At 49.9% G+C, this 230,686-nt stretch carries 206 protein-coding genes and 3 tRNA genes (2 of these 209 running past the window's edge); 151 read left to right on the top strand and 58 right to left on the bottom strand.

Features of this window, described 5'->3' with window-relative positions:
* Together HRM2_RS15815 and HRM2_RS15810 are read right to left on the bottom strand one after the other, a co-directional pair.
* Positions 1-131, bottom strand: partial view of a hypothetical protein gene (locus tag HRM2_RS15815; protein ID WP_015905046.1) — the start only. It extends 178 nt beyond the left edge of the window; 131 of the gene's 309 nt are visible here — the first part of the coding sequence; its start codon is at positions 129-131; the stop codon falls past the left edge of the window.
* A gap of 31 nt (positions 132-162) precedes the next feature.
* Complete coding sequence (locus HRM2_RS15810; RefSeq protein ID WP_015905045.1) at positions 163-492, bottom strand: hypothetical protein; 330 nt, start codon at positions 490-492, stop codon at positions 163-165.
* Positions 493-654: 162 nt separating this feature from the next.
* Between HRM2_RS15810 and HRM2_RS15805 the strand changes: the two genes are divergently transcribed.
* The 6 genes from HRM2_RS15805 to pncA all read left to right on the top strand — a co-directional run bounded on the left by HRM2_RS15805 (position 655) and on the right by pncA (position 6,999).
* Positions 655-730 (top strand) — tRNA-Asn (locus tag HRM2_RS15805).
* 488 nt (positions 731-1,218) lie between these two features.
* Positions 1,219-3,222: a response regulator gene (locus tag HRM2_RS25385; protein WP_015905043.1), complete on the top strand. Its 2,004-nt coding sequence runs from the start codon at positions 1,219-1,221 to the stop codon at positions 3,220-3,222.
* Positions 3,215-4,471 (top strand): response regulator, encoded by a 1,257-nt coding sequence (locus HRM2_RS15795; RefSeq protein WP_015905042.1) that lies wholly within the window; start codon positions 3,215-3,217, stop codon positions 4,469-4,471. Before HRM2_RS25385 ends, HRM2_RS15795 begins: the two co-directional genes overlap by 8 nt.
* A 10-nt stretch (positions 4,472-4,481) precedes the next feature.
* The gene (locus HRM2_RS15790) at positions 4,482-5,501 is read left to right on the top strand and encodes a sensor histidine kinase (protein ID WP_041273316.1); all 1,020 of its coding nucleotides are present in this window, start codon (positions 4,482-4,484) and stop codon (positions 5,499-5,501) included.
* A complete protein-coding gene (locus HRM2_RS15785) occupies positions 5,468-6,202 on the top strand; it encodes a response regulator transcription factor (protein WP_015905040.1) in 735 nt (244 codons plus the stop codon). The genes HRM2_RS15790 and HRM2_RS15785 overlap by 34 nt, the downstream gene beginning before the upstream one ends.
* 146 nt (positions 6,203-6,348) lie before the next feature.
* Positions 6,349-6,999: a bifunctional nicotinamidase/pyrazinamidase gene (pncA, locus tag HRM2_RS15780; protein WP_049770541.1), complete on the top strand. Its 651-nt coding sequence runs from the start codon at positions 6,349-6,351 to the stop codon at positions 6,997-6,999.
* Positions 7,000-7,012: 13 nt separating this feature from the next.
* On the opposite strand, the gene HRM2_RS15775 is transcribed toward pncA, so the two are convergent.
* The 3 genes from HRM2_RS15775 to HRM2_RS15765 form a co-directional block, all read right to left on the bottom strand.
* Entirely contained in the window at positions 7,013-7,663 is a 651-nt protein-coding gene (locus HRM2_RS15775; RefSeq protein WP_015905038.1) for a DUF429 domain-containing protein, read from the bottom strand.
* 131 nt (positions 7,664-7,794) lie between these two features.
* Positions 7,795-8,601, bottom strand: a complete 807-nt coding sequence (locus HRM2_RS15770) for a 4'-phosphopantetheinyl transferase family protein (protein WP_015905037.1) — start codon at positions 8,599-8,601, stop codon at positions 7,795-7,797.
* A gap of 3 nt (positions 8,602-8,604) precedes the next feature.
* The gene (locus HRM2_RS15765) at positions 8,605-20,184 is read right to left on the bottom strand and encodes a type I polyketide synthase (protein ID WP_015905036.1); all 11,580 of its coding nucleotides are present in this window, start codon (positions 20,182-20,184) and stop codon (positions 8,605-8,607) included.
* A 332-nt stretch (positions 20,185-20,516) separates the two neighbouring features.
* Between HRM2_RS15765 and HRM2_RS15760 the strand changes: the two genes are divergently transcribed.
* Both HRM2_RS15760 and HRM2_RS15755 read left to right on the top strand, forming a co-directional pair.
* Entirely contained in the window at positions 20,517-22,010 is a 1,494-nt protein-coding gene (locus tag HRM2_RS15760; protein WP_015905035.1) for a sigma-54-dependent transcriptional regulator, read from the top strand.
* A 24-nt stretch (positions 22,011-22,034) separates the two neighbouring features.
* Positions 22,035-22,958: an acyltransferase gene (locus HRM2_RS15755; protein ID WP_015905034.1), complete on the top strand. Its 924-nt coding sequence runs from the start codon at positions 22,035-22,037 to the stop codon at positions 22,956-22,958.
* On the opposite strand, the gene HRM2_RS15750 is transcribed toward HRM2_RS15755, so the two are convergent.
* From HRM2_RS15750 to HRM2_RS15735, 4 genes are all read right to left on the bottom strand, one after another.
* A complete protein-coding gene (locus tag HRM2_RS15750) occupies positions 22,945-25,053 on the bottom strand; it encodes a FapA family protein (protein WP_015905033.1) in 2,109 nt (702 codons plus the stop codon). The genes HRM2_RS15755 and HRM2_RS15750 overlap by 14 nt on opposite strands.
* A gap of 104 nt (positions 25,054-25,157) precedes the next feature.
* Entirely contained in the window at positions 25,158-26,861 is a 1,704-nt protein-coding gene (gene ispH, locus HRM2_RS15745; RefSeq protein ID WP_015905032.1) for a 4-hydroxy-3-methylbut-2-enyl diphosphate reductase, read from the bottom strand.
* The gene (locus HRM2_RS15740) at positions 26,858-27,727 is read right to left on the bottom strand and encodes a ParB/RepB/Spo0J family partition protein (RefSeq protein WP_015905031.1); all 870 of its coding nucleotides are present in this window, start codon (positions 27,725-27,727) and stop codon (positions 26,858-26,860) included. Before HRM2_RS15740 ends, ispH begins: the two co-directional genes overlap by 4 nt.
* Positions 27,728-27,736: 9 nt before the next feature.
* Positions 27,737-28,495 (bottom strand): ParA family protein, encoded by a 759-nt coding sequence (locus HRM2_RS15735; RefSeq protein ID WP_015905030.1) that lies wholly within the window; start codon positions 28,493-28,495, stop codon positions 27,737-27,739.
* 158 nt (positions 28,496-28,653) lie between these two features.
* Between HRM2_RS15735 and HRM2_RS15730 the strand changes: the two genes are divergently transcribed.
* Entirely contained in the window at positions 28,654-30,123 is a 1,470-nt protein-coding gene (locus tag HRM2_RS15730; protein ID WP_015905029.1) for a M48 family metallopeptidase, read from the top strand.
* On the opposite strand, the gene fusA is transcribed toward HRM2_RS15730, so the two are convergent.
* Positions 30,103-32,136: an elongation factor G gene (gene fusA / locus HRM2_RS15725; RefSeq protein WP_015905028.1), complete on the bottom strand. Its 2,034-nt coding sequence runs from the start codon at positions 32,134-32,136 to the stop codon at positions 30,103-30,105. The genes HRM2_RS15730 and fusA overlap by 21 nt on opposite strands.
* A 240-nt stretch (positions 32,137-32,376) precedes the next feature.
* On the opposite strand from fusA, the gene HRM2_RS15720 reads away from it, so the two are divergent.
* From HRM2_RS15720 to HRM2_RS15695, 6 genes are all read left to right on the top strand, one after another.
* Positions 32,377-33,126 carry a DUF6125 family protein gene (locus HRM2_RS15720; protein ID WP_015905027.1) on the top strand — a complete coding sequence of 250 codons (750 nt, stop codon included), beginning with the start codon at positions 32,377-32,379 and terminating at the stop codon, positions 33,124-33,126.
* A 69-nt stretch (positions 33,127-33,195) separates the two neighbouring features.
* A complete protein-coding gene (gene coaE, locus HRM2_RS15715; protein ID WP_015905026.1) occupies positions 33,196-33,837 on the top strand; it encodes a dephospho-CoA kinase in 642 nt (213 codons plus the stop codon).
* Positions 33,838-33,983: 146 nt separating this feature from the next.
* Positions 33,984-35,537, top strand: a complete 1,554-nt coding sequence (locus HRM2_RS15710) for an acyl-CoA carboxylase subunit beta (protein ID WP_015905025.1) — start codon at positions 33,984-33,986, stop codon at positions 35,535-35,537.
* Positions 35,538-35,546: 9 nt separating this feature from the next.
* A complete protein-coding gene (locus HRM2_RS15705; RefSeq protein WP_015905024.1) occupies positions 35,547-35,768 on the top strand; it encodes a hypothetical protein in 222 nt (73 codons plus the stop codon).
* A gap of 61 nt (positions 35,769-35,829) precedes the next feature.
* A complete protein-coding gene (locus tag HRM2_RS15700) occupies positions 35,830-37,881 on the top strand; it encodes a pyruvate carboxylase subunit B (RefSeq protein WP_015905023.1) in 2,052 nt (683 codons plus the stop codon).
* A 269-nt stretch (positions 37,882-38,150) separates the two neighbouring features.
* Positions 38,151-38,828, top strand: a complete 678-nt coding sequence (locus tag HRM2_RS15695) for a zinc ribbon domain-containing protein (RefSeq protein ID WP_015905022.1) — start codon at positions 38,151-38,153, stop codon at positions 38,826-38,828.
* Here the strand turns inward: HRM2_RS15695 and HRM2_RS15690 are convergent, their stop codons facing one another.
* From HRM2_RS15690 to HRM2_RS15610, 17 genes are all read right to left on the bottom strand, one after another.
* Entirely contained in the window at positions 38,829-39,344 is a 516-nt protein-coding gene (locus tag HRM2_RS15690; RefSeq protein ID WP_015905021.1) for a type I restriction enzyme HsdR N-terminal domain-containing protein, read from the bottom strand.
* 66 nt (positions 39,345-39,410) lie between these two features.
* Complete coding sequence (gene gpmI, locus HRM2_RS15685; protein ID WP_015905020.1) at positions 39,411-40,946, bottom strand: 2,3-bisphosphoglycerate-independent phosphoglycerate mutase; 1,536 nt, start codon at positions 40,944-40,946, stop codon at positions 39,411-39,413.
* An 18-nt stretch (positions 40,947-40,964) separates the two neighbouring features.
* Entirely contained in the window at positions 40,965-41,354 is a 390-nt protein-coding gene (gene rsfS / locus HRM2_RS15680) for a ribosome silencing factor (protein ID WP_015905019.1), read from the bottom strand.
* Entirely contained in the window at positions 41,351-42,013 is a 663-nt protein-coding gene (gene nadD / locus HRM2_RS15675) for a nicotinate-nucleotide adenylyltransferase (RefSeq protein ID WP_015905018.1), read from the bottom strand. The genes rsfS and nadD overlap by 4 nt, the downstream gene beginning before the upstream one ends.
* A 9-nt stretch (positions 42,014-42,022) precedes the next feature.
* Entirely contained in the window at positions 42,023-43,279 is a 1,257-nt protein-coding gene (locus HRM2_RS15670) for a glutamate-5-semialdehyde dehydrogenase (RefSeq protein WP_015905017.1), read from the bottom strand.
* A gap of 9 nt (positions 43,280-43,288) precedes the next feature.
* Positions 43,289-44,428, bottom strand: coding sequence for a glutamate 5-kinase (proB, locus tag HRM2_RS15665; protein WP_015905016.1), 1,140 nt, complete (start codon positions 44,426-44,428; stop codon positions 43,289-43,291).
* On the bottom strand, positions 44,415-45,452 hold the full coding sequence (obgE, locus tag HRM2_RS15660; RefSeq protein ID WP_015905015.1) for a GTPase ObgE: 1,038 nt from the start codon (positions 45,450-45,452) through the stop codon (positions 44,415-44,417). Before obgE ends, proB begins: the two co-directional genes overlap by 14 nt.
* Positions 45,449-45,703 carry a 50S ribosomal protein L27 gene (gene rpmA, locus HRM2_RS15655; protein WP_015905014.1) on the bottom strand — a complete coding sequence of 85 codons (255 nt, stop codon included), beginning with the start codon at positions 45,701-45,703 and terminating at the stop codon, positions 45,449-45,451. Before rpmA ends, obgE begins: the two co-directional genes overlap by 4 nt.
* Positions 45,704-45,731: 28 nt before the next feature.
* Positions 45,732-46,043 (bottom strand): 50S ribosomal protein L21, encoded by a 312-nt coding sequence (rplU, locus tag HRM2_RS15650; RefSeq protein ID WP_015905013.1) that lies wholly within the window; start codon positions 46,041-46,043, stop codon positions 45,732-45,734.
* Positions 46,044-46,212: 169 nt separating this feature from the next.
* On the bottom strand, positions 46,213-46,818 hold the full coding sequence (locus HRM2_RS15645) for a DUF3786 domain-containing protein (RefSeq protein WP_015905012.1): 606 nt from the start codon (positions 46,816-46,818) through the stop codon (positions 46,213-46,215).
* A 142-nt stretch (positions 46,819-46,960) separates the two neighbouring features.
* The gene (gene dsrP, locus HRM2_RS15640; RefSeq protein ID WP_015905011.1) at positions 46,961-48,118 is read right to left on the bottom strand and encodes a sulfate reduction electron transfer complex DsrMKJOP subunit DsrP; all 1,158 of its coding nucleotides are present in this window, start codon (positions 48,116-48,118) and stop codon (positions 46,961-46,963) included.
* A gap of 11 nt (positions 48,119-48,129) precedes the next feature.
* Positions 48,130-48,954 carry a sulfate reduction electron transfer complex DsrMKJOP subunit DsrO gene (gene dsrO, locus HRM2_RS15635; RefSeq protein ID WP_015905010.1) on the bottom strand — a complete coding sequence of 275 codons (825 nt, stop codon included), beginning with the start codon at positions 48,952-48,954 and terminating at the stop codon, positions 48,130-48,132.
* Positions 48,951-49,346 (bottom strand): sulfate reduction electron transfer complex DsrMKJOP subunit DsrJ, encoded by a 396-nt coding sequence (dsrJ, locus tag HRM2_RS15630; RefSeq protein ID WP_041273313.1) that lies wholly within the window; start codon positions 49,344-49,346, stop codon positions 48,951-48,953. The genes dsrO and dsrJ overlap by 4 nt, the downstream gene beginning before the upstream one ends.
* Positions 49,339-50,985: a sulfate reduction electron transfer complex DsrMKJOP subunit DsrK gene (dsrK, locus tag HRM2_RS15625; protein ID WP_015905008.1), complete on the bottom strand. Its 1,647-nt coding sequence runs from the start codon at positions 50,983-50,985 to the stop codon at positions 49,339-49,341. The genes dsrJ and dsrK overlap by 8 nt, the downstream gene beginning before the upstream one ends.
* Before the next feature lie 3 nt (positions 50,986-50,988).
* Positions 50,989-51,996 (bottom strand): sulfate reduction electron transfer complex DsrMKJOP subunit DsrM, encoded by a 1,008-nt coding sequence (gene dsrM, locus HRM2_RS15620; RefSeq protein WP_015905007.1) that lies wholly within the window; start codon positions 51,994-51,996, stop codon positions 50,989-50,991.
* A 71-nt stretch (positions 51,997-52,067) separates the two neighbouring features.
* Complete coding sequence (locus HRM2_RS15615; RefSeq protein WP_015905006.1) at positions 52,068-52,580, bottom strand: RsbRD N-terminal domain-containing protein; 513 nt, start codon at positions 52,578-52,580, stop codon at positions 52,068-52,070.
* Between the two features lie 97 nt (positions 52,581-52,677).
* A complete protein-coding gene (locus HRM2_RS15610; protein ID WP_015905005.1) occupies positions 52,678-54,042 on the bottom strand; it encodes a M18 family aminopeptidase in 1,365 nt (454 codons plus the stop codon).
* A gap of 228 nt (positions 54,043-54,270) precedes the next feature.
* Here HRM2_RS15610 and pgi point away from each other — a divergent pair, with 228 nt between their 5' ends.
* Positions 54,271-55,938: a glucose-6-phosphate isomerase gene (pgi, locus tag HRM2_RS15605; protein ID WP_015905003.1), complete on the top strand. Its 1,668-nt coding sequence runs from the start codon at positions 54,271-54,273 to the stop codon at positions 55,936-55,938.
* On the top strand, positions 55,926-57,614 hold the full coding sequence (locus HRM2_RS15600; RefSeq protein WP_015905002.1) for a DUF6909 family protein: 1,689 nt from the start codon (positions 55,926-55,928) through the stop codon (positions 57,612-57,614). Before pgi ends, HRM2_RS15600 begins: the two co-directional genes overlap by 13 nt.
* A gap of 49 nt (positions 57,615-57,663) precedes the next feature.
* Here the strand turns inward: HRM2_RS15600 and HRM2_RS15595 are convergent.
* Positions 57,664-57,755: transfer RNA gene (locus tag HRM2_RS15595), tRNA-Ser, on the bottom strand.
* An 8-nt stretch (positions 57,756-57,763) separates the two neighbouring features.
* Positions 57,764-57,851: transfer RNA gene (locus tag HRM2_RS15590), tRNA-Ser, on the bottom strand.
* Positions 57,852-58,017: 166 nt separating this feature from the next.
* Between HRM2_RS15590 and HRM2_RS15585 the strand changes: the two genes are divergently transcribed.
* From HRM2_RS15585 to mutL, 7 genes are read left to right on the top strand one after another with little or no spacing between them, the layout of a single operon-like run.
* Positions 58,018-58,479: a hypothetical protein gene (locus tag HRM2_RS15585; RefSeq protein WP_015905001.1), complete on the top strand. Its 462-nt coding sequence runs from the start codon at positions 58,018-58,020 to the stop codon at positions 58,477-58,479.
* A gap of 8 nt (positions 58,480-58,487) precedes the next feature.
* The gene (gene argS / locus HRM2_RS15580) at positions 58,488-60,155 is read left to right on the top strand and encodes an arginine--tRNA ligase (RefSeq protein WP_015905000.1); all 1,668 of its coding nucleotides are present in this window, start codon (positions 58,488-58,490) and stop codon (positions 60,153-60,155) included.
* Positions 60,156-60,167: 12 nt separating this feature from the next.
* On the top strand, positions 60,168-60,869 hold the full coding sequence (locus tag HRM2_RS15575) for an SPOR domain-containing protein (RefSeq protein ID WP_015904999.1): 702 nt from the start codon (positions 60,168-60,170) through the stop codon (positions 60,867-60,869).
* On the top strand, positions 60,869-61,159 hold the full coding sequence (gene gatC / locus HRM2_RS15570; protein ID WP_232364047.1) for an Asp-tRNA(Asn)/Glu-tRNA(Gln) amidotransferase subunit GatC: 291 nt from the start codon (positions 60,869-60,871) through the stop codon (positions 61,157-61,159). Before HRM2_RS15575 ends, gatC begins: the two co-directional genes overlap by 1 nt.
* A 12-nt stretch (positions 61,160-61,171) precedes the next feature.
* Positions 61,172-62,644, top strand: coding sequence for an Asp-tRNA(Asn)/Glu-tRNA(Gln) amidotransferase subunit GatA (gatA, locus tag HRM2_RS15565; RefSeq protein ID WP_015904997.1), 1,473 nt, complete (start codon positions 61,172-61,174; stop codon positions 62,642-62,644).
* Positions 62,645-62,665: 21 nt separating this feature from the next.
* Positions 62,666-62,848, top strand: a complete 183-nt coding sequence (locus HRM2_RS15560) for a hypothetical protein (protein ID WP_015904996.1) — start codon at positions 62,666-62,668, stop codon at positions 62,846-62,848.
* Positions 62,849-62,854: 6 nt separating this feature from the next.
* Positions 62,855-64,771, top strand: a complete 1,917-nt coding sequence (gene mutL / locus HRM2_RS15555) for a DNA mismatch repair endonuclease MutL (RefSeq protein WP_015904995.1) — start codon at positions 62,855-62,857, stop codon at positions 64,769-64,771.
* Between the two features lie 118 nt (positions 64,772-64,889).
* On the opposite strand, the gene HRM2_RS15550 is transcribed toward mutL, so the two are convergent.
* Positions 64,890-66,422, bottom strand: coding sequence for an FG-GAP-like repeat-containing protein (locus tag HRM2_RS15550; RefSeq protein ID WP_015904994.1), 1,533 nt, complete (start codon positions 66,420-66,422; stop codon positions 64,890-64,892).
* Between the two features lie 340 nt (positions 66,423-66,762).
* Between HRM2_RS15550 and HRM2_RS15545 the strand changes: the two genes are divergently transcribed.
* The 4 genes from HRM2_RS15545 (at position 66,763) to HRM2_RS15530 (ending at position 73,243) form a co-directional block, all read left to right on the top strand.
* A complete protein-coding gene (locus HRM2_RS15545; RefSeq protein WP_015904992.1) occupies positions 66,763-67,941 on the top strand; it encodes a hypothetical protein in 1,179 nt (392 codons plus the stop codon).
* 206 nt (positions 67,942-68,147) lie between these two features.
* Entirely contained in the window at positions 68,148-69,761 is a 1,614-nt protein-coding gene (locus HRM2_RS15540; protein WP_041273312.1) for an FG-GAP-like repeat-containing protein, read from the top strand.
* Positions 69,762-70,070: 309 nt separating this feature from the next.
* A complete protein-coding gene (locus HRM2_RS15535; protein WP_015904990.1) occupies positions 70,071-71,525 on the top strand; it encodes a hypothetical protein in 1,455 nt (484 codons plus the stop codon).
* 263 nt (positions 71,526-71,788) lie between these two features.
* Positions 71,789-73,243 carry a hypothetical protein gene (locus tag HRM2_RS15530; protein WP_015904989.1) on the top strand — a complete coding sequence of 485 codons (1,455 nt, stop codon included), beginning with the start codon at positions 71,789-71,791 and terminating at the stop codon, positions 73,241-73,243.
* A gap of 87 nt (positions 73,244-73,330) precedes the next feature.
* Here HRM2_RS15530 and HRM2_RS15525 read toward each other — a convergent pair whose 3' ends face one another.
* A complete protein-coding gene (locus HRM2_RS15525) occupies positions 73,331-74,125 on the bottom strand; it encodes a hypothetical protein (protein ID WP_015904988.1) in 795 nt (264 codons plus the stop codon).
* A 24-nt stretch (positions 74,126-74,149) separates the two neighbouring features.
* Entirely contained in the window at positions 74,150-75,580 is a 1,431-nt protein-coding gene (gene gatB, locus HRM2_RS15520; protein ID WP_015904987.1) for an Asp-tRNA(Asn)/Glu-tRNA(Gln) amidotransferase subunit GatB, read from the bottom strand.
* Positions 75,581-75,825: 245 nt separating this feature from the next.
* Between gatB and HRM2_RS15515 the strand changes: the two genes are divergently transcribed.
* From HRM2_RS15515 to amrB, 7 genes are read left to right on the top strand one after another with little or no spacing between them, the layout of a single operon-like run.
* Positions 75,826-76,017 (top strand): DUF2065 domain-containing protein, encoded by a 192-nt coding sequence (locus HRM2_RS15515; RefSeq protein WP_015904986.1) that lies wholly within the window; start codon positions 75,826-75,828, stop codon positions 76,015-76,017.
* Positions 76,017-77,075: a tRNA preQ1(34) S-adenosylmethionine ribosyltransferase-isomerase QueA gene (gene queA / locus HRM2_RS15510; protein WP_015904985.1), complete on the top strand. Its 1,059-nt coding sequence runs from the start codon at positions 76,017-76,019 to the stop codon at positions 77,073-77,075. Before HRM2_RS15515 ends, queA begins: the two co-directional genes overlap by 1 nt.
* 7 nt (positions 77,076-77,082) lie before the next feature.
* Complete coding sequence (gene tgt, locus HRM2_RS15505; protein ID WP_015904984.1) at positions 77,083-78,195, top strand: tRNA guanosine(34) transglycosylase Tgt; 1,113 nt, start codon at positions 77,083-77,085, stop codon at positions 78,193-78,195.
* A 3-nt stretch (positions 78,196-78,198) separates the two neighbouring features.
* Positions 78,199-79,383: a pyridoxal phosphate-dependent aminotransferase gene (locus HRM2_RS15500; protein ID WP_015904983.1), complete on the top strand. Its 1,185-nt coding sequence runs from the start codon at positions 78,199-78,201 to the stop codon at positions 79,381-79,383.
* A gap of 1 nt (position 79,384) precedes the next feature.
* The gene (hypA, locus tag HRM2_RS15495) at positions 79,385-79,732 is read left to right on the top strand and encodes a hydrogenase maturation nickel metallochaperone HypA (protein WP_015904982.1); all 348 of its coding nucleotides are present in this window, start codon (positions 79,385-79,387) and stop codon (positions 79,730-79,732) included.
* A 59-nt stretch (positions 79,733-79,791) separates the two neighbouring features.
* Positions 79,792-80,454: a hydrogenase nickel incorporation protein HypB gene (gene hypB / locus HRM2_RS15490; RefSeq protein WP_015904981.1), complete on the top strand. Its 663-nt coding sequence runs from the start codon at positions 79,792-79,794 to the stop codon at positions 80,452-80,454.
* Positions 80,455-80,510: 56 nt separating this feature from the next.
* The gene (gene amrB / locus HRM2_RS15485) at positions 80,511-81,395 is read left to right on the top strand and encodes an AmmeMemoRadiSam system protein B (RefSeq protein ID WP_041273311.1); all 885 of its coding nucleotides are present in this window, start codon (positions 80,511-80,513) and stop codon (positions 81,393-81,395) included.
* 567 nt (positions 81,396-81,962) lie between these two features.
* Here amrB and gltX read toward each other — a convergent pair.
* Positions 81,963-83,354: a glutamate--tRNA ligase gene (gene gltX / locus HRM2_RS15475; protein ID WP_015904979.1), complete on the bottom strand. Its 1,392-nt coding sequence runs from the start codon at positions 83,352-83,354 to the stop codon at positions 81,963-81,965.
* A 204-nt stretch (positions 83,355-83,558) separates the two neighbouring features.
* On the opposite strand from gltX, the gene rpmF reads away from it, so the two are divergent.
* From rpmF to HRM2_RS15390, 17 genes are all read left to right on the top strand, one after another.
* Entirely contained in the window at positions 83,559-83,744 is a 186-nt protein-coding gene (gene rpmF / locus HRM2_RS15470) for a 50S ribosomal protein L32 (protein ID WP_015904978.1), read from the top strand.
* Between the two features lie 44 nt (positions 83,745-83,788).
* Positions 83,789-84,022, top strand: a complete 234-nt coding sequence (gene acpP / locus HRM2_RS15465; RefSeq protein ID WP_015904977.1) for an acyl carrier protein — start codon at positions 83,789-83,791, stop codon at positions 84,020-84,022.
* A gap of 15 nt (positions 84,023-84,037) precedes the next feature.
* Positions 84,038-84,496: a ribose 5-phosphate isomerase B gene (gene rpiB / locus HRM2_RS15460; RefSeq protein WP_015904976.1), complete on the top strand. Its 459-nt coding sequence runs from the start codon at positions 84,038-84,040 to the stop codon at positions 84,494-84,496.
* 2 nt (positions 84,497-84,498) lie between these two features.
* Positions 84,499-85,770, top strand: coding sequence for a serine hydroxymethyltransferase (locus tag HRM2_RS15455; RefSeq protein ID WP_187149263.1), 1,272 nt, complete (start codon positions 84,499-84,501; stop codon positions 85,768-85,770).
* Positions 85,727-86,230: a deoxycytidylate deaminase gene (locus HRM2_RS15450; protein ID WP_015904974.1), complete on the top strand. Its 504-nt coding sequence runs from the start codon at positions 85,727-85,729 to the stop codon at positions 86,228-86,230. The genes HRM2_RS15455 and HRM2_RS15450 overlap by 44 nt, the downstream gene beginning before the upstream one ends.
* Entirely contained in the window at positions 86,227-86,724 is a 498-nt protein-coding gene (gene nrdR / locus HRM2_RS15445) for a transcriptional regulator NrdR (RefSeq protein ID WP_015904973.1), read from the top strand. Before HRM2_RS15450 ends, nrdR begins: the two co-directional genes overlap by 4 nt.
* Positions 86,714-87,829: a bifunctional diaminohydroxyphosphoribosylaminopyrimidine deaminase/5-amino-6-(5-phosphoribosylamino)uracil reductase RibD gene (ribD, locus tag HRM2_RS15440; protein ID WP_332306291.1), complete on the top strand. Its 1,116-nt coding sequence runs from the start codon at positions 86,714-86,716 to the stop codon at positions 87,827-87,829. Before nrdR ends, ribD begins: the two co-directional genes overlap by 11 nt.
* 14 nt (positions 87,830-87,843) lie before the next feature.
* Entirely contained in the window at positions 87,844-88,512 is a 669-nt protein-coding gene (locus HRM2_RS15435) for a riboflavin synthase (protein ID WP_015904971.1), read from the top strand.
* Positions 88,513-88,530: 18 nt separating this feature from the next.
* A complete protein-coding gene (locus tag HRM2_RS15430) occupies positions 88,531-89,736 on the top strand; it encodes a bifunctional 3,4-dihydroxy-2-butanone-4-phosphate synthase/GTP cyclohydrolase II (RefSeq protein ID WP_015904970.1) in 1,206 nt (401 codons plus the stop codon).
* A gap of 30 nt (positions 89,737-89,766) precedes the next feature.
* Positions 89,767-90,240, top strand: coding sequence for a 6,7-dimethyl-8-ribityllumazine synthase (gene ribH / locus HRM2_RS15425; protein WP_015904969.1), 474 nt, complete (start codon positions 89,767-89,769; stop codon positions 90,238-90,240).
* A gap of 5 nt (positions 90,241-90,245) precedes the next feature.
* Entirely contained in the window at positions 90,246-90,677 is a 432-nt protein-coding gene (gene nusB, locus HRM2_RS15420; protein WP_015904968.1) for a transcription antitermination factor NusB, read from the top strand.
* Positions 90,674-91,300 (top strand): MBL fold metallo-hydrolase, encoded by a 627-nt coding sequence (locus HRM2_RS15415; protein WP_015904967.1) that lies wholly within the window; start codon positions 90,674-90,676, stop codon positions 91,298-91,300. The genes nusB and HRM2_RS15415 overlap by 4 nt, the downstream gene beginning before the upstream one ends.
* Before the next feature lie 196 nt (positions 91,301-91,496).
* Positions 91,497-91,712 (top strand): DUF1573 domain-containing protein, encoded by a 216-nt coding sequence (locus tag HRM2_RS15410; RefSeq protein WP_015904966.1) that lies wholly within the window; start codon positions 91,497-91,499, stop codon positions 91,710-91,712.
* Positions 91,713-91,808: 96 nt separating this feature from the next.
* The gene (locus HRM2_RS15405) at positions 91,809-92,216 is read left to right on the top strand and encodes a hypothetical protein (protein ID WP_041273309.1); all 408 of its coding nucleotides are present in this window, start codon (positions 91,809-91,811) and stop codon (positions 92,214-92,216) included.
* The gene (locus HRM2_RS15400; protein ID WP_041273308.1) at positions 92,213-92,863 is read left to right on the top strand and encodes an HAD family hydrolase; all 651 of its coding nucleotides are present in this window, start codon (positions 92,213-92,215) and stop codon (positions 92,861-92,863) included. Before HRM2_RS15405 ends, HRM2_RS15400 begins: the two co-directional genes overlap by 4 nt.
* A gap of 201 nt (positions 92,864-93,064) precedes the next feature.
* The gene (gene sat / locus HRM2_RS15395) at positions 93,065-94,342 is read left to right on the top strand and encodes a sulfate adenylyltransferase (RefSeq protein WP_015904963.1); all 1,278 of its coding nucleotides are present in this window, start codon (positions 93,065-93,067) and stop codon (positions 94,340-94,342) included.
* 138 nt (positions 94,343-94,480) lie between these two features.
* Positions 94,481-94,894, top strand: coding sequence for a DUF134 domain-containing protein (locus tag HRM2_RS15390; RefSeq protein ID WP_015904962.1), 414 nt, complete (start codon positions 94,481-94,483; stop codon positions 94,892-94,894).
* Between the two features lie 12 nt (positions 94,895-94,906).
* Here HRM2_RS15390 and epmA read toward each other — a convergent pair whose 3' ends face one another.
* Genes epmA through HRM2_RS15375 form a run of 3 tightly spaced genes read right to left on the bottom strand, consistent with a single transcriptional unit; the run spans position 94,907 to position 98,851 of the window.
* A complete protein-coding gene (epmA, locus tag HRM2_RS15385) occupies positions 94,907-95,806 on the bottom strand; it encodes an EF-P lysine aminoacylase EpmA (protein ID WP_015904961.1) in 900 nt (299 codons plus the stop codon).
* Positions 95,807-95,822: 16 nt separating this feature from the next.
* On the bottom strand, positions 95,823-97,133 hold the full coding sequence (locus tag HRM2_RS15380; RefSeq protein WP_015904960.1) for a histone deacetylase family protein: 1,311 nt from the start codon (positions 97,131-97,133) through the stop codon (positions 95,823-95,825).
* Positions 97,127-98,851 (bottom strand): hydantoinase/oxoprolinase family protein, encoded by a 1,725-nt coding sequence (locus HRM2_RS15375; protein WP_015904959.1) that lies wholly within the window; start codon positions 98,849-98,851, stop codon positions 97,127-97,129. Before HRM2_RS15375 ends, HRM2_RS15380 begins: the two co-directional genes overlap by 7 nt.
* 269 nt (positions 98,852-99,120) lie before the next feature.
* Between HRM2_RS15375 and HRM2_RS15370 the strand changes: the two genes are divergently transcribed.
* The 10 genes from HRM2_RS15370 (at position 99,121) to HRM2_RS15325 (ending at position 109,989) form a co-directional block, all read left to right on the top strand.
* Positions 99,121-100,968: an acyl-CoA dehydrogenase gene (locus HRM2_RS15370; protein WP_015904958.1), complete on the top strand. Its 1,848-nt coding sequence runs from the start codon at positions 99,121-99,123 to the stop codon at positions 100,966-100,968.
* Positions 100,969-100,991: 23 nt separating this feature from the next.
* Positions 100,992-101,321 carry a phasin family protein gene (locus tag HRM2_RS15365; RefSeq protein WP_015904957.1) on the top strand — a complete coding sequence of 110 codons (330 nt, stop codon included), beginning with the start codon at positions 100,992-100,994 and terminating at the stop codon, positions 101,319-101,321.
* 3 nt (positions 101,322-101,324) lie between these two features.
* On the top strand, positions 101,325-103,022 hold the full coding sequence (locus HRM2_RS15360) for an ABC1 kinase family protein (protein WP_015904956.1): 1,698 nt from the start codon (positions 101,325-101,327) through the stop codon (positions 103,020-103,022).
* Positions 103,023-103,218: 196 nt separating this feature from the next.
* Entirely contained in the window at positions 103,219-104,055 is an 837-nt protein-coding gene (locus HRM2_RS15355; RefSeq protein WP_041273307.1) for an ABC transporter substrate-binding protein, read from the top strand.
* A gap of 3 nt (positions 104,056-104,058) precedes the next feature.
* Positions 104,059-104,826, top strand: coding sequence for an ABC transporter ATP-binding protein (locus HRM2_RS15350; RefSeq protein WP_015904954.1), 768 nt, complete (start codon positions 104,059-104,061; stop codon positions 104,824-104,826).
* Complete coding sequence (locus HRM2_RS15345; protein ID WP_015904953.1) at positions 104,823-106,028, top strand: ABC transporter substrate-binding protein; 1,206 nt, start codon at positions 104,823-104,825, stop codon at positions 106,026-106,028. Before HRM2_RS15350 ends, HRM2_RS15345 begins: the two co-directional genes overlap by 4 nt.
* Complete coding sequence (locus tag HRM2_RS15340) at positions 106,015-106,854, top strand: ABC transporter permease (RefSeq protein ID WP_232364046.1); 840 nt, start codon at positions 106,015-106,017, stop codon at positions 106,852-106,854. Before HRM2_RS15345 ends, HRM2_RS15340 begins: the two co-directional genes overlap by 14 nt.
* 75 nt (positions 106,855-106,929) lie before the next feature.
* The gene (locus HRM2_RS15335; RefSeq protein ID WP_015904951.1) at positions 106,930-108,303 is read left to right on the top strand and encodes a response regulator; all 1,374 of its coding nucleotides are present in this window, start codon (positions 106,930-106,932) and stop codon (positions 108,301-108,303) included.
* 45 nt (positions 108,304-108,348) lie between these two features.
* Positions 108,349-108,987 (top strand): hypothetical protein, encoded by a 639-nt coding sequence (locus HRM2_RS15330; protein ID WP_015904950.1) that lies wholly within the window; start codon positions 108,349-108,351, stop codon positions 108,985-108,987.
* Positions 108,988-109,989: a DUF814 domain-containing protein gene (locus tag HRM2_RS15325; RefSeq protein WP_015904949.1), complete on the top strand. Its 1,002-nt coding sequence runs from the start codon at positions 108,988-108,990 to the stop codon at positions 109,987-109,989.
* Positions 109,990-110,162: 173 nt separating this feature from the next.
* On the opposite strand, the gene rlmN is transcribed toward HRM2_RS15325, so the two are convergent.
* Entirely contained in the window at positions 110,163-111,200 is a 1,038-nt protein-coding gene (gene rlmN / locus HRM2_RS15320; protein WP_015904948.1) for a 23S rRNA (adenine(2503)-C(2))-methyltransferase RlmN, read from the bottom strand.
* A 168-nt stretch (positions 111,201-111,368) separates the two neighbouring features.
* Between rlmN and ffh the strand changes: the two genes are divergently transcribed.
* From ffh to rsmI, 10 genes are read left to right on the top strand one after another with little or no spacing between them, the layout of a single operon-like run.
* On the top strand, positions 111,369-112,694 hold the full coding sequence (gene ffh, locus HRM2_RS15315) for a signal recognition particle protein (RefSeq protein WP_015904947.1): 1,326 nt from the start codon (positions 111,369-111,371) through the stop codon (positions 112,692-112,694).
* 14 nt (positions 112,695-112,708) lie between these two features.
* Positions 112,709-112,963 (top strand): 30S ribosomal protein S16, encoded by a 255-nt coding sequence (gene rpsP / locus HRM2_RS15310; RefSeq protein ID WP_015904946.1) that lies wholly within the window; start codon positions 112,709-112,711, stop codon positions 112,961-112,963.
* A 51-nt stretch (positions 112,964-113,014) separates the two neighbouring features.
* Positions 113,015-113,245 carry a KH domain-containing protein gene (locus HRM2_RS15305; protein ID WP_015904945.1) on the top strand — a complete coding sequence of 77 codons (231 nt, stop codon included), beginning with the start codon at positions 113,015-113,017 and terminating at the stop codon, positions 113,243-113,245.
* 4 nt (positions 113,246-113,249) lie between these two features.
* Positions 113,250-113,768, top strand: a complete 519-nt coding sequence (gene rimM / locus HRM2_RS15300) for a ribosome maturation factor RimM (RefSeq protein WP_015904944.1) — start codon at positions 113,250-113,252, stop codon at positions 113,766-113,768.
* Positions 113,768-114,529 carry a tRNA (guanosine(37)-N1)-methyltransferase TrmD gene (gene trmD, locus HRM2_RS15295; protein ID WP_015904943.1) on the top strand — a complete coding sequence of 254 codons (762 nt, stop codon included), beginning with the start codon at positions 113,768-113,770 and terminating at the stop codon, positions 114,527-114,529. Before rimM ends, trmD begins: the two co-directional genes overlap by 1 nt.
* The gene (locus HRM2_RS15290) at positions 114,522-115,079 is read left to right on the top strand and encodes an RNA methyltransferase (RefSeq protein WP_015904942.1); all 558 of its coding nucleotides are present in this window, start codon (positions 114,522-114,524) and stop codon (positions 115,077-115,079) included. The genes trmD and HRM2_RS15290 overlap by 8 nt, the downstream gene beginning before the upstream one ends.
* A gap of 54 nt (positions 115,080-115,133) precedes the next feature.
* Positions 115,134-115,481 (top strand): 50S ribosomal protein L19, encoded by a 348-nt coding sequence (rplS, locus tag HRM2_RS15285; RefSeq protein ID WP_015904941.1) that lies wholly within the window; start codon positions 115,134-115,136, stop codon positions 115,479-115,481.
* A 12-nt stretch (positions 115,482-115,493) separates the two neighbouring features.
* On the top strand, positions 115,494-116,087 hold the full coding sequence (locus HRM2_RS15280) for a ribonuclease HII (protein WP_015904940.1): 594 nt from the start codon (positions 115,494-115,496) through the stop codon (positions 116,085-116,087).
* A complete protein-coding gene (locus tag HRM2_RS15275) occupies positions 116,087-116,452 on the top strand; it encodes a YraN family protein (protein WP_015904939.1) in 366 nt (121 codons plus the stop codon). Before HRM2_RS15280 ends, HRM2_RS15275 begins: the two co-directional genes overlap by 1 nt.
* Positions 116,433-117,317: a 16S rRNA (cytidine(1402)-2'-O)-methyltransferase gene (gene rsmI, locus HRM2_RS15270; RefSeq protein WP_015904938.1), complete on the top strand. Its 885-nt coding sequence runs from the start codon at positions 116,433-116,435 to the stop codon at positions 117,315-117,317. Before HRM2_RS15275 ends, rsmI begins: the two co-directional genes overlap by 20 nt.
* Here the strand turns inward: rsmI and HRM2_RS25380 are convergent.
* The gene (locus tag HRM2_RS25380; RefSeq protein ID WP_232364045.1) at positions 117,314-119,050 is read right to left on the bottom strand and encodes an AAA family ATPase; all 1,737 of its coding nucleotides are present in this window, start codon (positions 119,048-119,050) and stop codon (positions 117,314-117,316) included. The two genes, rsmI and HRM2_RS25380, sit on opposite strands and share 4 nt — an antisense overlap.
* 20 nt (positions 119,051-119,070) lie before the next feature.
* The gene (locus HRM2_RS15260) at positions 119,071-121,293 is read right to left on the bottom strand and encodes an HDOD domain-containing protein (protein WP_015904936.1); all 2,223 of its coding nucleotides are present in this window, start codon (positions 121,291-121,293) and stop codon (positions 119,071-119,073) included.
* Positions 121,294-121,563: 270 nt separating this feature from the next.
* Here HRM2_RS15260 and HRM2_RS15255 point away from each other — a divergent pair, with 270 nt between their 5' ends.
* From HRM2_RS15255 to HRM2_RS15225, 6 genes are all read left to right on the top strand, one after another.
* Positions 121,564-122,448, top strand: a complete 885-nt coding sequence (locus HRM2_RS15255) for a methylenetetrahydrofolate reductase (RefSeq protein WP_015904935.1) — start codon at positions 121,564-121,566, stop codon at positions 122,446-122,448.
* 9 nt (positions 122,449-122,457) lie between these two features.
* Positions 122,458-126,921 carry an FAD-dependent oxidoreductase gene (locus HRM2_RS15245; RefSeq protein WP_015904934.1) on the top strand — a complete coding sequence of 1,488 codons (4,464 nt, stop codon included), beginning with the start codon at positions 122,458-122,460 and terminating at the stop codon, positions 126,919-126,921.
* Positions 126,918-127,358 carry a hydrogenase iron-sulfur subunit gene (locus HRM2_RS15240; RefSeq protein WP_148214647.1) on the top strand — a complete coding sequence of 147 codons (441 nt, stop codon included), beginning with the start codon at positions 126,918-126,920 and terminating at the stop codon, positions 127,356-127,358. Before HRM2_RS15245 ends, HRM2_RS15240 begins: the two co-directional genes overlap by 4 nt.
* Before the next feature lie 35 nt (positions 127,359-127,393).
* On the top strand, positions 127,394-128,062 hold the full coding sequence (locus HRM2_RS15235) for a methylenetetrahydrofolate reductase C-terminal domain-containing protein (protein ID WP_015904932.1): 669 nt from the start codon (positions 127,394-127,396) through the stop codon (positions 128,060-128,062).
* The gene (locus tag HRM2_RS15230) at positions 128,059-128,988 is read left to right on the top strand and encodes a methylenetetrahydrofolate reductase (RefSeq protein ID WP_015904931.1); all 930 of its coding nucleotides are present in this window, start codon (positions 128,059-128,061) and stop codon (positions 128,986-128,988) included. Before HRM2_RS15235 ends, HRM2_RS15230 begins: the two co-directional genes overlap by 4 nt.
* Before the next feature lie 284 nt (positions 128,989-129,272).
* Positions 129,273-129,626 carry a flagellar basal body rod C-terminal domain-containing protein gene (locus tag HRM2_RS15225; RefSeq protein WP_015904930.1) on the top strand — a complete coding sequence of 118 codons (354 nt, stop codon included), beginning with the start codon at positions 129,273-129,275 and terminating at the stop codon, positions 129,624-129,626.
* 52 nt (positions 129,627-129,678) lie between these two features.
* Here HRM2_RS15225 and HRM2_RS15220 read toward each other — a convergent pair whose 3' ends face one another.
* From HRM2_RS15220 to HRM2_RS15205, 4 genes are all read right to left on the bottom strand, one after another.
* Positions 129,679-131,196: a sensor histidine kinase gene (locus HRM2_RS15220; RefSeq protein WP_015904929.1), complete on the bottom strand. Its 1,518-nt coding sequence runs from the start codon at positions 131,194-131,196 to the stop codon at positions 129,679-129,681.
* Between the two features lie 3 nt (positions 131,197-131,199).
* Entirely contained in the window at positions 131,200-132,027 is an 828-nt protein-coding gene (locus HRM2_RS25375) for a shikimate dehydrogenase family protein (RefSeq protein WP_049770461.1), read from the bottom strand.
* Positions 132,028-132,239: 212 nt separating this feature from the next.
* Positions 132,240-132,638: a response regulator transcription factor gene (locus HRM2_RS15210; protein WP_015904927.1), complete on the bottom strand. Its 399-nt coding sequence runs from the start codon at positions 132,636-132,638 to the stop codon at positions 132,240-132,242.
* Positions 132,639-132,859: 221 nt separating this feature from the next.
* Positions 132,860-134,335, bottom strand: a complete 1,476-nt coding sequence (locus HRM2_RS15205; protein ID WP_148214646.1) for a two-component system sensor histidine kinase NtrB — start codon at positions 134,333-134,335, stop codon at positions 132,860-132,862.
* A gap of 189 nt (positions 134,336-134,524) precedes the next feature.
* Here HRM2_RS15205 and HRM2_RS15200 point away from each other — a divergent pair, with 189 nt between their 5' ends.
* From HRM2_RS15200 to HRM2_RS15185, 4 genes are read left to right on the top strand one after another with little or no spacing between them, the layout of a single operon-like run.
* Positions 134,525-135,199, top strand: a complete 675-nt coding sequence (locus HRM2_RS15200) for a methylenetetrahydrofolate reductase C-terminal domain-containing protein (RefSeq protein ID WP_015904925.1) — start codon at positions 134,525-134,527, stop codon at positions 135,197-135,199.
* Positions 135,200-135,245: 46 nt separating this feature from the next.
* Positions 135,246-136,169, top strand: a complete 924-nt coding sequence (locus HRM2_RS15195; protein ID WP_015904924.1) for a methylenetetrahydrofolate reductase — start codon at positions 135,246-135,248, stop codon at positions 136,167-136,169.
* A gap of 20 nt (positions 136,170-136,189) precedes the next feature.
* Positions 136,190-137,335, top strand: a complete 1,146-nt coding sequence (locus HRM2_RS15190; RefSeq protein WP_015904923.1) for an FAD-dependent oxidoreductase — start codon at positions 136,190-136,192, stop codon at positions 137,333-137,335.
* Positions 137,332-138,867: a hydrogenase iron-sulfur subunit gene (locus tag HRM2_RS15185; RefSeq protein WP_015904922.1), complete on the top strand. Its 1,536-nt coding sequence runs from the start codon at positions 137,332-137,334 to the stop codon at positions 138,865-138,867. Before HRM2_RS15190 ends, HRM2_RS15185 begins: the two co-directional genes overlap by 4 nt.
* A gap of 134 nt (positions 138,868-139,001) precedes the next feature.
* On the opposite strand, the gene HRM2_RS15180 is transcribed toward HRM2_RS15185, so the two are convergent.
* Genes HRM2_RS15180 through HRM2_RS15170 form a run of 3 tightly spaced genes read right to left on the bottom strand, consistent with a single transcriptional unit; the run spans position 139,002 to position 142,667 of the window.
* Entirely contained in the window at positions 139,002-140,249 is a 1,248-nt protein-coding gene (locus tag HRM2_RS15180; RefSeq protein ID WP_015904921.1) for a lactate racemase domain-containing protein, read from the bottom strand.
* Between the two features lie 10 nt (positions 140,250-140,259).
* Positions 140,260-141,204, bottom strand: coding sequence for a hydrogenase iron-sulfur subunit (locus tag HRM2_RS15175; protein ID WP_015904920.1), 945 nt, complete (start codon positions 141,202-141,204; stop codon positions 140,260-140,262).
* Between the two features lie 32 nt (positions 141,205-141,236).
* Positions 141,237-142,667, bottom strand: a complete 1,431-nt coding sequence (locus HRM2_RS15170) for an FAD-binding oxidoreductase (protein WP_015904919.1) — start codon at positions 142,665-142,667, stop codon at positions 141,237-141,239.
* Positions 142,668-143,016: 349 nt separating this feature from the next.
* Here HRM2_RS15170 and HRM2_RS15165 point away from each other — a divergent pair, with 349 nt between their 5' ends.
* Positions 143,017-144,966: an ASKHA domain-containing protein gene (locus tag HRM2_RS15165; RefSeq protein WP_015904918.1), complete on the top strand. Its 1,950-nt coding sequence runs from the start codon at positions 143,017-143,019 to the stop codon at positions 144,964-144,966.
* Positions 144,963-146,513, top strand: a complete 1,551-nt coding sequence (locus HRM2_RS15160) for an ASKHA domain-containing protein (protein WP_015904917.1) — start codon at positions 144,963-144,965, stop codon at positions 146,511-146,513. The genes HRM2_RS15165 and HRM2_RS15160 overlap by 4 nt, the downstream gene beginning before the upstream one ends.
* Positions 146,514-146,533: 20 nt before the next feature.
* On the opposite strand, the gene HRM2_RS15155 is transcribed toward HRM2_RS15160, so the two are convergent.
* The 4 genes from HRM2_RS15155 to HRM2_RS15140 all read right to left on the bottom strand — a co-directional run bounded on the left by HRM2_RS15155 (position 146,534) and on the right by HRM2_RS15140 (position 150,225).
* The gene (locus HRM2_RS15155; protein ID WP_041273302.1) at positions 146,534-147,067 is read right to left on the bottom strand and encodes a ferritin; all 534 of its coding nucleotides are present in this window, start codon (positions 147,065-147,067) and stop codon (positions 146,534-146,536) included.
* Between the two features lie 147 nt (positions 147,068-147,214).
* On the bottom strand, positions 147,215-147,958 hold the full coding sequence (locus HRM2_RS15150) for an RNA methyltransferase (RefSeq protein ID WP_015904915.1): 744 nt from the start codon (positions 147,956-147,958) through the stop codon (positions 147,215-147,217).
* 2 nt (positions 147,959-147,960) lie between these two features.
* Positions 147,961-148,878, bottom strand: a complete 918-nt coding sequence (locus HRM2_RS15145) for a histidinol-phosphatase (RefSeq protein ID WP_148214645.1) — start codon at positions 148,876-148,878, stop codon at positions 147,961-147,963.
* A gap of 78 nt (positions 148,879-148,956) precedes the next feature.
* Positions 148,957-150,225, bottom strand: coding sequence for a radical SAM protein (locus HRM2_RS15140; protein WP_148214644.1), 1,269 nt, complete (start codon positions 150,223-150,225; stop codon positions 148,957-148,959).
* A gap of 163 nt (positions 150,226-150,388) precedes the next feature.
* Between HRM2_RS15140 and HRM2_RS15135 the strand changes: the two genes are divergently transcribed.
* The 3 genes from HRM2_RS15135 (at position 150,389) to hflC (ending at position 154,261) form a co-directional block, all read left to right on the top strand.
* On the top strand, positions 150,389-151,942 hold the full coding sequence (locus HRM2_RS15135) for an IS1380-like element ISDau2 family transposase (protein WP_015904912.1): 1,554 nt from the start codon (positions 150,389-150,391) through the stop codon (positions 151,940-151,942).
* 295 nt (positions 151,943-152,237) lie between these two features.
* A complete protein-coding gene (gene hflK, locus HRM2_RS15130; protein ID WP_041273301.1) occupies positions 152,238-153,317 on the top strand; it encodes an FtsH protease activity modulator HflK in 1,080 nt (359 codons plus the stop codon).
* Positions 153,314-154,261: a protease modulator HflC gene (gene hflC, locus HRM2_RS15125; protein ID WP_015904910.1), complete on the top strand. Its 948-nt coding sequence runs from the start codon at positions 153,314-153,316 to the stop codon at positions 154,259-154,261. The genes hflK and hflC overlap by 4 nt, the downstream gene beginning before the upstream one ends.
* A 78-nt stretch (positions 154,262-154,339) precedes the next feature.
* Here the strand turns inward: hflC and HRM2_RS26100 are convergent, their stop codons facing one another.
* Complete coding sequence (locus HRM2_RS26100) at positions 154,340-154,438, bottom strand: 30S ribosomal protein bS22 (protein ID WP_073474648.1); 99 nt, start codon at positions 154,436-154,438, stop codon at positions 154,340-154,342.
* A 126-nt stretch (positions 154,439-154,564) separates the two neighbouring features.
* Between HRM2_RS26100 and HRM2_RS15120 the strand changes: the two genes are divergently transcribed.
* The 19 genes from HRM2_RS15120 to HRM2_RS15030 all read left to right on the top strand — a co-directional run bounded on the left by HRM2_RS15120 (position 154,565) and on the right by HRM2_RS15030 (position 169,879).
* Positions 154,565-155,110 carry a hypothetical protein gene (locus tag HRM2_RS15120; protein ID WP_015904908.1) on the top strand — a complete coding sequence of 182 codons (546 nt, stop codon included), beginning with the start codon at positions 154,565-154,567 and terminating at the stop codon, positions 155,108-155,110.
* 98 nt (positions 155,111-155,208) lie between these two features.
* The gene (locus tag HRM2_RS15115) at positions 155,209-155,481 is read left to right on the top strand and encodes an FmdB family zinc ribbon protein (RefSeq protein ID WP_015904907.1); all 273 of its coding nucleotides are present in this window, start codon (positions 155,209-155,211) and stop codon (positions 155,479-155,481) included.
* 78 nt (positions 155,482-155,559) lie between these two features.
* Entirely contained in the window at positions 155,560-155,847 is a 288-nt protein-coding gene (gene groES, locus HRM2_RS15110) for a co-chaperone GroES (RefSeq protein WP_015904906.1), read from the top strand.
* Positions 155,848-155,926: 79 nt separating this feature from the next.
* Entirely contained in the window at positions 155,927-157,576 is a 1,650-nt protein-coding gene (gene groL / locus HRM2_RS15105; protein WP_015904905.1) for a chaperonin GroEL, read from the top strand.
* Positions 157,577-157,725: 149 nt separating this feature from the next.
* Complete coding sequence (tolQ, locus tag HRM2_RS15100) at positions 157,726-158,436, top strand: protein TolQ (protein ID WP_015904904.1); 711 nt, start codon at positions 157,726-157,728, stop codon at positions 158,434-158,436.
* A complete protein-coding gene (gene tolR, locus HRM2_RS15095) occupies positions 158,436-158,858 on the top strand; it encodes a protein TolR (RefSeq protein ID WP_015904903.1) in 423 nt (140 codons plus the stop codon). The genes tolQ and tolR overlap by 1 nt, the downstream gene beginning before the upstream one ends.
* Before the next feature lie 9 nt (positions 158,859-158,867).
* Positions 158,868-159,842 (top strand): TonB family protein, encoded by a 975-nt coding sequence (locus tag HRM2_RS15090; protein WP_015904902.1) that lies wholly within the window; start codon positions 158,868-158,870, stop codon positions 159,840-159,842.
* A 7-nt stretch (positions 159,843-159,849) separates the two neighbouring features.
* Complete coding sequence (gene tolB, locus HRM2_RS15085) at positions 159,850-161,193, top strand: Tol-Pal system beta propeller repeat protein TolB (protein WP_015904901.1); 1,344 nt, start codon at positions 159,850-159,852, stop codon at positions 161,191-161,193.
* A gap of 32 nt (positions 161,194-161,225) precedes the next feature.
* Positions 161,226-161,822, top strand: coding sequence for a peptidoglycan-associated lipoprotein Pal (gene pal, locus HRM2_RS15080; RefSeq protein WP_232364044.1), 597 nt, complete (start codon positions 161,226-161,228; stop codon positions 161,820-161,822).
* A 219-nt stretch (positions 161,823-162,041) separates the two neighbouring features.
* On the top strand, positions 162,042-162,902 hold the full coding sequence (gene ybgF / locus HRM2_RS15075; protein WP_015904899.1) for a tol-pal system protein YbgF: 861 nt from the start codon (positions 162,042-162,044) through the stop codon (positions 162,900-162,902).
* Positions 162,903-162,927: 25 nt separating this feature from the next.
* Complete coding sequence (locus HRM2_RS15070; RefSeq protein WP_015904898.1) at positions 162,928-163,422, top strand: crossover junction endodeoxyribonuclease RuvC; 495 nt, start codon at positions 162,928-162,930, stop codon at positions 163,420-163,422.
* Positions 163,419-164,063 (top strand): Holliday junction branch migration protein RuvA, encoded by a 645-nt coding sequence (gene ruvA / locus HRM2_RS15065; protein ID WP_015904897.1) that lies wholly within the window; start codon positions 163,419-163,421, stop codon positions 164,061-164,063. Before HRM2_RS15070 ends, ruvA begins: the two co-directional genes overlap by 4 nt.
* Positions 164,060-165,124, top strand: a complete 1,065-nt coding sequence (gene ruvB, locus HRM2_RS15060; protein WP_015904896.1) for a Holliday junction branch migration DNA helicase RuvB — start codon at positions 164,060-164,062, stop codon at positions 165,122-165,124. The genes ruvA and ruvB overlap by 4 nt, the downstream gene beginning before the upstream one ends.
* 2 nt (positions 165,125-165,126) lie before the next feature.
* Entirely contained in the window at positions 165,127-166,170 is a 1,044-nt protein-coding gene (locus HRM2_RS25370) for a L,D-transpeptidase family protein (RefSeq protein ID WP_015904895.1), read from the top strand.
* Between the two features lie 45 nt (positions 166,171-166,215).
* On the top strand, positions 166,216-167,040 hold the full coding sequence (locus HRM2_RS15050; protein WP_015904894.1) for a hypothetical protein: 825 nt from the start codon (positions 166,216-166,218) through the stop codon (positions 167,038-167,040).
* A gap of 25 nt (positions 167,041-167,065) precedes the next feature.
* The gene (locus tag HRM2_RS15045) at positions 167,066-167,473 is read left to right on the top strand and encodes a bactofilin family protein (RefSeq protein ID WP_148214642.1); all 408 of its coding nucleotides are present in this window, start codon (positions 167,066-167,068) and stop codon (positions 167,471-167,473) included.
* 73 nt (positions 167,474-167,546) lie between these two features.
* Positions 167,547-167,981: a 50S ribosomal protein L13 gene (gene rplM, locus HRM2_RS15040; RefSeq protein WP_015904892.1), complete on the top strand. Its 435-nt coding sequence runs from the start codon at positions 167,547-167,549 to the stop codon at positions 167,979-167,981.
* A gap of 26 nt (positions 167,982-168,007) precedes the next feature.
* Entirely contained in the window at positions 168,008-168,403 is a 396-nt protein-coding gene (rpsI, locus tag HRM2_RS15035; RefSeq protein WP_015904891.1) for a 30S ribosomal protein S9, read from the top strand.
* 60 nt (positions 168,404-168,463) lie between these two features.
* Complete coding sequence (locus tag HRM2_RS15030) at positions 168,464-169,879, top strand: exonuclease domain-containing protein (protein ID WP_015904890.1); 1,416 nt, start codon at positions 168,464-168,466, stop codon at positions 169,877-169,879.
* A gap of 12 nt (positions 169,880-169,891) precedes the next feature.
* Here the strand turns inward: HRM2_RS15030 and HRM2_RS15025 are convergent, their stop codons facing one another.
* On the bottom strand, positions 169,892-170,674 hold the full coding sequence (locus HRM2_RS15025; protein ID WP_015904889.1) for a PilZ domain-containing protein: 783 nt from the start codon (positions 170,672-170,674) through the stop codon (positions 169,892-169,894).
* Positions 170,675-170,751: 77 nt separating this feature from the next.
* The gene (locus tag HRM2_RS15020) at positions 170,752-171,021 is read right to left on the bottom strand and encodes an HU family DNA-binding protein (RefSeq protein ID WP_015904888.1); all 270 of its coding nucleotides are present in this window, start codon (positions 171,019-171,021) and stop codon (positions 170,752-170,754) included.
* Positions 171,022-171,322: 301 nt separating this feature from the next.
* On the opposite strand from HRM2_RS15020, the gene HRM2_RS15015 reads away from it, so the two are divergent.
* Positions 171,323-171,772, top strand: a complete 450-nt coding sequence (locus HRM2_RS15015; protein WP_015904887.1) for a chemotaxis protein CheX — start codon at positions 171,323-171,325, stop codon at positions 171,770-171,772.
* Between the two features lie 8 nt (positions 171,773-171,780).
* Here the strand turns inward: HRM2_RS15015 and HRM2_RS15010 are convergent, their stop codons facing one another.
* On the bottom strand, positions 171,781-172,557 hold the full coding sequence (locus HRM2_RS15010; RefSeq protein ID WP_015904886.1) for a prepilin peptidase: 777 nt from the start codon (positions 172,555-172,557) through the stop codon (positions 171,781-171,783).
* Between the two features lie 184 nt (positions 172,558-172,741).
* Between HRM2_RS15010 and lon the strand changes: the two genes are divergently transcribed.
* From lon to folE2, 7 genes are all read left to right on the top strand, one after another.
* Entirely contained in the window at positions 172,742-175,165 is a 2,424-nt protein-coding gene (gene lon / locus HRM2_RS15005; RefSeq protein ID WP_015904885.1) for an endopeptidase La, read from the top strand.
* Positions 175,162-175,863, top strand: coding sequence for a tRNA (adenosine(37)-N6)-threonylcarbamoyltransferase complex dimerization subunit type 1 TsaB (gene tsaB / locus HRM2_RS15000; protein ID WP_015904884.1), 702 nt, complete (start codon positions 175,162-175,164; stop codon positions 175,861-175,863). The genes lon and tsaB overlap by 4 nt, the downstream gene beginning before the upstream one ends.
* Positions 175,864-175,895: 32 nt before the next feature.
* The gene (locus HRM2_RS14995; RefSeq protein ID WP_015904883.1) at positions 175,896-176,567 is read left to right on the top strand and encodes a phosphatidylserine decarboxylase family protein; all 672 of its coding nucleotides are present in this window, start codon (positions 175,896-175,898) and stop codon (positions 176,565-176,567) included.
* A gap of 161 nt (positions 176,568-176,728) precedes the next feature.
* On the top strand, positions 176,729-177,196 hold the full coding sequence (greA, locus tag HRM2_RS14990; RefSeq protein ID WP_041274017.1) for a transcription elongation factor GreA: 468 nt from the start codon (positions 176,729-176,731) through the stop codon (positions 177,194-177,196).
* A gap of 15 nt (positions 177,197-177,211) precedes the next feature.
* Positions 177,212-177,418, top strand: coding sequence for a DNA-directed RNA polymerase subunit omega (gene rpoZ, locus HRM2_RS14985; RefSeq protein ID WP_015904881.1), 207 nt, complete (start codon positions 177,212-177,214; stop codon positions 177,416-177,418).
* 11 nt (positions 177,419-177,429) lie between these two features.
* Positions 177,430-178,161, top strand: a complete 732-nt coding sequence (locus tag HRM2_RS14980) for a tRNA lysidine(34) synthetase (RefSeq protein WP_232364043.1) — start codon at positions 177,430-177,432, stop codon at positions 178,159-178,161.
* Positions 178,158-178,943 carry a GTP cyclohydrolase FolE2 gene (gene folE2, locus HRM2_RS14975; RefSeq protein WP_015904879.1) on the top strand — a complete coding sequence of 262 codons (786 nt, stop codon included), beginning with the start codon at positions 178,158-178,160 and terminating at the stop codon, positions 178,941-178,943. The genes HRM2_RS14980 and folE2 overlap by 4 nt, the downstream gene beginning before the upstream one ends.
* 31 nt (positions 178,944-178,974) lie before the next feature.
* On the opposite strand, the gene HRM2_RS14970 is transcribed toward folE2, so the two are convergent.
* The 3 genes from HRM2_RS14970 to HRM2_RS14960 are packed head-to-tail and all read right to left on the bottom strand — an operon-like array spanning position 178,975 to position 182,158.
* On the bottom strand, positions 178,975-180,156 hold the full coding sequence (locus tag HRM2_RS14970; RefSeq protein ID WP_015904878.1) for a D-alanyl-D-alanine carboxypeptidase/D-alanyl-D-alanine-endopeptidase: 1,182 nt from the start codon (positions 180,154-180,156) through the stop codon (positions 178,975-178,977).
* Positions 180,140-181,567 (bottom strand): aminopeptidase, encoded by a 1,428-nt coding sequence (locus HRM2_RS14965; protein ID WP_015904877.1) that lies wholly within the window; start codon positions 181,565-181,567, stop codon positions 180,140-180,142. The genes HRM2_RS14970 and HRM2_RS14965 overlap by 17 nt, the downstream gene beginning before the upstream one ends.
* Before the next feature lie 21 nt (positions 181,568-181,588).
* The gene (locus tag HRM2_RS14960; RefSeq protein WP_232364042.1) at positions 181,589-182,158 is read right to left on the bottom strand and encodes a hypothetical protein; all 570 of its coding nucleotides are present in this window, start codon (positions 182,156-182,158) and stop codon (positions 181,589-181,591) included.
* Between the two features lie 232 nt (positions 182,159-182,390).
* Between HRM2_RS14960 and HRM2_RS25365 the strand changes: the two genes are divergently transcribed.
* From HRM2_RS25365 to HRM2_RS14925, 7 genes are all read left to right on the top strand, one after another.
* Positions 182,391-183,074, top strand: a complete 684-nt coding sequence (locus HRM2_RS25365) for a hypothetical protein (protein ID WP_232364041.1) — start codon at positions 182,391-182,393, stop codon at positions 183,072-183,074.
* Positions 183,071-183,940: a DUF350 domain-containing protein gene (locus HRM2_RS14950; RefSeq protein WP_015904873.1), complete on the top strand. Its 870-nt coding sequence runs from the start codon at positions 183,071-183,073 to the stop codon at positions 183,938-183,940. The genes HRM2_RS25365 and HRM2_RS14950 overlap by 4 nt, the downstream gene beginning before the upstream one ends.
* Positions 183,941-183,956: 16 nt before the next feature.
* On the top strand, positions 183,957-185,519 hold the full coding sequence (locus HRM2_RS14945; RefSeq protein WP_202944659.1) for a polyamine aminopropyltransferase: 1,563 nt from the start codon (positions 183,957-183,959) through the stop codon (positions 185,517-185,519).
* Between the two features lie 125 nt (positions 185,520-185,644).
* Positions 185,645-187,177, top strand: coding sequence for a type II secretion system ATPase GspE (gene gspE, locus HRM2_RS14940; RefSeq protein ID WP_015904871.1), 1,533 nt, complete (start codon positions 185,645-185,647; stop codon positions 187,175-187,177).
* 1 nt (position 187,178) lies between these two features.
* Positions 187,179-188,408 carry a type II secretion system F family protein gene (locus HRM2_RS14935; RefSeq protein WP_015904870.1) on the top strand — a complete coding sequence of 410 codons (1,230 nt, stop codon included), beginning with the start codon at positions 187,179-187,181 and terminating at the stop codon, positions 188,406-188,408.
* Between the two features lie 42 nt (positions 188,409-188,450).
* A complete protein-coding gene (gspG, locus tag HRM2_RS14930; RefSeq protein ID WP_015904869.1) occupies positions 188,451-188,891 on the top strand; it encodes a type II secretion system major pseudopilin GspG in 441 nt (146 codons plus the stop codon).
* Entirely contained in the window at positions 188,878-189,420 is a 543-nt protein-coding gene (locus HRM2_RS14925) for a pilus assembly FimT family protein (RefSeq protein ID WP_015904868.1), read from the top strand. The genes gspG and HRM2_RS14925 overlap by 14 nt, the downstream gene beginning before the upstream one ends.
* 722 nt (positions 189,421-190,142) lie before the next feature.
* On the opposite strand, the gene HRM2_RS27730 is transcribed toward HRM2_RS14925, so the two are convergent.
* A complete protein-coding gene (locus HRM2_RS27730) occupies positions 190,143-190,499 on the bottom strand; it encodes a hypothetical protein (protein ID WP_015904866.1) in 357 nt (118 codons plus the stop codon).
* 366 nt (positions 190,500-190,865) lie between these two features.
* Here HRM2_RS27730 and HRM2_RS14920 point away from each other — a divergent pair, with 366 nt between their 5' ends.
* The 30 genes from HRM2_RS14920 to HRM2_RS14780 form a co-directional block, all read left to right on the top strand.
* The gene (locus tag HRM2_RS14920) at positions 190,866-191,939 is read left to right on the top strand and encodes a lysylphosphatidylglycerol synthase transmembrane domain-containing protein (RefSeq protein ID WP_015904865.1); all 1,074 of its coding nucleotides are present in this window, start codon (positions 190,866-190,868) and stop codon (positions 191,937-191,939) included.
* A 4-nt stretch (positions 191,940-191,943) separates the two neighbouring features.
* Positions 191,944-192,201 (top strand): hypothetical protein, encoded by a 258-nt coding sequence (locus tag HRM2_RS14915; RefSeq protein WP_015904864.1) that lies wholly within the window; start codon positions 191,944-191,946, stop codon positions 192,199-192,201.
* A 303-nt stretch (positions 192,202-192,504) separates the two neighbouring features.
* Positions 192,505-195,009, top strand: coding sequence for a tetratricopeptide repeat protein (locus HRM2_RS14910; RefSeq protein WP_148214639.1), 2,505 nt, complete (start codon positions 192,505-192,507; stop codon positions 195,007-195,009).
* 14 nt (positions 195,010-195,023) lie between these two features.
* Positions 195,024-195,440, top strand: coding sequence for a type IV pilus modification PilV family protein (locus HRM2_RS14905; RefSeq protein WP_015904862.1), 417 nt, complete (start codon positions 195,024-195,026; stop codon positions 195,438-195,440).
* A 35-nt stretch (positions 195,441-195,475) separates the two neighbouring features.
* Positions 195,476-196,084: a hypothetical protein gene (locus tag HRM2_RS14900; protein ID WP_187149261.1), complete on the top strand. Its 609-nt coding sequence runs from the start codon at positions 195,476-195,478 to the stop codon at positions 196,082-196,084.
* A complete protein-coding gene (locus HRM2_RS14895) occupies positions 196,081-197,130 on the top strand; it encodes a type II secretion system minor pseudopilin (RefSeq protein ID WP_015904860.1) in 1,050 nt (349 codons plus the stop codon). Before HRM2_RS14900 ends, HRM2_RS14895 begins: the two co-directional genes overlap by 4 nt.
* Positions 197,131-197,199: 69 nt before the next feature.
* Positions 197,200-198,597: a PilN domain-containing protein gene (locus HRM2_RS14890; protein WP_015904859.1), complete on the top strand. Its 1,398-nt coding sequence runs from the start codon at positions 197,200-197,202 to the stop codon at positions 198,595-198,597.
* Between the two features lies 1 nt (position 198,598).
* Positions 198,599-199,168, top strand: a complete 570-nt coding sequence (gspM, locus tag HRM2_RS14885) for a type II secretion system protein GspM (RefSeq protein ID WP_015904858.1) — start codon at positions 198,599-198,601, stop codon at positions 199,166-199,168.
* Positions 199,165-199,884, top strand: a complete 720-nt coding sequence (locus HRM2_RS14880; RefSeq protein ID WP_015904857.1) for a hypothetical protein — start codon at positions 199,165-199,167, stop codon at positions 199,882-199,884. Before gspM ends, HRM2_RS14880 begins: the two co-directional genes overlap by 4 nt.
* A 242-nt stretch (positions 199,885-200,126) precedes the next feature.
* The gene (gspD, locus tag HRM2_RS14875; protein ID WP_187149260.1) at positions 200,127-202,172 is read left to right on the top strand and encodes a type II secretion system secretin GspD; all 2,046 of its coding nucleotides are present in this window, start codon (positions 200,127-200,129) and stop codon (positions 202,170-202,172) included.
* A gap of 216 nt (positions 202,173-202,388) precedes the next feature.
* A complete protein-coding gene (locus tag HRM2_RS14870) occupies positions 202,389-203,180 on the top strand; it encodes an ABC transporter substrate-binding protein (RefSeq protein ID WP_187149259.1) in 792 nt (263 codons plus the stop codon).
* A complete protein-coding gene (locus HRM2_RS14865) occupies positions 203,177-204,601 on the top strand; it encodes a sensor histidine kinase (protein WP_015904854.1) in 1,425 nt (474 codons plus the stop codon). The genes HRM2_RS14870 and HRM2_RS14865 overlap by 4 nt, the downstream gene beginning before the upstream one ends.
* A gap of 4 nt (positions 204,602-204,605) precedes the next feature.
* Entirely contained in the window at positions 204,606-205,943 is a 1,338-nt protein-coding gene (locus HRM2_RS14860; RefSeq protein ID WP_015904853.1) for a sigma-54-dependent transcriptional regulator, read from the top strand.
* Between the two features lie 40 nt (positions 205,944-205,983).
* Positions 205,984-208,011 (top strand): TonB-dependent receptor plug domain-containing protein, encoded by a 2,028-nt coding sequence (locus tag HRM2_RS14855; RefSeq protein WP_232364040.1) that lies wholly within the window; start codon positions 205,984-205,986, stop codon positions 208,009-208,011.
* A gap of 246 nt (positions 208,012-208,257) precedes the next feature.
* On the top strand, positions 208,258-209,601 hold the full coding sequence (locus tag HRM2_RS14850; RefSeq protein ID WP_041273297.1) for a CAP domain-containing protein: 1,344 nt from the start codon (positions 208,258-208,260) through the stop codon (positions 209,599-209,601).
* A gap of 187 nt (positions 209,602-209,788) precedes the next feature.
* Entirely contained in the window at positions 209,789-211,612 is a 1,824-nt protein-coding gene (locus HRM2_RS14845) for a hypothetical protein (protein ID WP_015904850.1), read from the top strand.
* A gap of 137 nt (positions 211,613-211,749) precedes the next feature.
* The gene (locus HRM2_RS14840) at positions 211,750-212,199 is read left to right on the top strand and encodes a hypothetical protein (protein WP_015904849.1); all 450 of its coding nucleotides are present in this window, start codon (positions 211,750-211,752) and stop codon (positions 212,197-212,199) included.
* Positions 212,200-212,277: 78 nt separating this feature from the next.
* The gene (locus HRM2_RS14835; protein WP_015904848.1) at positions 212,278-214,629 is read left to right on the top strand and encodes a hypothetical protein; all 2,352 of its coding nucleotides are present in this window, start codon (positions 212,278-212,280) and stop codon (positions 214,627-214,629) included.
* A gap of 15 nt (positions 214,630-214,644) precedes the next feature.
* Positions 214,645-214,806 (top strand): hypothetical protein, encoded by a 162-nt coding sequence (locus tag HRM2_RS27125; protein WP_187149257.1) that lies wholly within the window; start codon positions 214,645-214,647, stop codon positions 214,804-214,806.
* A gap of 135 nt (positions 214,807-214,941) precedes the next feature.
* Entirely contained in the window at positions 214,942-216,030 is a 1,089-nt protein-coding gene (locus tag HRM2_RS25360; RefSeq protein ID WP_148214638.1) for a multiheme c-type cytochrome, read from the top strand.
* Positions 216,027-216,722, top strand: coding sequence for a hypothetical protein (locus HRM2_RS14825; protein WP_015904846.1), 696 nt, complete (start codon positions 216,027-216,029; stop codon positions 216,720-216,722). The genes HRM2_RS25360 and HRM2_RS14825 overlap by 4 nt, the downstream gene beginning before the upstream one ends.
* A 1-nt stretch (position 216,723) precedes the next feature.
* A complete protein-coding gene (locus tag HRM2_RS14820) occupies positions 216,724-218,466 on the top strand; it encodes a hypothetical protein (protein ID WP_232364039.1) in 1,743 nt (580 codons plus the stop codon).
* Positions 218,467-218,504: 38 nt separating this feature from the next.
* Positions 218,505-219,338 (top strand): ABC transporter permease, encoded by an 834-nt coding sequence (locus tag HRM2_RS14815; protein ID WP_041273294.1) that lies wholly within the window; start codon positions 218,505-218,507, stop codon positions 219,336-219,338.
* Between the two features lie 144 nt (positions 219,339-219,482).
* On the top strand, positions 219,483-220,760 hold the full coding sequence (locus tag HRM2_RS14810; protein WP_015904843.1) for an ABC transporter ATP-binding protein: 1,278 nt from the start codon (positions 219,483-219,485) through the stop codon (positions 220,758-220,760).
* 4 nt (positions 220,761-220,764) lie between these two features.
* Entirely contained in the window at positions 220,765-221,379 is a 615-nt protein-coding gene (locus tag HRM2_RS14805; protein ID WP_015904842.1) for a methyltransferase domain-containing protein, read from the top strand.
* Positions 221,380-221,394: 15 nt separating this feature from the next.
* Positions 221,395-224,730, top strand: coding sequence for a glycosyltransferase (locus HRM2_RS25355; RefSeq protein WP_015904841.1), 3,336 nt, complete (start codon positions 221,395-221,397; stop codon positions 224,728-224,730).
* Between the two features lies 1 nt (position 224,731).
* Positions 224,732-226,186 carry a radical SAM protein gene (locus HRM2_RS14795; protein ID WP_015904840.1) on the top strand — a complete coding sequence of 485 codons (1,455 nt, stop codon included), beginning with the start codon at positions 224,732-224,734 and terminating at the stop codon, positions 226,184-226,186.
* Between the two features lie 615 nt (positions 226,187-226,801).
* Positions 226,802-228,508, top strand: coding sequence for a hypothetical protein (locus HRM2_RS14790; protein ID WP_148214637.1), 1,707 nt, complete (start codon positions 226,802-226,804; stop codon positions 228,506-228,508).
* 77 nt (positions 228,509-228,585) lie between these two features.
* Positions 228,586-229,386 carry a glycosyltransferase family 2 protein gene (locus HRM2_RS14785; RefSeq protein WP_232364038.1) on the top strand — a complete coding sequence of 267 codons (801 nt, stop codon included), beginning with the start codon at positions 228,586-228,588 and terminating at the stop codon, positions 229,384-229,386.
* A gap of 65 nt (positions 229,387-229,451) precedes the next feature.
* A protein-coding gene (locus HRM2_RS14780) for a DUF6056 family protein (protein ID WP_041273292.1) crosses the window boundary here: on the top strand, positions 229,452-230,686 show its 5' portion. 271 nt of this gene lie beyond the right edge of the window; only the first 1,235 of its 1,506 coding nucleotides appear in the window; it begins with the start codon at positions 229,452-229,454; its stop codon lies beyond the right edge, outside the window.

The following is a 230,686-nucleotide window of genomic DNA, read 5'->3' as shown; positions in this document are numbered from 1 at the left end:
CTGGCCGGTCCATCAATGGCTGTTTGCTCCTCCTTGGTGGCAACCCGGGGTGTCAATGTCGTCACTGCTGCCGTAGCCGTAACGCCTTGATAGGGCTGTGGTACCCTCATGCCTGTTGTTATAGCGGGCATTTGTGTCACCTCCTTTGCCAGGTTGCAACGATCAGGCTACAAGGTCAACGATTCTTTTGGAACCTGGGCTGGGATCTTGGGCCGTTTCCTGCCCGTTTGCCTGTGTTGTGTTGTCGACTGCCGGGGGGGTATTGCCCGGCTCAGTTCCCATGGCTTGCTGCTCGGATTGAAGAATTTCCATTGCCTGACTCGTTATGCTCACCTGGAACGCCTGGTTTGAAAGTTCCGGGGTTGTTTGGTCTGTTCTGTTTTCGGGTGTGCCCTGGTCCTGCTCTTTTTCAAGGATATCAACCTGGCCCGTCATTTCCGTATTTTGAGGCTGAATATAGGGATTTGATCCGGATATGCCGTTTATAGTCATTGTTTGTCTCCTTCAATGATGATTAAGTATCATTTAAATGAGAATATACTTTTAAAATTATGAAAGTCAAATTTATTTATTTATTTTATATTTTTCTGTTGACAAGGGGGTTGGGTACAGAGTATAAAGCTCGAGTCTTTCATGAGTTGAAAGAAGTTCTGCTCCCCAGTAGCTCAGTTGGCAGAGCGAGTGGCTGTTAACCACTTTGTCCGCGGTTCAAATCCGTGCTGGGGAGCCAACACAAAAATAACTTGTCATGAGTTTATATAAATGTAAAGCCCTGGAAATTAATTTTCAGGGCTTTATCTTTTTTGGCCATGGTTGCTTGACAGTCATGCCTGTTTCAGAATATCTATTGATCCATGGTTTTGAATCAATCCCACATCACTTACGTCATTAATACGAGTTTTTATATGAAACACTCACCGAAGCATTGCAAACAGAGGCGTTTCATCATTCGTTGTGGCCAGGGCAGATACCATGTTCCGGCCATGCCGGTTATATGAAACACTCACCGAAGCATTGCAAACAGAGGCGTTTCATCATTCGTTGTGGCCAGGGCAGATATCATGTTCCGGCCATGCCGGTTATATGAAACACTCACCGAAGCATTGCAAACAGAGGCGTTTCATCATTCGTTGTGGCCAGGGCAGATATCATGTTCCGGCCATGCCGGTTATATAAAAAGAATCTGGATTCCTGCTTTGAAATCCAGGGGGCGGTAATTTGAAAGTTAAAACCACCATCAGGATTTTGACCATTGATGATGAAGCCTTTATCCGGACCAGTATTCGCAACTACCTGGAAGATTGCGAATTTGAAGTGATCGAGGCTGAAAATGGACGGATCGGTATCGACAAGTTTGAACGGGAAAAACCGGATCTTGTTCTGCTTGATCTTCGCATGCCTGAGATGGACGGTCTCCAGCTGCTGGAGATTCTCAAACGCCTGTCGCCTGATACCCCCCTTATCGTTATTTCCGGCACGGGAAACATTTCTGCTGTGGTCGAGGCGCTTCATCTGGGGGCCTGGGACTATATTCTCAAGCCGATCCAGGATATGAGTGTTCTTTTACATTCCGTGACAAAATGTCTTAAAGAGAGCCAGCTTAAACGGGAAAACAAGGCATACCAGGAGCACCTTGAAAGACTTGTAAGGGATCGGACCCAGAGTCTGGCAGCAAGTGAACAGCTGTACAGGGCAGTGTTTGAATGCACAGGGGCGGCCACGGCCATTCTGGAAAAGGACATGACCCTTTCCATGGTGAACACAGGATTTGAACAGCTGTCCGGGTTGAAGCGCCATGAGATCATCGACAAAAAAAAGTGGTTGGATTTTGTTGCTCCTCCTGATCTTAAAAGGATGATGACCTACCATGAAAATAGAAGAACCGTGGATATGGCAGAGTCTGTTCCTGAGCAGTATGAATTTTTGTTCCTGACGGCCAATAAAGAGGAGTGTTCGGTCCTGGTCCATGTGGGGATGATCCAGGGAACCGATCGATCCATTGCCTCTTTGCTTGACATCACCAAGAGAAAAGAGGTGGAACAAAGGGGGAAGAGCCTTGAAAACCAGCTCAGAAAAGCCCAGAAAATGGAGGCCATTGGAACCCTTTCCGGAGGAATTGCCCACGATTTGAACAATATCTTGAGCCCTGTTCTCGGGTATGCCGATATGCTCATGAATGATGCAAAACCGGGGGGGATCACCTTTGCCAGAAGTGAGAAAATTCATCGAGCAGCCCTGCGGGCAGCTGATCTGGTGAACCAGATTCTGACGTTTACCCGCAGAAAAGAAGAAAAAAAACGCCCTGTAAAGATTCATCCCATTGCCATGGAGGTGCTGCGTCTGCTTAAAGGGTCCATTCCCTCGACTATTCAGATCATTGACCGGATTGACAGAAAATGTGGCCGAATTGAGGCTGACCTGACCCAGATCCACCAGGTCATCATGAACCTTTGCACCAATGCTTACCACGCCATGGAGGATGCTGGCGGAGAGCTTGTGGTGGCTCTCTTTGAAAAGACACTTGGGGAAAAGGAGGCCATGGCCCACCAGGGACTCACGCCGGGACGGTTTCTCTGCCTGGAGGTATCGGATACGGGATGTGGTATTCCTGAATCGTTTCTGGAGAGAATCTTTGAGCCCTACTATACCACCAAGGAAGAGGGCAAGGGTACTGGCCTGGGCCTGGCAACGGTTTATGGGATTGTCAAGAGCTACCATGGTGAGGTTCTTGTCAGGAGTGTTCCTGGAAAAGGGTCATGTTTTACCATCCTCTTTCCCATGGTTGAGGTTGCGGCAAAGAACGAGCCCTTTGAGAGAAACCATCCATTTGATGCCCAGGGAAAGGGCTTGGGGATACTGGTTGTGGATGATGACAGGAATATTGCGGATATGTACAAGGAGGGGTTTGAGGCGCTGGGGTATGATGTCACCGTGTATTATTCGGGTATGGAGGCCCTTGAATTTTTTAGGAACAATTCTGAAAAAATTGATTTTGCGATCACAGATCAGACCATGCCCCACATGACAGGCGTTGATCTGAGCCGCGGCATGCTTTGTGTAAAACCTGACTTGCCTGTTATTCTTTGCAGCGGTTATCCCGGGGAGGTTAACGAAGAAAAAGCCACTGATGCTGGAATCCGGCGGTTTGTAATGAAACCGGTTACGGTGGGGGAACTCTCAAGAATGATTCAGGATGTATTAAAAGGAGAGGGGCATGGGTGAGAACACCGGTATTAAAATTTTGACCATTGATGATGAGCCCTATATCCGGGAAAGCATCAAGAGTTTTCTGGAGGATTTCGGGTTTGATGTCATCGCGGCAGAGGACGGTCGCAATGGGCTTAAACTTTTTGAAAGTCAACGCCCGGATCTTGTGCTCTGTGATCTGAGAATGCCGGAAATGGATGGACTTGAGGTGCTTGAAGCTGTTACAAAGACCTCCCCTGAAACCCCCATCATCGTGGTGTCGGGTGCCGGTAACATCCTAGACACGGTTGAAGCCCTTCGTCTGGGTGCCTGGGACTACATCATCAAGCCAATCCAGGACATGAATGTGCTCTTTCATGCTGTGGGTAAGGGACTTGAGCGTGCCCGGTTGATTCGTGAAAAAAATCAGTACCAGCAGGATCTTGAAAAGGCCAATGCCCGGTTAAAAACATCCCTTGATACCCTTGAAAGAACCCGGGATCAGCTGGTACAGTCAGAGAAAATGGCGGCCCTGGGGGGACTTGTTGCGGGAGTTGCCCACGAGATCAACACCCCGGTGGGCATCGGGGTTACGGCTGCATCATTTCTACAGTCAAAGACAGAAACGCTTCAGCGTCTGTATGGCAAAGGTGACCTTAAACGAAGTGATCTTGAAAATTATCTTGCCACCGTTGACGAGGTGGCCCATTCAATATTGATCAACATGGAACGGGCAGCGGAACTGATCTCAAGTTTCAAGCAGGTTGCCGTAGACCAGTCAAGTCAGGAACAAAGATGTTTTAACCTTGAGGCATATATTCGAGAGGTGTTGCTCAGTCTGGGGCCAAAAATTAAAAAAACCGGCCATGAAGTTGAGGTGAAAAGTTCCGGAGACATGGAGGTCTCTTCCTATCCCGGGGCCTATTCCCAGATTGTTAGTAACCTTGTGATCAATTCGTTGCTCCACGGGTTTAAGGATGGTAAAAAAGGGCGAATGACCATTGACATTCGTCGTCACAGGGAGAATGATCAGGATCAAATCCTTTTTGTATACCAGGATACTGGACAGGGCATGTCCCTGGAGCAGATTGCCAAGGTGTTTGATCCCTTTTATACCACAATGCGGGGCAGGGGGGGCACGGGGCTGGGCATGTCCATTGTGTTTAATCTGGTGACCCAGACCCTTGGCGGCACCATCCATTGCAAGAGTTCCCCAGGCAGGGGGGTTGAATTTATCATGGAAATTCCCGTCCCTTCCCGGGAGAACAACCCCGGCGGGGAGTAACCAGACCATCGTGCAGATTCAGACATCTTCCAAATGGTATCTTCATCCGGTTCTTATTTTTGCCTGTTCGATCCTGGCCCTTGCAGGTGCCCTTGTCATCACCGTATCCTGGTACATGGAGATCACTGCAGCCCTTGAGGTGATCATCAAGAAGTTTCACATCGATCCAGGGCAGATTTTTCCATCAAAGAGCGGGATGATTTTTCTGGTTCTGACCCTGCTTATTACAGTGGTCCTAGCTGGAATTTTCATGGCGTTTTTTTATTACCAGCGTACGGTTCGACTTTTCAGGCTTCAGCACAACTTTATCTATAATTTTACCCATGAACTAAAAACCCCTGTCACCTCGCTTAAGATTTACCTTGAGACCTTCATGCGCCACACCCTTGCCCCCGAGGTCACCAGAAAATATACCGGGTATATGCTCGGGGATGTTAATCGGCTTATCGGTAATATCAACGCCATTCTCAACCTTGCCAGGATAGAGAGTCGTAATTACGGGGCGGAACTCAACCATGAGGATCTGGTCCAGGTGACACAAAATTTTTGTGAAAAAAACAGCTCACTTTTCCGGTCCCTTTCCATCACCATCCGCAACCCTGAAGATCGGCGTTTTGTTTATCCGGTAAACCTTCTTTTGTTTGAGATGCTTCTCATGAATATTCTGTCCAATGCGGAAAAGTACAATGAATCAAAAAAACCAGGGGTGGATATTCTTTTTCGTACCCACAAGCAGCGACTGTGTATCGATTTCTCAGACAACGGCATTGGTATTGAAAAGAAGGAAATTCGTAAAATATTCAGGAAATTTTACCAGGCAGGACGGCACGACAGTGCCCATGTCAGGGGCAGCGGTCTGGGGCTCTATCTGGTGTTCAGTATTGCCCGCATACACGGTTGGAAGGTTGCAGCTAAAAGTCAGGGCAGGGGAGAAGGTGCAACTTTTACCCTGACCTCACCCAGGGAAGAGACGGGCGACATTAAGGGGAGAAATTTATGGAAGATGCTGAAAAAAAGCGTATCCTGGTAATTGAGGATGAACAGCACATAGCAGAGGGGATCAAGCTTAACCTGAATATGCAGGGGTATGGGGTAAGGATTGCGCCGGACGGGGTTGCAGGCCTGGAGCTGTGGCGTCAGTGGCATCCGGATCTCATCATTCTTGATATCATGCTGCCCATGATTGACGGGTTGACGGTTTTGAAAAAGATTCGCAGCGAGGATGAAAAGCTGCCCGTGCTCATTCTTTCGGCAAAGGGCAATGCCGAGGACAGGGTTCGAGGGCTTCGCTGCGGTGTGGATGATTACCTTGCCAAACCCTTTGACCTTGACGAATTCCTGTTGAGGGTTGATCGCCTTCTTGCCAGAAAGTCATGGTACGCCGGTGAAAACCAGACTCCAGAGGACAACGATCTGCCCTTTCCAGGTGAGACCTACACCTTTGGCGAAAATCAGGTCAACTTCATCACCTGTGAGGCCAGGTCAACGGCCGGCACCATTGCGCTTACCGAGCAGGAGATCAAACTTTTAAAGGTGTTCATAGCCAACCGTGGAAGACCCGTCTCCCGTCAGAAACTCCTTGCGGCAGGCTGGGGATACTCAAGCAGTACCACCACCCGGACCGTTGACAATTTCATGGTCCGGTTCAGAAAATACTTTGAGGCGGATTCTAAAAACCCGGTCTACTTTAAAAGCCGTCGATCGGTGGGATATATTTTTGACCATGACTAAGGGCCTGGACGGCGTATGCTCCCGGCCATGCAAGACTCCCCACATCCCAGGATGAGTTCAGGGTCAATGATCAGATATTCAAAACTGGATTGGGATCTCCTAGCTGGTTTTATGGTCATAAGGAACAAAAGGATACAACAATGGATATGTCAAAAATACCAAGCCCGGATGCCCGGGCTGTCACCGGGGTGATTGTCGTGGATCTCCAGGGCGACTTCACCACCCTGAAACAGGGCTCCCTTGCCGTGGACGGCACGGATTCAACCTATGTTAAAACCGTCGAGCAGGTCACATTGCGCCTTAGAGCAAAAGGATTCACTCTGTTCGCAACCCAGGATTGGCACCCCCGGGACCATGTATCGTTTTTTACCAGCCACCCGGGCAAACACCCCTTTGAAACTGTTGAGATTGATGGTCTCTCCCAGACCCTCTGGCCCCCCCACTGTGTGGCGGATAGTGAAAATGCCGGGATTCTCATGGACCCCTCCTTTTTTTCCATGGTGGTAAAAAAGGGAACCTGCAAAGATTACGACAGCTATTCCGGGTTCCAGGACCAGGGTGGCACCTCCACTGAACTGGAGAGGCTTCTCCGGGCGGGCAAGATTACCCGGCTCATCGTCTACGGCCTTGCAACCGATTATTGCGTCAAGGCCACAGCTCTGGATGCGGCAAAAAGAGGGTTTGAGGTGTTTGTTGTCAAAGATCTCTGTCGGGGAGTCTCCGTGGATACCACAAGGGCGGCCCTGGAAGAGATGGCTCAACACGGTATCAACATCATCACCATGGCAGATTTATAGGGGGGGGAACCGTTCAGCAGGCCACGTTAAAGGGATGGAAGGGTGGTTCTGGCGCAAACCGCCAGGCCGGGGTGCCTGAGGCTAAATGCCAGATACCCAGGGCTGCGGCACAGGCCGCCACATAATGGTCGCTGATATCCTTTTTTTTCTCGATCCCCGATAGCCCTTGGGCTGTCATCCATGCCAGAAGTCTGGCGCGGGCCTCTTGATCCGATTTGAGATTTCTTACATCTGCTGCCGGGGCTTTGCGCAATGCCATGGCCCCGGCTGGGTGGATCTCCGCAATAAAGACATCGGTGCACACCGTTTCGAGCATTCGGGCCAGTGCCATGCCCCTCAGGGTGAGATAGACCATCCGGTTCATGGTGGGTGGCATGATGGTCCCGGATTTGAGGCCGACCCGGGTCAGGGTCTGGCGCAGTTGCCGGTCTGCTGGACGGTCTCCGCCGCCGGGATTGTAGGAAAGCGGGGCATCCAGGCCCACGGCCAGGGTGCCTGAAGCGTTCAGTTTCTCTGCCAGGGACAGAATCTGCCCGTCACCCCCTTCCGTGATAATATCGGTGCAGGTCAGTCCGCCTTTGACAGGTTTAAAGGCGGCTGCAACGGTATCTTTGGTATTGGTCGGGCCGGACAGATCAATGCCGAGAATGGCGGTAATGGTCATAATCTTATTCTCCTTAAATGATCGAGCAGATCCAAACCTAATGTATTAAAAGTCGAGATCGGTTGGATATTTTTTTGACCATGACCCACCGGCATGGAGGGCTCATGCACCGGCAATTTTAATTGTAACGGTCAGGGGGCAGGTATTGGTTGAGGTCCAGATCCGCCAATGACAACAGAGATGGCATAGTTGGTGCCGAGGGGCCTGCTCACCACTGTGACAGGGGTTTTTTCTCCCTTGAACAGGATGGTGTTGCCAATGATTTCAACCTGGTGAAGACTCTGGTTGAATCCTTTTTTGATCAGCTTCAGAAAGGCCTCCTTCACCGTCCAATGGGTGAAAATTTTTCTGGGTGTCGTTTCCATGGCCTGGATCTCCCTCTGGGTAAAGGCAAGTCTCATGAATCCTGGGTCCGGGGCCTTCCCGATTTGTTCAATGTCAACCCCCATGTCCATATCCGTCTGGATGGTCAAGGCGACCCCTGCATAGTCACCCGAATGGGAGATGGAGATTCTGAGATCGGGATACCCCCTTAAAAAGGGGGCACCCTGATCCTGGTGATCGATGGTTATTTCCGTCAGGGCAACTGGAGTGTCAAAGGTCTGTTCGACCATAATTTTCACCAGAAACCGCCCTGCCATCCATTCGATCTGTTTTTTAAGGCTCTTAAACCGGTTGATCGTGTCGATTTCCCCCATGGAAAGAAAATCTCTGGAAAACCAGTCTGGTTTGAACGACAGATTCCGTTGTGTGTGAAAATTTGTGAAATCCTTTCCAGCCAGGCACACCTCAAGAAAAGATGTGATGGTCATACAACAGACCTTGACGCCTGGAACTGCTTCAAAGCAGGTTATGACCGGGGCGCTGGTTTGCTGGGTCTCAACGGATCTTTTCACAATGGTTTTTTTCATAACGGTTTCTTCCACAACAATCTCCATGGTTCAGGCAGAAACGGTTTTTCCAAAGGTTATTCTGTGGGCGATCCTGTCTTCCTCTGCAAGTTTATTGAGCCTCACCATCTGAAAATCAACCACCTCCACAAAGAGATTGCCCCTGTCGTCCACAAGCTGCAGCTGGTAGGTGTTGGTCTCCTTGTCCGAGTGGCTCTTTGTGGTGATACAAAAATAGGGTTTACCCTTTTCAACCTTTCCATGGACTGTCATGCGACCGATGGCATAGGGAAGAACTGTCTGGGACGAGGTAAAGAACTCCAGGAGTCCGCCTGTCTGGAACATGGCATCGATGAGAACCACAGGGGTGATGAGCTTTGGTTCGGTAATGTCCTTGAAAAACGGCTGAACGCTTGAATCTTTGACCGTGGTGACAAGGGTGGTTCCGTCAAATGAGTTCACATCCACAATGGTGTTGAACAGGCCATCCATGAACAGCCGGTTGGGGTGGTATACGATCTCTTCAAGTTCACCGTCAAAAGTTACCGGACAGAACTCAGGCAGATCGATACGTTCTTTTTCCACCGGAGGATTCAGGAATCTGAGGGTCCCTTCGTAATGGCGGGTTGGCGCACCCATGGCAACCCCGCCTGGGTTTTTAAACTGGGAGGTGATGGTGCAGTCAAAGCGGTCGTTCTGGGTTGCAGCGGCTGAGATGAGAAGCTCCTTGGGCCGTCGTTTGAGGATCTTGATGCCGTAGGGGATCTTGAAGTTGCTCAACTCAGGCATTTTTGTTGTGGTTAGGCCTTGTGCTGAACTAAGGGCTGTTGCCACTTCAACAAGGGTCTCAATGCCCGTGGCGCCCAGGAATACGGGCACATCGCCCATGGCATGGTTCAGGAGAAAAAGATCCCGGTCAAGATCCAGGGTTCTTTCAAAGGTAAGGCTTGTCCCATCCCTTGACACCATGTCGTCGAGAAAGGGGGTGTCCGGATTCAGGGGATCCCCCAGCAGGCCGTCCCGGTCAAAGTCGTAGTCAAGTCCTGAGAACACAACTTCCGTGTCCGTTGTGTCATGAAGATCCGACATGAAGGCTCGGATTCCCTGGTCCAGGGGCAGAAACTGGAGTCCCCGCTCTTCAAGCACCTTCATTACCGTTGGATGGGTTGCCATGCCGGCACCGGACCAGGCTGTCCATGAATAGACTTTGAACTTGCGTTCCGGGTGAAGCTGCTGTTGTTCCAGGGCCAATTTGGTGATGAAATCGTTGGCCGCAGTATAGTCTGCCTGACCCTCGTTGCCAAATCTTGCCGTGACCGATGAAAAGGTGCAGAAGAAGCGGTAATCTCTGTCTGCCATGGCCGTCAGCAGGTTGACCATTCCCTTGACCTTTACGTCCATGACCCGTTCAAAATCGGTGAGGGTCTTTTTGGGAATAAACTGGCTCATCTCAACCCCTGCGGCGTGGATGACCCCGTCAATTCTTTCATGGGCGGCAATGGCCCTTTGGACCTTGTCAAGATCCGTCACATCCACTGCATGGTAGGTCACCTTTGCCCCAAGGGATTCAAGAAGGGCAAGGTTTGCCGCAGCCTCCCTCATTTTCACGATCCTGTCGACCCGCTGGCGGATTTCAAGGGGTCGGGCCTTGGGCATTGTGGGTTTCACCAGGGCCATGATCTCCGGTTCACCAAGGCCCTCTGCCATGAACGATGGATCAAGGGCGTAAATGTCGCTGCTGCCGAGGATGATAAGGTCGGTTCCATAGATAGTGACCACCTGTTTCATTATTTCATAGGTGATCCCCCTGGCACCGCCTGTGACAAGAAGGGTGCCGCCTTTGGGAATCATGCTGGCGCCTTTAACGGCCATCTGCTGATCAAGGGCCAGTACATGGCGTTTTTCCCCCTGGAATCCGACTTCGCACCGGTTGTCCTGGCAGCACAGTTCGTCCATGAAAAGGGCAATGGTCTTTTCAACGGTTGCTGCATGGGGGTCTGCCGTAAAATCAACAAATTTGACCCGGGTGTGGCTCATCTCCTTGGCAACGGTCTTGAGCAGACCGGAGATCCCTGCAGAACCCGGATGAATGGGGCCGCAATCCCTTTGATAGGGAAAGACCACCGAGTTAAATCCAAGGCTTGCAATCAGGCTTTCCTGCCGGTCAAGGGGGGCAAACAGGGCCTTTATGATGACAAACAGCGATTTAACAGCCCTGTTTGTTTCAAGGTCGTTAACAAGGGCATGACCCTCCCCTTTGTTAAAGTAGTCGTCAAGATGGGCCAGGTGGATCACTCCATGGATGGATTTATGGTGCTTGGTTAACCCCTCGACGGCCTGCTGTACCTGATTAAGGTCAGCCAGGTCAACCTTGATGTCGGCCCCGTCGTTGGGTCCCAGGGTGATAACCCGGCCTTTTTTTGCAGCTACGGCCTTGATCAGGCTGTCGGCAAATCCATGGCTGTCAAGGGTGACAACAACGGTCTTTCCCTTAAACGGGTTGCCCCCAGCCCTGGGTTTCGGGGTCTCTTTTGTTCGGACCACAAGGCGTTTGACAGGTGTAAGTGGGGCATGTCCGCCTGGCAGGTCTTCTGTTTTAAGCGCAGGTGTGGCAGCGGTCTGACTTGTTTCAGGGGCTGTTACCTTTTCCGGCGCTTGGTTTGCCGGCGCTTTCTCTGCCGTGGTGATCGTGTTCAATCTCTGGGCCATGTGGTCGGCAAGCTTTGCAATGGTGTTAAGATCCCTGAGCTTTACATCTTCAGGCACATCAAGGCCAAAATGACTTGCAGCCTTAGCAAAGATTTCCACCTGTTTGACCGTGTCAATACCAAGATCGGCCTCAAGGTCCAGGTCCGGTTCGAGCATATCCGTGGAATAGCCGGTCTGTTCAGCAATGATTTCTTTCACCGTTTCAACGGTATCTGTTGCCTGGGATCCGGGGCTTGCTTCAGATGGCGTCGCCTTGTATTGGTCGTTTGACGGTTTGTTGCCGCCCTCTGGCGGGGTGTCGTCGGGCCCTGCCATGGCATCAAGGAAGGTGACAAGTTTTGCAATGGTATTCAGCTCCCTGAGCTTTAAATCCTCGGGTACGCTGAGTCCAAAATGGCTTGCGGCCTTTGCAAAGATTTCCACCTGTTTGACCGTGTCAATGCCAAGATCGGCCTCAAGGTCCAGATCCGGTTCGAGCATGTCCGTGGTGTAACCGGTCTGCTCGGCAATGATCTTTTTAACGGTTTCAAGGGTCTCGGTTGCCTGGGTTCCGGAAACGGTTTCCGACGGATGCGTTGTGACTTCAGCTGTAGACGGTTTGCTGCTGACTTCAGCCGGAGTGTCATCGGACCCTGCCATGGCATCGAGGAAGGTGACAAGTTTTTCAATTGTGTTCAGTTCCCTGAGCTTTAAATCTTCGGGCACGCTGAGTCCAAAATGGCTTGCGGCCTTAGCAAAGATTTCCACCTGTTTGACCGTGTCAATGCCAAGATCGGCCTCAAGGTCCAGATCCGATTCAAGCATGTCCGTTGTGTAACCGGTCTGCTCGGCAATGATCTTTTTCACCGTTTCCAGTGTTTTGCCGGTAGCCGATGCTGCAGTTGCCGTTGGCATGGCTGTTTGTACAGATTCCTTGAGAACTGTTGTTTCCATTGGGCGATCTTGTCTTAACGGGTCAGGCGTTTCAGTCCGGATGTCTTGCTGGGCAGGACTGCCTGTTTTTATTGTGGCCTTCTTTCTGCCGTCAAGATCCGGTAATGTGCCGCCCTCCACAAGACAGAGGGTGTTGTCGATGATCTTGAGCTCAGGACCTTTTGATTCGCTGATTTTTTCCAGCCAGGCCGTGTAGGCCGGGTTGTTGGTAAAGGTATTCTCCTGGATGCGCCGGACAAAGACAAAGGCAAAATGGGAGCCAAAGCCCGCAGCAAGGTGAAGACCATATTCGGCATCAATGGCATTACCCCTGCAGAAATTGAGTTCCTTAAAATGGTCTGGAATATTTTTCAGGTTGGCAATGGGTGGGGCCTTTCTGTACTGAAGGGCCTTGACCAGAACCACATCCTCCACGGCGGCCCCGAGGGTGTGGCCGGTGAAGCCCTTTGTGTTGGAGATGCAGATTTTTTTGGTATGCTCTTTAAAAGTGGCATTGAGAGCCGTCACTTCAGCATCTGCACTGCCGCCCCGGGCCGGAGTGTAGGTTTCATGGGACATGAACAGCATCTTGTCTGCATATTCTTCGGTCTTCAGGTTGTGGCGCTGTTCGACCATGTGGATGAATCGCTGCATCTCACTTGCCATGTGGGGAACGTCAATGTTAAAGGTGTGAAAGGCGCTGTTGGCCATGTGGGTGCCAAGAATCTCAGCCTGACCGTTCATTCCCCTTGCCTTGACTGTTGATTGTCTTTCAACGAGGATACCGACGGCCCCGCTGCCCAGGATGGTTCCGTTACGATCCGTGTCAAAGGGTTTGGCTGCCTCGGAAACCCGTTTTTTAACCGTTGCGGCCCCAAGGGCAAGGAAGCCCGAGCCCACCCACTGATTCTGGGCCTTTGAGGTTGCATTTTCTCCACCCACCACAAGAACCCGTTTGCACCGACCGACCCGGATCCAGTCTTCGGCAATGCCCATGGCCTGGGTGGTTGAGGCGCAGGCGCTTGACACCAGGGTGTTGGGTCCCTTGGCCCGGATGATCTGGGCCAGATGGGCCGCTCCCAGGGGACAGTGATTGGCAAGGAAATTCCGATCAAAGGTGTAGGCTCCAAGATCTGTTCGTTTGTTTGACTTGATCTTGAAAAACCAGTCCGTGAGTCGTTCTTTGACCGTGATTTCCTTGATTTCCTGCATGAGGTAGTAGTAGATATTTTCAAATGCCTCATAGGGCTTGAGGTAGAGCTTATCGTAGAGGTATTTTTCCATCTCGTTGATCAGGGTCTCGGAGTTGGGAAACAACGAGGTGATGATGATACCTGTATCTTCCTGCATCTCCTTTGGCAGGGCAAATCCGTCCGGGATCATCCGGGTTCCGGTGGATGCTTTTTTATACTGCATCACCAGGGGAATTCCTGCATCCTTGAGGGCTTCTATGCCTGCGGCAACGGCAAGGGACATGCTCACATCGTACTGGGCCTTGATGCCGTACTCGTCGGTGAGGTCAAAGTAGCCCAGCTGGCCAGCCAGGTGGATCACATCCTCGGTGCGGGTGATCTCCATGAACCTTGCATTGCCGTCGGGCTGCTTAAACAGCCGTGTGATGTTCTTGTCCGTGATTCGTTTCTGGTCTTCCAGGTCAAGGGGCTCGATAAAATTGGTTCCGGCAAGGATCTGGTCAAAGTTATCCTTGGCAAAGACCCGTTTGCCCTTGCCCGGAAGGCCCACTGACACCCCTGAGATCACAATGGGTTCAGTGATGAAGTTGAACCGTCTGACCGCATCCATGGCCGCTTCCTGTTGTTGGCGAAGGTACTCTTCATAGAAAAGCTTATCGGCCATGGCCTTGTTTTCCAGCTTAAAGGTTGCAAAATCAAGATCCATGGCAATCTGATCAGATCCATTTGGGCTGTCATGGAGAAGTCCGGTACGGCTCTCACCGGCCACAGGGGCCTGGGTGTTGTCTGACCGGGTCTGTTCCGGCTGGTCCTTGGGTTGGGGTGCCATGTGGCGTCTGGTGAAGATGCTGTTAATGGATTTAAGGTAGTTTTTACATTCCTTGAAGCTTTCGATTTCTCCCTTTCTGGCGTCAATGGTGACGGCCGTCTTGTAATCGACAATGTTGATGTTCTTTAACAGGTTGACCAGAAGCCGGGACGGACCGATTTCAATAAAGTGGGTCTTGCCTGCAGCATAGACCTCTTCGATGGAACCAATGAATTCAACAGGACTTGTTATCTGGCGGGCCAGAAGATCTTTTACCTGCTTTCGGTTTTCAGGGTAGGGCCTGGCTGTAACGTTTGACACAATCCTGTCAAAGCGGGTTTCATTAAAGACAAGGGTGTCGAGAAATTCCCTGAGTTCCCTTGCCGCCTCGTTGAACAGCGGGGTGTGAAAGGCCCCTGAAAGATCCAGCCGTTTATGAACAACTCCTTTTTCAGCAAGAAAGGTGCAGAATGCGTCAATGGCGTCGGCCTTGCCGGACACCGCTGTCTGGTTTTCGCTGTTTTTGTTGGTGATGTAGATCTGTGACAGAAACGATTCACGGATCAATGTTGCCGTATCCCGTTCGTTTTTAAAGACCACCATGATCTTGCCGGGATGTTTCAGGCTCGCCTGGCCCATGAGGTCGCTTCGTTTGATGATCAGTCGCATGGCATCATCAAAGTCAAGCATTCCGCTGCAGTAAAGGGCTGTGTATTCGCCCACACTGTGACCGATAAAAAGATCAGGGTTAAATCCCTGGGCTGCAAGGTGGTGAAACAGGGCCGCAGACGAGAGAAATACAGCCGGTTGGGTGTTTTCCGTAAGGTTGAGCCTTTTATCCTTGCCAAACATGATTTCAAGCAGGGAATAGCCCCGTTCGTTGAGGAATATTTTTTCTCCCTGGTCCATGGTTCTGCGGATGTCGGCATTTTTCTCGTACAATGCCTTCATCATGCCCGGTCGCTGGGAACCCTGTCCGGAAACAAGGGCCACGATCCGTTGTTTTTTTCCCTGTTTGTCTGCCGAGTAGGACACGGCTGTTGCAGGGGGATGGGCCTGGATGTCAATGGCCGCTGTGACAGCGGTTGAATCTGATGCCGGAGAATTCATTTTTACCAGTGAGGCCGGCAGGGTGGTGATGATGGTGTGGCAGTGGTTGCCACCGATGCCGTTAACATTTGAGGCAAACCGAACCGGCCTGTCGCCCTTGATGGTGATCATCCCATCGCAGTGCTTGAGCGTCTTACTCTTTGCCATGGTCGAGTGGTCAGGTGAAAAATTAAAGTCGGGCAGCACCACTCTCCGGTTGTTCATCAGGGCAAGCTTTGCCAGGGCAACGGCAGGGTTAGCGGCCTTGAAATAACCAAACTGGGGTTTGACATTACCGCAGTAAAGGGGGGTGGTAAAACATTTTTCAGTTACCTGTCGTTCGATCATGTCCCCAAGGATGTTGGAAAAGGCAAACAGGTCCAGGTGATTGATCTCCTGCTTGCGGATGTTTGTCCTTTGATAGCACTGGTTGATGGTGCGCACAAAGGTGTTTTCCGAGGGTGCCAGCAAATGATCAGGGACGCTTGATTTAACGGTGATCCCGTTAAGTTCGGCCAGGATGGGCATGTTGTTCTCCCTGGCCTTTTTGTAGGTGGTGAGCACATGGATGGCAGCCCCTTCTCCCATGACATACCCCTTGGCCCTTGAATCAAAGAAATTGCACTCATCGTCGGACAAAAGGCCCAGGCGTTTAAAGGCCATGAGTACGGCCGGATAGAGGTTTGCGTCAACACCGCCCACAAGCACATAGTCAAGATCCTTGAACCGGAGACTTCTGGCTCCGTTTCGCATGGCGATCACAGATGAGGCGCAGGATGCATCAACCACGTAGTTGGCCCCGTTCAGGCCAAAGTGGTTGGCGATTCTGCCGGCAATGATGTTCGATAAAAGTCCCGGGGTGGTGTCTTCGTTGTTTGCCGGGATCGTTTCCCTTATGGTGGCCAGGAGCTCATCGGCAACTGCCTGGGCCTTTTCAACCCCTGGGGTTTTTGCCACAATTTCAGCCACCAGGAGTTTTCTGACCCTTAGTATGTTTTTGTTCTGACGTTCGCCGGGGATCGTTCCAAGGATGACGCCCGTGCGGTTGCCCAGGGCAAGCAGGGGCCCAAGGTTTGACCGGGTGATGGCTTCGTCGGCCGCGTCCAGCCCGAAAAGCTGGCCCCGTTCAAGGGAGCGGACCGTTTTAGGGGGTGTTCGGTATTTGGCGTTGTTGAATTTGAAATCGGTTATCACACCAGCCTTTACCTTGGGCAGGTAGTAGATGGAATCCTTGTCAAAACTGGCATAGACGTCGTTGGAGAACCGATCTTCCGGGATGGGTGAGAGCTGTTTTTCCCCGCTCTCAAGGCGTTCCCAGAACGCTTCGCAGTTACCTGCGCCAGGAAGGCAGACCCCGACCCCTGCCATGACAATCCTGTCGTCGTTAAAGTCATAGTCGGTGTCCTTGAAAATGGACCTTTCCACGGGCTGGTAGTCGGATCGGGACTCTTCCACCACCAGGTGATAGTTGATGCCGCCAAATCCATAGGCGCTGACGGCGGCCTTTCTTGTGGCGTTGTTTTGGGTGATCCAGGGCTTCTGCTCTTCAATGATATAGAGGTCGGTATCCGTAAGGTTGTGGTTGGATGAAAGGCGCTTGAATTGACCGTTGGGGGGAAGTATGCCGTTCTTGACGGCCAGGATGGCCTTGGCAAGTCCTGCAGCCCCGGCACCGCCCAGAAGATGGCCAATCTGGGATTTGAGGGAACTTATGCCAACCTTGCACCCCTTGTAAAAGTTTTTGAGGGTCTCAATCTCTGCCTGGTCACCCATGATGGTACTTGTACCGTGGGCTTCGATGAAGTCGATGTCCGATGGTTTGACGTCGGATTTCATCCGTTCAAAGCAGCGCTCAAGGGAGAAAATCTGACCGGCCTTGTTTGGGGCTGCAATGGCCTTACCCTTGCCGTCGGAGCTTGACCCCACGGACTTGATGATGCCGAGGATATTGTCCTTGTCCCTTATGGCGTCTTTCATTCGTTTGAGGATAAAGGTGGTGGCGCCTTCTCCCAGGACAAAACCGTCGGCCCGCTCGTCAAATGGAAAGGACCCCTTTGCTGAAAGTGCGCCCATCTTGCAGAACCCCACAAATGACTCCGGGGCAAGATGGGTGTTGACACCGCCAACGATTACCTGGTCCACCTCCCCTGACAAAAGTTCGCCCTGGGCCGCATCAATGGCGGTAAACGATGAGGCACAGGCCGCATCCACTACATAGTTGGTTCCCCTGACTCCCAGGTGTTTTGCCACCCTGGATGCCTCGATGTTGAGCAGCATTCCGTGGACTGGGTCATAGCCGGGATTATCAGCCTCAAGACCGGTTTGAAGCTGGTCTTTGATCGTCTTCTTTTCCTGGTCCGTGAGTGTTGAATAGGCTTCGGTTCGTTGAAGCATGGCCACGATTTCTGGAAAGTGATACTTCAGCTGAAGGTTGTTGCCAAGTTCGTTGCCAAGGCAGGTGGCAACGATCACGGCGGTTCGTTCCGGATCCTCACATTGAAAATGATTGTCTTTGCCAAGATACCCGGATGCTTCAACAGCCTGGTAGGTGGCATCCAGGAGCATCTGCTGACTTCGTGAGAGATTTGCTGCCTTTTCCGGGGTGTACCCAAACCGTTCATGGTCAAAGGTATAATCTTCAACCTGGCCGGCAAGCAGGGTGTAGCTCTTGTCCTCGGCACTTTTGTCCGCATCATAGTAGAGGTCACGGCGCATGCGGGTTTCCGGCATTTCTCGAATGCTGTAGCGCCGTTCAAGGATTGCCGTCCATAGTTCTTCGGGTGATTTTGCCCCCGGAAGGACGCATCCCATGCCGATGACGGCTATTTCATCGTTAATGCTGTTCTGGTCAGACGAGAAAATTTCCAGGGCGCCCAGGTTCTGGATCAGGCCCTTTTTATGGTCAAACAATGTTGCGTGGATGTCGGCCAGGGAAATCGGGTTGTTAAAATAGGCAAGGCTTTCCCCCACAAGGAAGTTGCCCCGGTTCAGCTGCTCGGCTCCCTCAAAATAGGTGAAATTGTTTTTCCCGGGTTTTTTGAAGTCGGGCAGAAACCCCTTGGCGCCGATGAGCAGTGAGCCGATGTTTCTTTTTTCAAAAGATCGTTTGCGTTGTTCCAGGGGTTTGTGGTCCTGGATCATCTGTCGTTCCGTCTGAATCATCATCCGGGCAAACTCGTTGGGGGCTGTTCTGGAAGCAAGCCCAACGCTTTCACCGATCACCATGGTCTCGTTTTCCTTGGAGATAATTTCCTGGTACTGGGCTTTGATACTTCCGGTTTTAACGATCTCCTGTGAAAATAGATAGGCGCTTCCCACCTGGATGCCTATTTTTACACCTTTTTCGGCAAGAACCGATGCAAGGCCCGATATGAACCAGGAGCCGTACCGTGTTGAAATGCCCCCTGCAAAGACAAGGCTCAGGTTGCCCAGATCAAAATCTGTACCGTTGAGAAGCTTTGAGACGCCAGCCTCCCACAGCACTAAGCTTGACAGGGATCCGACGTGGCCGCCGGCCTCCCTGCCCTCAAGGATGAAACGGGTGCAGTTGTTTTTTGCGGCACTGTTGAGCATGGAGATCGACGGGGTGTGTAGATAGACTTTGGTTCCTTCCTTTTCAAGGGCCTGGGCCTGGGAGGCCCCTCCCCCTGCAAAAAGAGCAAACGGAACTTTATATTTTTTAACCATCTCCATGTGGCTTTCGATGGCTGGATTAAAGGCCCGGATGCCAACAAGCCCTGCGCCAAAGGTCTTCACCTTTGTATGGGCGTTGTTGAGCATGGTGTCGGCAAGGGTCTCGGGAAGGCTGCCCACTGCGAAAAAGGGAAGGGCCCCTGCTTCAAGCACCTGGTTTGCAAAGTCTGTATTGTCAGTGATATTTGCCATGGGACCCTGGATCAGGGGCAACCGGGTGCCATGTTCTTCGGCAAGGGCCGTTCCCGGTTGCATGGGATCAAACCGGTCCACAAGGTCCAGGTTGCGGCCGATGGTCGTGAAAAAGGTTGAAATGATCGTATCAAGGTCTGTTGAATCCCGGGAAAAATCCTTGGCAAAAAAGGCGTCCTGGCCAAGGTAAAACAGGCTCTGGACAGGGGTTGTCGTGTCATCGTCAAGGGCCGTGAGTTGTTCGCCGATCTCCCTGTAAAGGGTCTCTCCTGCCTGGTTGTCATCTACAAGGATAATGGCTCTCTCCTTGAGGTCCCGGGCAATTTTTGTTCCAAGTTTGGCAAAGACTCTGTAACGTGTATGGTTGTCAAGGATGATCTCAAGGGAGTCGCTTTCGTCAACCGTGGCAAGTAGCTTTTTAAAGTTTTCAGACAGGGGGCTCTGCTTGCTCAACCATAACTGGCTGTCTAACACGACACCGCTTACGCCGGCGGCAAACATTCCTGCGGCCGTATAACGCCCTACGCCACCGTGGATGATGACGGGTCTTGCCTGGTTTTTCAGATACCACTGCATGAGGATAAAGGCGGAAAAGTTTGAGACCCTTCCACAGGCTTCGTTGCCCCTGAGAACAAGCCCATGGGGATCCACGGTCTCAATGGCCTTGTTCATGCTGATCTCCCGGACTTCAAGGATGATTTTTGTTTCAAAAAAACCTTCAAGGTTTTCCTTGAATTCGTCAGGGTTGTCAGTTCCGGAAAAGGGAAGTACAAGGCAGTTGAGGTTGGTAAGATCCAACGCTTTGATATTGTTGAGCAGGGTTTGGCTGGGCCCCACAACTCTTACGCCAAAGAGGATGTTGGCTGTGGCAAGTCTTTTGATCCCTTCCAGGATGTCATGGTCCAACATGAACTCAGTGTCAAACACGGGCAGGGCACCGGCCCTGTATGCGTTGATGAAAAAATCCAAAGAAAATACCTTGGCAGGATTGTAGACCATAAGCGGAAGTCTTGAGTTGAAAAGCCTTGTTATCATGGGTTGTCTCTCTCCATTTGTATCTGTTATAAATGGGGCCAATGGCCCCTGGTCTGCCCTAATAAACGGCATGGCTGGAGCATGGATTCTGCTCTGACCACAGCGTAATTTAAAACCTCTCCACAGGTGATGCTTTTGTGGGTGTTTTGTATAAAATATGTTTCACCTGGGGACAACTGAATACATTTATTGTGCCAGTATGGGAGGATAGATTGTATCTGTCTGTAATTATATGAATATTTAATGGTTGTACTTGGCGGTGGGGTGTGTTATTTCTGGCGGGTCTGTGCATTAATTGAACATGTCCTGTACATTGAATGATCGGAGGCAAAATGAAAAAAGAGCGGTTGAGTGTTGAGGAACGGGCCTTTTTCAGGATGGTATACCATGCGGCCTTTGCCAATCCCTTCAGCGAATTAAGGGAGCGGCTGGATTTAAGGATTGCCGGCCATTTTCCAGGGCTTGACAGGGGGGCAACCGCCGACCGCTATATCCTGGAGATTAATCGGCGGATCGAACATCTGGACCGGGAGGGGAGAGGTCATCTTGATGCGTTCAGGGGGCAGGACAGGACCATTATCAAGACGGTATTTCTGTTTGATGTGTTTTACAAGTACCGGGAGCGGTTTGACCTTCTTATTAAAGAGCAGATTCGTTCAGGAGATGAATCAGTGCCGGTTCCCTTTGCCGATCAGGCCATGGAAATGATTCGCAAAAGAGGCATCCCGGAACAGGAGATCCTCCACTACTTTGCCCTGTCCTATCAACTCAGACGGGCCTTTTTTTTCATTTCCCATTCCCTTGTGGGCAACAGTCAGTGCATGAAAACCCTTCGTCGCAACCTGTGGAATAATGTATTTACCAACGATATCGGGCTGTATGATCGTTACCTGTGGAACCGGATGGAGGATTTTTCCACCCTCATCCTTGGAGAGACAGGTACGGGCAAGGGAACCGCTGCAATGGCTGTGGGGCGGAGCGGTTACATCCCCTTTGATCCGGGGAAGAAACGATTTTCAGTCAGTTTTACCCGGGCCTTTTCCTCGTTGAATCTGTCCCAGTTCCCTGAAACCCTGCTGGAATCTGAGCTGTTCGGTCACAGGAAAGGGGCCTTTACCGGTGCTGTGGACGACTACCAGGGGGTGTTCGACCGGTGCAGTCCCCATGGGTCTATCCTGCTGGATGAAATCGGAGAGGTGTCTGACCATGTTCAGATCAAGCTTCTCCAGGTGCTCCAGGAGAGATCTTTTACCCCCGTTGGAAGTCATGTTAGATCCCGGTTCCAGGGCAGGGTCATTGGGGCCACCAACCGGTCTGTTTCTGCCATCCACCGGGGAGAGGTGTTCAGGGACGATTTTTACTACAGGCTATGTTCGGACATCATTGAGGTGCCACCGTTAAGGGAACGGATCAGTCAGGATTCCACTGAACTTGTGGATCTTTTGTCTTTCACTGTGACGCGAATGACAGGAACTGCCCCGGAAGAGCTTACCAGTCGTGTACTTCGGGTGATCAACCGGGAGCTGGGTTCCTCGTACTCCTGGCCTGGGAATGTCCGGGAGCTTGAGCAGTGTGTGAGAAGGGTGGTTCTGCGCAGAAGTTATGAGGGGAGAAAAGAGTCAACAAAAGAGGAAATGGGGTCAACCTTAATCAAGGGAATTCAAACCGGTGCGTTGTCGGTTCCAGAACTGGTCTCAGGCTATTGTTTCCTGCTTTATCAGCGTCACGGTACCTACGAACAGGTGGCTAAACAGACCGGGCTTGACAGAAGAACCGTAAAAAAATATATTGACGCCCACAAGGCAAATGGCGATACTTTAAGGTAGAACGATTTCTAAGGAGTGGTACCCATGGTTGATTTTTTACCGGGATTTTTAAAGGGCGGACTCTCGTTTCTGCTCTATCTCATCAATACGATTGTGCTGTGCTCTGCTATCTTTCTGGTGGCCTTTTTCAAGTTTGTGATTCCCATTCCATGGTTTACCCGTCAGTGCGACAGGCTTCTGATAGGTATCAGCAGTTTGTGGATTACAATTAATTCACTTACCTCCAAGTTTTTTAACCGCATTGAGTGGGATGTACGGGGTGTTTCTGATCTTGATCCCAATGGCTGGTATCTTGTTATCTCAAATCATCAATCCTGGGTAGATATTCTGGTGCTCCAGACGGTGTTTAACCGAAGAATTCCGTTTTTAAAATTTTTTCTTAAAAAGGAATTGATCTGGGTGCCGTTTCTGGGCCTTGCCTGGTGGGCCCTGGATTTTCCTTTTATGCAGCGGTATTCAAAGAAATTTCTTGAAAAACATCCCCATTTAAGGGGTAACGATCTTAAACGTACCCGCAGGGCCTGTGAAAAATTCAAAACCATTCCCGTTTCAGTGATGAATTTTGTCGAGGGGACACGGTTTTCTGAACTCAAGCACAGTGCCCAGGGATCAGAATTTAAATCCCTTTTAAAACCAAAGGCCGGCGGCGTTGCCTTTGTGCTCGGCGCCATGGGGGACTGCCTCCACAAGGTGGTAAACGTTACCATTGTCTATCCTGACGGGGCGGATTCGTTCTGGGGGTTTATCTCAGGAAGGGTCAGGCGTATTGTCCTGGATGTGGAGGTGCTGCCCGTGACCAGCGAGATGACTGGAGATTTTTTTAACAATTCAACCTTTAGGGACGATTTCTGCACCTGGATCAACAGGTTGTGGAAAGAAAAGGATCGCAAGATCCTTGCCATACGTGACGGACTGCGCGATTCAAAATCAACCGTCAACCAGGGGTGATCTGCATTTCCCATTTGTCCTGTGTCTGATCTTTACCCGGACTGGTCAGCATGATTTCCCTGATAGTGGTTCTTTGAAGGTCCCGTTTGACTTTGAGTTCAGCGTGGTGGCCCATGATACTTGTTTTTGCCATCAGGGACCCGGTGACATCCACCAGGGCAATTCCGGGATTTTCCCTGGTCCATTTTTTTAAATTTATCAACTCCTGGATCAGGTCTTCAAGTTGTTCCATTTGAGCACTGAGTGTCTTGAGGAGAATCTTTCGTTCTTCGGTCACCCGTTCAACGGTTTCAAAGCCCAGGGAAAGCGCTTCCTGGGCCTCGGATGCCTCCTGTTTGAGTGTCTGGAGTCTGGTTCGCATAAGATTGAGCTCATCCTGATTCTTAACCGGGTTAAGGGAGGCAATCTGGGTGAGGGTTTCTTTCTGCATGGCCATGGAATTCTCCTCTATATGGGCAAGCCGTGAGGCGTTTTCCTGTTCCCTTCTGAGTTTGGCTTCCAGGTTCTGTTTTTTTTCTCCGGCATCCATGATCTGCTGTCTGATCCGGATGATTTTTTTCTTTAGTGCTGCAATCTCCTTGAGAACAAAAAGGTCCTTACCGACTATTAAGGACGAAGGAATAGATCGTTCCGTACCCACATGCCGGGCCTTAATTCCCATTTTTGCGGTGATGGTTGATGCGATGATGGAACCCTGATTGATGATACAGGCACCGCCTGTTTCGATGGTTGATTCTACAATTTCCTTGGTCGTGAAAATGTCACCCAGGCAGCGGATGGTTGATTTGTGAATAAATTTTGCCCAGATCTTTCCCTTTGCGTAGATAACGGCCTCATTGATGCCGCCGCCAACGCTGAGGTTTCCGTCAGCATGGATAATACCGCCGTCAATTTCATTGGCCCTGATATTTTCACCGGTAACCTTAAAACCATTCTGGATACACCCCTTGATCTTGACGTTTCCAGGGTAGTCAATATGGCCGGTCTCATAATCGACATTGTCGATTATAATTTCATCCAGCACGCTGATGCTGCCCGACCAGGAGAGCTTGGGTTCTCCATCGATTCTGGCGATTATCTTTAATCCGTCCCTGGAGAATTTTGCACCTCGTTTGTATTTGAGTTTGATGTCCCGGGCAGGGGGAACGGGCATGTTATTTCCAAAAACGTTTTTTCCAGCAACCCCTTCCAGGGGGGGAATCCTTTCTGCAAGGATATCGTCGGCTGCCACCCTGGGGATTTTTCCCCTTTCCCTGAAATCAATGTTGCCTTTTTCGTCTATTTCTCCGACTTTGAGCCGGTTGGTGATAAAAAAATATTTAACAACGGCATCCACCGGCCTTTGGGGTTTAATGCCAAGGGCAACCCGGAAAGGTTTTGTCTTAAATGCTTTGGATTTGATAAAACCGTTGATCAGGGTATCGTCCACAATGCCAAAGACAATGTAATGTCTTGCAAGCAGTTTCTTTATCTCCTGGACAGTAATCGTTTCGTCAAAGTCATCGGTTTTGGAGAGAAAGGCGGCAATGGCGTCCTTGGCAAAGGTCAGTGTCATTCCACGTTCAAGGGATGCGGCAGTGGTCGGGTTGAAGCCCTGGGTGAACAGTTTCTCTATTTTTGGGGACGATTCCGGGGAGGGGAGGGCTTGTTCCCCGGTGTCCTGGTTGGACTTTTTGAGCCGGTTTTGTTCCTTTAATATGTCGTTGCACTGGCGTGTGGTTATCATGCCGGCTTCCACCAGTATGTCTCCCAGGAGTTTGGAGCGCTTGTTCTGGATCAGTTCCTGTTTTTGCTGGTCAAGGGCAAGCTTGAGCAGGCCGGTTGAGATGTACCCTTTTTCAATGGCAAGGGTGCCGAATTTTACGTCCTTTCTTCGCATTTTCATGGCCCGGGAGGCGGTTAAAATTCGTTTCATGTCAAGGGGTGAAACCAGCTGATGGGCCAGGAGATAGTCGGCCAATGCAGAGACAGGTTCGCTGGTTTCCATGCACGCTTTCCAGGCAAGGTCAAGGGCCTCTTTTGCAACAAGCCCGTGCTTGAGTGCCAGTTGTCCGATTACAGGGTAGGGAGAATCAAATTCTTTGGGGTCTGCCATGGGAGATTCGCCTTTGTGTTTATGAAATTTCTTTATCGCTAACAGCACCTGCAAGGGTACACGTTTTGTTGAATCAGGGTTAAATATTCTACTCCGTCCATGGACTAGAACAATAGGGATACGATTCCTGCGATGATAAATTGGGATTCTATAACGATTTCAAGCTGTGTTCCAGGAAGAAAAAAATCTTTTTTGCTCAGGTGGATGGCATAGCCCATGGAAATGGGAACAAGCATGAGGACAAATCCCGATGGTGTGATCAGGCCCACAAGGGTCGATACCAGTGTGGACAAGAAGGTTACCGCAAGAACCCAGGTGATGAGGGAGAGCGTCTTTTGTTCGCCAACAAGGATGGGAAGGGTTTCTTTGCCGGTGATTCTGTCTCCCTGCATCTGAAGCACATCAAAAAAAGCGGTTCTTGCCAGGACAAGTCCCATGGAAAAAACAAGAGCCGGAACGACTTCCATACCTGTTGGGGTTGAAATGGCTGGAAGGATACAGGTCACCGTTCCCCATGCTGCTGTTATGAGCAGCGTTCTAGACGCTGGGATATCCTTGATTCGTTTGAAGCCTGTTGTTGTGGGCAGGATCTTCAGGTTGTAGGAGAGACCAAGCAGGCTCATCACAAGTAAAATTGCAAACGAGGTAAGGCTTGTGGCAAAAGTTAAAAAAAGGCCTGCACTTCCGCTTACCAGGGCAAGGGCAATGAGCAACGGCCTGTGGGCCATGTAGAGCATCGCCCGGTCTGGATTATTGTAAAGATCTGATTTTATGGAAAATAGGTTGTTAATCACCTGCATGGAAAGAATGTAGAGCATGGCTGTGGCGCTATGGCTGAGGCTGTGGTCGACCCCCTGGAGGGTTGCACAGGCAAAGGTGAGACAGCCCGCTCCCAACGAGATCAGCAGATTGGTCCTTAGCAGAACAAGCACAAGGGGACGAAGCTTTGCCAAAAGAAAATTTCGGGGTTTGCCAAGCTGATTTTCAAGGGTCCTGCAGGTTTTATTGATGATCCAGTTGGGCGTTGAAGCACCTGCTGTAATGGCAATATGCTTTGCCCCAGCGAGTTCTTTGATGTCAAGTTCGGATACATCCTCAATGTGAAAGGCAGGTTTTCCCGTATCCCTTGCCACCTGGGCAAGACGACGGGTGTTGCCACTCTCTCGTCCACCAACCACAACCACCGCGTCACAGATCTGGGCCATTTTTCTTGTTTCAGCCTGGCGTTTTTCCGTGGAATCACAGATGGTGTCAAACACCTTGTATTCGGGGTGGTTTTCCTGGGCCCAGACCTTGACCTGTTCAAATAAATGGGTGTCCTGGGTGGTCTGTGCAACGATAATGGCCCGGTCAAAGGACGGCAGTTTTTCCAGGGCTGCCAGGGAGGATACGGCAACCCCGCCTTTGCCGGCATAGCCTAGAAGCCCCTTGACTTCAGGGTGGTCCCGGTCTCCAAGGATGATGGAGGCATATCCCTGGTCGGTATGCTTTTTAATGATTGTCTGAACCCGGATAACCCTTGGGCAGGTGGCATCGATCACCTTGAATCCCGCCAGTTCCAGCTGCCTTTTATCCTGGGGCGGGACCCCGTGGGCACGGATCAGAACGGTACCCTCACCCTTTTCAGGAATGGTATTGATGCTGGGGATTCCCTTTTTTTCAAGCATCTCAAGGACCTGGGGGTTGTGAATCAGCGGACCATAGGTACAGATGCGTTCCTTGGTTGCGTTGGAGGCATCAAGCACAAGATCTACGGCTCGGCGGACCCCCATGCAGAATCCGGCTGTTCTGGCAATGGTGATTTTCATGTCAGACGGTTAAAAAGTTCCACGAGGCGCTGGAACTCCTCCCGGGTCTTAAACCCGATCTCAAACCGTCCACCGTCTCCCCTGTGCTTTATCTTGACTGTGGAGTTTATTTTGCTGGAAAGTGTTGAACTCAGCCGGTCAAACTCGTCATTTTGAACGATGGGCGGGGGGGTGGAAGGCATGTCTGTCTCTGCCTTGATTCTCTGGACAAGCTGTTCCGTTGCCCGGACCGAGAGTTCTTTTTCCACGACTCTGAGCCAGACCTTGATCTGGTTTTCTTCAGATCCGGCCCCGAGAATTGCCCTTGCGTGGCCGGTTGAAATTTCATGTTTGGCAAGACTCTGGTGGATGGCATCGGGAAGCCCCCGAAGTCTTAACAGGTTTGCAATGGTGGATCTGTTCTTTCCGATTCTCCTGGCGACCTTCTCCTGGGTGTAGTTGAATTCTGAGATCAGCCGATGGTAGGCTTCAGCTTCCTCCAGGGGGTTTAACTCCTGGCGCTGGATGTTCTCAATGATGGAAACTTCAAGCATCTGCTCATCGGTAAGGTCCCTGACCAGGGCCGGGACATGGGTAAATTTGGCTCTTTGCGCGGCCCTTAACCGTCGTTCCCCTGCAATGAGTTCGTAGGTGTCACTGTTTCTTCTCACCAGCAGGGGCTGAAGAATCCCCTGTTCAATGATGGACTCCTTGAGCTTTTCTAACTCTTCTTCCACAAAATTGATCCTGGGCTGGAACCGGTTGGGAACAATCTCCTCGATTTTGCACATGAAAAAATTACCCGTGTTTTCATCCATGGCCTCAAGGTCTGGAATCAAGGCGGAAATTCCCCTGCCAAGTCCTGTCAGTTTTTTCTTTTTACTCATTTTTTAGAATCACCTTTCAAGAAGTTCCTTCGCAAGGTCAAGGTAGCTTTTTGCGCCGACGGACGAGGGATCGTATACGATGATCGGCATGCCGAAACTTGGGGCTTCACCGAGTTTGACGTTGCGCGGTATCCGTGTCGTAAAAATCATCTCCTTGAAATGTTTTTCCGCATCTTCAACAACCTGGCGGGCAAGATTGGTTCTTCTGTCAAACATGGTCAGGAGAATCCCCTTTATCTTGAGACTCGGGTTGAGGGAGAGCTTTATTCGCTTGATGGTGGCAAGGAGCTGGCCGAGGCCCTCAAGGGCGAAAAATTCACTCTGAAGGGGGATGAGGACTGAATCCGCCGCAGTCAAGGCATTGAGTGTCAAAAGGCTCAGGGAGGGGGGGCAGTCAAGGATGACATAATCATATGTCTGTTTTACACTGGAAAGGAGTCGTTTGAGGACCTCTTCCCTTCCCTGGGTAGCCATCATCTCCACCTCAAATCCGATGAGATCCACATTCGCAGGAAGAATGTCCAGGTTTTCCACCTGGGTGGGGATAATGATCTCTCGAGCCGTGTTTGACTGGATAAGACCATGGTACAGGGAACAGGCAAGATGGGGCTTGTCAATTCCCGTGGCAGTTGTTGCATTTGCCTGGGGATCACAGTCCACAAGAAGGGTCTTTTTTCCTGAAACGGCAAGGGCAGCGGACAGGTTTACCGCGGTGGTTGTTTTGCCCACCCCTCCCTTTTGGTTTGATATGCAGATGGTTTGTGTCATAATCGAGTACAATTATCACACTTCCAGGATCAGAGCAAATGTAAAAAAGTGGGGCAGCAATTCTAATTATTGGAAGTGCTGAAGGCGACATGGGTTGCCCCTTGGGAGTTCTGCTTCCAAGGGTTGAAATTTAAAAAATTATCATATATAATTTTTCCATGAAACCATTTAGACATACCCTGGCTGGCTCTCTTATTGCCGCACTCCTGGTTTTTTTTATTTCCATACCCCCTGCAGCAGCACTTTCCGTCAGTGAGGAGAGGAAAATGGCCCAGGAGTTCATGGAGATGGTCGGGCAGCAGATGGCCCTGATCCATGACCCCATGGCTTTGGATCTTGTTTCCTTGATCGGTCGAAGAATCGTTGATCAACTGCCGCCCCAGCCCTTTGATTACACCTTTCATATCGTGGATAGTGACCAGTTCAACGCCTTTGCTGGACCCGGGGCCAATATTTTTGTTAATCGTGGCCTGATAACCGGCCTTGATAATTCCGATGAGCTTGCAGGCATTATCGGCCATGAGTGTGCCCATGCAGCCTGTCGTCATATTTCCCAGATGCTTGACCGGTCTAAACTTGTGAGCATTGGCACCCTTGCCGGGGTGCTGGCCGGGGTGCTGGTGGGGGTTGCAGGTGGGGGTGATGCGGCCCAGGCAGTGGTTCTGGGTTCGGTGGCATCGGGTCAGACCTCAATGCTGGCCTATAGTCGGGAAAACGAGGAAGAGGCCGATCAGAAGGGTGTCAAGTATATCCGGGACGCCTCTTTTTCGCCCAGGGGGCTTTTGACCGGTCTTGAAAAAATAAGGGCCAGTGACTGGTACGGCACCGATGCCATTCCCGCTTATCTGAAGACACATCCAGGTTCCAAGGATCGGATTCTCTACCTGGAAGCCTGGCTCCAGGACCATGCTAACGAGGCTGTCACGAACAACGGTATTGACCCTTTCCGGTTCAATCTGGTCAAATACCGGCTGGCAGGACTTTACGGTCAGGTGGACACCACCGAGGCCATGCTCTCAAAAATGCTGAAAAAAGATCCGGACGATGCGGCCATCCACTATGGTCTTGCCCTGGTGCTTGTGAGAAAATCACTGCTGGATCAGGCCCTGTCCCACCTGGGGCAGGCATTGACCCTGAGGTTGTTTGATCCCTTTGTTCTCGTTGAAATGGGAAGGGTTTATCTGTTAAAAGGCGAGCCTGAAAAGGCTTTGGCCGTTCTTGAAGGGCTTGATACCGTTGCGGATGTAAGGTCGTCACTTCTTTTTTATCGGGGAAGTGCAAGGCTTGATCTGGGCATGCTGGACAAGGCAAAGTCGGATTTATTAAGACTGGTTGATGCCGATCCAGATCTTTTTCCAAGGGTTTACTACAACCTTGCTGACATTTCGGGCCAGGAGCATGAGGTCGGGCTTTCCCACTATTACCTTGGGTTTTATTATCATACCATCAAAGAGGAAAGGAATGCCCTGTTCCACTTTGAAAAAAGCCTTGGCGCCATGGATGATCCAGACAGGATCGAGCGGGCCAAGGCCCTTATTTCAGAGCTGAAAAAAAAGAACAAGGCCCCATCGTCCAGGGGGTCGTCGACCTCCTTAAGCGTGTTGCAATCAGGCCTTGTCAAACCTTGAAAACTGCATGGTAAATGTCCCCCGTCCCTGGGTGGCCGATCGAAGGGCCGTTGAGTAGCCAAACATCTTTGCCAGGGGAACGGTGGCCTTGATGGTCTGTTGATCCCCCCTGGGGGTAAAGGATTCGATCTTGCCGCCCCGGGAGTTCAGGTCGGCAATGGCATCTCCCATGCTCTTGTCGCTGACAAACACCTCCACATCCATGATGGGCTCAAGAAGAAACATTTCAGCCTTTTCCAGGGCGTCCCGGACGGCCATGGAGGCACACACCGAAAATCCAAGGTCTGAACTCTGGGATTCATTGAATGATCCGCCCGTGAGCACAATTTCAGTGTCAACAACGGGATATCCTTTTAAAAATCCACTCTCAAGGGCGTCCTTAATCCCCTTCTCAATTGCAGGAACATATTGCAGGGGAATTTGATCTTCTCCGATCTTGGAACGAAAGGTGATGCCCTGGCCCCGTTCAAGGGGTCTCAAGCTGAGGGTGACTTCGGCAAAGTGGTTTTTGCCTGAGATTTCACGTTCAAATTTGGCGTGACCCGTACTTTCAGCCCCCAGGGCTTCCCTGTAAACCACCTGGGGTTTTCCAATGTTGACCTCGGTCTTAAATTCCCGCTGCATCCGGCTGATGATGATTTCAAGGTGGAGTTCGCCCATGCCGGACAGAATCGTCTGGCCGGTGTCGTTGTCCGTGGTCACGGTGAGGGTGGGATCCTCAATGGTGAATTTTTTGAGGACCTCTTCGAGCTTTTCCTGGTCTGCGTGGGTTTTGGGCTCGATGGCAATGGAGATGACCGGCTTTAAAAATTCCATCCGCTCAAGGAGCACAGGTGCCTTTTCCGAGCAAAGGGTTTCCCCTGTGGACGTATCCTTAAGACCCACAATACCGACGATCTCCCCGGCAGAGGCAGATTCTATCCGTTCCCGTTTGTTGGCATGCATCTTGAGTATTCTTGACAGCTTTTCCCGTTTTTTCAAAAACGGATTGTACACCTCTGAGCCCGAGACAAGGGTCCCGCTGTAGATTCTTGCAAACGACAGTTTTCTTCCCTCGATCATGGAAACCTTGAAGATGAGGGCCGCAAGGGGTGCAGATTTCTGGGGCGGGTATTCGACTATTTCTTCTGTATCCGGGTGGATGCCCTTCACCGGTGGGATGTCCACAGGGCTTGGCAGAAAGGCCTCAATGGCGTTGAGCAGGGGTTGAATACCCTTGTTTCTGAGGGCCGAACCGCAGAGAACCGGAACCACCTTTCTCTGGATGGTGGATCGTCTGATGGCCGCCTTGAGGTTTTCAAGGGGGATGGGTTGTTCGGAAAGGTAGAGTTCCATGATCTCGTCATCCACCTCTGCCACGGTTTCAACCATCTTTTCCCGGAAGTCTTCCGCGCTTTCCCTCAGGCTTTTACTGATTTCACCGATGGCGTATTCAGCACCCTGGGTGTCGTCATTCCAGGTGATTTCTTCCATGGTCAGAAGGTCGATTACCCCTGTGAACCCCTCCTCCTTTCCCACGGGAATCTGTAGCATCAATGGTTTTGCCTTGAGTTTCTTTTCGATGCTCTCAACAACCTTGAAAAAGTCAGCACCAATACGGTCCATCTTGTTGATAAAGGCAAGCCTGGGAACCTTGTACCGGTCTGCCTGGCGCCATACCGTTTCAGACTGGGGCTCTACGCCCCCAACGGCACAGAACACACCCACGGCACCGTCGAGTACCCGCAGGGCCCTTTCAACCTCTATGGTGAAATCCACATGGCCCGGCGTATCAATGATCTGAATCTGGGAGTTGTTCCAAAGGCAGGTGGTGACGGCTGAGGTGATGGTGATGCCCCGATTCTGCTCATCCTCCATCCAGTCCATGACCGCCTCACCGTCATGGACTTCGCCTATTTTATGGGATGTTCCCGTGTAGTAGAGTATCCGTTCGGTCACGGTTGTCTTGCCCGCATCAATGTGGGCCATGATGCCGATATTTCGTATCTGCTTTATGCTGATCTTTTTGCTCATGTTTTTTTTATCTTTTCTTCTCTTGGTGATTTCTTGATGATTGCTGCATAAAAGTTTAAGATTTAAAGCAATATTTGATACCGTATTGAATGAACGGTGTCAAGTGTAAGCTTTGTCAATCTTTTCTGTTATCACCTTGACAGGCTGGTTTTTTTTAATTAAATATATGACTGAGCGCTCGATCAATATATACGCTTTGTGCCTGTTGATATGTTAAACTTACGTTATGGGGAGCAAAAAATGAAAGAGATGAATACGCTACTTGCAGATGCCGACCATGATCTGCTTTTGAAAATGGTGAAGGATTCTTTCAGAAGAACCCTTGTTCACTATGGTCAGTGGTTAGCCCAGGTTGAGCACCAGCTTGGTAGTGAAAGTGCAATGGCCGTTGAAGACGCTGTGTGGGAAAAAAGTTTTGGCAATCAGCTGGCGCGTCTGGGCAAGGCATTGGGGTTTGAAATCATTGATGGGGTGCCAGGAGCCCTTCACCGCATGTCAAAGGCCGACCTCCTGGATCTTATCGAGAAAATGGGTGTCAACTGGCTTGCCAACGACGGTATCTGGTTCCAGGCCGTTGAGCATCCGTTTGGCATGAACGAGGCGAAACGGTGCAATGATACCTGCTGGACCCGTTTTTCTCCCTTTGAAGCAAAACGAATCAAGGGTCTCCTTGATCTTCCCGACAACGGTGGTATTCCGGCCCTTAAAAAAGCCCTGGCATTCAGGATGTACGCCACCATCAACCGCCAGTCCGTGGAAGAAATCGATGAAAATACGATTATTTTTCGCATGAACGATTGCAGGGTTCAGGCTGCCAGAAAGAGAAGAGGTCTTGCCGATTACCCCTGTAAGTCAGCGGGTTTGGTTGAATACCCCTATTTTGCAGCAGCCATTGATTCCAGGATCAAAACCGAATGCATTGGGTGCCCGCCTGACAAACATCCAGAAGACTGGTATTGCGCCTGGAAATTCACCCTTGTCAATCCTTGAAACGGTTTTTCTTCGGAAAATAAAACCCATTGGAATTAAAATAAAGGGTGCGACAGGGGTTATGATACGATGATGGCAAAGGCGATGCACCATGGCTGTAAAATGCTTCTGGGGGTGACTGGCGGTATCGGGTCCGGTAAAACCACCGTTGCCAATATGCTGGGGGCGAAGGGTGCCAGGATTGTGGATTTTGATCTTTTGGCCCGGAAGGTGGTGGAACCGGGCACTGGGGGATTTGACAACATTGTCGGTTATTTCGGCACCCAGGTAGTGGCAGAAGACGGCACCCTGGACCGTAAGCGACTTTCAAAGATTGTGTTCAACGATGTGGAAAAACGCAAAAAGCTCGAAGCTTTTACCCATCCTGCAATTTTCAAGGCTTTTTTTACCCGGGTTAAGGCCATTTCAGCGGCAGAACCAGACAGTGTGATCCTGGTGGTGATTCCACTGCTGGTCGAATTGAACCTTCAATACCTTTTTGATCGTCTCATGGTGGTGTATGTTCCCCGGGATGTCCAGATCCGGCGTCTTGCCCGGCGGGACAATATCACAGCGGATGAGGCGGCTGTGATTTTAAAAGCACAGATTCCCATTGACGAAAAACTCAAGTTTGCCGATTTTGTGGTTGACAATGCTGGAACTCTTGAAGAGACCCGGGAGCAGGTGGAAGGACTCTGGAAAGCCCTGAACAAGGTTAATGTTGCTAAATGATCAATCAATTCTTGACTAAGGGCGTTAAAATCTTGTACCTAAAACTTTTAGGTTGTATTCGATTCAAATACTCTTTAGAGCGCGGATCGCCGCAAGTTAAGAAGTAAACTCAAATCAACGATTTCAAAAAAGGGCAGGTTGCTATCATGGGATTAGTAGCAGACAAGATCAAGGATCTTCAGGAACGGGAGAAAAAAATCCTTGGCATGGGGGGCGAGAAGGCCCTTGAAAAACGACGTGAAACCGGAAAACTAAATGCCAGGGAACGACTGGATCTTTTGTTTGACAAGGGGACGTTCCGGGAGGTGGACATGTTTGTCACCCACCGGTGTACTAACTTTGGAATGCAAGACAAGGAGATTGCAGCCGACGGTGTTGTCACGGGCCATGGAAAGATCGAGGGGCGGGTGGTGTTTGCCTATTCCCAGGATTTTACCTCAAGGGCCGGCAGCATGGGAGAAATGCAGGCAAAAAAGATCTGTAAGGTCATGGACATGGCCATGAAGGCCGGTGCGCCCGTTGTGGGTATTAACGATTCGGGCGGTGCAAGAATCCAGGAGGGAGTGGATGCCCTGTCCGGCTATGGGGAGATCTTTTTCAGGAACGCTTCGGCTTCGGGTGTGATTCCCCAGATTTCGGCCATCATGGGACCCACGGCTGGCGGTGCTGTTTACTCTCCTGCCATGACCGACTGGATCTTCATGGTCAAAGACACAAGCTACATGTTCATCACAGGTCCCCAGGTGATCAAATCCGTGACCGGAGAAGAGATCTCCTTTGAAGAACTGGGTGGTGCCATGACCCACAATGAAAAGAGCGGTGTGGCTCAGTTTGCCTGTGAATCCGACCAGGATGCCCTGGAAAGGATCAGGATGCTCTTGTCCTATCTTCCCAGCAACAACATGGAGGACCCACCGTTTAAAGAAACCGGGGACGATCCCTACCGACTCGCACCGGAACTTGATACCCTGATTCCAGACAACCCCAACCAGAGCTACGACATCAAGACGGTGATTACCTCCATTGTGGACAATGGGGAATATTTTGAACCCCACGAGTATTTTGCCAAAAATATCGTTATTTGCTTTGCACGGCTGAACGGAAGGGTGATCGGCATCATAGCCAATCAGCCGAATTTCCTGGCAGGGTGCCTTGACATCAATGCATCGGACAAGGCAACCCGGTTTATTCGTTTCTGTGACGCCTTTAACATTCCCATGCTTACCATTGCAGACGTACCTGGCTACCTGCCGGGCAGTGACCAGGAGTGGAACGGTATCATCCGCCACGGTGCAAAGCTTCTCTGGTGCTATTCCGAGGCAACTGTTCCCAAGCTTCTGCTCATCACAAGAAAGGATTACGGTGGGTCCTACCTTGCCATGTGTTCCAAGCACCTTGGCGCAGACATGGCCTTTGCATGGCCCAGCGCCCAGATTGCCGTCATGGGGGCTGCAGGTGCTGCCAACATTATCCATGCAAGGGAGATCAAGGGGGCTGATGATCCCGTTGCCAAACGGGCCGAAAAGATTGAGGAATACGAAGCGCTCTTTTCAAATCCCTATTGTGCGGCAAACCGGGGGTATGTGGACGCCGTGATTCGACCTGCCGACACAAGGGCTCGCCTTGTGGACGCCCTGGAAGCCCTGGGAAGCAAGCGTGAGATGCGCCCTGCCAAAAAGCATGGAAATATACCCGTATAGGAAGGACAAATGGACAGAAAAAAAATGGCTGCTTTAACGGCAGCGGTTGTCACCTACATAAAGACCCAGGAAGAGGCGGCGCAGTTTGCCGGATCCATGGACAATACCATGGAAGGGGCTGTTAAACAGCCGGATACAAAGAGTTCCGTGTTTGCCGGCACCTGGGCAATGGCCGGCAGGAGCGACCAGATGCAGGGTCGGACCATGATGCAGATGCGAATATTTAAATAATAAACAGCCAGTGATTTAACGCTGATATAAGTGATTTAACGCTGATATACAGGAGAGTCCAATGAGTGAACACGGCAGAATACACATGTGTGAGATTAATTGTGAAAAAGAGAGGCCCAAGGCTAAAAATCCCCTTAAAATTATGGACCTCTCCCTGAGGGATGGTCACCAGTCTCTGTTTGCCACAAGGGGAAGAACCGAGGATATGATTCCCGTGGCAGAACGCATGGATGCGGTTGGCTTCTGGGCCGTTGAGGTCTGGGGGGGTGCAACCTTTGACAGCATGCATCGTTTCTTGAACGAAGATCCCTGGGAGCGGATCAGGACCCTCAAACGCTATTTTAAGAAGACCCCCTTTTCCATGCTGCTCAGGGGGCAGAACCTTGTCGGGTATCGCAACTATGCCGACGATGTTGCAAAGGCCTTTGTCAACCGGGCCTGTGAGAACGGAATGGACGTATTCAGGACCTTTGATGCCCTGAACGATTACCGTAACTTTGAGGCTGTGGTTCCCGTGATCAAGAGCTGCGGCAAGCACTTTCAGGGAAGCATCTGCTACTCCCTGACCGAGCCCCGAATGGGCGGTACGGTCTACACCCTGGAGTACTATGTGAACAAGGCAAAAGAACTTGTGGACTTGGGCGCAGACAGTATCTGCATCAAGGACATGGCCGGTCTCATGGCTCCCTACGATGCCTTTGACCTTGTCAAGGCCCTTAAGGAAAGCGTGGATATCCCCATCAACCTTCATTCCCACTTCACCTCGGGCATGGCACCCATGACCCATCTCAAGGCGGTTGAGGCAGGGGTTGATATCCTTGATACCTGTCTGACCCCCTACGCCTACCGAACCAGCCATCCCGCCCTTGAGCCCATGGTTATGTCGCTGATCGGCACGGACAGGGATACCGGTTTTGACATTGAGACCCTGGCGTCGATCAATGAAACCCTGGAAAAGGAGATTCTGCCCAAGTACCGCCACCTTCTGGATGACACCAAGGTGTCGGTCATCGACATCAACGTGCTGTTGCACCAGACCCCGGGTGGAATGCTTTCCAATCTGGTCAATCAGCTCAGGGACATGGATGCCCTTGATCGACTTTCCGAGGTGTTTGAACAGCTTCCCAGGGTGAGAAAGGAACTTGGCCAGATTCCCCTTGTTACCCCCACAAGTCAGATCGTCGGCACCCAGACCGTGAACAACGTGCTGTTTGACACCCCGGAGGATCGCTACAAGATGATAACGGCCCAGGTCAAGGATCTATGCTATGGCCTCTACGGAAAAACGGCCGTGCCCATTGATCCTGAGGTTCAGAAAAAGGCCCTCAAGGGGTATGAACGGGGTGAGGAACCCATCACCTGCAGGCCCGCCGAGGTGTTGAAACCCGAGCTTGACGCTGCCAGGGCCGAGATCAAGGATCTTGCCGTGGATGAGGATGACCTGATCCTCTATACCCTGTTTCCGGTTACCGGCAAAAAGTTTCTCCAGCGTAAATATGGAAAAGAGACTGTTCCTGAGAGCATGAAGGCCATTACCCTGGAGGATGTGAAACGGCAGGCGGAGATTGTTCGAAAGGCAAAGGCCGGAGAACTTGTGGAGCGCAATTCGGACCGAGACCTTCCGGAAAAGACCGACTGCCTGAGAACCTTTAACGTGTTTGTGGAGGATGAATGCTTTGAGGTCGGGGTTGACGAGGTCGGTGGCGCACCGGTCATTGCCTATGCCCAGCCGGCCCAGGTTCAGTCCCAGGCGGCAGCACCAGCACCCGCCCAGCAGGGAACAAGGGTGCCTCCACCACCTGCCCGTGCAGCTGCAGCAGCACCGGCACCCAGGGCGGCAGCACCGGCACCCAGGGCTGAAAAGCCAGCACCTGCTGCGGCTCCTGCAAAGGGCGGCTCAGGTGTGGGAGTCAAGGCCCCCATGCCCGGCATGATCATCAAGTATGAAAAGGGCGTGGGCGATGCAGTCAAAAAAGGGGACACCGTTGTGGTCCTCGAAGCCATGAAGATGGAGAACGCCCTCCCGTCTCCGGTGGATGGTGTGATAACGGCCCTGAAATTCGGGTCAGGTGATTCCGTATCCAAGGGAGACCTGCTTGCCGTCATAGAATAAAAGAGTCAGGCATGGATTAGATCTGAATTCAAAATGCGATAATCGGGTGGGTCCGGGAAGTCATTCCGGGCCCGCCCTTTTTTGTATGAATTGACAACCTGAGGATTCATACTTATATTTGCTACCGGTTAATTTGTAATTGAGCCCTGGAAATTGACAGAAAATTGTCGAGGCCGGGGCTGGGTATGGTCTGCCTGCAACAAAAGATGGAACGCCCTTGATCGTGATTGTTTAACGGCAGTTTCCCATAAAATAGAGGAGTGAATCACATGGCCTTTGAAACAAAAGAGGAAGTGCTTGAGAAGATTTTAAATATGGAAAGACCCCTTTGCCCCCACTGCAAAAAGCAGATGAGCCTTTGGGAGGTGCCTGATATTGCCTTTGGAGACGGTCTTGGATGGGGAACCCCCTATCTCTTTGTCTGCTTTAACGACGAGTGCTCCTCGTTTAAAAAGGGGTGGGATGAGATTCAGGAGACCATGGAACATGTGGCGTCATATCGCTGCATTAATTCTCCCGGATGCGATAATTTTGAGTACATGCCCGTGTTCAGCTCCATTGGCGGTACCGGCCAGATGCTTGACGACAATGTCCTTGATATGAGAGAGGCCACCAAGGAGGCCATGAAACAGGGCTTCTCCCTGTTGACTGACTTTTACATTTCCAAGGACTGGGACGAAATTCTAAAAATTCTGCTGGATCCCATTCAGCCTGCCAGGGTAAGACTCAAGGCGGCCGAGATGGTGGGGGAACTGGGTGATGTGGATGCCATTGAACACCTGTTGAATCACAAGTACAGCTCCCCGATTCTTACCAAGGCTGTTGAAGATGCCGTGGCCGTTCTCCATGAGCGCCACTACACAAGGGAGTGTCCCCACTGTGCCGAGATCATTAAAAAACGGGCCACGGTTTGCAAGCATTGTAACAAGGCGGTTCCAAAGGGCTGATTAGCCATTGCATTCGTCGTGGAATTTGTCAATGTTGTACGAGCGGAAGATGATCATCTCCCGCTCTTTTTTTTCGTTGGGAAAGGGGGGGCATTCAAGGGTCACTTTAAGGGCCTCCTCCTTTGATGGCAGGGCATCAAGCCCCTTCCCCCTTTGTTTGCCCGTGACAACATCCCGCATAAGGGCGTCAAGTCCATTGGTGGCAACTGAAAAAGGGATCTGGAATTCATAGACCAGTCTTGCCCCGGCAAGAATTTCCCTCTCATAGGATCCAAGGGATCCTGCAATGCATCTAACAGCCATCACTGGTCGGTCTTTGCAGAAAACCACAAGATCAATGGTGGAGTGGTATGCCTCCCCCTGGAAGGTCACGCAGATGGGTTCATCAACCCGGATATCGTGTTTGTCATAGCCTTTTTCTTTGACCAGGAATCGTTCAAAGGTCTGTCGGCTTTCCTCCGGCCCGACATTGGGAATCGTCTTGCCTGTTATGTAGTCAATCAGTGTGTCTTCCATGGGGTCTCCTCACATATGTTTTCTCAAGGGTTGCTCCGGCCGGGTTCAACTATATTCTGATCCTTGTCAGAAAAGGGCGGTGCCGGTCATTTCAACGGGCTGTTTCAGGTTCATCACCTTTAAGATGGTGGGGGCAATGTCCCCGATTACCCCCCTGGAGAGGGTTACCTGGGGCAGGGGGTTCCCGGCCAGAATAAAGGGTACTTCGTTGAGGGTATGGGAGGTGTGGGGAGATCCGTCGGGCGTTTTCATCTGTTCAGCATTTCCGTGATCTGCCGTGATCATGGCAGTTCCCTGGGTCTGCCATACGGCCTCGACCACCGCTTTTACGCATCGGTCAACGGTTTCACAGGCCAGAACCGCAGCTTCCATGATGCCTGTGTGCCCCACCATGTCCATGTTGGCAAAGTTGAGCACAACAAGGTCGTATTTTCCGGAAAGAATACGTTTGACTGCCTCATCTGCAATCAGGTCAGCACTCATCCCAGGCTTTTGATCATAGGTTCTAACCTCCCTGGGAGAGGGAATGAGCACCCTTTCTTCGCCCGGAAAAATCGTTTCGTCACCCCCGTTGAAAAAATAGGTGACATGGGCATATTTTTCGGTTTCAGCGATTCTGAGCTGGTTCAGCCCCTGGTCACTGATTACCTTTCCAAGGACATTGTCAAGGTGAACCGGAGGAAAGACAACCGGCAGGTCAAAATTTTCATCGTACCGGGTCATGCAAACAAAGGTGGAAAGGGCTGGATGTTTTTTCCGAACAAATCCTGAGAACGATTGTTCCGTAAAGGCCCGGGTGATCTCCCTTGCCCTGTCTGCCCTGAAGTTGAAAAACACGATGGCATCCTTGTCCTTGATCACGGGCAGGGCAGGGTCATCTTTTTTGCCCATGAGGATGGGCTTGATGAACTCGTCGGTTTCGCCCCGGTCGTAGGCGGCCTTGATGGCCTGGACAGGATCACTCTCAAGGGTGCCCTTTTGGTCTGTGTAAAGGTTGTATGCCGTTTCAATACGATCCCAGCGGGTGTCACGGTCCATGGCATAGAATCGACCGCAAATGGTGGCAATGTTGACCCCGGGTTTGTCTGAAAGGTGGTTTTCAAGCTCGGTCATAAATCCCAATCCTGAATCCGGAGGGGTGTCTCTTCCGTCCGTGATGCAGTGGATGGCCGTGTTTACCCCAAGGTCATGGGCCATGCTCGCCAGGGCCAGGAGGTGGTCCTTTTGGCTGTGAACCCCGCCGTTGGACACAAGACCCATGAGGTGAAGGGTTGTTTTAGAGCGTTTGACCGTCTCCATTGCCTGAACAAGGGTTGGATCTTTTAAAAAGGAACCGTTCTGGATGGCGTTGTCGATCCTCACAAGGTCCTGGAACACCCTTCGTCCCGCCCCCATGTTCATGTGGCCCACCTCGGAGTTGCCCATGATACCGTCGGGGAGTCCCACGGCATTGCCTGAACAGGCAAGGCTTGTGTGGGGGAACCCCTGGGAAAGTTGATCTAAAAAAGGTGTTTTGGCCGCTTTTACTGCGTTGCCGTAGGAATCGTTGTTGATGCCCCAACCGTCAAGGATGATCAGGGCCGTGACCGGTTTAGTCGTCACAGGAAAGCTCCTTTGTTATTACTTTTTTTCAGGGGTTTTATAGGCTGACAGGTCCAGTCTGGGAGCGTCGCTCCACAATCCTTCAAGGTCGTAGAAGTCCCGGGTTGCCTTGTCAAATACGTTGATGACCACATCTCCATAATCAAGCAGGGCCCAGGTCCCCTGTTTCATCCCTTCGGTGCCGATGGGCATATTATTGATTTTTTTCATGGCAATGTTAATGTGCTCAGCAATGGCAGAGACCTGGCGCTGGGATTTTGCGGTGATGATCATAATGGCGTCCGCATAGGAGGTCAGCTTACGCACATCAAGGACGGTTATCTCCTCGGCTTTTCGTAAAAAGGCTTCAACAAGGTATTTGTCAAGGGAGTCGAGCAGGTCCTTGGTATGATCGGATGGATTTGTCATAAATAGAGTCCTTTCTGGCTGATAATTTCTTCCACAGGCTGGGGCACAAGGGGTGCCACGGGAAGATGTCGTTTAACTCGTTGTCGAATAAGGGTTGACGATATGTCGATTTCAGGAACCTTGCACACGTAAACGGGTTTTACACCCGAATCTGAAATCGGGTCTGAAAAAAGATCCTCTCCGTTAACCGGTCTGTAGTTCTTTGATATCACATCTTGAAGAAAGGATGCAACATCCTTTGCCTGTTTTTTCTCCCCTGGCCGGATCATGACGATGGTGGAGATAAGGGAAAAAAGTTCCCGGCCTTTTTTCCAGGTATCCATTTCAAAAAAGGCGTCGGAGCCGACAATCAGTCGAAGATCATCGCCTGGAACAAGGGTGTTGATAAAGTGGTTAACCGTGTCAATGGTGAAAGAAGGCCCCTTGCGGACAATCTCCACATCCGAGGCCACAAGTCCTTTGATGGTGGAAACCGATTGTCTGACCATTTCAAACCGCTCCCGTGCAGGGGCAAGGTTGGTCGTGCTCTTGTGGGGAGGTATGGCCGAGGGGATTAAATGGATGGTGTCAAGGTTAAACGCCTTTTTGACGTGGAGTATAACCGTTAGATGTCCCCGGTGAAGGGGATTGAAGGTTCCGCCGAATAAGCCCTGGATCATGATCCCATGCTATTGCCGGGTCTGGCCTTTGCCGACCACGACAAATTTGGTTGAGGTGAGTTCCTCAAGCCCCATGGGGCCAAAGGCGTGGAGTCTGGAGGTGCTGATGCCGATCTCGGCGCCAAGTCCGAGTTCACCGCCGTCGTTGAACCGGGTGGAAACATTTACACCCACCATGGATGATGACACCGTGTTAATAAAGGTCTCTGCATTTTCAGGGATGTCCGTCACAATCACATCCGTGTGGTCGGAGCCGAACACGGCAATGTGCGCCATGGCCTGGGCCAGGTCTTTTACGATTTTAACGGAAACGATGAGATCCAGGTATTCGGTTGACCAATCGGTTTCGTCGGCGGGCAGGGCTTGGGGAACCATGGCAAGGGTGGCAGGGCAGCCCCGCATTTCAACCTTTGCCGCTGAAAAGGCCTGGGCCATCCGTGGTAAAAAGAGCGGTGCAATACGTTCATGGACAAGCAGGGTTTCCATGGCGTTGCACACCCCTGGCCGCTGGGTCTTAGCGTTGATGCAGATGTCAACGGCCTCGTCCATGTTGCAGGTTTCGTCCACATACACATGGCAGACTCCCTTGTAGTGCTTTAACACGGGGATGGTCGAGTGTTTTACCACAAACCGGATCAGGGACTCACCCCCCCTTGGGATCACAAGGTCGATGTAAGCCTCCTGCTGGAGAAGTTCGGTGATGGCCTGTCTGTCCTTTACCGGCAGTACCTGGACACTGTCCCTTGAAATGCCGACCGTTTCAAGGGCATTGCCGATGATGCGGGCAAGGATGGTGTTCGAGAAAAAGGCTTCTGAGCCGCCCCTGAGAATGGCGGCATTGCCTGCCTTGAGGCAGAGGGCTGCCGCATCCACCGTTACGTTGGGTCTTGACTCGTAGATCATGGCGATGACACCCAGGGGAATTCGTCGCTTAGAGATTTCAAGGCCGTTGGGCCGGGTCCAGGCGCCTGTGATCCTGCCCACGGGGTCGGGCAGGGCGATCACCTGGTTGAGTCCCTTGATCATGGACTCCAGGGTCTGGTCGCTGATGGTAAGCCGGTCGATCATGGCCGCTGACATACCACTGTCCCTGGCTGCCTTGAGATCCTTTTGATTCTCGGCTTCAATTTCACGTTTCCCATGGGCCAAACCCCTGGCGATCTCGGCAAGGACGGTGTTCTTTGTGTCTGCTGAAGCCGTTGCAAGGGGCCTTGCAGCTGTTCTTGCCCGTCGGGCGATATCTTCGATCATGGATGCCAGTGTCATGGTCTTTTCCTATCCCAGTTCAAAGGTAATTGCAAGATTATCCCGGTGGATGACGTCATCATAGGGTTTTGAACCGAGAACGTTTTTGATGGCCGCAGTTTTGAGTCCCATGATACGCCGGATGTCTGCTGATGAGTAATTGGCCAGGCCGTTACCGATGATGGTGTTGTCCGGGGACTTGATTTCAATTGGTGCACCCATTCCGAATTCGCCCTCAACAGCTGTGATCCCGATGGGCAGAATACTCTTTCCCCGGGTGATGACGGCATCCCTTGCACCCTGGTCAAGGCGGATGACTCCCTGGGGTTTCAGATTGTAGGCGATCCAGCATTTTTTGGAATTGAGCTCTTTTTTCCCGGGGAGAAAATAGGTGCCAAGGGTTTCTCCGTCAACAAGCCTGGACAGGACATTTTCGTTTTTTCCACCGGCAATGATCATGGGTCTGCCGGCTTTTGAGAGCTTCTTGGCAGCCTTGAGCTTACTCAGCATTCCCCCGGTACCCAGGTTTCCGGGAATACCGCAGGCGGCCTGTTCCATCTGGTGGGTGATGGTCGTCACCTCAGGAATGAGACAGGCGTCCGGGTGAATTCTGGGATCCTTGTTAAACAGTCCGTCAATGTCGGTGAGGTTGATGAGGATGTCCGCATCCATGAGCAGGGTGATCATGGCCGACAGGTTATCGTTATCACCGAGCTTTATCTCTTCTATGACAACGGTGTCGTTTTCGTTTATGATGGGTACGATTTTCCAGTCAAGAAGGGTATTGATGGTATTTCTGGCATTGAGGTAGCGACGCCGGTTGCCCAGGTCGTCCCGGGTGAGGAGCAGCTGGGCCACCTGTTTCCCATGGCGGGCAAAGGCAGTGTCGTAGGAGTGAATCAACCCTGCCTGGCCGACTGCTGCCGCAGCCTGGCGGGCGGGAATTCCCTCAGGCCTTTGTTTAAATCCTATCTTTTTGACCCCGGCAGCAATGGCTCCGGACGAGACCAGAATGACTTCGCATCCCCTGTCCTGGAGAAGGCTGATCTGATGACTGATGGTCTCGATGATATCAAGGTTGAGTCCGTGGTTCAGTGTCAGCACGCCGCTGCCGATCTTGACTACAACCCGTTTGGCATTTTTAAGATGCAGGCGTTTATTTGTTCCCATGGTCAGTTTCACTTTTCCGTTCAAGGGGCTTGTGTTCGGCTATCTGCCGGGCAAGAATCTGGATAAGTTTGGCTGTTCCCTCTCCTGTGGCAGCTGACAGGGTGAGCAGTTCACCAGTGCCATAGGCCTTTTTGAATTGTTCAACCTTTTCCATTGATCCGGTAAGGTCAATTTTGTTCAACACAACCAGCTGGGGCTTTTTTGCCAGGGTTGCGGAGTAGAGGGAAAGCTCGGTGTTGATGAGGTTGAAGGCGTCAAGGGGATTGTCCGGTTCAATCTGGGACACATCAATAAGATGGATCAGGATGCCGGTTCGCTCCACATGTTTTAAAAACTGGATGCCCAGACCTGTGCCTTCATGGGCGCCCTCAATGATTCCGGGTATGTCTGCAACGGCAAAGGGTTCCCCAAAATCTGGTATAACCATTCCAAGTGAAGGGGTGAGGGTGGTGAACGGATAGTCCGCTATCCTCGGGCGTGCCGATGAGATCTTGGAAATCAGGGTGGACTTTCCGGCATTGGGCAGTCCGACAATGCCCACATCCGCAAGAAGCTTGAGCTCCAGTTTGAGGTGAAACTCCTCTCCAGGCATACCGGGTTGGGCAAATCTTGGCGCCTTGTGGGTGGATGTGGCAAAACGCTTGTTGCCCTGACCGCCCCTGCCGCCTTTTGCAATGGTGATTCGCGTGCCCGGTTCGGTAAGGTCAAACAGCACGGCCCCAGTCTCCTGATCTGTAACCAGGGTTCCCGGGGGAACGGGGATAATGAGGTCTACCCCATTCTTGCCGTGCTTGTTGCTGCCAAGTCCCGGCATTCCGTTCTTTGCCCGGATAATCTTCTGGCGGCGAAGGTCAAAAAGGGTTCTTTTTGCAGGGTCGGTCTCAAAAATGACGCTGCCGCCTTTGCCCCCGTCACCGCCGTTTGGCCCGCCCCGCTCGATAAATCTCTCCCGTCGGAAACTTACACAACCGGGGCCGCCTTTTCCTGAGATTACAGTGATCGATGCTTCATCAATGAATCTCACGCTTCATAAACACTCACTCTCTTCTTGTCCCGGCCCTTGCGCTCATAGGCAACAACACCGTCGATCTTAGAAAAGAGAGTATAGTCTTTGCCCATTCCAACATTGCTGCCGGGATGGATTTTTGTACCGAGTTGTCTTACCAATATGTTTCCTGCAACAACGGTCTGGCCGCCGAATTTTTTAACGCCCCGCCTCTGGGCATTAGAGTCGCGACCATTCCGGGTGCTTCCGCCTGCTTTTTTATGTGACATGACCTATCTCCTTAAGTAGCTATAAACCTTATACCAGGATGCTGTCGATTTTGACTGCGGTATACTGTTGTCTGTGGCCCCTGAGGTTTCTGTAACCTTTGCGGCGTTTGAATTTAAAAATAAGAACCTTTTTTCCCTTGCCCTGCTCCAGGATGTGGCCCTTGACAATGGCGTCTTCAATGGCAGGCTGACCCAGGGTGACATTCTCTCCGTCGGAAAACATCAGGACATCGTTAAACTCAATTTCCCCGTTTTCCGTGCCTTCAAGCTTCTCAACCCTGAGGGTGTCGCCCTCTTGAACCTTATACTGCTTTCCACCGGTTTTGATTACTGCATACATTCTCTGTATCTCCTTATATCGCTTTATGCCTACCTCTACACAGTCCTAAAATCCCTAAGCATAGGCTGAAGACTCTATTTTGTCAAGATAAAAAAGTTTGCAAGGCATGGGCCTAATTGGTGTGAATCCCGTGCTGTGGCGGTAAAATTTTCAGCTTGGTGACGGGCATTCACTGGTTGATAATCCCAAGGATGGCTCGGGAGGTGTATTCCCCCACATCGGCCAGGCCGTCCACCGGCAGAAATCGGTGGGCATTGGCGGAAAACAGGCAGGTGACCGAGGCTGGAAAATCCTCGTCCGCCCCATAGAAGATGTAGCAGAGGGCAATTTTGGGCAGGGGGTGGACAACCAGGGCAAAATCGCCCCCGGGTTCCTGGACAGCTTCCGGGCTGCCAAGGGTGTCGACAATGTTTTTCCTGCGGGCCTTGATGGCTTCCACATGGGGAACCAGTATCCCTTCGGTGTGGGTGGTGAAGGCCCCCACGTAGGGTGCAGTGCCAGGCAGTTCCTTAAAGGCTTTAAACGGGACTAAAATGCAGATCTCAGGGTTTGCATTCAGGGCGTACAGGGAGATGAGGATCTCGAACACCGACGACATCTGCTGGCCTTCAAGATTGATTCCATCAGGGGAGATTGTGCAGGGTCGTCCAAAGGCCTTGAACTGGAAACGATTCCCCTGTCGTTGGGCCGGTAGATTGGCCGCAAGGTCCTGGGGTAGATCGGCATAAAGGCGGGCAAGGTTGTTTGCTGCAATTTTCCGGTAATTGTCTTTCACTGTGCTTTTCCTTATGTTGCCTTTGACACGGCCATGGAAAGGCTATGATCGGAATGTGACCCCATGGAACCTGGGTAAAAAAAAAGCGGGGATGCCGTGTGGCATCCCCGCTCCAGGTTTAACTAAATCTATTCAGACGAAACTATCCTCTGACCTCTTCCTTGACCGTGGTGGCAAGCTTGTACAGAATGGTCAGGATGAAAAGGCCTGCGGCGTAGATGCCCAGGGTGATGCCGATCTCCTTGAAGGTTGGCATGTACTCTGTCACATGGTGAAGCGGGGAGGGTACAAACCCGCCTGCGATCATGCCAAGACTCTTGTCGATCCAGGTGCCGATGATTACCATGACACAGATGAAAGGCAGAAGCGTTGCGTTGCTTCTCAACACCGGGATAACCAGCATGATGGCAGCCGAGATCATGAGAATCATTGATGACCACATCCAGGGAACCATGGTGTTGTGACCGTGGAGTCCGAAGAAGAGGTAGTCGATGTGGGTCATGTGCCCGGGGATCTTGCTGTAGTAGGTGACAAAGATCTCACAAAGAAAGAAGAACACATTTGAGATCAATGCATAGCAGGCGATCTTGGAAAGCGTCTGCATGGCTTCCCAGCCCGGATCAAACTTGGTGAATTTCCTGACAACATAGCAGAGCAGGATCAGCACGGACGGTCCTGCGGCAAAGGCCGATGCCAGGAACCTGGGTGCCAGGATTGCCGTGAGCCAGAAGCCCCTGCCCGGAAGGCCACAGTACAGATAGGCCGTTACCGTATGGATGCCGATGGCAAAGGGGATGGACAGATAGATCAAGGGGGTTGTCCAAGCCGGTGGCTTGATCTGGTTTCTTTCAGCTTCCAGCACCTTCCACCCGATCACAATGTTAAGAAACAGGTAGCCGTTGAGCACACACATGTCCCAGAACAGCATGGAATGGGGGGTGGGGTAGAGAAGCACGTTGAGCATCCTGATGGGCTGGCCAAGGTCGACCACGATGAAGAGCAGACACATGATCAAGGCTGCAACGGCCAGAAATTCACCCAGGATGGTGATCCTGTGGAATTTTTCATAGTTGTGAAGATAAAAGGGAATGACCACCATGACACCTCCTGCGGCGACTCCCACAAGGTAGGTGAAGTTGGCGATGTAAAATCCCCAGGTGACGTCCCGGCTCATGGCGGTTGTCATCAGACCGTTGATGAACTGGTCCACATAGACAAGAAAGCCTGCTCCGATGACAGCGCAAAGTACCCCAAGCCAGATCCAGTACTTTTTGCTTCCTTTGATAGCTATTTCAAGCATATTCGCCTCTCCTACATGATGTAATAAACAGAAGGCTCAGTTCCAAGCTCCTGTTTACGTCTGATTGAATATTTCTCGTTCAAGAGTGCCCGGACCTCGGAATTGGGATCTTCAAGATCTCCCACGGTGATTGCACCTTCACTCACCTCAACACAGGCCGGTTGAAGGCCCTTGGCAAGGCGTTCGGCGCAGAGGTTGCATTTTTCCACAACGCCCTTGGTCCGGGTGGGAAAATCAGGATTGACCTCGTCGATAAAAGGCCGGGGATCCCTGAAGTTAAAGCTTCTGGAGCCAAACGGACAGGCTGCCATGCAGAACCTGCACCCGATGCAGCGGTGGAAGTCCATGAGCACAATGCCGTCGTCACGTTTAAACGTGGCCTGGGTGGGACAAGCCTGGACGCAGGGAGCGTTCTTGCAGTGGTTGCAGGTGACAAGAAACGGCAGGTTTTTGAATTTTTCTGCCAGGAACTCGTCTTCCTTGTCGGGAAAGGCATTGTGGAAATGCTCTTCCCAGATCCATTTGACCTCCTGTTTCTGGTTCACAGGCCGGTTTTTGGGAAACTTTTCAGGATCCGGCTCGTGGTGAAAGTCAGGCACGTTGTGGGTCTTTCGGCAGGCTTCAACAATCTTTGCTGCAACTTCATCGTTGAGTTTATTGGTGTCTATGACCATTCCCCATCGTTTTGCCGTAAGGGCTTCGGGGTTCTTTGTCTTTGTCGCCTCGGCCGCGGCGTGGGCGCTGGATGCTGCAACAGCCTTTATTGCCGGAGCAACACCAATGCCCAGCGCAGAAACGCCTGCGACCTTCAAAAAGCTTCTTCTGCTCTTTTTCATTGGTTGATCTCCTTGGGGGTTGTGTGGCACTCCCAGCAGTAGGGATCCACGGATGCATAGGTATGGCACTTGTCACAGAATTTTTCTTTGTCCTCATGGCATCCAAGGCAGGAATTCTCACCCGTGGAAAGGCTCATCTGGAACTGTTTGCCGTTGGCAGCATTGTACTTTCTGTCAGCATCCCTGACCACGGAATCCCGCCATTCATCAAGCAGGGACATATGGTTTGCCCGCATGTCATACTTGTCCAGAACACATTTTCCAGCGGCCTTGGCCTTGGCTGAAAGTTCCGGCTCAGGAGCGGCTTCCGTGCCGCCAAAGTTGAACCATATGGGGAAAAGGGCAGCAATGACGAAGACCGCCAATCCTGCCATGATTGCATTTTTACTCATCGTCATCCTCCATACCCGGTAAGGGTTCCATGCGTAGATCGGTGGTTCGCTTTTTCTCTCCAGGGAGGATCAAGGCGTTTCCGATCAGCTCGTGCACACCATAAACTTCAACCTCTGGTACCCAGTATTCACAAAGGGCCGGAAGGGCCGCCCTGTCAATGGCGCAGATGGTTGCAAGGGTATTAACATTGAATTTATCATGGACAAACTTTACGGCGTTGGCCCTTGGCAGACCGCCTGCCATACGAAGTTCGATGTTTTCACCTGCATTGAGTCCGGCCCCTGATCCGCAGCAGAAGGTCTGCTCCCGGATGGTATTTTCCGGCATTTCAAAGAAGTTGTCACAAACGGCCTTGATGCAGTAGCGGGGCTCTTCCAGAAGACCCATTCCCCTTGCAGGGTTGCAGGAATCATGGAAGGTGATGATGCGGTTTGAGTTGCGGCTCTTGTCAAATTCAAGTTTATTGTGCTTGATAAGGTCGGCTGTGAACTCGGTGATATGAACCATTTTGGTGGACTTTGAATTTTCAAATTTGGTTCCCGTGATGGGGTTCACAGGTTCCTCAAGGAAATCGGCAGGGCCGTTCATGGTGTCCATGTACTGGTTGATCACCCGCCACATGTGTCCGCATTCGCCGCCAAGAATCCATTTGACGCCCAGGCGCTTGGCCTCGGCATACATCTTGGCGTTGAGGCGTTTCATGGTTTCGTGACTGGTGAAGAAACCAAAGTTTCCACCCTCGGATGCGTAGGTGCTCCAGGTGACGTCCAGGTTATACTTGTCCTTCAAATATTTAAAGAGGACCATGTAGCCCTGGCAGGTGTAGGTGCCCGGATCGGCAAATACATCACCGGAAGGAGTGATGAAAAGAATATCAGCCCCTTTTTTGTTGAACTGGGGGGCAACGTTGACCCCTGTGATCTCTTCGAGATCCTCGGTGAAAAAGTCGAGCATGTCCTTAAAGGCATGGGGCTGGATACCCAGATGGTTTCCGGTCTGGTAGCAGTTGGAAACAGGGGTTGCGATCCAGTCGATGTTCAAGCCCAGCAGGTTTAAAAGTTCCCGGCCCATGATGGTGATCTCGGCGGTATCAATGCCGTAGGGACAGAAGACTGAGCATCGGCGACATTCACTGCACTGGAAAAAGTAGTACCACCACTCTTTCAGTACGTCCACGGTCATGGGTCTACCACCGGCCAGCCTGTCTCCTCCTGGGACCTTTGAGAGAATTTTTCCGACCGTTGTAAAGTCGTTTCGATAAACAGACCTTAACAGTTCAGCCCTTAGAACAGGCATGTTTTTGGGATCACCCGTGCCAAGGAAAAAGTGGCATTTGTCTGCACAGGCACCGCAACGAACACAGACATCCATGAAGATTTTGAATGTCCGGAATTTTTCCAGGCGGTCTTTGATTCCCTCATGGATGATTTGTTGCCAGTTTTCAGGAAGTTTCCAGTCTTTATCAAGGGGATTCCACTGCCGGGCATTGGGGGCACTCAGGGTCTCCAGGCTTTCAGGCTTTGCAGCATAGCAGTACATCCCGGGTCTGATCTGGACGGCGGTATTCATCCAGCTGCCCGAGGTAGGGGTATAATCTACCTTGTCCAACAATTCATCAGGTTTAAGTTCGTCAGCCATCGATTACTCCTTCTTATCCACTGGAAGTCCAGCTTCTATCATTTTTTCCCTAAAGTGATCTTCATACTGCGCATAGGTATGAATTTCCACCGCATAGTTCCAGGGGTTGATGTGCCGTTTCATCCGGTTGTTGTTTGCCATGTTTCTTGTGGGGCTCAAAAAGACGCCGGCCATGTGCATGAGTTTACTTACGGGAATATAGGCAAGAAGCACGCTGACCATAAAGAGGTGGGCATAAAAAAGACCGCCGACGCCTTCCGGAATTACCGGGTGGAAGGTGGCAAGGCCCATGGTAAATGTCTTGACCCCAAGGATGTCTACCTTGGTGAAGTAACGCATGGATATGCCGGTTGCTGCAATGCCGATGATAAGGAACAGCGGAAAATAGTCAGCTGCAAGGGAGATATAGCTTACCTTTTCATCAAAAATTCTACGGGCAAGGAGAAACAGGGTTGCCGCCAGAAGCACGATACCCGACAGAAAAATGCCGGGAAGGCCGATCTGGATGATGCCGTCAAGGTACTCAAGGGCCTTGACGCAGACCGGAACCGGGTTGAGGAAAAACCTCAGGTGCCGTAGAATCACCACCAGAAATGCGTAATGAAAGGCAAGGGCGCCCACCCAGAGAAAGATTTCCCAGGAGTAGGTGATCTTGTTTTTCTCATTTCTGTTGAATGCAGCCTTGGTGTTTCGAAACAGGGACCTGAATGCACAGATTTCAAGCACCATTCGCACGAATACCCCGGCAGCAGTGTCAGGGTTGTCAATGCGGTTCTGTTTGATCCACGGTAGGGATTTTTGCTGACCGCAGGTTGTGGGAATCCGGAAGGGTACGGCAGACGCTGCCCAGCCCATCACCCGGTATATAAACCCGGCGATAAAAGCTGCGACCGCTGCGTAGGGCACAACGATTCCAAAGAACCATTGCATCCCGGCGCCCTCAACCCCTGCGTATGCCAGCAGAAAAAGCAGAAAAACGCCTGTCAGGGGTAACATGTACTTTTGCTTCATATTCTAACCACCTCACTATTGAGGCCCGGTAAGGTTTGGAACCTTATTGGGCCTGTTTAAAATTTTGCGAGCTAAAAGAGTTCCTTTTCCTTTAGCTCCGTTACTAAACCTGCCCTTTCAAAGGCTGAGTGAATCCGTTTTTTGGCTTCGGTAGCCTTTATAAGGAATATCGCTTCTCGACATCTCATGTACCGGTTAAATGCTGCAAGGGCTATTGTATCGACCCGTCTGTCAAAGGTTTCGTGCAATTCCGGCGCCATGATTTTTTTTGCGATTTCTTTGAGGTCAAACACAAACCCCACGGCAGATGCTGGTGTGAAATTCTGGACAGCCCGGATACGGATGATGGGGTCAATGGCATCCTCAAGGGCTGTGGGGTCCATCTCCTTGAGTATCTCTTCAAAAACAGCTTCAAGGCTTTCGTGGGTGGCAGCACCCACGGGGTTGTCAAATTTATTTTTAATGCGGCCAAGCACCCGTGCTGTTTCGGAAGGATATGTTTTTATGGTGGCATCAAACCATTGGTCGAGGATCTTTTTTTTGTTTGTTTGAAGACTTTTTTTTATGTCTTTTTGAAAATCCATGAAGATTCAGTACTCCCGTGAATCCCCTTGGGATTCAGATAAATTAATTAGACGATCTGGTTCTCGATAACCTTAGCCATATAACTACCCTTGGGTTTTATGTCAAGGATAAAAGCGGCAGTTCATCAAGTGAGAGGTAGTGATTCAGGGCCTTGAACATCATCATTGGGTCTTTTGCTCCGGTCACTTCCCGCACTGAATGCATGGCAAGGGTTGCGGCCCCGACATCAACGGTCCGGATGCCTGCTCTTGCGGCAATGGCCGGGCCGATGGTGCTTCCGCAGGCAAGGTCGCTTCTCATGACAAAATCCTGCACCACAAGTTTGGCCCCTGCGCAGATTTCTTTAAAAACAGCACCTGACTCCGAGTTGGTGGCATAGCGCTGGGATGCATTGATCTTGAGCACGGGGCCGGTGTTGAGCAGTGGCCGGTGGTTGGGTTCATGTTTTTCCCTGAAGGCCGGATGGACCCCATGGGCATTGTCGCAGGAGATCATGAATGACCGGGCTGTTGTTCTTGCAAGTTGTTCCGGGGTTTGTGTCATCCGTGACAGAATCGATTGAAGAAAAGATCCCCTGGCCCCTGTCCGGGTTTCACTGCCCACCTCCTCGTTGTCGGCAAAAACCACCATGGCAGTGGTGCAGGGGGCTGCCGACCACAGACTTTTAAGGGCTGAATGGCAGGACAGAAGGTTGTCAAGCCTTGGGGCTGAAATGATTTCGCGGTCAAGGCCCGTGTAAAAGCAGGGCTCGGCATGGGAGAACGAAAGCTCGTGGGCCATGACCTCAACCAGTTCATGGGAGGGGTGTTCCTCGTTGACCCGTTTGAGGAGGATCGCCTTGAACGAATCGTTTTGTTCAGGGTTATTCATCTGGTCATCCAGGGAAAAAAGCGGGGAAATGTGGACTTCGGGGTTGACTGTTCGGTTGGTGTTGGCTTCCCGGTCCAGGTGGATGGCAAGGCTTGGAATGATGGCTACGGGCCGGTTGTAGTTGATCAAAAAGCTCTGGATACGTTCTTTTCCCTTTTCAACCGTGCGGCAGGTGACCCTTCCGGCAAGGTTGAGACCCCGGTCAAACCAGGTGTTGAGCAAGGTCCCGCCATACACCTCGCAGCCAAGGCGGGTCATTGAATCCTGGCGTTGCAGGGGTGAGGGCTTGACCCTCAGGCAGGGGCTGTCCGTGTGGGCCCCGATAATTTTTATCCCTGTCTCCCAGGGGGGTGTCCCCCCCATTTTAAATGCGATGAGCGACGAGTTGTTCCGGGTGACATAGTAGCAGCCATTGGTTTCAAGATGCCAGGCATCACCCTCGTCAAGGTGGATGAATCCTTGCTTGTTGAGCGCCTTTTCCATGGACCGGACCGCATGAAAGGGGGTTGGGGAGTTGTCAATAAAGGTGAAAAGTTCCTGATTAAATTTTGCCTGGTTAAACTTATCGGGGGGTTGTTTTTCAGGGGGCATGGGTTTGTTCTCTTGGGTTAGCGTTTTGGGGTATAAGAATTTTAGCCATTAATATCAGACAACCCTTGTTTAAAACAAGAAGTTTATCCGCTATTGCTTTGGTTTTTTCTCCGTGGTATCTGTAAAAAAAAGCCAATTGCCGCACCTGCCGGTGGGGATTCATATTTTAAAACCAGAATCCAAAAGGTGCGTTGATACCTGTTCTGATAATTGAACTAAGGGGGAAGGATGTTAAAAAAAATTGACCCTGCCCAGACAGAAAGCTGGAAACGTTTGGGCCGTCATTATGATGGGGTAAAGGATCTTGCCATGGACGATCTTTTTCAACAGGACCCTGATCGTTTTAAGCGTTTGTCCATGGCATTCAAGGATATGGTGGTGGATGTCTCCAAGAACCGGATCACCGACAAGACCCTGGCGCTTCTAATGGACCTGGCACGGGAAACCGGCGTAAAGGAGGCCATTGCCATGATGTTCAGGGGCGACAGGATCAATGAGACCGAGGGGCGATCGGTTCTCCACGTTGCCCTGCGCAACCTTGCAGATACGCCTGTTCTTGTGGATGGCAAAGATGTCATGCCCGGGGTCAGGGGGGTGCTCGAACAGATGCGGCTTTTTTCAACCCGGGTGTATTCAGGACAGCAGACGGGTTACTCCAACCGAACTATCACGGATATTGTCAACATCGGCATTGGCGGGTCGGATCTGGGCCCCAAGATGGTGGCAACCGCCCTTGCTCCCTACGCAAGAAAGGGGCTGAACGTCCACTTTGTCTCCAACGTGGACGGCACCCACATTGTAGAAACCTTGAAGGGGCTTGATCCTGCCACCACCCTTTTTATCATCGCTTCAAAGACATTCACCACCCAGGAGACCATGACCAATGCGGCATCGGCAAGGCAGTGGTTCCTTGAGGGGGCAGGGGACCCTGGCCATGTGGCACAACACTTTGTTGCCATTTCAACCAATGCCGCGGCCGTTGAAGCCTTTGGTATTGACAGGGACAACATGTTTGGGTTCTGGGACTGGGTCGGGGGGCGTTACTCCCTGTGGTCGGCCATAGGGCTTTCCGTTGCCTGCTACATTGGGTTTGACAATTTTAAGCGTCTTTTAAAAGGCGGGTTTGACATGGACTGCCACTTTCGAGACACGCCCCTTGAGCAGAATATTCCGGTTGTCCTTGCCATGATCAGCATCTGGTATGTGAACTTTTTCAATTTTCCAACCGAGGCTGTTCTTCCCTATGACCAGGGCCTTGAATATTTTCCTGCCTATCTCCAGCAGGCCTGCATGGAGAGCAACGGCAAGTCAACGGACCGGAACGGCAACCTTGTTGCCCATGCCACCAGCCCCATTGTGTGGGGAGAGCCCGGGACCAACGGGCAGCACGCATTTTATCAGCTGCTCCACCAGGGCACCCAGATTGTTCCCTGTGATTTTCTGGTGCCTGCCATAAGCCATAATCCCCTGGGTGACCACCATGCCCTGCTGGTTGCCAACTGCTTTGCCCAGGCTGAAGCGTTGATGAAGGGCAGGGGGGAACAAGAGGTGACCCGGGAGATGACAGCCAAGGGCATGGATGGCGAGAAACTAGGGCGGCTGCTTCCCCATCGGGTCTTCCATGGAAACCGCCCGTCCAACACCATTGTTTTTAAACAACTCACACCCGAGGTGCTCGGGGCGATCATTGCCATGTACGAACATAAGATCTTTGTCCAGGGGGTGGTGTGGAATATTTTCAGCTTTGACCAGTGGGGGGTGGAGCTTGGAAAGGCCCTTGCCAGTCAAATTTTTCCGGAACTTGCCGACCACGAAACCGTGGTCACCCACGACGGTTCAACCAACGGTCTGATCAACGTTTTCAAGCAGATGAGGAGCAAAACATGCAGGAGTTAAGCAAGAGCCAGCTGGCCCGGCTTGCCATTCGGGAGTTCAAGATCATCACGGACTCCCTTGCCATCCGGGGCTTTTATCGACCGTCCGGCCGGCTGGGCAAGGCCCTTGAGGGATGTTTGAGGGATTTAAGTCCTGAAATATACGGCTCCATGAACGACCCCAGGGTGGTTGAAATAAAGGGGCTTGAGTATGTCATTGATCGTCTTCCCCAGGGGATTGAACAGGCCACCAAGATTATTCTGACCGACGAGGACCAGTTTGACGAGACCCCCTTTATGGCCATTGAGCCGTTGCGGCGGCGGCGGATTTCCTACCGGATCAGCGATCGGGAGCTTTGTTTCATCGTTTCACGGGGGATCAGTGAGGTCTATGATATTGTCACCCATATGGCCTTTTTGAACATTGAGGCAAGAAAAATCCACCGCCGGATGCTCGATGATTATGGCAATCCAAGAATGGAGTGGAAGGCGCTTGAGCGGGTGGTCAACCAAAAGAACGACCTCACCGTGACGGAGCTGGATTCGGCCATCTGGAACCTGAGTATCATCCTGGGGCGTCCCTACCATGAAACCCGGGAAGCCTATGATTCCCTTGAAAAAAATCGACGGGAAAGCCAGAGCAACAATGGACTTTTTTCCCTTATTTACAACCTTGGCTGGCGCATTGAAAATGAGCACCGGTCAAAGGATGATACCCTGGTGATTTATTTCACACCATCGTTGATGAAGATCATCGGTCACCATCGCTATGGAAAGATCTGGGCATCCCACATCAAAGAGCGGCTGTTTGACCTGGGGCTTTCCAGTCGCCCCCTCCACATTGTCAGTGCCAACCTTCACAGCGTTGTCAATCTTTTCTATGGATATGCCGCCGTCACTGGGGCTGAAAAGTCTGCCGGAGACAAGGATCTTTACGGTTTTTTGTGCGGCTTGAGGCATAAGAAGGATGAGATCATTGCCCTTGCCCAGTCCCACGGCCTGGTGAGTCTGCCCGATCGTTCCGGGGCAAACACTGACTGCCAGATCATCGATACGGCCTTGCTTGACACGGTTGACCTCCACCCGGACCTTGGGTTTGATCTGTCCCGGGAGAAGAATGAACGTCCGGTCATCCTTGTGATGGATTACGCTTTTGGTGCCCAGGCCTTTGAGTTGATGGAAAATCTTCTCAAGCCCTGGTCGTCAAACAGCGAAACCTCGCTCCTCCATGTGGGATCGATTTCCATCATGGGCAAGGCTGGAATACTTACCGGGGAAACCGGGGATATCATGCTTGCCACGGCCCATGTATGCGAGGGAACCTCTGACAACTACATTGTTGAAAATGACCTGGCAGTTGAAGATTTTAACGGTGAACTTGCGGTGTACACGGGACCCATGGCAACGGTTCTCGGCACAAGCCTCCAGAATCGGGATGTGCTTGAGATGTTCCAGAAGGACTGGCGGGCAGTGGGTCTTGAGATGGAAGGGGGGCACTATCAAAAGGCCATCAGCGCTGCCATTATCAAGGGGTTCATACCCAGCAACACCAGAACCCTGTACGCCTACTATGCCTCGGACAATCCCCTCAAGACCGGCAACACCCTTGCCGCAGGTCCCATGGGCGATGAGGGGGTGAAACCCACCTATTTGATCACCAAGGTCATTCTTGAAAAAATCATGGCAGATTTTAAATAGAAAAAAGGCCCGACACCTAAACAGTGTCGAGCCTTAAAACTTTTAAAACTGGCGGAGAAAGAGAGATTCGAACTCTCGATAGAGTTTTACCCCTATACTCGCTTAGCAGGCGAGCGCCTTCAGCCACTCGGCCATTTCTCCGTTTAAACTGGCGGAGGAGGTAGGATTCGAACCCACGGAGCTTTGACACTCAACGGTTTTCAAGACCGCCGCCTTCAGCCACTCGGCCACTCCTCCCTGATTGACCTGAGCTATATATCACCTTGGTATTTGCAGGTCAACCATAAAAAAACATATATTTTAAAGTTCATCTTAATGTTGACAGGCGGGATAATCGAGCTATATTTTAGTGTTTGCAATTTGAACACAATCTAAGGTCTATATATGGGCATGGGAGACAACGATGAAACAGAAGTTTGCATTTGAAATTGACGCAAAGAAGGGCAGATTAAAAATTTCCGAATCGGCAGAGTCTGATCCGGGAACCTTTGTGCCCCTCCACTTTGAAGAGTATGATGTTGAGGCGCTCAAGTCTGTCCTGGGAAAAGGTCAGGCTGCTATGATGGAAATGGTGAGGCGGAAAAATTTCTTTCCACCGAATATCCTTGCCACAAAACTTTTTGCCGCTCTTTCCGGTTATCTGGAGGAGGGTAATGAGGAAGTTCTTGTGGTCGATTTTGATGATACCGAGACCCTGGAAGGCCTCGAAGGGCTGGAGATTGAAGAGGAAGATGAGGATGTGGATCTTGACGGCCTTTTGACCTCGGATGATGAAGACCTGAGTGAGGATGATATCAAAGAGATTGATTCGGATGATGATACGCCGAAATTCCACATCGATGATGATTCAGAGCAAGAGAATTAGAGCTGAAAATGAAAGAATCCATAAAACAACTCATCCTTGGCGGTGCCCGACGAGCGTTTGACAAAGGGCTCCTTAAATCCGATGAATTTCCTGGAATGGAGATTGAAGCCCCCCGTCACGAAGCCCACGGCGATTTTTCAACCAACTTTGCCATGGTTTCGGCCGCCACCCAGAAGATGGCCCCAAGGAAAATTGCCGAGGCGGTTATCTCCTGTATGGACTCGGACAGCGTCATCGAAAAAACAGAGATTGCAGGGCCGGGATTCATCAATTTCTTCCTTGCCAACCGGGCCTGGTATCCGACCCTTGATCGCATCGTAAAGGAGGATGACCGATTCGGAAGTTCTGATTTTGGCGCCGGTAAAAAGGTCCAGGTGGAGTTTGTCAGTGCAAATCCCACGGGGCCGCTCCATGTGGGCCATGCAAGGGGGGCGGCAGTGGGGGATGCCGTGGCAAATATTCTTTCGTTTGCCGGATTTGATGTGCAGCGGGAGTATTATATCAACGATTCGGGCCGGCAGATCCGCACCCTTGGGCTTTCCGTGTGGTTGAGACTCTGTCAGCAGCTTGGCCGTGAGGTTGAATTTCCCACAGATTGCTACCAGGGCGACTATATAAAGGAGATTGCAGCGGACCTCCACGGTAAGATGGGTCGGGAACTTTCTGAAAAAGACGAGGCTGAGGCTGTTTCCATCTGTGCCAAATTTGCCGCCCAGGTCATTCTTTCGGGTATCCGGGCCGATCTGGTGGCTTTCGGGGTTGAGTACGACCAGTGGTTCAGTGAGGAGAGCCTTTATGCCTCGGGTCGTGTTCAGAAGGCCATAGAGGAGTTCAAGGCCAGGGACGTCATCTATGAAAAGGACGGCGCACAATGGTTCAGGACCGAACGTTACGGGGATGAAAAAGACAGGGTGGTTGTGAGAAACAATGGTATTACCACCTATTTTGCCTCGGACATTGCCTATCATATGGAAAAGTTTGACCGGGGGTTTGACCGGGTTATTGATGTGTGGGGCGCAGATCACCACGGGTATATCAATCGGATCAACGCTGCCATTGATGCATCTGGCAGACAAAGCGACCAGTTTGACGTGATCCTGGTTCAGCTTGTGAACCTTCTCAGGAACGGTCAACCCGTTGCCATGTCCAGCCGGTCCGGTGAATTTGTAACCCTCAAAGATATTGTGGACGAGGTGGGAAAGGATGCAGCCCGGTTTCTCTTTTTGAGTCGAAGCTATGACAGCGGTCTTGATTTTGACCTTGAGGTGGCCAAGCAGAAGACCAGTGACAATCCCGTTTATTACGTGCAGTATGTCCATGCGCGTATTGCAGGGATTCTCATGAAGGCGGTGTCTGAAAAAGTGCTCAACGAGGCTGAAAAACCCGGGGCCGGGAACAGGGAGTTGCTGGTGGAACCAGAAGAGATAAATCTTCTCAAGATTCTTGCAGCCTTTCCTGAAACCGTTGAAAAGAGTGCGGCAACCCTCCATCCCCATGTCATCTTTACCTATCTCATGGGGCTGGCTTCGGCCTTCCACGGATATTACAACCGGCACAAGGTCATTACCCCTGACAGGGAACTCTCCCGGGGACGGATTTCTCTTGTTTTTGCCGTGAAAACGGTTATCCGGAACGGGTTGAACCTGCTGGGCGTTTCTGCCCCTGAAAGAATGTAGGAATTGATCGCTTTGGACGGAAAACCACGATTTTCAAGGACGTTTATTTCCCTGGCCGTGGGCATTCTGTCCTGTTGCTGGATGTTTTTTCTCGGGGTGCTTGTTGGTCGGGGAACCGCTCCTGTCTCGTTTGATACCCGCAGTTTCCAGGAGGGTTTGAAACAGATGGTCGCTGTGGCTGAACAGCAGGATGAAGAAATTAAAAAGCCGTCACTTGCCTTTTATGAGGTGCTCAAAAGCCCCGTTCGCACCTCTGGGGTAATAACCGGGGAGGGGGGAGAAATTCTTCCTGTCGGGGCCGAGTCCCCAACATCCCAGAAACCTGAGGGTGAAAATCAGCCACCCCTGAAACGCAGTCTCAAGGCCAAGACCTTTAAATCAAAGCCTGCATCCGGCCATGGGGGAGCAGACCTGGTAGCCGTTTCGGGAAAAAGCGTTGATAAAATAGCGGAACAGACGCTGGCATCCGATTCTGGAGATGGTGAATATACCATCCAGGTCTCCGCATACCGGGAACTCAACGATGCCGTTCAAGATATGGGCCGGCTCAGGGCAAAGGGGGTTTTTGCCTATCGAACCATGGGTCGGGTGGGAGATGATATCTGGCACAGGGTAAGAACCGGTTCGTTCAAGGATAAGGCGTCGGCGGAAAAAGAGCTGGACCGCCTTCGCCGGGACGGAATCAAGGGAATGATACTGAACAAAAAGGAGTGATGATGAAGATTTCAAAGCAGGATGTGGAGCATCTGGCCCACCTGGCCCGTCTGGCTGTGGATGGGTCCCAGGTCGAAAGTCTTACGGCCCAGGTGAGCAATATCCTTGACTATATGGATGTATTAAAAGAGGTTGATGTGGATGGGGTGCCCCTTGCTTCGGGTGCGGCCCTTGGGACAAATGTTTTCAGGCAGGACCAGGTAAAACCCTCCCCGGGGCCTTGCGTCACCCTTGCCAATGCGCCCGAGCGGGACGATGATTTTTACACGGTTCCCAGGATTGTGGGATAGAGGAGTTATACAATGGAATTACACGAACTGACACTTGAAGGGGCAAGGGCGCTTCTCCTTTCCGGTGAAATCTCCTCAAAGGATCTTACCACCTGCCTGCTTGACAGGATCAAGACCCATGACGCAGACCTTGGGGCCTTTATCACCGTTGATGCCGCCGGTGCCCTTGAGGCCGCCACTGCAGCCGATGAACGGATTGCAAGGGGTGAGGATGCTCCCCTTCTGGGTATTCCCCTGGCCTTAAAGGATCTTTTGTGCACCAGTGGGGTGCGAACCACCTGCGCGTCAAAAATTTTAGAAAATTTTGTTCCCACCTATGATGCCACGGCAGTGACCCTTTTAAAGCAGGCCGGGGCCGTGATTGTGGGCAAAACCAACCTGGACGAGTTCGGCATGGGGTCGTCCACGGAAAATTCTGCTTTCCATCTGACAAGAAATCCATGGAACCTTGACCATGTGCCGGGCGGATCAAGCGGTGGGTCTGCCGCAGCTGTTGCGGCCCGGATGTGTACGGCCGCCCTTGGGACAGACACGGGTGGATCCATTCGCCAGCCTGCCTCCCACTGCGGTGTTGTGGGCTTGAAGCCAAGCTATGGCAGGGTGTCGCGGTTCGGCATGGTGGCCTATGCGTCGTCCCTGGATCAGATTGGACCCATCACCCGCACGGTCAAAGATGCGGCGTTGATGATGAATGTCATTTCAGGCCATGATCCAAAGGATTCCACTTCAGCGGCCATTGACAAACCCGATTTTACCCAGGCCTTTGCCGGTTTCGATGCCAAGGGCCTTGCCGGCATGAAAGCTGGGATTCCCAGGGAATATATCGGAATGAAGGGGCTTGACCCGGAAGTTGAACGTTCATTTAAGAATGCGTGTAAGGTCCTGGAGGATCTTGGGGTTGAAGTCATTGATGTCTCCCTTCCCCACACCAATTTTGCCGTTGCTGCCTATTATGTGCTGGCTCCCTCCGAGGCAAGCGCCAACCTTTCCCGGTACGACGGGGTTAAGTACGGGTTCAGGCAGACCGGGTGTGACGATCTTATGGATATGTACAAGCAGACCCGTTCCAGTGGGTTTGGTCCCGAGGTTAAGCGTCGGATTATCATGGGGACCTACGCCCTTTCGGCCGGATACTATGACGAATATTACGGCCGGGCTTCCCGGGTGAGAACCCTGATCATGGCGGACTTTTCCAAGGCCTTTGACCAGTGTGACATCATCCTTTCTCCTGTTGCGCCCACGCCTGCGTTTAAAATCGGTGAAAATGTGGATGATCCCCTGACCATGTACCTGGGAGACATTTTTACCCTTTCGGCCAATATGGCCGGAATTCCCGGTTTATCCGTTCCCTGTGCCATGTCGACAACAGGGCTTCCCATCGGGCTGCAGATCCTTGGGCGGCGTTTTGATGAAATGAGTGTTCTCAAGGCCGGCTATGGACTAGAGCAGCGTTGTCCGGGTCTACCCGGGCTGCCGAATTTGTAATTTAACGATTCTGGAGGAACCATGACCCATCCGTTTCCTGAAGGTGAACATTTAAGGGCTGCCGTTCGCTATATTGCAGAACGACGAGCGACCCACCCAGAGCTGAAGTTTGTTGTGCTGGTGGACGAGGCCTGTGTTCAGTTTGACCTGACTCCGGCAGAGGGGGAATTCCTGCTGCGGTTTGTGAGGGAATCAAACAAATGATTTCCCATGGCTGATATACGGATTCTTCCAGATATCCTCACCAACAAGATTGCCGCAGGTGAGGTGGTGGAACGGCCGGTCTCGGTGGTCAAGGAGCTGGTTGAAAATGCCCTTGATTCCGGTGCCACAAGAATCGTGGCCGAGATTGAACGGGGCGGCAGGGATTTGATCCGGATTTCGGACAATGGTTCGGGCATGTCCCCGGACAATGCCCTTCTTGCCATTGAGCGGTACGCCACGAGCAAAATTTTTACGGACGAGGACCTTTTTGCCATTAAGACCTTTGGGTTCAGGGGCGAGGCCCTTCCCTCCATGGCGGCGGTCTCAAAATTTACCCTGACCACCCGGGAACAAGAGGGGCATGCAGGCACAAGGATACGGATCCATGGCGGCAGGATCATGGATGTCCAGGAGACAGGTGCCCCGGCAGGGACCATGGTCGAAGTGGCCCAGCTTTACTACAACACCCCTGCCCGAAGAAAGTTTCTCAAGGGGGTCAACACCGAGATGGGGCATATTGCCGATGTTTTTTCCGGTATGGCCCTGGGAAATCCCGGGGTTGGTTTTCGCCTCATACACAACAATCGTCCGGTCAAGGCGTTTTCAGCGTCGGCCACCATGGAGACACGGGCAGGTGAAGTGTTTGGCCCGGCCACCCTTGAAAATCTAAAAAGGGTCGAACTTGTGGCCGATGAGATCGCCATCACCGGCTTTCTGTCCGACCCTGTGGACCCCTTGTTCACCCGGAGTACGGCCAGAAATTTGAGGCTCTTTGTCAACAATCGCCTTGTCAATGACCGGGGGCTTGTGGCGGCCATCTTCCAGGGATATCGGGGCCGGCTCATGAAGGGCCGGTATCCCCTGGGACTTATTTTTGTGACCCTTCCTCCAGACAGGGTGGATGTCAATGTTCATCCGTCAAAGCTTGAGGTGCGGTTTTGCGACCAGCGGCGGATTTTTTCCCTGGTGGTCCAGGCCGTGCGTGAAGCCTTTTCAGGTTCTTACAAGGGCACGGCCCCTGCTGCTTCCCAGGTCAAAGAGCCGACTGAAACCAATCGGATAGACCGTTCCCTTTTCCAGTGGGGAACACCGGCCAAGGATAGCTCCAGCCCGTCAGCTTTAGAGATTGAACCGGAACCGCTCTTTTCTGAACCGACGTTGCCGGAACCGCCATCGTCCAAACCGCCTGTGTCCGGGCGTCCATTACCGGATTCTAATGTGCCGGATTCTACTGTGTCAGATTTGTCCCTGCATGAACCGGATCACTTTCTGGCTGAATCGGATGTGTGGTTCGAACCTGTCCCGGTTTTACCGGAAAAGCAACGACAACAGGGAAAGTCTGACCCCATTATCGTCGGTCAGGTGTTTGGTACCTATATTGTGGTGGAAGATAACGGGGAAATGGTCGTTGTGGATCAGCATGCAGCCCACGAGCGGATTGTTTATGAGAAATTGAAAAAAAGGTCGGACAACCACCGGCCGCCCTCCCAGAGCCTTGTTGTGCCCGAAACCCTGGAGCTTACCTACCGGGAGGCGGACCTGCTCGAAAGTATTCTTCCGGATCTTGCGGCCATTGGCATGGAGATCGAACCCTTTGGCGGTACAGCCTTTATCGTCAAGTCAATCCCCGCCATCATCGAACACAGGGATGTTCGACCCCTGGTACTCGATATTGTGGCAAATCTTGTTGAATCAGGTGGGGATGCGGGGGGGGAAACAGGGCAGTGGCTTGACGAGTGTATCATTCTCATGGCCTGTCACACGGCCATTCGGGCAAATAATCCCCTGAATCACAGGGAGATGAAAGATCTGTTGCTTGCCCTTGATGATTGCGAAAATCCAGACCATTGTCCCCATGGACGCCCCATCCGGATCCGGTGGGACATCCATGCACTGGAACGGATGTTTAAACGGATCGTTTGATACCCATTTGAAATATATCTTAACCGCAACTTACAGGTGAAACGCCACCAACACATCACAGTCAGGGGCGTTTCATTAATTGTTGCGGCTGGAGCATATCCTGCTCCAGCCACGCCGTTTAGTAGAATTCCCTTGAATTGGCGGCAATCCTGTCCTGGGAGTAGAGCCTTGAGCTGTGATTCTGGTCGACCATCCCTTCGGACCGGGTGACGGCGTAGATCAGCTCTTCGTGTCCGTCGTTGTCCATGTCTCCAATCAGGTAGTCGGAAAAGTAGCCGGGAAAGCTCCTTGTTCTGCCTTCCGGGGCAAGTCCCATCTCATCCCAGGCAAGGGAGACAATGGTTCCCTTTGAAAAATAACGGGTCTTTTTAAGAATGCTGGCTGAGTCTTCGTTTCTCACCACAATAACGCGATTTTTCCCATCCCCCTCAAGATCTGCAATGAAGATCCGCTGCTGGAGAAAGAACCGGGTCATTTGATACCCATCGTCCCTTGTGTGAAGATTTCCCTTGTATTCTAAAAAGTTAACGCTTCCGCCATACCCTTCGGCGCTTTTCCACGACTCACGCCCTTCGGAAGAAAATACTTTTACCCTGCCGTCAAGGGTGAGGGCAGCGATCATTTCCGAGCCGTTGTTCATGACATCGCCGTAGGTAAAACTGTAGATGGTAATGTTCCTGGGAAGTTTGAGCTCGGCTTCCACAAGGGTGTTTGCCTGCCAGGAGAGCTGGAACACCGGTGTGTTGAGCATTTGACCCTTTTCCCTGGGGGTCTGGCCAAGGAGAAGCGTTCCCCGTGTCTTTGGGCGAATGATCCGGAACAGCAGGGGTTCATTGTCCAGAAGGGTTGTAAAACCGGTGCCGTTCCACTCGAGCACAAGGGAGGAAGGTCGGAAGGTGCGTTCGTCAATGCAGGTGAGGTAGATTTCAGCCTTGTGGTTGTTGTTGATGTCGCCCGCATCAACGGAAAGGATGTTAAGGTTGATGCCAGGTTCAAACGTTGAAATCTTTTTAAGGACCTTTCCTTCACGGGTCAGGAGGGTCAGTTTGTTTTTAGAGGCAACAATGGTTTCATTCTTTGTATCGCCGGTTACATCGGCAAGATCAAGGGAGATGATTCGTTCATCAAAGGCCTGGCTTCTCCACAGTTGCGCCTTGACTGCGGGCTGGCGGACCGGAGCCTGCTGTTCGATTGCGGTTTGATTGATTGCTTGTGGCGTGGCCCGTTTGCCGGAATCCAAACCGAGAACATCCATTTTTATCTGCTCGGAAAGATGGTTTACGTGGGCCAGGGCGTCACCCTTTGAGGCGCCAAGTTCGTTAAACACCAGGGCCGAAGCGCCGGTTTTTGCATTCAAAAGTTTTGCGTCCGTGCTGATGCCGTCTCCAAAGATGAGTATGGTGCCGTTGAGAACATAGTCTGCCTGGCCCGCATCGGGGTCTGTATCAAGGACGGGTGTGCAGACCCCTGGAATTTCCAGTCGGGAAAGGAGCATCTTGAATATCCCCTTTTCAAGAAAGGGGTATGCCTGGTCCGCTTCAATGTTAAATGGCTTAACAAGGATTCGGGTCGTTGCCGCCAGGGCCGATCCTGCAAGGCAGGTGAATAAAATAAGAATTGCAAGCACAATGGTTGTTTTGCCGGATTTCAATGGAAGAACTCCTCATCTAGTGTATTAATATTTCTTGTGTATGGTCTTTTAAAACCTTTACTTTTTACCATACCCGGGGAGAAAGTAAAGTAAATAAGCAGGGTTGAATGATCAAAAAAAATATCAATCCATGCGAAATAGCTTGACATAAACGATTTACATTGATATTTATTCCATGCTTCTTTTTAAAAAAGGAGTGTTTTTAAAGGGTTATGCTGTTTGAGAAAATATCAATGCCGGGGAAATAAAAGGGCCCCATCAAAGATCTTTTCAACCCGATTCTGGACATGGTGTCCAATGAATCAGGTGAACAGCAGAATTTAAGAAAAGGAGAAAAAAGATGAAAAAGATGTTGCTTGTAGCACTCGTTGCAGTCCTGGGACTGGCTTTCACAGTTCCTGCTTCTGCATTTGAGAGTGAGTTTGGTGGTTATTGGCGTACACGGATGTTTACCAATGATAATTTCTCTGGTACAGATTCTGATTCAAGCCTGGATAATTCTAAGATTGATACAAGAACCCGTCTTTATTACACAGCTGTCCTCAACGACAACCTCAAGTTCGTCAACAAGTTTGAGTGGGATACCACTTGGGGTGACAATGTAGGTGGTGACATCGGTACTGACGGAAAAATTTTAGAAATCAAAAATTCCTATGTTGACGCAACCTTTGGAATGGTCAACGCCAAGATCGGTCAGCAGGGTCTGGTACTTGCCCGTGGTTTTATCTTTGATGATGACTACTCTGGAATCAATCTTACTGTAGCCGGTGCAACCTCTTTGGTTTACATGAAGATAGACGAGTCTGATACCACAAACATGAACGATGACAACCAGGCCTTTGTTGTTGCCCACGCTATTAAGGGTGACGGCTTCACTGTAACACCCCTTGCCCTCTATGCTGACCTTGAGGATAGTAGCTATACCTACATGATTGGTGTGGATGTGGATGCCAACCTTGGTGCTGCTTCTGTCTGGGGTTCTTTCTACTATGAGGGTGGTAATTATGACCCCACAGACGTAGACCAGAGCGCTTACCTCCTTGCTGTTGGTGGTAACGTAAACCTTTCCGACATGGTTGGCCTTCATGGTCAGGTATTCTACGCATCAGGCGATGATGATCCCACTGATGATGATGCCGAAGCCTGGACCGAGGTTGGTGGTCAGTCCTACTACTGGTCAGAGATCATGGGTTTTGGTGTTTTTGATGATGTTGTATCAAATGGTTCCCCTGCAGATAAAGTCTCCAACATCACCGCTATTAACCTTGGAACAACCATCAAAGCTTCTGAAAAACTCTCCTTTGATGCTGACGTATGGTATGCAATGCTGGCTGAAGATGATGTAAACGGTGAAGATTACCTTGGAACAGAAATTGACCTCAAGGCAACTTATATGCTGATTGATGGCCTTAAGCTTGAAGTCATTGCCGCCTATCTGTTTGCCGGTGATGCAACCTACAATGGTTCAGATGATGATGATCCCCTTGAGTTTGGTACACAGCTGAGCCTCAGCTTCTAAGGATAACGCGTTATCGCTTAGAATCGTTGAGTGAAATTTGGGCCGGCCGGGAAGCAAGATTTCCTGGTCGGCCTTTTTTTGTCGTTTCCCCTAGGTATTGAATCTTTAAATCTGTCCCTCCATTCAATTTATCCTTTATTTTTACACTGCGATTGTATAGCTTGATTCAAACTTCATGGATCAACTAAAAAATAAGGAGTGGTAAATTGAGCAATAAGCGTGGAATCTTTTCTGTTGTGGCTGGCGTTCTCTTCTTTTGTTGCATTAATTTCAGTCCGGTTCTGGCCCAGCAGGCTAAAACCATTGCCATCTTTCCCTTTGAGGTGCTGGCCCAGGATGACCTTGCCTTCCTCGGCAAGGGGTTGACCCGGATGATCAGTTCAAGAACCGGGGATTCGGGTGAAATTCAGGTTCAACAGCGGCAGAAGAGTCTTGATTCCTTTGGTATTGAACTGGGACCGGAAGTTCTGGAAAGCCTCAGCACGAGTCAGGATTTTGCCGGGTTGGATTATTTTGTGAGTGGAAGCCTCACCGTTATGGGAACCACGGTCAGCACCGATGCAGAGCTGATTGATGTCAAGCAGGGCAGGGTGGTCTGCACCTTCCACGAATCCGGCACTTCCCATCAGGATCTTGTCCGCCATGCATCCGTTATTGCCGAACGGATGAAAACCATTATCCTGGGGGGACCCATTCCACAGGTCACGCCTGAAACCTTTGGTTCAACCGGATCTGCCATGCTGGAAAAGCGTGGCAAAAGCCAGTCAATCCCTTTGCCCGCATCCGCCCTGTCTCAAACGGCTGTAACCGGGCCGGTTGCAGCGGGGGCGGTTTTCCGGAGCCGGACCTTTGATACCCGGTTCTCCGGTGTTGCCTGCGGGGATGTGGACGGCGACGGTCGTTCTGACCTTGTGCTCATGGACGAACATTCGATCAATTTTTTCTCCTTTGAAAACGGGACCCTGGTTAAAAAAGGGGAGTTCCAGGGCCGGCATTACGAGACCTTCAAGGCCGTGGATGTGGCCGACGTGAATAAAAACAAGGTGGCAGAGATCTTTGTCACTTGCGTGGATAGAAAGGCAAAGGTGACCTCCCTTGTCCTGGAGTGGCAGCAAGGGGCGTTTCAAGCCCTTGTCAAGGATAGTAGCTGGTACTATCGGGTTGTCCGGGTAAACGGCGATAAACAGCTCTACGGCCAGGAGGGAGGGTATTCTGAACCCTTCAGTGGGGGTGTGTCTGCCCTTGACTGGGACGGATGTGGTTATGGGCGACAAACTGCCGTTTCTCTGCCCACTGGTGTGGATATCTTCAGCTTTGTAAAGGGCGATTTCCTGGGAAAGGGAGCCGACCAGACCCTGTGGGTTGATCCTGGCGGAATTGTTAACCTGAGCGCTTCAAATGGTAAGATTGAATGGACAAGTCCTGACTCGTTCGGTTCAACTCCCCTGTTTCTTGGCGAAAGGGCAGGCCAGGATCTGGAGGATCAAGAAAGAATTTACATCAATTCAAAGATGGCCGCCGCAGACCTTGACCGCAACGGACAAAGTGAGGCCATCCTGGTCCACAACCGGGATCAGTCAAGGGGTTTTCTGGGCAGGTTCAGAAAATTTACCGCAGGTTCCGTAAAGGCCCTTTCCTGGAATGCTGCCGGCATGCAGACATTGTGGGAGACCGAACAGGTTAAGGGCTGCATTGCTGACTGGGCCCTTGAAGACCTTGACAATGACGGCAGGCCCGAGCTCATCTACTGCATAAACCTTGACAGTGGTACCCTTTTAACCAAAATACGATCCAATGTGGTAGTGGAAAAAATAGAGTAGGATCGACTTCTTTTTCAGTGGATAGTCTTATCCTGTCTGAAATTTCCTGATTTTTTTATCCTGGCTCCAGGTGGGCGGTGAATTGTTTCTATCGTATAACGGTGTTTTGGTGATAAAACGCTTGACAACGATGGGATCGATTGTTATGGCATAGCAAAGGGTTTACATTTTATCTGCAACCCATGGATAAAATGTAAAATTAAGGTGGCAACTGTCTTTGACCGTGGTGCTCAACCGATCATGGAATAGTAAGGTCAGGGGCGTTTGCTGAGGCCAATGATGTTTGTCTTTTAAGAAAAGGGGAAACGTATGAAAAAGATGATGCTGGTGACCGTTCTATTCTGTTTTATGGCAGCATTCGCACTTCCGGCAATGGCAATTGAAGTTGATTTCAGCGGCAGCTTTGAGGTGGAAGGCATCCTCAACTCCAGTGAAAGGATGTATGATGATGATAAAACAAGTGATTTCAGGCAGATGCGGTTGCGTGTTCAGACCGAATTTACCGTCACCGATGATTTAAAGCTCATCACCCGGTTTGACGCCCTTGAAAAGGTTCTCTCATCTAAGGATTCGGCCTTTACCACAACCTATAACGACACTGGCTGGGATTCAGATGCGGATGATGACAACATCGATTTTGACCGGGCCTATATTTCCTGGAAAAGCCCCATTGGTCTGTTTGAGGTGGGCCGCATGATGGGCGTTGTCTGGGGAACCAGTTTCTGCGATGATGAATCAGATACCGACAGGATCAAGTATGTGCTTCCCATTTCCATGGGAGAGGGCAAGCTGTACATCGGTGTCGTGGCTGAAAAGGTAACAGAAAACGACAAGGGCCCTCTGGTCAGTGAAGCAGATAATGACAAATACTACATTGGTGCAACCTATGTTGCTAAATCCTACAGGACCGGTCTTTTGTCTGCGTTTTACAATTTTAAAACTTTTCAGGATCCGGGTCAGTCATTGGCAACTGAAGTCTATTACGAAAACTATGTACCAGATTCTGCTACCACCTTAGACCCTGCAATGAGTGTTACAGAAGCATTGACTGTTTTTGGGACAAGGGGGCAGACCTGTGAGGGACAGGTTTTTCTCCTTGCACCCTATTTTGAAGGTAAATTTGGTGATTTTTCCCTCACCACCGAGCTTGATTATGTGTTTGGTACCACCGAGTATCATGTGGATGGTGTAGATGATAAGGACGTCCGAGGGTTTGGTTATTTTGTAGAGGGCGGTTATGATTTGGGTCCTGCAACCTTTCAGCTCGGCTTTGCCCATTCAAGCGGTGATGCCGACTATACAGACGACAAGATCGAGTCCATGGGATTTGTCTCACCAGGCGTTGACTGGGCGAAACTGCTGATTCTCCATGATGACGTAACCGGCTTGAACAACACCCTTGCCGGTGGCCTGGGCAACCATGTGGGTGATGGGTTTGGATCACCCTCAACCGCCATGTGCGACGGCTACCAGGTGCTCTATGCCGGTGTTGACTATGCCGTAACAGACACCATCTCCCTGGGTCTCATCGCAGGCATGTCCTGGGCCGATGAGGTTCCCGACGGCATGGATTACGATGACGATCAGGGGGTTGAGTATGATGCCTCGTTTACCTGGAACCTTACGAAAAACCTTCAGTACAAGGCCATTGCAGCCTACCTTGACGGCGGTGACTACTGGAAGACAAGGAGAACGGGTACTGTTGACCCTGATATCGATCCCAATATCTACACCCTCTATCACAAGCTGATCCTGACCTTTTAATCCTATCCCACAATTTGTTGATCAGGCAAAAAGCCCTGGAAGAGAAATCTTCCAGGGCTTTATTATTTAGAATACCCTTCCTTGACAGGTTGTACTGTTATTTTAACAGTTAAGTGTTCTTATATGATAGCATTGTTCTTTAAAATTAAGTACTTGACAACATCCGAATCCAGTGTTTATCTCCGATCAGTACACTGTGAAACAACTGTTCTAAGAGAAACCGTTGTTTTGAAATAAAATATTTTATTGAAAAGGAAAAAAAGATGAAAAAAATGATGTTAATGGCCCTGGTTCTGGCCGTTGTTGCAGGGGGTACTCTACCGGCAACGGCCATGGAGGTTGATTTCAGCGGCAGTTTTGAACTGGAGGGAATTCTCAACTCCAGTGAAGGAATGGACGAGGACGATGCCACCAGTGACTTTCGCCAGATGCGGCTGCGTGTCCAGACCGAATTTACCATCACCGATGATATGAAACTCATCACCCGGTTTGACGCCCTTGAAAAGATTTTATCATCCAAGGATTCGTCCTTTACCATAACCCAGAATGATACGGGCTGGGATTCAGACGATGATGATGACAATATCGATTTTGACCGGGCCTATCTCTCCTGGAAAAGCCCCATCGGCCTGTTCCAGTTGGGCCGCATGGAAGGGGTCACCTGGGGCACGAGTTTCTGTGACGATGAGGCCGATACTGACAGGATCAAGTATATTCTTCCCATCGCCCTTGGGTCGGGAACCTTCTACCTGTCGGCTGTGGCTGAAAAGGTCGGTGAATACGACAAGGGCACAGAGGACAGTGACGAGGACAATGACAAGTATTATATTGGTGCGACCTATGTTGCCAAAACTTACAGGACCGGTCTTTTGACGGCACTTTACAATTTTAAGACCTTCCAGGATCCGGGTCAGGCGCTGGCAACCGAAGTTTTGTACGCATACAATAAGTCAGATTCTGATACCTCTCTAAACCCCGCAATGAGTGTTACAGAAGCATATTCTCTGTATACGACAACGGGGCTGAGCTGTGAGGGGAAGGTCTTTCTCCTTGCCCCCTATTTTGAAGGAAAATTTGGTGATTTTTCCTTCACCACTGAGCTTGATTATATCATTGGTACCATAGAGTATGACACGGATAATGCGGATGACAAAGACCTCGAAGCATTTGCCTATTTCGTTGAAGGCGCCTATGATATCGGGCCTGCAACGGTTCAGCTGGGGTTTGCCCATTCCAAGGGAGATGCCGACTATACCGATGACAAGATCGGATCCATGAGCTATGTCTCTCCAGGCGTTGACTGGGCCAAACTGTTGATCCTCCAGGATGATACCACGGGTATGAACACCACCCTTGCCAACGGACTTGGCAACCATGTGGGCAATGGATTTGGATCAGCTTCAACCGCCATGTGTGACGGCTATAAGCTGCTCTATGCCGGTGTGGACTATGTTGTGACCGATTCGATTTCCCTGGGGTTCATCGCCGGCATGTCCTGGGCCGATGAGGTTCCAGACGGCATGGATTACGATGACGACCAGGGCGTTGAGTATGATGCTTCGTTTACCTGGAAGCTTACGAAAAACCTTGAATACAAGGCTGTTGCCGCCTATCTTGACGGTGGAGACTATTGGAAGACAAGGAGAACAGGAGCTGTTGAATCTAATATTGACCCTGAGATTTATACCCTCTACCATAAGCTGACCTTGACCTTTTAAAAACCAAGCAAAGCTTAAGTTAAGTAAAAAAAGCCCTGGAGATAAAATCTTCCAGGGCTTTTTTAACGGGTTTGAATTTAAGGTTGGTTACCAGAATTTCCAGAAGGGTTTGTCTTCTTTTTCCCTTTCAGGGAGCTCGGCCGGGTCAGGTTCTGCGGTGCCGGTTTCAAAGGATTCATCTGATTCAACACCATCATAGGGATCCGGGCTGTCCTTTTTCCAGAATTTCCAGAAGGGGGTGTCACCCGTTCGTTTGGGTTGTGGGTCGTCTGTTCCCCAGAATTTCCAGAAGGGCCGGTCTCCGGACGCCTCATCCCCCAGACCATTGACTTTGGGCATGAGCTTTTCAGGGTTCTCCCGGGTGTTAAATGCTGCCACCTCGGGTTCCGGAGGCTTGATGGTTTCAAGGGCCGCTGTTTTCCGGTCAAACAGGCTGTGGTTGATCTTTGCGGCAAGGATGTCAAGCTGGGGAATGATCTCGTCAACAGTGGCTGCCTGGCCGAAAAAGGTTTGAATGGTCTGGGTTTGTGTTTTAAACACCGTGGTATCAACGCTGAAGGCCCCGGCAAATTCTGTGATGCTGCCCGAAAGAACATAGTCTGCCTCCAGGGTTGAAGCCGTTTGTTCCATGGAGGTGCCCGGCAGGTCGGTACCCTGGGGTTCGGCAACCTCCACCCGGTCCTTCCAGGAGAGTCGTGATGTCAGCATCTGGCGGATGCCGTGGCCCATGTATGCAAGGTCGGTCTTTGAATGGATCTCAAAGGGAAGGATGGCGATGCGTTCCGGGCCGGCACTGGCCGGGAGTTGAACGAACAAGAGGGCTGCTGCCAATACCGGCAGAAAAAAGATGTTGCCGACAAGGGTGGAATTAAAACGCTTCAATTGATGAACTCCCTGGCTATGGTTTTATTTGAGCCTTTGTTTAAGGATCTGGGTGACGATCTTGGGGTCGGCTTTACCCCGGCTCTTTTTCATGATCTGGCCCATGAAAAAGCCCATGAGTTTGGTCTTTCCGCCCAGATAGGATTCGACTTCATCGGGGTTGGCCTTTAACACCTCTGCAACGATGGTTTCAAGTTCACCCTGGTCAGACACCTGTTCCAGTCCCATCTCCTCCACGATCTTTCCGGGCCCCTCGCTGGTTGTCACCATGCGGTCAAATATGGTTTTTGCAGCATTGGCATTTATCTTACCGGCTTCAATCAGTTTTAAAAGTTCGGCAAGGGCGTCGGCGGTGATGGGCAGGGAGGTAATGGTCGTCTCCTGGTCCTTTAGCAGGGCAAGCACCGGGCCCATGATCCAGTTGGCGGCAAGCTTTGGCTCGTTGATCTCCTTGGCCGTTTGTTCAAAAAAGTCGGCAAGGGCGATTGAGGATGTGAGTACCGATGCATCATAGGCGGTCATTGCATAGTCGTCCATGAACCGCTGGCGCTTTGCATCGGGAAGCTCAGGAAGGCTTTGCCTGACCTCCTCCATCCAGCGGTCGTCAACGATGAGGGGGACAAGGTCAGGTTCCGGAAAATAGCGGTAGTCGTGGGCCTCTTCCTTGCTGCGCATGGACACGGTTTTATTGTTGGCCGTATCCCAGAGGCGTGTCTCCTGGATCACCTCTCCGCCCTCTTCTAATACATAGGTCTGGCGCTGGATTTCATAGGCAATGGCCTTTTCAACGTTCCGGAATGAATTAAGGTTCTTCAGCTCAGTCCGTGTGCCAAAGGCCTTACGGCCCACCGGCCGCAGGGAGATGTTGGCGTCACACCGAAAGCTTCCCTCTTCCATGTTCCCGTTGCAAACCCCGATGTACCTGACTATGGCGTGGAGTTTTCTCAAATAGCTGCCGGCCTCCTTGGGGGTCCTCAGGTCAGGCTCGCTCACGATCTCAACCAGGGGAATTCCCGTTCGGTTGAGATCCACCATGCTCCTGGGGCGGTCAGGGTCGTGGATCAGTTTACCTGCATCCTCTTCCATGTGGATGCGGGTGATGCCGATGCGTTTTTCCGATCCGTCGTCAAGTTCAATGGTCAGGTGGCCGTGCTCAGCAATGGGGGCTGCAAACTGGGTGATTTGATACCCCTTTGGCAGATCGGGGTAAAAGTAGTTTTTCCGGTCAAACCGGCTCTCGTTTGCCACCTTGCAGTTGGTGGCAAGGCCCGTTCGTATGGCATAGGTGACGGCCTTTTTGTTAAGAACCGGAAGCACCCCCGGCATTCCCGTGCATACGGGACAGGTGTGGGCGTTGGGAGACGCGCCGAAACCCGTGGAGCAGGAGCAGAATATTTTTGTCTCAGTGTCAAGCTGGGCATGGACTTCAAGCCCGATTACAGGTTCAAACTGCATAAAAATGTTATTCCTGTGTCTGGCTGCTCTCGCAGCGTTAACAATTTTTTGATTTAAGGTCAATCCAATAATTTGGCCCTGTTTGTTTTCAACAAACCCTATATAGCGTCAATGATTTGATTTATCAATATTATTCTTTATGCTATATTGTCTGTTTCTTGAATGCAACCATGGCGGTAACCTGGGTGTTAACGGGTTGCAAGCGTTGAATAAAGTAGAATTAAGCAACAAGAGGGTAATAGCGGATGGATTTTTTTTTGTGTGTGATCGGTATGGTAATGATAGTGGAGGGGCTTCCCTATTTTGCCTTTCCCCAGCGGATGAAGGAGATGGTTCAGGTGCTCCTGGGACTTCCTGAAGGCGTGTTAAGGCGGTTCGGGTTCATGCTCATGTGCATTGGGCTTGTGGTTGTTTACCTTGGAAGGAGTCTTGTCTGATGTATCGTTTGTCTGACTATTGCTACAACCTTCCCCAGGAGAGAATTGCCCAGACTCCCTGCCAGCAGCGTGACGGCTCAAGGCTTCTGCGCCTTGACAGAAAAAGCGGTGATGTGACCCACCACGGGTTCCAGGATCTGGTAACCCTCTTGAACCCCGATGATCTTCTGGTCATCAACAACACCCGGGTGGTGCCTGCAAGGCTCATGGGTAAAAAAACCACGGGGGGGGTTATAGAGGTGATGATTGTCGATTATGCAGCCGGTTTAAATTGCCTTGCCGGCAACGGTTATTTCCAGTGCGATTGTCTGGTAAGGGCTTCGAAAAGCCCTAAGATTGGTGCAGTCCTTGAGCTTGGGGATGAGATTACTGCCAGGGTTCAGGCAAGGAAGGGCGGACTGTTTGAACTTAAGTTTTCCTGTGCCGGGGATGTGGTCCAGGCCATCAAACGCCACGGTCAACTGCCCCTTCCCCCCTATATTCACCGCACCAACGGTCTTGAACCCGGGGACGAGACAGATTATCAGACCGTTTATGCCGCAAACGAGGGGGCCGTTGCCGCCCCCACGGCCGGGCTTCATTTTACCGATACCCTCATGGAGACCCTCAGGGCAAAGGGCATCGAGTTCTGCGAGATCACCCTCCATGTGGGATATGGTACCTTTGTTCCGGTCCGGGTGGACGATATCCGGGAGCATCAAATACACAGGGAGTCGTTTGAGATTTCAGAAGCTGCCGCCGCTGCAGTCAACCGGGCCAAGAAGGCGGGTAGAAGGGTGGTGGCCGTGGGAACCACAAGTGTCAGAACCCTTGAGTATGGTGCCGATGAAACCGGGCTGATCCACCCCGGCAGCGGCGTGTGCGATCTCTTTATCTATCCGGGTTATAGGTTTAAGCTCATCGACGCCATGATCACCAATTTCCATCTTCCCGAATCCACCCTGCTCATGCTCGTGTCTGCCTTTGCGGGAAAGGATCCAATTTTCAGGGCCTATGGGGCGGCCATTCAATCAAATTACCGATTTTTCAGCTATGGCGATGCCATGCTTATTGATTAAGGATATTATGCTGACATTTGACATCATCAATCAATCCCTGGAAAGCCGGGCACGGACCGGGCGGATCACAACGGCCCACGGGGTGATTGAAACACCCATCTTCATGCCCGTGGGAACCCTTGGCACGGTCAAGGCTGTTTCTGTTGAGGAGCTCAAGGCCTGCCAGGCCCAGATCATTCTGGGCAATACCTACCACCTTTATTTAAGACCCGGGTGTGAGGTGATGGCCCATATGGGCGGTCTTCACCCCTTCATGAACTGGGATCGGCCCATTCTTACCGACAGTGGCGGGTTTCAGTTTTTTTCCCTGGCAAAACTTGCAAAGTTCAAGGATGAGGGCGTCTCCTTCCAGTCCCACATTGACGGCTCCCGTCACCTGTTCACCCCGGAACGGGCCGTTGAGATTCAGTCCATCCTTGGATCGGACATCATGATGTCCCTTGACTGGTGCATGGGGTATCCTGCCACGCGAAAAGAGGCCATGGGCGCCCTTGAAAAGACCACCCAATGGGCCGAACGGGGCAGAAATTTCTGGATTGAACAGGGTCGGGTCAACAATTTGTTCGGCATTGTCCAGGGTGGCATGTTTGCCGATTTAAGATCGATTTCAGCCCGACAGCTTGCCGACCTTGATTTTCCGGGCTATGCCATCGGCGGGTTGAGCGTTGGTGAACCCACGGAACTGATGTATGAAATGGCCGACCACACCGTGCCCCAGCTTCCCCTTGAAAAACCCAAATATGTCATGGGCGTTGGAACGCCCGAGAACCTTGTGGAGTTGGCAGGCATGGGGGTTGACATGTTCGACTGCGTCATGCCCTCAAGAAACGCCAGAAACGGCCAGCTCTTTACCTCCACCGGTACCATGAATATCTCCAATGCAGCCTTTAGGCTTGATGAGTCACCCCTTGATGCCGAGTGCTCCTGCTACACCTGCCAAAACTATTCCAGGGCCTACCTGAGGCATCTTTACAAGTCCAGGGAGCTCCTTGCCTATCGGCTGAACACCATCCACAATCTTCACTATTACCTTGACCTTATGCACCAGATGCGTAATGCCATTAATCAAGGCCGGTTCATGGCCTTTAAACAGGAATTTTATCGAAAAAGGGAGCGTTGATCCATGACCATAGCAGTAAAGATTGAAGAGACCCTTTCCAAATCCTCCTGGATCCGAAAGATGTTTGAGCAGGGGGCAAAGCTCAAGGCCGAACACGGTGCTGAGAATGTGTTTGATTTCAGTATCGGAAACCCGAATCTTGAACCGCCTGTGGCATTCCAGGAGGCCCTTGAGCAGGTTGCAGGTGAACGGGGAAAGAACGTCCACGGCTACATGCCCAATTCCGGATATCCCCATGTCAGAAAGGCCATTGCGGACAGTATCGGTGACGAACAGGGGGCCGTTCTTTCGGCCGATGATATTGTTATTACCTGCGGGGCGGCCGGCGGCCTTAACGTGCTTTTCAAGGCCCTTCTCAACCCTGGCGAAGAGGTGCTGGTTACAAGGCCCTTTTTTGTGGAGTACACCTTTTACGCTGAAAACCACGGGGGGGTGCTGAAGACCGCTGCTGCAAACCCGGATTTCACCCTCAATCTTGATGCCATTGAAAGGGCCATCACCCCGAAGACCAAGGTGATGATCATCAATTCGCCCAACAACCCCACGGGCCAGATCTACCCCAAGGAGAGCCTGGACGCCCTGGGCGGGCTTTTAAGGAAAAAGGGAAAAGAATTCGGCACGGTCATCACCCTTATTTCCGACGAACCCTATCGAAAGCTTGTGTTTGACAACATCCTTGTGCCGCCGGTGTTTCCTTCCTATGAGAACAGCGTTGTCGTTACCTCCCACGCAAAGGATCTCTCCCTTCCGGGGGAAAGGATCGGCTACCTTGTGGTGAATCCTGCCTGTTCCTTCAGGGACAAGCTTATACCGGCCCTGGCCCTGACCAACAGAATCCTGGGGTTTGTCAATGCGCCTGCCCTGATGCAGCGCATTCTTCCCTTGATCCAGGGGGCAAGCGTTGACATTGACGCCTATCGAAAAAAACGGGATATGCTGTGTGAAATTTTAAAGGATGCCGGTTTCACATTCACCACCCCGCCCGGTGCTTTTTATATCTTTCCAAAGTCTCCCATCCCCGATGATGTAAAGTTTGTCTCCATTCTCCAGGATGAGTTGATCCTGGCCGTTCCGGGAACCGGATTTGGTGGTCCTGGTTATTTTCGCCTGGCCTTTTGTGTGGATGATTTCACCATTGAAAGTTCACGGGCTGCATTTAAACGGGCCATGGCCAGGCTGGAGGTATAGGATGCACGAAATGGGGGTTGCCCAGCAGATGGTTGATATTGCCCTTGCTGCCATTCCTGACGATATTGAAAATCCAAGGGTTGCCGTTCTTAACCTGAGGATTGGCAAGCTTGCCGCCGTTGTGGAGGACAGCCTGAGGTTCTGCATGGAAGTGATCACAAAGGATACGCCCCTTGAGGGGGTAAACCTTGTAATCGAAACGATTGATGTGAGGGCAAGGTGCAAGGATTGCGGCCACGAATGGGTGGTCGAAGGACCTGCCTTTAGGTGCCCTGGGTGCAAACAAGGTGCTGTTGAGCTTCTTTCAGGCCGGGAGCTTGAAATCTCCTCCCTGGAGCTTGCTGATTAATTTTGGAGGGCAACCTGTCATAAGTCAGGCTTGGCCCCATTTGATATAGGAAAAAAAACATGGAAATAAAGGTTCAAAAAAGGGTACTTGAGGCCAACGAGACCATGGCCGAAAAGAACAGAAAATTATTTGCAGAAAAAAAAGTATTTGTCCTTAACATGATGAGTTCTCCTGGATCGGGCAAAACCGAAACCCTGTGCAAGACCCTCCTGAGGATCATGCCTGAAATCAGAACCGGGGTGATTGTGGGGGATATCTGTACGACCAATGATGCCGACAGGCTCAAGGAAACAGGTGCCGTGGCCGTTCAGATCAACACGGATCAGTTTGGGGGAGACTGTCACCTTGCGGCCCATCTCATTGAACGAACGGCAACCCAGATGGATCTTGACCACCTTGATCTGCTTATTGTGGAGAACATCGGTAACCTGGTGTGTCCTGCGGAATTTGACATTGGTGAAGATGCCAGAACCGTTGTTCTGAGCGTCACAGAAGGAGAAGACAAGCCCCTGAAATATCCGCTGATGTTTCGCCTTGCAGACTCGGCCATCCTCAACAAGATAGACCTTTTGCCCTACCTTGATTATAATGCAAAAGAGGCTGTGGATAACATGGCCGAGATTCATCCGGGAATGCCCGTGTTTTCGCTTTCTGCTAAAACAGAAGAGGGGTTTGAGCCCTGGATCGAATGGCTCACCTCAAAGGTGAACTCAAAAATTTAGCCGTTTATCTGACTAAGGTTTATCTGACTAAGGTTTATCTGACTAAGGAGGGCGTTGTGGAGAGAAAAGACGCAGCATTCAAGGGTGCCTGGTATCCTGCCGACGGCCAGGCATGTGAACGTGAGATCGTCAGGTTTCTTAACGAACGAACAGGTACGCTTACGGGTGATTATGTGGGCGGCATCGTTCCCCATGCCGGATGGGTGTTTTCCGGCTCCATTGCCTGCCGGGTCATTGCTTCCCTGGCAGGAACCGGATCAGGGGGGGCCCATGGCAAGGTCGACCTGGTGCTGCTCTTTGGTCATCACATGCATCCCCTGGATGCCCCCCTTGTCATGGGCAGGGGGGCCTGGGAAACTCCCTTTGGTGATCTTGTTGTCCACCAGGGGGTTGCCGGGGCCCTGGCAAAGGCTGTCGGTGCAACGACCCTGGGACCGGACGCCTTTCCCGATGAGAACACCATTGAACTCCAGCTTCCCTTTGTAAAGTATTTTTTCCCGGATGCCGCCATTGTTCCCATGGGGGTTCCGCCATCGGCCCATGCTGAACGGATTGGCATTCTGGCCGTTGAGGCTGCCCTGAAATCAGGACTTTCCCTGCGGGTGATCGGTTCCACGGACATGACCCATTATGGACCCAATTATGGATTCTCTCCGGCCGGAAAGGGCCAGGCAGCCCTTGACTGGGTCAAGAACACCAATGATTCCCGGGCAATCAAGGCAATGGTTGAAATGGACGTTGACACCATCCTCGCCCAGGGTCTGGAACACCACAATCTGTGCTGTCCCGGTGCCGTTGTCGCCGCCGTTGATGCAGCACGTGCCATGGGAGCTTCACGGGGTGTTGCCCTTGACTATACCACCAGCCATGAAACAAGCCCGGGTTCAAGTTTTGTCGGTTATTCTGGTATTCTCTTTGAGAGAGTGCCGTCCGTGAGATAAAAATAGAGAATTACTCGGTGGGTGTTTCATGGTGTCCACATGTCCTGGCGGACACAACGAAGCATGAAACTCGATGATACAGGGGAAACGATCGTACCATTCCGCCCCCTTTGGTTCCCCTGACCGGAACGGTAAACGCCGGGGGCTTTTTGCCCTTCCAGGCTAAAGCACAGGAACTGCGGGCTAAAGTCCTCAAACAGCCTGTGCTTCTTAACGCCTGGAAGGACAAAAAGCCTATCCCCTTTGGTTTACAATGTTCCGGTCAGGGAAACCAAAGGGGGCTCCAAAGTCGAGATTTTCACAATGATGTTTCGACAGGGACTTCTTATAAAAACGGCCATGCCCTGTCGGGCACAACGAAGCATAAAACTTGAACCTTCGACAGCAGAGGCGACCGGGGGGAGGTTTTACCCGAAGCGGATTAAACGGCAGCGGTCAGCATGGACGCTGAAGGAGCTGCCGTTTCCCTCGGAGCAGCCCAGGACGGGCTGCGAGAATGAGCGGAGGGTAATACCTTCCGCCGGTTGCCGGAATACCACGAGTTGCATATAGCCGGCATGACCGTGATTATTTGAGCACAGCCCGGATACGGCTGACCGTCTTATCCCGGCCAAGGGCAAGGATCATCTCAAAGATCCCGGGGCTGACCGTCTTGCCGGTAAGGGCCACCCTCAGGGGCTGGGCGAGCTTGCCGAATTTGAGATCGTGGCGCGCCATCACCTGCTTGAAAATTTCCTCAAGGGCCGGTTCCGTGAACGCATCCAGGGCCAGGGCTTCCATGGTGTCTGCACACTCGCACAGCGGCTGCATGATTTCAGGTTTGAGAAATTTTGCTACAGCCTTTTCATCAAAGGTCAGGGTGTCGACAAAATAGAAGCGGGCCGCTTCGGCCATCTCCACCAGGGTCTTACACCTTGGCTTGAGGCTTTCAACGGCAAGCTGGACCGCTGCTGTGTTTTCGATGGTGATGCCTTTTTCCGCAACAAAGGGAATCAGGGCCTCGGCAATCTCAGCGTTGGATTTTGCCTGGATATGCTTGGCGTTAAGGGCCAGCAGCTTGTCCATGTCGAACATGGAAGGGGACCGGCCCAGGTGCTCCAGGGAGAATTTTTCAATGAGCTCTTTTCGGGTGAAAAACTCCTGGTCGCCGTGGGACCAGCCAAGCCTGACAAGGTAGTTGAGAATGGCGTCGGGCAGGATGCCCATTTTCTGATACTCACCCACGCTCATGGCCCCGTGGCGCTTTGACAGTCTTGCCTTGTCGTTGCCAAGTACCATGGGAACATGGCCGAACACGGGTGGTTCTGCCCCAAGGCCCCGGTAAATGAGGATCTGTTTGGGTGTGTTCACCAGGTGGTCGTCCCCCCGGAGGATGGTGTTGATCCCCATGGTCAGGTCATCGACCACAACGGCCAGGTTGTAGGTGGGGCTGCCATCGCTTCTCTGGATGATGAAGTCGTCTATCTCGCTGTTCTGGAACGAGGTGGGGCCCTTGACAATGTCATCGACCACGGTGCTGCCGGTGTTGGGCACCTTGAGTCTGACCACCCGGTTTTCGCCGGGTCCAAGGTCAAGGTTCCGGCATCGCTGGTTGTACATGGGGCGTTTGCCGTTTGCCTTTGCCTCTTCTCGCATGGCATCGACCTCTTCCGGGGAGCAGCTGCAGTAATAGGCATGACCCGATGCAACCAGCCGCTGGATATACTCCCGGTAGATGGGGTAACGTTCTGTCTGGAAAAAAGGGCCCTCATCCCAGTCGATGCCAAGCCAGTGGAGGGAATCGAAAATTGCATCCACCGAAGCCTTTGTGGAGCGAACCGTGTCTGTATCCTCAATTCTCAGGACAAATTTTCCGCCGGTTTTTCGTGCCCACAACCAATTAAAAAGGGCCGTTCTGGCGCCTCCGATATGAAGATATCCCGTGGGGCTTGGCGGGAATCTTGTTATAACTGTATCCATAGGTAACTCCGTAAAATAGCGTTGTGTTGTGTCTAAAACTTCGTTGGGGGAAATACCACAGGCCATGGATTTGGGCAAGGGGTATTGATGTTTGCGATTATTATCTTGACAAACTTTGTCAATTAATTTAGATATTAACGTTTATTGGTACACTGAAGTTTATACTATATGATCAAATAAATTAGAAGGTTAGGAGGAGATAGAATGGCAGTCCCAAAGCAAAAAAGCTCTAAGAGTCGTGGTAGAAAGAGACGTACCCATCAGAAGGTTGCAGCACCCACCCTCACCGTTTGTCCCGAGTGCCAGGAGGCAAAGCTTCCCCATGCAGCCTGCCCCGCCTGCGGTGCATACAGAAACAGGAATGTAAGGCCGGACGCTGTTGAAGCCTAGTCTGCGATTTTTCAGCAACCCTTTAAGGAGGCGTTTTTTTAAGTATGTCTGTTGAGGCAAAGGTAAAAAAAATAATTGCAGAAAAGCTCCAGGGTGTGGATATTGAAGATGTAATCCCCGAGGCGTCCCTGGTGGATGACCTCGGGGCTGATTCTCTGGCCCTTGTGGAACTTATCATGAGCATGGAAGAGGCGTTTGACATTGATATTGATGACGATGATGCTGAAAAGATGATCACCGTCAATGATGCCATCGAGTACATTAGAAAAAAATCCTAACAAGGAACGGATCTTATGGATATGGCGATTGACACGACAGCCCCCATTATCATTGGCTGCGACCATGCCGCTTTCCCCTTAAAAGAGAAGATCATCGTCTTTCTCAAGGGGTTGGGCATTGAGGTAAAGGATGCAGGAACCTTCAGCCAGGAATCTGTTAGTTATGTTGATTATGGAAAAAAGGTTGCAAAGGCCGTGTCTGAAGGCGAGTATTCCCGGGGAATTCTGCTGTGCGGTACCGGCCTTGGTATGTCCATGGTTGCCAATCGGTTTCCCCGGGTGCGTGCGGCACTTTGCAGTGATATTTTTTCCGTGCGCATGAGTCGGGAGCATAATGACTCAAACATCCTTGTGCTCGGGGGCCGCATCATTGGTGATGCCCTTGCCTTTGAGCTGGTCAGGACCTGGCTTGAGACTCCGTTTGAGGGGGGAAGGCATCTTGACAGGATCAAGAGCCTGGAAACATCTGTATAGGCATGGAAAAAGGAGACAGGGCAGTGGACATAGGCGCAATTAAAGGGGTTGACCCGGAAGTTTTCGAGATCATCATGCAGGAGGCGCTTCGCCAGCAGGAGGGGCTTGAGCTTATTGCCTCTGAGAATACAACCAGCCGGGCGGTCATGGCCGCCCAGGGTTCGGTGCTGACAAACAAGTATGCCGAAGGGTATCCGTCAAAGCGTTACTATGGCGGTTGCGCCATGGTCGATCGGGCTGAAACCCTGGCCATTGACCGGGCACGGGAGCTGTTCAAGGCTGAATATGCAAATGTGCAGCCCCATTCAGGTTCGACGGCCAACATGGCTGCCTATTTTTCCGTGATTAAACCCGGGGATACCGTGCTTGCAATGGATCTTTCCCATGGCGGTCACCTGACCCACGGCAGCCCGGTCAGTTTTTCCGGCAGGCTGTTTAATTTTGTTCACTATGGTCTGTCCGGTGAAACCGAAATGATCGATATGGACGAGGTGGCGGCCCTTGCCGAAAAACACCGGCCTAAATTGATTGTGGCCGGTGCCAGTGCCTATCCCCGGATCATAGATTTTAAGGCGTTTTCCGACATTGCTCGATCCGTGAACGCCCTTTTTATGGTGGACATGGCCCATATTGCCGGGCTTGTGGCGGCAGGGGTTCACCCCTCTCCGGTTCCCCATGCCGATATTGTCACCACCACCACCCACAAGACCCTGAGGGGACCCAGGGGGGGATTGATTCTGTCATCCAACGAAATCGGTCCGAAGATCTCAAGCCAGATTTTCCCCGGGATCCAGGGCGGGCCCCTCATGCATGTGATAGCCGCAAAGGCTGTGGCCCTGAAAGAGGCCCTTTCTCCGTCGTTTGCCCAGTATCAGCGACAGGTGGTTGCCAATGCAGCAACCCTTGCAGATGCGCTCATGGACCGGGGAATGAAACTGGTCTCCAACGGCACGGACAATCACCTCATGTTACTGAACCTCACCCATAACGGTATTTCAGGCAAAGATGCTGAGAATCGCCTTGGGGCCGCAGGTATCACGGTCAACAAAAATGCCGTTCCCAATGATCCCAGGGGACCCATGATTACCAGTGGTATTCGGATAGGAACGCCCCTTGTGACAACAAGGGGGATGGGTGAGACCGAGATGGACCTTGTTGCCGAACTGATCACCCAGGCCCTTGAAGCGCCGGCAACGGCAGAAACCGTGAGGGAAAAGGTAAGATCCCTGTGTGCACAATTTCCCCTTTACAAAGACGACACAACCCGTGGTTGAGCTTGTGCGACCTTCATGGGATGTATACTTCATGGACATTGCCCGACTGGTGGCCACCCGTGCCACCTGTTTAAGACGTAAGGTCGGGGCAATCCTGGTCAAGGAGCGTCGTATCCTCTGCTCCGGTTACAACGGTGCACCCACACACGTTCCCCACTGTGATGTCACAGGGTGTCTGCGCGAGCAGCTCAATGTGCCTTCCGGGCAAAAGCATGAACTCTGCAGGGGGGTCCATGCTGAGCAGAACGCCATTATCCAGGCCGCCTACCATGGCATCTCCGTGAAAGGATCAACCCTCTACTGTACCCACAAGCCCTGTTCCATCTGTGCAAAGATGATCATCAATGCAGGCATCGTCCAGGTCTGTTTTGCAACGGGGTATGACGACTCCATGTCAGAAACCATGTTTGCCCAGGCCGGCATAGAAATAACCCAGATAACCGATGAGGTGGCACCTTGAAATGTCCCTATTGCGGGCAGTTGAACAACCGGGTGGTTGATTCACGGCTGAGCCGCAGTGAATTTGCCGTTCGAAGGCGCAGGGAATGCCTGGACTGCATGCGCAGATTTACCACCTATGAAAAGGTTGAAGATCTGCCGGTCATGGTGGTGAAAAAAGACGGTCGCCGGGAGGAGTTCAACCGCGACAAGATCCTTTCCGGGATTAAAAAGGCCTGTGAAAAGCGTGCCATCAGCGTGGATCAGATTGAAGAGGTGGTGGATTCGGTTGAGCGTGATTTCAGAGACGCCAATGAAAAGGAGATCTCATCCACCGTTGTCGGCAACAAGGTCATGGAGCTTCTCCACCGTTTGGACGATGTGGCCTATGTGCGGTTTGCCTCTGTCTACCGGGAGTTCAAGGATGTGGATGATTTTATTGAGGAGTTGAAAAGTCTCATTCCCCGAAAAATACTTGAAGATAAAAAACCAGACGGATGTTCTGATGATGGATGAAACAACGCATAATTCGTTTATGGAGCAGGCCATCTGCCTTGCCGAACAGGGCCGGGGCTACACAGCTCCCAATCCCATGGTCGGGGCCGTGGTGGTCAAGAACAACCAGGTCGTAGGTCAAGGATGGCACAAGGGTCCGGGGCTTGCACACGCAGAGGTCAACGCCATTGATGATGCCGGTGATTTGGCCAGGGGCAGTGACCTTTATGTGACCCTTGAACCGTGCAATCACACGGGAAGAACCCCGCCGTGTACCGAAAAAATTCTCAGGGCCGGCATTCGCCGGGTGTTTGTGGGAACCGAAGACCCCAACCCATTTGTGGCTGGCGGTGGGATCAAATTTCTGAAAGAAAGGGGTGTTGCGGTCAAGGTCGGTATCTGCCGCAGGGCGTCTGAGACCCTGATCGAAGATTTTATCTGGTACGTTAAAAACGATAAACAGCCCTTTGTGGTCTTAAAATGTGCAGCAACCCTGGACGGTCAGCTTGCCACACGAACCGGGGATTCCAAATGGATCACCAACGAGGCGTCTCGAAAATACGTTCACAGGCTGCGCCACTGGGTGGATGCCATTGTGGTCGGTGCCGGCACCATACGGGCCGATAATCCCTCGTTGACCACAAGGATTGAAAATTTTGACGGCCGTGATCCACTTCGGGTGATCCTCGACGCCCAACTCTCCATTGACCCCGATTCACAGGTGTTTACCCAGCAATCCAGTGCAAAAACCATGGTTGCCATCTCCCGAAGGGCTGACCCCGAACGTTGTGCCCTTTTTAAACATCGGGGTATTGAGCTGCTGGTTCTGCCTGAAAAAGAGGGGATCATCGACCTGGCGTGCCTTGGTGAGGCCCTTGGGCAAAGGGGGGTGGTGAGTCTTTTGATCGAAGGAGGAGGCCGGGTGGTTCATTCGGCCCTTGCCGCCGGTGTGGTCAATAAAATCTATCTTTTTTTTGCACCTAAGCTTCTTGGGGGCAACGATGGGGTGCCCATGTGCCGGGGCAGGGGGCCTGAGTTGATGAATGACGCCCTGGGGTTGAGCCAGGTTGAGGTGGAACGGTTTGACAATGACATCCTCATCAAGGGGTATCTGAAACAGAATTAACTGGAGGCGTCACGGTGTTCACGGGAATCATTGAGGGAGCTGGAACCCTGAAAAAAATTCAGCCCAACGGCGAGGGAAAAAGGCTTGCCATTCAAACAGGGATGGACCTTGAAGGTACAAAAATCGGCGATTCCATTGCCGTCAATGGTGCCTGTCTCACTGTCGTCTCCCTCAGCAATTCAGTTTTTGAGGTGGACATGGCCCCTGAAACCGTTTCCCGGACCACCTTTAAATCCCTTCTTCCCGGTGCCCGGCTGAATCTTGAACGTGCCCTTCGCCTGTCAGACCGCCTGGACGGCCATCTGGTTTCAGGGCATATTGATGCCACTGGATCTGTTGTATCCAAAACAGTCAAGAGCAACGCCGTTATCGTTACCATTGGCATCCCTGAAACCCTTGGTGATGAAATAATCGAAAAGGGCTCGGTTGCAATCGATGGAATCAGTCTTACAATAAACAGGTGCAGCCACAAGGATTTCGATGTGAGCGTTATTCCCCACACGGCAAAGATCACCACCATCGGTACGGCCAGGGTCGGAGATAGTGTCAACATTGAGACCGATATGATTGGAAAGTATGTTAACAGATTCTTAAAACAGAAGGTAACAGATACAACCGCCGGGACTGGTAACCATTCAGGATCGATCACCAGGGAGCTTCTGGCAAAAAAAGGATTCTTATAAGGAGTGAAATAAGCATAAATGCCGCAAATTACAATAGAGCAGGCCATCGAAGATATCAAAGCCGGGCGCATGGTCATACTGGTGGATGACGAGGATCGGGAAAATGAAGGTGATCTTACCATGGCAGCCGAGGCTGTTACCCCTGAAGCAATTAATTTCATGGCAAAATACGGTCGGGGACTCATCTGTCTGTCCATGACAGGAGATCTGGCCGACCGCCTTGAGCTGCCCATGATGGTGGATGACAACACCTCCCAGTTTGAAACCGGATTCACCATCTCCATTGAGGCCAGAGATGGCGTAACCACAGGGATTTCGGCAGCTGACAGGGCTAGAACCGTCCAGGCGGCTGTGGCCGACGGGGCAACTGCCCACGACCTTGTACGACCGGGTCACATCTTTCCCCTGCGGGCCCGCCAGGGTGGCGTCATGGTGAGGATCGGCCAGACCGAAGGGTCGGTGGACCTTGCCCGTCTTGCAGGACTAAAACCTGCCGGTGTCATTTGTGAGATTATGGATGAAGACGGTACCATGTCCAGGAGGCCGTCCCTGGAGAAGTTCAGCCAGGAGCATAATATCGGCATCTGCACCATCGCAGACCTTGTCGAGTACCGCCTCAAGACCGAATCCTTTGTCAGAAAAGCTGCCCAGAGTGTGATTCCCACGAAATTTGGTGGTGAATTTAAAATCATCGCCTATGAAAATGACCTGGATAATCTCACCCACATTGCCATGGTTAAGGGTGATATTGATCCTGACCGAGCCACACTGGTTCGGGTCCATTCAGAGTGCATGACCGGTGATATCTTTGGTTCATTGCGCTGCGACTGCGGCGATCAGCTCCACAAGGCCATGGCCATGATGGACAAAGAGGGGAGCGGCGTGATTCTCTATCTTCGCCAGGAAGGCCGGGGCATTGGCCTTGTCAACAAACTCAAAGCCTATGAACTCCAGCGCAAGGGATGTGATACGGTTGAGGCAAATCTGAAACTTGGGTTTGACGCCGACATGAGAGATTACGGTATTGGCGCCCAGATGCTCGTGGATCTTGGGGTCAGGCAGATGCGCCTCATGACCAACAATCCCACCAAAATGGTTGGCCTTGAAGGCTATGGGCTGAGTATTGTGGAGCAGGTGCCCATTGAGGTTGAGCCCAACGAGTACAACAAGGGGTATTTAAAGTGCAAACAGCTTAAAATGGGACATATGCTGAAAATGTGCTGATGGTTTTTAACAAAATATAAGGAAATTAAGATGCCACAGATTATAGAAGCAGGCCTGTCGGCCCAGGGCAAAAAATTTGGAATCATTGCCGCAAGGTTCAACGATTTTATAACCGAACGACTGGTGGGCGGTGCCCTTGACGCCCTGACAAGAAGCGGGGCCGCAGACGGGGATATCACGTTGTTAAAGGTACCCGGTGCCTTTGAGATTCCCCTTGCCGCAAAAAAAATGGCCATGACCGGCAAATTTGATGCCATTATCTGTCTGGGTGCCGTTATTCGGGGGGCGACCAACCACTATGACTATGTGTGCGCCGAGGTTTCCAAGGGGATTGCCTGTGTCAGCCTTGACCATGGACTACCGGTCATGTTCGGCATCCTCACCACAGAGAGCATTGAGCAGGCCATTGAACGGGCCGGAACCAAGGCTGGAAACAAGGGCTTTGATACGGCCCTTGCCGCCATTGAAATGGCAAACCTCATGACCGTTATGGGAGAAGCCTAGATCCCATGGGTGACCGCAGACAGGCAAGGGAACTTGCCCTCCAGGCCCTCTACTATTTTGACGTGGACAAGGGCAGTCCGGACGAGTTGCTCGCACTTTTTTGCAGCAATTTTGAAGATCGAATCGATGAATCAATCCGACCGTTTTTCCTTGACCTGGTCAAGGGGGTTACCCAGGCAAGGGCGGAGGTCGACGACCTGATGAACCGTTCTTCAAGTAACTGGAAGGTTTCAAGAATGCCCATTGTGGATCGTAATATCATGCGCATGGCCATCTTTGAGATGCTCAAGCAGCCAGACATCCCTCCCACGGTGTCAATCAACGAGGCCGTGGAGATCGGCAAACGGTTCGGAACCCGGGGATCCGGTGCCTTCATCAACGGGGTACTCGATAAAATTCGTGTGTTGAAAAATATCGACAGGGGAGAAAAAGAATGATCATCAAAAAGCTTGAAGTGGGACCCATCATGGCAAATTGCTATATCCTAGGATGCGACAGGACACGAAAGGCTGTTGTCATTGATCCTGGGGATGAGGCAGACCGCATACTCATGGCCCTTTCTGAATTAAAGCTCTCGGTTGAATACATCCTCAACACCCACGGTCACTTTGACCATGTGGGGGCAAATGCACGCTTGAAGGAGGCTACTGGAGCAAAGCTTATGATCCATCAAGATGACGCACCCATGCTCAAGGATCTGACTTCAGCTGCGGCCACCTTTGGCCTGCGGGCGGAAAATTCTCCTGCACCCGACGGGTATCTTGCCGACGGGGATGAGGTTACGTTTGGGGACATCACCCTGACTGTGATCCACACTCCGGGTCACTCAAGGGGAGGGATCAGTCTTTATACAAAAGGGGTTCTTTTTTCCGGAGATACCCTTTTTGCAGGGTCCATCGGCCGAACCGATCTTCCGGGCGGAAATTACGATACCCTGATCCACTCGATTAAAACCAGGCTTCTGTGTCTTGACAAAAAGACCATTGTCTACCCCGGACACGGTCCTGAAACTTCCATTCTCCAGGAGGAACGGATGAATCCCTTCCTTGGTCGTCAATAAAAATACAGTGACCCTTTCCCCTGTTGCCCATGTGCTAATGGGGGATGATTGTCTGGGAAATGGAAAAATAGAAATACCGGTCTATTAAACGATGTGTGTCAACTGCTGTGTCTTTCTGTCCAGGAGAAGTTATTCTTACCAACGCCTTCTGGAGCCATCGTTTGTGTGTTAATTTATTAAAAGAGGCGTTTTTACCATGAAAAAGTTGTTGTTGACCCTGTTAACCCTTGCTGTGCTGGGGCTGTGGGGGGTGCAGGGGGTCTGTGCTGCCGCGCCGGCTGCCGATGCCGTTGTTCTTGAACCTGATTTCAGCTTTGGAACCATTGCCGAGGGAAAAAAGGCAATCCATACCTTTATGATCGAGAACAGGGGAGAGACCGAACTTCGTGTTCTTCGGGTCGAAACCGGCTGAGGTTGCACAGCTGTCAACTTTGACAGGCAGATTCCCCCGGGCGGGGAGGGAAAAATAGTTCTTCAGATTAACACCCTGGGCTACGGCGGAAGGGTGTTGGTCAAACAGGTCAGGGTACATACGGATCAGAAGGGAAAACCCCTTGTCCTTAAAATGAGCGGCAATGTTGAAAAGATTGTTATGGTAGATCCCAATGTCGTTCATTTTGTTGGGTCGCCTGAAGATACGCTTGAAACGACGGTAAATATTGTGCCTTTAAAAAAATATGATTTTTCACTCAAAGACCAGCCACTTGCCGGTATGAAAAATGTGGCGGCGGTTCTGAAATCCTCGGGCAGCGGTAAAAAGTCCTGGCAGCTTGTGGTGACCAATACGAGAAAAACGGTGGGACGCTATTATGAGGTGATCACCCTGAAGACAGACAGCCTTTTTCAGCCTGAGTTGAAAATCCGGGTGTTTGGAAACCTTACAGCCAAGGGCAGTTTGCAGTCAACTGCCCCATGAGGAAGGTACAGGCGTTGCTGACCAATAAAATTAAGGCCGTTGTATTTGACTGCGACGGTGTCATGTTTGATACGGCAGATGTGAACAGGCGCTATTACAACCAGCTGCTTGCCGGTTTTAATAAACCGCCCCTGACCGAACCTCAGTTCGTCAAGGTGCACATGTTTTCGGTAAAAGATGCCATTGCCTATCTTTTTCCTGAACGAGAGGACCTGACCGATGTTTTTGCCCATATGAAGGGGCTTGCCTATGGGGAGTTCATCTCCCACATGGTCATTGAACCCGGGCTGAAGGATTTTCTTGACAGCCTCAAGGAAAGAATGTTCATCCGGGCCGTTGCCACAAATCGAACCAATACAATGGCCGAGGTGCTGAAAACCTTTGACCTTGAACATCGGTTTGAATCCGTGGTTACTGCGGCTGATGTGAAAAATCCAAAGCCAGCCCCGGATCAACTGCTTAAAATCATGGATCATTTTAAGCTGGCACCCAGGGAAATATTGTTTATCGGGGACTCAGCGTTTGATCAAATGGCTGCAGACAAAGCCGGAACTGTTTTTGTAGCGTTCAACAACCCCTCCCTCAAGGCAGATTTTTATTTCAATTCAATGGCCGATATCAAGGCAATGCTCAATATAAATCAATAAATGTCCTTGACAAAAAAGCCAATCACGATTAATTGGAATAAGAATTTTACTTTATTACTTTCAAGGCCAGGTATGGGATTTGTGATCATGGATTGAAAAATTTGGCATCCCAGGTTTTGGTATACGGTTTTCAATAGAATTTGTATAAATGTTTGGTAAAACATTTATTGTGGTTAATATTAAACAAGGAGATTGAGTTATATGTCTAAATTAGTTGCACCCCACGGTGGAAAAGGACTTGTATGCTGCAAGCTTGAAGGCGCAGAGCTTGCTGCAGAGCAGAAAAAAGCAGCTGGCCTGAAAAAAATCGAGATCAGCTCCCAGGTAAAGGGCGATTTGATCATGCTGGGTATTGGTGGATTCAGCCCCCTGAACGGTTTCATGACTAAGGCTGACTGGAAAGGCGTTTGTGCTGATTTCCTTCTTGCAGACGGCACTTTCTGGCCTGTTCCTGTAATGCTTGATGCCTCAAAGGCTGATGCAGACGGTATCAAGGTGGGCGATGAGATCACCCTTGAGAGAAAGGGCGAAGCCTATGCCACCATGAAGGTCGCTGAGAAGTTTGAGATGACCGAAGCTGACAAGAAATGGGAGTGTGAGAAGGTTTATAAGGGTCATGGCGAAGAGTCTGCCGATGACGTTTTCTGGAAGATCGCCATGGAAGATCATCCAGGCGTTCAGGCTGTCATGGCAAGAAAAGAGTTCTGCCTTGCCGGCCCTGTAAAGGTCCTTTCCGAGGGTGAGTTCCCCGTGAAGTTTAAGGGTGTTTACCTTACCCCCAAAGAGACCCGTGCCATTTTTGACAAGAAGGGCTGGAAAAATGTTGCTTCCATGCAGCTTCGTAACCCCATGCATCGTTCCCATGAGCATCTTTGCAAGATCGCCCTTGACGTATGTGATGGCGTTCTGATCCATTCCCTCATCGGTAACCTCAAACCCGGTGATATTCCCGCAGATGTGCGTATTGAGTGCATTGACACCCTGATCAAGGGCTACTTTGTTCCCGAGCACGTTGTAAACGGCGGATATCCCCTTGACATGCGTTATGCAGGTCCCCGTGAGGCCCTTCTCCATGCAACCTTCCGCCAGAACTACGGCGTCAACAAGATGATCATCGGCCGTGACCATGCAGGCGTTGGTGATTTCTACACATTGTTCGAGGCCCAGGAGATTTTTGACACCATCCCGATGCCGGAAGAGCCAGGCAAAGCACTGCTGTGTGAGCCCCTCAAAATTGACTGGACCTTTTACTGCAAAAAATGCGACGGCATGGCTTCCATGAGAACCTGCCCCCACGGCAAGGACGACAGGGTCATCCTTTCCGGTACAAAGCTTCGCTATGCACTCTCCCATGGAGAGGAAGTGGTTGATCACTTTGGTCGTGAAGAGGTGCTTGTCATCCTCAGAAAGTACTATGCCGGTCTGACCGAGAAGGTTGAGGTCAAGCTCCAGAGCCATGCCGAAGGAACCAAGATGTAGGAACCTTTTGCAATAGTGCAGTTCTGTTATTGTGAATAAAACGGAGGAGGGGGTTTTCTTAAAATAAGGGAAAACCCCCTCTTTTTTTACCCCGTTGTCCACGGGTAAACCTTTAAAATACAAAGTTGGAAAGTTGAAATGGTTAGACCGGTAATCAGTAGACGGGTGGGGTATAAGCCTGAGGTCAGTTATTTTAAGCCCAGAGGCATCCCCATGTTTGATCTCATTGAGGTGTGTCTCACCGTTGATGAGAGGGAGGCCATTCGCCTGGCAGATCTTGAGGGTCTCTCCCACGAGGAAGGCGGTCAGGAGATGGGGGTTTCACGGGCCACCTTCGGCAGAATCCTGAGAAATGCAAGAACCACGGTTGCGGATGCCATTATCAATGGAAAGGCCATTTCCGTACAGGGGGGGCACTACGAAATTGTCATTACCGAAAGACGCTTTGTCTGTGCTGCCTGCAAGCATCAATGGACGGAACCCCCGGGAACCGGGCGACCCAAGGGGTGTCCCCTGTGTGCGAGCCTGGAGGTGGATCGCCTGAACGACTGAGTCGTATGCTGTTTAAAGGGTTTCCGGGGTAAAGGCAACCACTTTGTCTATGGTGTCGGCATGGGTGAACAGCATTACCAGCCGGTCAACACCCAGGGCAATTCCTGCCGCAGCGGGCATACTTGTAAGGTCCTTTAAAAAGGGTTCGGGCATTGGTGTGGCAGGCTTTCGGGCACGGGCACGGATCGCGGCCTCTGCCTTGAATCGTCTTCTCTGTTCAACCGGGTCGTTGAGTTCTGAAAAGCCGTTGGCAAGCTCCATACCACCAATGTATAGCTCAAACCGCTCGGCAAATTCTGGATCCTCGGGTTTCAATCGTGCAAGGGCTGCCATGGATGCCGGGTAGTCCATGATAAAGGTGGGCACGCTCCTGCCAAGTTCCGGTTCAATTTCAAAGGCCATGATTTCGTCGAAGTTGCCCTTGGACATCGCCCGTTCAAGGGTGGTAGCGGTGTAGCGCCTGAAGGCGGTATCAACGGTTATGACCTCCCAGGGTGATGCAAGATCAATGGTTTGTCCGTTGTAGCTGAGACGGTCCTTACACCCTGTCTGGACTGCAATATGACGGACAAGGGCTGTGCACTGATCCATGAGTTCCAGATAGGTGTAACCCTTTGTGTACCATTCGAGCATGGTCAGTTCGGTCAGGTGTCTGGGGCCGCGTTCATCCCTTCTAAAACATTTGCAGATCTGGAATATCCTGTTATGGCCCCTTGCCAGAAGTCGCTTCATGGCAAGTTCGGGCGATGACTGAAGAAACCAGCCGTCCGACTCAAACGAGTCAATGTGGGCCTCGGGTGCCGGGGCCGGGATGCGTATGGGGGTTTCAACCTCTAGAAAGTCCTGGTCATAAAAATAGCTGCGCATGGCCTGGACGATCCGGGCCCGGCCAGCCAGTCTGTCTGAAAACACGTTATTTGATTTCCTATTATTTTATCGTGTAGGTATCGTTGGGTCTATCCTGAAGAAACGCCCGACTGTACCGTTTCATGTCGGCCCGTTCAAACATCTCATATCCGGTTTCCCGGCATTGTCGGCAGGCGTTCAAGGGAATGTGGACGCACAGGACATGCTTGCCCGTGGATGCCTGGGAGTCGATCTCAAGGGCTCCGGAGCAATCTCTGCATATCCGGATTTTTTCTTTTTGCCGTTCAAGGATGCTGTCCGTGTCGTAGAAAATCTCCCGGTGGCGATGCTGAATTTCGCCATGGATGCCCGCCTTCTCCCGCAACTCCATGCGCTGATTCCAGTATCGGTTGATGATTTCTGACGTCTGTTCTATCTTCTGGGTTACATGGAATGCCTGCCTGAGATTCTCTGGACTGTAATCAGGCTCCACCACCTGGCTGAAGTCCATGCCTGCAAGGGCCAGGATGATCCCGAGGTTGACATAGGGGAGGGCGCCTTCAATGGCATACCCCCCCTCGAGAACCGCAATATCGGGTTTTAACAGGCGGGTGAGTTCAGCATATCCCTGGGCTGAAAATTTCATATTGGTCAGGGGGTCGGTGTAATGGTTGTCCTGGCCTGCTGAGTTGATGATGATATCTGGCTTGAACTCGTCGAGTATGGGAAGTACCGTGTTGTTGATCATGTAGAGGTAGCCTTCGGTTGCCGTTCCAGGGGGCAGGGGGATGTTTAGACAACTGCCCTTTGCATTGGGGCCGCCAAGTTCATGGGGAAATCCCGTTCCGGGATAGAGGGTGCGTCCGTCCTGGTGAAGGCTGATGAACAAGGTGTCTGGATCATGCCAGTAGATGTCGTTGGTGCCGTCACCGTGGTGGCAGTCGGTATCCACAATGGCTACCCTTTTTATGCCGTGTTCCTGGCGCAGGTATTCCACCATGATGGCTTCCATGTTGATATGGCAGAACCCCCTTCCACCGTGGGCCACACGCATGGCATGGTGGCCCGGGGGCCTTATCAGGGCAAAACCGCAGTCTATCTCTTTGTTCATGACGGCCCGGGCAATGGTTTTGGCGCCACCGGCGCTGATCAAGTGGGACTGGGTGGTTATGGTTGCCTCATCCGGAACGCAGAAGTGTACCCGCTGGATTTCCTTTGCAGTGATCAGGTCCGGCTTGTATTCCTCAATACCGCTGATATCGAAGATTCCCTCTTCTAAAACCTGATCCAGGGTATAGAGGAGACGTTCCTCCCTTTCCGGATGGGTGGGGTCGATGGCCCAGTCAAATGCCGGAAAAAATACAAGGCCTGTTCGTTTGTTGGCTTTCAGCATTTTCCTTCCATGGTCTCCTTAAAGGACTCCTTGAATGTCTCGTTCAGGGATATGTAAACGTTGTCATACCCTTTTATCAACCCTGGTTTGACCTGGAGTTTTGCCCGGTAAATTTTGCCCTGGGTTGAAAATTTGCGGACAATGTTGAACTTCTGGAATTCAATCACTTCGATTTCAAGATCCTCGGGTTGAGATCCTGCCCTGATGGCCTTGCTGTGGAGAAGGGTGTATGCTGTTTCAATGACATCATCCTCGGTGTACCCCCGGGGGATGGGTGCGCTGAAATCCTCCTCAGGTGCTGAGGCGATTTTCTGTTCCGTATCCGCCGACAAAGACACCTCGCAGGTCGTCCTGGCAAGGGCTGCGCCAATGGCATTGGCAACACTGCTTGCCGGTACTGATCTTGTTTCGATGCCGGACTGACGCTCTATTTCAGGTGCAAAAAATCGGGCAGGTCCTCCCAGAAGAAGAATCTTCCGGGGTTTTATCTGATACCCTTCCAGAAATTCATGTACCGTATATACGGGTTTGCTGTTGATCTGGGTTACCATTTTATTGGCCACTTTGACAATCATGGCGCAGCAGGTCTTGAAGATGGTGTCGGCGGCTTGAACGGGGGTTGTACCCAGTTGCCCGGCAATGTCTGCCATTCCATCCAGGGCTTTTTGTCGGTCGCCCGCTGTCATGATGCCAAGCACGATCATGGCGTCCGTGGGGGTGGGTTCGGGACCGCCAAAGGCCAGGGCCGGCCCGGATCGAAGGGGACCGATCTTGATGACGCCGTTTTTCACCCTTACATGACTGTCGCCTCCTATTCCCCTGGAAAGTGTCTTGAGTGATCGAATCAGGCTTTGGTACCGTCCCCGACCGATACCCACCGGTTCCAGAAGCGGAGCCTTGTCCACAAGAATGGCAATGTCTGTTGTGGTCCCTCCGATATCAAGAACCAGGACATCCTCGTTGGCCGGAGCATGGGCAATTGCCCCCATGACGCTTGCAGCAGGTCCGGAAAGAATGGTCTGGCCGGGAAAATCCATGGACGCCTCAAGGCTCATGGTGCCACCGTCCGCCTTGAGAATCTGGATGGGTGTCGTTAGCCCCTTTTGCTCAAGGGAGCCTTTGACGGCATTGAAAAACGACCGATGGATGCTGTAGACCGAGGTATTTAAAAGAACCGTTGCGATTCTTCTTGGAAAGTTGAGATTTCCTGAAACCTGGTGGCCGAGAAAGATTTTATCAAAATCTTTGTCTATGAGTTCTTTGATCAAAAGTTCGTGAAAGGGGTTCCTGGGAGAAAATTTTCCTATAACTCCCACATGTTTGATCCCCAGGTGTCTGAGTTGTTCGGAAACGGCCAGGATCTCATCGGGATTGATGGGGCTTCTCTCCCTTCCACGGTGGTCAATGGATCCGGCCACGGGAAAATAGTACTTTCCCCTGCCAAAGAGCTTGGGGTCGATGCCCGGCCCTGAACTTACGATGATGCCTACCGGTTTGGTCCGGCGCTGAACAATTGCATTGGTGGTAAGCGTGGTGCTCAAGACAATGCGTTTGATTTTAAGTGGGTCAATGCCGTCAAGAAGAAGATCGAGTCCCGAAAGAACCGTATTAAAGAGATCCAGGGGGTTTGTTGCTACCTTGACGTTTCGTATGAGCCCGATTTTGTCAAGCAGAACTGCATCCGTGTGGGTTCCGCCAACATCTAATCCGATCAGCATGGCATATCCTGAATATTAACCTTTATAATGAACCGTTGTTAAATAGTGAGCCTGGATTTAAAGCAAACCAGAAATGAAAATAGATGTCAATCAGATTTTTGTCTCCAGGGGATAGGAGTGGGTTTTACGGCATTGTTCCAGGTTTCAGGTCGTTTTGATGGATTTAATCTTGTGACCTCGTGTTGACTTTCAAGAGTTATTGGCTTAGGAAGATTATAGTTCTCATTGAAACCATAAATCATTAGACATGGAATAGGGGAAATAAAATTATGGCACAGTTGATTTCAGACCGCAGGGACATTGATTTTGTTTTACACGAGCAGCTGGGGCTGGTGGACCATGAGCGTTTTGCCGAGTTTAATAAAAAAACCGTTGATCTGATTGTTTCGGAGGCAAGGAACCTGGCTGTAAAGGAGATTTTACCCACCCAGAAGCCGGGTGATGAGGAGGGGTGTACTTTTGACAATGGACGGGTAACGGTTCCGCCGTGCTTCAAGCGGGCCTGGGAACTATACAAGGAGGGCGAATGGCTTGCCATGACCGATGATCCCGAGGTGGGGGGCCAGGGCATGCCAAAACTTGTGGGTCTTGCTGCAAATGAATATCTCATCGGTGCCAACCCCTCGTTCATGCTCTACAGCGGCATGACCCACGGAGCTGCCACCCTTGTGGAGGCCTTTGGAACTGACGAGCAGAAACGGCTCTATATGAAAAAAATGTTTTCCGGTGAGTGGGGTGGAACCATGCTGCTCACCGAGGCCGAGGCAGGTTCTGACGTGGGGGCCTTGTCCTCGGTTGCAAAAAAGAATGCTGACGGCACCTATTCGATTACGGGGACCAAAATATTTATCTCGGCAGGCGAGCATGACCTTGCTAAAAACATCATTCACCCGGTGCTTGCAAGGATAGAAGGGGCGCCCGAAGGTACCCGTGGCATCTCGCTCTTCCTGGTTCCCAAGTACAGGGTCAATGATGATGGCAGCCTTGGTGAGTTTAACAATGTGGTTTGCACGGGCATTGAGGAGAAGATGGGGCTCCACGGAAACGCCACCTGCACCCTCTCCCTTGGCGAAAAGGGTGAGAGTATCGGTACCCTTTTGGGTGCGGAAAACAAGGGGATGTCGGCCATGTTCAGGATGATGAACGAGGCCCGTGCCTTTGTTGGCCTCCAGGGTTTTGCCGTATCAACGGCCTCCTATATGTATGCCCTTGACTATGCCAGGACAAGAATCCAGGGAAAGAATATTCTCAAGGCAAGACAGCCGGGGGTGAAGAGCTGTCCCATCATCGAGCACCCGGATGTGAGGCGACAGCTGCTCAACATGAAGGCCCTGATCGAAGGCATGAGAAGCCTGATCTACTTTAACGGAAAATGCCTCGATATTGCTGAAACTTCGGAAGATCCCGAACAAAAGGAGCGGTACGGCGACATGGTCGAGCTTCTTACCCCCCTGGTCAAGGGATATGTCACAGATCGATCCCTTGAGGTGTGCAGCCATGGGGTCCAGGTTTATGGCGGGTACGGGTATATCAAGGAATTTCCCGTTGAGCAGCTCATGCGTGATTCAAGGATTTACATGATCTACGAGGGAACCAACGGCATTCAGGCCATGGACCTGCTGGGCCGGAAGCTTGCCATGAAGGACGGCAAACTTTTTAGGGATTTCATTGACGAGATTCGTCAGGTGGTGGAAGCGGCAAAGCAGGTTGAGGGGGTCAAGGCCATTGCCGCTCGGGTTGAAAAGGCCGTGGATAAACTTGAACAGACGGCAAAGGTCATTGGGGAACGGTCAAAATCCAAGGATGTGATGAACGCCTATTCCTTTGCCCATCCATTCCTTGAGGTGACAGGTGATGTTGCCATGGCCTGGATGCTGCTGTGGCGGGCCATGGTGGCTGCGCCAAAGCTTGTCAAAAAGGCGGGCTCCCTTGATCCTGAAGTTGTGGCCGCAAAGTCAGCCACGAACAAGGATGCGGCTTATTATGCCGGCCAGGTAATGACGGCAGCCTTTTTCATCAATACCCTTCTTCCGTCAGCCCTTGCAAAAATGGATGCCATTGTCGAGGGTGATTCCAGTGTGGAAACCATGCCCGAGGCAGCTTTTGGGTCCAGGTAAATTATTTTTTCAAAGGAGGAGCCATGCTTGACTACATGAAAAAGAGTTTTCTGGCCGGTGTCGGGCTTGCCCTGCGGTCAAAAAAAGAGATCGAAGATCTGGCCCGGGAGTTTGCGGAAAAGGGTAAGATGGACCAGCAGGAGGGTCAAAAATTTCTCGATGATATCATGGACCGTTATGATGAAACCGTGGAAAAATTTGACCATAGGGTGGAGTCTGCAGTGGAGAAAATCCTTAAAAAGACCGACCTGGCAAGGAGAAGTGATCTTGTTAAATTGAAAAAAGAGATTACAGAGATCAAAGCCATGCTGGTTGAACTCCAGGCCGGCAGCGTCGACAAAGATGAAACCTAGGATATGGTCAGTATCCGGAAAATAGGCGGCCTTGGCAGGAGTTATCGCCATTTTTTGCGTTACCGCCAGATACTCGGGATTATTTTCAAATATGGATTCGGTAACATCATTGATGCCTTGAATCTTGACGAGTATATTGAAATAGGACTCAAGCTGATCTCCCGGAACAAGGGGGAGCGGCTTGAGAAGCTTTCCGGGGCCATGCGAATCAGAATGATTTTTGAGGAGCTTGGCCCTACTTTTATAAAGTTCGGCCAGATTTTGTCCTCCCGCCCGGATCTCATTCCTGTTAATCTGTTGACTGAACTTGCCCGACTCCAGGACCATGTGCCGCCTTTCTCCTTTGATGAAGTGGCCGCCATCATCTCGGCCGAGTTCGGACGTCCCCATGGAGAGGTCTTTGAATTCATCGACCATACCCCCATTGCATCGGCTTCCATTGGCCAGGTCCACAGGGCGGGTATTACAGGGGTTGGTGAGGTGGCTGTCAAGGTTCAGCGGCCGGGCATACGCAAGATCATTGAGGTGGATCTTGAAATTATGCACCACCTGGCCACCCTTGCCGAGGACCATGTGGAGGAGATCGCATACCACAGACCGGTCAGGATCGTTGAGGAGTTTGCAAAAAGCCTTGGCCGGGAGCTTGACTATTCAGTTGAAGCCAGCAATCTTGAGAGAATGGCAAGGCAGTTCAGCAACGATAAAACCGTTCATATTCCCGGGGTATTCCGGGCAGAATCAAGCCAGCGTGTGCTGACCATGGAGTTTATCCGGGGGGTGAAAATTTCTGAAAGAGCGGCCCTTGTCCGCCAGGGTCTGGACATCGGACAAATCACCCGGAACGGGGCTCAGTTTGTCATGAAGCAGGTGTTTGATTTTGGCTTTTTCCATGCCGATCCCCATCCGGGTAACCTGTTTGTGCTTCCCAAAAACGTCATCTGTCCGGTTGATTTTGGCATGGCAGGATTTATTCCCCGCCACACCCGGGAGTCCTTTGTGGATCTTATCTATGCAATCCACAAGAAGGATATGCGCCTTGGGGCACGATTTCTCCTTGAGCTTGCCGACTATGATGTCGAGCCGGATCTTGCCGCCCTTGAAAAGGACCTTACGGATTTTGTCGTGCTTAACCTTGACCGGCCGCTCAAGGAGATACGCATCGGTCAGCTTGTCCAGGACATTCTGGAGATATCGTCCCACCACAAGATGCGGATTCCCCCTGATCTTTTCCTGATGATGAAGGCCTTTGCCACGGTTGAAGGTGTGGCAAAAAAACTTGATCCGGATTTTGATATGATCAAGGCTGCCGCCCCCCATGTGAGGCAGGCAAAATTGTCCAGACTTTCCCCGAAACGTATCTCTGAAGATATGCTTGGCATTACCAGGGAAGCCCTGAGATTTGCCCGAATCTTTCCCTCGGATTTTCTTGAAATTCTGCGACTTGCAAAGCTTGGAAACATCCGCCTGAATATTCAGATTCAGGGATTCGAACGTATGCTTGCCACCCATGACCAGATCAGCAACCGCATCTCCTTTGCCATTATCATAGCTGCCCTGATCATGGGGTCGGCCCAGCTGATCAACTCCAATGTGCCTCCCATTCTTTTCGGGGTTTCGGTTATCGGGATTGCAGGCTTTATTGCTGCAGCCCTGATGGGGGTGTGGCTGCTTGTGGCCATCATCAAAAAGGGACGTCTATAACTCAGCAATTTTAACCCATGATTTAAAATATATACGTCAGTCTGTGCTGATTTCCACAATTAGAATTTCTGGCCTATCTCTACCGTGGCTGGAGTTTCATATATAAATATTGCACTGATCAACGGTCCTATGTTAAAAAAATGGGAAAATTTAATTTACGGGGTAATACAGGTTGGGAATGGAAAAGGGAGGAGGCATGGGTGAAAAACCTGTTTTCAGGATCGGTCTGCTGAAATGGGTTGGCGATTTTTCCATGGGCCTTGCCGGTTCTAAAGGAGCCTTTGACCCGGTTCCCCTGGGCTCCTGGACCCAGATTCTGGACAGCCTGCGCGACCGGAGGATTGACGGCGCATTTATTCCGGTCCCGGCCGCCATTGACCTTGTGACGTCAGGTACTGATATCCGTATTCTGCTCAAGGGACCCAATCCGGGGGCTTTTTTCATTAAAAATCGAGGGGCAGACATTAAAAGTCTGGCCGATTTCAAGGGGAAAACCGTACTGGTTCCCCATGGGTTATCCATCTACACCCTACTTGTCCACAGGCTCATGGCATCCATTGGTTTGCGGTTGGGCAATGACAGTTCATCGGACGTTGTTTTTGAGCCCATGGCCGTTCATTTGATGGCCGAAGCCCTGGCCTATGACGATGACGGGCGTATCGGTGGTTTTATCGGGCCGGAACCCTTTGGAACCATGGCGGTCAAGGCCGGGGCAGGCAGGATTGTCTGCCGGGCTGAGCGACTCTGGCCAGGTTACCCTCCTGACGTTTTTGTCCTGGGTGGCGACCTGGTTGAATCCTTTCCCGATGCCGTGTCTTCCCTGGTGGAGACCCTTGGCAATGTCTTTTTCTTCCCCCGGCAATCGGGCCGTGAAGCGTCTGGGATGCTGAATTTCGATTGTTTAATTGATATCAAGACTGTCAAGCAGATCGAGGAATATATGGGGGCGGCATTTGGGTTTGTTGCCGGTACCACGGATTTCTCCCGGGCCGTTCAAATGGATTTTGCCATGAAAACAGGAGCTGCAATTTAAATTTTGAAAATCGAATTTGATAAGCTCACCAAGGGGTATCGAAAATCCAACGGCACCTGGCATCCTGTTCTCAAGAACGTCTCTCTCTCCATTCAACCAGGGGATTTTGTGATGCTGCTTGGCAAGTCCGGCTGTGGAAAGACTACCCTTTTGAACATGCTGGCAGGGTTTGACACGCCCTCATCGGGAACCGTCCGGGTGGACGGCAAACGGGTCGCCGACATTCATCCCTCAAGAACCATGCTGTTCCAGCAACCCACCCTGATTCCCTGGCTCACGGTCGAGGAAAATGTGGCCTATGGGTGTAAAATCCGGAAAGATTTTCATCAGCTTGACTATCGGGTGGCTCAGTTCATTGAGATTACCGGACTTTCAGGTTTTGAACATTCAAGGCCGTGTGAACTCTCCCTGGGTATGGCCCAGCGGACCTGCCTTGCCAGGGCCCTTGTGGGACATCCGGAAATATTGATCATGGACGAGCCCTTTGCCTCCCTTGATACCTTTACCAGGGCCCATATCCAGGAGGAGACGGTTAATCTCTGGCTGAGTGAACAGTTTACCGTGGTGTTTGTAACCCATGACATTGATGAGGCCATTCTGATGGGTAACCGGGTGGTGCTCCTTGGTGGTTCGCCTGTTGGCATTATCGAGACTTTTGATATTGATCTCCCCTATCCCAGGGATCTTAATCACCCGCTGTTCAAGGGCTTCAGGCGGGAGATTCTGAATCGGTTCAAACGCTCCCAATCGGGCAACAGAGGATTCCTATGAGTGTGAAAGACCCAGGTGATATTCAACGACGGCGTTTCATGGGAAAAGCTGCCATGGCCCTTGGTGCCTCTTTTTTTGCCCCTTTAGCTTCTGCGGAAGGCAAATCAGAAACCCTCAGAATTGGATATCTACCCATCACCGATGCAGCCCCGCTGCTCATCGCCCACAGTCTTGGCTTTTTTATGGAACAGGGGCTTACCGTGCCAAGACCGGTTATGGTGAGATCCTGGAATGTGCTCACCGAGTCTTTTATTGCAGGTAAGTTTGATCTTACCCACATGCTTTTTCCCATACCTGTCTGGATGAGATTCAAGCAGAAAATTCCAGTCAAGGTCCTTGGGTGGGATCATACCAACGGCAGCGCCCTGACCGTTCGTGGGGATTCCCATATCAGGGGTTTTGCAGATCTCGGGGGGTGTCAGATTGCAGTCCCTTCATGGTACTCCACCCATAATCTTGTTGTACAACTTGCCATCAGAGCCCAGGGGCTTGTGCCGGTGATCAGGCCCCAGAATGCCCCCCTTGGGCCCAATGAGGTGAATCTGTTCATTCTTTCACCGCCTGAAATGCCGCCTGCGCTGCTGGGTCGAAAAATAGACGGTTTCATTGTTGCTGAACCCTTTAATGCCCTTGCCGAGATAAAGCTCAAGGCAAGGATCATGCGGTTTACCGGAGACATCTGGAAGAATCATCCCTGTTGTGTTATTGTGTCCCGGGAGAGTCTGACCCGGACAAGGCCGGCATTGGTTCAAAGGGCTGTCAATGCCGTGGTGCGGGCCCAGATCTGGTGTGAACACAACAGGGAAGAGGCGGCCCATATCTTGAGCCGGGACGGGGCGGGGTATCTGCCCGTTCGGGCCGATGTTCTGAAGCGGGTATTTACCGGATATGATTTTAAAGCGTACACCACAGGGCCTCTGCCACGGGCCATTGTTCATCCAGAGTGGAAGGTTGATAGAATCGGGTTTCAACCCTATCCCTTTGCCTCAGCCACTCGGTTCATACTTGAGCAGATGGGTAAAACCCTTGTTGAAGGAGATACCGGGTTTTTGAAAAATCTTGACCTTGAATGGGCCCGGGGGGAGCTTGTGGATGATCGTTTTGTGCGCAAGGCAATGGTGAACAATCAAAATCATGGGGACTTTTTTCCCTTGGGTCCGACTGCGTCCCTGGAAAGGGAGGAGACGATTGAAATTAATTGATCGCCTGGTATGGCGGCCTTCCCAAAACACCAAGGGCGGATATGGGCTGTCTGCCAGTGGCGGCGAGTCTGGAGCAGGGTATGAAGTTTTCGGCATATCTTTACTTGTCGTGGTCTGGGTACTTGCTGGAACCTTTTTTCTTTCCAGCCGTGCCCTTGAGCCGTTCAACCAATTTTTGCCCGTGCCAACGCTAAAGGCCCTTGGCATTGCTGTCACCCAGGGGCATTTCTGGGTGTCTGTGTGGGCAAGCCTCAGGCGGGTCCTTCTGGGGATAACCATTGCATCCGTTCTGGGCATTCCCGGTGGGATAGTCATTGGATTTTATCCCAGGCTCAGGAGCCTTTCCTACTCACCCATTCAGTTTTTGCGGATGATCAGTCCCCTTTCCTGGATGCCCGTTGCTTTGATCGTTTTTGTTCAATTTGAGTCGGCAATTGTTTTTTTGATCGTCATGGCAACGGTCTGGCCCATCATGCTCAACACGGCCACAGGGGTTGGAAACGTGAATCCAAGCTGGATACGCATGGCAATGAACCAGGGGGCAAACCATTTCCAACTGATCTGGACCATCATTGTTCCAGTCTCTTTGCCCAATGTGCTCACAAGCCTCCGGCTTGCCCTGGGTATTGCCTGGATTGTGCTTGTGCCTGCCGAATTTCTGGGCGTTTCAAGCGGGCTTGGGTATCTTATCAACGATGCCAGGGATACCATGTCCTATGACGTGCTCATGGCCATGATTATCGCCATCGGCATTTTGGGGTTTTTGCTTGACAGGGGGATGCAGATGGTTCAGGGGGTGGTAAAATCCACCTGGGGTGATTATTGAAACGTTGATTGGGTGATGGACTTCAGCAACTGCTGACGGCGGCTGATGGATACAAAAATATAAAGGAGCCTTTTTATGGCGGTAGACCCAAAAATAAAAATTCTTGTCGCAGATGATTCCGGCACCATGCGTGTAATGTTCAAGCAGATGTTGAACAAGGCGGGGTTTGATAATATTATCGTGGCGGTGAACGGTGATGACGGCATCGCAAAGGTTGAGGCAGAGAAACCTGATCTTGTGATCAGTGACTGGAACATGCCCCAGCGGGACGGGCTTGAATTTCTCAAGTGGCTCAGGAGTCGGGATGAATATAGGAATATTCCCTTTATCATGGCCACGGCCCAGGCTGACAAGGGCCAGCAGATTCTCATCATGGAAGCCGGGGGAAACGGCCATGTGCCAAAACCCTTTGATGTCGACCAGATAAAGGCAAGTATTGAAAAAGTGTTTTCAAGTGGTAATGGAGCTGTTGTTGAAAAAAAAGAGAGAAGGGTGGTTGACGGTAAAGTGGTTCTTAATGTGGCACATATCCAGATTACAGACCACCTTGCACTGGGTGCGCTTAAGTACAGGATTGACAGTGGAGAGATTACTCCCCGTCATTTCATACTTGACACGGACTGCAAGCCCGGATGGAATCCAATTCAGGAAGGGCTTGAGAACGGTGCATTAGACGCGGCCTTTGTGCTTGCACCCATTGCCATGGACTTATTTGCCTATGATTCTCCCATCCGGCTGGTGCTTCTGGCCCATAAGAACGGCAGCACCTTTGTGCGAAGCCGTCATTATGATCATCGGTTTGATTCTCTCCAGAGCTTTTATAAGTACAAGGTCGTTGATATCCCCCATAAGATGAGTGTTCATCATATGCTCGCCCATCAGTTTTTAAAAGAGCTGGGACTCAAGCCCGGGGTTCCCGGGAAAAAGGCCATCAACGTCAGATTCGAAGTTGTTCCACCCATAAAAATGCCCGGCATCATGAACGAGAATGACGATGTGGCAGGATTCATGGTTGCCGAGCCCATTGCCACCAAGGCTATTGCCAAAGGGATCGGTGAGCTGGAGTTTATCTCGTCTACCCGCTGGGAGAGTCATCCCTGCTGTGTTGTGGCAATGCAGCAGACGTTTATTGAAACCTATCCCCAGGCAACCCAGGAGTTTGTTTCCCTTGTTGTTGAGTCGGGTAAATACATTGAGGCGGATAAGTCAAGGGCAGCGGACATTGGTGTGAAATTCCTCGATCCTGACGGCCGACTGGGTTTGACTCCCGGTGTGCTCCAGCAGGTGTTCGCCCAGCCCCAGGCCATACGCATGGACGATCTTTACCCTGTCAAGGAAAATTTGGATAAAATCCAGAGGTATATGCATGACGTCATGGGCATCGGTAAGATAATTGATCTTGACCGTTTTGTGGACACTCGGTTTGCAGATACGGCCTGTCAGTTGTAGACAGGCTTCCATGGACCAGAAATTATTTTTTACATGAGGTGATATATGAAGATAACAGATCCGGAAATTATCAAAACAGGAGAGCGGGATCTCATTGAGGCCGTTAAAGGCGATCTTGACTGGCAGGCCATTGGAGAGATCATCAAGGAAAAAATCGATCGCTCGTCGGTTGACTCAACCGGTGGACAGATTATTGTCCATGATAATCAGGTGGCGTTTCGGGTGGATCTTGTGGTTAAGATGGATCTGAGCCTGATCTTTGACCGGGACGGCAATCTCATTTCGGACAATGCGGATTCAGGAAAAGACCAGGTGTCTGAAATTCTGGAGCCGGCACCGGCGGAAGAAGATATCTTAACCCTGGATGAGGTGTCAACCCTGGATGAGGTGTCAACCCTGGATGAGGTGTCAACCCTGGATGAGGTGTCAACCCTGGATGAGGTGTCAACCTTGGATGAGGTGCCGGCCCTGGATGATGTTCAGACCCCGGAGGCCCTGGCCGATATTGATTCATTGCCAGGCAACGAAGATGAAACGGAGATGGACCCAGGGATTGAGCTGCCGGAACTGGATCTGGATGATCTGGACCTTACCAGTGATGAGGTGAGCGAAACCCTGGATGACGATATTGATGAGATTCTCAAGGAGAGTCGGGACTTTTGGGAAAACAAAAAGACGGATTAGATGGAAGAAAAAAAAACATTAAAAAAAGTGAGGGCCCTGGGGCTCACCTCAGGAGGGCTTGACAGCATTCTAAGTGCCCTTGTCCTGAGGGAGCAGGGGATTGATGTCACCTGGGTCAGTTTTACCACCCCTTTCTTTTCGTCCCATGCAGCCCAAAAGGCGGCAGACAGATACAAGATTCCCCTGATGGTGGTGGACATTACAGAAATTTATATTGAGATGTTGAAAAATCCTCCGGCAGGTTACGGGAAGAATATGAATCCCTGCATGGACTGCCACGTTTTGATGTTTGCTGAAGCAGGCCGGATCATGGTGCAGGAGGGGTTTGATTTTCTTTTCAGCGGTGAGGTGGCAGGCCAGCGGCCGTTTTCCCAGAACAAGCGTTCGTTGCGGTATGTGGAAAAACATTCTGGATTTGACGGGTCGATTCTAAGACCGTTGAGTGCCGGGGTGCTTCCTGTAACAGAGGCTGAGCGTCAAAATCTTGTGGACCGCAACCGGCTGGGGTCAATTTCAGGCCGGTCGAGAAAAAAACAGATTGAGATGGCAAAACAGTTTAACGTGGTTGATTATCCCGCCCCGGCAGGGGGTTGCAGGCTGACGGACAGCGCCTTTTCCGCAAGGCTCAGGGATCTGTTTGACCTTGTACCTGATTTTGGAAAACGAGACCTTTACCTTTTGCACCACGGCCGGCATTTCAGGCTTGACCCTGGAACACGGATTGTTGTGGGGCGCTCAGAGGCGGACAATGGGATGATTGAAACCTTGTATGTCCCTGAAACAGATACCTTCATGCGCATGGTTGACCTGCCAGGCCCCCTTGTTCTGATTCCCCGGGCCGTATCCCCGGATATGGTAGAGTGGGCCGCTGCCATCTGTGCCAGCTACACCAAGGCTAAAGCCGGCCAGGAGGTCCAGGTGCTTGTTTGTTCCCCGGCAGGTGAGAGCGTCATTCAGGTCAAGGCCCTAGATCCGGAAGGCTTCCAGGACCTTCTTATTTAGTGTTTGAACGAAAACTTACCCATCTGCGGCGTTGCTGCAAAATCCTGCCAAATTATAAGATTGGCCTCACGTACATTAGTACGCTCCGGTTTCAGAATTTTTTGCGCCTTGCATATGGGCAACTTTTCACCCAAACACGGGTTCTCGGTCTGCCATAACGCAAGGTTCGACATTTAAAGATCCGCTTTGGCCCTGAGCTGGCCGCAGGCGGCTGAAATGTCGTCTCCCTTGCTTTTTCTCACCATGGCCGTGAGGTTATGGTCAAGAAGCATCTGCAAAAACGCAAGGATGCTCTCCTTTGACGGGCGTTTGAAATCGCTTTGGTCATGCTCGTTAAAGGGGATGAGGTTCACCTTGGCCCGGATGGGCAGCAAAAGTGTGATGAGTCGTTTTGCATCATCCATTGTGTCGTTGACGTTTTTGATAAGGATGTATTCAAAGGTAATTTTTTTCCTTGGCTTCATCTGGAAGTTGGTGCAGGCCTTTAGCAGTTCATGCATGGGATACCGTCGGTTTATGGGCATGAGCATGGACCGGGTCTCGTCCGTGGTTGCGTTGAGGGAGACGGCAAGGTTGACCTCTGTGTCATTGCCGAGCCTTAGGATTTCCGGCACAAGGCCGCAGGTGGACAGGGTGATCCTTCTGGACGACAGCTTGAGGCCGTAATCGCTGTCAGTCATGATGGACAGCGCCCTTACCACGGTGTCATAGTTTGCAAGGGGTTCTCCCATGCCCATGAAGACAATGTTTGACAGGGGGCGTTGCGCCTTTCTTTTGGCAAGGACTGTTTTTGCCGTTCTGATCTGCCCAATGATTTCACCCGTGGTGAGGTTGCGGGTAAATCCCCCCTTTGCCGTGAGGCAGAATTTGCAGCCCTGGGCGCACCCTGCCTGGGAGGAGATGCACAGGGTGAAGTGGTCCTTTTCAGGGATGAGAACCGCTTCGATGTAAGCATTGTCATGGAGGCGGAACAGAAGCTTTTCCGTTCCGTCCCGGGAGATCTCTGAACGATCAAAGACCATGGCTGACAGGGTGAAATTTTCCTTGAGCCGCTGCCTGAGATCCTTGCCGATGTCGGTCATCTCGTCAAAGGTTTGGGCCTGGCGGAGGTAGAGCCATTTGAAAACCTGGCCCCCACGAAAGGAGCGTTCGTTGTTGTTTTCAAACCATGCGGTGAGCTCCTGGCGTGTAAAATCAGTTATCTCTTTCAAAAAAATCTCCATGGGGTGAGAAATTAAATTTTCCCCCGGTTAGGTGTTGGACGAGGGGGTTCAAATCCCTGCCTGGGTGCGGTGTAGACAACGCTTTTTTCTTGACTTATCATGGAATAAGTACTAATTTCAAGATTTTAATCAATGACCAAGGTTTGAAGAGTTCCTATGTTTGACAACTTGAGTGATCGGCTGAATGCTACGTTTAAGAAACTGAAAGGGCGAGGAACCCTTTCTGAGAAGGCAATTGATGAGGGGCTTAAACAGGTCCGCATGGCACTTCTTGAAGCAGATGTAAATTACAGGGTTGCAAAAAAAGTTATTTCAGATATACATAGGCGAGCCCTTGGTCAGGAGGTGATGGAGAGCCTTACCCCCGGTCAGCAGGTGATTAAGATTGTCTATGACGAATTCTCCACCATGATGGGGTCTGCCCATGAGGGGTTGAACCTTGGCAATCGGGTTCCTGAAACGGTCATGCTTGTGGGGTTACAGGGTGCAGGAAAGACGACCACGGCGGGAAAACTTGCCCTTTATTTGAAAAAACAAGGTAAGCGGCCCTTTCTGGTTCCTGTGGATCTTCACCGGCCTGCGGCAATTGATCAGCTGAAAAAGTTGGGAAAACAGCTTGGGATTCCTGTGTTTGACTCAACCCAGGAGATGAAACTTGGGGATATCTGCCGGGCTGCAGAAAAAATGGCCGGCCAGGAGGGGTTTGACACCCTGCTTGTGGATACGGCAGGACGGCTCCATGTGGATGATGGGTTGATGGCAGAGCTTGTCGAGCTTAAAAAAATGCTCAACCCGGTTGAGACGCTTCTTGTGGCCGATGCAATGACCGGTCAGGATGCTGTCAACATTGCAGGTGCATTTGACAAGGCAGTGGATCTTACCGGGGTAATCCTCACCAAGATGGATGGTGATGCAAGGGGCGGGGCCGCCCTTTCCATCAAAGCCGTCACAGGTAAACCCCTTAAGTTCATCGGTGTGGGCGAAAAATCCACGGGACTTGAGCCCTTTCATCCTGAACGGATGGCATCCAGGATCCTTGGCATGGGGGACACACTTTCCCTCATTGAAAAGGCCCAGGAATCGGTTGATCTGAAAAAGGCTGAGGCCCTGGAGAAGAAGTTAAAGAAAAATCAGTTTACCCTTGAAGATTTTCGGGATCAGATGGCTTCGGTCCGAAGCATGGGGTCGATCAAGGATCTGATGGGGCTTATTCCCGGAGTCAACAAGAAAATGATTTCGGGTTTAAATATTGACGAACGTGAGTTTGTGCGGATAGAGGCAATAATCAACTCCATGACCCCTGAAGAGCGCCGGAGCCATGCGATCATCAAGGGAAGCAGGAAAAAGAGAATTGCAAAGGGAAGCGGGTCCACGGTTCAGGATGTGAACAAGCTTCTTAAAAGTTATACACAGACAATGAAAATGGTCAAAAAGTTCAATAAAGGCGGCATGCGTTCCCTAAAGGGTATGCTTCCGTTCTAAGGAGAAAAAAGGAAATGTCAGTTAAAATAAGATTGGCCCGGCGGGGCGCAAAAAAGAAGCCGTTTTACCGGATCGTAGCAGCAGATGTGGAGTCCCCCAGGGACGGAAAGTTCCTCGAAAGTGTCGGCACCTACGACCCCATGGTCGAACCTGCCGCCATTATCCTCAATGAGGAGAGAATCCGTTACTGGATGGGTGAAGGTGCAACCCCCACAACAACAGTTAAGAGTATCCTTAAAAAACAAGGTTTTAGTTCCAATCCTGCATGATGTTTTACCGTACCCCATATTCTCAACACACCATTATAAGGAGATGGAGTTATGAAAGAGCTGGTTAAATACATTGCACAGGCACTGGTTGACAATCCCGATGCGGTTGAGGTCTCAGAGGTAGAGGGTAGTCAGACTTCTGTTCTTGAACTGAAGGTGGCAAAAGAGGATTTGGGTAAGGTGATTGGCAAACAGGGCAGATCTGCCCGGGCCATGAGAACAATTCTGAGTGCGGCATCGGCAAAGCTTAAGAAACGGACGGTGCTGGAGATCGTGGAGTAAGCGTATGGAAAAGACTCTGTTTACCCTTGGTGTGGTAACCGGAGTACACGGGTTAAAAGGGTTTCTAAAGGTCAGGTCATTTGCCGGATCTTTAGAAACTTTTAAATCCGGGCTCGAAATGGTTGTGCGAAGGTCTGGAAAGGCAGATGAGTGCTACACGATATTGAAGGCGTCGCCCCATAAAAAAGGGATTCTCATGCAGTTTTCCGGGGTGGACCGGGATGCTGCAGAAACCTTTGTGGGAGCAGAACTTCTTGTTGACCGGCGGCTGTTGCCTGAACCTGAAGACGATGCTTATTTCTGGGAAGATCTCATTGGCCTGAAGGTCACGGACAGAACCCTGGGTTTTCTTGGCACAATCGATTCCATTATGGAAACGGGCAGCAACGATGTGTTTGTGGTGAAAAACAAGGACAAAGGCCTGAAAAATAAAGAGTTCCTGATCCCTGGCCTTGCCTCGGTTGTGATTGGGGTGGATCTTGAGAGGGGTGAGATGACGGTTGATCTGCCCGAGGGACTGTAGTGGGGACAATAAATTTTACAGTTCTGACGCTTTTTCCCGAACTTGTTGATCCGTTTTTTGAACATGGCATTATCTCAAGGGCCGTGGACAAAAATATCATTACCGGAAAATCCGTAAACATCAGGGATTTTTCAAGTGACCGCCACAACACGGTGGATGACAGGCCCTATGGGGGCGGATGCGGCATGCTCATGAAGCCGGAACCCCTTGCCCTTGCCATAAATGCTGCAAAACAGGGGTCTGCAGATTCCAGGGTGATTCTCATGACGCCCCAGGGCAGACGGTTTGACCAGGGGCTGGCCCTTGATCTTGCTGCAAGGTCCGAGGATTTGATCTTTGTGTGTGGCCGTTACGAGGGCATAGACGAAAGGGTTTGCCACACCCTTGTGGACGACGAGATTTCCATTGGTGATTATGTGATGACCGGTGGCGAACTTGCAGCCATGGTGATCATTGATGCCATAACCAGGCTTCTACCCGGCGTTCTTGGGGGAGAGACCTCTGCTGACGTTGATTCATTCAGGGATGATCGCCTGGAACATGCCCAGTTCACCAGACCGCCGGCATTTGAATCCATGGATGTGCCATCTGTTCTGCTGTCCGGAGACCACGGGGCGATCGAACGCTGGCGAAAGCGGTCGTCCCTTAAACGAACCCTTTTAAACCGGCCGGATCTTCTGGCTAAAAGAGCCCTTGATGGGGAGGAACGGAAAATATTAAAAACATGGTGTCAGGAACTTGAAGCACTTATTAATGAATGATGTATATCTGGCACTTGTCCACCACCCCGTTTCCAATAAAAGGGGAGAGACCATTGCCTCGGCCCTGACGACCATTGATCTCCACGACATTGCAAGGGCAGCGATTACCTTTGGCGTGCGTGGATTTTTTGTTGTCACACCCCTTACCGACCAGCAGGTACTGGCCCATGAGGTGATTGATCACTGGACCCGGGGAAAGGGGGGGGAGTTGAATCCCTTTCGAAAGCAGGCCCTGGAACGTATCCGGGTTGTCCCTTCATTTGAGGCGGCTGTGGCGGAAATAATGCAGGAGACAGGAAAGCCAGTGACGACCGTTGCAACCAGTGCTGCCGAGGGCAAAACCACTGTCCCCCTGGCAGAAGTTGTCCGGACGATGGGCAGGGAAAAGGCACACCTTATTGCCTTTGGTACAGCCTGGGGGCTTTCAGAGGCGTTTATCAACGATTGTGATCTTCTCATGGAACCCATCAGCGGGGTCAACGGATACAACCATCTTTCTGTTCGATCGGCTGTATCCATTATCCTGGACAGGATGGTTTCTTTGCTTTGAATTACAGAACATATTTAGGTACAAATAGAAATATTATTTAGGAGGAAGAAGATAATGAATATAATAGATCAGTTGGAACAAGAGCAGCTTCGACTTGATATGCCCGACTTCAGGGCCGGCGACGCCATCAAGGTTCACGTGAAGATTCGTGAGGGTGAAAAAGAGCGAATTCAGATATTTGCGGGTGTTGTCATTAAGAAGACCAAGGGACTTGCCTGTGCACGCTTTACCGTGAGAAAAATTTCGGGCGGCATCGGGGTTGAGCGTATTTTTCCCCTTAACTCACCCAGCATCGACAAGATTGAAGTGGTCACAAGGGGCCGGGTTCGAAGGTCCAAGATATACTACCTGAGAAACCTTCGGGGTAAGGCTGCAAGAATCAAAGAACGGCGTATGGCGTAATTTACGTATTCCATGTGGACTTTTGAACACAGGGCACAAGCCGCTGGATACAATTGCATCGCAGGCGTTGATGAGGCCGGCAGGGGACCCCTTGCCGGCCCGGTTGTGTCTGCGGCCGTTGTGCTCGATGATGGATTCCCCGATCACGGGATCATGGATTCCAAGAAACTCTCCCCCAAAAAAAGGGAGTTGCTCTACGACGTGATCATGGATAAGGCCCTTGGGGTTTGCGTGGGAATTGCCTCCCACCATGAAATTGATAGAATCAACATCCTCAGGGCCTCGCTTCTTTCCATGCGCAGGGCCGTTAACGGTCTGCCCCTTAAGCCGGATTATCTTTTGATCGACGGCACTTTTTTCATAGATTCTTCCATTCAACAACAGGTGATTGTCAAGGGTGATGCCCTGAGCGTCTCCATTGCCGCTGCATCCATTGTGGCCAAGGTAACCCGGGATCGGATCATGGTTGATATGGATCAGCTTTACCCCGGCTACGGCTTTGCCCGGCACAAGGGGTATCCCACCAAGGCCCACAAGCAGGCCCTTGTGGAACTCGGTCCTTCGCCGGTTCATAGATACAGCTTTAAAGGGGTTTGCCTTCCTTAATGGAAAATCAGAAACAGCGCCTGGGGCGACTTGCCGAGGATGCGGCCCAGGCTTTTCTCGAAAATCAGGGGTTTACCATTGTCGAGCGAAATTATAGAACCAGGGTTGCTGAGATTGATATTGTCGCAAAGGAGGCTGAGACCCTGGTGTTTGTCGAGGTCAAAGCAAGGGGTGCTTTTTCCCGGGGCGGCCCACGGGAGGCTGTTTCATTGGCAAAGCAGCAGAAGATCATTCTGGGTGCCCGTTTTTTCCTCATGGAACGGGGCCTTGTTGACGTCCGGGTGCGCTTTGATGTGGTGGCTGTTTACGAGGAGAACAACGCTTTCAGAATTGAGCTGATTAGAAATGCATTCCAGACCGATTGAAACCGATCCTGGCGGACCAGGGACCCTTTATGTTGTGGCCACCCCCATTGGCAACCTGGAGGACATTACCTTCAGGGCCGTGAGAATACTTGGCCAGGTAAAGGTGATTGCTGCCGAAGATACCCGACACACGGGCAAACTGCTTGCCCACTACCAGATTAAAAACACACTCATCTCCTGCCACGAACACAATGAGACCCGACGCATTGATGAATTCATCCTGCGGTTAAACCAGGGGGACGACATTGCCCTGGTCTCCGACGCAGGCACCCCTTCGGTTTCTGACCCGGGTTTTGAACTCATCAGGGCCTGCACCCGGTCAGGTATACGGGTCCTTCCCATTCCAGGCCCTTCGGCAGCTATTGCAGGTCTGAGTGTTTCAGGCCTTCCCACGGATGCCTTCCTGTTCCAGGGATTTCTGCCAAGAAAACAAGGTAAGCGTCGGGATCAGCTTGGGGCCCTTGCAAACGAGCGTGCCACCCTTGTTTTTTATGAATCCCCCAGACGGATTATTGCTCTTTTAACTGAATTGGTTGATATCCTTGGCGATCGACCCGGGATGCTTGCACGGGAGATCACAAAAATCCATGAGGAGTACCTGCGGGGTAATCTTTCCCATATTATCGAAAGCCTTAGTTCAAGGGCCAGCGTAAAGGGGGAGTGTGTCCTTTTTGTGGCAGGATCGGACAAGGCAGATTCTCCCATGGTTTCCCAGGAGGGGCTGGATGAGATTATCATTGAGGCCCTTCAGGATTCAACCCAGCGGACAGGGGATCTTGCAAAGGCGTTTGCTAAAAAATTCAACCTTTCCAGAAAATTTGTGTACGAGCGTATTCTTGCACTCAGGAAGGACCAGCAGTTCTAGCGTTCTTTTGCCGGAAGGCCCTTTGCGACAAGTTCTTTCATAACCTTGATTTCTTCTCCAAGAACTGAAATTTTTGTTTCCATCCCCTGGATGAGCGCCATTAGTTCCCTGGTTTCATCTGCGTCGGATACCTGTTCGGGTATCTGCACCTTTCCATGATCCCGGTTGGATCGATTCTCAGCAAGAAAGTTTAGACAGCGACGCCAGAAAAGTTCCAGGGATCTGGCTTCACCCTCCCAATCCCTGGCCATGAGCTTTTGGGTGATACGGCGAATGCACTTTGATGCGGCTGCATCGGGGAAAAGTGTCAGAAAAGGGGTCTGGGAAATGACTGACATGGGCACATGCCTATCCTCAACAACAATGCCAAGGGCAAAGAGCTTGATCCTTAAAAAGCGGTTGATCGTATCCCTCAGCTGGCCATAGGCGTTTTGGGCAGCTTTTACATTTTTCACCTGGTTGACGACAACATTAACGGGGTTGGTGTACTGCCTGTTTGAGAGCAGCTTTAAAAGGGCATAGGCATCCGTGAGGGAGGTGGGTTCCGGGGTGATGACCATGAGGATCTCATGGCTTGCCATGCAAAAGGACAAGACCTGGGTAGAGATACCGGCTGAGGTGTCAAAGATGAAATAGTCGTACCGGTCAAGGGTCAGAAACGAGTCAATGAGATGGGTGGCCTCGTCCCGGGTCAGGTCTGCCATTCTTTCCACGCCGCTGCTGCCTGGAATGATGTCAATGCCCTGGAAGTTTTTGATGACGATTTCATCCAGGGTGTGGGTCCCGAGAAGAACGGATTCAAGGTCTTTTTCCGGGTTAATCCCGGTGAGTATGTTGATGTTGGCAAGTCCAAGGTCTGCGTCAAAAAGACAGACCCGCTGGTTTGACTGGGCAAGTTCAAGGGCCATGTTGAGGCTTATGCTGGTTTTCCCAGCTCCGCCTTTGCCGCTTGTTACTGTGATTATCCTTGGTTGGGTTTTCTGTTCGGTTTTCGGGTCGGTCATCGCCCTGGTCTTTGCCCTGGTTTTCGGCTGGGCCGCTGGCCTTGGTTTTGTCTGTCCGGGCAGGGATGTGTTCGTATAAAGAAGGTTAAAAAGGCTCTTAAATCTTGAAAAAGGGATGAAAACTGCCTTGAATCTCAGGTGTAAAAATTTTTCCCTGATGATCCCCAGGGTAAGGAGGGCCAAAGGGTCGGTGATGCCTACAAGGATCACCTTTTCCTGTTTAACCAGGGGAATGATTCCTTTGTCCAGGGCTGTTCGCTCTTTGACCATGGTGGCAAGTTCCCCTTTGTGGAAGGGGTCAAACTGGAATTCCTTGATCCTGCGAAAGGGGATTCGGTAGAGGTCGTAGGTCAGTTTCTGTAGCTCAGCCTCTGTGATATGCTGCTGGTCGAGGAGCACTGAAAAAAAAGGGACCTGGGATTTTTTTGACTCCATGCGGGCAAGGGCCACGTTTCGGGGAGAAACCATGGATGCCTGCACCAGGATATCGTCCATGGTGGCAAGCTTATGGTTTGCATGGAGAACCAGGAAGTTGTCAAGGGGGGTGATGAGGTTCAGGTCGCAAAGAATTATGCCAAACAGCCGGTTTGTGTTGCTCAATGGCCTGGCTTTACCCTGTTGCTGGATGGCAAGTACCCGCATGACATCCTCATGACGGATCAATCCTTCACCTAGGAGGATCTCGCCGGTTCTAAGGGCAGAAGCGAAAGGCTGGGGGGGATGTGTCACACCTTGCAATGTCATAAAACCTAATTTGGAAAGTCAAAGCTGTCGGGTTTCATCCCGGTGGGACCGGGTCCCTGGGAATTGACCGGCAAAAGGATGGTGAAACAGGTGCCCGTATCAGAATGGCTGTCACAGGTGATGGTGCCGTTGAGATTCCGGATAATCGTGTGAACAATTGAGAGGCCCAGGCCGGAGTTTTCTTTGTTTTTCGTGCTGTTGTAGGGCTCAAACAGGTTCTTTCTGATATTGTCACTGATTCCCGGGCCGTTGTCCTGGATGGTGATTTCAATGCTTCCCGGAGTCTTTCGTTTTTCATCGATCAGGATTTTGGAAGAGCCTGGAACAAAGCGGGTTGTGACAGTTACTTTCCCGCCGTTGTCCATGGCTTCAGCAGCGTTTTTTAAAAGGTTGATCAATACCTGCTTGAGGCCATTTTTGTCTGTCCGTACGGGTGGAACCATGGGGTCGGGAATCAGGCTGGCTTCAATTCTCCTTGGCAGGAAGATTGATTTGCGGATGATGGAAAGAACCGATGAATAGAGTTCGTTGATGTTGACCCGCTCAAACTCGGCAATTTCGGGTTTTGAAAAGTTAGAGAGTCTCTGCACAAGGTCAGATATGCGGTGGATCTCTTCATCAATAACCTTGAGTTCCGATTGCACGGGGTGCCGGTCCGGGAGTTTCATGCTGAGCAGGGTCAGGTAATTGGTGATTATGACGATGGGGTTGTTCACCTCATGGACAATTTTTTGGGTGAGGGTGGTATATGCCTGCATTCGTTCGTCATGGACAAGGGATGCGTATTCTTTCCGTTGGTTGAAAGATTGAATACACATGGCTGTCTGGCGTGCAAATAGATTAAGCAGGGATCTGTTCGTGTGAAGTGTTTCCCGGTGGCAGTTGTTAACCCCAAGTACAATGACGCCAATGGGCCTTTCAAAGGTTTGCATTGGAACAGCCCATAACCCGTCACTTTCAAGGAGCCTTGTGATCTGTATGTCTGAGATTGCCCCATTGCTGACGTCCTGGGGGATAAGGCTGTTTAACATCTGGTTTTTTAAAAGGGATGAGGTAATAAGGCTTGAGGTGTTGGACATGGGAATGGCAATGGAGTCCAGCAACCGGTGGTGTTTGTCGTCGGGGTTGCACCATCCGTTCAGGAGTTCTTTCCCTTCATCAAATAAAAAGTAAAACAGTCTTGGTATGTTGAAAAGTATCCTGATGCCGTTTTCCGTGGTGGTGAGGATATCGTCAATGTTTTCTGCGTTCAACAGGTTCTGGAGTGTTCCGTGGAAAAGGGAGATTTCCTTGACCTTCATGGCAAGGGTGTTCTCTGCGGTTGCTGTGAGGTCCTCTTGTTTTGAAGGGTCCAGGGAATCCGTTACAGGAAGTCCCAGGCTCTCAGCCATGGTGTCGACCTCTTGTTTTGTTTCACGGACCATTTGGTCAAGTCTTGTGGAGGTGATTGGAAAAAGGGCGACAAGGTCTTGAGTATCTGTGCTGTTTTCCGCAAGGTCATTTGCCATAAACAGGATTTTCACAAGGTCCAGGGCATTGGCAACGGCTTCAGGGGATTCGGTCAGGTATAGCACTGCATCGGCCATCAGGGGGTTTAAACCCCATTGCCTGAAGAGCCATGAACTCACCTCTTCCGTGGTTGTCTGAAATTTATCCTGTTCTGCCTTTTTTCGATCCAGGGTCGAGGTACTGCAATTGATGATAATCGGGAGATAATCAGCAGGAAAATTTTGAAGAAGTACCAGCTGTCCGATTCGGTGAAGCAGACCTGCAAGAAACGATTCATCCGGATGGGGATATTTCTGCTCCAGGGCTATTTTTTTTGATAGGATGGCACAGGTGTATGAGCGGCGCCAGTAGGCGGCCATATCGAACTCGGGGATGGTTCTGTTTATTTTGAATACCTGCATGGCAGATACGCTGATGGCAATGTTTTTTATCGTATCCATGCCAAGGTAAACCAGGGCGGATTCGATGGTTTTTGGGGCTTTGGGAAGGTTGAGCGCTGCAGAGCTGAATATTTCAAGAAGTCTTGCGGTAAGGGCCGCATCCATTGAGATAATCCCGGCCAGTTCCCGGATGTCAGTGTCTTCGTTGTTGCAGGCTTCAATGAGTTTGACTATCACCTGGGGAAGTTGAGGAAGATTTTCCGGTCGTCCCAGGCGTTGGCCTTTCGGCCCGAACACCTGTTGTTCCTTTACCTCAACAGATTTGCTCTGTAATCCCATTGCGCCCCTTTTTGTCTTTTAACTGGCCGGTTGCAGGCTGTTTCCTATTTAATTTGATAATTATATAGTTAATTTGGCCATGGAAATCAACCCCAATGTATTTTCCATTGGGAAATTGCCTTGGAAATTCGTCCTGGTTTAGATTTAGTTTTCAAATGGTGTTCATTTATTAAATAAGACTTGACAAACCCCATGATATTCAACTACTAAAATATAATTACCCATGAAAATTCGTCAGATAAATCGGATCACTTTTCCGGAGGTATGCCCATGCAGTTTAGAAAGCGGTTGAAAACGGGTGAATTTGCCCGTCTTGTTCAGATCGATCCGCCCAAGGGAACCGATGTGATTACCATGGTTAACAATGCCATCAAGGTCAAGGGTGTGGTTGACGCTTTTCTTGTCTCAGAAATGAAAAGTGCGGTCATGCGAATGACCTCCCTCGGGGCAAGCCTTGTTCTTCAGCAAAAGGGGCTTGACACCATCGTTCAGCTCTCCTGCCGGGACAGAAACCGGCTGGCCCTCCAGGGAGATCTGCTTGCAGCAAGCGCCCTTGGGATTGCTGCCGCCATGGTCGTTGAAGGAGATCCGCCAGCGACTGGGGATCATGTGGATGCAAAAGCGGTGTACGATCTCACCGACGAGGCCCTTGTAAAGGCCATTGCCTCGTTATCAAAGGGGCGTGATCTTGCCGGGGTGGAGCTCGCCGGCAGTGTGGATCTGCCAATGGGCGTAGAGCTTTCCACCGGCCTCAGGGGTGGAGAGCGGGAAAAGGAGCTTGACCGGATGAAGCGGATGATTGATCTGGGGGTTTGTTTCTTTGTAACCCAGCCTTTATTTGAATTTTCCATGACCGAACCGTTCCTCAAAATCGCCGTCAAAAACGGAGTCACCATAATCCCCACGGTTCTTCTGGTGAAATCCCTTGGCATGGCAAGGTACATGGCCCGAAATCTCGCCCATATCATCATGCCCGAGCATGTCATTGACACGCTTCAGAAAACGCCGGACAAGGTGAAAGCCTCAATTTCCCTGGCAGTTGATATGATCCATGAGGTCAGGGAGATGGGGTTTGGCGGGGTCAATGTCTCGTGTCTTGGATGGGAGGATAAGCTTCCCGAGGTACTGGGTGTGATGAAAGGACTTAAAGGGTAGGAGGAAAAAATGGTGGAGAAATTAATCGCAAACAACAGCACTTCCGGAGCTGTGATGGTCCTGGGTGGCGGTATTTCTGGCATACAGTCTGCCATTGACCTTGCAAATTCAGGCTACTATGTCTATCTGGTTGAACAATCCTCTGCCATTGGTGGGATGATGGCAATGCTGGACAAGACTTTTCCAACCAATGACTGTACCATGTGAGTTATTTCACCTAAACTGGTCGAGGTCGGCCGGCATCTGAATATTGAACTGTTAACCAACACCGAACTTCTTGCGCTTTCCGGGGAAAAAGGGGCGTTTACAGCTCACATCCAGGAGAATCCCAGGTATGTTGACCTTGAAAAATGCACAAGTTGTGGTGATTGCGCAAAGGTTTGTCCAGTGGACTTCCCGAGTGAACACAACCAGGGACTCAACACGAGGAAGGCGACCTTTAAGCAGTATGAGCAGGCCATTCCATGGGCTTTTTCCATCACCAAAAAAGACCGATCCCCCTGCACAAACGCCTGTCCCAACAGCGTCAACGCCCACGCCTATGTGGCCCTTGCAGGTGAAAAAAAGTACAAGGAGGCCCTGGAGGTTATTCTGCGAAATCTTCCGTTACCCGGAACCATCGGCAGAATTTGTCCCCATCCCTGTGAGGAAGCCTGCCGCAGGCAGCTGGTAGAATCCCCCCTTTCCATCTGTTCCCTCAAGCGATTTATTGCAGACCAGGTCAACATTAAGGCGCTGCCAGTTCCAGAGATTCTCCCAAGAAAAGAACGGGTGGCCATCGTGGGTGCGGGCCCTGCAGGGCTTACCGCTGGGGCCTTTCTTGCCAGAAAAGGGGTCAAGGTGACCATTTTTGAAGCCCTTCCAGTGGCCGGCGGCATGCTCAAGGTTGGTATTCCCGACTATCGGCTTCCTCCAAGGGTGCTTGAAGATGAGGTTTTCTACATCACCGGCCACCTTGGCGTTGACATTCAATATAACAAGGCCCTTGGCCGTGATTTCACCGTTGATTCACTCTTTGAAGATGGGTTTGCATCGGTTTACCTGGCCCTTGGCTGCCATAAAGGCATGGAACTTGGCATTCCGGGTGAGGCCTCTGATGGGGTGATTTCCGGGGTAAAGTTTCTCAAGGCGGTGGCCCTTGGTACCTGCAAGCGTCTCACGGGAAAGGTTGTCATCATTGGCGGCGGCGATGTGGCCATTGATGCCGCCCGGACAGCCTTGAGGATGGGGGCCGACAAGGTGAGCGTTCTCTACCGGAGAACCAAGATTGAAATGCCGGCTTGGGATGAAGAGATCGAGGATGCCCTTGAAGAGGGGGTTGACATCCAATTTCTCACAGCCCCGAAAGAGGTGGTGGCAACGGATGGCAAAACCATTGGCATCCGATGTCTTCGCATGGAACTTGGAGAACCGGACAACAGTGGACGTCGACGGCCGGTTCCGGTTGAAGGCAGTGATTTTGTGATTGATACAGATTACATCATCACGGCAATCGGCCAGCGCACCGACACCTCATGCATGGATGAAAAACAGGGCGTAACCATCAACCGCTGGGGCAACATTGAAGTTGATCCCATCACCTTTGAGACCCGAAGAAAGGGGGTCTTTGCAGGCGGTGATGCTGAAACCGGTGCCTCCATTGCCATCAATGCCGTTGCCGCAGGCAATGAGGCAGGTGTATCCATTTTAAGGTTTCTTGACGATCAAGACCTTGCCCAGGGCCGTGGTCCCGTGGAATACGCCCAAAAGGAGTTTAATTCCATTCCGGACACGATGAAAAAGGCCGAGCGCCAGACCATGGCAAAAATTCCCATGGAACGGCGCCTTGCAGGTTTTGACGAGGTGGCCCTTGGATTCACCGAAGATCAGGCCGTTGCCGAGGCCAACCGCTGCCTTGACTGCATGGTGTGCTGCGAATGTTTAGAGTGCGTCAAAGCGTGTGAAGCAGGTGCCTTAACCCTTGAGACCCACCTTGAACGGCAAATCACCAGATCCATAGATGTGGGTGCCGTGATCATGGCCCTGGGTAGCCGACCCTTTGACCCCAAAACCCTTGACGACACCTACATGTACCTGCGATCACCCAATGTCATGACAAGCCTCGAGTTTGAGCGGATCTTGAGCGCAGGCGGGCCCACCATGGGCCACCTTGTGCGTCCTTCAGATGGCAGGGCGCCTGAAAAGATCGCCTGGCTCCAGTGCATTGGTTCCCGTGACACCAACCGGTGCAACAACGGGTATTGTTCGTCGGTCTGCTGCATGTATGCCATCAAGGATGCCATGATTGCAAAAGAGCATTCAAAAATGGGTCTTGACTGTGCCATCTTTAATATGGACATGCGAACCTTTGGAAAGGATTACGAACAATACTATTTAAGGGCACGGGACCAGGATGGGGTAAGATTTATAAAATCTCGCATCCACAGCGTGGACGAGGTAAGGGAAACGGGCAACCTCATACTTAATTATGTGGATGAGAAGGGCGCCATGATCAAAGAAGAGTTTGACATGGTCATCCTTTCAGTGGGCCTTGAGATCCCCATGGAAAGTCGCTCCCTTGCAAGGCGTATAGGTGTTGAGACAGATCCCCACGGCTTTGCCTTGACTTCCCCGTTTAACCCCCTTGAGAGTTCAAGGCCCGGCGTGTATGTGGCAGGGGTGTTCCAGGGTCCAAAGGATATACCCGCTTCGGTCACAGACGCAAGCGGTGCGGCCTGTGTTGCAGGCATGGCGCTTGCTGATGCAAGAAACACCCAGGTCAGAACGGTAGAACAGCCAGCGGAGCGGGATGTCACCGACGAGCCGCCAAGGATCGGGGTGTTTGTCTGCAAGTGCGGCATCAACATCGCAGGCGTTGTGGATGTGGACAAGGTGGACGCCTATGCCAAGACATTGCCCAACGTCGTATATTCGGAGATGAATCTCTTTACCTGTTCCCAGGATGCCCAGGTTGGAATCAAGGAAAAAATTGAGGAGCACCGGCTCAACCGGGTGGTTGTGGCATCCTGCACCCCAAAAACCCACGAAGATATCTTCATGGAAACCCTGGAAAAGAGCGGTCTGAACAGGTATCTGTTTGAGATGGCCAACATCAGGAATCAGGATGCCTGGATGCATTCCGAAACCCCTGAAAAGGCGACAAAAAAGGCAGAAGACCTGGTTCGCATGGCGGTGGCAAGGGTCGCAACCCTGACACCCCTCCATGAGAAGCAGATTCCGGTTACCCGAAGAGCCCTTGTCATCGGAGGGGGGGTTGCTGGAATGACGGCGGCAAAGGCCCTTGGAGATCAGGGGTTTGAGACGGTTCTTGTGGAAAAGGAGAAGCGCCTCGGCGGTCTTGGTAACCGGCTTGTCTCAACCATTGAGGGGGGCGATATCAGGGCCTATGTGACCCAGTTGGCAGAACGGATTGAAAATCATGAAAATGTCCAGGTACTCAAGGAATCTCTCATTGTCGGTTTTACAGGGTATAAGGGAAATTTTACCACCGAAGTGCTGGTGGGACCGGGCATGTATGAACGAAAGATTCACCATGGAGTGGTGGTTGTGGCCACGGGTGCTGACGAGTACACCCCTGTTGAGTATCTTTATCCTGAAACGGACCGGGTGACAACCCAGGTGGAACTTGCCCAACGCCTCCATGATCAGGGTGCCGGAGACCTTGAGCATGTGGTCATGATCCAGTGCGTGGGATCCAGAAACGATGAAAATCCCAACTGTTCGAGGGTCTGCTGTCAATCGGCCGTTAAAAATGCCATTGCCATCAAGCAGGGCAACCCCGAGGCCACCGTATTCATCCTCTACCGGGACATGAGAATGTATGCCCTGCTTGAGGAGTACTATACCGAGGCAAGACAACTGGGTGTGCTCTTTTTCCGGTTTGACCGCAACGACCCCCCCGTGGTTGAACAGACCGACAACGGCCTCACGGTTACCTTTACCGATCATGTGCTGGGTGTGAAACTCAGTGTGGAGACCGATCTTGTGGCCCTTTCCGCAGGCGTTCAGGCTGCAGATACCCAGGAACTTGCGTCTCTTCTCAAGATTGGCCGCAATCCCCAAGGTTTCTTTATCGAGGCCCATGTGAAGTTAAAACCCGTGGATGCCACCACAGAAGGGGTTTTTATCTGTGGAACGGCCCACGGTCCAAAACTCATTTCTGAAACCATTGCCCAGGCCCTGGCAGCGGCCTCAAGGGCCGTCACCTTCCTTTCCAGGGATTATCTCACCCTTTCGGCCGTGACTGCCGAGGTCGACCCTGAAAATTGTGCGGCCTGTCTCATCTGTGTCCGATCGTGTCCCTATAATGTTCCGGTCATAAATGCCGAGGGGGTGAGCTACATCGACCCGGCCCTTTGCCAGGGGTGCGGTGTTTGCGCTGCTGAATGCCCGGCAAAGACCATCAAACTCAACTGGTATGAGGATCAACAATTGCTCAGCAAGGTGGAAGCCCTGCTGGAGGAGGTGTCATGACAGAGGCTTTTACTCCCGTTATTCTTGCCTTCTGCTGTAATTACTGAGGCTATTCAGCTGCGGACCTGGCAGGTTCCATGCGGTTGAAATGTCCGGCGGATTTCAGAATTATCCGCCTTCCGTGTACGGGGAAAATAGACCTGATTCATATCTTAAGAGCCTTTGAACGGGGTGCGGACGGCGTCTATGTGGTCGGCTGCATGGAAGGTGACTGCCACTTTGGTACGGGTAATTTCAGGGCAAAAAAAAGGGTGAACGAGGCGGCCCGGCTTCTTGATTCCGTAGGGGTCGAAGGGGAGAGGGTTCAGATGTACAACCTTTCCTCTGGAGAAGGCCCCCTGTTTGCAAAGTATGCCATGGAGATGGATCAAAGAATAAGGGCTCTTGGCCCCTCCCCGGTTCGGGAGGCGATCAAAAAGGATAAAGCGGCGGCCTGATATGGGCTGGAACTGTCAATAAAAGGGGTCAGAAAATGATAATCGCCGATAAAAAACCCATTGAAGAGATCATCGAAGAGATCAAAGGTTTCCAGCGCATTCTGGTGCTGGGCTGCAACGAGTGCGTTACCGTGTGTGAGGCCGGGGGCAAGAAAGAGGTTGAGGTGCTTGCCTCGTTGCTCAGGATGCACTCGATCAAGGAGGGGGAGAAAAAAACCATAGACGAGCGAACCCTGGAGCGCCAGTGCGACCACGAGTATATAGAGGAGGTCCGGGATATTATCGACCAGTACGATGCGGTTCTTTCGCTTGCCTGCGGGGTGGGGGTTCAGTTCATGGCGGAGAAATATAAGACCACCCCTGTTTTGCCGGGGGTCAACACCTGTTTTCTCGGCGCCACGGAACAGCGGGGGGTCTGGACGGAACGGTGCCAGGCCTGCGGATCCTGCGTACTTGCAGCAACGGCAGGTATCTGCCCCATTTCAAGGTGTGCCAAGCGGGTGATGAACGGTCCCTGCGGCGGATCAACCAAGGGGAAATGCGAGATCAACCCCGAGCTTGACTGTGTCTGGCAGCTCATCATCGATCGGCTCAAGGCCCTTGGCCGGCTGGATGATTACGAGATTGTGGCACCCATCAAGGACTGGTCAACGGAACGGGCAGGGGGCCCCCGAAAGGTCACAAGGGAGGACGTTCAGGTATGAAGCCATTGACGCCAAGCAGACTTGAAAAGATATTAAAGTTGGGCCATGTTGCCGTAACCAGCGAGTGCGGACCCCCAAGGGGAAGCGACCCCATGGCCGTTATTTCCAAGGGTGAATTGATTCGAAACCATGTGGATGCCGTGAACATCACGGACAATCAGACCTCCATGACCCGCATGTGTTCCCTTGCCGCCTGTATTCATCTTAAAAAGCTCGGCATTGAGCCCGTGCTCCAGATGGTCACCCGGGACAGAAACCGCATTGCCATTCAGAGCGACATCCTTGGGGCCGCAAGTTTTGATATCAACAACATCCTCTGCCTCACCGGTGATCACCAGAGCTTTGGGGACTCGGCCCAGGGCCAGAATGTCCACGACCTTGACTCCATGCAGCTGATCCAGACGGTCCGCATGATGCGTGACAGGGGAAGATTTCTTGGCGGAGATGAGATTAAAAGGCCCCCTGCCATGTTTGTGGGGGCTGCGGCCAACCCCTTTGCCGATCCCTTTGAGATCCGGGTGCCCCGGCTTGCCAAAAAGGTGGCCTGCGGTGTGGAGTTTATCCAGACCCAGTGCATCTACAATCTTGAGAAATTTGAACTATGGATGGAGGGGGTAAGGGAGAGGGGCCTTGACGAACGGGTGTTCATCATGGCCGGTATGACCCCCATGAAATCTGTGGGCATGGCAAAGTTCATGAAGAACCGGGTGCCGGGAATGGATGTGCCCGATGAAATTATCAAGCGCCTTGCAGGCGTGCCAAAAGAGCACCAGGCCCAGGAGGGACTCGACATCTGCATTGAGGCCATCCAGCGGCTCAAGGCGTGCAAAGGGGTGTCAGGCTTTCACATCATGGCCATTGAGTGGGAGGAGAAGGTGCCTGAGATTGTGGAAAGGAGCGGGCTTTATCCCAGACCTGAGGTCTAACGTTCGATTTGAAGCAACAAGTGACATTTTTTGTCAACCATATGGGACAAAAAATGTCATTTGTTGTTTGCAGGCATGACTGCCTATGGGTGAGTGCCTGACCGAAAACCCATGTTTGGATGAAAACTTGCCCAGATGCAAGGCGCAAGCAAAACTGAAACCGGAGCGTACTGTAGTACGTGAGGATTTCAGCAAAATTCGGTTGTTGGGTTGCACGTTTATTGCATTAGCAGATTGCTCAACAATTGAACAAAATGTTATCTTTAGCGTCAGGAGAAATTAAAATGGGTTTTGCCATCAACACCAGCGCATCGGCCCTCAAGGCATTTGGAACGAAAATGGCTGTTTCAGCCAACAATGTTGCCAATGTATATTCCGATGATTTTAAAAAGAGCCGTGCCCTTGTTACAGAAGGCCAGAACGATGCTGTCAAGGTTGACATCTCAAAGGTTGACACCGGGGGGCCCGTGGAAACCCGAATGATGAATGGTGAAGCCGTTGTGCCGGAGTTGTCCAACACAGACCTTGCCGGGGAATTTACCGACCAGATTATTACCCAGCGAGCCTTTGAAGCCAACACCAGAACCATTCAAACTGAGGATCAGATGCTGGGCACCCTTCTCGACATCGTTGGCTGACAGTATGGAACAAAGGTTCTCTTAAATGAATTTGCATGGGCTGGTTTAGGGGCTAAATGCCCCCTTGGGGCTGTTTCAGGGGGAGGATCACGGTAAAGGTCGTTCCCTGGTTGACCTCGCTTTCCACATCAATGTAGCCGTTCATGGCATCGACAATGCCCTTGACAATGGGCAGCCCAAGGCCTGTTCCTGTGATGTACCTTGTTCGTTCGTTTTTTATTCTGTAGAAGCGTTCAAAGATTTTGTCCATGTAACGTGCGTCAATGCCAAAGCCATTGTCCTTTACCCTGACCCTGAGGTTGGTGCCGGTGACCGTGCAGTCAACCTGGATGGTACCCTTTTCCGGGGTGTAAATGATGGCATTGGAGATGAGGTTGCCAAAAACGCTTTCAAGGGCAAGGGGGTCGCCTTTGATGGGCGGAACAGGGGTTTCAGGCGGGGTGAAGGTCAGGGTCTGCTGCTTTGCTGCGGCCCTTACCTCCAGAAATTCGCAGATAGCCTTTAAAAGGTCATCCAGTTGCACCTCTTTAAGCTCCTTGATCTCCATGCCAGCTTCGATGCGTGATAAGTCAAGAAGATCACCTATGGTTGAAATAAGACCGCCTGTTTTTTCCCGTGCACGGGAGAGAAGATGCTGGTCATCCCCACCTATCGTCTGCCCAAGGCCACCCATGACCATCTTGAGCTGTTCGTGGATGGTGGACAGGGGGGATCTTAATTCGTGGGACACCTTTGCCACAAATTCCGACTTAAGCTGATCCAGTACCTTGATGGTCGAGATGTCCATGATGTTGACAACTGTTCCCATACACTCCTTTTTTTCGCCAAGCACGGGCCTGCACAGGACCAGAAGATAGGTTTCGTTGCTGATCTTTATCTCCTTGGAAGGGATGTCGTTATAATCGATGTACCTGCCACGGGAAATGTCCATGACAAGTGCGCACACCTCTTCGTCGTTGACATACTCGCAAATGGATCCCGCCGGTTTTTTCCCAGGGACTTTTTTATCAGTGTCGATGTGCAGAAGTTTGTAACAGGCCGGATTTAGAAGGACCACCTCTCCCTGGCTGTCGGTGACAAGCACCCCGTTGGGCAGCGATTCCAGGATGGTGTGAATCCGGCTCTGCTCCGTGTTGAGGTCTGCCAGGGTTCTTCGTCTTTCCCTTTCCATTCGCTGGGCATTGATCTTGAGTCTCAGGGTCTCGTTGGCCCGTTTGATCACCATGCGAAGCTGATCAGGTTCATAGGGCTTTGGGATAAAGTCATAGGCCCCCATTTTCATGGCCTGGATGGCCGTTTCCACAGTGGCGTAACCGGTGATCACGATGACGATGATTCCCCGGTTCATGGCCATGATCTCTTTTAATACTTCCATGCCATCCATGCCCGGCATCTTCATGTCCAGGAGTGCGATGGAGATGGGGTGGCTGTTTATGATATTTAGTCCCTCTTCGCCCCTTTCAGCAAGGAAAACTTCATAACCCATGCGTGAAAGAATGCGCTGGGCACCTTCCCTGAGGCTTGACTCATCATCGATCACTACAATTTTTTCAGGGTTGAGTCTTTCCACCGTTCATGCCTCCCTGTTGTCTGATTCAAGTGCTCTTATGAACTCGCCTGCCTCAACGTCGATTTTTGTCCAGAGCAGCAGGGTTCGCCGTGCTGCGTGGGCAAGGGGGGTTAGTCCGTCAATAAAGGGGATACCTCTGGATTGTGCAAGCTTTTTCCAGAAATTGTTTTTATGGCCATAGTTAAGATCCACCACAAGTTCGCAGGCCTTTATCTCCAGACGTTCTATGATGGATGCAAACTTTGGCGCCTCATCAGGGCTTGAGGCGGACGATGCATTAATGAGGATGTTTGCAGTGCAGGGTGACGTTGAAATATCCTTTAAACGGACCGCTTCTCCTTCAAGGGTGGCCAGGAGGGTGTCAAGGTTTTTTTTGTAGCGGCCTGCGATTTGAACCCTTTCACACCGGAGCCAGTTGAGGATAAAGACAACGGCTTTTGCAGCCCCTTCAGCTCCGAAAATCAAGGCATTTCTCCCCGCTGTATCAAATCCAGCCTTTTCAAGGGTGTCCATGAATCCGATGGCATTGGTGTTGTACCCTTTGAGGGTTGAGCCCGTGCGGACAACCGTGTTAACTGCCTTGATGATATTGGCGCCCTCGCTCAGGACATCCAGGTGGGGCAGGATTGACTCTTTAAAGGGATTGCCGATGTTGGCGCCATCAATGTTGAGGCATCTCATGGCCTCCATGGCCTGTCCAATGTTTCCCGGATCAACCTTGAACGGCACGTACACCCCCCGGATGCCGATGCGTTTCATTACCCGTGAAAACATGACCGGGGCCCTGGACCTGAATGCCTGATCATCACTCATTATGGCAAAAACTTTCATGCACTCCTATTGAATAAAGCATGGCGTTAATAGCGGCTGTTCAATGTGGAAACCAGGGTCAATGCATGTAATTTATTATACCTGCCTGTGACAGTCACCCCCAACCATCTCATTTAGTATGGGTTGACCCTGTGGGCACCTTACCTGAATCCACTGATCTTTGACGTATACGAATTCACCAGGGAATTAAGTAAGGTGCCTCCAGAATTTTTTTATGTTGTCAGGCGCTTTACGCTCTTGGTTATTTCTTCTGCAGAAGCAGGTTTGGGAAGGTAATCATCGGCCTCCATGGCCATTCCATCGGCATGGGAGTAGCGGGTTGATCCCACATGGTCAGCCACAGCCGTGAGCATGACTATGGGAATATTGCAATATTTCGCGTCTTTTTTAAGTTCTGCACACACCTCATACCCATCTTTTTCCGGCATCATCACATCAAGGACAATGGCGTCATACAGCGCGCCATCAGGGACTGCTCTTATTTTTTCCATGGCCTCCACGCCGTCAAATGCCACATCAACCTGAAATCCTTCTTTTGCAAGATTGGTCTGTACGATGGATGCAAAATCAGGCTCGTCGTCAACAACAAGTATTCTTTTTTTTTCGTTCATACTGTTCTCTCCCTTGTAAAATGGTGAATATCAAGTCTGTACCATAAAACTACGACAGGTGAACTAAAGAAAGTGTTGCGAAGTGTTTATATGACCGGCACGGCCGGAACAGGGTATATGTTCTGGGCCAGAACGAATGATGAAACGCTTTTTTTTGCAATGCTTTGGTGAGTATTTCATCTAAAATATATATGGGGTCCCTATCCCTGTCAACCGAAAATTCAGTAAATTCCGGGGGTGAGATCCTTTGAAAGCTTCAGGGGAAGCAGGATGATAAACCGGGTTCCCGTGGGTTCCCTGTTTTCAGCCCAGATCCTTCCCCCATGGCTTTCAATGATACCATAGGCCATGCTCAGTCCAAGTCCTGTTCCCTTTCCCACCTCCTTTGTAGTAAAAAATGGTTCAAATATGGTTGAAAGAAGGTTCTTGTCAATCCCGGGTCCTGTATCTGATATTTCGATTTTAACCATGGTTTGGTCCGCTGAAAACCCTGTCCTGATTTCAAGTCTGCCCTTGCCCGCCATGGCGTCTGCCCCGTTGAGGATAATGTTCATGAACACATGGTTGAGTTGCTGGCCGTCGGCCGGAATTTGGGGTAGGGTCTTGTCGTAGGTTTCGACGATATCGATGTTCTGGAATATCGATTGGTTTTTAAGCAGAAAAAGGGTTCTTGAGACAATGGTGTTGATGTCGTGGGGTCTGACCTCGCGATTGGTCTGCCGGGCAAATTCCAGTAGCTCTTTTACGATGGCACTACATCGTTCTGCATCCCTCTGGATTCTTGAAAGGTCGCTCTTTGCGTCGTCTGAAAGCTCGTGCTCTTCAAGCATGAGCTGGGCGAACAGAGTGATTCCCCCAAGGGGGTTGTTGAGCTGGTGGGCCACACCTGCGGCAAGTTTGCCCAGGGAGGACATTTTTTCCGCCTGGAGAAGCTGGGTCTGGGTCTTTTCAAGTTCCGCCTCCATGCGCAGGGTCCCTGTGAGATCGTGGAAAAAACCAATGGTGGCAATTTCCCTATCCCCCTCGTAGACGATGGAAGCATTGAGGCTGATGGGGATGGTGGTGCCGTCCCTTTGAAGGGCAAGCTGTTTGTAAGATCGGATGACGCCTTTTTTACCATGGGCATCGCTCCTCAGGTAACCCATGATCCTATGGGCGTCCCCCTTGGGATAGAGGTTTCGGATGTCGAGGCTTTCAAAGGCCTCTTCCTTTGAATACCCTGTGATCTCGGTTGCGGCCCGGTTAAAAATGAGAATTCTACCGGTCATGTCCGCGGCAATGACCCCGTCCACGGCGCTGTATATGAGATTTCTCAAAAAAGCGTTGGAGGCGATGCGTCGTTCATCGCATTCGTCCAGGGAGGGAAGGTGGAAGTCAAGCACGACAATGGCAGGGGTATCATTTTCCTTAATTTCCATGGGGTAGGCATAGAGGCAGGCGCTGGTGCAGTTATCCATCCTGGGGAGGCTGATGGTGGGTTTGCCCGTTCGAATTACCTCCCTTACCGGACAGTTGGCGCAGGGCTTCGGCAGGTTGTAGAGGGCGCTGTGGCAAAACTGACCCTTGATATCCTGACCGGAACCCGCACTTTTGTCAGGTTTTGTCCTGGATGCAAGTATCGTGTAATCGTCTGAAATGACGATAATCTGGCGTTTGAGGGTCTCAATTGCCCCCAGCAGGTAATCGTTTGTATCCATGTTTTTGCCCATGTTTACTCTATAAGTTATCTTTTTTGAATTGTCAAGAATTTATGAATGAAATTCATAAAACGATAAATTCTTAGAGGATAATAACTTAATACTCTTGACTTTTCCGTGCTTTTCTGGAAAAGATATTCCGGCTAATGCTCTAACCACTAAATTAGTAGTCTGTAAACAGGAGGATCCATGATTGTTGCGGAGAGAAAACCCTTTGATGAGATCAAAAATATGGTGTCAGGCTATAAACGAGTCCTGACCGTTGGATGCGGTACCTGCGTCGCTGTCTGTCTGGCAGGAGGATCAAAAGAGGTTGAGACCCTGAACGCAGAGCTTAACCTGGCCTTTGGCAAGGATAAAATCAAGTTTGGCGCAGAAACCCTTGAACGCCAGTGTGACATGGAGTTCCTGGCAGAGCTTGATTCAAAGATTGACGAATACGATGCCCTTTTATCCATGGCCTGCGGTGCCGGCATTCAGTTTCTTGCCGAACGTTTTCCCAACAAACCGGTTTTCCCGGCGGTCAACACTTCGTTCATCGGTGTCAACCTGGATGTGGGATGGTATGAGGAAAAATGCCGGGCCTGTGGCAATTGCGTCCTTGCCATGACCGGTGGTATCTGCCCTGTGACCATGTGTGCCAAGAGTCTTTTCAACGGCCCCTGTGGCGGGACCAACCAGGGAAAGTGCGAGATAAGCAATGATCAGCCCTGTGCCTGGTACCAGATCCATGAGCGTTTGGCTGCCCAGGGACGGCTTGACCAGATAATTGCGATCTCACCACCCAATGACTGGAGCAATCAGAAACCGAGAAAAGTTATTCAACCCGGTTATGAAGAGCGGGTCAAGACCCTGGGGCGATGAGCAGCCGGTTTTTGTTTAACCTTTACGATTTGAGGGAGAGATCAATATGAAATCAGGAAGTAAGTTAGAGAGAATTCTTAATGCCGGACACTTTGCCTTTACAGGGGAAGTAGGGCCCCCAAGGGGCGCAAACGTAGAAGCCCTGAAGGAAAAGGTGGCCCACCTCAAGGGTGTTGTGGATATGGCCAATATCACAGACAACCAGACCGCCATGGTCAGGATGTCAAGCTGGGCCGCCTCGCTGATCTGCATGGAGGGGGGTGTTGAGCCCAACTTCCAGATGGTGTGCCGGGATAGAAACCGCCTTGCCATGCAGTCCGACATCCTTGGGGCCTATGCCCACGGCATCCACAACATGCTCTGCCTTTCCGGTGATCACCAGCAGTTTGGTGATCACCCCCAGTCCAAAGGGGTATTTGACCTTGACTCCATGCAGCTCATCGGCATGGTGAAAAAGATGAGGGATGAGGGCAAGTTTCTGGGTGGAGCCGACATTGATGTACCACCGAAAATTTTCATCGGTGCCGCTGCCAACCCCTTTGCCGAGCCCTTTGAGTGGCGGGTTCACCGCCTTGCCAAAAAGGTTACTGCGGGTGCTGATTTTATTCAGACCCAGTGCGTCTTCAACATGGAGAGAATCCGTGAGTGGATCCGCCAGGCAAATGACATGGGATTGACGGACAAGGTGTTCATTCTGCCTGGAATTACCCCCATGAAGAGTGTTGGTATGGCAAAATATATGAAGAACAAGGTCCCTGGAATGGATGTTCCCGATGAGATCATCAAGCGTCTCCAGGGGGTTGACAAGAAAAAAGTTGCCGATGAAGGTATCAAGATCGCCTGTGAGCAGATTCAGGAGTTCAAGGAGATGAAGGGCGTTGCAGGGGTTCACCTCATGGCAATCGAGTGGGAGCATAAGGTGCCTGAGATAGCCGAACGTGCGGGAGTACTGCCAAGACCTGAAGTTTAAAAACCATAAGGAGTTTGCAATTGAATAGTCAAACCGGAAAAGTGATGGTTGTCGGGGGGGGGATTGCAGGCCTTACCGCTGCCTGGGAACTGGCTCGACAAAATATCGGTGTCGAACTTGTGGAAAAGAGCTGCTTTCTTGGCGGTCATAGCATCGGATATACCTGCAAGGCAACGGATATGTGCCAGAAATGCGGTGCCTGCAGCGTTGAAAAAATGCTCAAGGATGTTGTTGGTGAACCCTTGATCAACGTCCACCTGAGAACCGAGGTCGACGCTCTGGACCGATCAAAGGGATACCGGGTTACCCTTAAGAAAAGCGCCCAGGACCAGGCCGCTGGAAAGGTCCTCAAAGGCTTTTCCCGGCATAATTCTCCCCTCTATGTTGTGGGTGAGAATGTGACCGAGGCTGTGCCTGAAGGGGCTATGAAGATTCAGGAGATGGGCAGCGAGTGTGCCCTTGATGTTGATGCCGTTATCCTTGCAACGGGATTTACTCCCTTTGATGCCTCTATCAAGGGAACCTACGGGTATGGAAAATGGGAAAATGTGATCACGGGTCTTGAGTTTGAGCACATTGAGCGGGAGAACGCCGGGATCGTAAGACCGTCGGACGGTCTGCCCCCCAAACGGGTCGCCTTCATACAGTGCGTGGGTTCAAGGGACGAGCGACTGGGGCACCTCTGGTGTTCCGAGGTATGCTGCGCCTATGGACTGCGCATGGCAGGTACGATCCGCCACCAGGACCCAGAGGCTGAGGTCTCTGTGTTCTACATTGATGTCCAGAATGTGGGCAAGGAATTTCCTGTGTTTTACGAGCGGATCAAGGAAAACGTCCGTTTTGTCAGGACCATTCCCGTTGACATCTATCCCGTTGAAAACGATTGCCTCAAGCTCCGCCACATGGCCGAAGACCAGGGCACGCCGACCTTTGAGGAATTTGACCTTGTGGTTCTCTCCATTGGCATCATGCCCGGGGCCGACAGCAAGCTCATCTCAGAGACCTTTGGCGTTCCCATGACCGTTGATGGATTTCTTGACGACAGTGTGGGCGATGGCATTTTTGTGGCAGGCACGGCCGCAGGACCTGGAACCATTGCAGCCTCCATGGCAAAAGCGGGTAAAGCTGCCTTTGACGCCGCAAAATATGTTGGGGGTGCCAAATGATAGCGGAAAAAACAACCATGATTGATGTCACCATGAATAAGGATGTTCTTGTTGTTGGATGCGGGACCCCGGGAGTTGACGCTGCTGCGGCCCTTTCAGAAAAAGGCTACACCGTGGTTCTTGCCCATGATTCGGATCAACCAATGGCGGTTGCCGGGGTTGAGGTGATGGCCGCGACCCAGGTGGCGAGCCTTGCCGGTGTTGCCGGAGATTATCGCACCTGCCTTGCCACGGCCGACAGGTCCATTGAGCGAACTTTCGGCGCTGTTGTTGTGGCACCCGTGTACGGTCTTGAGCCCTTGAACCTCGCCTATGACCTTACCCTGGACAAAAGGGTGGTGACCATGACCCAGATGGAGGCCCTGCTTGAGGATGCTGCATTCATTGATGGTTTGAAAAAGGGTGAGGGAAAGAGTGTTGCCTTTGTTTCAGGGTTTGGCCAGGAGGGAGACCCTGCCGCAACCCGCCGGGTTCTTGTGGCAGCCCTTGCCATTCAGAAGCTTGGCAATTCCAGTGCCTACATTTATGCCAACAACGTCAAGGTGGGAGGCCCCGGGCTTGAGCGTCTGTTTACCGAAGGCCGTCACCAGGGCGTGGTATGTTTCAAGCCCACTGAAAAACCGGTCATTGACCAGGGTGAAACCTTGAAGATCACCATCAATGATCCGGTTATCCGGGAAGATGTGATTCTTGAACCGGACTATATCGTTGTTGAGGAAAAGACGGTCGTTGGCAGAAAAAACCTGGATCTTGCGGCAACCCTTCGCATAGATACGGATTGTGACGGACTCCTTCCAAGCAACAATGTTCACCGTTTCCCGGTTCGTTCCAACCGGGAGGGTATCTTTGTGGCATCCCAACCCGTTGACAGTGCCAACGTTGTTCTGAGGGTTGATGAGCTCCTGAAAGCTGGGGTGGTGACCGTTGCAAAGGAGAGGGCTGTTGTGGATGACACCAAATGCGTCATCTGCCTGACCTGCTACCGCTGCTGTCCCCATGGCGCTATTTTCTGGGAAAACGGGGTTGCTGCCATATCCCCTGTTGCCTGCCAGGGATGCGGCATCTGCGCCAGTGAATGTCCCATGGATGCCATCCAGATCGGAGGCTTTACCGACAACGCACTCAAGGCCGACATTGAAGCGGCTGTGACATCTGTCAAAGGCACCCCGTCCATTGTTGCCTTTTGCTGTGAGAATTCCGCCTTTGAGGCGGGACAGGCTGCAAAGGCCCTGGGCGTTGATCTTCCAGATGGTTTCAGGATGGTTCAGGTTCCCTGCGCTGGCAAGGTTGATGTGGAGTTCATCATGAAGGCCTTTGTCGAAGGTGCTGACGGCGTCATGGTTGCGGCCTGCCACGAGGGAAACTGCAAGGCCGAGCGGGGTAACACCTATGCCGGCTGGCGGGTGGCCGAGGTGCAGAAACGCCTTGAGGCCATGGGGCTGAACAAAGACCGCCTCATTTTTACCACCATTGCTTCGAACATGGCTGAAGAGTTCAGCGCCAAGGTGCGCAAGTTTGCCGAAAAACTCTGATTAATCCATTGTTAAGTTAAACAAAAAAGCAGTCAGGATTATTTCCGGGCTGCTTTTTTGCGTTGATTGTCTGACGAAAAAAAATTGTAAAACTCGTATCATTCCGCCGACCGGAGGAAGGTATTGTCCTCCGCCTATTCCCTGTATAGGGGAACGGTGAGTCCGCCGTCCATGAGAAAGAGGATTTTTGCATCTTTACCCTTTTTCTCGATGGCCGTGTCTAATGCCTCCTGGAGGGAGGTAAAGGGCCGGATAAAGAGTTTTTCAATGACTTCCGGCTCTACATCTGTTACTCCCCACATTTCAGCCCAGATGCCGATTTCAGCCATTTTGGCAGCCTTGTGGTAGCCGAGCTTATACCCCTTCTCAATGGTGTCAAGCACCTCCTGGGGGGTATCGCAGCTGCCCAGCAGATCGGCAAATGCCTTGCCACCGATACCGCACCTGCACTTGGCCACAAGGATCATGATGCCGTTGTCCTTGAGGGCAAGCTTGGCATTGTCTATTCCCTTCTGGGCCTGGTAGAGGTCTATGTCCTGGGGAAACTTGACCACGGATACGACAATGTCGGCCTTTGCCTTGATGGGGGCGGCAAACACCTCATTGGCACTGTCAATGGCTGCCATGAACGAGTCATGGATTTCGCCTGCGGTCACGGCGTAGACCCTGTGGTCCTTGTCCAGAACGGTCATGATGGCAAAGATTTCTTTTTTTACCACAGACAGGGCATCCACCATGTCCTCGTGGACGGGATTGCCCTCAAGGGCCAGGGCCTTTGCTGCGGGTACAAGGGCGAGCTTGTGGTTCTGCTCAATGGTGTTAAACCCTGCAATTCCCGGCAGAAATGATTTTCTGCCACCCGTATAACCGGCAAAGTAATGGGGCTCCACCGAGCCGATGATGATGATCTTGTGGGCGTCAACCCCTGCACGGTTCACATACATCTCTGTTCCATTGGAGCTCGTACCCAGAAAGACCATATCCTCTGATCGTTGGGCATCATGGACAATGATGTCATCCTTGATCGTTTCATAGTAATCCCCGAAGATCTGGATGAACTCTTCATGGCTCGGTCCCCTGTGGGCACCGGTTGCAATAATGAATTTCACTGGAATCCCACTGAACCTGTGGTGGATCAGGTCCAGGACCTGACGGGTGGGGGTGGGCCGGGTGGCGTCGTTAACGATGACGAGAACGTCCCTTGCGCCGGCCAGAAAATCCGTGAGGTTGGGGCTGTTGACAGGCTCACTCAATGCCTGTTCCATGAGGGATTCAAAGGGTTTGATCTCAACCGAGTTGGCCTCCAGAAAGCTTGTGTCAAGGCTGTCGCTCAGGGTGGCTGTCTCTTCACCGTCTCGTCCATAGGGCACTTTTATCTGCATGGTGGTTTCCTTATCTGTTGTTCAGGGGGCCAAGTGTTTCAAGTTTTTCCATGAAGGTGTCAATGGCCGTTTGAAATCCGGTCTTGTCATTGTGCTTGATCTGCACAAGCTGGAGCCTGTCTGGATCGATATCCATCTCCTCAAGGAGTTCCCGGAGGGCTGAGACATGGGCTTTTGCCTTGACATTTCCGTCGTGCTCGCAATCGCCGTCCGGGCAGCAGGCCACAAGGACTCCCCAGGCGTTTTGGAGCAGGGGTTCGAGGAGCAGGGGTTTTTCAAGCCTGCCGCCGCACATGTTGATGAGGATTTTGTATGGAGGCTCAACCGCCTTGTCCATCACCGATGCTTGAAAATCAGGATAGTAGGACCAGTTGCATCCAAAAACAATGGCCTTTGAGGTCTCTTTTTCAAGGAATTCCCCGATTTCCTGGTTCAGGGCCGGTCGGTTTGTGCCGTAGCTCAGGGAGGTGGAGATGGCCTTGTTGGGACAGATATCCACACAGATGCCGCAACTCTGGCACTTGACCGTATCTGTGACGATCTTGCCGTTGACGAACAGCCTTGCCTCGTGGGGGCAGGCCCGTACGCAGGCAAGGCAGGCGACACAATCAGTGTTGGTCACCGTGGTAGTTCCGCACGCTTCAAATTCAGTGCCCTGGAAATCGCGCTTGGCATCGGTGAATATTTCGGTCAGGGGGACACCGCTTGAACAGGCGGCAACGCAACGCCCACAGTAAAAACATGAGGCGATTTTGTCGGCGATATAGGCTGAAGGCTCAAGTTTGCCGGCAAGCAAGCCGTAGAGCATGATCAGTTTGGCCCTGGGGGCGTCCGATTCCCACCGGGTGTGTTTAAATATGGGGCAGTGTTCATAGCAGTATCCGCAACGGATGCAGCTGTCCAGGTTGGATTTCCACTTGTCAAGATTCTTTGTTTCAAAGGGACGTGTTTCCATATGTGTGACTCCGTTTGGGTTCTATGTCAATGTCAAGCAACCATGTACCTCAGGTCTGTGGCCGTGACCCAATTTTCAGGGGCATCCATGAGTTTGCCGGGATTGAGAATGTTGTTGGGATCAAAGGCCCGTTTGATGCTCGACATCAGTTCAAGGCTGTCCGCTTTCTCAAGCTTGAAGGCCGGCGCCTTTGACAGGCCGATACCGTGTTCCGCAGAGGTGGTGCCGTGGACCGAGCGGACATACTCATAAATCTCAGCCACCGCTTTTTTGGCCGAATCCCACTGGTCTTTATGGGTCGGCTCCATGAGGATCTTGGTGTGCATACAGCCTGAACCGCAATGGCCGTAGGCCGTCATGATAATGTTGTTTCTGGCGGCAATCTGGTGTATGGTTTTGGCGGTTTCCGCCATTTTGGAGTAGGGCACGGCCATGTCGTCGGCAAGGGCGGTGCTCGAGAGCACGTCGCTGAATTTCGACAGGGCTGGAAAGAGTTTTTTCCTGCCCATGAAGATCTTGGCCCGTTCATCGGCATTGTAACTGCTCACAAGACCTGAACCGTTGTTTTTACGGCACACCTCTTTCATGGCGTCGATCTCGTAGTCCACGGCCTCTTTGACCATGCCGTCAGCCTCATAGAGAAGCATCGCCTCAACATCCGGGAGGCCCAGATCCATGGTTTTGTTCACGGCCTTGATGGCCACGTTGTCCACAAGCTCCAGCATGGACGGCGCGATTCCGCCGCCCATGATTCCTGCAATGGCGTTCCCCGCATCTTCAAGGGTATCAAAATTGGCCATGCCAAGGCACCTGAATTTTGGAATGGGAACAAAGCTCAGGGTGGCCTCGACCACCACACCGAGGGTTCCTTCGGACCCCACTATGAGTTTATGGATTTGGTAGCCGGTTGCCTCAACCCGTGTCCGTGCACCAAGGGTCACAAGCCTGCCGTCGGGCAACACCACCTTCATTCCAAGGACACTGTTCCGGGTGGCTCCGTATTTCACCGAGCGGACCCCGCTTGCATTGTTGCCAATTTCACCGCCGATGGTGGCGATTCTGCTTGAGGCTGGCGTGGGGGGGTAAAAGACGCCAAAGGGTTTTAACGCCTGGTTCAGGTCGTCGTCAACAACCCCTGGCTCGACCCGGCAATAGACGTCCGACGGATTGATCTCAAGGATTTTGTTCATCCGCTTCATGTCAAGAATGATGCCGCCGTTGATGGGCACGGTCTGTCCGCACATGCCAGATCCCGCCCCCCGGGTGATCACAGGGATCTTTTCCTGGTTGGCATAAACCATTATCTGTTGAACCTGCTCAATGTCTTTGGGTCTTACGACCACCCAGGGCATGGCAGAATGAACAGATGAGTCAGAACCGTAAACATAGAGGTCTGCCGGATTGCTCTTCAGGTTGTCTTCTCCCACAATGTCTTTAAGTCTGGGTATATCAATTTTTTCCATTACCCTACCCCCTAATTATATTTCAAAATACCATGTCTCTACATGTTTAATTGACCATGTCGTTACTGGTTTATGATACCATGCTGCTAATGTTTAAGATACCATCTTGCTATCGTTTAAGGTTTGAACAGGCATTGATCCGTGTTCAATATAAATCTTACTCTTTTAAACAGAAAAAAAAGTTTTAGGTCAATGAAATTTCGAGAATAAACTCAAATGAAGATGTTTTTTATTGTTTACCTTGTTTAACCTGTGGGATAAGAGAGAAGCGATGGGTGAGGGGTGTGTGACACCCCAGAGGGAAATAAACAGCAGAGAATTAAACTTTATGCTTTAAGGAGGATATTGGATGGCGAGGCATATGATCACCTTCCTGCCCCATGACAGGAAAATTGAGGTCGATGATGGTGAAATTCTTATTCGGGCGGCAATGGAGACCGGTGTTCACATAAATGCCTCCTGCGGCGGTGAAGGGGTCTGCGGAAAATGCAGGGTTATCATTGAACAGGGCCAGGTGGACGATGGTCTTTCCGAGAGGCTTTCACCTGAAGATATTGCCAAAGGCTATCGACTGGCCTGCCTTGCAAAGGTCCGATCCGACCTTGTGGTGAGAGTTCCCGTGGAGTCTGATGTGGATTCAGCAGTACTGAACCTCCAGGCCTCTCCCAGGCACACGGCAAGGATCCGAACTTTTGATCTGAACCAGCTCAAGGAGCAGGGGCTTTTTATCCCACCGGTTGAAAAAAAATACCTGGAGCTTCCCGAACCCACGGCCCAGGACAACATCGCCGATGTTTCAAGGCTGCTTCACCACCTCAAGATTGAGCACAACGAGCATCGCCTTGTCATGGATTTAAATGTGATGCGAACCCTTCCTGATCTTCTGCGCCAGGGAAACTTTAAGGTCACCGCAACCATTGTGCGGCCGGTAAGAGAGGATGGGAAAAATAAAATTGTCCAAATTGAATCCGGTGATACAACAGACCAAAATCTTGCCGTTGCCATGGATATCGGCACCACAACAATCTACGGTGAGGTGCTTGATCTCAATTCAGGGGAAGTGCTGTCAAATTATGGGGATTTCAACGCCCAGATCAGCTATGGTGAGGATGTGATCTCACGGATCGTTTTTTCTGAAAAGACCAACGGCCTTGCCACCCTGCAGACAAAGGTGATTGAAACCGTCAACAAAGTCCTTGGGCAAATCATCAAAAAAGCCGGTATAGGCCGGGATGAAATCACTACCATCACCCTTGCCGGCAACTCCACAATGACCCAGCTTCTCCTTGGTATTACTCCGCAATACCTAAGGCGGGCCCCCTATGTCCCGGCTTCCAACTTTTATCCGCCGTTTGCAGCCGCTGACGTGGGTATTGACCTTGCCGCCCATGCCATTGCCCTTGTGTATCCCGGGGTGGCTTCCTATGTGGGTGGAGATATTGTTGCGGGAGTCATGGGATCGGGTATGTACCGGTCGGATAAGCTGACGCTTTTCATGGATATCGGCACCAATGCCGAGATTGTCATCGGCAACAAAGACTGGATGGTCTGTACTGCCGCTTCGGCCGGTCCTGCCTTTGAAGGCGGGGGGGTCACCTTTGGCATGAGGGCAGCCAGGGGGGCTATTGAGGATTTTTCCATCGACCTGATGACCCTTGAGCCCATGATCATGACCATTGGTAATGTCAGGCCCAAGGGAATCTGTGGATCGGGTTTGATTACCATTGTGGCAAGGCTGTTTGAAGCCGGCGTCATCGACAATCGCGGAAAGTTCAATCAGGCCCTGGGACTCGACAGAATCCGTCAACGTGAGGGGGTTTGGGAATATGTGCTGGTGTGGCAGGATGCCACCCAGATCGACAGGGATATTTCCATCACGGAACCTGACATAGATAATCTGATCCGGGCAAAAGGTGCCATGTATTCGGCTGCCCAGACCCTGCTTGAAGAGGTTGGGTTGACCATCGGCGATATCGAGGAGGTGATCCTGGCAGGCGGGTTTGGTTCCTATATTGATCTTGAGAAGGCCATGACCATTGGGCTGTTGCCGGAGGTTGATCCAAATCATGTCACCTACCTTGGCAACAGTTCCCTTCTGGGCGCCAAGATGAGTTCGTTTACCAACCGGCTACGGCGGGATGTGGGCGAGGTGGTTCGGATGATGACCAACTTTGAACTTGCCGAAACCCCTTCGTACATGGATCATTACATGGGGGCGCTTTTTATTCCCCACACAGACCTTGGGGCCTTTCCACGGCTTGCGGCAAGGCTTGAGCTTCTTAAGGGGGTAAACCGGTGAACAGGGCAGAGGGAGGCGTCAGGGTGGTCCAGGTGCCTGTGCCGCGCCTTGGAAACAATATTGCAGATGTTGAGCGGCTGACAGCGGTTCTGGAGAAAGCCCTTGGCACAGACCGGGTAACACTACCCCTGGGCGTGGTGAAGCGTCTTCCTGCCCTTTTACGTCGGTTTAACCACAGAATCAAGGTGCTTCTTTGTAAGGACTCATGGGGGTGGCGGATCATCAATGTCCAGGCTCCGGACAGCCCAGAACCCGTGTGCGGGGTTGCCCTGGATATCGGCACCACCCGGCTGGTGGCCCGGCTGGTGGATCTTGAAAACCGGGAAACCCTGGGGGAAAGCGGATTTGACAACCCCCAGATTTGCATTGCCCCGGACGTGCTTGCACGGATTCACCATGCAAAGGATCCAGAGGGGCTTGAGGCCCTGCGATCGGTTTTGATTGATTCGGTGAACCACAGTGTAAGCGACCTGTGTGACCGAGCAGGGCTCAAGGTTGAATCGGTTCATTTCATGGTCTGCGCCGGGAATACGGCCATGACCCACCTTTTCCTCGGGATTGATCCGTCAAATATTATCCGGGAACCCTATATTCCGGCAATCAATGTGCCGGGCATTCAGGACGCCCGGGAGCTTGGGCTCTGTCTTAACCCCATGGCCGCAGTTTTTATCTTCCCCAACATCGGCAGTTATTTCGGGGGGGATCTTGTTGCCGGCATCCTCTTTTCCGGCATTCACACGAACGAAAATCCCAGTATCATGGTGGATGTGGGAACCAATGCCGAGGTGGTTCTTGGAACAAGGGAATGGCTCATTGCCTGTGCCGGTGCCGCAGGCCCGGCCCTTGAAGGGGGAATGAGCAAAATGGGCATGACCGCAGGACCAGGGGTGATCGACAGGGTGAAGATTGACCCTGTGTCGTGTGTGATTAAAATTCATACCATTGGGGACGAGCCTGCCATGGGGCTGTGCGGATCGGCCATGATTGATCTTGCGGCCGGGCTCTTTTTATCGGGAATGATGGACATCCGGGGAAAATTTTCGCCCGAACGGTGTGCCGGTCAACTTGTTTGTGACCAGGGGATTGACACCCTTGTGCTGGTTCCGGCAACCGAGTCTGGCACCAATGCCCCCATTACCCTCAGCCAGGTGGATCTCAATTCCTTGACAAGTTCCAAGGCCGCCATGTACGCAATCCTCCAGGTCATTGTCGAACATACTGCAGGATTGGGCTTTGACGACCTTGAGCACTTTTATGTGGCAGGCACCTTTGGTTCGTTCATCGATCCCGTGTCTGCCATCTCCATTGGTATGCTCCCCGATATCCCCATGGATCGGTTCAAGGTTCTTGGCAATTCTTCCCTTGGCGGGGCCGCACGTCTCCTGGTTGATCCCGATCTCTTTGATGAGATCGAGACCATCCGTCAAAAACTCACCTATGTGGAATTAAACGTGAACCAGGCGTTCATGAACATTTTTTCAGGGGCCAAGTTTTATCCCCATACGGATCGGTCAAGGTTTCCCAGGGTTAAAACAGGAGGGGCCTGACCCAAAAGGTGACGGCTGTTTTACTGGGCGTTGCTTACCCCTTTGCTGAAATCAACCGGAACCGTTGTCATGCGCCCTGCAAGCTCACGGTCGAGCATCATCAGGCTTCTGGGGTCGTTCTTGATGAGCTTGAGCTGGGCAATGATGTCGTTGTCATTTTCTTCTTCCTCCACCTGTTCGAGCACATACCACTGGAGAAAGATCTGGGTGGCATGGTCTTTTTCATCAATGGCAAGTTCCATGAGATTGTTGATGGACTCGGTGATGAACTGTTCGTGGGCCAGGGTCTTTGTGAACATGTCAAGGGGGGACTCAAAACTTGCCGGGGGCTCGGCAATGCCCTTGAGAACAACCGGAACCCCCTGGCTTGACAGGTACTCATAAATTTTCATGGCATGGAACATTTCCTCGTGGTACTGGACCATGAACCAGTTGCCAAAGCCCTTAAGGCCAATTCCATTGCTGTGGCTGGACATGGCCATATAGAGGTAGGCCGAATACATTTCTTTGTTGATCTGTTCGTTCAAGGCGTCGCCCATGGGTTGTTTCAGCATGATATACTCCTTTTTGGGGGTTGTTGTCTTGAATCCCGGGACGGCTGTCCCAGAATTCGGGTCATTCCTTTGTTTGACTTTATATATGATTACCACGATTAACATAAAATCAAATCTAAATCCGCAAACCAGACAGCCTTGCCTTGTTTATTCTTTGAGGTGCTTTTTTCGTTCAGACTCGGTCCAGTCAATGCGGCCCATGAGGCCACGGATGATGGCAACTTCGCGCCTGTCAAGGCCTGCCCGTCCAAAGATCCGCCTGAAGGTCCGCAGGAGGTGATCCGGGTTCTGGGTATTGAGGAAATCGATGTCGCACAGGCTTTTGGTCATGTGGTCGTACATGCCTGCCAACTCATGACTGGTTGCCGGCGGGGTTGAACCGGTATTAAGTGGGATTGTTCGGCCCAGGGCCATTGACGCCTGATAGAGGAGCAGGGCTGTTGCATGGGACAGATTCATGGACCCATAGGCGTTTTCCGTGGGAATGGTGACAAAGCGCTGGCAGAGCTCAAGTTCTGAGGTGTATAGTCCGTGGTCTTCCCTGCCCATGACAAGGGCACATTGGTTCGTGTCCGGTTCTTCAGCCAGGGTCCTGCCAAAATCTTCAGGAGATAAAAAATCCTGGCGGTATTTTCCAAAACGGCGGGTGGTGCCGAAGGCCAGGTGGCAATTTTTGAGGGCCTGGGCCAGGGTATCAACCACAACGGCCTTCTCGAGAATGGGCAGGGCTGAAAGGGCCATTTTTCTGGCGTCAAGGTTGTTGAATGTCGTGCATGGATTGACAAGGCAGAGTTGGCTGAATCCAAAATTCATCATGGCTCTGCACACGGAACCGATGTTGAGGGGCCCCTGGGGTTCCACAAGAACCACGGTGATCTGTTGCTTTTTCATGGTTATTCTTTTTCCTGTGTTTCCCAAGAGTAGAGCCTGGGCGGATGAAAAGGTGTCGTAAACCCGAGGGTGGAAAGGGTGTCAATGGCCGGGTCAATGTGTTGACCAATGTCTCGCACGCCGTGGGAGTCGTCGCCTGGGACAACCCGGATTTCCATTGCCCGTGCAAGTTCAAGGATGGGGGCGGCAATATAGGGTTCCACGGCCCCCTTTGTAAGGGCCCTGAGGTTGTAATCCATGACGATATCCTGTTGTTTGATGTATCCCAGGTTTCGGACGATCTTTTGCCAGATGGCTGGCTTTTTGAGCCTTGAACCATAGTTGTCGTCAAAGATTCGTATGAGATCAAAATGGCCTGCAACAGCCGGATTGATGGTTCTGAACATCTCGTACTGAAGGTCAAAATATTGTTCGTAAAGGGTGTCAATCCCCCCCAGTCCGGTAGCTGTTTCAAGGTATTGGTCCTTTGAAAAATCAAACCCCTGGTCATTGACATGGTGAACAGAGCCGACAATGTAATCGGGCTTGAAACGGGAGACCATTTGTGGCACATAAGTGCCATACCCTGAGCAGGTTTCGATTTCAAAGGCGGTAAAAATTTTGATGCTTGATCGGTATTTCTTTTTCAGGCGGTTGCATTCCAGGATATAGGCCCCAAAGGTGATAAGCATCTGGTCCGGGGTCAGCTGTGCCGCAACCTCGTCAGGGTACATGACCTTTTCGCCCCAGGCCGGAAGATGCTCAGTGATGCCGACCCAGGTAAAGCCAAGTTCGACGTAGCGTTTTACCATATCTTCGAGCCTGTCCCTTGCGTGGAGGCAGAACTGGCCGCTGTGGCCCCCGTGAACAGATACACGGCATGGGTGTGAGGGCTTTTTTTTGGTGGGTTCGTGATTTATGCCAGTCCTGGTGTTATTCATTTTCAAGGTTGTTTTCCCAATTTTTTTTTAAAACGATATGATTAATTTGATCTTAACTCAAGAGTATAGAAGTCTGAATCACAACCGCTGGATGATGTAGAGAAAGGTGGGAAGGCGGCTCAGGCACTTGAGGCGGTTGAAGGTGAACATCATCTCCCGTGACGGATGGTTAATGGAAAGGGGTGAAAGATAGATCGCTCCCTTGGGTTTTGTGTGTGACACCCTCTCCCTGACAAGGCGCAAAAAGGCCGGGACGTGATCCTTTGGAAGGGTTTCATCCATGACAAAGTTGGCCGTGATTTCAATGTTCTGGTATTGGTCGTTGATTTTCTGCATGGTGTCAAACGCCTGGATCACCTGGGCAACTGTGATGGGTTTGCCCAGGTGATCAAGTGTCGCCTGGTCGGCGGATTCAAGGCCTATGTTGATGTAAGTTTTGGAAACCAGGGTGTTGAGTCTGTTGAACAGGTCCGGATCTGTGTCAAGAAGGGAGTCCACGCTTCCAAAGAGAAAAAGGTTGCTTCCTTTCATGTTCCCCTGGTCAAACGCCAGGATTTCCAGGGCTTTTTCAACGGCAAATACGATCAGATTCCTGCCTGCTGCAAGGGCATCGTGCTCGCCGAGGAAAAGAGAATTGTAATTGGCAAGATCACGGCCGTACAGGGCCTTGAGACGGGTAAGCTGCCCAACAATTTCATCTTCGGTGTTAAGGGCAAAGGGATGTTCTGTTTTGACTCTACAGAACCGGCATTTGTACAGGCAGCCAAGGGAAATAAACAAAGGGATGATATCGTAGTCCACATGCCTTGCATCGGGCGGCATGACCGTCACCCTTCCCCCGGAAATGGAGAACAGTTTTTTCGCTTTTTCCTGCAGGCGGTCCGGGGTGTTTTGGAGGGCCTGGGCCAGGAACCGGGCCATGGGTTCAGGCAGGTTTTTCGTCGATGTTTGGAGGGCCATAAGCCTCTGGTACCAGTCCTCAACAAGATCGCTTACGCAAGTTTCCCTAAACGGTTTTCCCCCGATAAGGGCGTTGGTGGGGTATTGGAGATTGGGCAGATAGTACTCTCCCATGGCTTCAAATACCCCTGTATACCCGCCGTTGGAGTAATACACCCAGTCGTTCCCGGGCGTGCGCTTGAGCCACTCGTTGGGATGAATCCATTGCCGGGTTCTGCCAACGGCCCGGATAATTTCGCCGTTGAGATTAAAATGGAGCAGTTGATCCGGCGTTCTGATCTCATTAAAAACACCGTACCTGACAGGATAGCTGATCTTGGTGTAAACAAACGACCCTGCCATGTCAAGGGTGATGGAGAGGTTGTTGGCGGTGTAATTTTTTTTCATCCTGGCAAATTTATCCCCGGCAAAAAGGGAAGTCAAGGTGAAACCGTTGTTTTTCCCCCAATCCACCACCTAAAAAAAAGAAAAACCCCGTTGCGCTTGATGGTTCAAGCAGATAGAGTCTTTGTGCGAACAAAAAACTATCATCAACGGGGTGAAACAAGTTATGACACAAGGCGTGCTTCCATTCAAGTATGAAGAAGAAAAAACTCAGACCGGCATGACCGCATTGGCTGGCCTGCCCGTCTATCTCGACTTGGCCAAAGTAATCGGGTTGTCCAAATCCATCCAAAAACATCTGAAGGTAAGAAAGAACTCGCAAGGCTGGACTGATTCCCAGATGGTTTTATCTTTGGTGCTGCTCAATCTTGCCGGAGGAGACTGTGTTGATGATTTAAAGATACTGGAGGCGGATGAAGGGTTCTGCCAAATATTGCGGAAATCAGAAACGCATGGTTTGAGTCGTAAGGTTCGCCGAACTATAGAGAGTAGGTGGCGGAAGGAAAAAAAACGTTCTGTGCCGTCCCCGTCAGCTGTCTTCAGGTATTTGTCCAAATTTCATGATGCTGAACAGGAGGATGCCCGAAAGAAGTCAGATGTTAAAGCATTTATCCCCGCCGCTAATGACTTCCTGAAGGGGTTTGGAAAGATTAATAAAGATATGATCGCTGGCTTGAATACAGTAAGCGTCGAGACAACGGCCACCTTGGACATGGATGCCACCCTGGCTCAAACCATGAAAGAGACAGCTTCTTATTGTTATAAAGGGTTCAAGGCTTACCAACCTTTCAACACATGGTGGTTTGAGCAAGGAATTATTCTTCACACAGAATTCCGGGACGGTAACGTGCCCGCTGGTTATGAACAGTTAAGGGTTTTTAAGGAAGCCTTGGACTGTCTTCCGAGCAATGTGGAAAAGGTGAAGCTCCGTTCAGATACTGCTGCTTACCAGCACGATCTTTTACGGTACTGTGAAAAAGGTGAAAATAAACGATTTGGTAGAATCGAATTTGCCATCGGCTGTAATGTGACTAAGGCATTCAAAATAGCGGTAGCTCAAGTGCCAGATGCCCAATGGCAGCCGATCTATAAAAGGGAGAAAGGTTTACAGTTAAAAACCGGTAGCGAGTGGGCCGAAGTGTGCTTTGTTCCCAACGAACTGTGCTATAGCAAAGATGCTCCGGTATACAGGTATCTTGCCAAACGGCAGCGCCTGGTTGAACAACAACCTTTGCCCGGTATGAATGATGATAAACAGCTTAAGCTTCCCTTCCCGACAATGGAAATGGATGAAAGCCGATACAAGGTATTTGGTGTCGTTACCAATATCAAATATACACAGATGAACGGGGAGAATGTGATCCACTGGCTTCATGAACGATGCGGTAAGAGTGAAGAGGTTCATGCGGTGATGAAAGACGATCTGGCCGGTGGAAAAATGCCATCATCTGACTTTGGTACAAATGCTGCGTGGTGGTGGATCATGATAATTGCCTTAAACCTGAATGTGATGATGAAAAATCTGGCGTTGGCTCCTTCGATGAAGACGAAACGGATGAAGGCCATCAGGTTTTCACTTGTCAATATCCCGGGGAGAGTAGTTAAACGATCCCGTACTCTGTTTTTGCGTTTATCTAAAGGGCACCCATCTTACGATCTCTTGGTTGAGGCGCGCAGAAAAATTGCAATGCTTTTCGGTTCATGGGCACCATCTGGATAACTATATGACAAAGGTACACACTAAAAATCTAATTTTTCCGGTCCGCCAAGGGATATCTATACCCAAAATTTGCCCAGATCAGAGGGACGGCCACAAAAAGACCAAGCCCCCACCGGAATAAGCTCCAGCCGCGAAAAAAAATTCCCCGAATCGTTTTTGGAGGGGTATAAAAAAAATAGGCGGTGGATTTAGGTTTTCTGATTTACCTTGAAAATTATTCCCATTGCTGTATCCTTCATTATTTAAGACATCATTTTAAGTCATCTTTTAATTTTAAAGGTACGGGAATCTATCTATGAACTGGGATTGGGATAAGCTCAGAGAGAAAAAGGAACAGTACGAACATCGCCAGGGTGGGGGGAACATACCAAAACCGCCACAGATGGACGAGGTGCTCGCCAAATTTAAGAATTTCAGGTTCCCCGGCGGAATTCTTTTAATCGTGGTTCTTTTTTTTGTTTTTTTTGGAAGTTCGCTGTTTTTCACCGTTGGTGTTGATGAGGTAGGGGTGATCCAGCGGTTTGGAAAGTACAATCGCATCAGTCAGCCCGGGCTCAATTTTAAATTGCCCACGGGGATTGAACGGGTGACAAAGGTCAAGATCAAGCGTGTCTACAAGGAGGAGTTCGGATTCAAGACAACACCTGCGGGTGGTTCAAGGTTTGCAACTGACAGTGAAGATATTGGTGCAGCACTCATGCTCACCGGTGATCTTAATGTGGCTGTGGTTCCCTGGATTGTTCAGTACCGGATCTCGGATCCCTACAAATACCTGTTCAAGGTTAAAAACGTCAACTCCATCTTAAGGGATATGGCCGAAGCCACCATGCGAACCGTGGTGGGAGATCGAAGCATTAACGAGGTAATCTCCAAGCGTGAGGAAATCGCAATAGCGGCAAGGGAACGACTCCAGGAGGAGATGCGCCAGGCTGAAACAGGGATTCATATTGTTACCATTGAGATGAAGAAAACCAATGTGCCTGAACCTGTGCAACCGTCGTTTAATGAGGTGAATGAGGCGGTTCAAGAAAAAGAACAGCTCATCTACAAGGCAAAGGAGGAGTTCAACAAGGCGATTCCCCAGGCAAGGGGTGAGGCAAGAAGGGTGATCAAGGATGCCGAGGGATATGCCCTTGACCGGGTCAATCGGGCCATGGGTGATGGGGCACGGTTTACATCCGTATACAAGGAGTATGTAAAGGCAAAGGATATTACGGAAAAGCGTCTCTATCTTGAGGCCATGGCCGAAATTCTGCCAAAGATTGGCGGCAAGTATGTTGTAGATTCAGATCAATCCAACCTGCTTCCACTGTTGAACATGGGCCAGGGTTCAAGCGTTATCAGTGGGCCAGGCAAGGAGGGGGATAAAAAATGATGAAGTTTAAAGGTATTCTTCTGGGGGTTCTGGCCCTGGCCGTAGTTGTACTGTTTGCATCGGCCTATATTGTTGACGAGACAGAGCAGGTAGTGGTGACCCAGTTTGGAAAGGTGGTTGGATCACCCGTGACGGAACCGGGGTTGAAATTTAAGGTACCCTTTGTGCAGAAGGCCACCTATTTTCCGAAAAACCTTCAGGAATGGGATGGTGACCCGGGTCAGGTGCCGACCAAGGACAAGACTTTTTTATGGGTAGATACATTTGCCCGCTGGAAGATCGTTGATCCTGTGAAGTACTTTCAGACGGTGAACAATATGGTGAGCGCCATGGGGCGACTGGACGACATCATCGATCCGGCCATGCGTAACTTTCTGACCTCGTTCAGGCTTGTGGAAAGTGTCAGAAACAGCGACCGACCCATGGATACCTTTGACGCCATGGATGGGGAGAGTGAGGGTGATCAGGCTTCCCAGTATAAGATAAAGGTGGGCAGGAGTGAGCTTACACGCCGGATTCTTGAGCAGGCCCAGCCAAAGCTTGAACCCTTTGGTATTGAAATTGTGGACGTAAAGATCAAGCGCATCAACTATGTTGAAAAGGTCAGGGATGCGGTCTACGGGCGGATGATTGCCGAGCGAAGGCAGATTGCTGAAAAGTATCGGTCGGAAGGCCGGGGTGAGGCAAGCAATATTCGGGGTGACAAGGAAAAAGAACTGCAGAAGATTCGTTCTGAGGCCTACAAAACGGCCCAGGAACTTAAAGGAACGGCAGATGCTGAAGCGGCCCGGATTTATGCCGAGGCCTACGGGGTGGATACTGACTTTTACGCCTTTGTAAGAACCCTTGACGTCTACAAGGAGTCCCTCGACAGTACGACCACGCTTGTGCTCTCAACTGATTCAGAGTTCATGAAGTATTTCAAGAAGATCAAAACCAATTAAAGTGGCCCATTAAAATGAGTGCGGGGTGGTGAAACTGTTTCTGTTTCACAACCCCGCAACCCATATCCTCAAGTCCGCTTATTTCCCCTTACGCCTCTGGTGCCTTGTTCGTGCAAGGAGTTTTCTGTGCTTATGCTTTCTCATCTTTTTTCTTCGTTTCTTTATAACACTACCCAAAAAAATCACCCCCTTCATAGGAATTTTCTATCTGATTTTAACTGTTTGACCGTATGATCTGTTAATCGTTATACATAGCACACCCTACCTGAATCTGTCCATTGTTTTTTAAAGGAGGCCCACGGGATGAAAGAGTATCAGTTGTTTGACCAAGCCCAGATCAAAGCGGTTGAAGAAGCAGTCAGTATAGCTGAAGAGTTGGTGAGTAATTATTTTAAAATGTCTTCAAGCCAGTGGTTTAAAAGCCGCTATGATGTGAGGACAACAATAAATCTGGCAGACCATGAGCGGGTGGTTGGACCCTTTGCCCAGGTGGTAGGATATGAGGCAAGAAAAAAGGATGTTCCCTTTGGGTCGTCGGCCTTTAACTTCTATCGGGTCTGTCTTCAGGATGGGACCATTTTAAAGGCTGTTGAAGAAAAAGAGGGGTTTCAGCTCTTTCCCTTTGTTCTTTATGTGGTGGTCCATGAGCTTGTTCACGTTGTCAGGTTTACCAAATTCCAGCAGATATATGAGGCAGCAACCACCCATGAAACGGCCATGGAGGAAGAAAGGAAGGTCCATGCACTTACCTTGAAAATTCTTAAACCGGTCCGGCTTGCGGGCCTTGCCCTTATTCTTGAATACTATGGAGAAAGGTCTGTAAAACCGGGCTTTGACAAACTGGTTTAAATTTTAACTCTTACTCCTTGACAAGGAATAAAGACTGACTACATTATCATTGTTTTTGAGACACATGAACATCAAATTTATTTGGAGAACAGATTAAAATGCCTATTTATGAGTATGAATGCTTAAACTGCAAAAGGATTGAGGAGGTCTTTCAGAAAATGTCGGACGCACCCTTGACCACATGCAGTCATTGCCAGGGAAAACTTCAGAAACTTATCTCCCACAGTTCATTTCATTTAAAAGGTTCTGGCTGGTACGTCACGGATTACGGCGGATCCAAGTCCGGCGGGTCAACCCCTCCAAAAGAGACGACGGCGGCTTGTGCAAAATCCTGCGAAGCCCCTAAACCGGCCGTTAAAAAGGACGAGTAACTCCCTTTTTTCATCCCCGGAGTTGCCACACCATAATCGTTAAACGTAAATTAATTATTTGTTAAGGAGAATTAGATCATGAGTTTAAGACCTTTGCAGGACAGAATTCTTGTTGAGCGAGTTCAAGAGACAGAAAAAACAAAGGGCGGCATTATTATTCCAGATACCGCAAAAGAAAAACCCGCCGAGGGTAAGGTTGTTGCTTCAGGAAACGGTCGTGTGGGTGAAGACGGAAAACTGATTCCCATGGATCTCAAGGTTGGCGACACCATCCTTTTCAGCAAGTACGGCGGAACCGAGGTTAAAATTGACGGGACGGATTATCTGATCATGCGCCAGGATGACGTGCTTGGCGTTATCGAGTAAATATATTCAATTCTCTTTTCGCACAACAAAATAGAACAGATACATTAAATCAAACTATATATTATGGAGGAACCAATAGATGGCTAAAGAAATCAAATATGCTGCAAAAGCCCGTGAAGCAATGCTCAAGGGCGTACAAACCCTTGCAGATGCAGTTGTTGTAACCCTTGGACCCAAGGGCAGAAACGTTGTTATCGAGAAATCCTGGGGATCGCCCCTTGTTACGAAAGATGGTGTGACTGTTGCAAAAGAGATTGACCTTGAGAATAAGTTTGAGAACATGGGCGCCCAGATGGTAAAAGAGGTGTCAAGCAAGACAAGTGACATGGCTGGCGACGGAACCACCACTGCAACTGTTCTTGCAAGGGCCATCTATGAAGAGGGTCAGAAACTTGTTGTGGCCGGCAACAACCCCATGGGTATCAAGAGGGGTATCGATCTTGCTGTGGAAAAGATTATTGCAGAGCTCGAGGCCATCAGCAAACCCACCAAGGATCAGAAGGAAATTGCCCAGATTGGAACCATCTCAGCCAACAGTGATGAGACCATTGGTAATATCATTGCAGAGGCCATGGGCAAGGTTGGTAAAGAGGGTGTTATCACCGTTGAAGAGGCAAAATCAATGGAGACCACCCTGGACGTTGTTGAGGGTATGCAGTTTGACCGCGGTTATCTTTCTCCCTACTTTGCAACCAATGCAGAGAAGATGGTTGCCGAGATGGACAATCCCTATATTCTCATCTGCGACAAGAAAATCTCCAGCATGAAAGATCTTCTCCCGGTGCTTGAAGAGGTTGCCAAGCTTGGCAAACCCCTGGTCATCGTGGCTGAAGACATTGAAGGCGAAGCCCTTGCCACACTGGTTGTGAACAAGATTCGCGGCACCTTGAACGTTGCAGCTGTCAAGGCTCCTGGATTCGGCGATAGAAGAAAGGCAATGCTTGAAGATCTTGCCATCCTCACAGGCGGCCAGGTTGTTTCCGAGGATGTCGGACTTAAGCTTGAAAATGTAGGCGTCAACGACCTTGGCCAGGCCAAGTCCGTAGTGATCGACAAGGACAACACAACCATCATCGACGGTGCCGGTGCCAGGGAAAATCTTGAAGGCAGGGTTAAGATGATCCGTGCCCAGATCGACGAGACATCCTCTGATTATGATCGTGAGAAGCTACAGGAGCGCCTTGCAAAACTCATCGGCGGTGTAGCCGTTATCAGCGTGGGTGCTGCAACCGAGACTGAGATGAAAGAGAAAAAGGCAAGGGTTGAGGATGCACTCAATGCAACCCGTGCAGCCGTTGAGGAGGGTGTTGTTCCCGGCGGTGGCGTTGCCCTTGTTCGCTGTATCTCCCTCCTTGCCGGCCTTGGCGAGAGTGAAGAGGAGAAGCTTGGAGTTAAAGTGGTTGCCAGGGCAATTGAAGAGCCCCTTCGACAGATTGCAAACAATGCAGGCGTTGAAGGTTCTGTTGTTATCAATGCCGTAAAAGAAGGTAAGGGTTCCTTTGGTTACAATGCAAGGACCAACGTGTATGAGGATCTTATCGAAGCTGGTGTTATTGATCCTAAAAAAGTTGTTCGTTTTGCCCTTCAGAATGCGGCAAGTGTTGCATCCATCATGCTCACCACTGAAGCCATGATCGCTGACAAGCCCGAAGAGAAAGACGGCGGAATGCCTGGTGGAATGCCCGGTGGTGGAATGGGCGGAATGGGTGGAATGGGCGGAATGATGTAACCCAAAACACCTGAATAGTGTTACACAAGCCCCTGTGCATACTTTTGCGCAGGGGCTTTTATCGTGGAGCACTTGACATTTGATGACGGCTCATATATTTTATCAGTTTTGAACCCCGATACCTGTAACACATAGATGTGGACATATTTATGACTCCTGAAACAAGCGGAATTTTTCATATGCTGAGCAATGCCGGGCTTGTTGTTAAGCTTGTGCTTCTGCTGCTCTTGTTCTTTTCCATCACCTCCTGGGCCATTATTTTCATCAAGTACAGATATGTTAAAAAGGCCTATGGTGAATCCGTTGACTTTACTGATCTTTTCTGGCAGTGCCGGAATCTTTCAGATGCCTTTTCAAAGGCCAAGGTCTTGAAACAGAGCCCGGTTGCCCGGGTGTTTGTAGCCGGTTACCTTGAGATTAAAAGAGCATCGGAACCCAGCGGGGAAGGGGTCGGTGAAAAAAGAGCCACGGACACGAATTTCATGGGGCTTGGTAATGTGAAACGGGCACTGAGGCGGTCCATCAACCTTGAGGTCAGACGTCTGTCCCAGCTGGTGCCCTTCCTTGCCACGGCCGGAAATACAGCGCCTTTTATCGGACTGTTTGGAACGGTATGGGGTATCATGAACACCTTCCACGGTATCGGTACCACGGGGTCGGCAAGTCTGGCTGTTGTGGCACCGGGTATCTCCGAGGCCTTAGTTGCAACTGCGGCAGGACTTGCAGTTGCCATCCCAGCGGTGATTGCCTACAATTATTTTACTGACAGAATCAGGGTGCTTGATTCTGAACTCCAGAGCTTTGCCGCAGATCTTCTCAACATCATTGAGCGGGATATTCATAAGCAAAGGGGGGTGTGATGCAGTCAGGTCACGGCAGTTTCGGCAATGACCAGCTCATGGGCGAGATCAACGTTACTCCCTTTGTTGATGTCATGCTGGTTTTACTTATCATTTTTATGGTCACGGCTCCCATGATGGTCCAGGGGGTTGATGTGAACCTTCCCCAGGTGAGTTCCACCCCCCTTGCCAAGGAAGAAGAGTCCCTGGTGATCTCCATTAAGGTCGACGGCCAGGTTTTTATCAACGACCAGGTTGCAGATGTGACAAACCTTACCGAGAAGCTCAGAGCCATCTTTGGCAACGTTGAAAACAGGGGAGTTCTCCTGAAGGCTGACCGGGAGGTCCCCTACGGGGTGGTAGTCAATGTCATGTCCCGGGTACGCCTTGCGGGGGTGACAACCCTGGGCCTGATTACACTTCCTGCGGAAGATAAGTCCTGATTGGCTGAAATGGATGCTTTTTACCCATCATCCAGTCCCCAGGGAGCTGATCGTCTGAGTTCGGGTTCGGACGAGTCTGGTTTTAGAGGCGTCTGGGGCCTCACTCTCTGCCTGTGCTCTGTGCTTGTGCATATTGCCCTTGCATGGGGTCTGTTTTTCGTCCAGAGCATCCCTCCAAAACGGGTCTTGCCACTGGTCATTCAGGTGGATCTTGTCTCCCTGTCCCTGCCCGGCGAAGTCTCAGCCACCCTGGGGGATGCTGTGGAAGCCGACGTCAAGGAAGAACCGGTGATTCAACCGCCACCCAAGCCAGCAGCAGTTAAAACGCCTGTAAAGCAGACAGTGACTGTCCCGGAGCGTGTTGTTCACCCCCCAGAACCCGAAAGCGTTGCAGAAAAAATCACTGAACCGGTAAAGGCTCCAGAACCCGTCCAGGCAGCTGAACCCGACCGGAAACTTGCGTTAAAGAAAAAGACATTTAAGGCGGACAAAGTAATGGAAAGTGCCAGAAAATCCATTGCGAAAAAAGTGGAAACATCGACACCTTCGGCCGACAACACCCTTGAACGGGCCTTTTCAAGGCTTGAGAAGGCAGTTGAAGCCCAGGCCGGTTCAAGGCCTGTGACAGGTGTGACTGGTGTAACCGGTGTGACCGGTGTGACCGGTGCTGGCGCAAAGGGTGATAAAACAGAGTTAACGGCAATTGATCTCTACAATGTTGAGTTGATGTATAGAATCCGTCAGAACTGGGCCTTTAATGAGCGGCTTGCAAATGCCGAACAAGGAATTCGGGCAGTGGTGCTGATCAAAATTTTACAGAACGGGCAGATCAGGGATGTGTGGTTTGAGACCCGGTCCGGGAATCGCTATCTTGATGAGTCAGCCCTGAAAGCGGTTAAAAAATCAAACCCTTTACCGCCGCTTCCAAAGGGGTATGTTACCTATGATCTCGGCCTTCAATTTACTCCTTCAGGGTTGAAATAAATATTCCATGGATAAAAAAAGACAACTGTCAAGGGTGATTTCTCCTATCTTTTATGTTGTGCTTGCCTTTCTTGTGTTTGGGCAGGCCGCCGGAAGTTGGGCTCAGCAGGTTTATCTCAACATCAGTGATCCCTTTCTCAGGAAGATTCCCGTTGCCGTACCTTTGTTCAAACCCCTTACGGGTGGGGCTGTTGAGGATCGCCTTGCCGGTGAGGCAAGGGAAATTCTTGTCAGTGACCTTGAGTTTACCGGCTATATGACTATTCTTGACCCATTGTCCTATATTGAAAATCCAGCGACAAAGGGAATTACCCGAACGGATCTCAACTTTAAAAACTGGACCGTCATCGGGTCTGAGCTTGTTGTGACCTGTGGTATTGTCGAGTCGGGCGGTGACCTTGAGCTTAAGATGAGGCTCTTTGATCCTTTTACCGAACGTCTTGTCGTGGGAAAGGTTTACACGGGTAAGGTCAATGACCTGAGGCGGATGATCCATCGTTTTTGCAGTGAAATTTCCTTTCATCTCACCGGTAAATGGGGCGTATTCTCCAGTCGCCTGGCCTTTGTTTCCACCAAGGGAAAAAACAAGGAGATTTTTGTCGCAGAGTTTGATGGGCACAATTCGCGACAGGTTACCCGTTTGAACAGCATTTCCATTTCACCTGCCTGGTCTTCCGACGGCCAGTGGCTCGCCTATACCTCCTATGCCGGTGGGAACCCAGATATTTACATAAAGAATCTGATCCAGAACAGAGGGGCCGTGGTTAATTTTAAAGGGATGAACATTACACCGGCCTGGATACCCGGTCAATTTTCCCTGGCTGCAGCCCTGAGTTTTGAAAATGATCAGGAAATTTATCTGTTGACCGGAAAGGGGAGAATTATTAAAAAATTAACAAACAGCTGGGGGATTGATGTCTCCCCTTGTTTTTCACCTGATGGGAAGAAAATGGCCTTTGTCTCCAAAAGGGCTGGAACTCCCCAGGTTTACATTCAGGATATGGAGAGTGATACGGTTCGACGCCTGACCTTTACAGGGCGCTACAACACGTCTCCTGCCTGGTCTCCAGATGGTGATAAAATAGCATACGTGGGTATCGCCAATGGAGAAATTAATATATATGTTGTTGGGATTGACGGATCTGGTGTGGTGCAACTTACCAGCAGTACCGGGGATAATGAAGATCCCTGTTGGTCTCCGGATGCAGGTCTGATCGCGTTTACCTCAACCCGTGAGGGTGTTGCACGGATTTATGTGATGACAGCAACCGGTGGCGAACAGCGGCGCCTTTTTTTGATGGATGGTGCCCAGACCAATCCCGAATGGTCCCGTGGAAATGAGAACAATTGAGCTGTAACAATACTAAATTGATTAACGGAGGAATGATGAAAAAGCAAGTGTTTAGGAGTCTGGTGCTCGCCCTTATGGTGGCGGGTCTTGTGTGCACTGTTTCATGTGCAAAAAAACCGGTGGTTTCCGAACCCATGGGTGCGGCCCTTGAAGGCACTGTAGATCCTGATGCTGCTGCCAAGGCTGCTGCCCTTGCAAAACAGCGGGCAATGGAAGAGGCTATGCTCAGGGAAAAGGCCTTGAAAGAGTCGGCCCTGAAGGATGCTGAGCTTGCCAAACAAGCCGCTGCAAGATCAAGATTTACAAATCAGAATATTCATTTTGCCTATGACAGTGCCGATTTGACCCCCATGTCCCGGACGCTTCTCAAGGAAAAGGCCCTATGGCTTGGAGAAAATCCCGGAGTTATGGTGGTGGTCGAAGGACATTGTGATGATCGTGGCACCATGGAGTACAACCTTGCACTTGGTGACAGGCGTGCTTTTTCCGCCAAGAAGTTCCTGACGGATCTGGGAATCGCTGAATCAAGATTGTCAACCATCAGCTATGGAGAGGAACGTCCCATTGATCCAGCCAACAATGAAACGGCATGGGCCAAGAACAGGCGTGCCCAGTTTGTCATCAAATAGATAAACGGCTTGGGCCGACGGGTTTGAATTCATGATTTTCGGGCGCAGCGGTCATATTTGTTTGACTGCTGCGCCCGAGTCGCATGGTGGTCGGACGATACAGACCTTTATCAACTGATCGTAAAAACGGTTTGACGGCTGCACCCGTGTCCCATGGCCAAAATGGGTTGACTGCCGAGCCCGTGGTGTAACAAAAATGTCAGCTTTTGGAGTATTGCCATGACAAATAAATTTTTTTTCATCCTTTGCCTGCCGGTCCTTTTCCTGGTGTCAGGCTGTGTTTCGACCCAGGAGTTGTCCATGCTGGAAAACAGGGTCGCAGTTCTTGAGTCCCAGGATTCAGACAGGTTTACCAGGGAGGATAAAACCATCAAGGAGATGACCCTTGTTGTCAACCGGCTTGAATCCGGCCTTGAAGAGAGTCAACGCACCAGTCGTGAAGGATATGCAGAGCTCAAAAGCCTTGTCGAAGAAATCAAGGCGGAGAATCAACAGCTTACCGGGCGTATGGAAGAGTCTGAGCATCGGTTTAAAAATGTGGGCAATCAGGCTTCTGCCGGGAGTAAAACCGATTTTGTTAGGCTCGATGCAGCCGTTTCCAAAAATTTTCAACGCATTGTCGCCCTGGAGGAATATTTGGGGTTTGAGCCTTCGGACGTAAAGGTAGATGCCCCCCCTGTAGACGGGGAGAAAACGGTCGAGGATACCAGTGAAAAAGGGCTCTATTCAGCGGCGAAACTATTGCTGGACAAGGGGGAGTTCGAGCAGGCCCGCAAGGCGTTTGAAGCCTTTCTTAAGCCCTATCCTGAATCTGACAATGCAGACAATGCAAGATTCTGGATTGCCGAAAGTTATTACCGGGAAAAATGGTATGAAAAGGCAATCCTTGAGTACCAGAAGGTGATTGAGAATTATCCCAAGGGGAACAAGGTTTCTGCTGCCCTGTTTAAACAGGGGTACGCCTTTGCAAACCTTGGGGAAAAGGCCAATGCCCGGCTGATCTTAAAGGAACTCATCAAAAAGTTTCCCCAAAGCAACGAGGCCGGGATCGCGGCCGAAAAGCTTAAGTCCCTTCAATAATGGGACCATGGGGGTGGGTTGAAGGATGTCTTTGATGGTCAAGGTAATCGGTCTTGACCCTGGTCTTGCAGGAACAGGGATTGGTGTGATTGAAGGAAGGGGTACTGACATAGCCGACTACTCGTTTGGCAGCATTTCAACCCACAAAGATGACCCCACCCATTCCCGGCTCAACACTATCTTTACCCGGGTGTGTGACTTTCTCTGTCAGGAAAAGCCTGATCTTGTTGTGATTGAGGATGTCTTCTCCCTTGAAAAATATCCAGGATCGGGTATTATGCTCGGGAAAGTGTCCGGTGTTCTGCTTGTTGCCGCATTCAAGGCAGGCGCCAGGGTTGAAGAGCTGTCCGTCAGGGAGGCCAAGCGGGTGGTCACCGGGTCGGGCAGTGCCGATAAAAACCAGGTGGAGAAATCCGTGAGAAATATACTGAACCATCCCCATCCCATCCGACCCTTCCATGCGGCAGACGCCCTTGCCCTTGCCCTTGCCGGGTTTTACAGAAGGCAGAAGCAGTTATGATCGGTTTTCTCCAGGGAAAGGTGCTGAACCTTGAGGCGGATAATGTTCTTTTACTTGTAAACCAGGTGGGGTATGAGATCCTTTTGCCTGCCACCGTGGTTGCATCGGTTCAAAACAAACTTTCAGATGAATTCTTGAACCTTTACATCTATTACCACCAGACTGATCGACAGCCAAAGCCGGTTCTCATTGGTTTTGACTCAGCTGAGGAAAAGGATTTTTTTCAGCTGTTCATAACCGTGGACGCCATCGGACCCCTCAAGGCTGCCAAGGCCATGGAACACTCTGTGTCAACCATTGCCAGAGCCATTGAAAATAAGGATGTCGCCTTTTTGGCCACCCTCAAGGGGATCGGTCGAAGGACGGCCCAGAAGATTGTTGCGGCCCTCCATGGAAAGGCCGGCCGTTTTTTGCTCGCGGCAGACGAAGCAGGCGCAGGCGACGGTGTTTCAAAAACCGGGACGCCTTCCCTGCCCATTCAAAAGGCGATTGACCAGGTCGTGGATGTCCTTGTGCAACAACTGGGGCACACCCCGAGTGCTGCCAAAATGATGGTGGCCCAGGCCCTTGACCGGGATCCGGAAATAATGACGCCTGAAGCTCTGTTTGACGAGGTATACAAGGGGGATGTGGACGCATGAGTGACGGCATTCTTTCGTTTTCCTCAAAGAACGACAAAAGGGGTGAAACCTCAGGCAAGGAACTGATCACCCCCTCGAGCCAGCCCGTTGACGACTCGTCCGAGGTGGTCTCCCTTCGCCCGGATCGATTTGAGTCCTACGTGGGTCAGACCGACACAGTGGAAACCCTCAAAATTGCCATACAGGCGGCTAAGATGAGGGGTGACTGCCTGGACCATGTGTTGCTCCACGGTCCACCAGGGCTTGGAAAAACGACTATCTCACATATCATTGCCAATGAAATGGGCGGAACACTCACCGTCACTTCGGGACCGGCCCTTGAGAAGGGGGGGGATCTCATCGGCATGCTCACCAACCTCGCCCGGGGGGATATCCTGTTTATCGATGAGATCCACAGACTTCCCAAGACGGTTGAAGAGTTCCTCTATCCCGCAATGGAGGATTTTGCCGTGGATTTTGTCTTTGACAAGGGGCTCCATGCAAGGAGTCACAGATACCGGTTAAAGCAGTTTGTTCTTGTGGGTGCCACCACCCGGGTCGGTCTTATTTCCTCTCCTTTACGGGACCGGTTCGGCATTTTTCGAAGTCTTGATTTTTACACAGATGAAGAGCTTGTGACCATCATACGCCGTTCGGCCGGGCTCTTAAATGTAGTTTTAGATGATGGTGCTGCCCTTGAACTTGCCCGCCGTTCCAGGGGAACCCCACGGATCGCCAACCGACTGTTAAAACGGGTCAGGGATTTTTCCATGGTGCGCTCCAGTGGCGAAGTAACACAAAAGAGCGTTGCTGCCGCCTTGAGTCTTGAGGGCATTGATTCTAAGGGGCTGACCGTGCTTGACCGGAACTACCTCAGGACCATCATCGAGTTTTACAGGGGCGGTCCAGTGGGTATTGAAGCCGTTGCCGCAACCCTCCAGGAGGAAACCGACACCCTGGTTGATGTGGTTGAGCCCTATCTTTTAAAGATCGGCATGGTGATGCGAACCTCTGCCGGCCGCAGGGCTTCAGTCGGGGCCTATGAACACCTTGGTATCAAGCATCAGATGGAGTTGTTTTAAGTGTGATCCGTGCATTTCAGAAAAAAATAGGCCTCCACCGTTTCCTCGCAGGCGTGATGTTATTCGGGCTGATGTTCGGTGTACAAATTGTTTTTGCAGGGGCCAACGAACCTGGAGAATCAGATACGAGACCCGAGGGCCTGATCCTTGTGCCCATGGGAATGAATGCCGTGGTCGTTGAAAAAAGTTCACAGCAGCTGTTTTTGTTTTCGTCGGATAGTCAGGGGGTGTACGAACGGATGCGGGTTCCCTGTTCCACCGGGGCATCTCCTGGGAGAAAATTAAAGTCCGGGGATCAGAAGACACCCGAAGGGGTTTATTTTCTAACGGATGCGTATGAGGATCGCTACCTGTCTGCGGTTTACGGAAAAAAAGCGTTTCCCACGGATTATCCCAATTTTATTGACCGCAGAAAGGGGCGGGATGGAAGCGCCATTTGGCTCCATGGAACCAATAAACCGTTGAAACCCATGGATTCAAACGGGTGTGTTGCCATGAACAACCAGGATATCCTGAGGCTTGCCCCCTATCTTGTTCCCGGTGTGACACCGGTGGTGCTGACGGACACTCTCTTGTATGCAGAGTCTGCATCCCTCAATCGGGAAAAACAGGCGTTGCTCTCACTTGTGTCCCAATGGAAACAGGCCATTGAGTCGGGCACCGACCAGGACTATCTCCTGCTCTATAATCCAGACTATCTTCCAGAGATCCCGTGGTGGAAAACCTGGTCGGCCATAAGGCAGCATGCGGCTCAACGGGATCTTAGTTTCAACATCTCCATTGATTCACCCGGCATCTACAGGGAAAGGGCCCTCTTTGTCATTTTTTTTAATATGAAACTAGTCCTTGGCAACCAGCATCAAACCCTGGGGAAGCGAAAGTTGTTTGTTGAAAAAGAGGGGGATGATTACAGGATCACAGGCGATCTGTTCCAGACTTTTCCCAAGGGAGAGATGGGGGATATAGGGATTCTGGCTGAGGCAGCTGAGATTCTTTACCTTGGCGACGCTTCTGAACCTTTGCTTCAGGAGGGGTTGAATAGATGATTTTTGGCATGGATGGGAGTTTTTCGAACTTTTCAGGGGAAATGCATGATAAATCCATCGAAAAAGATTGAACAAGAATTGAAGCCTCATTCAAGATTGGTTCCGGTAAGGAAAAAGAACAAGGCAGCGTTTTATCTCATTGATGATTCTGGAAAGGTGGATCCTGTTCCATGGGTTCGTCGCCTGTTGGTTGTTCTTGTTTGTTTAACCCTTGGTTTAACGGCGACGACGGCAAGTCTTGTCTGGTATTTTATCGCTGGACAAGGTTCCAGGACCGACCTGGTCCAGCAGCTACATGTCCAGGAGTTGACCATACAGGGGCTTGCCAACGACAAGGAGATCCTGATGGCCCGTCTGGTACTGTCCGGCAACGCGGCCGATCTTGATTCGGGGGCTGACCGGGAAGCGGCACCTTCTGAAAAAAAAAGTATTGAACCCCAATTGAAATCAACACATGGGCCGTCAAAGCTTGATCAGACAACCCAAATCCCCCCTGGGGCTTCCATTGCAATTGAAGACATCCGTGTCAGCAATGACGGGAAAAACGGGGATCTTTTGGTTCGCTTTAATATTAAAAATATTTCCTCTGATCTGGACGCCGTTGCAGGATATGTTTTTGTTGCTTTAAAACCTGGCACCTCGATTGATTCAAACTGGCTGGTACTTCCATCTGTTGGTATTGACAAGGGCAAACCAACCCTCTATAAGAAGGGACGGTATTTTTCAATAGCCCACTTTAAACCCATTAACTTCAGGGTGAAATCAACCCTTTCCCCTGATGCCTTTAATTCGGCAACCGTTTTTGTGTATGACGACCAGGGTGACCTGATCTTCATGCAGGATATTATGCTTGCAGAAACAGAGGGGTAAACATAAAACGGGCAGGAGAAGCAATGTGGGGAAAAAAAAAGGATTGAACCTGTCGATTATCGACAGTGAACTGAAGATTGACGGTTCCATTGTGAGTCGTGGAAAGCTGATCATCAAGGGCAGTCTCAGGGGGGCCATTGAAGGGGAAACGGTTGTTATTGCCGAGGAGGGGGAGGTCCACTCAGATGCCAGGGTGGTCAGCATGACCATTGGCGGCAGTTTTGAGGGGGAAATCCATGCGTCCAAGGAGCTGATCATTCTTTCAACGGGCAGCTGTTCCGGAAAGGTTGTGTGCAAAGACCTCATCGTTGAAAACGGCGGAATTTTAAATGCCGATGTGTGTTGTAAAACGGCAAAAAAAATGACCATTGACAGCAAAAAAAAAGATGAAACAAACCCTATGCCCGGGGACGGCAGGAAAATTGAACTTTGAAAATAGAACTTGACAGTTCCGGGAGAATGGAGTAGATAATCCAAATTATTTTACGAACAGGAGTGTGAGGAAATTGAAAAAATATACATATAGTGCAAAAAGATCCGACAACCAGGAAAACTGGTGTGTGGTTGATGCCAAGGATAAGGTTCTTGGAAGGATTGCTTCGGAAGTCGCCGCAAGAATTCGTGGCAAATATAATCCTCTTTATACCCCCCATACAGATACAGGGGATTGGGTTATTGTTGTTAATGCAGACAAGGTACGGCTTACCGGCAATAAGTGGGATCAGAAGACCTATTATCGCCATTCCGGTTACACCGGAAGCCTAAAGTCTATTACAGCAAAAGAACTTCTGGTAAAGCAGCCTGAAGAGCTTGTCAGAAGGGCTGTCAGGGGAATGCTTCCCAAGAACAGGCTTGGCAGGAAGCTTAACAATAAATTATACGTCTATGCTGGTGAAGAGCATCCCCATGCAGCTCAACAGCCCAAGACACTTGAAATTTAGTCGAGAAAAGGGACTGGAAATATTTTATGGAAAATAATAACAGCTATTATGCTACCGGTAAGAGAAAGTGTTCTGTGGCAAAAACCTGGATCAAGCCCGGAACAGGGATCATCACTGTCAACAACAGGGCACTGGAGGATTACTTTCCTCTGGGTACGGCCCGGGAAGCACTTGAACTTCCCCTTGCCCTGACGGACAAGGCGGATGTATTTGATATCAAGGTGACCGTTCTTGGCGGTGGCATTATGGGACAGGCCAAGGCGATCCGTCACGGCATTACTAAGGCCCTTGTTCTGTCAGATCCGGACCTTCGGGGTATCCTTAAGAAGGCGGGTTGTCTTACCCGTGACGCCAGGGTTAAAGAGCGTAAAAAATATGGCCAGAAGGGTGCTCGGGCTCGTTTCCAGTTCTCCAAGAGATAAAATTCAAATGGGAATGCTTCTTTTTTTAAAGAATGAAGTATTCCCATTTTTTTTGTATCCATGAAAACTTTTCTTTTCTATGATATTGAGACAAGCGGACTCAATCCCGCCTTTGATCAGATTCTCACCTTTGCCGCCATTCGAACGGACTTGGAATTAAGGGAGATAGATCGGACGTCCATAGTCATATCCCTTCGAAACGATATCGTTCCTTCCCCGGGTGCATTTATCACCCACCGACTTACCCCTGAAGATTTAAAAGACGGACTATGTGAATACCAGGGCGTAGCCCTTATTCACCGGCTGTTAAATACGCCTGATACCATCAGTATCGGTTACAACTCCCTTGGGTTTGATGACGAATTCCTGCGATTCGCCTTTTATCGAAATCTTCTTGACCCCTACACCCACCAGTATGCCAATGATTGTGCCCGAATGGATCTGCTTCCCATTGCCACCCTTTATCGGATTTTTAAACCCGATGGGATCCATTGGCCTGTAATCGACGATAAGGCTTCCATGCGCCTTGAATTGATCAGCGAAAAAAATAATCTGGTTCAATCCGGCAGGGCCCACGATGCCATGACCGATGTTGAAGCAACCCTTGCCCTTGCCCGACGGCTTTCGGGACAAAAGCGCATGTGGAACTATTGTCTTGATTTTTTTGATAAAAAGAATGACCAGGCAAGACTGGATGCCGTGGATGAGGTGTTCCAGTCTATATTTGGTCGACACAGGCTCTGTATCATGGTCTCGGTATCGTTTGGCAGTGATTTGACGTACATGGCACCGGTGTTGAGCCTTGGGCACTCAACCCCTTACGCCAACCAGAGTCTCTGGCTCAGGCTTGACAAGGAGCTGGTTTTGCCGTTTAAACCTGATTCAGGCGATGGACCCTTTGTTCTTCGAAAACGATATGGCGAGGCAAAAATCGTGCTGCCTTCCCTGGATCGTTTCTGGAATCGGCTTACCCCCTCCCAGCATCAGGTTTGTGAAAAAAATATCGCCATGCTCAAAGCGAACCAGGATGAATTCCAGAAGCTTGTCATTCATCACAGGTCGTTTAAATATCCCTTTGTGCCGGATCTTGACCTTGATGCCTCCCTTTATCAGGACGGTTTTTTTTCCAGTGTTGAAAAAAAGGAGATGGGCGTTTTCCACAGGGCGATCAACAATGGGGAAATGGGCGTTTGCGAAACCCTGGTTTCGCCCCGGGTTAAGGGCCTTGCCCAACGGATTGTGTTGAGAAATTTTTACGAACAGGCTGCCCCCGAGGTTCGTGCCGGCCATGACAGGTATATGGTGAAAATTCGTGGTCCCCTCGGAGATGACCCTGTGAAGGGGTATCGGAACGACTTGAAATTCACCTGTGATATGGCCGCCCAGGAGCTTGCCTCTGTCAGGTCGGCTCAAGGGCTTGATGCGGATCAGAAGGCTATCCTTGACTGGCTTGACGCCCACATAAAATCCATGTGAAATCTCTTTAGGTCAGATGCCGCTGAGTCTTTTCAGGTCCTCGAGTTGGGCCCTGTGGATGAACATGTTGAGTTCCTCTTCGCCGGTATGTTTACCAAAACGTTCAAATTTTGCCCCAGCCACCAGATAGAGTCCTGCGGTGTTTCTTTGTATTCTCACGATTTTAATGATGGCAGGGATGACTGTGTCGGGAATGCCGGGATCCTTGTTGATGATGATTCCAAGGGGGATCAGGACATTGACTTTAATACGTTCAAGAAGGTTTTTTTGCCGGTTTTTGAAAAACTTTGGGATTACCAGGGAGATTCCCGCCAGGGAAATGTCTCTGATTGAAAAGTCTTTGGTTGAATAATAGTTGTTTTCCCCATGGATAAGTTTTACCCTGATATCGTGTCTTTTGCCCACGGGAAGGCGGTATGCCGAACGAATGGTGGTCTCTGTTATGGGTGGATCGTATTTAAAAATGATGGCACCAACACGGTTGTCGTTTGACAACCGGTAGTTGTTGTCAAACTGGATTGGTCTGCATTTGATGCCGATTCTTTTTTTGCTGCCTTGCACAGTCACCAGTGTTGTCAGGTGGATTGTCTTTGCAACGAAATTCGGATGAATCAAAATTCTGGGCTGGGCAGTGATGAATATCTGTTTTAAATGATCAACATCGTAGATGATCGACGACCTGACAAGGGGCGTAAGGGAGTTGAGGTCGAAAACAATTTCAACACCGAGGCAGGGCGATAGTATTCTTTCGATATCAAGATCAATGGGCATGGTTGGTTCTTGGGGAAAGATCATGGAATATAAAGATTACAGGCAGCACTGTACTCTTGTACAAGTGCTGCCTGAGCGGCTGGTATGAAACTGAAGTCGAGTTATTTTACAGCGTCTTTGAGTGCTTTGCCAGGAATAAACTTTGGGACGAACCTGGCCGGGATATCAATTTCATTCCCTGTCTGGGGGTTTCTTCCTTTTCTTGCTTTTCGCTCGGCTGTTTTAAAGGTTCCAAAACCTACCAGGGTTACAGACTCTTTTTCAGCAAGGGCTTCGGTTACTGTCGCAAGGATGCAGTCCACTGCAGTCTGAGCGTCTTTTTTGCTGTTGAGGACTTCAGATACCTTGTTGATCAAATCACCTTTGTTCATTGTAGATCACTCCTTTTTGTCGTTAGCAGGTTACCAGAATTATATAAAGCTTTCGTTAAAACAGTCTTGGGTATTAATACCAGTATGCAAAGGCAAGCTGGCTTGATTCCTTTATTTTATATAACTTGGAACTGGTTAATAAAAATCAGCTGAGATACAGCAATGGGGGCGTGCACCAGCTTTTTTTCGTACGTTACGTGCTTGCAATGGTGGTGTCAAGCATTTATTGGGATTTTTTTGTAATTAATGGGTTGCACAGCCCGTTAAATGGGCATACAATTCATTTCACAAAGGAGAAAATATGGACGCTGCAATGGTAAATCCTTTTATTGAGGGAACACTTTATATTCTCGATACCACGGCTTCTGTAAAGGCCGCACCGGGGTTGTGCTACGTCAAGACGGACACCATTGCCCTGGGTGACATTTCAGCAGTTTTGTCCATCACCGGGGATGTAACCGGGTCTGCCTGTCTGAGTTTTACTGAGAAAAGCATTCTCGGGATTGTTTCTGCGATGTTTGGTGAGTCCATGACCCGGATGGATGAAGAGATAATAGATGCCGTGGGTGAGATCGGCAATATGGTCTCTGGACACGTGACCACAAAAATGACTGAGATGGGTAAAAGCGTGGGGGTCAAGCTTCTGGAGGTCAAGACCGGCAGGGGGCAGAATATGTCCCATGCCGGCCGGGTACTGGTGCTTCCCTTTAAAACCACAAAGGGAGATCTGTTTATTGAGGTTTGTTTATAGGGAAGAGACTAAAGCAGACTGAAGTACCAGTTTATAATGGGTTCACCGAAGAAAATGTAGACAAGGCTGCCTGCGGACAAAAAGGGGCCAAAGGGAATTTTGAGCTTGACGTCCCCAAGCCTTGTGAGGACCATGATGATGACCCCGCCTGCCGTACCCATCAAAGAACCGGCAAAAAGAGTGAATGCCACCCCCTGCCAGCCGACCACGCCACCGATCATGGCAAGCAGCTTGATGTCACCGCCGCCCATGCCCTCTTCTTTTCTGATAAGATAATAAACCAGGGCCACCAGGTAGAGGGTCCCTCCGCCGGCGACAATTCCCAGGATCGTGTCCATGAAATCCATCCGGGGAATAAACACAGAAGCCGACGCAAATACGAGGATGCCGGGAAGGGAGATGATGTCCGGAATGATCTGAAAGTCAATGTCGATGAATGAGATGACCACAAGGGTGGCTGCAAAGGTAAAATAAAAAAGAGTGGCAGGAGTGATCCCGAACTTTGCCGTGACAGCCAGGGCCAGGAAGCCTGTCAACGCTTCCACAAGGGGATATCGAATGGAAATGGGTGCATGACAGAATCTGCATTTTCCCCTGATGAGGATATAACTTAAAATCGGTATATTCAGATAAAAGGGCAGGGGGGTCTTGCAGCGGGGGCAGGCTGAGCCTGGCCAGACAATGGACAGATGGAGGGGAATCCGATAGATGCAGACGTTTAAAAAACTTCCGATGCATGCCCCTGTGAAGAAAATTATAATGGTCAATACCATGGGTATGGTCATAGGGTCTCCTTTTATAGTGTCTCCCCTATAGAATTTTTTCAGATCCAAGTCAAGTCAGGCAGTAATTCAAATTGCTGCAAGTCAGGGTCGGTATTAATAAAAAAATGGAATTGATGTTGTAAACTGGTAAAAATGATTTATTGTTAGTGCTACAATAATCAAAGTAAAACCAAAAGGAGTTCAAATGGCAGAGACCGATATGGATGACCTTATCGAGATAATAGAAAAAGAGGGAAGCCTTGAAGATATTCCCTTGACCCTTCCCATGATGCCCGTCAGGGATGTTGTTATCTTTACCGACATGCTTCTGCCCCTGTTTGTTGGCCGGGAAAAATCCATCAAGGCCGTAGAAAAGGCCATGGCTAAGGATCGCTATCTCTTTCTGTGTGCCCAAAAAGATTCAGAGGTGGAGAATCCCAAGGCGTCTGATGTATATGAGATGGGTACCGTGGGCCGGGTTCAGAAGATGCTTAAACTGCCCGACGGCAGGATAAAAGCCCTTGTGCAGGGCATCACCAAGGCCCAGATCAAGCGATTTATCAAGAAAAAGGCCAGTTTTGAGGTTGAAATTGCCCTTGTCAAGGATCTGGAGCTTGAGGAGGTTACCATTGAAACCGAAGCCCTCATGCGCAACGTAAGGGAGAGCAGTGAAAAGATTCTTGCCCTGAGGGGAGAGTTGTCTGGGGATGTGGGGTTGATTCTTGAGCATATTGAGTCTCCGGGAAAACTTGCCGATCTTGTTGCGGCAAATCTCAGGCTCAAGGTCGAGGATGCCCAGATTCTACTGGAAACCTCGGACACGGTTAAGCGTCTGACAAAGGTTAATGATCTTCTTGCAAGGGAGCTTGAACTTTCAACGGTCCAGGCAAGAATCCAGACCGATGTAAAGGATGAAATATCCAAGAGCCAGCGGGACTATTTTCTTCGGGAGCAGGTCAAGGCCATCCACAGGGAATTAGGGGAGGGCGAAGACCGGTTTGCAGAGGTCGAAGATTATAAGGTCAAGCTGAAAAAGGCAAAACTGCCACCTGATTCCCTTGAAGAGGCTTTTAAACAGTTGAGGCGCCTTGAACAGATGCATTCGGACTCGTCAGAGGCGTCCATCATACGGACCTATCTTGACTGCATTGTGGAGCTGCCCTGGAACCGTTCGACCAAGGATTTTCTGGACATTGAAAAGTCAGCCCAGCTCCTTGACAAGAATCACTACGGCCTTGACAAGGTCAAGGATCGAATACTTGAATACCTGAGTGTCAGAAAACTCAACCCCGGTTTAAAGGGCCAGATTATTTGTTTTGCAGGACCTCCCGGGGTTGGGAAAACTTCCCTGGGCCAGGCCATTGCAAAGGCAATGAAGCGAAAGTTCATACGCATCTCCCTTGGCGGCATCCGGGATGAGGCTGAGATCAGGGGCCACAGGCGAACTTATATCGGGGCCATGCCCGGCCGGATACTCCAGGGACTTCGCCAGTGCAAGGTAAACAACCCGGTGTTCATGCTCGATGAGATCGACAAGCTTGGCAATGATTTCAGGGGTGATCCTTCCTCAGCTTTGCTTGAGGCCCTGGACCCGGAGCAGAACACCGAGTTCAGTGATCATTACCTGAACATGCCCTTTGACCTTTCAAAGGTATTGTTTATCCTTACGGCCAACATGACCGACACCATTCCATCGGCCCTTCTGGACCGCATGGAGGTGATTCGGATACCCGGTTACACAAGGGAGGAGAAGCAGACCATTGCCACAACCCATCTTTTTCCCAGGCAGCTAAAGGAGAACGGACTGGGCAGACGTCACATCACCATCAGTTCCGGAGCCCTTGCAGCGGTGATTTCCGAGTACACCCTTGAGGCAGGGTTGCGCGAACTTGAAAGAAAGCTGGGTGCCATCTGCCGGAAGATAGCAAGAAAGATTGCTGAAGGTCAGAAGGGTAAATATGCCATAAAAAAACAGAGTTTGACGACCTTTCTCGGGCCACCGACATATGTTGATGAACTTGACCAGGAAGAGAGCCAGGTGGGCCTTGTGACTGGTCTTGCCTGGACAGAGGTGGGCGGAGAGCCTCTTTATATCGAGGTTGCCCTGTGCCACGGCAAGGGTGAACTTTCCGTGACCGGCCAGATCGGGGATGTGATGCAGGAGTCTGCAAGGGCTGCCCTCACTTTTACCAAGGCCAACATGGAACGGTTCGGCATAAAAAAAGAAGCGTTTGAGGAAAAGGATATTCACATCCACGTGCCTGCCGGTGCTATTCCAAAGGACGGCCCTTCGGCGGGCATTGCCATGGCAACGGCCCTTATTTCAGCGTTTACCGGAAGGGTTGTCCGTAATCAGGTGGCCATGACCGGCGAGATTTCCCTCAGGGGAAGGGTGCTTCCCATTGGCGGACTCAAGGAAAAGGCCCTGGGTGCCCTGCGGGTGGGGATAAAAAAGATCATCATTCCGGAAAAGAACCGAAAGGATCTTTTTGACATGCCAAAGAGCGTTAAGAAAAAGATTGAGTTCTTCTGTGTCAAGGAGCTTGATCAGGTGCTTGACATTGCCTTTGAGCCACGTCAGATTCCCCAGCCGGGTAAGGAGACGGATGGGGTGACTGAGGCACAATGAAGATTGTTGCCGTAAATACCTCCGAGACAAGTGCAAGCGTTGCCCTTGTTGAGGATTCAAGGCTTGTGTGTGAAGAGTTCTTCTCAAGCAGGATCACCCATTCCAGGGTAATCATGGAAATGATTCATTCCATGCTCTCCACACGGGCCGGTATACCCCTGTCTGAAATTGACGGGTTTGTGGCGGCAAGGGGGCCGGGCAGTTTCACCGGGCTTCGCATCGGCATCAGTGTTGTAAAGGGGATTGCTTATGCCGCATCAAAGCCGGTTGCCGGGATCTCAAGCCTTGACGCCATTGCATGGCAGGTGGCAACGTCTGACAGAACGGTCTGTGCATTGATGGACGCCAAAAGGGGAGAGGTTTACACGGCCTGTTACCGTTTTTCAAAGGGGCGGATGATCCACAAGTCAGAAGAGGTCTGCGTCACCCCGGAACAGGCCGTTTCCCTTGCAGGCGGGGCAGCCCTTTATGTGGGTTCCGGTGTCGAGGCATACCACAAAGAAATAGATGTCCTTGCCCCGAAGGAGGCCTCGTTTGCACCTCAATTTCAGAACCAGGTCAGGGCATCGGCATTGGCCCATGCCCTTTTTCAGACCCCGGAACTGCTTTCAAAGGATCCTTTGTCCCTTTTGCCCGTATACATCCGACGGTCGGATGCTGAGATAAACTACGACAGACATCCCGACCGCTTTTGTTGACAAGGTGGTTTCTCTCTGGTATTTAGATAAGAATGGAAAATAAGAAAGTTACAAAATGGCCTGCAAAGGCTGATTTTCCCTTTGCAAGACCCGGTTTGGTTTACATCTGTTCAGCCTGCATTGTGACGGGCTTGCTTTTTTTTATGGGCTGGTGGGTCCCTGGCGTTGCAGCCCTGGCCGCGACGGCCTTTGTCTGCTGGTTCTTCAGGGATCCTGACCGATTAATCCCCGGGGAGGAAAATGCCTTGGTGTCGCCTGCTGATGGCCGCGTGGTCAAGGCGGAAAAGGTCATGGATAACGACTATGTCGACGGGCCCTGCATCATGGTGAGCATCTTCATGAACGTATTCAACGTCCATGTGAACCGGGTGCCCTTTGCCGGAACGGTGGAAGAAACAACCTATTATCCGGGTAAGTTCTTTAACGCCTCCCTTGACAAGGCATCCAAGGACAATGAAAGAAATGCCCTTGTCCTCCGGACGAACCAGGGCAGCCGCTACGGGGTGGTTCAGATTGCAGGCCTTGTGGCAAGACGAATCGTCTGTGATGTAAAACAGGGTGACATCCTTGTCCGGGGTGACCGGTATGGTATGATCTGTTTTGGATCACGATTAGATCTTTATCTTCCCATGGACACCCGTATCTGTGTCAAGGTGGGTGAACGGGTGAGTGCCGGGTCTTCCATTGTTGGGTATATGGCTTAGAACGAGATTCTGCCATGCAGGGGGAAAATTTAAGAAAAGCAGGAGCCTGTTCATGACAGGCTCTTTTTAATGATTGTTTGTTTGTCCATCCCTTGGCCTATATGGGCAGGCCTGGAGATGGACTATTTTGTTTTTTTATATTATATGGAGAAAAGAAGATCTTGGATCAGATACCTATCACAATAGAAGGTTATGCAGCACTAAAGGAAGAGCTGCAGAGACTTAAAACAATTGAGCGTCCGCAAAACATCAAGGCCATCGAGATTGCCCGGGCCCATGGCGATCTTTCTGAAAATGCCGAATTTGATGCTGCAAAGGACAGGCAATCCTTTATTGAGGGAAGAATCGGTGAGCTGGGGTACAAAATTGCCAGTGCAAAGATTATCGACCCTGCAACGGTGTCCAAGGATTGTGTCCGTTTTGCCTCCCGGGTTGTTATTGAAAACCTTGATTCTGGAGAAGAGGTTGAGTATATGATCGTCGGTCAGGAAGAATCTGACATCCACAAGGGGAAAATTTCCGTATCCTCTCCCCTTGGGATGGCCCTCCTCGGCAAGCAGCCTGGGGACGAGATCGTTATTCAGGCGCCCGGTGGCAAGAGGAACTATGAGATTGTAGACATTTTATAATACTGGAGGTTTGTTTTGGCAAGAGTAACCATTGAAGACTGTTTGAAAAATGTACCCAGCCGGTTTGCCCTGGTACACATGGCGGCCCTGCGGGTTCGCCAGCTCCGGGAAGGCGCTGATCTGCTCATTAAACCTTCTAAAAACGAAGATGCCGTCATAGCGTTGAGGGAGATTGCCGCCAACCGGATTGTACTGAAAAATAAATCCGACAAAAAAGGGTAGCAGGAAGATTGTTGCAGGGGGTCTATAAAAAAGTCAACCGTTCCCTGGGAAAAGCCGTCCATGACTATGGCATGATTTCCCCGGGAGACAGAATCGTTGTAGGGGTGTCAGGCGGCATGGACAGCCTGACCCTCTTGAGGATGCTGGTTGATCTAAAAAAAAAGGCTCCCCTGGATTTTCATCTTGTGCCGGTTTATGTGGACCCTGGGTTTGAGCCAAGCTTTGCAGGAGACCTCAAGGCCTATGTGGAATTTCATCTCGGGCCGTTGATGGTTGAACGTACAGACCATGGTATTGTTGCTCACAGCGACGAGAATCAGGAAAATCCCTGCTTCCTGTGCTCGCGCCTCAGGAGGAAGCGCCTTTTTGAGATCGCAAGGGATCAGGGGTGCAACACCATTGCCCTTGGCCACAACAAGGACGATCTCATTGAGACACTCTTTATTAACATGTTTTATTCTGGAGCCATTGGGACAATGAAGCCCTGCCAGTCTTTTTTTGACGGAACGCTTGAGATCATAAGACCCCTTGCCTATGTTGAAAAACGACGCATTGTATCTTTGTCTGAATCTCTGGGATTTCCGGCTTTCAAGAATCCCTGTCCCAGTGACGGGTTCACAAAAAGGACAGCTGTCAGGCACATGCTTGAAGGGTTGTATGCTGAGAACCCCCACATCAAGGGAAATATCTTCAAAGCCATGGGCCGGGTAAAAATGGATTATCTTTTAAAGCAGACATTATGATTGATATTCAAAAGCAGCGTGACTACCGGAACATCCCCATTGACAAGGTGGGGATCAAGAATCTTCGCTACCCCATAAAGGTGATGGACAAGAGCAACGGCGTACAGTCCACCATCGCAACCATCGGCATGTTTGTGGATCTGCCCCACCAGTGCAAGGGCACCCACATGAGCCGGTTTGTGGAGTTGCTGAACCTCTTTCGGGAGCAGGTCTCCCTTGACTCCATTGACAATATTCTTGAAGACATGAAAACGACCCTGGGTGCCCAGAGTTCCCATATCGAGATTACCTTTCCCTACTTTGTAGAAAAAGAGGCTCCCGTGACTGGCTGCAAGGGGTTGATGGATTACATCTGTTCCATCCACGGCTCATCCACGCCTGAACGTGACCGGGACATGGTGCTCAAGGTGGCCGTTCCCATTACATCGGTCTGTCCCTGCTCAAAGGAAATCAGCAAATATGGTGCCCATAACCAGCGGGGTGAGGTGCTTGTTTCCACCCGCTTTAAGCGCCTCATCTGGATCGAGGACATGATTAATCTTGTGGAGGGGTGTGCCTCCTGTGATGTCTATTCTGTTCTCAAGCGTGAGGATGAAAAAGCGGTCACCGAGCGGGGGTATGAAAATCCTAAGTTTGTGGAGGACGTGGTCAGGGATGTGTCACAGATTCTCAACGATGATGAGAACATTACCTGGTTTTCGGTGAGTGCTGAAAATTTTGAGTCCATCCACAACCACAGCGCCTATGCCTACATTGAAAACGGTGACAGAACCAACTTTTAACCTAGGCACCGTGGCCGGGTATGGGGCTGTTCTATTGGACCATGGATTTTAATCGCTCTTTTATTATTTTGTATCCTTGCCCCTGCTGATTGATCATGATGATAAAGGGAAAGAGGCTGTTGTTTTTGCCTGTAAAATACCCGACCCGGGTACGCACCCCGTCCAGGGTGCCTGTTTTGTAGAACTCGTCTCGTTCGTGGTTCATGAGTGAATAATGGGATTTGAATGCCATCAGCACCTTGAGCATTTCACGGGGGGAGATTCTATTGCGCCTTGAAATGCCGGAACCTTCGGCAATGGAAATGTTTTCAATGCCAAGGGTATTGCTGGCGTAGGCCCTGAGGGCACCCACCGATTTTTCAAGACTTGCAGGGGGTGAAAACGCTGCTGCTCCGGCCGTCAGGAAAATCTGGTTTGCCATGAAGTTGTTGGAAAATTGTAACAGCTGCCGTACCAGTTCTGCCAGGGTGTAGGGTGAGACATGGGTATAGATGTGCAAATCCTGTTGAAGCACCTGACCTTCCTCGACTCCGCCCATTACCTTGATTCCCTTTTGTTCCAGAAAAAACTTGACCAGTCGTCCTGCATAGGTTCGGCTTTCAATCCTTGAAAGAACGATTCTTCCCCGGTCAAGGCCCGAGGCCAGAATCCTGGGGCGTGTAAACGACAGCAGGGGGGTCTGGGGTTCCCCGCTCAGGAGTTGACCGTCGTGTTTGTCAAACCTGAACGATACGGTGTTGAAATTGGCGCTAAGGGCGTTCACCCCTGCATCATAGGGGTTGGTGGAGCCGCCCGTGCCCGGGATTTGGATGTCCGGCTCAAAAAAAAGGTTGTCAACCACTAGGGTCTTGATCGTTGAAACGCCCTTTTTCAAAAGAATAGATGCAAGGTCGCAGCAGCTTTTTTCCAGGATTTCCGATGTGATGAGCGGATCTCCAGAGCCTTTTATTTTAAGTGTCCGGTCCGGACCCAGGAAAAATTTTGTCTTGAATCTGAAATTTTCCCCCAGTTCGTTAAAGGCACCCAGGGCCGTGAGCAACTTAAAAGTTGATGCCGGTACGAACGCCTGGTCCGGGTTCAGGGCGTCCATGACTTTTCCGTGGCTGTCGGCCACAAGATACCCGATCTTAGGTGTTCCGGCAATGGCCCCAGGGGACTGGACAAGGGCCATTGCCAGGAAGAGCAGAAGAATCCATTTATGCAAAAAAGGCATGGTATCCCTTAAAGGTCATGTAGATGTCGGCCTTGCTTGCGATTTCAAAGGGCGAGTGCATGGAAAGAACGGCAGGGCCGCAGTCAAGGATTTCCATTCCCCGCTGGGCAAGAAATTTTGCCAGGGTGCCGCCGCCCCCCTGGTCGATTTTGCCGAGCTCTCCGGTTTGCCAGACGATGTTATTTTTATCAAAAAGGGTTCTGATTGCACCGACAAATTCAGCACTGGCATCGCTTGAACCCGATTTTCCCCGGGAGCCTGTGAACTTGGTCATGCAGACGCCGTGGCCGATTTTTGCCGCGTTCATCTTTTCATGGACCTCCTTGAAATCCGGATCCATGGCGGCATTGACATCCGCTGACAGGGCACGGGTGTTGATCAGGGCCCGTCTGACGGTCTGCTCGGTTACCGCCCCTGCCCCTGTTGTGAGGCGGAGAAGGTCTGAGATAAAATCGGCCATAAAGGCTGTCTGGGCACCGGTGTTTCCTTCGCTGCCGATCTCTTCCTTGTCAAAGAAAAGCCCAAGGGCCGTGCGCTGGGGTGCCTTGGTCTCCAAAAGTGCAGTAAGCTCGGTAAAGGCACAGATCCGGTCATCCTGGCCGTATCCGCCCACAAGGGATCGGTCAAGGCCGATGTCCCTTGACCTGCCTGCCGGCACGGCTTCTAATTCCGCACTGACAAAATCAGCCTCGCAGATACCGTACCGCTGGTGAAAAAGGTTGAGCAGGGCAAGCTTGAACCGGTCGCTGACGCTGTCTTTACCCAGGGGTAGGCTTCCGGCAATAAGGTTAAGCTTTTCGCCCTCAAAGGCTTCCGAGAGTTTTTTGTCCTCCTGGATCTTGCCGGCAAGGTGGGGCAGAAGATCAGACACCACAAACACGGGATCATCCGCTCCTTCACCAATGGTGATGTCCATGGTTTCGCCGTCGGCCCGGATGATCCTGCCGTGGAGGGCCAGGGGAATCGACATCCACTGGTACTTTCGTATGCCGCCATAGTAGTGGGTCTTTAACAGGGCAAGGTCGGTGTCCTCATACACGGGATTCTGCTTGAGATCCAGGCGCGGTGAATCAATGTGGGAGGCAATGAGGTTCATGCCGTCTTGAATGGGGGCCTTGCCCACCACGGCCAGGGCAACGCATTTTTCCTTGAATATTGAGTAGACCTTTTGGTGGGGGGAGACCGATCCCTGTTTTAGGGCTGCGTCCATGCTGATAAATCCCTTGTCCTCGGCCCGTGCAACGATTTGACCTGCTGCCTCCCGCTCGGTCTTTGAACGGTCAAGAAAAATTTTGTAGTCTTCGGCCAGGGCAAATACCTTTTCCGTTTCTGCTGAAGCCAGTTCGTCCCAGGCCAGGCGGTCTTGTTTGAAAAGTTTGGTCTTAAGCTGTTCAATCTCTTTTTTATTCATTTTGTTCCTAGGTGTTAAACGTTAAAATAATGAAATAATATCCTGGAAAATCGATTTTACTCGTGTTTTAAATTCAAGCCATTTCCATTGGTCAGGAAAGGCGATGGGGCTGAACCTGACCAGAAAAACAGCGTTAAAGGATTCTGTCCGGGGGCTATAGTTCTGCTCCACAACCTCAATGGGGGGCAGGAATGCACCCTCATAGCTGATCACCGTTTCCATGGCGGCTGTCTTGCCGGAAAAAACCGATGAACGTGATGAAACAGACTTTAATCCCCTTTGCTCCAAAAGTTTTTTCAGGGCATTTTCCTGGGCACGGGCCAGGCTCTGTTCGGCTGAATTCCCTGGTACTGCCGTGGTGCCCCCCCCTGCCCGGTGGGGGTAAAAAACCGAGGTGCGGTATTCCTGATCGGCCGGGACCATGACAAGGGCTGAATCCACAATGCGGTTGTTGGACGACTTGATGTCGTATCTGATGTAGTAGCAGCCAATCCCCTGGTTTGCCCCGGCAGGGGAAGAACCCAGGATCTGGACGATCACCAGCAGGACTGCAGCACTGAAAGTCAGGGCTGAATTTTTAATCAAAGGCATGGACATGGGTGCATATTACCATGATCGGGCAATTAGAATCAATAAGGTTCAGCAAGCAGACACCGACCGTTCCCGCCTGCCGGTTCGAAGAAAAACTTGATAATCGAGTTATAGATACAGCCGCAATTAGAATTGCTGAATGGCCCGGGGTGTTTTTTCAGGATTATCCTTGCTCCTTTTAGAGGATTTATGCTAAAGCACAACTATGCAAATTTATCATCCACATAACTATTTGACGGCCCTTTGGCTCTGCGCTGTTTTTTTCCTCAGCGCCTGTTCGGGTGGATCATCAACACGCCTTCCCCTGGACAAAATCAAGGCCGATCTGGCAGACGAGCCCACCTACTCGGTTGTTCTTGAGGATATGCGGGAGCAGGGCACCTTTTTTAAAACCTATTCCCACAAATACCTTGTGGTAAAACCCGACGATTCCACGCGAACCGACTGGCTGGAAGTGCCTGAAACCTTTTACAACCAAAACCGGGAATTCCTCGGCATGGCCCTTATTTCCAAAAAAGACGGCACCCTTGACAACCAGGTGGCACCTCCCGGGTACAGCTACGTGGGGGACCCGAAATACGGCAACTGGCGCCAGGATTCCCAGGGGGGATCCTTCTGGGAGTTCTACGGAAAGTACGCCCTGTTCTCAAGCCTGTTTGGCGGGTGGAACCGACCCATTTACCGCAACGACTATGCCATGTACAACCAGTCCCGGTCCACGAACCGACCGTTTTTTGGCAGGAACAAGGAATTTGGATCTACGGGCAGCGTTGTAAAGGCCAAGAATCCCGGGTTCTACTCACGGCGCATGGAAGCAAACCGTGCGGCCCAGAGTTCGTTTAAGCAAAAGGCGGCAAAACGAATGGGCAGGACCAAAACCGGTTTTAGAAGCAGATCTGGAGGATTTGGAAAATGAATTTTGATCATCTCTTGACCGGTATCATCTTTATGGCTGTTTTTTTTGTTCTGTTTGCCCTTGGCAAGGTGGTCTACAATCTGCTCCACCGTGATTTTGATCTGAACAGGGAAATGGTGGAAAACGACAACCCTGCGGTCAGCCTTGCCGTGACCGGCTACTATGCGGGCCTTGTCCTTGCCATTGGCGCTGCCATTGTGGGACCGTCCGCAGGTTTTACGGCAGACCTTATGGATTTGCTGATCTACGGGGTTCTGAGCATCGTTCTGCTAAATATCTCCTCGTTCGTCTGTGACTGGCTGATTCTTTTTAAATTCAAAATCAGTGACGAGCTTTTAAGGGACCGGAACCAGGGCACGGGAGCCGTGGTGTTTGGGACCCTTGTGGCGTCGGGGTTTGTGATTTTTGGATCGGTTTCAGGCGCCGGGGGCACCATCTGGACGGCCATGGGGTTCTGGGCCCTGGGCCAGGTGCTTCTCATCGTTGCTGCCCTTGTGTACAATTTTATCCTTCCCTTTGATCTGCACCAGGAGATCGAACGGGACAATGTGGCCGCAGGCGTCGCCTTCGCAGGCGCCCTGATTGCCATGGGGGTGGTAGTGGGCCTTGCTGCCGAGGGCGATTTTGTCTCCTGGGGTGAGAGTCTTCCTTCGTTTCTGGCCTATGCCCTGCTGGGTCTTGTTTCCCTTCCCTTTTTAAGACTTTTAACGGATCGGCTTCTTCTACCCGGGGTTAAGCTCTCAGACGAGATCGTGGGCATCCGCCCGGATCACTCCAAAGAAGAGCGGGGACCCAACGTGGGGGCAGCCTATGTGGAGGCCTTTGCCTACATTGCCGGGGCCTATATTATCTACTGGTGTATTTGATTCAGAAGATTCAACGGTGAGTGATTCTTCCATGACCTCGGGCCACACCCGCACCCTCCAGGTAGCTATGTTTGCAACGGGCTGCTCGGGCATTGTTGCCGAGTATGTGCTGTCCACCCTTGCCACCTATCTCCTTGGGAACGCCATCTTCCAGTGGTCCATTGTCATGTCCATGATGCTTTTTTCCATGGGGGTGGGTAGCCGTGTCAGCCGAAGTTTCAGAAATCATCTCCTGGATACCTTCATCATCATCGAGTTCAGTCTGTCCCTGTTCTGCGCAGCCTCGGGCGCCATTGTGTTCGGGTTTGCCGCCTGGACCGAAGCCAGGATATTTATAATCTATTCCCTGGCCCTGGTTGTAGGGCTCTTCATCGGCATGGAGATTCCCCTTGCCACCCGTATCAACAGCGATTACCAGGCCCTTCGTTCCAACATTTCAGCGGTCATGGAGATGGACTATTTCGGATCCCTCCTGGGCGGCCTGCTGTTTGCCTTTCTCCTGCTGCCGTTCCTGGGCCTGACCTACACCCCCCTGGTCCTTGGCTCCATCAACTTTGCCGTGGCAGGCTTTCTCTTTCTACGGTTTAAACACCTTGTCCGTTCACGACGGTTGATCACCGTTCTTTTTGCCCTTGTACTCTTGGTCCTCATGGTTCTTGCCGTTGCTGTCCGGCCCATTGTACGGTATGGCGAGCAGAAGAAATATAAGGATCTGGTGGTTTTGTCCAGGCAGACCCAATTCCAGAAGATCGTCATGACCCGCTGGAAACAGTGGTACTGGCTCTACATTAACGGTGATGAGCAGTTTTCCACCTATGACGAGGAGCGCTACCACGAACCCCTGGTCCATCCGGCCATGGAACTTGCCCTGAACCCGGAACGTATCCTTGTCCTGGGCGGAGGTGACGGCCTTGCCGTTCGGGAAATCCTAAAGCACAAAATAGTTAAAAGGATTACCCTGGTGGACATTGACGGGGTGATGACCGACCTTGCACAACATCATCCGTTGTTTACAGCCATTAACCAGGGTGCCATGAACGATCCCAGGGTGACGGTGCTGAACATGGACGCTTCTTCATTCCTGGACAGTGACGATGGCCTTTACAATGTGATTTTCATCGATCTGCCGGATCCGGACTCCATGGACCTCATGCATCTCTACGCCCAGGGCTTTTATCGGGACCTTTTAAAGCGCCTTGCCAGGGGAGGGATGGTCGTGACCCAGGCCTCAAGCCCCTATTTTGCAAAAAAGGCCTTTTTGTGCATTAAAAAAACCATGGAAGCTGCAGGTCTTGTAACCCTGCCCTACCATAACCAGGTACCCACCCTTGGGGAGTGGGGATGGATACTAGGTACCAGCGAGGGAGACATCACCGGGGAACGGCTTAAAACGGCTGCATCCCGGCTTGAATTTAACGATATCAAGACCCGGTTTCTAAACCCCGACGCCATGAAGGCCATGGTTCTGTTTGGCAAAGGGCTTTTTGACACAGGCGATGCCGACGCAATCAAGATCAACACCATCTCCAATCCTGTGCTGCTGCAATACTACCAGGAGGGGTCCTGGGGGGTTTATTGATTAAACTGCCTTGGCCCTTGACTTTAGCCCAATATCTTATAGTATAAATAGTTTTTGGGTAAGACATTTGTCTGCAAAAAAGTTGACAAGGATCCATTAATTTTAATAATACGGTGTGGAAGGATTTGACGAAGAAACCTATCGAATCGGTATCATACAATGATTTTCCAAAGGAACCTGTTCCCCTGGAAAATTTGTCGGTAAAATTTATGAAGCAGTCTGTTTTCGTGCCCCTGGCACTTGAAAACAATACCTTGAAGATTGCCATTGCCGACCCCCATGATTCTTATACCATTGATGCCCTGAAGCTTTCCTACAGTTTTGATGTGGAGGTTTTTCAAGCGTCAAAGGAGGAGATCTTTGATGCCTTTGAGCGCCTGTACGGAAGTGGCAGTCAGTCCATTGAAACCATCATAGAAGAAGCACACAGGGATGTCCATGAACTCAATATCGGTGAGGAAGAAGGGGCTGAAAATTTAAAAGATCTTGCCTCCGAAGCCCCCATCATTCGCCTTGTGAACCGGCTCATTGTCAATGCCGTAGAAATAAAGGCAAGCGACATCCATTTTGAACCCTTTGAAACATTTTTCAGGATTCGGTACCGTATCGACGGGGTTTTACACGAGATTGAAAAACCACCGGTGAGACTCCAGTCTGCCATCATTTCCCGGGTGAAAATTATGGCCAAGCTTGATATAGCCGAGCGCCGTCTGCCCCAGGATGGTAACATCAAACTCAAAATTTCAGACCGTGAGATAGACTTCAGGGTGTCGACCATTCCCACCCTGTATGGCGAGAGCCTTGTGATGAGGGTCCTGGATAGAGAATCCCTTGCCTTTGATTTTCAGGAACTTGGCTTCCCCGAGGATATCTATTCCCGGTATATGGACCTCGTCAAACAACCCTATGGCATGATTCTAGTGACAGGCCCCACGGGAAGCGGAAAGACCTCAACGTTGTATACGACCCTGGCCGTGATCAACTCAACAGAGCAAAAGGTGATAACCCTTGAGGACCCAGTGGAGTATCAACTGCCCGGAGTCAATCAGATCCAGGTGAAGCCCAAGATCGGCCTCACCTTTGCCAATGGGCTGAGATCCATTGTCCGCCAGGACCCGGATATCATCCTGGTCGGAGAGATCCGGGATTCCGAAACCGCAGAGATTGCCATCCAGTCCGCCCTGACCGGCCATCTTCTTTTCAGTACGCTCCATACCAATGATTCTGCAGGTGCCATCGCACGGTTGCTTGACATGGGGGTCGAGCATTTTTTGTTGAGTTCTACCCTGCTTGGGGTGCTTGCCCAGCGGCTGGTGCGGGTGATCTGTCCCCACTGCAAAACCGTGGCCCACCCGGAACAAAGACTCCTCGATCTCGTCCGATTATCGCCCGAGGAGCTTTCCGAAACGGTCTTTTACGAGGGAAAAGGATGCGAGGCGTGTCACTACACGGGATTTAAGGGTCGAAAGGCCATTTTTGAATACCTCGCAGTGGATGCCGCCATACGAAGGGAGATTGTGAATAAATCCAGTGCGGATGAGATCAAGCGGGTGGCTGTAAATTCGGGGCTTCGAACATTGAGGCAGGATGGCTGGGAAAAGGTAAAGGCCGGCATGACAACCATTTCAGAAGTACTTCGGGTAACCCTGGAGGGATGATTTGACGCTCTATTCCTACAAGGCATCGGATTCTTCGGGTAAGATTATGACCGCTGCCATGGAGGCTGACAGCGAAGGAGAGGTGGTCTCTACCCTCCAGAAGACAGGTCTTATCCCCATTCGTATCTCTGAGTCCGGCAGAAAGACAGCCCAAAAACATTCCTTTATGAATCTTGACGTGGCTTCCCTGTTTCATCGGGTATCAACCAAGGATGTGATGCTGTTCACCCAGGATCTTACCGCCCTGCTCGAAGCAGGGCTGCCCGTGGATCGGTCATTGAAAATTCTTGTTGAGTCATCTGAAAATCCAAAGTTCAAATTGATTGTCAAGGACATTCTCAAGTTAATCGAGGGCGGCAGTGATTTGAGTGAAGCCATGGGCCGGTATCCCGAAGTCTTTTCAAAATTTTACGTCAATATGGTAAAGGCAGGAGAAGTTGGTGGGATTCTTGAAATGGTATTGGAGCGCCTTGGTATTTTTCTTGAAACCTCCCAGGAGCTGACAGACTACATCAAATCGGCCCTTGTTTATCCTCTTTTCCTTCTTGGGGTGGGTGGACTTTCCATCATTGTTCTCATGACCTTTGTCATCCCCAAGTTTGCCATCATGTTTGCAGATATGGGCAATGCAATTCCCTTGTCAACAAAGATGCTGCTGGTTTCCAGCGATTATTTCAGGCACTACTGGTGGGCCATGTTAATTGCTCTCTTTATCTTGGGCTTTGTCTTTAACCGAGTTTTAAAACGACCCGGTATTCGGCTCAAGCTTGATGTGTTAAAGGTAAAAACGCCCGTGGTGGGTGATCTGGTAAAGAAAATAGAGGTGGGAAGGATTTCAAGGACCCTGGGAACACTATCAAACAGTGGGGTTCCCATCCTGGATGCCCTGCTCCTTGTCCGGGATACCGTTAGTAACAAAATGATTGCCGATGCCATGAACGATATATTTGACAGGGTAAAAGAGGGGGAAAAATTATCCATTTCCCTTGGTGCAGCAGGGATTTTCCCTTCCCTGGCCATACAGATGATAAAGGTGGGTGAAGAGACAGGTAAGCTCTCTGACATGCTGCTGCGGATTGCGGATAACTATGAAAAGGTTGTTAAGAACCTTGTCAAACGGGTGACAAGCTTGATGGAGCCTGCAATGATTTTGCTCATGGGTGTTGTTGTTGGATTTATTGTGGTTTCAATGCTCATGGCAATTTTTAGCATGAACGACATGCCGTTGTAGGATTGTGATTCCGTGTAATTTGAATTTTTTTAAAGGACTAAAATGAAACTAAAATCTGAAAATAGGGAACGAGGCTTTACTTTGATTGAGCTGTTGATCGTTATGGTTATCATTGGCTTGCTTGCAGGGCTTGTGGGACCTAAGATGTTTGGAAAGGTAGGAAAATCAAAACAGAAATCAGCAAAGGCCCAGATATCTCTTTTTGAGACGACCCTTGACATATACCGGCTTGATGTGGGGAAATACCCCACCACCGATATTGGGCTGCAGGGACTCAGAGTTAAACCTGATGGAGTGGAAAACTGGGATGGCCCCTATCTTCCAAAGGAGGTGCCCCTGGACCCCTGGGGTAACGCCTACCGCTATGAATCTCCATCGGAACACGGGGAATACGAGATTGTCTCCTTTGGTGCAGACGGTGTTGATGGCGGGGAAGGTGAAGACATGGACATTGTGAGCTGGGCTGCTGTTGGTCAGGAGTAGGCATCAGGGATTCACCCTCATTGAGTTGATGGTTGTGATGGTGATTGTGGCCCTTGTTACTGGCCTTGGAGTGCCACGGATCTTTAATTCCCTGGGCAGTGTGACCCTCAAGACGTCGGCCAGGGAGACGGTTGCCTTTCTCAACTATGCAAGGGAATCGGCCTTTTACAAAAAGCAATTGATGAAGGTTGTGGTTGATCTGGATGTTCAGCTAATTACGGTCTTGGCTTTTCAGGAAGCTGTTTTTGACCCTGAAGGGAAAGACGGTTCTGACCCGACAGAACCACGGTTTGCTTTCCAGAAAAAAAAGATGGAATGGGTTGAGGACAAGGCGTTATCCTTTCCTGAAGGCGTTTTTATAAAAGCGTGTGTGAAGGATGATACCCAGGTTACATCCGGGGCCTTTGAGCTTCTTTTTTCACCGGTCGGCAATAGCAGCGGCGGTGAGATTCATCTGACGAACGCCAGGGATAGAGAATTTATAATAGCGATTGATTTTATTACGGGGAGTGCTCAAATAATCCAATGATAACGATAATCGTGCCGGTTTATATGAAACATTCACCAAAATATTGCGAACAGAGGCGTTTCATCATTCGTTGTGGCCAGAGCAGATACCCCGCTCCGGCCGTGCCGATTATAATGAAGCAGAAAATATTGTAAAATCAGATGACCGCCTTGATGTGAGTACGGACACAATAATCTATGGTGTTATGAATCAATATAGTCAATATAACATAGGGTATACTCATAACTCATTGAATTATGGACTGCGCATAAATTCCTTTCGCAAAGGACGTATTCATTCTTTTCCGTGTCCATAAAAACAGGGGGGGAGTGTCTTTTTACTATCATATTAATATGATAGGTTCTCTAAAACGATTAAACTATCGAATTTTCAACGATTGTTTTGATCAAAATCAGGTCCTTTAGCCTATCTTAAATTATTAGTAAAAATACCATCATTTGATCTGATTACGTTTCCATCGATTATTGAGACCGCTCTCATCTTTTCTTGGTCTGTTTGGCTGATATTTATCCTTTGATTTGGATTTGTCTTTTGGATTTGGCTCGAGTATAATCCTCTATTCGTGATCTCCTGAAAGACAATAGAGGTGAAATGATTATGGATGTAATTTTAAAAAAGGTTTATTTAAGGTCTATTTAAAGAAGTTAGTTGCACGATGTAACTCACCGAGCGGAGCTTTATCTATTGTTCGCCGCATCAAAGCAAAACAACCTGGACTGTTATCAAGCATAATATTTTGAATAGGGTTGCTTTTTTTTGGAAAAATTAAGATGTGCTTGAAGGGTGAACTGCTCGTCCCTAAAGGGGCAGAGCTCCTGACGATAGGCTTCTTGGCCAACATAGTTCCTTCTTTTTTGACGTTTCATAGCATGAGCGCATCTTGCTTTTGCTCCATGCGGCTTACCGGTGGCTCCACGTCCTTTACTCAAAAGCGCACCTTTCTTGGACAACTCCGATTTTATAAAGCGTAGAGACTGGACCACTCCGACCGAAAGATTTTTCGAAACCAAGCCAAGAGATATTTGAGTTTTTACTAAGCAATATTGACCTGCCCGGCAGGCCAGCTCGGGGTCGGGCATAGTCAGTGACAGAAACGATGATCAAGGCCAAAACTTGATAATCGAGTATTACGCTTGTAGAGCATTATCTCGATATAAAGAGGCTTGACGAGCAGGTTGAGCTTGTGGGAAAATATCCACTGATCGAGGATGATATCCGGGTTTGGCGGCCTTGTCGTCTACCGTAACACTGACCTTGGGAATGAGTGCCGGGTCTTGGCGTGGAACCTTTGGTTGACACCTATACCGGAACCATGGCACTTACAAGATTGCTTGCTGCAGAAAACGACCTTCCAAGCCGTTTTGTTGCAGGGTGTTTCATTGGGAGACTCCTGTAGCGATGATCTTGAAAAAAAATGACCCGATTGCCAAGGGCGAAGATTGAAGATGAATAAAAAAATGATCCTCTCTCTGGCTGTGGGGATACTACTTTCAGGGGGGGCAATCTATCTGTCTTTCCTGAATGTTCCCATAAATGAAATGGTTGAGTATGTTACTTCCATCAATTACTTTTGGGTGATTCCAGCCGTTATTGTTGTGTTAGTATGCCTTTTTTTAAGGGCGGTCCGCTGGCAGATTATCCTTCAACCTGTCTGCAGGATAAGCCTGATTGATGCCTTTCATCCATTGATGATTGGCTTTATGGTGAACGGTATATTGCCGGGAAGAGTTGGGGAATTTGTACGACCTGCCATCCTCCATCAAAAGAACAATATCCCTTACACCGCAGGACTTACAACCGTTGCAGCAGAACGGTTTTTGGACCTTTTTGCATTGATTACCCTTTTGGCCTTAGTTTTTTCTACACTGAAAATTGATTCCACACTTGAGTCTTCCTTTGAAGGGTATTTATTGAACCGCACTACCCTGATTTCAATTTTCTCAGGCATCATACAGCTTGGCTTGCTGCTTTTGACCGGTATTGTTATTGTCAGTTGGAACCGGTCCAAAAAAATAATCATCGATATGGTCAATGGCCTTCCGGGGCTGTTCTTTTTTGTTGGGGATACTATTAAGCGTAAAATTCAAAAAAAGGTTTCTGCTCCACTGGAACTGCTGATAAATAACATCGCATCCGGATTTGCACTTGTAAAACATCCTCCTCGAATTTTTATTACCCTGGTGCTCTCTTTTTTAATCTGGGGGCTTCAGGCTTTTTCCTGGTATCTGGTCTCCTGTGGCTGCCCAGGCATTGATCTTACTTTTTTGCAGTATACGGCAGTCATGGTCATTGTCTGTTTTTTTATTGTTCTTCCTTCGGTACCGGGATACTGGGGGCTGTGGGAAGCGGGTGGCATTTTTGCATTGTCCCTTTTTGCCGTTCCTCCGGAAAATGCCGCAGGTTTTATTCTGATCAATCATGCTGTTCAAATTTTTCCCGCGATCCTGATTGGGGCTTTATCTGTCTTTTTTTCAGGTGTTAATTTTCGAAAAATGGTTAAGAATATAAAAAGGTTATAAAATAATGAAAAACACCGGGGGAAAAGAGCTGCTGTACCTTTTTACCATAATTCTGGTGGTGGGGGGTATTGCAACAGGGGTGTCGTTCGGGGGCCGTTACACAAATATCTATTTAACTGTGTTATCCCTTTCAGGTCTTTGCAATTTGTTGTATATAAAATGGCTTGCTTTTGGACTTTCCACAAAATGGAGGAGAGTTGCTTTGGCCGTTACAGGAATATATGGCAGTGGAACTACCTGGAGAAATCTTCGGCATGGTTGATAAATTTGCATAAAATGGGTGCAAAGGGTTTTGAACACAGCCTTGATCTGGATAAGGTAGAGCGTTATTATAGGGTAGAGTGGAAGTTTTAAGCGTCGGTTGTTTAACAGGAGATCACCATACCTATGTGGGTGTATTGAATTGATGAAACATTTTTTTGAAAAGATTCAAGAATATCCTCCTGTTTTGGCGACCAATCAAGTCGTTCAGCGTCACCAATCAGCCTTTTTCTGGCTGATTCTGCTTCTATTTATGTTCCCGGTTTGTTTTTCGAAAATATACAGCTCGGATATCTGGTGGCATATGCAGCTCGGCAAGAGTATTCTGTCCAATCTGGGGTGGCCGGATTATACTGATTTTTATTTCAGTCCGACGAACACTGTGGTTAATGACTTGCGCTATTCCTGGTTAGGGAATGTGCTTCTCTACTTGGTCCATCTGCTGGGGGGCGATGTGGGCCTCCAGCTTTTTCGGGTGGGGCTTGTATGCGGATCATGTTTTCTTTTGTCTGCCATCATAGGTTATCGTTTTACCGGCTGGACCCTGCTTGCCTTTTTTATGCTTGTGGTGGGAACCTACCAGAACCAGCAGCTTAGAAATTCCATCTTTGCACTGCCGTTGACGGTGATTGTTTTCTGGCTCTGGTGGCAGGTGCAGTACAGAGTTAGGGATAAATGGATATATTTTTTTCCCTTGATTCTTGGGTTGTGGGGGTGCATTCATGGAAGTTACCTGTTCGGGTTCGGGCTCGTTGTCCTGATTTTTCTGGGGCATGGGGTCGATGTCTTAAGATTAGGCAAAGCATCTAAGGGCAGGGCCGGATTGTTTGGAAAATACCTGATCGTACTGGGCCTTTCATTTGCCCTGATTTCCATATGGAACCCCCAGGCTAAAGGTTTTTATAATCTTCAAAAAAATCAGCGGCTGTTTCACCTGGATCCCGTCGTCGATCGTCAACCGGTTTTGTTGCCGTTACAAACCGATCCCGCCGGGATCAATGGCGAAACCGTGGATGGACAAAAATCCCCGGGTATCTTCACAAAACTAAAAGTCACATTAAACAATATTATTTTTTCCACAACAGGCCCCAACCCCCTGTCCGGAGATTTTATTTCACCCTTTGATATGCTCCAGAGGGTCTATGTGTGGGTAAGTCTTTTTGTCGGGCTTATCGGTTCTGTCATTCTTTTGTTTTTCTCGCGCCCCATACGGTTCTCCCATTTGCTGCCCTTTTTTGCAGTGGTGGTGGCTGGATGTGGCTACCTGAGACTTGTCGGATATATTCCTGTTGTTACGCTGCCCCTGGTGTTTATCACATTTGCAAATGGAGAACTCAAGCTTCACGTTAAAAACGGATGGGCATCGGCTTTAGCCGTAATACTTTTGGTGGCATTGTATATTGATGTTGCCACGGGGTTTACCATTGTTCCGGGAACGAAAATGCATATTTTCGGACCGGGCAGGGTTCCCGTTTTTTCAGATAAATGCCCTGACCGGGTGATGGCGGAGTTTCCTGATAAAAAGATCTTTACAACGATTATGAATGGCGGCTATCTGCTCTACCGCTGGTTTCCTGAAAAAAAGGTATTTATTGACGGTTTTTTTGCCCCCCACACAAAGGAAGTCTTTGACGCCTTTTACAGAATTCAATTTGATAAGTCGTACAATCCTGATTCCCTGTTTTCGGAATTCGGCATTGAAATTGCCCTGGTCCCGTATTCAACCCCGGATATCAACAATAAATTTTTGTTTTCAGAAAACTGGTATCCCGTTTATGTGGACACAGGCTCCTTTCTCTATCTGTATCAGCCTGATTTCGCAAAGCAGGTATCCGTGCCCCGGATTCTTACGACCGCCGGGGAGATTGAAAATCTGCCCCAAGAATTTCGATCAAGACTTGTGAGCTGCATCTATCAGATCCCCCATGCGCTGATGAACAAAGGCCGTTTGAAAGATGCCAATTCCTTTATGGCGTTTCATGGGGAGTTATTTAAGAAGATAGAATATCTGGCAGATCCCATGCTTGTACGAGAGGTTCAGGATAATCTGGACATCAATACCGGATTTTACGGCAATGTGAACATCCGGGCCCTGTGGTTTGAGAAACTTCATTTTGACGCGGCCAACCAGGGCAATGTGCCGGATGTTCTTAAATACGGTGTTCATGTATTGGAACTTGCTCCAGACCGGTGCCCGGTCCTGTTAAACCTGGCTATTGTCCATGAGAATCAGGGAGAGTTGGAAAAGAGCGGAGAATATCTGGAGCGTCTTTTGGCGGCAAAGGAAAAAGACCCGGCATTCTGGAAGAAAAATGAAACAAAAATTGCAAAACTATATCTGAATTTATACAATTCCTGCAAAAAAAAGGGGAAGTACCCGGCTGCTTATCTGCTGCTCAGGGAGCCTTACCTGCAGGAATCCTATGGGGTGCAGAAAGAAAAACTGTACCAGGAGGGGCTCAAGCTTGTGGATGAGATGAACAAGGCCGGGGATGCAGCAGGGGCGTTCAAACTCCTCAGGGGTATGGAAAAGGATTTTCCCAGGTCAGGTCGAATGCTCAATGAGATTGCCTGGCATATTTTAAGCAACCGGACAAAGCTTTCCGTTGATGTAAAAACTGCAATTGATTATGCCACAAGGGCTGTCAAACTAATGGAAAAAGAAAATGATACATGGCTTGACCTGGCATACGATACCTTGGCGGAAGCCTATTATTGCATGAATGACCGTGATAAAATGCGCAAATTCGAGTTAAAAGCCATTGAGGTCGCTCCGGATGAACGTAAAGGTTTGTATAAGCATCGTTAAAAGGATCTTAATCTTTGCATTTAGCTTACGATAACAGGGGGTTTACGCTGATAGAAACCCTTGTCGCTTTTATGCTTCTTGTCATATCACTGACTGTTATCATGCAGCTTTTTTCAGGAGGGTTGAAGTCCGGCAGGGTTTCGGATGATTATCAGCGGGCTGTTCTTCTGGCAAAGGAAAAGATGGAGACAGTTCTTCTTCAAAAGCGTCTAGTGGAAACGGACATGGAGGAAGAAACAGATAATGGCTTTAAGATCAATATATCAATTCGGCATTTCAACATTAAAAAAAATGATTCTGAAACCCATGGGGATAGCCTGATAGAGCAGTTTTTGATAATCGTTGACGTGGGTTGGTCAACGGGGGGCAGTGGAAAGCATTATGGGATATCCACAGTTCAGAATTGCCAAAAGGGCGGGGCCGACTCCTGATGATCCCTGGGGCCGGCAAGGAGGGTTTCACCCTCATGGAGGTTGTTATCTCTTTGACCTTGATGGCGGTCATCATTGTGCTCATGATGGGTGGTTTCAGGCTGGGTGTGAGCGCATGGGAAAAAGGTGAAAGGGGGGTCGAGTCCCGCCAGAGGTATCGGATTGTCCTTGACCTTGTTAATACCCAGATTATATCTGTTGTGCCTGTTGTTGACCCATCCCAGATGAATTTTAAGGGAGATGCCAAGTCCATGGCTTTTTGCTCCATGTTTTCCATTGTACCAGGAAATGGGTCTGTACCGGTTTATGTGAAGTATCGGGTGGGGACAGAAAAGACCGGGGAGGGGGAGTCTCTCTTTCTTTTCGAGAAAAATTTATTATTTGTCAAAGCCAGTGCTGATGATGCAATGGATGTTGAACGTGAAGATTTTGTCAGGCTTATTTCCGGAGCTGTTGAGATCCATTTTGAATACCTTCCCGAAATGCCGGATAAGGGCAAGGTGGAATGGCTTGAATCGTGGGACTGGAACGAAAATAAAAAAATGCCGTCGGCAGTTAAACTCTTTATCAAGAAAAAAAGCAGTGAGGATCCGGTTGTCGTTATTGCACGGATCGAATCAAAGGGGTTTAAAGTTGATCCATGAAGAGAAAAAATCCATTCAATTATTGTGCTGATTGCCGAACTCATGGAGACGAGGCCGGTATAGCCCTTTTTTTTGTGCTTTGGGTGCTTGTATTGCTTTCGGTGATCACCGGTGAATTTTGCCGAACAATGAGAAACGAGGTCAATATAACCCGCAGTTACAAAGATGCAACCCAGGCTTTTTATATTGCAAGGGCTGGGTTTAACATTGCCGTTTCGGAGTTGATAAAAAAGCCGGAAGAGAAAATTGGTAAAAATGTTTTTTCCAAGGTAGATCCCGTGGAAGATCCGGTTATTGACTGGCGGGTTAACACGGATTTGCCGGAGATTGAATTTGCCCAGGGCCGATTTAAGGTTCAATTAGGAAATGACAGCGGTAGGATAGATATCAACAAAGCCGGAAGATTCCTTTTTACGATTTTGTTGAACGGGATAGACCTTGATGATTATGAAAAAAGCGTGATAATTGATTCTATTTTTGACTGGAGAGATAAAGACAGCATACAACATGCAAATGGTGCAGAGGATGATTACTATCTGTCCCTGGATAATCCTTACCCCTGTGGCAATGGTGATTTTAAATCGATAGAAGAACTTATGCTGGTCAGAGGTGTCGATGAAAAGCTGTTCAATGAAACGCTAAAAGAGCGGATAACCGTCTCTCCCAACGAAAGAGGACTGATCTTCAGAGGCGGGAATTTCAATAGTGAGAATAAAGAGGCCTTTGATTATGACAAGATCAATTTGAATGCCGCACCCCCTGGAGTGCTGAAGGCTTTTCCCCTGATGACCGATGCCGCTGTCCAGGCCATTATTGATTACAGGCAGGAAAAGGATTTTACGTCCATTCTGGAGCTGGCCTCGGTTGTCCCTAAAGCGGTTTTTGGTGGCGCTTCCCCTTACCTTACATTAAAGTACTTGCCGTTATTCACTATGAAATCGACGGGAATGGTTGATGGTGACAATGTTAAAAACGAGATTCAGGCAAGGCTCAGGGTGGACAGTAAACTGGAAATGGGGTATGAGATCATTCAATGGCTGCAATGATATATTAGCGGCTCTTTTAGTGTTCATAGCGTTCCAGTTGATTGTATTTGAAAGGTTGTGGAGGCGTTGATGTTTTTTCAAAATAGCATTGGTATTGATATAAGAGAGAACAGTATTATAGTTTTGAGGTTGAAATCTTCGTTCAAGGGGATTCGCCTGGTAGCCCATAATGAATTTGTTCTGCAAAAGAAGGAAACTCTTGAACAAAATCTTGTTTCTGCCGCAGAATTTGTCGGGGAGTGGATAGATCAGGACACCCCTGAATCAGCCTTGATTCATCTTGGCATTCCAAGATCCCTGGCTATTTTGAAATTCATTGAACTTCCCTTTGCCGTAAAGGAAAATCTTGGAACAACGCTGAAGTACGAGATGGACAAGCATGTCCCAATTCCTGTGGATGATATCGACTTTGATTATCAGATTCTGGAGGCGGATGAAAAGCGCAACTTATTGAGGGTGCTGCTTGTTGTTGTCAAAAAAAAGAGCCTTCGGCCCTATCTCAATTTCATAAAGGGTCTGGGGCAAAAAGTTTTGGGTGTTGAAATCACCTCGTCCGCATTTTTTAACTGTTTTTGCCATCTGTCAAACGGGGCGTTTAAAGGGCGTCAGGCCTTTGTCGGTTTAACGTCAGAACTATTGGAGATCGGAATTGTTGAACACGGTTTGCTGACCAGTTCAAGATCTTTTCCCCTTGCCGAGTATGATGGCGAGGTTCAGGGGCTCATCGAGTCGGAATTGCATTCACTGGTTGAGGTCTCCAGGTCTGAAAAGCTTTCTGTTAAACTATTTCCATGGGGATTGACACGTGATGGGGATCTTTTAAAGCAGCTCGGAAAAAATGATGCCTTTGATATTGAGATAATGGATTGGACAAAGGCGGGGGTGTTTTCACCGGATCAGCCTTCACCGGAGGCAATAGTGGCCCTGGGGCTTGCATTAAAAGGCCTGAAAAAACTTCCCCTGCAGATTAATCTGTTGCCCTTTGTCATGCGGAGAAAGCCGGACAGGGCAGGGTTGTATTTTATGGCTGTTTTTGCTGTTTTGGCGATCCTGTCGTGTGCGTCATGGGGGGGCAGTTTCATACTCCACCAGAAAATGGTTATGGAAGAGATGCAGGCACAGATAAAAACCCTTGGTGTGGAGGTATTATCCCTGGACACCCTTCAAAAAAACTGCAGAAATCTGGAAGAACGTGTTGACTTTTTAAATAATATCAAGCTTGAAAGAGTATCAATAACCGATACCCTGAAGGCACTTAGCGTCATTGTACCCAAGGAAACCTGGCTTCAAGGATTTACCTATTCCGAGAAAGGGATGCAGATAGAGGGTACGGCACGGTCGGCTTCTGAAATGATTTCTTTGCTGGAAGCGTCTCCGCTTTTTAAAGATGTGGTTTTCATGACCACAATCCGGAAGGATAAAGAGGGAAACGAGAAGTTCAAGATAGGGTTGAAGGTGGAAGGTTAAATTGAAAATTACAAGAGAGCGGCGCAATATTCTTATCTGCGGTGTGGTATTGATTCTTTTTGGGATGCTGTATCGAAACTTCCATCTTATCGAGGATCTCGGTTCATCGAAAAGTGAGATACGGCTTAAACAGAAACAACTATTGAAATATCAGCAAAAGGTGAGTGAAAAGCCGGTCCTGGAAAAGAGATATGTTCGGTTGACCCGTCTTGCGGAAAGATCCGAGGCTGATCTGCTGAACGGAAAAACCCCTGCCCTTGCCGCAGTGGATCTTCAAAATATTGTAAACGAGATTGCCGATGGTGAAGATATTGTCATAAAAACCATGCGGGTCATGCCAAACAGGACGTTTGACCACCCCTCTTTTCTTGGTATCTCAGTTCAACTTACCTTTTCGTCGACCATCAGTCAATTGTGGAAGCTGCTCTACAGGATAGAATCATTTCCTAAAATTTTGAAGGTGACCGACATAAAAATTGTGAGAAACTCTGGCCAGAATCTGGAGGGGCTGTTATTGCCAACTCTCACCGTTGAGGGTGTTATGGACGTAACAGGTGAGGTGGAGAAATGATCTCAAGGGTGTGGATGATAAACCTGGCATTGCTGTTTTTGATTGTTTTTGCCCTTGTCAAAACGTTTGGGGTCTGGACCCAACCCGCATGGACGACACTCGAAAAGTCCGTTCAGGGGAGGGGAGAACAGGATCTTAAAAATAATTACAAGATCACCATGCCGCCTAAATCTTCCTATGGGGTTGTGGCGGAAAATAATCTATTTGCACCGGACAGGAAGGTGTTTGAACCTGTTCCAGCGTTGTCGGTGGCACCTGAGGTGGTAAAGGAACCCGAGGTGGAGCCTGATCCGGAAATTAAAAAAGTGGTGGTAGCCGGTGTCAACATCGTTCTGTACGGTGTGATCCTCATGGCGGATTACAGGTCTGCTCTTTTGAGCAATCCTGATTTGGAGCACCAGGGTGACAAAAAACAGATTTGGGTGAAACCCGGAGATGTCGTTGGTACCTTAACGGTGGATGATATTTTAAAAGACCGGGTCATTCTTAATGATAATTCCAAGAAGATAGCCGTTCTCCTTTACGATTCTGACAAAGTCAGGCAACGGACAGTATCAAAGAAAATAAACAGGCCGAAAGTGGTCGCGACAGATAGTGCCGATGCCAAACCTGCCCAGGATAAGGTGGATTCCCCTGGGGAATCCCAAAATGGGGAGGAAATCAAATATAAGGTTTTTGATACACCGTTTGGAAAAATTAAGAAAAGGATAAACTAGTAATGACAAAGAAGACTGCAGCGGGGAATAAAACCTTTCTATTGATTTTGTTGTTAGGATTATTCGTATTTTCAGGATGTGCAGGTGGTAAGCCTGCTGTTAAATATGAAAGTGTCCCGAATATAACAAAGACGAGCCCTTCGGCGGATTTGCCCGAATCACCATCCGGGACCCCCGTTGCGGCCATAAAAGACGGTCCTGGATCAACCGGGCAAAATAGTGAGGATAGAATTCTACCCCTGATGAAACAGAGGGCCGGGCATGGATCTGCCCTTAAGATTACAGAAGGAAAAACAGATGGGTCCGAAAAAACGGATGGAAATTCATTTTTAATGGACAGGGAGACTGTTCCGTTAAATGCTTTGAAGTCGGGAAAAAACAGCGGCAGGTCATTACCGATCCAACGGAATGAATCAAAGCCCGGTGGCCTGGTTCTTAATTTTGATAATGCCGACCTTTATGAGGTTGTCAGGACCATGGCTGAAATTTTAAAGATAAATTATCTTGTTGAGAAGGATATCAGTGGTGCTGTAACCATCCATACCGCAGGCCAATTAAAAAGAGATGAGCTCTTTTATGTCTTTTATCAGATCCTTGAGATTAACGGCCTGACAGCTGTCCGCGATGGGGATCTGTATAGAATCGTTGCCCTGAATGAAGCGTCCCGAATGCCCATTGGGCTGCGAACCTCAACCGATGATGGAGAAATTTCCCATGGCGAAAGGGTGATTATTCAGATTGTTCCCCTGAAATTCATTTCTGCTGTGGAAATGACTAAAATTATCACCCCCTTTATTTCTGCAGACGGAACGATTGTTTCCCAGGCCGATTCAAACATGATGCTGTTAGTGGATAAGGGCACGAACATCGACAAGGCACTTAGGTTGGTCAAGGTATTTGATGTAGATATTTTCAAACGGGTCGATCACCGTTTGTACACAATGGCCCATGCCGACCCCACCGAAATCATGCAGACTTTGAACCAATTTTTTACATCCTACGGCCAGTCCCTGGGAAAGGATGTTAAGCTTATTGAGTTGGGGCGGTTGAACGCCATAATGGCAATCAGTTCAAAGTCGGAGATTTTTGATAAAATCGACGAACTTATTTCCCTGCTGGATGTACCCGTTGACGGGTATGAACCAAGGATTTTTATCTATAATGTGAGAAACGGCGAAGCATCGGAGTTGGGAGATCTTTTATCGACAATTTTTTCCGGTAAAAAAGAGTCGCCATCAGAGGATAAAAATATAAAGAGTTCATCAAAAAAAGAACCTTCACAAGCTATGCTGCCCGTTCAAATTGTTTCCAAGAAAGAAATCAATGACCCCAAAACCAAAGCCCGGCCAACCCCGAATTCCATTTCAGGTTCTTCATCCCTGAACACCAGCATTAACATCATTCCGGATGCGATTCGAAACGCATTGATCATTGAGGCGACCCCTGCAGATTACCAGGTCGTTCTTGACGTATTAAAAAGACTCGACGTTCTTCCCCGGCAGGTACTGATAGAGGTAACCCTGGCCGAGGTTACACTGAACGATAGCTCCTCCCTTGGTGTAGAATGGACTTTTATTAAGGACGGTGGGTCCGTCGCCGACGGATTGATCCAGGGCACTCTTGGGAGCACGAATGTTCTACAGTATAATTTCGGCAATACCCAGAAATGGGCGGCAACTTTGACGGCCCTTGCAAGTAAAGGGGATGTCAATATCCTTTCTTCCCCCAGTGTACTGGCATCGGACAACAAAGAGGCAAAAATAGATATTTCCACCGAAGTTCCAGTTGTAACCACGGAATATAAATATGGAACAGATGGTGATGATATGCTGGCAACCAATATCCAATACCGAAACACCGGTGTGATTCTGACCGTGACTCCCCATATCAATGAGAGGGGGCTTGTCAGCATGGAAATCAACCAAGAGGTCAGTGAGCAGGCCGATGCTGTTTTGGCCGGTGGACAGGAGTATCCTTCATTTTATAAGAGATCCGTTCAGACCACCCTCACGGTCAATGACAATCAGACTATTGCAATCGGTGGCCTGATGAGAAAGAAAGAAGAGGATTCATCTGCCGGTATTCCGTTGTTAAATCAGCTTCCCTTTTTTAAGTATCTGTTTGGAAAGACAGCGGGTGGTAATGAAAAAAATGAACTGATCATTTTAATAACACCCCGTGTTGTAAGTGATCTAGATGATATCGACCAGGTGACAAATGAATTCCGGCAACGGGTGGGAAATACGGGAAAGATTCTAATGGGCACGGGGACATATAGTGGAGAATGATTGCGAGTAAGATGAGAGTTTTATAATTGCAATGTATTGGTCGGGATTATAAATATACGCATTCCTATGAAAGTGTTTGCCCCATATCGTTCAATTTACCCATCAACGGTGCCCAGATCCGTTGTTGCGTTCTGGATCCTGTGCGTCGTTTTACAGGCAGGGCCGGGGCTGGCTTTAGAGGATTTGATTGCGCCGAAAATCGGGGTTGTTATTTCCATGAAGATCAGGCCCTATATGGAGGCTGCTGAAGGAATAGAAGGGGTGATTTCAACCTTTGGAGGGCAGGCAGACCTGTTTTTTGTCGAAAATAACACCGACAAGCAAACCCAGATTTTGACGGAAAAGATATTGTCCGGCAAATATGACCAGTGTATCGGGGTGGGCCCGGAAGCGGCCAGGTATCTATGGGCGTTGAAGCCTGATCCTTCTCCAATCTATTCCATGCTTCTGAATCCTGAAGACGTTGTGGGAACCGGGGGAAATGAATGCGGTATTTCGTTGAATATTCCTGTGTCCGATCAGATTGATATCATTTCAAGGGTATTTCCCGACCTTAAATCCCTGGGCCTTTTATATGATCCTGCCAATAATGGCAATTTTGCAAAAACTGCTGTTGCACTATCCGCTATAAAGAATTTAAAAATCACAAAGCTGGCGGTTTCCCATCGTAAAATGATTCCTGAAGTGCTTTTTGGCGGCTGGAACACGATTGACGCTCTATGGCTGATTCCAGACCGTACCTTTATATCGGAAAGTATTATCCAGTATATAATCAAGGAGGCGATTTCCAATAATGTAGCAGTCATTGGTTTTAACCGGTTTTTTTTTCAAAGTGGTGCTGCCCTTTCTTTTGTCATGGATTATGGAGCAATAGGACGTCAAACCGGTGAATTTGCATTAAAGCGTTTGAAGGACGGGCGGTGCGTAAAGGTTGTTCCTGCGTTTAAAATCATGCTCAATGACGCCATTATAAAAAAGGTCGGTATTGCAGTGGAAGGTGAAAAATGAGAAAAGCAGGTATCCATGCAAGGCTCCTTGTTGCGGGTTTTTTTCTGATCTGCGCTGCAACCTTTTCCCTTGATTATATGGCTGTTCAGATAACACGGCAGTTTATGGACAAGAGATTCAAGGACAGAATTACCTTTCTGGCCAAATATCTTGCCATGAACTCCGAGGTCGGCGTTCTGATTGGAGACAAGGCCGGATTACGGATTCTGGCTTTAAATCTGCTTGGTGAAGAGGATGTTGCAAGGGTGACGGTTATAAATGAGGATGGAAAAATACTTGTCGAACAGTCACGCCCTGTTTCTGGAAAACAATTCAGTGTTGAAACACCCGTTGTTTTTAAAAAAAACATAAATGAGAATCTGCTTTTCAGGAGCCGCCAGACGCTGTTCGGGGAACAAAAGACTACCGGGATGGAATATATCGGCAAGGTACGTATCCACTATACCACCTATGGAATTGATCAGTTAATGGTGGAGATCACCCGGCAGTTTTTCATTGTATCCGGGGTGCTGGTCGTCCTGGCTGCCATTATCTTCTTTTTTATCTCCCGATCCATTGTAAAGGAGGTCACATGGCTTGCCGAGACTGCTGCCCGTGTGGGTCAGGGTGCCAAGGATTTAAGGGCACCCGTGGGCAATCTCCCTGAGACCCGAAATCTTGCCGTTGCCTTTAACCGTATGCTCGATTCCCTGGAGAAAAGCCGAAAGGATTATGAACGGGTCAATCAGGCCCTGCTCAAGCAGAGCGCCTTGGCGGAAAGGGGAAAATTTTCCCTGATGGTTGCCCATGAGGTGAAAAATCCCCTGAGCATCATCAAGGGGTCTTTTCAAATGCTTAAAAAAGATTTTTCACTTCCCCATGATAATTTAATGATTCAATACATTGACGATGAAGTTGAAAGACTCAACCGATTGATCGAAGATTTTCTTCTCTTTGCCCGCCCGTGTGAACCCATGCTTCGCCAGGTGGATCTAAATTTAATGATGAAGGATATTGTGGCCCGTTTTGAAGTTCAGTTAATCTCGTCTCCGGTTGAAATTAAATCCTGTATCAAAGATGAACCCTGGTATTCCATGGCGGATATGGATCTTCTGATAAGGGGGGTCAGCAATATTGTAAAAAATGCCTGTGAGGCAAACCAAAGGGGTGGGGTTGTGGGCGTCCATGTCGTGTGTGATGCCGATCAGTGGGCGGTGGAGATTTGCGATCAGGGAGATGGCGTAGAAAGTGAAAACCTGGAGAGAATTTTTGATCCGTTTTTCACGACCCGGGCAAGCGGAACCGGACTTGGACTTGCTTTTGCCCGGCAGGTTATCGGGGATCATGCCGGTACCATAGGGGTGAAAAATGCAAAAGAAGGGGGTGCTGTTTTCACTATCACCCTACCCAGAATGGAAGAGAACGAAGCAGTTAAGGTGTAAAACAATGGCTCGAATACTGATTGTCGATGATGAAGAGAAAATTCGCTATCTTCTCTCAATTATGATTGGGAGGAGGGCACATCTGGTGGACCAGGCAAAGGACGGGGCCGAGGCCCTGGAGATGGTCAGCTCCACACCCTATGATATGGTTATTACCGATATGAAGATGCCCCGTCTTGATGGAACAGGTCTTTTAAAGCAGATCATGCTTCTGGACATTCCCTGCCCCGTTGTCTTTATTACCGCCTTTGCCACAGTGGAGTCTGCGGTGGAGGCCATGCGCATGGGGGCTGCGGATTATCTTACAAAACCCTTTGAAGAAGAATCTGTCCTTCTGACGGTGGAGCGGACCCTTAAGTTGTCCCGTATTATGGCGGAGAACAGGGACCTGAAAAAACAGCTTGATAATGGTGCCTGTGCTAGTAAGATGATTTTTGAATCAAAGGTCATGTCCGATATTATCGATCTTGCTGCAAAGGTGGGGAAAAGTGACTCAGCCATATTGATAAGTGGCGAGTCCGGAACCGGGAAGGAGTTGCTGGCTAAGTATATTCATGGTCAGAGCCTGCGCTCCCACAAACGCTTTGTGCCTTTAAACTGCGCTGCAATATCTCCGAACCTGGTGGAATCGGAACTGTTCGGATATGAGAAAGGTGCGTTTACCGGTGCAAATAAAAGATCCATTGGAAAATTTGAATATGCATCCGGCGGAACGCTTTTCCTCGATGAGATCGGGGATTTACCGTTGGATGCCCAGGCAAAACTTTTGCGGGCGCTTCAGGAGAAAAAGATCCAGCGGGTGGGGGGGAATGCCGAGATCCCGGTTGATGTACGTATCGTGTGCGCAACCCATCAGGATCTCGATGGTCTGGTGGAGAAAAATCGGTTTCGGAGGGACCTTTATTACAGAATAAACGTGTTTCCCCTCTCTCCTCCACCCCTGCGTGAAAGAAAGGAAGATATCCCCGCCCTGGCCGTTCATTTTCTGAAAGAGAGCTTTAATGGAAACGATGTTGTTTTAACGGATGGGGCAAAACGTCTGCTTGCCCAATACCCATGGCCGGGTAATGTTCGTGAACTTGCAAATGCCATTGAAAGGGCTGTTATTCTTGAAGAGAACAATGCCATCACTGCGCAGACATTATCTTTTTTAAAGAAAGCCCATGGTCCTGGGGAAAATGAGGGAGACTATAAACTTCCGCCGGATGGTGTCTGTCTCCAAACCCTGGAGACAGATATTGTGAGACAGGCACTTGACATGGCCGGCCAGAACCAGACGGTGGCCGCAAAAATGCTGGGATTGACCCGGGCCAAATTCAGGGTTCTGATGAAAAGAGACTAAAAAAAATATGCGTTTTATTAAACCATACATTTCTCCAGCCTTGTTTTTTTTACTGATCTTCCAGATTCATGGGGGGGCCTCAGCAGCGGGGTCTCCCCCCGGGGAAGCGTTGGTCGCCGAGACAACCATGCTTATGTTTGTTGGCGAAGACCTTGATGTGCTCTCCATTGCGTCCCGCAGGGAAGAGCGGGTTGATAAGGCCCCGGCCGTGGCCCGGGTGATATTGGGGGAAACGCTCCGGGAAAACGGATCCGATACTCTGGGCAAGGCCCTTCAATGGGTTCCTGGATTTTATATGGCTCAAAAAGAGTGGGGCTCCAGGCCCTATTTGCGTGGGATTCCGGATTCTGTTTTGTTTTTGTATGATTCAGTTCCGGTTGAGTCGAGTCTTTCAAACGCCCTGCCTCCCATGGACAATGAGTTGTCCCTGGCGTCTGTAAAACGTATAGAGATCATACAGGGGCCCGGATCCGTGCTTTGGGGTGCGGATGCCTTTGCCGGTATCGTAAATGTGGTCCCAATGACGGGCAAGGACCTTGACGGTTCTGAAATCGGAGTGACCGTTGGATCAACCGGCGAGGAAAACGGGGCATATTTGAATCTTGGCCATGATGCCGGGGATTGGGACGCCTTTTTTTCCATGTCCTATCGTGAAGTCAATGGGGATGGGACTAGGGAATGTATCACCGATTTCTGGAACGATGGATTACGGCCGACGCTTCCGGAAAACCGCTGGGGAAATGCGCCGGATACTTCCCGATATTTTGAGGCTTCAACATCCATATCCCTGGAAGACCTGTTTGTGGTTTCCGCCCGATTCAGCGATTATGTAAATCCCTATGTACTCTCCGATACTGAAAGGGGTGTCTCATGGTATGAGAGTCGTGACACTTCCTCGGGTTTTATCAAGGTCGATGGTGTAAGGGAACTGGATCAACTCACCTCCCTTCGTTTTTCCGGTTCGTTTTCAAGGATTGCTCCCGGCTATGAGGTCGTGGATAAACGCATGGAGCAGGAGGAGAGGACCCTGTATGGCGAATTTGTTCTTGACCGGTCTTTTTTTAAGGCAGCCGGGCTTTTCACAGCCGGGGTTTCATTAAAAAAAATGCGTATTGATAATGCGGTGGTGTGGGATGGCTATCTTCCCGACTACCTGAAGCCGGACAATACCTTTTTACTGCCCATTGTACGCTATGCAGATACAGATGGAGATCTCAGATCAATTTTCGGACAATACCGGCATAAAATCAGGGATGTTGATTTCTGGCTGGGCGTTAGAAGCGACGCCCACAGCAGTTACAAGGATCAGGTCAGTTTTAACACCGGTGTGACTTGGACACCGTCGCCTGTGTGGGTTTACAAGATCATTTACGGCAATGCATACCGAACGCCCTATGCCCGTCAGTTTGTCGAGGTGGAGGATAGCCCGGATCTTGAAAATATTACCAGCCTGAACCTCCAGGCCCTATGGAAACCCCTGAAAGAATTTGAGGCAGGGGTGTGCCTATTTTCCAATAAGATTCAAGATCATGGTATGGAAGACCCCTATGCCGGTGCTTCAGAGCCCAGCAGCCAAAGAATTGAAGGGGTGACGCTTGAGACTGTTTTCTCTTTGTTTGCAAACCTGAAAATCGGCGCGAATCTGACCCTGATGCAACACAGTGGTCCGGATGAACTGTACAGATACAATGATTATTCCTACATGGGCGAAGACGGTGAGATAATAAAACATTATATTGACCTTTATTACCCCTATGACGTCGGTCCGGAAAATTTGTTTAACTTAACGGCAACCTGGACCCCTGTAAAAGATGTTTCCCTGGCAGCAGGAATTAGGTATGCCGGATCAAGAGACCTGATTTACCCCCGCACTGAAAATATTGTCACTGTCCCGGGCATGTGGCTCGGGGATTTAACGGCTGTCATGGGAAATTTTCCCGTTCCCGGAGTTAATCTGGAGATCGCCGTTAGAAACCTGTTTAACGAGGCCTATGAAACTCCGGGGACATACAGCACCATAACTGGTGAACCTTTTTCCGTGAGGGTGATGTTGAGCAAGAGATGGTAAAAAAAAAGAAATTGGCTGGATATGACCAGGCTTGGCTATATCTGAACTATACCACGGGCAGTTGATGGTTGTCACCCGGTAACAAATGGGCCGGGTTTGACGGCAAATTTTCCTGTCGTGCCTTTAATTCTATGCTAAGTACCTGCTTTTTTAAATTATCTTTATGTCTATGGATTAAATATAATAAAAAAAAGCTGATGTCATCCCTTTGGCATATATCTTGTATATTAGCTTGTCATGAAATTTATGATCAAATATATATTCACGACCCTCATGGCACTTTTAGTCGGCTTTACAGCCTTTGCCGATGAGTCCGGGCCTGAAGACGAGTTCTACAGACTGGTGAACCGCATGAGGGAAAATCCCGTTGCTACAGCGATTTCCCTTGGGGTTGATATGGTGCGCCTGGAACAGGAGATGCCAAAGGTCTACCTTGCCATGGAAAAGGGCATGGCTCCCCTGGCTCCAAATGAAAATCTTAAAATTGCAGCAGGGCGTCAAACAAAAGAAATGGCGGAGCAGAGCCGTTTCGCTCTTGTATTCGCCGACGGTGACGGCTTTGATCAGCTGATCAAAGAGTCAGGCTATGAATCAAGCATGGCAAAAGAGTCCCTCGGCATGGTGACCTTTCTGAATTTCATGGATCCCTGGACTGGGGTTCGAATTGTTTTTGAGGGGATGTTGAAGAAAGAACTTGATCCGGATTATCAGGGACTTCGCAATTTGCTTGATCCTGATCTTGAAGAGATCGGGATCGGGTTTGACTACGGCTCCATGGCTGTTTCCGGTCGATATTTCAATGCCTATCTGGTCGCGGCGGATTTTGGAAAAAAGGATGGGGCAAAGGAGACCTCTCGATTGATGCGCCTGATCAATCAGGCACGGTCAAACCCCCTTTCCATGGCAGCCATACTGGGTCTGGATGTTGATGAACTCAGACAAAATTTTCCAGAGCTTGAGTCTGTTTTTGACAACGGGCTTGCTCCCCTTGGGCGCAACGTCAACCTGGATTCGGTCTGGGTGAATGGGGTGGCTGTCAATAGTCCTGGCGAAACAGACCCGGCGGTGACCGTGGGTGTGGTGTTTGAAGACCAGGTGATGACCGTTGCGGAAGATGTGGAACAGGTGTTTAAAAACATATTTCTGGCAGAGTTGAATGGCTCCGTTGCCGTTGAAAGGCATATCCTCAATCCTGATTTTAAAGAGATCGGTATCTGTATGGGGTACGGCATCCTGGAATCCGGCAGACCCGGCTTTGCAGCCCAATGCCGTTTCAGTAGGGCTTCCGATTTGGAACTTGCCTATATCGTCGGGTTTGTCTGCAATGGTGTGAACATTGACGCCTTTTGCGATACATCGGAAGGTGTTCCATCCCTTGAATTGACCGTTGAAGAGATGTCTAATCCAGACTATTGGGCACCTGTTTATGAAAAAATTAGAACCGACGAGGCCGGCAGTTTTCAACTGACCGTCCGTCCAGGGCTTTATCGTGTTTCAGTCTTGGTGGGTGATGTCTCCTACGAGCAATTTTTAAATGTGGGCGGCGGAGTGAACAGCATGGTGACGTTGTTTGTCGATCTCCAGGAGTAGGCGTTGTGCAGAATGGTATTAACAGATATATCTGATTGAAGTAATAAGATATGCTGAGTAAAGTTTCATAGTTTTGTAGGGATAATAATAAAAAACAATGTTGAAGGGAGGTGAGCCGGAAAAGTAAATCAGGACGCTTTGTATTAGAGAAAATTAACTTTACCAAATTTAATTGAGAGGAAAAAAGATGAATTTTAAAAAAAGTATTGCTTACGCAATTGCAATCTGTGCGGTGTTTATGTTCACAGGAGTTGCATTTGCTAACAACCATGTAACCCTGAAGACAACCGTTCCAAACATTGCTAAATCTGAGTGCGATCAGGCAGGTACCATCACCATGGAGCTTGACAGCGGTACGAAAATGCAATCGGGTGATGTCATTCAGTTCACCCTGAACAACGATGTAACCGCTTGCAAGGCAATCGATTACTTCCTTGCCCTTGCAGATGACGGACCTTTGGGTTCCATTATTTCAATCGATCCTGCTGATCCCGTAACTACCAATGGCGCTTCTCCTGCCGCTGATTTGATTAAAGTTACAAGCCCTAGTGATGTTACTAGCGCTAGTGCCGCTGCAACCGCATTTGGCTCTGGTGCTCTGGCTATCGACGGCTCTGCAGCCACGGTTGGTTTCAGGGTCTATGCGCAGAAAGGCAGCCAGATTGTAACCATGACCCTGGGTTACCTTGATCCTAGCGATAAGTTCCGAACTGTAACAGCAACCAATAGTGAAAAATTTGTGGTTGAATATGTTCCAACCTTGACTACAACTATCTTGAGTATCAAGCTTTTTGACGAAAAGATCGGTGGAAATTACTTTTTTAAATCAGCAACAAGTCCTTCAGTAGCTTACGACCAAAATATCGCTCTTGAGGACAACGTAATCTGCATCAACACCATAAATTTTAGCTATGAGTATGTTGGAGCCACACCCGATTCAATCGTGGCCTCAACCGCCTATAAACTTGGTTTTTCCGGCGATTACACCATCGCCCATGTTGTTGCAGCAACTGCCTATGTGGTTCAGAATGTATGTAAGGATGCCTGCAACACGGTAGAAATTGCCTCTTCCACCGATCAGTTCGGTTTTAAATCTAAGCCTTCAGGTGTCTTTGATTCTGGCGTTTACAGTACTTTGGCAGCTGGGGCAGCTGGACTAGCAGATCGCTGGACTTCAACTGGCACCTGCGATCTTGCTCTTGGTAATGGTGTGATCCTCAGAAAAGTAGGAGATAATTTTGTTGCTAACCAGATATTTACAGTTAAGCTTGAGCTGTTGATCGACGGTATCGCTGCAGATGATTCCGTTGTCTGGTGGGATTCCACTTTTACTGGTGGTTATGTTTATGACACAACGATCAGCAATGCCGGAAGATGTTCAAGTGCTGGAACTCCCATGACCGCCGGAACTTTAAACAGCTCGGTAGTTGCTGCAAACGCCACAATCCTCAATACTGAGATTACTGCAGGTTCAGCCCATGACTCCTTTGTCATTGATCTGCCTCAAGTTCATTACGATTATACGAAACTTGTTGCCGGAGCCAAGCTTGAAGTGAAGGTTACTTTTGGTAAGTACCCCTGTGGCGGTACAACAGTTGGAACTATGTGCTTGGCAACCTTCGTAAACGAATGTGCTACAGCTGCTGGTACGTACAGCCTCCTGTATCCCTTTGCTACAGGTTCCTCAAACGCATCCTTCTGGTCAGGTATTGTTGTTACAAACACCTCTATGAACGCAGTTAATGCTACAATCACCCTTTACGACACCAAGGGCGGTTCTGGATCCCTTGCCGTATCCATGGATGCCAAGGCTCAGTATACAAAGATGATCGGTGATATTGTATCTGCTGCTACCTTTGTCAACGGCACAACAGCCCTTGATACTGCCTCAGATGTTCAGGTCGAAGTAACGGCTGATGACGCTGTTGACGGAATCATGTTTGTAGGCGGCACAGGCGTTATGCATGGCTACCTGCCAAGGGTTTTCGTAAACGGAGTTGTACAGCATTAGAAAATAGCGGAAGTGTGATTTAGCTTCCCTTGTTGTTTGAATTTCAGGAGGTGGACTTGTTTCACCTCCTGATTTTTTTTAGCAGCATGGGGAGGTGATCTCCTCAAATTTAAAAAGAAGAAAAACAGGTGGTCCTAGTGAAATTTAAGGTGAAATTTAAGCGTTTTGTAATCTTTTCCCTGTGTGTCTCTGCCCTCCTTGTTTACGGCTGCCATGGTGCCCGCCTGGACAGGGTTTCCCCGGCAGACCTTCTTGAGCAGCGGGTTTCAGGTTTTTTAAAGGCCAGGCAGAGCAATGATAAAGAAACGGCCTATGGTTATTATTCGCCTGATTATAGAAAAAAGGTGTCGTTGGCGGAACACATAAATAATCAAAAGGCGGTTTACTTTGATTCAACGGTTGAATCCATTGAGTATGTTCAAGGTGCAAAAACCGGTCGTGTTTTTCTCCGTGAGAGTTTTGATTTTATTGGGCACAGGGTCGACAATATGGTGATCCCCCACAATTGGGTGCTTGTTGACGGTGTATGGTATATTGATGGGCGACTGGTCTCTTTTAAGGATATCTTTACCTCCACACCTAAATAGGCAGGAAATGTTTTGAAAAGATTCAGCTTTGTTGTTTGTCTCAGCCTCATATTCTTTCTTTTCCCTGGTGAGCCAGCCATGGCGAATGTCCAGGTTCTGACAGGCGAGGCCTCGTTTAAACCCTGGTCCGGTTACTGGTGGCCCTTGACGGAAGGCGCCCTTGTCTTTGGTTACAATGGTTCTCCTTCTCCCCTTGGAAAGTATGATTACTACACACAGGGTGTGGCTCCTGCATTGGCTTCCGCCTGGGAGCAGGTAAACCACTACACTCCGGGTGGTATCTCCTGGGCCGGCTATTGCCATGCCTGGGCCAATGCCTCGATCCTGGAGGATATTCAATTCAAAACGTCGACCCACAAGGGAATTTTTTTTGCCGTTGGCGATAAAAAAGGGCTGATGACCCTGGCCCATGCCGATGATCCCCAGATAGTTGCATACGTGTCCGATGATCCATCTGTTTTCCATCGCTACCTGCTGGAGTATGTGGGTGAAAATAAAATGGCTGTGGCCGCCGATCTCGACAACTCCGAGGCGTTTTGGTCCTACCCGATTTACCGGTATACCATGACGCTCACCCAGACCACGGAATTTGACGATGTTCAATGCACGATTTTTTATGCCGATGATTTTGTAGCCCCTGACTTTGAAGGTACAAAAGAGTTGCCCGAGTACTATGAGTATCGACTCTATAAGGATGCCCAGGGTAGCTATACCCATGGCCAGTGGACGGGATGGTCAATCGAGTTGCACCCGGAACTCGTCTGGGTGCCGGTGTCCCAGGGTGCTGAAAATCCAAACATTGAGTATCAAACGATCATGGAGATAGCAAATGCCACGGACGATGAAAATGAGGGTGTAAGTGAAATCCTGCCCGGCCACCACGCAATTATTGTATCTCCGGGTGAATCCGACGCCTTTGATATCGTCTGTGACGGCACCCTTGATCTGTCGTTTGCCCTGGACCGGCAGACCCCCAGGGGCACGTTGGCCTCCTATAAACTGTTTCAAGGCGGTTTAGAACGGGCATCGGGTACCATCACAGGGGAATCGGCCGGTGTTTCCCTTGATTGTACAGGCAAGGCACAGCTGATTATCTATCCTGATGAAAACAACGCTTCGGATGTTTTTGTGCATCTCTACCTGGACGTTACAATGGCTGAGAATTGTTATTTTCTGAACGTGCCCAACAACCGTTACTGGATGGGCATGGCCTTGGCCAACCAGGACGAAACCCTTGTAAATGATCTCTTTGTCACCTTCATGTCTCAAAACGGGACTCCCCTTGCCGGGGTGGGGGTGAAAAACAGTCTGGACAAGGCGTCCAACTGGTCGGGTATTCTGGATAAAAATGCCAATATCGATTATTTTTCCCAGGGTACGCCTTCCCTTGTTAAAATTTCGTCCAGGTATCCCCTTGATCTTTTGATGCTGAACGGGAATGGCGACGCCCTTTCTTCAACCCCCCGGTCAAACAAAGGATCGGGTACACCCAGAAAACTGATAATTCCGCTGCTGACCCAGACATTTAACATGACCCAAAGTGCATCCCTCTTTCTTTTTAACCCGGGAGAGGATGACCTCAATCAAGCGATTGAATATTATTATGATAACGGTATCCCTTTTGATACGACCCGGATTGACCTTCCATCCAAAGGATCCAGATCTTTTTCTTCGGGCGATTATCCCGGAAGTGTTAATTTTAACGGATGGGGAATGATTGAAGACGTTTCAGGGCAGCTAACGGGAACGATTGAGGTGAACGAGAGGGTTGGCAAATCCGATCGATTGCCCCTCCTGGAGACAGCCCAGGATTTTTTTATCCCCGGCCTTTGTGCCGTTGGCGGGTGGGAAACAGAGCTTGTGTTGATCAACCCGGAAGAGACGGCGGTTGACCTAAGCCTTGAGGCCATTGACGGTAGTACCCTTTCCCGCATTTTAATCTCCGTGCCAGGCCATGGGCGGCAAATAATAGCCTTAAATTCAGTCACCTTGGGGGTAGATGATCAACGCCTCAGCGACTCATGGCTCCAGGTTACGGCGAGCCATCCAATTGCGGGGTATTTTCGCTACGGATATAATCAGGTCTCAAATGCTCTTTTCCCCCTGTTTACCGATAAGGCCCTGTCCGTTAGTAAACGTCTCGGCCATACGGCTTCGGATAATGATTGGTGGACCGGGGTAAATCTGGTAAATCCCCACAACTGGACCATCGCCGTTGACGTGGTGGGTTTTGATTCGGCCGGGGTTAAGGTCGGTTCCCGGCAGATGGAAATCAACCCCTTGGAAAAGGTAGTCAAGACTGTTGCAGATCTTTTCCCCAATGTTCAGGCGAACAGCTTAACCTTTTATGCAACTGCCCCGATTGCAGGTCTTGCGCTCTATGGCACCAGGGAAAAAGTTGAGCTTCTTTCGGGAAAGATATTTGATTAGATAGGGAGTAAATGTATGTTGGTTAAAAATAATGCAGAAACAGGGGCCTGGTTTTTGTCCCTGGTGTTGATCTTTTTTTGGGTTCTTTCTTTGTCTTCCCCGCTTTTTGCAGCCTCCCCCAATATAAGGGTCGCCTATTTCGGTATGCAGGCAGGCGAGCTTGAGTCCTGCGGTTGAGGGGGAAGAAAGGCGGGCGGTCTGTCTCGTCAAACAACGGTTATCAACGAACTTCGGTTGGAAAATGGAGCTGAAAATTTTCTTATTATAAATTCGGGTGACAGCCTTGGAAACCTGGAACCGGATGAACCGGAAATGAAAAAGGCCGAAGTTATTTTTAAATCTTTTTCCATGATGGGAATGGATGTTATCGCTCCGGGACTTTCTGATTTTCGATTCGGAGTGCCATACCTGAACGGTCTTATAAAGCAGAACAAGCTGAATGCCGTGTGCGCAAATCTTGTTTATTCCGAGACTGAGTTGCCCTGTTTTTCAAAATATAGCTTAATCACCCGGGGAGATAAACGTATTCTGGTCACATCCGTGCTTTCACCCGGTGCCCGGTATCTTGTGAATATGAACTATAAGGTTTTGGATCCCGTTAAAGCCTTGGCTGCCGTTCGGGATCAAGTCCCCCACGACCTGATGATTGTCGTGCTTCAAACCGACTTGGATCAGGCCCAGGAATGGATTAAAATGACCCCTGGCATCGACCTTGCCATTGTTGGTGCAAAACATGCCGTGTGCTATGAAAAGATCAAGGTGAATAACGCTTCGCTGGTTTATAACAATGATAAGGGCCAGGTGATCTCCCATGTGGATCTCTCCATTAATGGCGGAAAAATCGATATCCCTGTGCCAAAGGGTGTGCCGGTGATGGAAAGCATGATCCAGGCGGATGGAGAAATTGTAAAACTGATTGAGGCGTATAAAACCTGGTTTAAGGATTATACCGATAAAAGAAATAAAGAGACAAACAATGACAGTCACGTGATTGTGCCCGAGTTTTATGTGGGCAGTCAATGGTGCGTCCGCTGCCATGGCGAAATTGTAGACTCCTGGAAAAAAACGTCCCATGCAAATGCAATTGAATCGTTGGTGAAAAAAGGGGAGGCCGAGAATCCCGAGTGCCTCGCCTGCCATGCAACGGGAGTAGAAGAGGCTAAAAAACAGGGTCTGGGGGAACTTTCAAGCATACTCGCCGCCTCGAAAATGCTCAATGTCCAGTGTGAAGCCTGCCACGGCCCAGCCGGTATACACGTTCGTAATCCGAAATTAACCAGCCATTTTAAAAAAGTGGATAAAAATACCTGCATTCGCTGTCACAATGACAAATATGATCCGGGTTTTGATTTTGAGAAAAAAAGTAAGATTGTAATGCATGTGGGGGGTGGGCAGAAATGAATCCTAAAAAAATAAGGTTGTTTTTTATCTCGGCAATTCTGGTCAGCCTGTTTACCGTTGTTCCCGTGTCTGCACTTGATCTGCCGGATTCCTGGAAGGTTAACTCCACCTATCTAAAGCCCGGTGGTCAGAATCAGATCGGTCATATTACATGGCTCTACACCAGGGACGGCAGCACCGGGGAGAATATCGTTTCTGTCGCCGATGCCTCGGGCGTTGTCGATACATCGGCCAGACTTGTCTTGTCGGGAGAAAATGTCATGATCTCTGCCAGCGTGTCAACCCGCGTGGGGAAAAAAATATTAAAAAAAGAGGGACAATGTCTGCCGGGCCAGCCGGTTGTCATGGAAAACACCTTGATCCCGTGCAACTGGATTAACACGGTTCTGTCGGATTACGACCAGGAAAAAGTATTCAACATCACCCGGAAAGTGGGTGACTATGCCTCATTTATTGATACCTATCGTATGCGTCTGGAAAGTGTCACCATGGAAGAGGCCGTTGATTCAGGTATGATATTGCCCGAAGACAGCGCCTTGCTGAACCAGGCTGAGTTCGTGGTGGTGGAGTTGAAAAAGGTCAATCCCAACGGAGAAACAACCGACGTTTTTACCCAGCTCTGGAGCACGACGCTTCCCTTCTGGCTCTATGAATCCACTCCCTTTCGTGTATCCAGATTTGTCTTAAAATAGCGTGGCAGGATTGGCTGTTCTTGCAAAATTCCCGCGCTTTGAAACCCGGGTGCGGCCCTTTATGACCCTTGCCAAAACCCATGGATTCACCCGATGGTTTGCCATTGTGGGACTTTTTTTTATAGCAGTCATTGGTTTGATACTGCGGTTTTGGTGTGCAGGGGATATGTTTATCTTTGCCGATGAAATACACTCCCTTGAATGCTGCATTACAAGATCTTTTTCCTGGATCATTACCCATTTTTCAGAAAGTGATGCCTGCATTCCCCTGACCCTTTACAATAAAGCGTTGCTGGAAACCGTGGGGCTGACCGAGCTTGGGATGAGACTGCCTTCCCTGATTCCCGGAGCCATGCTGGTTACGGGGACAATCTTTGTTCTTTGGCGGATTGTTTCGCCTGTTGAGGCTGTTCTGTCTGCAGGAATTATCGCCTTTTCTCCCTACCTGGTTTATATTGCAAGGGAGGCAAGGCCCTATTCCATGGTGGTTCTGCTTTTCAACGGGGCACTCATGGCCCTGTTTCTCTGGATCGGTAGCAGAAAGCGGGGCTTTTACCTGGTGGTTTCAGCGGTCTGCTCTTCCCTCTGCCTCTATTTTCATCCGGTTTTTGCGCCTTCCCTGGCCGTGATAATGGCCTGTCCCCTGTGCCTGATTCTTTTTAAGGACGGTTACAGGGATTTATGGAAACAATGGCTGTTTTCTGCGTTGCTTTTCCTTGGCCTGACTGTTGTACTCCTGGGGCCTTCCATGTCGTCATTTCTGGAAGGCCTTGGCCAGAAAGGCGGGGCCGGAACCGCTGATCTTCATACCATGAAGCATGGGCTTCTGTTGATCCTGGGCCTGCCTGGGATGATTCCTTTCTGGATCTGGCCTGCATTGGGGTGTGCAGGGGCCTTATCCCTTGGTCGTCGTTATCCCTGGGAAACCGCCTGCTGTCTTGTCATCCTTTTGTTCCAGACCGCAGTTCTTTTCTGGATTCAGCCCCAACTCCTGGAGATACCATGGGTCTGGTTACGCTACATGGTGCATCTGATCCCTGTTTTTATTGTGGCGATCGTCTGCGGCCTGACCGGGATTCTCAAACGAATCATTGTTTTTTCAATTCCCGGTCGATTTTCATTGGCCGGAGCCTTTACGGTTGTGGCATTTTTTTTAATTTACCATCAGGTTTCCCTTCACTACAGGGTTGACACCCATAATCGCTTTAATGCCCATCCCATGACCTCTTTTTTGCCGGATGTACAAAAAATGTCAGAGTTTAAAATGATAGTCCCCTCCTTTTATACCAATGTCCTGGACAAACTTCCTCCTGGCGATATTGTGGAAATTCCCCTGCTTTTTACTTTTCCCCTGTATGGAATGTATCAGAATTTTCATTCAAGGAATGTCTTGACGGCTCCGGCTGGAAAGGGGTTCGACCAGGATCTTTTTACCAAGCATCCGGGGGTGCGTTTTAAAACTATTGTCTGTTCTAATATGAATAAGACCGTTGAACCCCGTTATCTGATTGTACATAAGAAAATCAAGGAAGAGCTGGTTGGAGCATACAATGTGTTGAGAAAAAACCCTCTGATGGAGGGACAGATCGGCCGGATGAATTCCCTTTTTGATGACTACCTGCTGGATGTTCTTTTTGGAAGGGGTGATATCATCCCTGGGCTGTGTGGTTCCCAGGTCAAGGGGGTGCCCATTTACGAAGATTTGTATGTTGCTGTTTATCAGGTGAACGGGGTGAAACCCTGACCTGGAATACCAAACCCAATTTTTTATGGAATTGTTTGATGAAGCACAGGACTATTGGAAAATATGTAAATCCCCTGGAGATTTTTTTTCATTTGTGGGGGTATCGGAATTTGATCAGGCAGTTGACCTGGCGGGAGGTGATTGGCAGATATAAAGGTTCCATGGCAGGACTTGGCTGGTCGTTTATTCAGCCCTTGCTCATGCTTTTCGTGTATACCTTTGTCTTTTCGGTTATTTTTAAAGCCAAGTGGGGAGTAGATGCCCAGGAAACAAGGGGCACCTTTGCGTTGGCCCTTTTCATGGGGCTGATTACCTTTAACATTTTTGCCGATGTGGTCACCACCGCTCCCATGATTGTGCTTGATAATGTAAATTACGTAAAAAAGGTCGTGTTCCCCATCGAGGTGCTTCCCTTTGTGCGGTTTTTAAGTGCGTTTACCAATGCGGTAATCAGCCTATCTGTTCTGGCTGTGGGGATTTTGGTGGTTGACCATTCAATTCACTGGACCATTGTTTGTCTTCCCCTGGTCTGGCTTCCGGTTATGATGTTTTCCCTGGGGTGTGGTTATTTTCTGGCTTCCCTGGGGGTCTTTCTGCGGGATGTGGGTGCCACCATCGGGATATTGACGAATATGCTTTTTTTCCTGACCCCGATCTTTTACCCCGTCAGTGCCGTTCCTGAAAAATTTCTCTTTTTCTGTAAACTAAATCCCATGGCAGCTTTTGTTGAAAATTCTCGAAAGGTTGTTCTCTGGGGGCTTTTACCTGATTGGGATTCATTTTTAATTGGACTTGTCATCTCCTTATTTGTTATGGTTACAGGTTTTTTATGGTTCATGAAGAGTAAGAAATCTTTTGCGGATGTCATTTGACCGGCTCGGCCGGAGCGAGAGATGGCATCCGGCCACAACGAATGATGAAACGCCTCTGTTTGCAATGCTTTGGTGGGCGTTTCATATAAAAAACGATGGGGAGGAAAGGCGTTTCTTGATTTAATTTAAGCAAATGCGACGGGTATGTCTTCAAACATTGTAATAAAATGCAGCGGATTGAATAAATGCTACAATATTTATAAAAAACCGCTGGATCGTTTAAAACAGGCTTTTTTTCGTGGAAGGAGGCGGTTTTTTAAAGAATTCTGGGCATTAAAAAACGTTTCCCTTGAGATCAGTCAGGGAGAGACGGTGGGCATTATCGGAGCCAACGGTTCGGGTAAGTCCACACTTTTGCAGATGTTCTGTGGCATTCTTTCTGCCGGTGAAGGAGAGCTTGAGGTAAAGGGAAGAGTATCTGCTCTGTTGGAGCTGGGGGCCGGTTTTAACCCCGAGTTTACAGGGGCTGAAAATGTACGTCTGAATGCATCCATCATGGGGCTTTCTGCCGGGGAGATTGAAGAACGTTTTGAACCTATTCTTGAATTTGCCAATATAGGAGAGTTTATTCATCGACCGGTAAAGACATATTCAAGCGGCATGTATGTCAGACTTGCCTTTGCCGTGGCGGTGAATGTTTCTCCGGATATCCTGATTATTGACGAGGCGTTGTCGGTGGGTGACATTCGGTTTCAGCAAAAGTGCATGGCAAAAATAAAGCAATTCTGCCGTACTGGCACGGTTATCTTTGTATCCCACGATATGGGGGCCGTGACCGAACTTTGCACCCGGGTGATCTGGCTTGATGGGGGAAGGGTTCGGGAGGATGGACCACCAAAGGCTGTTGCGGAAAAATACCTTGAATTTATGTATGAAGGGGATCGAAAACCAGCCGTGCCTTTGCCTGAAAAGATAGAAATGTCCATGGATTCGACCCTGAAGAAGGGGTTTGTCAATTTTGATGAAAGCATCAGGCAGTTTGGAAACCGCAGGGCCAAGATCCTGTCTGCAAGGTTCTCCACCGACCAAGGCGGTATTGGAACCGCCTGTTCCGGGAGTGCCTGCAAAATTGAAATCATTGTACAGGCGTTTGAAGCGGTTTGCTGCCCCATTATTGGTTATATTGTAAACGACCGGTTGGGGAGGGGAATTTTTGGAGACAATACGAGTCTTATTCAAAAGAAAATTTCTCCTTTGGAAAATGGAAAACGCTATTGTATTTGCTTTCATCTCCATACCTGGCCCAACCTAGTTTGCGGGGATTACACCGTTTCCCTTGCCCTGGCTGACGGAACAATGGATGATCATTCCCAGTGTCACTATTTACATGATGCGCTGGTTGTGAACAGCATCTCTACGAGGCCTGCGGTCGGGTTGTTTTCTCCACTTCAGACAAAGGTAGACTTCCACCTTATAGGATAATACTATGCATCAGAGTTCCATGGATAAAATGGGTGTATTCAAGGATAAATATCTAGGCCCCATGTGTGATAAACCGTTGAGAATTTATGACCTTGGAAGTTTTGATGTCAACGGCAGCTACCATGACCTTTTTGCCGAGGGGCCCTGGGCATATTCAGGCGTAGATATGACCCCCGGCAAAAACGTTGATATTGTGTTAGAGAATCCTTACAGATGGGATGAGATTGGTTCCAGGAGCGCTGATGTTCTTATTTCAGGACAGGCGTTTGAACATATCGAGTATTTCTGGATCACCATGCTTGAAATTGCCCGAATTCTTAAACCGGGTGGTCTTTGTTGTCTTATTGCACCCTCAGGAGGGTTTGAACACAGGTATCCCGTCGACTGCTGGCGGTATTATCCCGACGGGTTCGAAGCTTTGGCAAGATTTGCAAAACTGGAAGTTCTGGAGAACTCGACCCAGTGGGAAGCGGATGACCGGTTTTCTGAAGAAAGCAACCAATGGCAGGACAGCATGATTGTATGCCGAAAACCCTCTACAAAGGGTTTTGCTTTATTCAAGCAAGAGATTCAACGACGTAGGCTTCATCGAAAATTGTTGAAGTACGTGGAAAAGTGAGGGATCAATATATAAATGGAACAAAGACCGATCTACGATTACAATATAGACCTGACCAATGAGAACACCTCCCACGTCAAGCTCTTGAAGATGGTGGAACGTGATCAGGATGTGCTGGAAATCGGATGCGCTACGGGATATATGACCCGGTTCATGAAGGAGACTCTCAATTGCTGCATTACGGTAATCGAAATTGATGGGGTGGCCGCCGGTAAGGCCGAACCTTTTTGCGATAAGTTGATTGTTGGTAATGTTGAAGATGTTGATCTTGCCGGCCGCCTTGGGAAAAAAAAGTTTGATGTCATCCTGATGGCGGATCTCCTGGAGCATTTGCAGGACGCCCATGGACTTCTGGAGAGACTCAAGGATCTCTTGAAGGAGACAGGATATCTTCTCATCTCACTACCCAATGGTGCCCATGGTTCCATCGCCCTGGAACTTCTTGACGGGAAATGGGAGTACCGCAGCGATGGCCTCCTTGATAGAACCCACCTGCATTTTTATGACAAGGAGGGCTTTACCTCCCTTTTAGATAAAACCGGGTTCCTGGTCTCCCGTATGGATCGTGTGATTATCCATCCCCGGGATACCGAAATGAAGACTCCCTGGGACAGTTATCCCCGGGATATTACCGCTTATATTGAGAAGGTTAATCCCGAATATCAAACCTATCAGTTTATCCTTAAGGTATACCCCGCAACGACAATGGGGTGGAAAAAAGGGCTTGAAGATGCACTGATCTTTGAAAAACAAAAAAAACGTGAGATTGAAAAACAGTTCCATGGGATGGAAAAAGAGCTTGCTGTCCTAAGGGGAGCTGTTGCCGGATTTGATGGGGAACTGAAAAAAAGGGAGGAGGAATACCTCCAGGGCCTGAACAGGGAACTTGCCCGTCTTGAAGTTGAAAAAGCCCAAATTCACCGAGATTACAAGGCTGAGCTTCAGCATGTTGAAGTCGAAAAAGATGAAATCCATGGGGGCTACAGGGTTGAGATTGAACGTTTGAAAGATGAGGCTGAAAAACATAAGGCACAACAGGTTGCCGACCAGGAGCACGATAGAAAAGAGATCTGCCGGCTTCAACTGGAGGCAGGAGATCTTAAGCGGAAAGAATCCCGGTTGTTTCAGCGGATCAAAGATTTTGAAAATAAAAAAAATGAGCTCCTGGCCGGAATCGAACGTCAAACTGTTGAATTAGAATCAATCAGAAGCTCTTTTGTATGGCAGCTTATCCAAAAATACCGCACAATAATTGACAGGCTCATGCCCCAGGGCACAAAGCGGCGGCGTCTCTATCAGCTTGTCTCTTTATCTCTGGTCGTGCTCTTCAGGGACGGACCGGTCCAGTTCTTCAAACGGGTAGCCATTCGAATCCCCCATTATAAAAATACGTTGTTTTCATATTTCCATCTTACACCCAATGAAGATACTTCTTTGGAGGATAAATGGTCTCCCCTGGAGTTTCCGGCCTTTGAATCCATTGAGGTTTCTATTGTTATTCCGGTGTTTAACAAGTGCAAATATACATTTGCCTGTTTAAAATCCATAGTGGAAAATACCACCGACGTTTCCTACGAGGTGATTGTCGTGGACAATGCATCCGAGGATGCGACCAATGAAATGCTCTCGAAGGTCACAAATATTAAAGTTGTGACAAATACCCAGAATCTGGGGTTTGTTGAAGCCTGCAATAAGGGGGCGGATGCCAGCCGTGCCAGGTTTATCCTTTTTTTAAATAATGATACAAAGGTAACCACGGGATGGTTGGGTGCCATGTGTGCACCGTTTAATGACCCCAACGTCGGAATCGTCGGGGCAAAGCTGATTTACCCGGATGGTCGCCTCCAGGAAGCGGGTAACATAATCTGGCAGGATGGAACGGGGTGGAACTATGGTCGCGGAGACAATCCTGACCTTCCGCAATATTCCTATCTTAAATCGGTGGACTATTGTTCGGGTGCCTGTCTTCAGATTCGAAGGGATCTCTGGACTGAGCTTGGCGGATTTGACCGCCGTTATGCTCCTGCCTATTATGAGGACACTGATCTTTGCTTTGCCGTGAGGGAAAAAGGTTTTAAGGTCATTTTCCAGCCCGAGGCGAAGATTATCCATTACGAGGGTATTTCTTCCGGAACCGATATCACAAAGGGGTATAAAAAATACCAGCAGGTAAACCAGGGAAAATTTATTGAAAAATGGCAGGCTGTTTTACGGGAAAAGCATTTCAGGGGAAAAGAAGATCTGTACCTGGCAAGGGAACGGGGGGGGACAAAAAGAGCCCTTGTCGTGGATCATTATGCACCGACATATGACATGGATTCCGGCTCCCTTAGAATATTCAGTTTAATGAAGATTTTTCAGGAATTGGGCTATAAAGTCGTGTTCTGGCCGGAGAATCGTGCCTATGATGAGCAATACACCCGTGATCTTCAAAGACTTGGAATTGAAGCCCAATATGGGGATCTGAATTTTGAAGAGTACTTAAAGGAAAATGGAGATCATTTTGACATCATTCTCCTTTCCCGTCCCCATGTAGCCGTAAATTTTATCCATGCGGCCAAGACGCTTTCCAATGCCAGGGTGATCTATGATACGGTGGATCTGCATTACATCAGGGAGGGGCGTAAGGCAAGGTACGAGGCTGAAAATGCGGCCAGGGAATGGAAGGACCTTGAATTTTTTCTGGCCCATCATGCGGATGACACCCTTGTTGTGAGCGATATTGAAAAAGAGATTCTGGATAAGGAGGGGTTCGAAGGAAAGGTTTCGGTGATATCAAACATTCACACGGTGGAACCATCAATCAATTCATTTGAAAAACGTGAGGGCCTCATGTTTATAGGAGGCTTTAAGCATCTGCCCAATGAAGATGGAATGCTTTGGTTCGTGAACGCCATTTTTCCAGATATTCAAAAACAGATTCCCGGCATTCATCTGGATATTGTTGGCAGTTATCCAACCGAAAGAATCAATGCACTAGCTTCGGATGATATTACCGTAACAGGGTATGTTAAAGACGTATCCCCCTATTTTGAAAAATCCAGGGTCTTTGTCAGCCCACTTCGATACGGTGCCGGTGTCAAGGGGAAAATTGGTCAGAGTCTGGGATTCGGTCTGCCCGTTGTAACCACCCATGTGGGGGCAGAGGGGATGGGGCTTACCCATGGCAGGGATGTGCTGATCGGTGAGACCGATTCAGAATTTGCCGAAAAAGTGGTTCAGCTATACCGAGACAGACGGCTCTGGGAGTCCCTTTCCATTAACGGCAGGATTGTTATTGAAGAAAAATATTCTCCCAGTGTAATGCGGGAAAAACTGATAGTACTTATCAAAGGGAAAGACGGCAACTGAAATGGAACATGGTCAACTGCAGGACATCAATTTTTTTACCACTTACAGGTGTAACTCCAGATGCCGGAACTGCTTTATCTGGCGTGAACCCCATGATCCGGGTTCACGAACAAGACTCGCATCCAATGAGTTGGAACGTTTTTTTGAGGACCCCCTTGTAAGGAATTGCCCCAATGTCGGCCTGGCCGGGGGGGAGCCCACAATCGCTCCGTTCTTCTGGGAGGTTCTGGAGATCATTCCCCGGGACAAGCATGTGACCATTACAACCAATGCCCTTAAAAGCGACAGGCTTGTGGCGTTTTTGGCCGACAATCCCCACAGGGAAAGATTCATGGTTCAGGTCTCACTGGATGGAATTGGCGCCGTTAACGACAACATTCGGGGCATTGCCGGAGCATTTAAAAAAACCGTTGATCTTCTTGAAAAATTGAAGAATCTTGGAGTGCCTCGCCTTGTCTCTTTTACAATTAACCGCACCAATTTTATGGATCTTGAAGCCTGTTACGGGCTGGCAGAAAAGAACGGTGCAGGTTTTTCCACGCGGATGGCATACTGCGGGGGGGCCTATACCAACAGGGAAAGCAGAGAACTGTTTCACTTTGCGGCGGATGAACTTGTAACTCTTGAAAATTCCATTGACAGGGTCGTTTCAAAGGAGCTGAACAGGTCCGGTCACTATCTCCCACAGCTGGTGTTTATGGAGAAAATTGTCGATTATTACCGGGGGGCGCAAACGGATATCCCATGCCATGCCATGACTTCAGGCATGGTGATAGATCTTTACGGCGATGTCTTTCCCAATTGTCCCGCGATAATGACAAGTATCGGTAATCTTAAAAATAATAGTTTGAGCGACATATGGGAAGGGCCGAAGGCCGAGGCCGTTCGACGTAAAATTCAAAAAATAGCCTGTGGCGGGTGCTGGAACGATTGTCAGGTGGTTACAAATATTGCTTGTAACCGGGCGTTTCTGGACAGGGAAAGCACGGAAATCAAACTCAGGGAAGTCAGGGGGAAGGCGTTTCCGCAAGGTATCGATTTCAACTGTGGAGAATCCCCCCTGATACTCAACGGGTGGTATGTACCGGAGGGAAGCGACGCCTTTAGATATTGCTGGACAACCATGGAGTTTTCCATAATTGTTCCCCAGGGGGCGACCGGAGTACAATTTTTTGCAATGCCCTGTCCTGGAACGAATTCGGAGAATCCGCTGGTACTCACCGCCCGGGGTGGTGAAGCAGAGCTTGGCCGAATTTCTCTGGAAAATGCAGATTGGGGGGATTTCAGCCTCTCATTTTTGAGGCCAGCTGAAAAAATGGGAGCATGCTCATTTTCCCTGGGCAGGTGTTTTTGCCCAAAGGAGAATGGCCAGGGTGTGGATAAAAGAAAACTTGGGCTGGCAGTTCAAAGGATCAGTTTTTTAAAAACAGCAGACCTGCACCCTGCTTCGGCATAATTTAGTAGTAAAATTAATCTGAATGATTTTCCTGATAATCGGTTTGGGCTGTTAGGGACTCAGATGTAAATAATCCCACAAATATGGCGTAGGATTTCAGCTCATATTCAAGGCGTATCAAAGGGAGCATATTGAAATATGTGCCCTTTGATGCAACGCAGAAGACGAGCTGAAAGGCAAGCAAGATTGAGGAATTATTTATTTCTGAGCCCCTTAAGTAACGGGTAATGGAGATGATCGGGAGTTGTCTTTGATAATACATCAACCTGGGTGTGTGACTGAAACGTGTACATGAATTTATTCCATCGAATAATAGTGTTGTTTGTGTATTCCTATGTCGTTCTATGCCCATTTAATGCAAATGGAGCTGGTGATTACCAGGAGTATATAATCGGAACTCACTATACGGGTGAAACCTGGGCGCCTTCCTTTTGGAGCAATCTTGATGAATCCAAAGTCCATGATGATTTTTTGCGGATCAGAGAAAACGGCTTTAATACCATAATCGTCGTTGTTCCATGGGTTGGTTTTCAAAAAACTATTTCTCCTGTATCATATTTTGAAGCATATCTTGAGTCGCTGGCATTTCTTTTTGAAAAGTCAAAAGAAACGGGGTTGAAAGTTATTCTTCGAGTGGGATATGCCCATGAGGTGGGCGTTGACAGTACACCAGACCACAATCATCGTATCTTGCAAATTGCCTCTGACAAAGCCGTTCAAAACGCCTGGTTTGATTATCTTGGACGGATAAATGAAATTTCAAGTAGATATGATAATTTTCTCTTTGCTTTCTTGTCGTGGGAGGATTTTTTTCTTATTGATTTTGCACATAAATCCATTGCGGTGCGAACCTATGCCGCTTCAGTAACCGGTTATCAGGAGTATCTTAAAAAATATACCCTGGGCGATATTTCCAGTAAATACGGCACTGATTTTTCAAATTACAGCAAAATTCCAATTCCCCAATACACATCACCGGCAATACATTTGTATCATGAATTCTGGGATCAGTATTTGACAACCCTGATGGCTAAGTCTCAAAAAATATTTCCCAACTTGTCCATGGAGGTGAGAGCTGATTGTGATCCCACAAATGACAGCTCATTGTATGTCTGTCACGGGGAAACCTTTGACAGTACTGGCGGCAAACGAGTTGTTATCTATTATACACCCGCCCTGGGCGCTGAAAATTGTGGTGATCTTTCCTCGTCGGACGATGCTGCTTTCAGGCTCCAATACCTGGTTGAGAGGGTAAGGTCCAAAACAAAGAGTTTGATCTTTCTGGATCAATTCAATTTCATTGACAACACTCCGGAATTTAAGAAAAATACAAGAATAGCACCCGAAGAACTCTCGGCTTTCATAGATAAAGCCCAGCCCATACTGAAAAAAGAAACAATAGGTTATGCCCTGTGGGCCATGCAGGATGTCAAGGGGAATTTATTTAAAAACGGTTCTTTTGAAAGAGAGTTGCTGGGGTGGAGCGTTCAAAACGCAACGCTGAACGTGGAAGAAGATGTGAGCAGCCTACGGCTTAACCACCATGGTAAGCTCAGGCAGCATATAAAATTTGGTGTTTATGTCCCACCTGAATTTAAAAATATCCTGTTTTTTACATTAAACTTCAAGGCTAAGAGTGTTGATGGACGGCCTTCAACTTTGAACATTCAAATTATCGATAGAGATGGTGTTGCTATCCATGAAGCCCATGTGGCAGTTGAAACAGAAAAGTACGAAAGGATTACCGTGGAGAAAATCCCGTTATTCGTTGATGGTGTGATACACATCGACAATAAAGGTTCGGATTTGATTGTGGATGAATTTGAGCTTTATTACAGAATACAGGAAAACGGTATCTATGACATCCATGGGAATCCCAAAGAATTCTGTGACAGTGTGCTGAAATTAAATAAAAGTTTTTCCCCAAAACAGGGGGCTCTTTGCTATTACGATAAGGAATCAATTAAAAAGGCTCGGTTTAAAGGTGTGTCTGAGGACGGATGGTGTACCGATTATATTTCAGGTTATGTCCGGCAAACTTACGGTAAACGGCAATTTGTGCTGGAATGTTATTTGCCGGAATCCTGGAAGGGTTATGGAAACAGAGTGTCGGTAAAGCTTGATGGAGTTTCCATTGGCGCCTCAAAAATAATTGAAGGGTACAATAAACTTCAATTTCACCTGACTTCTGACCAGTTGAAAAAAAAGGAATTGTTTTTTGAAATATCTACAGACAAACTGTTTGAACCGAGTCAGTTTGACAACGGGTCCCAGGATCAAAGAAAGGTTTCCTTTGTTCTTGTTGGCTTGGGAGTAATATAGGACAGGGCAATATTAAAATGAATCGTTAACCTGTCTCTGGTATAAATTGTGTTTTTTAATGTTTGTTTTAATATTTATTGGATCTCTGGATTGTTGATACTATGTTGAATGATAAAAAAATTGTTGTTGTTATGCCCGCCTTTAATGCAGCCGCCACATTGCGCAAGACCTATGATGATGTCATGTCTCAAGGTATTGTGGATCAGGTTATCGTGGTTGACGATGCAAGTGATGATAATACTTCTGAAGTAGCCGCAACCCTTCCCGGTGCAATTGTCCGGACCCATCCGGAAAATCGTGGATATGGTGCCAATCAGAAAACATGTTATAAACTGGCCCTGGATTCGGGAGCAGATATTGTGGTGATGGTGCATCCGGATTATCAGTACGACCCCCGGGTCATTCAATATGCGGTGGGATTTATTACATTACAGATATGTGATATTGTAATGGGCTCAAGAATTCGAACTCGAAGGGAAACCCTTGATGGTGGCATGCCTTTGTATAAATATATCAGTAATAGACTCCTTACCACATTCGAAAATATTGGTTTCGGGCAGAATCTTGGTGATTTTCATTCTGGATTCCGAATTTACAATAGACAGGTCCTTGAAACGATAAATATTGATGGTAATTCCGATGATTTTATTTTCGACACTGAGTTGCTTGCACAGGCAATTTACTGCGGGTTTCGTGTTGGAGATATTCCCATACCGACGCGGTATGAACCGGATTCTTCATCCATAAATTTTCAAAGAAGTCTTAAATACGGTATTCAATGTGTCTGGGTAGTCACAAAGTATATTCTTCAGGTTTCGGGTTTATGTAAGTTTAAGGTGTTTGCCAATACCCAGGCCTTTGATGATAAATCCAAATGATGCAGTGTATCGGATCCCATTATCAAGGAATAATGACCCTTTGATAATGCAAAGGAAATATGATTATGTCTATTCAACAAAAGATAAACAGAAAACACATCATTTCCTTTATAGTAGTCGGATTAATAATTCTTTTACAAAATTATTTTATAGTCATGTCACACGATGATTTTGGGTATGGTTCATTGACGTATGGATCAGGGTTCCCTGGGTTCCCCGATTTTAATTTTGAACATAACCAGTATTCCTTTTTTGATATTTTAACCTATCTGAAATGGCACTATTTCGGATGGGGAGGAAGAGTAATACCCTATTTTTTTTTAACGTCATTTTTAAGATTTGATTTAATTTTTTTTAAAATTGCACAATCGATAATAGTATTTTCAGTATTAATTATGTTGGCCAGAATAAATAGAAAAGAAAAAGAACCGTTTGATGTTGAAACATTAGTCATATCAAGTTCAATGTATGGGTTAATCTCATTAAAGATAATGAGAGAAAGTGTCTTCTGGCCGTCCGCATCCGTAGGATATCTATGGACCAGCGTGTTAGCAATCTTTTTAATCCATTTTTGGCTAAAAGATGAGCCAATTGTTTTTATTAAAAAAATAATATTTGTTATATTGTTTTTCATCGGTGGATGTTCACAAGAGCAGGTCGGTTTAGCTCTAATCAGTTTTATGTTAATGTATACGATAGTTCAGGTGTTTACTAAAAAAAAAATACATCTTGAAAAAATTTTCTATATTTTGTCGTCGATCATGGGATTTGTAATATTACTAATCTCACCAGGAAATAAAGCTAGAATGAGCCATCCCTCAGCTGTAGAATTTTTCAAATTACCCTTTGTTGAAAGAACCCTTACCCGATTAGATCAACAGATTGATTTGTTATTTAATGAAAAAACATTATTATTTATAACAGTATTTTTATTCTCATTGATGCTGATTTCGTTAAGGAATACTAAATCCCGTAAGGGAAATTCCCGCCTCAATTTAACAATGCCATCCGTTTATATCTTTGCAATAATAATGTATAGCTATGTTATCTTAAATAAAAACATTGATATCCCAAAAATTTTATTCTGTTTTTTGATAATAATGACAGGTTATACGCTGTTTGTTGATTTGCTTGAAAGCAAAAACCCCTGTTATATCTCATTGGTCGTTGGAATTTTGGCATCGCATTTTAGTTTGATTGTAACATTGCTAACTGGGGAGAGAACATTACTTCCAACGATTATATTAATAATTGTATTTAGCATCTATGTATTGCGGTTAGTTAACTATAGCTTAAATAA

It is taken from the genome of Desulforapulum autotrophicum HRM2 (genome assembly GCF_000020365.1).
Classification (GTDB): domain Bacteria; phylum Desulfobacterota; class Desulfobacteria; order Desulfobacterales; family Desulfobacteraceae; genus Desulforapulum; species Desulforapulum autotrophicum.
Note: the sequence above shows the minus strand (reverse complement) of the source record. Positions and strands in the feature narration are given on the sequence as shown.

Bases quoted from the DNA above. Each gene is read 5' to 3' on its own strand.
- HRM2_RS15810 (WP_015905045.1), bottom strand. From the start codon at position 492: ATGACTATAAACGGCATATCCGGATCAAATCCCTATATTCAGCCTCAA.
- HRM2_RS15795 (WP_015905042.1), top strand. From the start codon at position 3,215: ATGGGTGAGAACACCGGTATTAAAATTTTGACCATTGATGATGAGCCC.
- HRM2_RS15785 (WP_015905040.1), top strand. From the start codon at position 5,468: ATGGAAGATGCTGAAAAAAAGCGTATCCTGGTAATTGAGGATGAACAG.
- pncA (WP_049770541.1), top strand. From the start codon at position 6,349: ATGTCAAAAATACCAAGCCCGGATGCCCGGGCTGTCACCGGGGTGATT.
- HRM2_RS15775 (WP_015905038.1), bottom strand. From the start codon at position 7,663: ATGACCATTACCGCCATTCTCGGCATTGATCTGTCCGGCCCGACCAAT.
- HRM2_RS15770 (WP_015905037.1), bottom strand. From the start codon at position 8,601: ATGGAGATTGTTGTGGAAGAAACCGTTATGAAAAAAACCATTGTGAAA.
- HRM2_RS15765 (WP_015905036.1), bottom strand. From the start codon at position 20,184: ATGATAACAAGGCTTTTCAACTCAAGACTTCCGCTTATGGTCTACAAT.
- HRM2_RS15760 (WP_015905035.1), top strand. From the start codon at position 20,517: ATGAAAAAAGAGCGGTTGAGTGTTGAGGAACGGGCCTTTTTCAGGATG.
- HRM2_RS15755 (WP_015905034.1), top strand. From the start codon at position 22,035: ATGGTTGATTTTTTACCGGGATTTTTAAAGGGCGGACTCTCGTTTCTG.
- HRM2_RS15750 (WP_015905033.1), bottom strand. From the start codon at position 25,053: ATGGCAGACCCCAAAGAATTTGATTCTCCCTACCCTGTAATCGGACAA.
- ispH (WP_015905032.1), bottom strand. From the start codon at position 26,861: ATGAAAATCACCATTGCCAGAACAGCCGGATTCTGCATGGGGGTCCGC.
- HRM2_RS15740 (WP_015905031.1), bottom strand. From the start codon at position 27,727: ATGAGTAAAAAGAAAAAACTGACAGGACTTGGCAGGGGAATTTCCGCC.
- HRM2_RS15735 (WP_015905030.1), bottom strand. From the start codon at position 28,495: ATGACACAAACCATCTGCATATCAAACCAAAAGGGAGGGGTGGGCAAA.
- HRM2_RS15730 (WP_015905029.1), top strand. From the start codon at position 28,654: ATGAAACCATTTAGACATACCCTGGCTGGCTCTCTTATTGCCGCACTC.
- fusA (WP_015905028.1), bottom strand. From the start codon at position 32,136: ATGAGCAAAAAGATCAGCATAAAGCAGATACGAAATATCGGCATCATG.
- HRM2_RS15720 (WP_015905027.1), top strand. From the start codon at position 32,377: ATGAAAGAGATGAATACGCTACTTGCAGATGCCGACCATGATCTGCTT.
- coaE (WP_015905026.1), top strand. From the start codon at position 33,196: ATGATGGCAAAGGCGATGCACCATGGCTGTAAAATGCTTCTGGGGGTG.
- HRM2_RS15710 (WP_015905025.1), top strand. From the start codon at position 33,984: ATGGGATTAGTAGCAGACAAGATCAAGGATCTTCAGGAACGGGAGAAA.
- HRM2_RS15705 (WP_015905024.1), top strand. From the start codon at position 35,547: ATGGACAGAAAAAAAATGGCTGCTTTAACGGCAGCGGTTGTCACCTAC.
- HRM2_RS15700 (WP_015905023.1), top strand. From the start codon at position 35,830: ATGAGTGAACACGGCAGAATACACATGTGTGAGATTAATTGTGAAAAA.
- HRM2_RS15695 (WP_015905022.1), top strand. From the start codon at position 38,151: ATGGCCTTTGAAACAAAAGAGGAAGTGCTTGAGAAGATTTTAAATATG.
- HRM2_RS15690 (WP_015905021.1), bottom strand. From the start codon at position 39,344: ATGGAAGACACACTGATTGACTACATAACAGGCAAGACGATTCCCAAT.
- rsfS (WP_015905019.1), bottom strand. From the start codon at position 41,354: ATGACAAATCCATCCGATCATACCAAGGACCTGCTCGACTCCCTTGAC.
- nadD (WP_015905018.1), bottom strand. From the start codon at position 42,013: ATGATCCAGGGCTTATTCGGCGGAACCTTCAATCCCCTTCACCGGGGA.
- HRM2_RS15670 (WP_015905017.1), bottom strand. From the start codon at position 43,279: ATGACACTGGCATCCATGATCGAAGATATCGCCCGACGGGCAAGAACA.
- proB (WP_015905016.1), bottom strand. From the start codon at position 44,428: ATGGGAACAAATAAACGCCTGCATCTTAAAAATGCCAAACGGGTTGTA.
- rpmA (WP_015905014.1), bottom strand. From the start codon at position 45,703: ATGTCACATAAAAAAGCAGGCGGAAGCACCCGGAATGGTCGCGACTCT.
- rplU (WP_015905013.1), bottom strand. From the start codon at position 46,043: ATGTATGCAGTAATCAAAACCGGTGGAAAGCAGTATAAGGTTCAAGAG.
- dsrP (WP_015905011.1), bottom strand. From the start codon at position 48,118: ATGCTTGAAATAGCTATCAAAGGAAGCAAAAAGTACTGGATCTGGCTT.
- dsrO (WP_015905010.1), bottom strand. From the start codon at position 48,954: ATGAAAAAGAGCAGAAGAAGCTTTTTGAAGGTCGCAGGCGTTTCTGCG.
- dsrJ (WP_041273313.1), bottom strand. From the start codon at position 49,346: ATGAGTAAAAATGCAATCATGGCAGGATTGGCGGTCTTCGTCATTGCT.
- dsrK (WP_015905008.1), bottom strand. From the start codon at position 50,985: ATGGCTGACGAACTTAAACCTGATGAATTGTTGGACAAGGTAGATTAT.
- dsrM (WP_015905007.1), bottom strand. From the start codon at position 51,996: ATGAAGCAAAAGTACATGTTACCCCTGACAGGCGTTTTTCTGCTTTTT.
- HRM2_RS15615 (WP_015905006.1), bottom strand. From the start codon at position 52,580: ATGGATTTTCAAAAAGACATAAAAAAAAGTCTTCAAACAAACAAAAAA.
- HRM2_RS15610 (WP_015905005.1), bottom strand. From the start codon at position 54,042: ATGCCCCCTGAAAAACAACCCCCCGATAAGTTTAACCAGGCAAAATTT.
- pgi (WP_015905003.1), top strand. From the start codon at position 54,271: ATGTTAAAAAAAATTGACCCTGCCCAGACAGAAAGCTGGAAACGTTTG.
- HRM2_RS15600 (WP_015905002.1), top strand. From the start codon at position 55,926: ATGCAGGAGTTAAGCAAGAGCCAGCTGGCCCGGCTTGCCATTCGGGAG.
- HRM2_RS15585 (WP_015905001.1), top strand. From the start codon at position 58,018: ATGAAACAGAAGTTTGCATTTGAAATTGACGCAAAGAAGGGCAGATTA.
- argS (WP_015905000.1), top strand. From the start codon at position 58,488: ATGAAAGAATCCATAAAACAACTCATCCTTGGCGGTGCCCGACGAGCG.
- gatC (WP_232364047.1), top strand. From the start codon at position 60,869: ATGATGAAGATTTCAAAGCAGGATGTGGAGCATCTGGCCCACCTGGCC.
- gatA (WP_015904997.1), top strand. From the start codon at position 61,172: ATGGAATTACACGAACTGACACTTGAAGGGGCAAGGGCGCTTCTCCTT.
- HRM2_RS15560 (WP_015904996.1), top strand. From the start codon at position 62,666: ATGACCCATCCGTTTCCTGAAGGTGAACATTTAAGGGCTGCCGTTCGC.
- mutL (WP_015904995.1), top strand. From the start codon at position 62,855: ATGGCTGATATACGGATTCTTCCAGATATCCTCACCAACAAGATTGCC.
- HRM2_RS15545 (WP_015904992.1), top strand. From the start codon at position 66,763: ATGAAAAAGATGTTGCTTGTAGCACTCGTTGCAGTCCTGGGACTGGCT.
- HRM2_RS15535 (WP_015904990.1), top strand. From the start codon at position 70,071: ATGAAAAAGATGATGCTGGTGACCGTTCTATTCTGTTTTATGGCAGCA.
- HRM2_RS15530 (WP_015904989.1), top strand. From the start codon at position 71,789: ATGAAAAAAATGATGTTAATGGCCCTGGTTCTGGCCGTTGTTGCAGGG.
- gatB (WP_015904987.1), bottom strand. From the start codon at position 75,580: ATGCAGTTTGAACCTGTAATCGGGCTTGAAGTCCATGCCCAGCTTGAC.
- HRM2_RS15515 (WP_015904986.1), top strand. From the start codon at position 75,826: ATGGATTTTTTTTTGTGTGTGATCGGTATGGTAATGATAGTGGAGGGG.
- queA (WP_015904985.1), top strand. From the start codon at position 76,017: ATGTATCGTTTGTCTGACTATTGCTACAACCTTCCCCAGGAGAGAATT.
- tgt (WP_015904984.1), top strand. From the start codon at position 77,083: ATGCTGACATTTGACATCATCAATCAATCCCTGGAAAGCCGGGCACGG.
- HRM2_RS15500 (WP_015904983.1), top strand. From the start codon at position 78,199: ATGACCATAGCAGTAAAGATTGAAGAGACCCTTTCCAAATCCTCCTGG.
- hypA (WP_015904982.1), top strand. From the start codon at position 79,385: ATGCACGAAATGGGGGTTGCCCAGCAGATGGTTGATATTGCCCTTGCT.
- hypB (WP_015904981.1), top strand. From the start codon at position 79,792: ATGGAAATAAAGGTTCAAAAAAGGGTACTTGAGGCCAACGAGACCATG.
- gltX (WP_015904979.1), bottom strand. From the start codon at position 83,354: ATGGATACAGTTATAACAAGATTCCCGCCAAGCCCCACGGGATATCTT.
- rpmF (WP_015904978.1), top strand. From the start codon at position 83,559: ATGGCAGTCCCAAAGCAAAAAAGCTCTAAGAGTCGTGGTAGAAAGAGA.
- acpP (WP_015904977.1), top strand. From the start codon at position 83,789: ATGTCTGTTGAGGCAAAGGTAAAAAAAATAATTGCAGAAAAGCTCCAG.
- rpiB (WP_015904976.1), top strand. From the start codon at position 84,038: ATGGATATGGCGATTGACACGACAGCCCCCATTATCATTGGCTGCGAC.
- HRM2_RS15455 (WP_187149263.1), top strand. From the start codon at position 84,499: ATGGAAAAAGGAGACAGGGCAGTGGACATAGGCGCAATTAAAGGGGTT.
- ribD (WP_332306291.1), top strand. From the start codon at position 86,714: ATGATGGATGAAACAACGCATAATTCGTTTATGGAGCAGGCCATCTGC.
- HRM2_RS15430 (WP_015904970.1), top strand. From the start codon at position 88,531: ATGCCGCAAATTACAATAGAGCAGGCCATCGAAGATATCAAAGCCGGG.
- ribH (WP_015904969.1), top strand. From the start codon at position 89,767: ATGCCACAGATTATAGAAGCAGGCCTGTCGGCCCAGGGCAAAAAATTT.
- nusB (WP_015904968.1), top strand. From the start codon at position 90,246: ATGGGTGACCGCAGACAGGCAAGGGAACTTGCCCTCCAGGCCCTCTAC.
- HRM2_RS15415 (WP_015904967.1), top strand. From the start codon at position 90,674: ATGATCATCAAAAAGCTTGAAGTGGGACCCATCATGGCAAATTGCTAT.
- HRM2_RS15410 (WP_015904966.1), top strand. From the start codon at position 91,497: ATGAAAAAGTTGTTGTTGACCCTGTTAACCCTTGCTGTGCTGGGGCTG.
- HRM2_RS15400 (WP_041273308.1), top strand. From the start codon at position 92,213: ATGAGGAAGGTACAGGCGTTGCTGACCAATAAAATTAAGGCCGTTGTA.
- sat (WP_015904963.1), top strand. From the start codon at position 93,065: ATGTCTAAATTAGTTGCACCCCACGGTGGAAAAGGACTTGTATGCTGC.
- HRM2_RS15390 (WP_015904962.1), top strand. From the start codon at position 94,481: ATGGTTAGACCGGTAATCAGTAGACGGGTGGGGTATAAGCCTGAGGTC.
- HRM2_RS15380 (WP_015904960.1), bottom strand. From the start codon at position 97,133: ATGCTGAAAGCCAACAAACGAACAGGCCTTGTATTTTTTCCGGCATTT.
- HRM2_RS15375 (WP_015904959.1), bottom strand. From the start codon at position 98,851: ATGCTGATCGGATTAGATGTTGGCGGAACCCACACGGATGCAGTTCTG.
- HRM2_RS15370 (WP_015904958.1), top strand. From the start codon at position 99,121: ATGGCACAGTTGATTTCAGACCGCAGGGACATTGATTTTGTTTTACAC.
- HRM2_RS15365 (WP_015904957.1), top strand. From the start codon at position 100,992: ATGCTTGACTACATGAAAAAGAGTTTTCTGGCCGGTGTCGGGCTTGCC.
- HRM2_RS15360 (WP_015904956.1), top strand. From the start codon at position 101,325: ATGGTCAGTATCCGGAAAATAGGCGGCCTTGGCAGGAGTTATCGCCAT.
- HRM2_RS15355 (WP_041273307.1), top strand. From the start codon at position 103,219: ATGGGTGAAAAACCTGTTTTCAGGATCGGTCTGCTGAAATGGGTTGGC.
- HRM2_RS15345 (WP_015904953.1), top strand. From the start codon at position 104,823: ATGAGTGTGAAAGACCCAGGTGATATTCAACGACGGCGTTTCATGGGA.
- HRM2_RS15335 (WP_015904951.1), top strand. From the start codon at position 106,930: ATGGCGGTAGACCCAAAAATAAAAATTCTTGTCGCAGATGATTCCGGC.
- HRM2_RS15330 (WP_015904950.1), top strand. From the start codon at position 108,349: ATGAAGATAACAGATCCGGAAATTATCAAAACAGGAGAGCGGGATCTC.
- HRM2_RS15325 (WP_015904949.1), top strand. From the start codon at position 108,988: ATGGAAGAAAAAAAAACATTAAAAAAAGTGAGGGCCCTGGGGCTCACC.
- ffh (WP_015904947.1), top strand. From the start codon at position 111,369: ATGTTTGACAACTTGAGTGATCGGCTGAATGCTACGTTTAAGAAACTG.
- rpsP (WP_015904946.1), top strand. From the start codon at position 112,709: ATGTCAGTTAAAATAAGATTGGCCCGGCGGGGCGCAAAAAAGAAGCCG.
- HRM2_RS15305 (WP_015904945.1), top strand. From the start codon at position 113,015: ATGAAAGAGCTGGTTAAATACATTGCACAGGCACTGGTTGACAATCCC.
- rimM (WP_015904944.1), top strand. From the start codon at position 113,250: ATGGAAAAGACTCTGTTTACCCTTGGTGTGGTAACCGGAGTACACGGG.
- HRM2_RS15290 (WP_015904942.1), top strand. From the start codon at position 114,522: ATGAATGATGTATATCTGGCACTTGTCCACCACCCCGTTTCCAATAAA.
- rplS (WP_015904941.1), top strand. From the start codon at position 115,134: ATGAATATAATAGATCAGTTGGAACAAGAGCAGCTTCGACTTGATATG.
- HRM2_RS15280 (WP_015904940.1), top strand. From the start codon at position 115,494: ATGTGGACTTTTGAACACAGGGCACAAGCCGCTGGATACAATTGCATC.
- HRM2_RS15275 (WP_015904939.1), top strand. From the start codon at position 116,087: ATGGAAAATCAGAAACAGCGCCTGGGGCGACTTGCCGAGGATGCGGCC.
- rsmI (WP_015904938.1), top strand. From the start codon at position 116,433: ATGCATTCCAGACCGATTGAAACCGATCCTGGCGGACCAGGGACCCTT.
- HRM2_RS15260 (WP_015904936.1), bottom strand. From the start codon at position 121,293: ATGGGATTACAGAGCAAATCTGTTGAGGTAAAGGAACAACAGGTGTTC.
- HRM2_RS15255 (WP_015904935.1), top strand. From the start codon at position 121,564: ATGCAGTTTAGAAAGCGGTTGAAAACGGGTGAATTTGCCCGTCTTGTT.
- HRM2_RS15235 (WP_015904932.1), top strand. From the start codon at position 127,394: ATGATAATCGCCGATAAAAAACCCATTGAAGAGATCATCGAAGAGATC.
- HRM2_RS15230 (WP_015904931.1), top strand. From the start codon at position 128,059: ATGAAGCCATTGACGCCAAGCAGACTTGAAAAGATATTAAAGTTGGGC.
- HRM2_RS15225 (WP_015904930.1), top strand. From the start codon at position 129,273: ATGGGTTTTGCCATCAACACCAGCGCATCGGCCCTCAAGGCATTTGGA.
- HRM2_RS25375 (WP_049770461.1), bottom strand. From the start codon at position 132,027: ATGAAAGTTTTTGCCATAATGAGTGATGATCAGGCATTCAGGTCCAGG.
- HRM2_RS15210 (WP_015904927.1), bottom strand. From the start codon at position 132,638: ATGAACGAAAAAAAAAGAATACTTGTTGTTGACGACGAGCCTGATTTT.
- HRM2_RS15205 (WP_148214646.1), bottom strand. From the start codon at position 134,335: ATGGATACAAACGATTACCTGCTGGGGGCAATTGAGACCCTCAAACGC.
- HRM2_RS15200 (WP_015904925.1), top strand. From the start codon at position 134,525: ATGATTGTTGCGGAGAGAAAACCCTTTGATGAGATCAAAAATATGGTG.
- HRM2_RS15195 (WP_015904924.1), top strand. From the start codon at position 135,246: ATGAAATCAGGAAGTAAGTTAGAGAGAATTCTTAATGCCGGACACTTT.
- HRM2_RS15185 (WP_015904922.1), top strand. From the start codon at position 137,332: ATGATAGCGGAAAAAACAACCATGATTGATGTCACCATGAATAAGGAT.
- HRM2_RS15180 (WP_015904921.1), bottom strand. From the start codon at position 140,249: ATGCAGATAAAAGTGCCCTATGGACGAGACGGTGAAGAGACAGCCACC.
- HRM2_RS15175 (WP_015904920.1), bottom strand. From the start codon at position 141,204: ATGGAAACACGTCCCTTTGAAACAAAGAATCTTGACAAGTGGAAATCC.
- HRM2_RS15170 (WP_015904919.1), bottom strand. From the start codon at position 142,667: ATGGAAAAAATTGATATACCCAGACTTAAAGACATTGTGGGAGAAGAC.
- HRM2_RS15165 (WP_015904918.1), top strand. From the start codon at position 143,017: ATGGCGAGGCATATGATCACCTTCCTGCCCCATGACAGGAAAATTGAG.
- HRM2_RS15155 (WP_041273302.1), bottom strand. From the start codon at position 147,067: ATGCTGAAACAACCCATGGGCGACGCCTTGAACGAACAGATCAACAAA.
- HRM2_RS15150 (WP_015904915.1), bottom strand. From the start codon at position 147,958: ATGAAAAAGCAACAGATCACCGTGGTTCTTGTGGAACCCCAGGGGCCC.
- HRM2_RS15145 (WP_148214645.1), bottom strand. From the start codon at position 148,878: ATGAATAACACCAGGACTGGCATAAATCACGAACCCACCAAAAAAAAG.
- HRM2_RS15140 (WP_148214644.1), bottom strand. From the start codon at position 150,225: ATGAAAAAAAATTACACCGCCAACAACCTCTCCATCACCCTTGACATG.
- HRM2_RS15135 (WP_015904912.1), top strand. From the start codon at position 150,389: ATGACACAAGGCGTGCTTCCATTCAAGTATGAAGAAGAAAAAACTCAG.
- hflK (WP_041273301.1), top strand. From the start codon at position 152,238: ATGAACTGGGATTGGGATAAGCTCAGAGAGAAAAAGGAACAGTACGAA.
- hflC (WP_015904910.1), top strand. From the start codon at position 153,314: ATGATGAAGTTTAAAGGTATTCTTCTGGGGGTTCTGGCCCTGGCCGTA.
- HRM2_RS15120 (WP_015904908.1), top strand. From the start codon at position 154,565: ATGAAAGAGTATCAGTTGTTTGACCAAGCCCAGATCAAAGCGGTTGAA.
- HRM2_RS15115 (WP_015904907.1), top strand. From the start codon at position 155,209: ATGCCTATTTATGAGTATGAATGCTTAAACTGCAAAAGGATTGAGGAG.
- groES (WP_015904906.1), top strand. From the start codon at position 155,560: ATGAGTTTAAGACCTTTGCAGGACAGAATTCTTGTTGAGCGAGTTCAA.
- groL (WP_015904905.1), top strand. From the start codon at position 155,927: ATGGCTAAAGAAATCAAATATGCTGCAAAAGCCCGTGAAGCAATGCTC.
- tolQ (WP_015904904.1), top strand. From the start codon at position 157,726: ATGACTCCTGAAACAAGCGGAATTTTTCATATGCTGAGCAATGCCGGG.
- tolR (WP_015904903.1), top strand. From the start codon at position 158,436: ATGCAGTCAGGTCACGGCAGTTTCGGCAATGACCAGCTCATGGGCGAG.
- HRM2_RS15090 (WP_015904902.1), top strand. From the start codon at position 158,868: ATGGATGCTTTTTACCCATCATCCAGTCCCCAGGGAGCTGATCGTCTG.
- tolB (WP_015904901.1), top strand. From the start codon at position 159,850: ATGGATAAAAAAAGACAACTGTCAAGGGTGATTTCTCCTATCTTTTAT.
- pal (WP_232364044.1), top strand. From the start codon at position 161,226: ATGATGAAAAAGCAAGTGTTTAGGAGTCTGGTGCTCGCCCTTATGGTG.
- ybgF (WP_015904899.1), top strand. From the start codon at position 162,042: ATGACAAATAAATTTTTTTTCATCCTTTGCCTGCCGGTCCTTTTCCTG.
- HRM2_RS15070 (WP_015904898.1), top strand. From the start codon at position 162,928: ATGTCTTTGATGGTCAAGGTAATCGGTCTTGACCCTGGTCTTGCAGGA.
- ruvA (WP_015904897.1), top strand. From the start codon at position 163,419: ATGATCGGTTTTCTCCAGGGAAAGGTGCTGAACCTTGAGGCGGATAAT.
- ruvB (WP_015904896.1), top strand. From the start codon at position 164,060: ATGAGTGACGGCATTCTTTCGTTTTCCTCAAAGAACGACAAAAGGGGT.
- HRM2_RS15050 (WP_015904894.1), top strand. From the start codon at position 166,216: ATGATAAATCCATCGAAAAAGATTGAACAAGAATTGAAGCCTCATTCA.
- rpsI (WP_015904891.1), top strand. From the start codon at position 168,008: ATGGAAAATAATAACAGCTATTATGCTACCGGTAAGAGAAAGTGTTCT.
- HRM2_RS15030 (WP_015904890.1), top strand. From the start codon at position 168,464: ATGAAAACTTTTCTTTTCTATGATATTGAGACAAGCGGACTCAATCCC.
- HRM2_RS15025 (WP_015904889.1), bottom strand. From the start codon at position 170,674: ATGATCTTTCCCCAAGAACCAACCATGCCCATTGATCTTGATATCGAA.
- HRM2_RS15020 (WP_015904888.1), bottom strand. From the start codon at position 171,021: ATGAACAAAGGTGATTTGATCAACAAGGTATCTGAAGTCCTCAACAGC.
- HRM2_RS15015 (WP_015904887.1), top strand. From the start codon at position 171,323: ATGGACGCTGCAATGGTAAATCCTTTTATTGAGGGAACACTTTATATT.
- HRM2_RS15010 (WP_015904886.1), bottom strand. From the start codon at position 172,557: ATGACCATACCCATGGTATTGACCATTATAATTTTCTTCACAGGGGCA.
- lon (WP_015904885.1), top strand. From the start codon at position 172,742: ATGGCAGAGACCGATATGGATGACCTTATCGAGATAATAGAAAAAGAG.
- tsaB (WP_015904884.1), top strand. From the start codon at position 175,162: ATGAAGATTGTTGCCGTAAATACCTCCGAGACAAGTGCAAGCGTTGCC.
- HRM2_RS14995 (WP_015904883.1), top strand. From the start codon at position 175,896: ATGGAAAATAAGAAAGTTACAAAATGGCCTGCAAAGGCTGATTTTCCC.
- folE2 (WP_015904879.1), top strand. From the start codon at position 178,158: ATGATTGATATTCAAAAGCAGCGTGACTACCGGAACATCCCCATTGAC.
- HRM2_RS14970 (WP_015904878.1), bottom strand. From the start codon at position 180,156: ATGCCTTTTTTGCATAAATGGATTCTTCTGCTCTTCCTGGCAATGGCC.
- HRM2_RS14965 (WP_015904877.1), bottom strand. From the start codon at position 181,567: ATGAATAAAAAAGAGATTGAACAGCTTAAGACCAAACTTTTCAAACAA.
- HRM2_RS14960 (WP_232364042.1), bottom strand. From the start codon at position 182,158: ATGCCTTTGATTAAAAATTCAGCCCTGACTTTCAGTGCTGCAGTCCTG.
- HRM2_RS14950 (WP_015904873.1), top strand. From the start codon at position 183,071: ATGAATTTTGATCATCTCTTGACCGGTATCATCTTTATGGCTGTTTTT.
- gspG (WP_015904869.1), top strand. From the start codon at position 188,451: ATGAAACTAAAATCTGAAAATAGGGAACGAGGCTTTACTTTGATTGAG.
- HRM2_RS27730 (WP_015904866.1), bottom strand. From the start codon at position 190,499: ATGCCCGACCCCGAGCTGGCCTGCCGGGCAGGTCAATATTGCTTAGTA.
- HRM2_RS14920 (WP_015904865.1), top strand. From the start codon at position 190,866: ATGAATAAAAAAATGATCCTCTCTCTGGCTGTGGGGATACTACTTTCA.
- HRM2_RS14915 (WP_015904864.1), top strand. From the start codon at position 191,944: ATGAAAAACACCGGGGGAAAAGAGCTGCTGTACCTTTTTACCATAATT.
- HRM2_RS14910 (WP_148214639.1), top strand. From the start codon at position 192,505: ATGCAGCTCGGCAAGAGTATTCTGTCCAATCTGGGGTGGCCGGATTAT.
- HRM2_RS14900 (WP_187149261.1), top strand. From the start codon at position 195,476: ATGGAGGTTGTTATCTCTTTGACCTTGATGGCGGTCATCATTGTGCTC.
- HRM2_RS14895 (WP_015904860.1), top strand. From the start codon at position 196,081: ATGAAGAGAAAAAATCCATTCAATTATTGTGCTGATTGCCGAACTCAT.
- HRM2_RS14890 (WP_015904859.1), top strand. From the start codon at position 197,200: ATGTTTTTTCAAAATAGCATTGGTATTGATATAAGAGAGAACAGTATT.
- HRM2_RS14880 (WP_015904857.1), top strand. From the start codon at position 199,165: ATGATCTCAAGGGTGTGGATGATAAACCTGGCATTGCTGTTTTTGATT.
- gspD (WP_187149260.1), top strand. From the start codon at position 200,127: ATGAAACAGAGGGCCGGGCATGGATCTGCCCTTAAGATTACAGAAGGA.
- HRM2_RS14870 (WP_187149259.1), top strand. From the start codon at position 202,389: ATGAAGATCAGGCCCTATATGGAGGCTGCTGAAGGAATAGAAGGGGTG.
- HRM2_RS14865 (WP_015904854.1), top strand. From the start codon at position 203,177: ATGAGAAAAGCAGGTATCCATGCAAGGCTCCTTGTTGCGGGTTTTTTT.
- HRM2_RS14860 (WP_015904853.1), top strand. From the start codon at position 204,606: ATGGCTCGAATACTGATTGTCGATGATGAAGAGAAAATTCGCTATCTT.
- HRM2_RS14850 (WP_041273297.1), top strand. From the start codon at position 208,258: ATGATCAAATATATATTCACGACCCTCATGGCACTTTTAGTCGGCTTT.
- HRM2_RS14845 (WP_015904850.1), top strand. From the start codon at position 209,789: ATGAATTTTAAAAAAAGTATTGCTTACGCAATTGCAATCTGTGCGGTG.
- HRM2_RS14835 (WP_015904848.1), top strand. From the start codon at position 212,278: ATGGCGAATGTCCAGGTTCTGACAGGCGAGGCCTCGTTTAAACCCTGG.
- HRM2_RS27125 (WP_187149257.1), top strand. From the start codon at position 214,645: ATGTTGGTTAAAAATAATGCAGAAACAGGGGCCTGGTTTTTGTCCCTG.
- HRM2_RS25360 (WP_148214638.1), top strand. From the start codon at position 214,942: ATGAAAAAGGCCGAAGTTATTTTTAAATCTTTTTCCATGATGGGAATG.
- HRM2_RS14825 (WP_015904846.1), top strand. From the start codon at position 216,027: ATGAATCCTAAAAAAATAAGGTTGTTTTTTATCTCGGCAATTCTGGTC.
- HRM2_RS14815 (WP_041273294.1), top strand. From the start codon at position 218,505: ATGAAGCACAGGACTATTGGAAAATATGTAAATCCCCTGGAGATTTTT.
- HRM2_RS14810 (WP_015904843.1), top strand. From the start codon at position 219,483: ATGTCTTCAAACATTGTAATAAAATGCAGCGGATTGAATAAATGCTAC.
- HRM2_RS14805 (WP_015904842.1), top strand. From the start codon at position 220,765: ATGCATCAGAGTTCCATGGATAAAATGGGTGTATTCAAGGATAAATAT.
- HRM2_RS25355 (WP_015904841.1), top strand. From the start codon at position 221,395: ATGGAACAAAGACCGATCTACGATTACAATATAGACCTGACCAATGAG.
- HRM2_RS14795 (WP_015904840.1), top strand. From the start codon at position 224,732: ATGGAACATGGTCAACTGCAGGACATCAATTTTTTTACCACTTACAGG.